The organism is Dokdonella fugitiva (genome assembly GCF_014138265.1).
Lineage (GTDB): Bacteria > Pseudomonadota > Gammaproteobacteria > Xanthomonadales > Rhodanobacteraceae > Dokdonella_A > Dokdonella_A fugitiva_A.
The window spans coordinates 1-222,905 of record NZ_JACGXL010000006.1 but is presented as its reverse complement, the minus strand read 5'-3'; the positions used below and the strand labels follow the sequence as shown (position 1 = coordinate 222,905).

The following is a 222,905-nucleotide window of genomic DNA, read 5'->3' as shown; positions in this document are numbered from 1 at the left end:
GCGATGGGCGCCCTGCGCGCGCGCGGGCTCGACCGTGCGTTGCGCGAACTGCGCCGGCCCCTGCTCGGCGTCTGCCTCGGCATGCAGCTGCTCTACGAGCACTCCGCCGAAGGCGACGTCGACGGCCTCGGGCTGCTGCGCGGGCGCGTGCGGCGCCTGCCCGCTGCGCCGCGCTGGCCGCACATGGGCTGGAACACGCTCGCGCCACGCATGGCCGACCATCCGCTGCTGCGCGACATCGGTCGCGACGACTGGTTCTACTTCGTGCACGGCTACGCCGCGGACGACGACGGCGCGACGCTCGCCGCCGCCGAGCACGGCGCGCCGTTCGCCGCGGTGGTCGCGCGCGGCCACGTCCACGGCACGCAGTTCCACCCCGAGAAATCCGCCGCGGCCGGTCGCCGCCTGCTCGCCAACTTCTTCGCGCTATGAAGATCATTCCCGCGATCGACCTGCGTGACGGCCGCGTCGTGCGCCTGCGCCAGGGCGACTTCGCGCAGGCGCGCACGTTCGCGCACGATCCGCTCGAGCTCGCCACGCGCTACGCACGCGCGGGTGCCGATTGGCTGCACCTCGTCGACCTCGACGGTGCACGCGCGGCGCAGCCGTTGCAGCTCGCGTCGATCGCGCGCGTCGCCGGCAGCGCGCTGCGCGTGCAGGCCGGTGGCGGCGTGCGTACGCGCGACGACGTGCAACGCCTGCTCGACGCCGGTGTCGAGCGCGTCGTCGTCGGCAGCGTCGCCGTGCGCGCGCCCGATGCATTCGCCGACTGGCTGCGCGGGTTCGGCGCCGAGCGCCTCTGCCTCGCGATGGACCTGCGCCTCGGCGAGGACGGCCGCTGGCGCCCGGCGGTCGACGCGTGGCAGTCGACCGACGACGGTGACTACGCCGCGTTGCTGCAACGCTTCGCCGATGCCGGCCTGCGCCACGTGCTGAGCACCGACGTCGCGCACGACGGCATGGCAGCGGGGCCGAACCTCGCCCTGTATCGCCTGCTCGCCGCGCGCTGGCCGTCGTTCGCGTGGATCGCCTCCGGCGGCGTGCGCGACCTCGCCGATGTCGCCGCGCTGCGCGGTACCGGCGTCGCCGCGTGCGTCGCCGGCACCGCGCTGCTCGAAGGCAGCCTGCCGCTGGAGGCCCTGTGCTCGCGCGCCGCCTGATTCCCTGCCTCGACGTCGCCGACGGCGTAGTCGTCAAGGGCGTGCGCTTCCGCGACCATCGCGTCGTCGGCGACATCGTCGAGCTCGCGCGCCGCTACGCCGCCGACGGCGCGGACGAGCTCGTGTTCTACGACATCACCGCGAGCCCGGAACGACGCCGCGTCGACGTCGCCTGGGTCGAACGCGTCGCGCGCGAACTCGACATCCCGTTCTGCGTCGCCGGCGGCATCCGCTCGGTCGCCGACGCCGAAGCGGTGCTCGCCGCCGGCGCGGACAAGGTATCGGTCAACAGTCCCGCGCTCGCGCGGCCCGCGCTCGTCGACGACCTCGCGGCGCGTTTCGGCAGCCAGTGCGTCGTCGTCGGCATCGACGTCGACGCGCAGGCCGACGACCATGGCGCCTGGCGCGTCGTCGCCGACAGCGGCAAGCCCGAACAGGCGAGCGACAGCGGCCGCGACCTGCTCGCCTGGGTGCGCGAAGTCGACCACCGCGGCGCGGGCGAGATCGTGCTCAACGCGATCCGCAACGACGGCGTGCGCGCGGGCTACGCGCACGCGCTGCTCGACGCGACGCGCGCGGCGACGGACCTGCCGCTCGTCGCCTCCGGCGGCGCCGGCGCGGTCGAGCACTTCGCCAACGTGTTCGAACACTGCGCCGTCGACGCCGCGCTCGCCGCGAGCGTGTTCCACGCCGGCGAGATCCGCATCGGCGAACTCAAGCGCTACCTCGCCGCGCGCGGCATCGTGGTGCGGCCATGACGACCGTCGCGTTCGACGCAAATGCGCTCGACTGGAGCAAGGGCGACGGCCTGCTTCCGGTCGTCGTGCAGCACGCGCACGACGGCCGCGTGCTCATGCTCGGCTACACCGACCGCGACGCCCTCGAGCGCACGCTCGCGACCGGCGAGGTGCACTTCTGGTCGCGTTCGAAGCAGCGCCTGTGGCGCAAGGGCGAGCGCTCCGGACACGTGCTCGCGCTCGTCTCGCTCGCCGCCGACTGCGACGGCGACGCGCTGCTCGCGCAGGCCGTGCCGGCAGGGCCAACCTGCCACCGCGGCACGCCGAGCTGCTTCGACGGCGCCGCGCGCGCCCACCCGTGGCTGAACGAGCTCGAAGCGCTGATCGCCGCGCGCGCGAGCGCGGACCCGGGCTCGAGCTACGTCGCCAAACTGCTCGCCGCCGCACCTGCGCGACGCGCGCAGAAGGTCGGCGAGGAAGGCGTCGAAGTCGCGCTCGCCGCGGCGACCGGCGACCTCGACGGCCTGCGCGGCGAGGCCGCCGACCTCGTCTTCCACCTGCTCGTGCTGCTGCGCGGCGCCGGCCTCGCGTTCGCCGACGTCGTCGCCGAACTCGCACGGCGGCACGCGGCGCGCTGAGCGCGCGCCAAGTTCAGCCGCGCGCGGGCGCGATCACGAGCGGCACTTCGAGCGCGCTCGGGTGCGCCGCGTCGTGGTAGACGCGCACGTGCACCGTGCGCGCGTTCGCGGCGGTCTCGTCGGCGACGTCGCCGCCGCTGTTGTAGTTCTTCTCGAACTGGATGCTGTTGACCGCGCGCAGCACGAAGCGCAGGCGGCTGCCCTTGGCGAGCCGGCGCGAGACGAACGTCATCCGGTCGAAGTCGTAGCGCTGCACCGCGCCCGGCACGACGGGTCGCGGATGCGACAGCGATTCGCGATAGCGCGCGCGCAGCATCGAGCCGGACAGGAATACCGCCGTGCCGTCGGCGCGCACTTCCTGCAGGAACACCTGGAAGTCGGTATCCGGCGCATCGAGCGCGAGCCACAGCGACGCCTTCGGCGCGCCGCTGAGCTCGACCGCGTCGGCGAATGGCTCGCTGTGGTAGACGACGCCGGCGCCGTAGAGATCGAAGGCGTCGGTCTGGTCGACGAGGCCGTTGTCGACGTCGCCGCGCGCGAGTTCGACCTTGCCCGGGCGCAGGTCGAGCGGGTCGTACACGTAGCCGTCCGGCGCCGCCTCGGCCGGCGCGCTCGCTGCGAGCGTGCCGGAATGGAACACGTCTCCGGCATGGCCGTCCGAACCGAGGAAGTAGCTGCGTCGTTCGTTCGCCACGTCCTCGAGGCGTGCGGCGTACTTCCATTTCTCCTCGCCGGTCACGTAGTACGCGACGCGCTGTTCGAGAAACTTCGGCCGCGCGCCTCCCTTGAGCACCCAGTCGTACCAGTCGACGTGCAGCTGCTTGATGTCGATCACGCTCGCGTCGGCGAACTTGAGGCCGGCGAGTTCCTTCTGCGGGCGTCGCGTGCCGACGTGGTCCCACGGGCCGATCACGAGGTAGTGCTTGGCGCGCGCAGCCTCGCTGCCGTACTTCATGTGCTCGCCGTAGTAGCTCATCGCGCCGATCTGGTCGTCGTCCCAGTGGCCGGTGATCGTGAGGATCGGCAGGTCGAGCTTCGCGTACTGTTCGGCGCTCGGCGCGAGCGCGCGCCAGTAGTCGTCGAACGACGGGTGGCGCAGGTATTCCTGGAAGATCGGCGAGGGGTTGCCGACGATGCGATCGAGCGAACGGAACGGCGCGTTGTCGAGGTAGCGTTCGCCGAACTTGTCGCGCCAGTAGGCGCCGTCGCCGAACAGCTTCTCGTTGAGCGCGACGCCACTGACGAAGGTGATCCACTGCGTGTCGTAGCTGTAGTGGATGCCGCCGGCGGACGGGAAGTCGAGGCCGGGTCGCACCGACGCGGTCGGCACGATCGTGAGCAGGTGCGGCGGCCGCTCCTTCACGGTCGACCACTGCGTGAAGCCGAGGTAGGAGCCGCCCCACGCCCCGACCTTGCCGTTCGACCAGGGTTGCTTCGCGAGCCATTCGACCACGTCGTAGCCGTCGCGGCCCTCGTGCGTCCACGAGCGGAATTCGCCTTCCGAGCCGTTGCGCCCGCGCGAATCGACCGCGACGAACACATAGCCGTGCTGCGCGAAGTAGCTGCCGATCGGCTGCACCAGGTCGGCGATGTAGGGGTTGAGGCAGAAGATCACCGGCAGCGGCGCTTCCTGCGCGTGCGGCCGGTACAGGTTCGCGTTCAGGCGCACGCCGTCGCGCATCGGGATGCGCAGGCGTAGCTGGATGTCGATCGACGGCGGCGTCGCTGCGTCTTCGGCATGCACCGGCGCGGCGAGGGAGGCGAACAGGATCAGCAGCACGGCGAATCGCATCGATGCAGCTCCGGCGCGGACGGTGCGACGAGCGTACCGCGCCGCGGCGCGCGGATGTTGCGCTGCGTGCGCAATCGCGTGCAGGCGTCCGCAGCAGAGCCGGCGCGCGCGCCGCCAGTTGCGGTAGGGAGACTCTCTGCCGCCGCGCGCACCGGATGCCGTGATCGTCGCGTGCGCCGCCGGCCCCTCCCGGGCCGCGCCGACGTTCGCGCCAGGGCCCGATCGCGCGGAAGCGATCGGCCCTGAAGATTTCAACGTAAATCCGGGGCCGAAAGTGTCTTCGCGCGTCGACGATCGTCGGTTTCGCGATGCCGGTCACGGGCGTCCCGTGACGCGGTTCGCGTTCCGCTCAGTCGTAGCCGTCGGCGAAGATCACGTCGCCGACGAAGAACGCGTGCTCGTAGGCGACGCCCTGGTAGCTCGCGCGGAACTGCCACAAGCCGGGCGGCGCGTTCGCGGGCAAGGTGTACCACCAGTACCAGTAGGACGCGGAGTAGTACGGATCGGCGGTCGCGTCGGACATGCGGAACGTCCAGGTCGCGAAGGCCGTGCCGTTCGGACGCGCGATCGTGAACGTGGTCGCCTGCGGGCCGAGCTGGTCGCGGTAGTACGCGGCGAAATAGACGGTCGCACCGGCGAGGAAGCGGTCCGACAGGTTCGGCGTCTCGTCGATCGGGTTCGGGCAATTGGGGTCGTGGAAATCGGGCGGCGCCGTGTGCGTGGCGAGCTTGTTGATCGCCGAATCGTAGTACGGCCGCTGCTGCGCCCACAGCGATGCGGGCGCGTTGCAGGCGCCGTGGAACGGCTCGAGGATCGTGTAGTTCGACACGCCCGAATGGTTCTCGAAATGCAGGTGCGGACCGGTCGAAAAGCCCGCGCTGCCGACCTTGCCGAGGAATTCGCCGGCCGCGACGGTCGCGCCGATCGGCTTGCTCGTCTGCGACGACTTCTTCATATGGCCGTACCACGCGACCGTGCCGTCTCCGTGTTGCACGTAGACCGCGTTCCAGTCGGCGGAATAGTGGTCGAAGCAACTGCGGTCGTCGTTGCCGTCGACCTTGCCGATGATCGTGCCCGGCGCGGCGGCGACGATGTCGATCGCCTGCTGGTCCATCAGCAGCCACGAGAACGGCCACAGGAAGATGTCGATGCCGGCATGGTTGTAGCCGGTGTCGAGGTCGTACGTGCGCGTGCCACAGTTCCAGTCGAGGATATGGTTCGGATACGTGCCGTCGAGGTCGACGAAGTTGGAGATGCCGTGGTACGCGGGATCGGCGTGTCCCGCGGTGATCTTCAAGGGCCACTGCAGGCCCGCCTGCAGCGGCAGCGGCGACGACGGCGCGAGCACGCCGTCGCGTTCGAGCGCGGCGACGTTGCGCGCGAGTTCGGCATCGATGCGCGCGCGCTGCCCGGGCGTGAGTTCGTCGTGCGGCGGCGTGAAGCGGCCGCCGCCGGCGGGTGGCGCGGCGGAAGCGACGGACGCGAGGGAAACAAGGGCCGCAAGGGCCCACCGTGGAAAGCGGCTGCGCATGATCGTCTCCTTATCCGGACAAGGAGCATTACGGCTTCGCGCGGGCGGTCGCGCCATCGCGATCCGCGGCGCGTGTGCTTACCCGCCGTCGAAGCCGTTCGCGAAGATGATGTCCGATTCCGGCGGCGGCGTGAAGTTGCCGGCGACGTGCATCGCGAGACTGTTGTTGCTGCCGGCGACGCCCGCGTTGATCTGGTCGCCGTAACCGCCGCAGTCGGTCGACGCGACCTGCGGGATCGTGAAGCCTTCGTCGGAAAGGTCGAGGCCCGAGGCGGCACCGGTACCCGCGAGGTCGACGTTGATCGGCTGGAACACGCAGGTGCCGATGCCGATCGGGATCACGCCGATCGCGGCCGAGACGACCTGCAGCTTGAGGCGCGCCTGGGTGAGCGCGGCGACGCCGTCGCTCGCGACCTGGCCGGTCGTGGTATTGGTCTGGCTGAGCTGGTAGGTGACCGTGACCGTGCCGATCTGCGACGGGAACGACGTCGTCGCCTGCGGGAACGTGAACTTGCCCGACGACAGCGCGCCGGTGGTCGCGTTGTAGGTGGAATTGCCGAACGTGCCGCCGTCCGGCAGCGCGCCCGGGTTGCCGTTCACGGTGATCGTGCCGCTGACGGCGAAGTTGGTCGCGTGCGCGAACGGCGCAGCGCACGCCATGGCGAGCGCGAGCGCGACCCGGGCGGAGCTGGATGTGGTCATGCTGGATTCCCCTGTGGCCGCGCGAGGACGCGGCGAGCGTCGCTGGCTGCGGATCTTCTCACGCCGTGCTGGCCGCGTCCCTCGTTCGACGTCATCCCGCGCGATCCATCCGATGCACCGGCACGATGGATGCCCGCTTGCGCGGGCACGACGTCACTCCGCGTACGCGGCGCGCCTGATCCGGCGACGGCGCGCCGCTGCGATCACTTCGTCGCGGTGTCCGTGGTCCAGCGCTTGAGCCACGCGTTCACGGTATCGTGCCAGAGCACGCTGTTGTGCGGCTTGAGCACCCAGTGGTTCTCGTCCGGGAAACGCAGGAACTCGCTCGGGATGCCGCGCCGCTGCAGCGCGGTGAACGCGGCGAGGCCCTGTTCGAGCGGGATGCGGAAATCCTGGTCGCTGTGCACGACGAGCATCGGCACGCGCCAGTCCTTGACGTGGTTGACCGGGTTGTACTTCTCGTAGCCGGCCGGATCCTCGTACTGCGTCTTGCCCGCGTGTTCCCACTCGTCGAACCAGAGTTCCTCGGTGGAGTAGCTCATCATGCGGCTGTCGAACACGCCGTCGTGCGCGATGATGCACTTCCACGGCTCGTTCCACACGCCGGCCATCCAGTACATCATGTAGCCGCCGTACGAAGCGCCGAGCGCGCAGGCGCGACCGCCATCGAGGAACGCGTATTTCTGCTGCGCCGCGGCCCAGCCGGCCTTGAGGTCATCGAGCGGCGCGCCGCCCCAGTCGCCCGAGATCTTGTCGGTGAACGCTTGGCCGTAGCCGGTCGAGCCGTGGAAATTGATCGTGACCACCGCGAAGCCCTGGCCCGCGTACGTCTGCGGGTTCCAGCGGTAGTGGAAGTCGTTCGTCATCGCGCCCTGCGGACCGCCGTGCACGATGAACGCGACCGGGTACTTCGCGCCCTTCCTGTAGTCCACCGGCTTGGTCACGTAGCCCTGCACGGTGTCGCCGCCGTAGCCCTTGAACGTGAAGAACTCGGTGTCGCCGAAGCGGATGTCCTTGAGGCGTTCGGCGTTGAAATGCGTGATCTGGCGCAGGCCTTTGCCGTTGGTGCCGGCGGTGTACAGATCGTTCGGGCGCTTGAAGTCGTTGCGCGCGAGCACGAAGCCCTTCGCGCCGAGGTCGAAGCCGGCGATGCTGCCGTCGGCGACGAGCTTGCTCGCCTTGCCGCTCGCGACGTCGACCGCGAACAGCGCGTGATCGCCCCAGTCGTCGGTCGCGGTGTAGAGCGTCTTGCCGTCGGCCGATTCCTTGAGGCCCGAAGCCGATCGGTCCCACTGCGGATCGATCTCGCGCTTGGCGCCGCTCGCGAGGTCGAGCGCCCAGATGCCGAAGCGGTCGGCCTCGAAGCCGGCGCGCTTCATCGCGAGCCAGTACAGCGTCTTGCCGTCCGCCGACGGCAGCGGGTAGCCGTCCCACGCCGGGTTGTCGGCGGTGAGGTTCTTCGGCGCGTGCGCACCTTCGACGGCCACCGAGAAAATGTCGAAATTGGTCGACCACGGCTCGCCCTTGCCGGCGATGCGCGCGTTGAAGTACACGGTCTTGCCATCGGGCGAGAACATGTACTCGGTGTCGTCGCCGAACGGCTTGGACGGCACGTCGCCGTCGATGCCCTTGGTCAGCAGTTCGAGCGTGCCGGGCTTGCCGTCCGCGCCGAGGTCGGCGACGAACAGCTGCGAGCGGCGACCGTCGGACCAGCTGTCCCAGTGGCGCACGAAGATCGAGTCGTACACGGTGCCGCTCGCCTTGTCGGCCTTGCGCGCGTCGAGTTTCTTCTGCGTGCAGGCGACGGCGTCGGCGTCGTTCGCGCACTCGTTGAAGACGTCGAGCGAGAGCAGCACACGCTTGCCGTCCGGCGACAAACGGAAGTTGTTCACGTCGAGCGACAGCGACGTCGCCTGCGCCGGCGTGCCGCCCTTCGCGTCGATGCGCCAGAGCTGGCTCGTGCCGTCCTTCGGTGCGAGGAAGTAGAGCGCCTTGCCGTCGCTCGACCAGCGCGGGCTGGTCGCGTTGAGCGCCTTGTCGGTGAGGCGCTGCGGCGTGCCGCCGGCGTACGGCACGGTGAAGATGCCGTTCTTGCCCTTGTTCGCCTCGTAGTCGGTTTCGCGCACGCCGAACGCGATGCTCGTGCCGTCCGGCGACAGCGCCGGATCGCTCACGCGGTCCAGCATCACGAGGTCGTGCACGTCGAACGGATGCGACGTGGCCGACGCGACGGCGGGCAGGGCGACGGCCGAGGCGATCGCCGCGGCAAGGACGGACTTCATCGGTTTCTCCGGCATGGCGAACGGACCGCCGATGGTACGGCTTGCGCCGCGCCCCGGCCACCTGCACTGCGGCAATGACGAAGTGCACATTGCCGCGCGCGGCCGACCGCGCTAGCGTCAGCCGGATGCGCGCCTGCGTGCGCGAAGCCCTGCCCCGTACGGCGACCGAATCGGCGCCGCCCGACCGCCCCAAGGAGAATCCCGATGCGTCGCCTGCTCCTCTCCAGCGCCTGCGCGCTCGCCTGCCTCGCCCTCGCCGTTCCCGACCTCGTCGCCGCCGACACGAAAAAGCCCGCCGGCGCGACCACCTCGCCCGTGCGCTCGACGCCGGCCTGGGTGCAGCGCAGCAACGAGGTCGCGCAGCCGCTGCTCAAGGTGCAGGCGGAGTTCGCGCCCGAGTTCGCCTCGTTCTTCGGCCTGCCCGGCTACGACGACCGCGTCGCCGACTTCGGCCCGAAGCAGGGCGAGCGCCTGCGCGCGGCGATGCGCGGCGCGAAGGGCACGCTCGAGAAGGAGCTCAAGACCGAGGAGAACCCGAACGTCCGCCAGGACATCGGCATCCTGATCGGAGCGGCCGACCGGCAGATCGAAGGCAGCGAGCTCAACGAGAAGCTCATGGTGCCGTTCGCCGACGTCGGCCAGCTCGTGTTCCAGGGCGAACAGGCGCTGCTGCAGGACCAGGTCGCGCCGGAGCGCCGCGCGCATGCGCTCGCGCGCCTCAAGGCGTACGTCGGCCTCGCGCCGAACACCACGCCGATCACCACGCTCGCGCGGCAGCGCTACGAGGAGCAGGTATCGAACGCGACGCTGGTCAAGCCGACCAGGCTCGAGGTCGAGCAGGCGCTGCGCAACGCCGAGACCTACGCCAAGGGCATCCACGACCTGTTCGGCAAGTACAAGATCGAAGGCGGCGACGCCGCGCTCGCCGCGCTCGACCAGCAGATGAAGGACTACGCCGACTGGATGCGCGGCACGGTGCTGCCGTCCGCGCGCAGCGACACGCGCCTGCCGCCGGAGCTCTACGCGTTCCAGCTCAAGCAGGTCGGCATCGACATCACGCCGCAGGAACTCATCCAGCGCGCGCAGCTCGAGTTCATGGAAACGCGCGCGGCGATGCAGCAGCTCGCGCCGCTCGTCGCCAAGGCGAAGGGCCTGCACGCGGAGGACTACCGCGAGGTGATCCGCGAACTCAAGAAGAAGCAGCTCGACAAGTCGTCGATCGAGGGCTACTACCGCAAGACCGTGATGCCCGAGCTCGAGAAGCAGATCGCCGCGCACCGCGTCGTCGACCTGCCGAACCGGCCGATGATCATGCGCCTCGCCTCGCCGGCGGAATCCGCCGCGCAGCCGGCACCGCATTTCCTGCCCGCGCCGCTCATCGACAACACCGGGCAGCAGGGCCAATTCGTGCTGCCGCTCGGCAACCCCGCTTCCGAGGGCAAGGACGGCAAGGGCGCCGCGTACGACGACTTCACCTACGAAGCCGGCGGCTGGACGCTCACCGCGCACGAAGGCCGCCCCGGCCACGAGCTGCAGTTCACCGCGATGGTCGAACGCGGCGTCTCGCTCGCGCGTTCGCTGTTCGCGTTCAACAGCGTCAACGTCGAAGGCTGGGCGCTGTACGCCGAAGCGGAAATGGTTCCGTACGAGCCGCTCGAAGGCCAGCTCATCGCCCTGCAGCTGCGCCTGCTGCGCGCCGCGCGCGCGATGCTCGACCCGATGCTCAACCTCGGCCTGATCGACCGGGAGCGCGCGAACCAGGTGCTCATGCAGGACGTCTCGCTGTCCGAACCGATGGCGCGCCAGGAACTGGACCGCTACACGTTCAACATGCCGGGCCAGGCCGGCGCGTACTTCTACGGCTACAGCCGCATCATGCAGCTGCGCATGGAAACCGAACTCACGCTCGGCGCGAAGTTCGACCGCATGGCTTACAACAACTTCCTGCTCGACCAGGGCCTGCTGCCGCCCGACCAGCTCGCCAAGGCGGTGCGCGAGGTGTTCGTGCCGGCGCAGCGCGACAAGAAGTAGGACGTCAGGCCCGCACTGTAGGAGCGCACCCTGTGCGCGACCGCATCCTCGACCCATCGCCGCGGTCGCCCACAGGGTGGGCTCCTCCTTTCGTTGCCACGCCCTGCCGGCCGCCGCGACGCCCGAACACATGCCTACCCACGCCCTGCGCGCCTGCGCGCTAGCATTCGCCGCGGCGGTTCCACGGCCTGCGCACGCAGGCGACGCCGGCTCGCCACCCGACATCGTCGTGCTGATGGCCGACGACCTCGACGAGCCGACCTTCGACACTGCGCTCGCGCTCGGCCTGCTGCCGTCGATCGAGGCCGCGATGGTCGACGGCGGCTTGCGCTTCGACGAATCGTTCGTGACCGATTCGCTCTGCTGCCCGTCGCGCGCGACGTTCATGACCGGGCAGTACCCGCACAACCACGGCGTGCGGCGCGGCCAGTTCGGCGCCGACGGTTCGTTCGGCGCGTTCGACGACGATCGCTCGATCGCGACCGCGCTGGGCGGGATCGGCTACCGCACCGGCCTCGTCGGCAAGTTCCTCAACGGCTACGGCTACACGACGCCGCGCAACCATCCCGATTGCACGAGCGCCGACTGCCGCATGCGCTACGTGCCGGCGGGCTGGACCGACTGGCAGGGCCTGCCCGACTACGGCGAGCTCAACGGATCGCCCGGCTATGCCGGTGCGTACTGCATGTACAACTACACGGTGAACGACCGCGGCACGCTCGTCACCTACGGCAACGCCGACGCCGATTACCAGACCGACGTCATCGCGCAGCGCGCCGGCGCGTTCATCGACGCGGTCGCCGCGACGCCGGCGCCGCTGTTCCTCGTCGCGAGCCCGCTCGCGCCACACTACGAACTGTGCCTGCCGTCACCGGACCCGACCGCCTGGGACGTGCGTCCCGCACCACGCCATGCGGGTTCGCTGCCGCCCTACGTCAACCTCGACGTGAGCAAGGCGTCGTTCGACGAGGCCGACGTCGGCGACAAGCCCGCGTGGTTCGCGCAGGAGTACGCGAACCTCGACACGACCCAGGTGTCGACGTTGAACCGCCAGTACCGCCACCGCCTCGAGGCGTTGCGCGCGGTCGACGACCTGTTCGCGACGATCCGCGCGCGCCTCGTCGCGGCCGCTCGCTGGGACGACGCCTACGTCATCTTCACCTCCGACAACGGCTGGCTCTACGGCGAGCACCGCGTCGTCGGCAAGGTGCTCGCCTACGAGGAATCGATCCGCGTGCCGCTGCTGCTGCGTGGCCCGGGCGTGGCCACGGGCGCGCACCGCGCCGCGCTCGTGCTCAACAACGACCTCGCACCGACGATCGCCGCGCTCGCGCGCGCCGCGCTGCCGACCGTGCCCGACGGCCGCGATCTCGCGCCCCTGTTCGCGCAGGACCAGCCGCCGGCATGGCGACGCCGCTTCCTCGTCGAGCACTTCCGCGACGCCGCGCCATCGCCGGTGAGCTGGCTCGACTTCCTCGGCGTGCGCACCGCGAGCGGCGACGACGAGGACACCGGCATGCAGCTGTTCGTCGACTGGCGCGACGACTGGCTCACCGATCCGACCGCTGCCGGCAGCGAACACTACGACCTCGTCGCCGATCCGCTGCAGCTGCAATCGTTCGACCCGCGCGACGGCGCGCACGAAGCGCAACGCGCGGTGCTGCAGGCGGACCTCGCCCTGTTGCGCGACTGCGGCAAGCCCGGCCACGTCGCCTGCATCGACGCCGAGCGCATGCGCGAGCACCTGTTCTTCGCGGGCTTCGACGGACCGTGACGGCTCACGGCGACGACGCATGCGCGGTCGTCGTCACGCACGCCGCCGCACCGGCGGCTCGATCCCACCATGATCAACGCGCAGGCGATGCGTCCGCGCGCACGTGCACCCGATCGAAATCGGGCTTGACCAGCTCGACGAACAGCACCGACGCGTAGGGCAGGCAGAAACTGCCGCGCGTCGATCGCCCGCAGAAGAGGTCCGCGCCGACCGTGTCGACCGTCATCTCCAGTGCGTCGCGCCCACCCGTGACCTGCACGCGATGGCCTTGCATCGACTTGAACAGTCCCTGCAAGGTGCCGTAAGCCTGTGGAATCGGCGCCTCGCCGCGTGCGGCGGCAGGCAACAGGGCGCACGCGAGCATGAACGTCCCGAAGCGGATCATGCAGCCTCCTGCGGCGAGCCGCCGGGTGGCGGCGGGGCCACCGTAGTCCCCCAAGCTCGTTGCCGCAATGCCTCGCGGTCGCGTGGCGGCCGGCTCGCCGCGCAACAATGCGAGCCTGGCGACAGGAACGGCTGGCTATACTCGCGCGACGCTTCCGTGGGAATCCGCATGTCCGCCGTCGCCCTGCCGCACGAACGCCCGGCCGAGTTCCTCGGCCATCCGAAAGGCCTCTACATCTGTTTCCTCACCGAGATGTGGGAGCGCTTTTCGTTCTACGGCATGAAGGCGCTGCTGCTGCTCTACCTGGTGAAGTACCACCTGTTCACCGACGACAACGGCTACAACCTCGTCGGCGCCTACGGCGGCCTCGTCTACGCGACGCCGGTGATCGGCGGCCTGCTCGCCGACCGCTGGCTCGGCATGCGCAAGGCAGTGGTATTCGGCGGCATCCTGCTCGTGCTCGGCCATCTCGGCATGGCGATCGAAGGCCATCCCGCGTCGAGCGTGAACGGCGTCGTCGTGCGCGACGCGCACGCGCTGCAGGTGTTCTACTTCTCGCTCGCGCTGATCATCCTCGGCGTCGGCTTCCTCAAGCCGAACATCTCGACGATCGTCGGCAAGCTCTACGGCGACAACGACCCGCGCCGCGAATCGGGCTTCACGCTGTTCTACGCGGGCATCAACCTCGGCGGCACGTTCTCCGGCATCCTCTGTGGCTGGCTCGGCGAGACCTACGGCTGGGGCTGGGGTTTCGGTGCTGCGGGCGTCGGCATGCTCGCAGGACTCGCGAACTTCCTCTACGGCCAGAAATACCTGCTCGGCCACGCCGAGCCGCCCGATCCCGAACGCCTGCGCGCGCGCGTGCTCGGCCCGCTCACGCGCGAACACCTCATCTATCTCGCCTCGATCGCCGGCCTCGTCGTCATCTGGGGGCTGATCCAGGCGCACTCGCTGTTCCTCGCGATCATCCCGGGCTGGTTCGAACCGAGCCCGGTGCTGCTCGGCATGCACCTCATCGGCCTGTGCCTGCTCGGCGGCATCCTCTGGTTCATGTTCACGCGCTGCACGAAGGTCGAGCGCGAGCAGATGTTCGTCGTGCTCGCGTTCATCGCGTTCTGCCTCGTGTTCTTCACGATCTACGAGCAGACCTACGGCTCGTGGGTGCTGTTCTCCGACCGCGTGATGAACCATCGCGCGCTCGGCGCGGAATGGAGCGCGAGCGAACTCACCTCGCTCGGCTCGTTCTTCATCCTCGTGCTCGCGCCGATCTTCGCCTGGCTGTGGCCGCGCCTCGAGCGCGCCGGCTGGAACCCGAGCAAGCCGGCGAAGTCCGGCTACGGCCTCATCCTCGGCGGCGTCGCATTCCTCGTGCTCGTGTGGAGCGCGCGCCACCCGGAGGCGAACGGACTGACGAACATCTGGTGGTTCGTGTTCGCCTACTTCGTGCTGGAAATCGGCGAGATGCTGCTGTCGCCGATCGGGCTGTCCGCGGTCACCGAACTCAGCGTGCCGCGCGTCACCAGCCTCATGATGGGCGGCTGGTTCCTCGGCACCTCGTATTCGGAAGTGCTCGCCGCCGCGCTCGGCAAGCTGTCCTCGATCGAGATCCCCGAGGGCGAGACGCTCAACGTCGCCGACGCACTCGCGAAGTACGACTCGCTGTTCGTGTTCTCCGCGAAGATCGGCATCGGCGCCGGCCTGCTCGTGTTGCTGCTGACACCGCTGATCAAGCGCTGGATGCACGGCGTGCGATGAGCCCGAGCGCCGCCGCCATGCGCCGCGCGTCCGCCCTCGTCGCGTCGCTCGCGCTGGCGTCCGCGCACGCGGCGTCGCTCGACCCCGCGCGCGCCGCGCGCATCGACGCCGACGTGCAGGCGATCCTCGCGCGCACGCACACGCCGGGCGCGGTCGTCGCCGTCGTGCAGGACGACCGCGTCGTCTACCGCAAGGCCTACGGCCTGCGTGATCGCGAGCGCGGCCTCGCCGTCGACACCGGCACGCCGTTCGAGATCGGCTCGATCACCAAGCAGTTCACCGCCGCGGCGATCCTGCAGCTGCAGGAAGCGCACAAGCTCGACATCGACGCGCGCCTCGCGACAATCCTGCCCGATGCGCCGCACGCGGGCGAAGTCACCTTCCGCCAGCTGCTCTCGCACACGAGCGGCCTGCCGGAATACCTCGAAGGCGACGATGTCGAGGCCTGGGCGTCGAAGCCGCACACGTTCGACGAGATCATCGCGCGCGTCGCCGGCAAGCCGCTCGTGTTCGCGCCGGGCAGCCGCATGGCCTACTGCAACACCGGCTACGTCCTGCTCGGGCGCGTGATCGAAGTCGTCTCGCACGAACGCTATCGCGACTACGTGCGCAAACACCTGCTGCGCCGCGCGGGCATGACGCACACGGCGACGGTCGCGGACGAACCGCATCTCGCGGGCATGGCGGTCGGCTACCGCGTCGACCACGGCCGGTCCGAACGCGCACCCGTGATCGAGGACAGCGTCGGCGGCGCCGCCGGCCATCTCGTCTCGACCGTCGACGACATGATCCGCTGGAGCCGCGCGCTCGCCCGCGGCGAGATCGTCGGCGGCGCGAGCGTTCGCCTGATGACGACCGCGACACCGCTCGCCGAAGGCAGCGCCGACTACGGCCTCGGCCTGTTCGTCGACCGCGTGCGCGACCAGCCGCGCATCGGTCACACCGGCGGCTCGTTCGGCTTCACCTCGGCGAACGAGTTCTTCCCGGCCCAGCACGTGCGCCTCGTCGCGCTCACCAACAACACGACCAGCCCGGAACCCGGCGAGACGATCACCAACGCGATCTTCGATGATCTCTTCCCGGCGATCGCCGCGGCCGCGGACACGCCTGTGGCGGACGAACCCGCGCCGGTGACGGCGCGCATCAAGGCGCTGTTCGACGACGTGCAGCACGATCGCGTCGACGCGACCACGCTCGCGCCGAAGCTCGCGGCGAAGATGCAGGCCGGTCTAGCGCACCGGCTCGCGGCGCTGTTCGCGCCCTACGGTGCACCGACGCGCACCCTCTACAAGGGCACGCGCACCGAGCGTGGCCTCGAGTGGTACGACTACGTGCTCGCGTTCGGTCCAGGCAGCCGGCTCGCGTTCTCGATCGGGCTCGACGACGCCGGCCGGATCGCCTCGCTCTCGTACGGCTGACGCATGGCGACCGTCGGTGTGCTCGTCTACGACGACGTGCAGTCGCTCGACGTCACCGGACCGATGGACGTGTTCGCGGCCGCGAACGCGCGCGCGAGCGGCCGCGCGCCCGTGTACGCGCTGTGCACGATCGGTCGCGACGCGACGCCGGTGCGCACCGAAGGCCGCGTCACGATCGTGCCCGACACGACGCTCGCGCACGCGCCCGAACTCGACACGCTCGTGATCCCGGGCGGTGCGGGCAGCCGCGTCGTCAACGCCGATCCCGTGCTGCTCGACTGGATCCGCGAACGCGCGGCGAGCGCACGCCGCGTCGTCTCCGTCTGCACCGGGCTCTACATCCTCGCCGCGACCGGCCTCGTCGACGGCCGCCGCGTCACCACGCACTGGGCGCACGCGGCGGATGCGCAGGCGCGCTATCCGGGCGTGCGCATCGAAGCGGACCACCTGTTCCTGCGCGACGGCCGCTTCCACACCTCGGGCGGGCTCACCGCGGGACTCGATCTCGCGCTCTCGCTGGTCGAGGAAGACCACGGCGCCGCGGTCGCGCTCGCGGTCGCACGCGAACTCGTGATGTACATGAAGCGCCCCGGCAACCAGGCGCAGTTCTCCGCGCCGCTCGATGCGCAGACGCGCGGCAGCGGGCGCCTGCGCGCGCTCGTCGACTGGCTGCTCGACCATCTCGACGAGGACCTCGGCGTCGAGCGTCTCGCCGACCGCATGGCGATGAGCCCGCGCCATTTCAGCCGCCTGTTCGCCGACACGTTCGACGCGACGCCCGCGCGCTACGTCGAACGCCTGCGCCTCGAACGCGCGTGCGTGCTGCTCACCTCGGGCACGCTCGCGATCGACCGCGTCGCCGCGACGGTCGGCTTCGCCAGCGCCGACGCGTTCCGGCGCGCATTCCGCGTGCGCTACGGCGCGTCGCCGAACGAATACCGCGAGCGCTTCGGCCGCTGACCGCGGATCGGGCGACCGTGCGATGGCCGGATTCGTCGGCTGTTCGTCCCCATCGCCGTGCGTGCACGCCCGACACTGCGCATCACCCTGACACGGAGATGCGCCATGAAACCGCTGCGCTGGCTGCTCGCGATCCTGCTGCTCCCGCTCGTTCCGAACCATGCCGAACCTGCGCCGCCGGCGAAGACGCGCGTCGCGATCCTCATGTTCGACGGCGTCGAGATCATCGACTTCGCCGGCCCGTACGAGGTGTTCGGGCAAGCCGGTTTCGACGTGCACACCGTTTCGCGCGACGGCAAGGCGGTGAAGACCGCGATGAACCTCCGCGTCAACGTCGACCATTCGTTCGCCGACGCGCCCGCGGCCGACATCATCCTCGTGCCCGGTGGCGACGTCGAGGCCGCGGCGAAGGACGAGGCGACGCGCGCGTGGCTGCTGAAGAACGCCGCGTCCGCCACGCAGGTCATGAGCGTGTGCACCGGCTCGGACATCCTCGCCAACACCGGCCTGCTCGACGGCCAGAAGGCGACGACGTTCCACAACCACTTCGACCACATGGCGAAGAACTATCCGAAGGTGACCGTGGTGCGCGACCAGCGCTGGGTGCAGGCGGGCAAGCTCGTCACCTCGGCCGGCCTCGCCTCGGGCATCGACACCGCGCTGCACGTCGTCGCGAACGTTCGCGGCACCGAGGCCGCGCGCTCGGTCGCGATGCATCTCGAATACGCATGGTCGCCCGACGGCGGCTTCATCCGCGGCCTCATGGCCGACCAGTTCATGCGCATGCCGGAGAAACCGCTCGCGTTCGACGACGGCACCAAGGTCACCCAGCTCAGCTCGCTCGGCGACACGAAGTACTGGGAAACCGCCTATCGCATCGAATCGCCGATGGATCCGGTCGCGTTCATCGCCCACGTCCGCACGCTCGCGGTCGACGACAAGGCGCTGCGCATCCTCGACCTGCGCGACGCCAAACAACTCGCGTGGGAATACACGTCCGAGCGCGGTGGGCGATGGCGCCTGAGCCTCAAGGCCGACGACAAGCAGGCCGACGGCAGCTACCGCGTCGTGGCGAAGGTGATGCGCCTGATGTGAGCGCCCGCTCCCCGCGGAGCCAGCCACACGCGTAGGGTGGGACGCAGCGGCACGAGAACGCATGTGGATGCGAGGCCAGGCACCGCGAGTCCCACCGCATGCCACGCATCGCCGCAGGCCATCGGTGGGACTCGCCGCTGCGCGGCTGCGTCCCACCCTACGATCACGTGTTGGGGCGGCGGCACGCGCGTTGCGCGTACCGATGGGCATGGATCATGAGCGCGGCCCTGTAGGGTGGGACGCAGCGCGCGAGGCGATCGAGCGTGCGATTCGCTTCGACGCGAGTCCCACCGCTCCGCACACGAGTCGCACCGCTATAATCACCGCTCGCCCTCGCGGCGCGGGCGCCCCCGGCAATGCCCGCGGGGCACCGGCAAACGCAAGCGACGATGGTCAACGCGGTCTTCCGCTTCGGCGAATTCAGGCTCGACACGGTAAAGCGGGAGCTGCGGCGCGGCGACGAGCCGATCGACATGCCCGCGCGCGTGTTCGCGTGCCTCGCCCATCTCATCGAGCATCGCGAGCGCGCGGTGCCGCAGTCGGAACTCATCGCCGCGGTGTGGCGGCGCGACAACGTCTCCGACACGCAACTGTTCCAGCTCATCCTGCGCGCGCGCCGGCTCGTCGGCGACAGCGCCGACCGCCAGGAAGCGATCCGCACGATCGCCGGCTTCGGTTATCGCTGGGTCGTCGCGACGACCGTCGAGGCGATCGGCGACGCGGGCGCGGCGATGCCGGCGTCGTTGCAGGAACGCGATCCGACGCGCGCCGTCGCAGCGCCGGCGATGACCGCATCGTCGCCGATGCCGGGTTCGCACGCAGCCGACGCCCGGGCCGACGCGACGAACGCAGCGCTCGCAAACGTCTCGCCGGCATCACCGCTCCCGGCATCATCCGGTGATCCGCGCGACGCGCGACGCGCGGCGCCGCGCACGCGCCGCGCATCGCGCAGCGCGCTCGCCGGCGTGCTCATGGTGCTCGCGCTCGTTTCGATCGCAGCGGCGCTGTTCCTGCGCCACCGCGCCGAAACCGCGCCAGTTCCCGCAGGCACCGACGCGACGCTGCACGTCGCCGTGCGGCCGCTCGAGGTCGGCAGCGGCGCCGACGTCGCCTGGGTGCGCCTCGGCGGCATGGACCTCGTCGCCGACCGCCTGCGCCGCGCGCAGCTCGCGGTGCTGCCGAGCGAAGCGACACTCGGCGTGCTCACCGCAGGCAAGGCCGACCCCGACGGCGCGACGGCGCGGCTGCGCCGCGACGCGGGCATCGGCCTCATCGTCGACGGCCGCGTCGCGCGCGACCACGCCGCGTGGAACGTCGCGCTGCACGGCGCGCTCGACGGCACGCGCGACGTGCAGGCGAGCGCGACCGACAACGATCTCGTCGGCGCGCTGCGCCGCGCGAGCGACCAGCTCATCGTCGCGCTCGGTCGCGACGTGCCGGTCGAGCCCGCCGACGCGGCTTCGGCCGAACGCCTGCAGCGGGTGCGCGCCGCGCTGCTCGCCGACGATCCGGCGAGCGCGAAGGCGACGCTCGAATCGATCCCCGACGCGCAACGCGACGACGGCGAGGCGCGCCTGCTGCACGCGCAGGTCGAACAACGCCTCGGCCACTACGAAGCGGCCGAGCAGGAACTCACGCAGTTGCTCGAGCGCAAGCCGACGAGCGACGACGCCTACCTGCGCATGCGCGTGTTCATCACGCGCGGCAGCGGGCGCATCCGCCTCGGCCGCGCGCAGGAAGCACGCGCGGACTTCGACGGCGCGCTCGCCGCGCAGGGCGCCGGCAACTACGAACATGCGCTCGGCGAGGCGTATCTCGGTCGCGGCGCATCGAGCACGATCGCCAACGACTACGCGGCCGCCGCCGACGACCTCGGCCGCGCGCGCGTCGTGCTCGCGCAGAGCGGCGACCGCCTCGCGGTTGCGCGCGCCGACCTCGAATGGGCACTGCTCGATTCCGCGCGCGGCGCCGCCACGCAGGCGATGCCGCGCTACGAGGCGGCCGCGCGCCAGTTCGAGGCGTTCGCCGCGATGCGCCCGCTCAAGAGCGCGCTGATCGGCCTGCAGGACGTGCAGCTCGACCAGTTGCAGAACCACGCCGCGCTCGCGACCAGCGATCGCACGTGGACGCTCGCCGCCGGCGGCGGCGACCCGCTGCTGCTGCGCGTGCTCACCCTCATGCGCGCGCGCATCCAGCTCGCCTGCGGCCAGTTGCGCGCGGTGCACGACGCGCTCGCGCAGATCGAACGCGGCGACCAGGGCTACCTGCAGTTGTCGCGCGACGACCTGCGCATCCGCGTGCTGCGCGTCGAACTCGCGCTCGCCGAAGGCCGCCACGACGACGCCGCGCGCGAAGCCGCCCCGCTGCCCGCGGCGCTGATGGCCGAAGGCGCCGACGACACGCTGCAGGCGAAGGCGAACCTCTGGCGCCAGCGCGTGCTGCCGCCGACCGCAGCCGAACCCGGCGTGGCGATCGCGCCGTCGACGCGCACCGATGCCGGTTCGCGCGCGGGCGCACCCTACCGCCGTCTCGCCGAAGCCGAACGTGCGCTCGCGCTCGGCCGGCCCGACGACGCCGACCGCGCCTGGCGCCAGGCACTCGACCTCGCCGATGCCGACGGCACGCCGCGCACGATGGCGATGGTGATCGAATCCTGGGCGGGCGCGCTCATCGCCCGCGACCGGCTCGGCGACGCGGCCGCGCTGGTCGGCCGGGTCGGCGCCTGGGCCGCCGACGACTTCGACTGCGCCCTGCTCCAGCTCCGCCTCGCCCACGCGCTCGGCGAGCCTACCGCCTGGCGCAGTGCACTCGCGGCGGCGCGCGAACTCGCCGGCGAGCGTGCGATCCCGGCCGAGCTCACGCTCGCCCCGGCGCCGCGGGAAGGAAAAGGGGACGGAGGTAATTAACGGGGCGTAGCCTGGCGGGGCCCCTCGCTCCCGCGCCGTTAATTACCTCCGTCCCCTTTTCCCCTCCCCTTTTCCCCCAACGACGTGCTTGCGGAAGCCCGACGGAAGGCGATCGTAAGGCGAGCCGAATGGACGCCACCGGCGATCCGACGTGAAGTGCGTGGCGATTCCCCGCGGCCGCAGCCGCAGCCCCGCGCGGGCGTTCGCTCCCCAGCTCAGGAACCGATCCATGACAGCAACCCGGGTATCCACCCTCGCCCTGCTCGCCCTCGCGGCGACTTCGGCGAGCGCATCGACGACCTCGCGCTCCGGCGCGATCGCGCCGGCCGCGAGCCTCCCCGCCGGCGTGCTCGACCGCGTCTTCGCGAGCGGCAGCGACAGCGTCCGCGGCGGCAGCCCGGTCACCGTCTACACCGATCGCGCGGCGTTCCTCGCCGCGGTCGCGCCCGGCTATGCCGAGCACGACTTCAGCGAGATCGCGCCGGGCACGACCCAGCCGATCCAGTACACCGACGGCAGCGACAGCTGGCACTACGTGATCTTCACGGGCGTGTTCGCGACCCATCCGCTCTACAACGGTGATGGTTATATCTCGACCGACCGCGTCGACGACCCGATCTCCGTCGCGACCTCGATCTTCGACCCGCCGTTCACCGCGATCGGCGCGAACGTGTGGCCGTCGGACTTCTCGCTGCAACCGACCTCGGGCCAGGTCGTGCTCACCGTGCTCATGCAGGACGGCACGATCGGCGCGACCGAAACTGTCGACACGAGCGGATCCGACGACTTCCGCGGCTTCGTCGCGACCGCGCCGATCGCCGGCCTGTTCGTCGACGCCCCCGAGATCGACCCGCCCGTGCCCGGCCAATCGCAGGACCGCTGGGCCACGCTCGACAACCTCGTGATCGGGAGCGCCACGCCGTGATCGCCTCGTCCTTCCCGCGTTTCCATGCGCGTACGCTGCGCGCCGCCGCCCTCGCCGCCGCGTGCTTCGGCACGGCCTTCGCGCCGCTCGCCCACGCCGACATCGCCGTCACCGGCACGAGCACGCCGACGACCTACGCGCGCGGCCGCATCAACGCCTTCCTGCTCGACCTGCACGTCGTGTCGAACGCGTTCGGCGGCGCCGACGCACTCACCTTCCAGCTGCCCGCAGGCGTCACGCTCTCGGCCGTGCGCAAGCGCAACACCTTCACGTTCTGCTCGGACATCCATCCGCTCGTCAACGGCATGGGCACGAGTGACGGCGGCTGGTACCAGCTCGGCTGGCCCGCGCTCGACGGCTGCGGCAGCTTCGCCGGATCGCCCGACCCCGGCGAGGAACAGATCGTCATCGTCGACATCGACGTGCCGGCCGGCTACACCGGTGACCTGCCGCTGACCGTGCACGCGCTCGGCGACGGTAACGGCGATCCGCCGAGCGAAGCCGACCTCGTGCTCACGCTCGGCGACGAAGGCGCGCCGACGCAGCCGATCCTCGCGGTCGCCTCGAAGCTCGCACTGGCGACGCAGGGCGACATGCAGAGCGTGCAGACGCTCGCGATCGGCAACACCGGCGCAGGCACGCTGGACTACACGATCACGACCACGCTCAACGACGGCGTCACGCCGCCCGACTGCGGCACGCCGGTCATCGAACCGTGGCTCACGTTCGCTCCCGCGAGCGGCGCCGTCGCCGCCGGCGCGCACGCCGACGTCGCGCTGACGTTCGACGCGAGCATCGTCACCGCGGGCACGCACACGGCCGCGCTCTGCATCGCGAGCAACGATCCGGCCGAGCCGATGCGCGCGATCCCGCTGCAGTTCAGCGTGGCCGCCGTGTCGTGTGCGTCGCCGAGCAACATCTTCGCGAACGGCTTCGACGACGATGCGGACGGCACGTGCGCGAACGCGCTGCGCACGTTCGACGACCGCGACGCGTTCCTCGCCGCGGTCGCACCCGGCTACGAGACGAACGCGTTCACCGCGCTGCGCACCGGCTACGTGCACGGCCCGCTGCCGTTCGGCAACGCCTATCCCTACGCCGTCACCGCCGCACCGAGCTACGACATCGGCGACTTCTACCTGTTCGACGGCGCCGGCGAACTGTCGACCGTGTCCGCCGGCGACACCTCGGCCCTCACGATCACCTTCACCGGCGCACCGGTCACCGCGATCGGCGGCAACGTCTGGGGGCAGATGTTCCAGAACCTCACGAGCATCGAGATGAACCTGCAGCCGCCGACGGCGATCCGCATCGAGCTCGCTGACGGCACCGTCGAAACGTTCACCGCGACGAGCCAGCAGGACTTCCGCGGCTTCGTCTCGACCCGCCCGATCCACGCCCTCACGTTCAGCGCCCCGGTCGCCGACGGCGACGGCAACTACGTCTGGGGCGTGTTCGACAACCTCGTGGTGGGCAGCGCGCGCTGAGAGTCGCGATGGATCGACGTCGCGTTTTCGCTCCGGATGCCCTCACCCCAACCCTCTCCCGCAAGCGGGAGAGGGGAACAAGCATCGTCGCGTCGGCACGCTGCCGCGAGGCAGCACGTGCTTGTCGCCTCTCCCACTCGTGGGAGAGGCCGACGCGCGCAACGCGGCGGGTGAGGCAAGCAAAGCGCACCGCATCGCGCGTAATCACACGGCATGACACACTGCGTCCGGATTGCATCGCGCTGAGCGTGCGCGATCCCGCACTCCGGGGGATTTGAATGTCATCGCGTCGGCCGTCGAAGCTTCGCTTCGTTTTCATCGTTGCCTTGGCCTATGCCGCGGGTGACGCGCACGCCGTCGACGGCGCGCTCGATCCGACATTCGGCACCGGCGGCGTGGCGCGCGTCGGGCTCGCCGGAACGGCCCTTCAGGCCGTCGCTGCGCGCCCCGACGGTCGAATCGTCGCCTGCGGGACCTGGGACGGCGAATCGACGGGCTCGAAGATTGTGGTGTTCCAGCTACTCGCGGACGGCACGCCCGACCGCGAGTTCGGCGCCGACGGTATGCGATTGATCATCGCAACGTCGGAGCCTGCGCTGTGCACGGGCATTGCATTGCAACCGGACGGACGCGTCATCGTCTCGGGTCGTTCGATGGAGACGATGTCACCACCGAGCTGGAGCGCGGTGCGCATCGTGGCCAGACTTACGCCGAATGGCGCATTCGATCCGACCTTCGCTGGAGGTACGGGCATCCATACTTCGCACAGCGGATATGCCAACGCTCTGGCGTTGCAGCGTGACGGCAAGATCCTCGTCGCCGGGTACGGCGCAACCTTCATCACATCCTTGGCGGCCGATTTCCAGGTCATGCGCCTCTTGCCGGATGGCTCGATGGATACGACGTTTGGCTACTCCGGCGTGGCGATCGCCGGCCTTGCGGTCTTCTTCGATCGCAATATCGCGACGGCCATCGCCGTTGATCAAGAAGGACGCGCGGTCATCGCCGGCACGTCCACGATAACCGGCGCGAATCATGGCCGCATGGCTGCCGTGCGCTTCCAGCCCGACGGCAGGCTCGACACGACATTCGGAACCGGCGGGGAGATGCTGGGGCCTCCGGACTCGGAGGGTTTGAGCATCGCCGTGCAGCGGAACGGCGCGCTCGCGCTCAGCGGCAGCGTGAGAGACTTTTCCGACACCATCGCCATGGCGATGCGTGTCCTCGATGACGGCTCGATCGACACTGGTTTCGGCGATATCGGCGTTACGCGACTGCGATGGACCGAGGGCACCCGGCAATGGTCGACCGTAGGCGCCGCCGTCACGATCCAGCAAGACGACCGGATCGTAGTCGCGGGCTCCGCGCATCTACTCGAAAGGTTCGGCCTGTTGGGCCGCCTCGATGGATCCGGTCGACTCGACCCGACATTCGGCGTGAGCGGTATGGAAACGATCGACGCCGACCACATCGTCGACCCGCCGTCATCGTTTACCGCCGTTGCGCTGAGCAGCGGCCGCATCGTGGCGGCCGGAAGCGCGGCCGACGGGAACGGCAATTACGTCGGCGCGATCGCCCGCTTCGAGAGCGACCTGATCTTCGCCGACGGATTCTGAGGCCCCGTCCCACGACACCGTCGCGAAGACCTCGATCGCCACAGCGTATCCACTTGGGTGGGATGCAGCGCACGAGACTTCTGCGAAGCGACACGCTTCGACGCGAGTTCCCACCGCCGACCTCATCGTCGAAGCCCACGCTTATGCACGTCGCCGCTGCCCTCGATTCGCCCCATTCGTGCCCGCCACGCGCCATCGCACCACCCGAAGCTCGCACCCCGCCCCACGCGAGCACGCCATGACCCGACCGGCCGCCCTGCCCTCCGCGCATCTCCCCGGCCTCGACCTGCTGCGCGCGATCGCGATCGCCTGGGTGATGCTGTTCCATTCCTTCATCGTCGGCGGCCTCGGCGACGGCTTCGCGTGGCTGTCGCGCTACGGTTGGGTCGGGGTCGACATCTTCTTCGTGCTGAGCGGCTACCTCATCGGCTGCCAGTTGCTGCGACCGTTGCAGCGCGGCGAACCCCTGCGCCTCGGCGCGTTCTACGCGCGGCGCGCGTGGCGCATCCTGCCCGCATTCGCGGTCGTGCTCGCGGTCTACGCGTGCATTCCCGCGGCGCGCGAAGCGCCCGGGCTGCAGCCGTGGTGGCAATTCGCGACGTTCACGATGAACCTCACGATCGACTACACGCACAACCAGGCCTTCTCGCACGCGTGGTCGCTGTGCGTGGAGGAACACTTCTACCTCGTGTTCCCGCTGCTCGCGGCGTGGCTCGCGCGCAAGCGCTCGGGCGCGTGGTTCGTCGGCACCTGCGCCGCCGTGGTCGTCGCCGGCATCGCGCTGCGCACCGCGGTGTGGCTGCACGACGCGCAGCTCGCGCCCGCACGCAACTGGTTCATCGAAGACATCTACTACCCGACCTGGATGCGCCTCGACGGACTGCTCGCCGGCGTCGTGCTCGCGACGTTGCGCGTGTACCGGCCGCTGCTGTGGGATCGCGCGCAACGCCACGCGAACACGGCCCTGCTCGCCGGCATCGCCGTCGTCGCGTTCGCCCTCTGGCTGTTCCGCGACCGCACCGGGCTCGTGGGGAACGCGATCGGCTGGCCCGTGCTGTCGCTCGGCTTCGCCCTGCTCGTGTTCGCGGGCGCAGACCGGCACAGCGTGATCGGCCGCGCGCGCGTCCCCGCGGCCGGCTGGATCGCCGCGGTGTCCTACAGCCTGTATCTCAGCCACAAGCTTGCGATGCATGCGGTGCAGGGATGGCTCGCAGGCGTGCCTTCGCTGCCGAGCGCGGTCGTCTTCGCCGCCTATGTCGTTGCGATCCTGCTCACCGGCGCGGCGTTGCACTACGCGGTCGAGCGGCCGTTCCTGCGCTGGCGCGATCACGTGCGCCCGCGTCGTCGCGATGACGTGGCACCCGCGGTCGCCTAGAAGGCCACCTCGGAACCGCAATTCAACCCTTCGCTCCGAGTCCCCTCACCCCAACCCCTCTCCCGCAAGCGGGAGAGGGGACAACGATGGCCTCACCCGCGCACCGAGAGAGGAGAGCGTGTCGCCTCTCCCGCTCGCGGGAGAGGCCGACGCGCGCAGCGCGGCGGGTGAGGGAAAACGGAGCGCACGCCCCGCTCGCATGGCCGGACTCGACCAGGCGACCAAGCCCGGCGCGCCGATCAGCACCCGGAAGCGCAACTCGCGTAGTTCGCATCGCATTGCGCGAAGCAGTACGCCTGGTACTCCGGCGGGTTGTAGCCGCAGTCGTGGCGGCATTCGATGCGATCCTGCCGGCAATCGTCGAGGCACGAGGCCAGCGCCGGCGTGGCGATGCCGATGCCGAGCCCGAACGCGAATACGGCAGCACACCAGAACGTCAGGTTGTCGAGTTTCATGAGGTTCTCCTTCGCACCGGCCGGGACCATCGGAGTGCGCACGCGGCCGGAGACGCGCCCACCTGCGATGCCGAGGCATCGCGCCGTTCAGCCGGTCGGTTTGCGCACGAGCGCGAGCGAATGCCTGATCGTGGCCTCGCGGAACCCGCGAATCTCGCGATCGCCGATGAAGACCAGCGGCACGGCGGAGCCGCCGATGCTCTTGAACTTCTGCTCCGCGGATTCCGACTCATCGATCACGTAGTCGGCGTACTGCACGCCCGCCGCATCGAACAGCGCACGCGTCTTCTTGCAGTAGGGACACGTCGACGTGCTGAACAGCACGACGGGCGTGCCCGCCTCCGCGTAGAGCCGCGAATAGTCCCCCGCGACGAACTCCGGTGGAGGAAAGAGGCGCGCGTAGGTGACCCGCGCGAGCGGCGCGCCGAACAGGCCGCCGATGAAACAGGCCATGAGGATGGCCGCCGGGAGCGTGGCTTTGGGCAATCGCATCGCAACCTCGCGCGCGAGCTGCGCTGGCTGGTTGGGAGTGCCGTTATACGCTCGCGGGGATTGCGAAGTGGAAACTACGTCACATGTTATACTTTAACATATGTAAATGAATGCATGGCACAAGCCTTCTGGACCGCGACGCAGTCAAGTGACTTCGCCTAGTATCAAGCGGATCGTCGCGCTTGGCCGAACCACCCGTGGGCTAGTACACAATTGGTCGCCAATGACATCACGCAAGGGCGACAACGGGCATCTCATCCCATTGCTGGCCGTCGAGCAGGCGGCCATTACTTTTCTTCGTGCGACGCACGCCGTCTTCACCGTGAGCGCCCCATTGCTTGAAGAAAAACCGTACGCCGGCAGCGAGACATTGCGCTTGCACTTTGCGGGCCCATTCCGCCTTCATCGGCCTGGCCTTGGGCCCGGACTCTCCTCCGACGATGACCCAAGCAATACCGCGCAGATCGACTATGCCTATGTCTTCCAGCAGCGGCTCGATTGACAGGAAGCGTGTCTGTGCCTGCACCTTGCGTAGTTCGGCAATTCGAGGCACGCCGTGTCGCTTGTTCTCAACGGAGGTACCGAGCCAGATGTTGTTCGCCACACGTTTGCTATCGAGATAGCACGCCATGCGCTCCGGTCGCTTGGTGAGCACCTGAAACGTATGCATTGTGGCCGCGGCCATCGTCGAAAAAATTTGATCGATGAACTGATCCGGCACGTCAGGGTGGAACAGATCGCTCATCGAATTGACGAAGTACACGGTTGGCTTCGTCCGCCGCAATGGCTCATCGATCTTCTCTGGCCGCAGCCGGATCTTCTTGAACCCCTGCTCATAGCCCGGCGTGCGCATCGCTTGCAGCCGCCGGGCCATGACTTCCGCGTAGCAGTGCTTACACCCAGCGGACACCTTCGTGCATCCGACGACAGGATTCCACGTCTGCTCGGTCCATTCAATCTTCGATTGAGTGCTCATGCAATTCTCCGGACGACTTCGCCTTTGCCTTCGTCATAGTGCACGAATCGCTTGCGACGTCGCTTTGCCGCCTCGCATTGTAGAACACCATCGTCAATCAGTCGCTTCAATCCGAGCTGCAGCGAATTCGGCAAGCAGCCGTTGGCCTCAAGCATTGTCGCCCAAGCCTCAGCATCGATAACCGCTTCGTCGCCGACCGTTGGAAGCTTTGTAAGCCATGCCTCCGTATTAGGGGCGTCCGGCGTTAGCGAGGGCAAAATAGTACCGCTGGAAAACAGATCATCCACGCCAATCCGATCCTCCTGCCGCATCACTTCAGCCATGATGAATATCTGATCCTGCGCTGCGTTGGCCTTGTCGCATGCCTCGGCAAATGTATTCAGGCCACGCGCATCATGAGTGCCATGCACTAGAAAGTACTTCGGTAGACGCTGCCCTCGCGTATCACAGATCGGATAGCTCATCACGCGAAGGCGGCGATCTCCCGTCTCTGCGCAGGCTTCTCGAAGTGCAGCTTCATAGGCGCGAGTCGCCTCGACCTCGAGTCGCTTCCCACTCCAATGACTGAGAAGCTGATCCGTCCGCGAGCCATAGAGCTTTCGGAGGTTTGCGACATCCCCAGCCTTCCCGGATCCAAATGCCCATTTAATGTGGGACCACATGTGATTGATCAGGACTTCTACGCGAGGCATCGAAAGCAGCGGCGCCAGCACAGCGGGCTCGATAAGCCCCGCATACCCTTTGGGGTCAATGAAAACGAATCCATGGGCTTCCGTTCCGAGGAAGTCGACTATGTAGTCAATGGAGCTTTGAAACGACGCGTTCAGCGTTTGGATCTTGACGCGAGAGTCGCTCTTCGTCTCAGCGAAGGCTCTCAGCCGCTCATACGCGGCGGGGTCCTGCTCAATCCATAGAGCGTGGATCTCAGGCCGACGTTGGAATCTCGCACCCAAAGTCTCTGCGCAGCCTCTCAAAGTGCTGACCGAAAGGCCAAAGGACGTGTCCGTTAACTCGTCGGTGGCCGAGAGCCAAGGACCAGCGAATGCGTCCACAAAAGACAGCCTCTTCGCACGCTGGCCAAGGATCATGGCGTAGCGCTCGACATATTCTTTGAGGAGAGAGTGCTTTGCCTTCGCGTGCTCCCGCTCCTTGTACGGGTCTAGGTCCTCCTTGCTGATCATGCTCTACCCCTATAGGTCTGCAGTCATTTTTGCACTAGTCTTAAGTCCTGAGACCTCATCCTGTTCCCATCCTCCCGTGCCACCCGGCACACGCCCGCCGCGCCACAGGGGCCCGGCGGTCGGTCCGAAGATGACGACAGGAGAGACGTGCATGACTCAGAACATCGCTACGCTGAACCTCACCGATGCCCAGCTCGCGGCCGTGGATGCGGCGCTCACGGAGCTGGAGACGCAGCTGGCGGGGCTCATCGCGCTGCCGGCTACGCAGAAGCGCGGCTTGCGCAAGATGGGCGAGAAGTCGGAGGCGTTCTGCCGGCAGGCGCTGCGCGTGCTGGAGCAGAATCCGCAGCTGGTTCCGCCGAACGTGCTGGCGGCCGATGCGATCGGCGACCTCGCCGCGATCGACAAGCTGCGTCCGCGCATGACGCGCCTCTCGCGCCTGAGCGAGCGGGCGTCGGATACGGACATCGCGCTCGGCAGCGACGTGATGACGACCGCACTGCAGGTGTATGGGCTGCTCAAGCTCACGGGAGCGGGCGAAGGCCTGGAGGCGATGCGCAGGGATCTCGGCACGCGGTTCGAACGCGGTCCGAAGATGGCCCCACCGAAGGCCGCCTGATCCGTCCACTCCATCCTTCCCGTTCCACGAAGCCGAGGCCGCAGCGATGCGGCTTTTTTCGTGCCTGCATTCGCGCATCAGGTGCCGAGCAGGCGATGCACGAGTGCCACATCGACCACGCCCGTGACCGGCAGGCCGTTGGCGGCCTGGTATTCGCGCACGCACTTCGCGCTCGCGCTGCCGAACACGGCGTCGCACTTGATGTCCCGGTCGTCGTCGGACAGCGCGAGCTGGATCAGCCGCACGTCCAACCCGCGGGGCAGCGGCGCCTGCGCCGCGAGCAGCCGCGTACCCGGTTGCGGCCCGTCGTAGCTGTTCGGTGGCAACGCGGCGAGCGTCGCGGTGGAAATCTCCTGCTCGCGCACGACCAGCGGCAGCGGCAAGCCCCACTGGCCCTGGTCGATGAGGCGACGCAGCGCATCCATGCGATACACCGTCTTCCTCAGCAACTTGTTCGGTTGCGAAGCAAGCCACGCGCGACGCGCGTCGACATAGGCCGTGCACCATGTCTCTTCGCCGACGGCCGACACCGGCCCGGTATTCTGATTCACTCGGTCGCGGATCAGTCGCCATGAACCGTGCACGACGCTGTCGTAGACCACCGTCACGCAGAGCGGCCCGCTGATGTCGATCGCGTTGGCCTGGCGTATCGCGGCATCCCAGTAGACGCGGTCGAAGAAGGCATCCTGCGTGTCGCGCATGACCGGATCGTCCGCGCTCGCGCGCAGCACGTTGTGGAACTTGAAGTCCTCGTCGAGCGTGAGGTCCCGCGCGAGCAGGCGCGGCAGCAGCGGCGCCATCCGTGCGCCGATGCGCGCGCCAGGGTTGTCGCAGTAGGCCTGTATGAGATCGGACAGGTTGCCGCTCGCGAGCGTGGTCTGCGAGCGCCCGAACGTGAGGTGGCCCGGGTCTTCCGGCACCACGGTGACGTTGCCGTAGTCGCCGCGCACCGAGCCCGTCTCGAAGATGTTGATGATGGCTTGCGCGGTCTGCTTCTGGCTCGCGGTCGGCATGGCGATATGCAGCCCCCTGCTCTGCAGCCTTGGACCAACGACAGGACCCGTGACGACCGGCCCACCCTGTCGCGCGACTATCGCGCTGCCTCGACGCCGCAGCGATGGAAGAAATGCACATCGCGGTGTAGGAAATTTCTTACAGATCGGCGCGGATGACATGCGCCCCCTCCGTACGGCGGGACGGTAGCGCATCGCGTGTCCGGCGTCGCTTATGGCTGCAGCGACGGAAGAGCATCGCGGCGTCCGCCGCTCCCACAGCGTCGGCGTCGCGCGGCGGGCTCGCCAGTGGAATACGCAGCTGCGATGATCGGCGTCGCGCACGCCTCGTGCGCTCGGGCTGGGGAGTCCATCATGCAAGCAGACCTGGGGGTTGCTTCGTCGCTTCGGAGTGCGGTCCACGCGATCGGCCTGCGCGCGCTCGGCGCGCTCGCGATCGGCATCGCCGTCGTCGACGCGCACGCGGCGCCGGTGGTCCGGCAAGGCTCGGGCGCGAGCCCTGCGGCGTTGCAGGCGCTGGTCGACACGTTCCGCGCGGACCTCGGCGGCAACAACAACGGCGTCGGCGGTTCGTTTGCCGACGGGCGTCGCGAAATCAACTGGGACGGCGTGCCCAATGCGTCCGCCACGCCCAACTTCCTCACGCCGGATTTCTTCAACACCACCTCGCCGCGCGGGGTGGTGTTCCACACGCTGCTCGAGGACGGCGGCAGCGCGTTCAACGATTTCACGGTGAGTGCATCGACGGCATCGGGCGTTCCGGTGCGCTTCGGCAACATCAATCCCGCGTACGCGTCGACGTTCATCACGTTTTCCGCGGAGCGCCTGTTCACGCCGCGAGCGGGTCACGCGATGCTCGTGAAGTTCTACCAGCCCGGCACGACCACGCCGGCCGTCGTGAAAGGCTTCGGCGCGGTGTTCGCCGACGTCGACTCCGCCAATGCGAGCGTCATCAGCTACTACGCCACCGACGGCAGCCAGCTGGTCGCGGCGAGCGCCCCCGTGTTGAACGGCGGCCTCTCCTTCGTCGGCGTGTCGTTCAATGCCGGCGAGATGATCGACCACGTGGTGATCCGCTCGGGCACGCATGCGCTCAGTGCATCCAACAACGACGGCGTGTCCGGCGTGGACGTGGTCGCGCTCGACGACTTCATCTACGGCGAGCCGCGACCCGCGAGCGGCTGCCTGTTCGAGGACGGGTTCGACTGCCAGGTGCCTTGAGGGCGCTCGCGGCGGGCATCGGTGCAAGCGTGGCCCGATCGCGTTGGGGCCTCGTTCGCCGGAATGCGGGCATGACCCGCCGGCGGTCGGTCGCGATGGCGCCGGCACCCGATCGCGACCGGATTCCGGCCGGCGTCGACGCATCCATCGGTCGAGCCTGACCGGATTGCAACCGATGCCGACGACACGCCTGCCCGGCGTCGATCGGATATCGGTCACGCGCGGGTATTCCTGATATCGACGACGACCGGATTCCGGCCGACGCCGGTTGCCTGCACGGTCGACGCCGACTGCAATTCCATCGACATCGACCGTCCGTGCCGTCGATGTCGACTGCATTTCCATCGACACTGATGGCTTGCGTGGTCGGCATCGGATCGATTTCGATCGACGGCGGGCAGTGCCGATATCGACCGTGACCGGAATGTCGCCGCGCGCGACCGCGATGTAGTCGCCATCGCATCTTCGGCGGCCGCGCGCCGGCACCTGGGCATCGACGGCGGGTGAACGGCGGTCGGGCGTGCCGATAGTTTGATCAAGCGCGAGTGGATGGGCGCGAGTGTGGGCGTGGCGCAAGCCGCGATGCTCCTCGTTCCCGTCGACGAAGAGCATCGCGCCTTCCGGCGCTCCCACACGAGCATCGCGTGGATCGTGGCGCAAATCGCCACGAAGGGCCGTCTTATTTGTGGGAGCGGCGGCAGCCGCGATGCTCCTGCTTCGGATCGGCGGAGAGCATCGCGCCTTCCGGCGCTCCCACAGGAGCATCGCGTCTTCCGGCGTCGGCGCCATCGAGCCGCTGCCGACACGCGCCGCGCATGCGGCAACCCGAGTCTTGCGCGCGCCGGAACGCCCATCGCCTGCACGCGCTTCCTGCACACTGGTTCGATCGCCGCATCGGCATCGGCCGTTTCGACCGGCTGCGGTCCGACCTCGATACGACCTTCCTCCTTCGACCTTCGCTGCAGGAGCACGCATGAACCGACCCATCCCTCTCGTCGCCGCCGCTTTCCTCGTCGCGGCCGCGAATGCCCACGCCGAACCGCCGATCGAAGCCCTGACCGCCGATGCCGTGAAAGCCGCCGACGAGGCCTGGGCGCAGGCGGAGATCCATGGCGACCACGCGCACCTCGCCTGGTTGCTCGCGGACGGCTATGCGTCCGTGAGCGCCGCCGGCAAGGCGACGACGAAGGCGCAGCTCGTCGAGGGCGCGCGCAAGCGCGGCGATTCGCCGGCGACCGCGAAGATGTTCAAGGAATGGAAGGACAAGCACCCGAGCCACGCGGACGTGCGGATCGTCGGCGACACCGCGATCCTCACCTGGGTGTCGGACGAACCCGCGGCGGCATCGCGCATCGATTCATCCGACATCTTCGTCTACCGCGACGGCCATTGGCATGCGGTGTATTCGCAGCATGCGTCGATCGCGTCGACGCCCTGACGCGCCTGTGCGTTCAGCGTGTAGGAGCGGCGGAAGCCGCGATGCCGTTCACCTTCATCGACGAAGAGCAACACGTCTCCGGCGCCGCCGCAGGAAGCGACGCAGTTCGCCGTTTCGTGGGCATGACACGGCCTCGGCGCGGTCGCGTCGCACGCCAACCGGCATCGCGATTGAAGGCGCCCCTACCGAAGACATTGGCACCTCCGAGCGCGACGGTATCGCGGCTTCCACGTCGCGACCGACAACCGGGACACCGCCTCAAGCAGCCGGTTCGAACACGACCTCGATCTTGATCCCGTCCGGGTCGGCGAAGAACACCGCGTAGTAGCCCGGCGCGTAGTCGTACTCGGCGGGTTCATCGAGCACGATGGCGCCGATCGACAGTGCGCGACGATGCGCGGCATGGACGTCGTCGCGCGAAGCCACCTGGAACGCGACGTGGTGCAGGCCGGGCGCGCGGCGGTCGTGCGCGGCGTCGACGCTCGCGCGATGCAGGCCGATGCTGGTCTTCGCGACGGCATCGACGCTCACCCACACCGGCACGCTGCCGGCGTAGTCGTGCGTGCGGCGGTAGCCGAGCACGTCGAGCATCGCGTCGTAGAACGCGAGCGAACGCTCGAGGTCGCTCACGGTCAGGTCGAGGTGATGGATCACACCCTCATGCCCCGGGTGACGAGGACCGCGATGTGCCGTCGCGGCAGTCGTCGAACGCATCCGGCGCGGGTGCACCGTCGTCGTTGCCGACCGGGGCCGGGTCTTCGAGGAACCGCCGCAGCCGGCGGCTCCATGCATGCATGATCGCATCCATCACGGGATCGTCGTTCATCGGGGCGGCGCCGGCAGGGGACATATCCCGAAGAACGGTACTCGACACGCGATCGCGTCATCGCCGCGCCAGGGTGCGTTCCAGGGGGCCGCCGCCGTCCTCGTGGGCACTCCCCGCACGCGGCATGCGTGCGCGCGTGACAAGGTTGGCCGACGAAGTTCGTTCTGATCAACGGCCGGATTGGCGGCCGTTATCGGAAGCCCGCGCGCATGATCCTTCGCACCCTCTCCCTCCTCCTCGCCGCCGCGAGCGGCATCGCCTGCGCCACCCCGGGTGGCGTGCCCGACCCGGGCTTCGGCGACCACGGTTTCGCGTTCCTGTCGCTCGATGGCGTCGAGGGCCACGAACTGCGTGCCGGCGCCGCGCTCGCGCTTCCGGACGGCTCGCTGCTGTACGGTGGTTCGCGCAACCTGCGCGTCGCCGGCAACCCCGATCCGCACGTGCGCGCGATGCTCGCGCGCATGCACGCGGACGGTTCGCCCGACGAGACCTTCAACACCGATCCGGCGCTGCCGGGCATCCGCGTCATGGACGACCTCGTGCCCGGGACGGCCTCGCAGCAGATCGAGGCGATCGCGCGCCTCGCCGACGGCACGATCCTCGCGACCGGCACGGCGACGGCGTTCGGGCCGCTCACCTGCTTCGTGATCCGGCTCGACGCAGGCGGCAACCGCGACGCGACGTTCGCGGACGGCGCCGGCCTCGCGACGATCCCCCGCGCGCACTGCCATGCGCTGGTCGTCGATGCCGATGGCGGCATCGTCGTCGCCGGAGAACGCATCCACGGCACCACCCCGAACGAGGGCTTCCTCGCGCGCTTCGACGCCGACGGCACACCCGACGCCGCGTTCGGCAACGGCGGCATCGCCTCGCTGCCCGCGGTCGTCGAGGACGAGTCCGGCTACCTCGGCACCCTCGCGATCGGACCGCGCGGCGTGCTCGTCGTCGGCGGCTCGTACGAGGCGTTCGGCGCGGGCATGGGCGCGGACTTCTCGCTCGCGCGCTTCACCGCCGACGGCCAGCTCGACACCACGTTCGCCGGCAGCGGCTGGCGCGTCTTCCACGCCGACGGCGACGCGTCGACGTTCAACGGCATCGACCGCCTGCTGGTCGACGGCGGCGGCGCGATCGTGTTCGGCGGCCACCGCCAGGACGCGCAGGGCTCGGTGCAGGTCGTGCTCGGCGCCGTCGCCGTGGACGGCAGCACCGACACGACGTTCGGCAACGCCGGCAGCGGCTTCGCGCCGATCGATTTCGCGCCCGACGCGGCCGCGCGCTACGTGACTGGCCTCGTGCGCCAGTCCGGGGGCGCGCTCGTCGCGAGCGCGACCGAGGCGGTGCCCGGCCGCTCCGACTTCGTCGCGTTCCGCACCGATGCGCACGGCGTGCTCGACCCGCAGTTCGGCAGCGCCGGCATCGCGTCGATCGACCTCGCGCCGACCGGCACCTACAGCAACGCGACCGCGCTCGTGCTGCAGGGCGACGTACCGGTCGTCGCCGGCCCGGTCAAGCGCGACCCGTCCTCGCTGCTCGTCGACCTCGGCGCGGTGCGCCTCGTCGATGTGCTGGACGACACGATCTTCACCGACGACTTCGACGTCGTGCACCCGCTGATCGTCGACTTCGACGACCTCACCGAAGGCTTCGAGGGCAACGCATTCGACTACGCCGGCATCCACTTCCATGACTGCAACGGACTCGACGTCACCTTCCCCGACGGTTCGACATCGACCGCGGAACTCGTCGGCGACCAGTACATCATCGAGAACGCCACACTGTTCTACCCGGACTTCCCGGGCATCGGCAGCTCGCCGAACATGCTGACGTTCGGCGGCGGGTACATCAACGGCGACAACTTCTCGATCGGCGCGCTGAGCCGCGCGATACTGGACCTGCCGACGCGCATGTCCGCGGCACGCTTCGACATGGCGTACTACGAGAACGGGCCATGGGGCGGCATCGTGCTGCACGTCGAGGCGCTGCTCGGCGGCGAGATCGTCGCGACGCGGACGCTGACGATCGCGAACGGCGGCGGGCGGGACAACATCGCGACGACGTCGATGCTCATCGAGGCCGCGGCCTTCGACACCCTGCATCTGTACGCGACGTTCGGCGACCAGCCGTCGGCGCCGCGCGTGATGATCGACAACCTCACGCTGACGCCAGCGCCGCCGCCGGCGCCGTAGCGCAAAACGGTACCGCGATGCATTCGCGTCGCCCGCACCGCCGGGGGAACCTTGGAACCGCGCGAAAAATTCCATGGCCGATGGCGTCGCCGCGCATCGAACCCCGTTCTACGGATTCGGCGCTTCCGGACGTCGACTCCCCCGACGCTCTCTTGCCGGTTCGCCCCGGCGGCGCGGGTGCATTCCTCCCTGCTTGCATCCGCGCCGCCACCTTGCGATGTCGGCGACGTTCGCGCCACGCGCGAACGGTCCGCCGTCGTCGGGTTCATGAGGCGGGCGCAGTCGTCGGGACGCTCCATCGCGGCGCATGGCGTAACCGGCTCGCGCATCGCGTTCATTGCAGGCGGCGGACGAGCGACGAGCATCGATGGACCTGAGAGAGTGCTTCGAAAGCCTGGTGGACGCCGACGTCGCGACGTGGCGGTCGCGCATCGACGCGATGGCGTTGCCCGGCGACGTGCGTGATCGCCTGATGGTCATGCTGATGTTCACGCGCCTGGTCGACGCGCCGCACGAACTGCGCGTCACGCAGATGATCGCGTGCGGCGCAAGCGACGCGCAGCGCGCATCGGTCGACGCCGCGATCCGCGCATCGCAGGCGGGCGAGGGCGTGCTGGCGACGCCGGTGACCACGCTGCTGCAGCGGCTCGGCTGATCCGCGCGCGACCGGCGCGCGCGTCATCCATCCGCGCGTGGCGACTCAGTCGGCCGCGCGTCCCGGAAACTGCGGGGCGTCGAAGCCGTCGAAATAGATCGTCTCGTCGTCGTAGGTCACGAGCGCGTTGTCCGCGCCGAGGTGCGAGCACGAACTCGGCTGCAGCGGTTCGGGATCGCCGACGTAGAAGCGGATGTCGTCGATGTTCGCGAGCAGGTCGGCCCAGGTGTAGGCGAATCCCTCGGGCACGTGCAGGATCCAGCCCGGCGGCGTCTCGGTCGACGCCGGCGGCACCGTGAACGAGGCGGTCATCCACGGGAAGAAGCCGTCCGGGAACGTCGCGCTGATGCTGCCGTCGGTGTGCGCCCAGATGTACGGATTCGGATCGCTGTGCAGGTCGAACAGGGCGAGCGAAACGAAGCTCCCTGCCAGGTGCGTCTGCTGGCAGCCCTGCACGCCGGTCTCATCGAGGCGTTCGATGTCGATCGAGGCTGCGCGCAGGCGTCCGCTCGCGAGCGCGACCGCGAGCGGCGTGCCGGGCGTCGGCTCGGCGAGGAACGCCGGATGCCGCGACAGGTACAGCAGGCCCGTGTCGACCCACGCGCCGGGATCGCCACCGCTGGTGGTAATCATCTCGTCCTGCGAGTTCTCCCACAGCCAGCCGTTCTCGCTCGGACCGGACTCGAATGAATCGAACACCGTGGCGATGTTCGCGTGCGCGCACGGGCTGCACAGGGCGAACGCGCAGGCGGCGCGACGGAGGGCGGTGGAGCGGAGCAACGCGATCATGGTCATCCCATCGGCGAGCCGGAACGTGGCCCGCACGCTTGAACGAGATTGGATTCACGATCACGCCACGTCGTCGCGTCCGGCCCGGGATGCGCCGCCGCGGTGGTGTCCATGCACGTCGGCGCGACCGTGCGGTGTCCCTCCCTCTCCCCGCCCGCGGCGTGCGGATCCCGGCGCCCAACGGCATCCGCGCGCCGCCACCGTCCGGCGCGCGCAGCGTCCGGCGCACAGGCGACCGATCTGGCGTCGTCCCGCGCGGATGGCGTGATCGCCCGCGCGAGTTCGTTCTGACAGGTCCCGACCGGCGCACCCCGTCCGCCTCCGCGCGATGCGGGAGGACGCGCCGTCTCCTCCGACGCCGAAGAACGATCGATCATCATGCACGCCCTGATCCGTACCGCATTCCTCCTGCTCGCCGCGACCGTCGCCTCGACGACCACCTGCGCCGCCGGCGACGCCGTATTCGCCGATGGTTTCGATCCGCCCGGCGTGCTGCTCGCCGGTCCCGCCGACGGCCTCGCGATCGACGCGATCCAGGACATGCCGCCACGCCCGGCGCCCGCGGGCGACGTCGAGGACGGGCTGATCCTCACGCGCATGGATGTCTACATCGATCGGCAAGCCACGGTGGGCCAGGTCAACGAAACCCTGATCGCGAACGATGCGCGCATCGTCGCGATGGCGCCCGACCATCCGTTGCTGACCCTGGTGATCCCGCGCGCGAGCGGCAAGCCCGCACTGCAGAAGCTGCGCGACACGTTCAAGGCGAGCCCCGGCATCCTGCTGGCGACGATGCCTTACGTGCCGGCATCGGAGATCGTTCCAGATCCGCCGGTCGCCGACCCTGCATCGCTGGCGTATCTGCACGCGTCGCGGTTTCCGGCGGCCTGGAATCTCCGCCAGCTCGCGACGCGCGACTGCGCGACGCGGCGCGTTCCGCTTCGCGTGATCGATCACTTCAACGTGCTGCCCGCCGACCTGCAGGCCGTGTTCGACGATCAGATACCCGAGTATCAGTTCTACGGTGAAGGTTCCCCCACGGCCACGACGCACGGCTACGACGTGACGCTCACGGCGGCGGCGCGCTTCGACGTGGCGAGCCAGATCGGCGCCAATCCGTTTCCCGAGTGCCTCAAGGTCATCGACATGAACGCCGATGCGATGACCTGGGGCGAGATCGCCTTGTGGGCCGGATCCGGCGATCAAACCTCCAACGTGGTCGACAATTTCTCGCTGGGGGACTGGCTGCCGTGCGAGACCGACTGCAGCCCCGCCAACTTCAATCCGTCGATTGCCGTCGATTTGGCGTCGAAGGCACTCGCCTGGCGGTCGGACACCCGCGCATGGGACCGTCACAGCCTGTTCGTCATCGCCGCCGGCAACGATGGGGACTCGACGGCCGCGCGCCTCTACCCGTTCTTCGGCCTTGCCGATTTCGCGAGTCCGATAGCACTGGCCGCGTCGCCGGAACTGTTCGGCAACGTCGACAATTCCACCGATGACGACCTTGCGTTCCTCAGCGATGCGAGCTTCCTCGACTCGACCGTGGCAGGCTATCCGTCCATGCGCGCGAGCGCCGACGATCTCGCCCGCCTGCGCCGGTTCGCCGCACAGAACCTGTCCTCGCCGGTCGGCACTGCGCCGAACACGCTGATCGTCGGCAGCACCACCAACCAGGACGATCCGTCCCAGCTCCAGGTGTCGACGTTCTCGCGCCGCAGCGCGATGGTCGAGGCGGTCGGCGAGCAGATTCCCACGCTGGTCGGGCCCGGGCACCGCGGCACGAGTTATGCGACGCCGCAGGTCTCGGGGCTCGCGACGTACCTGTGGCTGCTGTCCGAGCCGCTGCGCCACGCCACGGTCGACGAGACGGTGGAGGCGATCAGCGCCAATGCCGACGTCGGCCCGCGTGGAACCCTGCTCATCGATGCCTATGCCAGCGTGCTGTCGCTGGACGCGGCCGATGCGAACGCACTGGTGCCGTCGGCCGAGACGATGCCGATGCGCCTGGCCCTGCTCGACGTCGACGGCGACGGCCGCTTCACCGAGTCGGATCTGTCGACCATCCAGGAACAATTGCTGCTCGAGGGCGGCGTGCTCCAGGACTGGTCGCGCTACGACCTCAACGGCGACGGCTACACCGGCGGCTTCCACGCGTCGCGCTTCGACCTCGATCGCGTCGGCTCCGTGCAGTTCAGCGGCGCGCGCTACTCGACGGTGACGGAAACCATCGAGGGCCGCACGGCGTATTTCTTCGAGCCGGCGCTGCTCGACAGCGAGATTCTCTGCTACTACGCCTACTCGCCGCTCTACACCGGCGATACAACCGCGCGAACGTCGCTGCTCGGCGACACGTGCGCGAATCCGGTGGGCACGGCCAACGAGTTCAGCTTCGGCATCGGCGGCGCCAATCCGGTGCAGACGGTGTACGGCGGCGGGCGTGCCTTCACGGTCGGCCAACCGTTCGGGAGTCCGGCGCGCGTCGCCGAATTCGACTTCGCGAGCGGTGGCTGGGGCACGCCACAGATCCTCTCGGACGACTGGCAGTTGACACCGTTCGCGATGGCCGCGAACCGCGGGGGCCAGGGTGGGATCATCGCGCTCGAGCGGTTGATCACGTACGAACCGGACGCGCTCTACGTGACGCGATTCGACGGCGCTTCCGACAGCTGGCGTCCGATCGAAACGCTGGACGTTTCCGCCTATCCGATCAACCCGGAGCTGCTGAACGATTCGGTCGCGGTCGGCGTCTCTGCCTCGGGCAGTGCGCTCGTCGTATGGAAGACGGGCTCGCAGCCCTGGGACCACTGGCAACTCGCCGCGGCACTGTTCGACGCGACGACCGGCGAGTGGACCGATCCGATGCCGGTCTCCGATGCCGCGTTCCCTAACGACGGCACCTATACGAAGGAAATCCTCGCCGACGACGACGGTGAAAACTTCTACGTCAACATCTTCGGCAGCGCGCAAGCCACCTTTCGGCTGCAGGCGAAGACGCGTACATGGGCCGAGGTCGAGCCGTATCCCGGGTACTCGTGGCACATGGGCATCGATCGCGCCGGGCGGGTGCTCGGCATGGGCTCGAGCGGCGCGTCGCCCGACCAGATCATCGCCAGCCACTATGACCCGTCGACCGACCACTGGTCCACGCCCGTGGTCGTCTACACGGTCGCGGGCAGCGGTGCAGTCCAGAAGAACATCCCCGACGAGGTCACGAACGCCATCTACGCCTACCAGGGCGACGGCAGCGAGGCTTGCCATTTCAACTTTTGCGTCGCCGCGAACGGTGATGCCGTCCTCGTGTCCGCCGTCGACGCGTCGGCAACGAGCGCGTTGCGGGTCTCGTACTACCTCGCCGAGATCGACCAGTGGGTGAACCGGGGAATCGTGCAAGCGACCCCGGGCTTTTCCGTCGCCATGGGCTACTACACCGGCAACGTCGACATCGCATGGTACGACGGCAAGATCTTCACGCAGCATCTCGATCGCCTGAACGGCCTCGGCAGCGCGCAGGAGATCTTCGATGGCAGCGGCTGGTCGTGGGTCTACCCGCCGATCGTCGCGCACGACGAAGGCGATGCGGCGGTGGCCATCTGGGGCGCGAGGGCATCCAACCAGCTCATGCACGATCTCTGGCACCCGCTCCACTGAACGCCGGGGTCGGCGCGTACGCGTCGTGCGGGCGCCGGCCGCGCGTGTGGCGCGGGCGCGCGGAACGTCGTGCCCCCATCGCGACAAAAGGTGCGGGTCGCATGGCGTGACCCGTGCCGAAAACCCGTTCTTGCAGAGCCGTCACAGTATAGGGAATCGACTATGGATTGGCTCCAACCGCTGCGCCGCGCGTTGTCGTGCTGCGCGTTCCTGTTCTTCGCCGGCATCGGCGGCGCTTCCGCGGCGACCATCGTCACCGTCGGCTCGGGCTGTACTTACGCGAGCCTACAGGCGGCGATCGACGCGATCCACGACACCGGCCCCACCTACGAGATGCACGTGCGCGCCGGCTACGTCGGTCCGCCGATTTCCTACAGCAACAAGTCGATCTGGATCTTCGGCGGCTACCCGAGCTGCAACGCGGCGGAGCCGATCCCGTTCGATGGCACCAACTTCGGTGACCTGTCGACGATCGACGGCTCGCTGAATCCGGGGCACCCCGGCATCGAGGTCAGCGGCAACGCGCGCCTCGCCGTGCACAACTTCAACATCCACAACGCGACGCACCCGGGCGCGAACGGCGGCGGCATTTCCTACAACGGCAGCGGCGCGCACGCGTTCCTCGCGATCCAGTCGACGAACATCAACCACAACAGCGCCGAGCGTGGCGCGGGCGTGTTCTTCCGCAGCACGGCGACCGACAGTGCGATGTCTATCGAGCACCACACCTGGCTCGAATTCAACACCGCCTCGCTGTCCGGCGGCGGCATCCGGCTCGAGGGCAACGTGAGGCTGACGATGGTCGACACGCCGGTCTCGATCAGCAACAACCGCGTGACGTGCAACGCCGACACCTGCGCCGGCGGCGGCCTCGAGCTGCGCGACCAGAGCGTGGCGAACATCGGCTCGCCCGGCTGGAACGGACAGGCGGTCATCTTCAACAACTACGCGCTCGAAGGCGGCGGCGTGGCGGTCGCCAACAACGCGGCGTTGAATCTCTACACCACGGTCGCGGGCCAGCGCGCGCGCATCGATGGCAATTCGGGCTACTTCGGCGGCGGCGTCTACGTCGCCACGTCGGGAGGAACGCCGACCGTCTGCCTCGCCGGCGGCGGCATCGACGGCAACCAGACGCAAGGCCGCGGCGGCTCCGCGATCTACGTCAGCACCGGTGGCGCGACGCACATCTATGCCGATTCGACCGACCCGGAATGCAACCCGAGCGGCCTGCCGCTGTTTGCCGGCTGCGTCGCGAACCAGCCCTGCAACACGATGAACCTGAACACGGATTCGGAGGCCGGTTCGATGATCTGGCTCGACCAGGGCATCAGTGCGGCGATCTACCTGCGGCACATCGAGATGCGTTCGAACAGCGGCGGCTACCTCGTGCAGGACTGGGCGAACGGCGACTGGCAGCTGTCGGACTGCGCCATCGGCGCAAACCAGATGTCGCAAGCCCTGGTGGAGACCTGGCACAACACGCTCGCCCTCGTGCAGTGCTCGATCGCCGGCAACGCCATCGCGTCGGGCAAGAAGGTGTTGAAGGAGGACCACGCGGCGCCGTCGTCGAAGTTCTCGCTGTGGAACACGATCGTGTGGGAGCCGAACAACCCGACCCTCGGCGGCACCGGCCACAGCGTGCGCAACGTGATCGCGCCGGATTCGGCGCTGTGGAACCCGGCCGACTTCGCGCTGTACACGAACGTATCGGCGGCCGATCCGCAGTTCGTCAACGTCGGCACTGGCGACCTGCATTTGATGGATGCGTCGCCCGCGATCGACGCGGCGCCGAGCGGCACGCAGTACGACCTCGACAACAATCCGCGCGGCGTCGACGTCGCGCAGGGGTCGGGCAGTCCGAACCTCGGCACCGTCGACCTCGGCGCGTACGAGGTCCAGCACGTGGCGACGGGCGTGCCGGTCACGTTCCCGCCCGATGAGACGTTCGACGAACTCGGTCCCGTCATGACCTTGCCGGCGAACTGGACGACGGTCTCGACGCATTCCGAATCCGTTTGGGTGCTCGCCAACGACCAGGCCGACACCGGCACGTACTCGGCGTTCGCGCCGGATGCGCACCTCGCCAACGACGCGACGTTGACGACGACGCCATTCCATGTGGTGCACGGCGGCCAGGTGTCGTTCCGCCACCGCGTCGGCCTCGAGGCCCAGGACAACGTGACCGCCTACGACGGCGCGCGACTGGAGATTCGCATCGGCGACGAGGCGGACTTCCACGAGATCACCGAGGCCGGCGGCCAGATCGTGCAGGGCGGCTACGACCACGTGATCGCGCAGGGCGTCGGCAATGCGCTTCCGGGCGCGGGCGTATGGAGCGGCGATGCGCCGTACGCGTCGGTGCTCGTCGCGTTGCCGCACGCGGCGAACGGCCAGGACGTGACGCTGCGCTGGCGCGTCGTCACCGACCAGAACAACGGCTGGTCCGGTTACTGGCTCGACTCGATCCATGTCGATCCCGACGACGGCCAGACCGATCTAGACGATGACATCTTCGAGGACGGCTTCGATCCGTTGCCGGCCCTGCGCGCCTCGCCGTCCTCGTGGTTGCGTGGATGAGCGCGACGATCGCGCTCGATCCGACGGGCGCGGACTGACGCCGATCGCGTTGATGGTCGTCGCCGCTCCTGCGGTCGCAGGAGCGGCGGAGGCCGCGATGCTGGTTCCGGACAGGGCATCGCGGCCTCCGCCGCTGCCACAGGACTGTTCGGTCCCGCCAACGATGCGACGGCATCAATGCCCGGGTGGTAGTGGTTCCTCGTCGCCGGGCGATGCGTCGTGGCGGCCGTCGACCGGCTGGATCTCGCCGACGCGCGTCGTGCCGCTGGCAGGGCGCCATTCGAATTTCGGGTCGTACGGATCGTCCGACTGCCACAGTTGCCGATAGGCGACGGAGCCGTCCTCGCCGCCGCCGCCGAGCACGCCGAACGCGGCCGTCGCGAAGCCGTTGATGATCGAATTGCCCGGCTTTTTCTCGTCGGTACCCGAACCTTTCGGCCCGTGCCCGCCACGGCCGGCGTGGTCGCCCTTGCCGTCCTTGAGCGGCGTCACGAGCGACGTCATCCGTCCACCCGAATTCGCCGCGCCGATCATCAGCGGACCGACGGCACCGACGCGCGAACCGGTCATCGCCGCGCGCACCTGCGCCCAGCGCGCCTTCGCGCGCGTGAGCGCGACCTCGTCGCCGAAGGTCTTCTTGAGCTCGCGCCAGAGCGCGTTCGCCTGCTCCCATTCGTCCTTGGAGAGATCGGCATAGATCGCTTCGCGCGCCTGCACGTAGAGCGGGTCGCCGCGTTCGGCGGCGAGCGCGGCCCAGGCCATCGCGCGCGGGCGGTCGACCGGGATGCCGTCGCCCTTTAGGTACATCACCGCGAGGTTGTACTGCGCCGGCTTGTAGCCCCACGACGACGCGACTTCGTACATGTCGACCGCGTACTTGAAGTCGCCGTTGCGATAGGCGTAGGCGCCGGTGTAGAAGAACTTCTTGCCCGGGCGCGCCGCATCCTCGGGCGTGCCCCAGGATTCGTCGGCCGGCCGGTTCGTGTTGTCTTCCGAATCGTAGCTCGGCGGCCGCATGCTGTAGCTGCCGGCGAAGTTGAGTTGCGTCGCCGCGTGGACCGGCGACAGGACCGCCACGGCGGCGGCGAGCAAACCGAACGTCATCGCACGAGGTTTCATCGAGCGCCCTCCTCTGTCGGCCGTGCGGGACGACGGTAGCACCGGCATGCCGACCTATCAACGAATGTCTTCGTATGCCGATGTGCGGAAATTGCGCGAAGCAGCCGGCACGGGCCCAACGCGCGCGTTCGTGTGGGAGCGGCGGAAGCCGCGATGCTTCTCCTCCAGCCCGTGAAGAGCATCGCGACCGAAGCCGCTCGCACGACGGCACGGCGTGTGCACGCGCCCGAGCTTCTTGCGAGGTCGGCTTCAGCCGCCATCGCGCATGCGACGGTGGGCGTCGACGCGAACGAGCAGCGCAAATGAAACGGTGCACGCACGCATTCCCTGCGTGCGTGCAGACCGATGCGATGCGGCGACCGGAGAGAGAGGCGATCGCGCGCATCGCTTCGCGGCCGTCCGCATGGCCGCGCTTCGCCGGTGCCGTCCGTGGCCGCCGACGGGGGGAGCGGGTCGGGCGTCAGCGCTCCTGTCGCGACGCCTCGTTGCCGTCCTGCGCTGCATCGCGCGTGCCGTCGAGCGGTTGGATCTCGCCGACGTGCGCGGTGCCGGTCGCGGGGCGCCATTCGAATTTCGGGTCGTACGGATCGTCCGATTGCCACAGCTGGCGGTAGGCGATCGAGCCGTCTTCGCCCCCGCCACCGAGCACGCCGAACGCGGCGGTCGCGAAACCGTTGATGGACGAGTTGCCGGGCTTGCTCTCGCTGTTGCCCGACCCATGCGGTCCGTTCGACGGCGATGGCTTGCCGCCGCCGCGGCCGTCGTGCAGCGGGCTGATGATCGTCGTGAGCTTGCCACCCGCGTTCGCCGCGCCGACCATGAGCGGACCGACCGCGCCGACGCGCGAGCCGGTCATCGATGCGCGAACCTGCGCCCAGCGCGCTTTCGCGCGCGCGAGCGCGACCTCGTCGCCGAAGGTCTTCTTGAGCTCGCGCCAGAGCGCGTTCGCCTGCTCCCATTCGTCCTTGCTGAGATCGGCATAGATCGCTTCGCGCGCCTGCACGTAGGTGGCGTCACCGCGTTCCGCGGCCAGCGCGGCCCACGCCATCGCGCGCGGACGATCGACCGGGATGCCGTCGCCCTTGAGGTACATCACCGCGAGGTTGTACTGCGCCGGTTTGTAGCCCCACGACGACGCGACTTCGTACATGTCGACCGCGTACTTGAAGTCGCCGTTGCGGTACGCGTCCGCGGCCGTATAGAAGAACTTCTTGCCCGGACGCGCCGCATCCTCGGGCGTGCCCCAGGTTTCGTCGGCCGGCCGGTCGGTGTTGTCTTCCGAGTCGTGGCTCGGCGGCCGCATGCTGTAGCTGCCGGCGAAATTGAGTTGCGTCGCGGCATCGGCCTGCGACGACACCGCCATCGCGGCGGCGAGAACGGCGAGCGCCATCACACGAGTGTTCATCGATCCCCCGAGCATCCGTCGTGTGGCAAGACCGTAGCACCCGCAGTGGCGACATTCAACGAATAACTTCGTACGACGCGGCAGCTTTACATCCGGAAAGGTCGACCGTGCCGTCCCCTTTACATTTGGACCGCCTGCGCCGCACGTGCCTGCAGAGCGACCCCAGCTTCCTCGGCGGCGTCCAACCGGCGGGATCCGCCTGTCCGACCGCGGCCGGCTTCCGTCCGTGGAAGCCGGCCGTGACCAGGGGCACTCAGGCGTCGCCATCCTCCTCGGGATCGGCGTCGCGCCGCGTCGAGGCCGCAGGCGCACCGGGCACGCGCGTGCGATTCGGCAACGCGCGCAGCGCACGCAGGGTGTCGATCCACGCGCCGCATTCACGCGGGTCGAACACGCCGAGCGGGTGCGTCGATCGCGCCGTGTGGGCGTGGGTGTGGGCAGCTTCCGGCCATTCGTCGAACTCGATTGCTGCGAGCATGTCCCGTATCCATAGCAGGGGTCCTGATGCGGGTAACGCACAAAGGGGCGATTCCGCGACATCGTGGCAACGTGGAAACGCTTGCAGGGCCCGCGCGGGGTTAGGAAACGGGGTCAGGGCGACTTTCGCCCGGCGTGGTTGCGCTGCCATGAACCCGCGCGCCGAAAGTCGCTCCGACTCCGTTTCCCCGCGCGTTCAGGGCGCCTGGCGGCGCAAGGTCGCGACGAAATCGCGATCGCGGCCGAGGCGGTCGAGCAGCGGCATCACGAGTTGCGGACCGTTCGCGCCGTTGCTGAACAGCACGAGGCCGCTGCCGCGCTCGGGGCTGAAGTAGGCGAGCGTGAACACGCCCTCGTCCATGCCCGTGTGCATGAGCACGCGCGCGTCGCCGTAGCGGTAGACCTCCCAGCCGAGGCCGAAGCCGGCGTCGCTCGGGCAGTCGTCGGCAGGTTGCGGGCAGAAGTCGTGCATGCGGCTCGCCTGCACGCGCGCGCGCTCGGTCGCGAGCTCCGGCGTGACGCCGTCGCCACGCAGGACGGCGACGATGAACGTCGCGTAATCGGATGGCGTCGAGTAGACGAGGTCGGAGGCGAGTGCGTGTTCGGCGAACGCGGGCTCGAGCGCTTTTCCGTTCGCGTCGGCGGGCCGCGCGATGCGACCGTCGAACCACGGCCGGCGCGTGTACGCGGTGTCGTGCAGGCCGAGCGGCTCGAGCACGGTACGCTCGGCGAGGCGCTCGAATGGCGTGTCGAGCTTCTTCTCGATGAAGCGCGCGAGGTATTCGTAGCCTTCGCCGGAATAGCCGAACGCGACGCCCGGCGCGCGCAGGAAGGCGAGCTTGCCGCCGGTTTCGCGGCGCCAGTTCGGCAGCCCGGTGCGGTGGCTCAGCGCGAGGCGCGGCGTCAGTTGCAGGCGACGCGGGTCGTCGGCGATATCGGGATCGGCCCACGCATTCGCCATCGGCTCGTCGAGCGTGATGCGCCCTGCCGCGACGAGGCGCAGTGCGAGTTCGGCCGACAGCGGCTTGCTCAAGGACGCAATGTTGTAGAGCGTCTTCGTCGTCGCCGGCACGCCAGGTGCCTGTTCGCCGTACGCGGCGACGACGGTGACGCGACCGTGCTCGATGACCGCGATCGAGGCGCTCGGCACGTGCTTGTCGGCGAGCAACGGCGGAACGACCGCGTCGAGCGCCGCGCGCGCATCGACCGCGCGGTCGCCGCTCGCGTTCGTAGACGCGTCGACACCGTAGTGGTCGTAGCTCGCGACGCGCGCGACGCGCCACGTGCCGCGGTCGTTGCGCCACACGTGCAGGAAGCGCGCGGCGCCGACGAGCGTCTCACCGCCCTTCGCGTCGCGTTCGTAGAAGCGGTGCACGCCGGTCTCGATCGCGCCGCTATCGCCGACCGGGTACACCGCGAGCGTGCCGGGCACGAGTTCGCGGCGCGACGCCGGATCGTCGCCGCGGCGACGGCGTTCGCACTGCTGCCGGATCACGTCGGCGAAGCGTTCGCCGGAAGCGGCGACGAGGCCGCCGCGGTCGTGGTGGAATTCGAAGTCTTCCGTGACGAGCGCGCGCACCGTCGTCGCGTCGCACCGGTCGAACACCGCGGCGAACAACGCGGCGTCGGCGCGCGTGATCGCCGCGACGAGCGCCGGCGTCGCCGATGCCTCCGCATGGACGCGCGCGCCGGCCGGCAGTGCAGCGTCGCGCAGGATCGCGGCTTCGCGCGTCGCGGTTTGCGGCATCGGCGTGGCGGATGACGCCTGTGCCAGCGCGCAGGCGAGCAGCAGGCAGGGAACGGACACCGTGAAACGGTTCGACATGATCGGGACCTCAGGAGTGATTGGCAGGCGCAGTCGCCCGTGCGCCGCGCGTGCGCCTCGGGAACCGCGATGGGGACGACTCAGGGCCGGTGGCGCGCGAGCGCGTAGAAGACGAGGTGGCCGATGCCGGTCGCGCCGACGAGCACGGCGACGACGCCCGCATTGATCTCCTGCCAGCCGATCCACTGCACGAGGCCGAAGCCGGCCGCGATGGATACGAGCAGGATGCCCGAGCGCAGCGCGGCGAGGCGGCGCTGCGCACGCTCGCCGGCGAGGATGAGGTCGATCGTCTCCTCGCTCGCGCGCTCCTTGAGCAGGCGTTCGCGCATGACCGCGTCGAGCACGGCCTTGAACGCGTAGGTCACGCAGAGGAACAGCGCGAGCGGAACGAGGGTGTGCTGGATGTCCACGCGATCTCTCCGGCCGGGGGCGCGACGGCTGCGTCCCGTTCAGGAGCCTAGGAGACGCAGGGGAGCGGATCGGTTGCAACCGCCGTGCGCGCGATTCCCCCTCTCCCGCTTGCGGGAGAGGGTTGGGGTGAGGGCCATCGGAGCGTCGCGCTCCGCCTTCCCCTCACCCGTCGCGCTGCGCGCGTCGGCCTCTCCCGCGCGCGGGAGAGGCGACCATGCCATTTGCAACCGACCCACCCGCCCGGGTATCCGTAGCTCCATGGAAGGCGCGCCGCCATGAAGCCGGACCCGCAGCACGAACGGGCCCTCGTCGAGGCCGTGCTCGCGCGCGCGCCGGGGGCGTTCGAGCGGCTGGTGCGCGAGTACGAGGGCCTGTGCTGGCATTGCGTCCATCCGATCGTGCGGCATGCCGACGACGCGCGCGACGTCTGCCAGGAGACGTTCCTGCGCGTGTTCCGCCACCTCGGCCAGTACCGCTTCGAGAGCCCGCTCAAGTTCTGGATCGCGCGCATCGCGCATTCGATCGCGCTGCGCCACGTGCAGCGCGAGCGGCGCATCGGCGGCGACGCCGTGCCGGTCGCGCCGGACGACGACGCCGCGGACGCGCCCGCGCGCGAGGACGAGATCGATGCGTTCGATTTCGAAGCCGCGTGCGACGACGAAGCCGCGGCGAGCCGGCTGCACGCGGCGATCGCGCGGCTCGCGCCGATCCAGCGCAGCCTGCTCACGCTGTACCACATCGAGGAACTGTCGATCCCGGACATCGCGGCGATCACCGCGTTGCCCGCGGGCACGATCAAGAGCCACCTCTACCGTTCGCGCCTGCGCCTGCGCGAACTGCTCGAAGCACCGACGGGAGCCGCGCGATGAACCGCCGACCGCACGAACACGACCAGGACGACGCGACGCCGATCGACGAACGCGAGTGGGCGCTGCAGGAACAGGCGCTCGAGGACGAACGGCGCGGCACGCCACCGACAGGTGATCCGCGCCGCTTGCACTATCGCGTGCTCGCGCGCCGGCTGCGCGCCCTGCCGGATGCGGCGCTGCCGTCGAACTTCGCCTGGGAGACCGCGCAGGCGGTTGAGCGGCGCGCGCGCGCGGAGGCGCGTGCGTTCGCGCGGTTCCGCCGTCGCCTGTACGTCGCGTTCGCGCTGGTCTACGCGAGCTGCCTCCTGCTCGTGGTCGCGCTGTCCGGCATCGATGCCGTGCTGCCACTGCGAGGCGGGTCGTCGCTACGCTGGGTCGTCGCGCTGTTCGCCTGCGTCGGCGTGTCGCTGCTGCTGCGCGGAGGAGAAAGGAGGAAAACGGGGTCAGAGTGACTTTCGGGCGACGCGATCGCGCTTACCGTGAGCCCGTCTTCCGAAAGTCACTCTGACCCCGTTTCCCCCTACTTCGCCGCGGGCGTTTCGCTCGCCGCCGCCTGCGAGCCGATGTTCTTGTCCAGGAACGCGACGAGCTTCTTGAACAGGTCCTCGGCGTGGTCCTCGTCGTAGAAGCCGTGGCCTTCCGTACGCTGGTACAACCACTCGTAGGGAATGTCCGCCTTGTTGAGCGCCGAGCGCATCGCTTCGCCCTGCACCGGCGGCACGCGCCAGTCCTGGCCGCCGACGACGAGCATGACCTTGGCCTTGATGCGGTCCGCATGCGCGGCGGGCGAGCGGTCCCACAACTGTTCGCCGTTTTCGCCGAGCACCATCTTGAGGTAGTTCTCGCCGGCGGAAAACTGCGGGATATCGCCGCGCGTGTACATGAGGCGCAGGTCGTACACGCCGACGTAGCCGATCGTGCAGCGATAGAGATCGGGCTCCTTCACCGCGCCCTCGAGCGCGGCGTAGCCGCCGTAACTCGCACCGAAGATGCACGTGCGCTTCGGGTCGGCGATGCCCTGCTCGACCGCCCAGCGCGTCGCGTCGGTGACGTCGTCCTGCATCTTGCCGCCCCATTCGCGGTAGCCGGCCTTGAGGAACTCGTTGCCGTAGTTGCCCGAGCCGCGGAAGTTCACCTGAAGCACGGCGTAGCCGCGTGTCGCCAGTACCTGCACGTAAGGGTCGAATTCCCAGCTGTCGCGCACGCCGTAGGGGCCGCCGTGCACGAACACCACCAGCGGCAGGTTCTTCGCCTGCTCCTTGCCCGGCGGGCGCGTGAGGTAGCCGTGCAGCGGCAGGCCGTCGCGCGCCTTCAGCGCGATCGGCTCCATTGCACCCATCTGCTCCGGCTTGATCCACGGCCGGTTCGCGAGCAGGAAGCTCGCCTTGTGCGTCTTCTCGTCGTAGAGGAAGAACTGGCCCGGGTTGCGATCGCTGCTGACCGAGAACACGATCCTGCTGCCGTCGAGCGTCGCGCTGGTGATGCGCACGTCCTCGCCCGGGAACTGCTGCAGCAGGCCGGCGAGCAGCTTCGCTTCCGGCGCCTTCGCGTCGATGAGCGTGGTCGCGGTGCGGTCGGGCATCGTGCGCAGCGCGATCGCGTCCTTGTCGTCGGCCGACGGCACGAGTTCGAGCGGGCCGCTGACGGTACCGCTCCACAAGGTCGACAGCTTGCGCGCGGCGACGTCCCAGGTGCAGATGCCGCCGACGCCCTTGCTGCCGCCGCAGTCGAAGTAGACCTTGTCTTCCTTGCGGTTGAAGCCGAGCGGGCGCAGGCGCTGGTGGTCGTTGCCCTCGTCGAACAGCAGTTCCCACTTGGCCTCGTCGCCGGAGCGATACCAGACCTTCTTCGCCTGGTCGACGTCGGTGCCGAACGCGAAGCGCACGATGCCGTGGTGATCGGTGATGAAATCGGCGTCGCGCAGCGGCGACGTCGTCACGGGCATCGTCACGCCGGTATAGAGGTCGATCTTCTCGACCGTCGGGAACACGCCGTTGGTGCTGTTGAACGAATAGGCGGCGATCAGCGCGTGCTTGGGGTCGTCGCGCAGCGGATCGACCAGGGTCGCGTATGCGCGCCGGCTCGTCGCGTGCGCGATGTGGGTCGCGCCCTGATTGCCGGCGCGATAGCCGAACAGCACGCCGTCGCCGGTACCGTCGGCGTTGACCGCGTAGAGTTCGCCGGTCTGCACCGGTGTCTCGAGTGCGCCGCCGCGCTCGCCGATCGTGTACATGACGCGATCGGGCGCCACCCACCAGAACGACGCGAGTTCGCGCGTGTCGCGCGGGCGCAGGTTCGCGCCCTTCATGTCCGACAGGCGGATCAGCGACAGCACCGCCTTGCCGTCGACGACCGCGGCCGCGGCGAGGTAGTCGCCGTTCGGCGAGATCTTCACTTCGCGAAACTGCTCGTGGCGCGCGAAATCCGCGTACGGCACCACCGCCGGCGCGGCGGCCTCGGTCGCTTGCGCAGGACCCGCGATCACGGCCGCGAGCGCGGCGAGTATCCCCAGATGGCGTGACGTCATCGAACCTCTCCCTTGATTGCCGGATCCGGCCACGCCCGCGCGGTGCGCGCCCCCATGCGGGGCCGGATCATTCCGTTCTACCACAGGCGTGCGGCACCGCGAGTCGCACTGCAACACGCTCGCGCTATTTCGCCGCCGCCGGCGCGCGTCCGTAGCGATCCTCGAGGCGCACGATGTCGTCCTCGCCGAAATAGTCGCCGCACTGCACCTCGATGAGGTGGATGTCGCGGTCGGTCGGGTTCTCGAGGCGGTGCACCGTGTTCATCGGGATGTAGGTCGACTGGTTGCGCTGGAGCAGGAACTCCTCCTCGCCGACGCGCACCTTCGCGGTGCCTTCGACCACGGTCCAGTGTTCGCTGCGGCGATGATGCAGCTGCAGCGACAGCACGTGCCCGGGCTTCACGGTGAGGCGCTTGACCTTGCAGTCGTCGGCGTCCTCGAGCACGGTGTAGCTGCCCCACGGGCGGTGCACGGTCTGGTGCACGCTCGCGGCGGCGTGGTTGGTCGCGCGCAGGCGCTCGACCACGAGCTTGACCTGCTGCGCACGTTCGCGGTGCGAGACGAGCACGGCGTCGCCGGTGTCGACGATGACGAGGTCCTGTACGCCGACCGCGGCGACCATGCGCGCGTCGGACTGGATGTAGCAGTTCGTGCTCTCGACCACGATCGCCTGGCCGCGCACGCGGTTGCCCTGGTCGTCGGCTTCGGCCTCGAGGTCGCTCATCGCCTTCCACGAGCCGATGTCGCTCCAGTCGAACGTCGCCGGCACGACGGCGACCTTCGGTGCGCGCTCCATGATCGCGTAGTCGATCGAGATGTCCGGCTGGGCGAGGAACGCCTCGCGGTGGAACTCGATCGGGCTTTCGTGGTTCATCGCGTGCGCGTGGCAGGCCTCGGCCGCCGCCAGCACGTCCGGGCACACCGCAGCGGCGACCGCGAGCAGCGCGTCGGCGCGGAAGCAGAACATGCCCGAGTTCCACACGTAGTCGCCCGAGGCGACGTAGCTCTCGGCGGTCTGCAGGTTCGGCTTCTCCACGAACGCGTTCACCACGCGCCCCAACGCCGCCTTCCCTTCTCCCGCCTGCGGGAGAAGGTGCCCGGAGGGCGGATGAGGGGAAGCGTCGTCCATCGACCTCTCGATCGCCGCCCCCATGCGGATGTAACCGAACCCCGTCTCCGGATGCGTCGGGCGGATGCCGAACGTGACGAGCCAGCCGTCCTGGGCGAGCGCGGCGGCGCGGCGTGCGTCGGCGACGAACGCGTCGAGGTCGCGGATGAGGTGGTCGGCGGGCAGGATCAGCAGGGTCGCGTCGGCACCGACGCGGTCGCGCGCGTGCAGCGCGGCGAGCACGACCGCGGGCGCGGTGTTGCGGCCGGCGGGTTCGAGCAGGAACGGCAAGGTGTCGAGGTTCGCGCCGTCGTGCTGCGCGTACTCGTCGCGCGTGAGGAAGTAGTAGTCGCGGCCGGTCACGGTGAGCACGGTGCCGTCGTCGGCGCAGCGCAGCGCGCGATCGAGCGTCTTCTTCAGCAGCGACTCGCCGTCGCCCATGCGCATGAACGGTTTCGGGTAGGCGCTGCGCGAGACGGGCCAGAGGCGGGTGCCGGCGCCACCGGACAGGATTACGGGGACGAGCATGGTGTTCGGAACTCCTGCACCGGCAGGCGGCCGGCGCTTCAAGCCCGGCCGCGACGCGTCACGCCGGGCCGGCGGGCGCGAATTCGTCGAGGACCTGGTCCAGACCCGCGCGCCAATCGGGTAATTGTAGCCCGAATGCGCGTTCGAGCCGGGCGCCGTCGAGCACGGACCAGGCCGGCCGGCGCGCACGGGTCGGGAACTGCGCGGTGGTGATCGGCACCACCCGCGGCGCGCGCGCGATCAGGCCGCGCGCGGCGGCGCGCTCGACGATCGCGCTCGCGAAGTCGTACCAGCTGCACTGCCCGCTCGCGACGAGGTTGAACACGCCATCGTCCGCGGTCGACACGGATCCGGCCCGCGTAGGGTGGGACGCAGCCGCGAAGCGGCGAGTCCCACCATGGGCCACGGCCCCCTGAAGTTCGCCGAGCACCGTTGCGGTCACCTCCGCGATCCACCGCGCCGGCGTCGGCGCACCTCTCTGGTCGGCGACCACGCGCAGCTCCTCGCGCTCGGCCGCGAGGCGCAGCATCGTGCGCAGGAAGTTGTGCCCGTGCGAGGCGTACACCCACGCGGTGCGGAAGACCAGGTGCGACGCGCCACTCGCGGCGAGCGCCCGCTCGCCGGCGAGCTTGCTGCGCCCGTACGCGCCGAGCGGCGCGGTCGCGTCGTCCTCGCGGTACGCGCGCGGCGAACCGCTGTCGTCGACGATGCCGCGGCCGTCGAACACGTAGTCGGTCGAATAGTGCACGACGTAGGCGTCGTGCGCCGCCGCCCACGCACCGATCTCGCCGACCGCGCGATGGTTGACGCGGTCGGCGAGGTCGGGCTCGTCCTCCGCGCGATCGACCGCGGTGTAAGCGGCCGCGTTGATGATCGTCTTCGCACCGGCCTCGTCGAGCGCGCGCGCGAGCGACCCGACATCGGCGAGATCGGCCGCGACACAGGGCGTGCCGTCGGCGAGCGTGCCGCTGCGCGTGGCCATGACGAGGCGCCGGTAGCCGAGGCGGCGTCGCGTCTCGAAGCCGACCTGTCCATCGGCCCCGAGCAGCAGGATGCGATCTGCGAACATGCTCATGCCTTCAACTGCATTCGACGGCAAGCGATCGTGGGAGCGGCGGAACCGCGATGCTTGGCGGCGCCTGGAAACCCGAAGAGCATCGCGGCTTCCGCCGCTCCCACATTGCTTCGATCGGCGCAACGCGGGTCATGGATACGTCGGCAGCTTGTCGCGCGGCACGTCGGCGAGGAACGGCGCCTTGGTGTCCTTGTCCGACAGCGACGGCTCGGCGATCGGCCAGCCGATCGCGAGCGCGGCGTCGTTCCAGCGGAGGCCGGCGTCGCTCGCGCGGTCGTACAGCGCGGTGCACTGGTAGACGAAGGTCGCGTACTCGGAGAGCACCGCGAAGCCGTGCGCGAAGCCTTCCGGCACCCAGAAGTGGCGCTTGTTCTGTGCCGAGAGGATCGCCGCGGCCCAGCGGCCGAACGTCGGCGAGCCGACGCGGATGTCGACCGCGACGTCGTACACCTCGCCTTCGAGCACGCTGACGAGCTTGCCCTGCGGATTCGGCCACTGGTAGTGCAGGCCGCGCAACACGCCGCGCGCGGAGCGCGACACGTTCGACTGCACGAACTCGAGCGCGTAGCCGGCGTCGGCGAAACGCTGCTGGTTGAAGCTCTCGTAGAAGAAGCCGCGCGCGTCGCCGTGCACGGCCGGCTCGATCACGACGCAGCCCGGGAGTTCGGTCTTGATGATTTTCAAGGAATACGGCCCTGTTTGACCATGCGCTGCAGGTATTGCCCGTAGCCGTTCTTGGCGAGCGGCGCGGCGAGGCGCAGCACCTGCTCGGCGTCGATCCAGCCGTGCTGGAACGCGATCTCCTCCGGGCAGCACACCTTGAGGCCCTGGCGGTTCTCGATCGTCTCGACGTAGTTGGACGCCTCGACGAGCGACTCGTGCGTGCCGGTGTCGAGCCAGGCGTAGCCGCGACCGAGTTTCTCGAGCATGAGCTGGCCCGCATCGAGGTAACGACGGTTGAGGTCGGTGATCTCGAGTTCGCCGCGCGGCGACGGCTTCAGCGCGGCCGCGTGGTCGCACACCGTGCCGTCGTAGAAGTAGAGCCCGGTGACGGCCCAGTTCGAGCGCGGCTGCGCGGGCTTTTCCTCGAGGCCGATCACGCGGCCGCTCGGGTCGAACTCGGCGACGCCGTAGCGCTCCGGATCGCGCACCCAGTAACCGAACACCGTCGCGCCCTCGCTGCGCGAAGCGGCGCGGGCGAGCTGCTCGGTGAAGCCGTGGCCGTAGAAGATGTTGTCGCCGAGCACGAGGCAGCTCGGCTCGCCCGCGACGAACTCGCGCCCGATTAGGAACGCCTGCGCGAGCCCGTCCGGCGACGGCTGCACCGCGTAGCGGATCGAGATGCCCCACTGCGAACCGTCGCCGAGCAGGCGCTGGAACAGCGCCTGCTCGTGCGGCGTGTTGATCACCAGCACGTCGCGGATGCCGGCGAGCATGAGCGTCGACAGCGGGTAATAGATCATCGGCTTGTCGTACACCGGCAACAGCTGCTTGCTGACTGCCTGGGTCACCGGGTAGAGCCGCGTCCCCGAACCGCCCGCGAGGATGATCCCGCGCCTCGTCGTCATCACGTTACTCCGATTCTCTGGAAGCAAAAGCAGAAGATTGAAACACGAAGGACACGAAGGACACGAAGGAAAAGCAAGCGATTCAAAGATTGAAACACGGAGCACACGGAGCACACGGAGGAAAAGCTTTCAAACAGGAAAAGCTTTTCCTTGCCTTGCTTTCTCCGTGTGCTCCGTGTGCTCCGTGTTTCAGGCTTTTTCACGGATTCTGCTTTTCCTTCGTGTCCTTCGTGTCCTTCGTGTTTCAATCTTTCCGCTCTTGAACTTCAAACACCCAGGCGTTCCATCCGGTAACTGCCGTCGAGCACGCGCTGCACCCACGGCTGATGGTCGAGGTACCAGTCGATCGTGCGCGCGATGCCCGTTTCGAACGATTCGGTTGGGCGCCAGCCGAGGTCGCGCTTGATCTTCGAGGCGTCGATCGCGTAGCGGCGGTCGTGGCCGGGGCGGTCCTTCACGTAGCTGATCAGCGATTCGCGCTTGCGCCCGTCGGCGAGCGGACGGCGCTCGTCGAGCAATGCGCAGATCGTCTTCACGACGTGGATGTTCTCGCGCTCGGCGTCGCCGCCGACGTTGTAGACCTCGCCGACGCGACCGATCTCGAGCACGCGGCGGATCGCCGCGCAGTGGTCGCCGACGTAGAGCCAGTCGCGCACGTTGCGGCCGTCGCCGTACACCGGCAGCGGCTCGCCCGCGAGCGCCTTCTGGATCATCAGCGGGATGAGTTTCTCGGGGAACTGGAACGGCCCGTAGTTGTTCGAGCAGTTCGTCGTCAGCGCGGGCAGGCCGTACGTGTGGTGGAACGCGCGCACGAGGTGGTCGGACGCGGCTTTCGACGCCGAATACGGCGAGTTCGGCTGGTACGGCGAGTCCTCGGTGAAGCGGCCGATCGGACCGAGCGAGCCGTACACCTCGTCGGTCGACACGTGCAGGAAGCGGAACCCGTCCTGGCGCTCGAGCGGCAACGCGCGCCAGTAGGCGAGCGCGCATTCGAGCAGGTTGAGCGTGCCGACCACGTTCGTCTGCACGAACGCGGCGGGGCCGTCGATCGAGCGGTCGACGTGCGATTCGGCGGCGAAATTGACGATCGCGTCGGGTGCGTGTTCGGCGAACACGCGCTTGACCATGCCGGCGTCGCCGATGTCGCCGTGCACGAACACGTAGTCCGCGCGCCCTTCGATCTCGGCCAACGTGTCGCGATTGCCGGCGTAGGTGAGCGCGTCGAGGTTGACGACGCGCCAGCCGCCCTGGGCCAGCGTGCCGAGCACGAAGTTGCCGCCGATGAAGCCGGCGCCGCCGGTGACGAGCAGGGTTTTCATCCGATCCACGATCCGGGAGGGAAAAAGCCGGTGATCCGGCTCGTTCGTATCGTAGCGGCAGGCGCCGGGGAACGCGAATCCGGGGTCGCGCGGCCCGGATCCGGCCACAGGTCATTGATGGCCGGATCCGGCGAGTGCGGCCGCGCCGGCGACGCTAGCATCGTCGTCGAACGGCCGCCGTGCGGCCTGCCTTCCGACGAACGAGACGACCACCATGCCCCTGCCCGCCCTGGCCGCGACGGCCGCCCTGTTCACCGCCGCCGTCCCGTCCGGCGCCGCCGCCGACATCGCCCAGCTGATCGCCACCGACAAGCGCATGCAGCGCGCATTCGTCGAGCGCGACCTCGAGGCGTTGCGCGAGATCTTCACCGACGACTACGTGCTCGTCGTCTCGAGCGGCACCGAGCGTACGAAAGCGGACATCCTCGCCGAGGTCGCGTCGCCCGAGAACCGCTGGGAGGTCAACGAAAGCAGCGGCTGGGCCGTGCGCGTGCACGGCGACACCGCGATCGTCGTCGCGACCCTGCACCAGAAGGGCGTCGACCACGGCCAGCCGTTCGACAGCCACGTGAAGTTCTCCGATACCTACATCCGCGACCAAGGCCGCTGGCGCAACGTGCATGCGCATGCATCGCGAGCAGTCGACGTGAAGCCCGCGGGCGACTGACCGGTCCCGCCGCTGGAAGATGCCGCTGCGACGACCACCAAGAACCGTGCCTGAACGCGCATGCCCCACTAGGCGTGCGCGTTCACCGCGCGTGCGGGAACGCAGCTCTATCGTCCGGCTCCAGCTCGCGATCCGACCAAGTCTGGGATGACCTCCAGGGGTGGCCGGTACGGAAGGAGGACGTGAGCTGACCAGTTCCCCTGGGCGCATGGCGCGTGCATCGGCACGCGCCGTCCCCCGCCTGCGGCCGATCGTTCCCCGGTCCGCCGCACGACTGCCCCGCAGCCGCACGTCGCGAGACGCCGGAGCACTGCGGGGCCATTTTTTTCCCGGCCGCACGTGATAGGCGCCGCGGCGGTTCCGCGTATGGGCTCGGAGGGGGCGACATCGACGCCTCGATACGTACGACGCACTTCGTCGTATGATCGCCGCGCTCCGCGTTCCCCGTCCCGTCGATTGCTGAGGAACCGTCATGCAAAGTCCCGACCGTTTCGCCCGGCGCAGGTCCTGGCCGCTCGCCCTCGTGCTCGCGTGCGCCCAGGGCGCCATCGCCGCACCGTATGCCGCCAACGCGCGGTTCGAACCGCTCCATCTCGAGTCGCAGCGCGGCTGGCTCGATGCCGACGCCGACACGGCCGCGCCGAAGGCGACGCCGGCCGAGCCACGCGGCGCGTCGCGCGACGCGATCGTCGCGGCCGCGCAACGCGCGCTCGCCGGCGACGCCAAGGCGTCCGCGGCGGACGCGCCGACGGTCGCCGCGCGCGTGCATGCGACACGTTACGGTCCGTACGTCGTGCAGTTCCCGCAGGCGGTCGACGGCATCGAGGTCTACGGTGCGCGCGTCGCGGTGTTGCTCGACCGCGCGCTCGAGCCGAAGGCGATCGGCGGCAGCCGCAGCCCGCACGCGGCCACGGCGTACGCGCGCGGCTTCCACGGCGATCCGCTGCGCGCGTTGCGCATCGCGGCGGGCGCGATCGACGGCCTGCTTGCGGCGAGCCCGATGCGCGAACTCGACGGCGACCGCGCGGGCGCGACGCGCTACGCGATCGAGCGTTCGCCGACGTTCGTGCCGAACCGCGCCGCCAGTGTGAAGCCCGTGTGGTATCCGGCGCGCGACGCACTGCTGCCTGCGTACCGCATCGAGATCGTCGGCCACCGCCCGGGCGTCGGCCGTCTCGACGCGCGCGCGCTGATCGTGTCCGCCGACGACGACCGCATCCTGTCGAGCACCGACCTCGTGCACGACCTCGTACCGTTCTCGTACCGCGTGTTCGCGAACGCCGACGGCGTGCCGTACGTCGACCCCTACGGCTTCACGAACCCTTACCCGACGCGCCTGCCGAGCGGCTACCTGCCCGACGTGCCCGCGCCGATGAACGTCGTCACGGCGAGCCACGCGGGCATCAGCACCGGCGATCCCTGGCTCGCCGACGACGCCACCGAGACGTCCGGCAACAACGTCGACGCGTTCTTCAACGCCGACCTCGTCGACGCCGACGGCTACTGCACGTACGCGTCGGACGAGCAGTTCCGGCCCGAGGAAGGCGACTTCCGCGCGCCAGCGAGCGGCCCGCACGCGTTCGACTACGCCTACGACGCCAACGACACCTTGAACGACTTCGTGCAATGCGACGGCGACGGACTGCCGCAGCCGATCCCGACCACCTCGCCGCAGCTCGACGCGAAGATCGTGCAGGCGTTCTACGCGACCAACTGGCTGCACGACCTGTTCTACGACCTCGGTTACGACGAGCAGGCCGGCAACATGCAGGTCGACAACTACGGCCGCGGAGGCATCGGCGGCGATCCGCTGCTGGTCTCGGCTGCGTACGCGGGTACCTTCACGCTCGTCTCGGAAGACGACGGCAACACCAACGGCGCGCTGTTCCTCGGCGCGAACGTCTATTCGCGGAGCAACCGCGACGTCAGCGCGCTCGACTTCGGCGTGCTCGCGCACGAGTGGTCGCACACGATGTTCGGCCGCCTCACGCGCATGTCGTACGCGGGCCAGCAGGGCGCGCTCAACGAGGGTATCGCCGACTTCGTCGGCCTGTTGCTGAGCGTGCGCGCCGAAGACCGCGACGCGATGCCGGATCGCCCGCCGTTCTACGGCAACTACGCGATCGGCGCGTACATGAACCGCGATTACGACTTCCCGCGCGACCCGTTTCCCGCTGCGGGATCGCCCGGCCACCCAGACGACACGTACTACCACGGCATCCGTCGCTTCCCGCACAGTGCCGACCTCGCGATCAATCCGCTCACGTTCGCCGCGATCGGCATGGACCACCCGCTGCCGGACAGCCTACGCGGCTACGACTGGAAGCTGCGATCGCTCACCAACGCGGAGATCCACACCGCGGGCGAAGTCTGGACCGAGGCGCTCTGGCAATGCTCGCGCGGCATGCTCGCGGCGGCCGCGCCGTCCCGGTTCGAGGCGACGCGCAACCGCTTCCTCGCCGACCTCGTCGCCTCGCTCAAGCTCATTCCGGCCGATGCCGACTACCTCGAGGCGCGCAACGCGCTGCTCGCGGTGATTCGCGCCGACAGCGAAGCGGACTACCGCCGCTGCCGCAGCGGCTTCGCCGAGCGCGGCCTCGGCGCGGGCGCGGTCGCGCCCGACCGCTACTCGGTCGACCTGCGCGGCGCGATCGAGAGCTTCGCCGACGCCGAGCGCGCGCTCGGCATCGTCGACGCGCAGCTCGTCGAAGCGGACGGCGACGGCGACGGCGTGCTCGACCGCGGCGAAACCGGCGTGCTGCGCGTGACGCTGCAGAACACCGGCTTCTCGCCGCTCGGCGCGGTGCGCGTGAAGGTGCGTGCACGCGCGGGCGACTACGTGTTCCCGCACGGCGCGGTCGAGAATTTCATCGCGCTCGCGCCGGGCGAACGCCACACGGCGGAGTTCGACGTGCGCGTGCAGAGCCGCGCGGGTGCGGTCGAGCTGCCGCTCGCGATCGACGCCGGCGACCGCAGCCACGGCGAAGCGCAGGCGCATCGCGACGCCGCGTTCCGCGTCAACTACGACCTCGTGCTAGACCGCAGCGTCGACACGCTCGCGGCGGCACCGACGTTCGCGGCGGACTGGACCTCGGGCCTCGGCGAGTCGGACGCGCCCGACTACTGCTACGTCTACTGCGGCACGCACTGGCATCGCGACGCCTACGCGAACCGGCCCGCCTACGTGATCGGCGACGTGCACGCGGCGATCGACGCGCATCTCGCGACCCGGCCGTTCACGGTGTCGGCGAGCGCGCCGCTGCGCGTCGTCGTGCGCCACGACTACGCGTTCGACCGCCTGCCCGCGGACACGCGCGCGCGGCCCGGCAGCGGCACGCTCGAAGTCAGCGTCGACGGCGGCGAGTGGACCGAGGCGGACGCCTACCTCGTCGCCGGCAGCGCGACGTTCGCCGGCACGTCGTCGGGCTGGCACGACGACATGCTCGACTTCGGCACTTCGCTCGCGGGCCACGTCGTGCAGCTGCGCTGGCATGCACGCATCGACGCCGGCTACTTCGAGCACTTCAGCCACTGGGCGATCGCACGCGTCGAAATCCAGGGCGCGGCGCAGCCGATGTTCAGCCGCGTCGTCGCCGACGCCCACTGAGCGTCGTGGAATGAAGCGACGCGACCGGCCCCGCCGGTCGTGTCGCCCACCGCGCATTGCCGCCGCTGTCGGAGGCAGCGACGCATCGTCGTCGTCGCTCGTCGTAGCCATGGTCGAAGGCATCGGCGAAGGGGCCGGCGGATGAAGCGGATGCACTGCAATGCCTGCAAGGCACGCCTCGCGGCAGGGTGCCTCGTCGCGGTACTGCCCTTCGCGGCGCTCGCGCAGGCACCGCCGCCCACCACGCCGGGCGAGGTGCGCATCGTCGACGACACCGGCGCGCCCGCGATCTTCATGCCCGAACTCGAAGCCGCGCTCGCGCGCGCGCGATGGGAGCGCGTGGCGACCGCCGCGACGACGAATGCGCGCATCGACGTGGGCATCGTCTTCCACGTCCTCAGCGGCCCACTCGGGGAAGGCGATCTCGACGACGAGCTCGTCGCGCGCCAGCTCGCGGTCGTCAACGATGCGTTCGACGCCGCCGGGTTCCGCTTCGTCGTCGCCGCCGTGCGCCGCTATCCCGATTCGCCCTACTTCGCGGGCGGATGCTTTCCGACGACCGAATCGGGCCTGCGCATGAAGGCGGAACTCGCGGTCGAGCCGAAACGCTTCGTCAACGTCTACTCGTGCCGGCTCGCGCTGCCGTACATCGCCGGCTACGGCACGCTCCCCAACGAATTCGCCGAGGACGATCCGCGCCATGGCGTCGTCATCGACCATGCGAGCGTGCCCGGCAGCCCCGCCCCGTTGTCGCTCGGCCATACGCTCGTGCACGAGCTCGGCCACTACTTCGGTCTGCTGCACACGTTCCAGGGCGGCTGCGTCGCCCCCGGCGACGAGGTCGCGGACACGCCGGCGGAGGCGATCGCCGGCTTCGGCTGCGCGACCGGCCGCGACAGCTGCCCGCAGGACGACGGCGACGATCCGGTCGAGAACTTCATGGACTACAGCGACGACGCGTGCACGAACCACTTCACGCCGCAGCAGGGTGAGCGGATGCGCGCGCTCGCGGCGATCTACCGACCCGGCCTCGTCACGCCCGTCGACGCGCCGACACCGCCGCGCGCGCACTCGAGCCATCGACGACCGTGACCCGCGCCGCGTGCGCGAGTCGCGCGCGCGGCGTCTGGCATCGCGCACTCAGTGCTGGTCGCCGCGCAACGTGTCCTGCGCGTAGATCGCCACGTGCGGCTCGCCGTCGGCGCCGATCCAGCCGCGGTACATGCCTTCGGTGTTGAACGGCAGCGCGAACGAACCGTCGCTCGCGAGCGCGATCGCGCCGCCGTCGCCGCCAGCCTTCGGGATGTCGCCGTTGATGACGCCGCGCGCGGCGCGCGCGATCGATTCGCCCGACAGGCGCACGCGCGCGCAGATCTCGTGCGCGGCCGCGTCGCGGATGTAGAACTCGCCCCAGCCCGTGCCCGACACCGCGCAGCGGTCGTCGGCCCACGTGCCCGCGCCGATGATCGGCGAATCGCCGATGCGGCCGTAGCGCTTGTTCGTCATGCCCCCGGTCGAGGTGCCCGCGGCGAGGCGGCCCTGCACGTCGAGCGCGAGCGCGCCGACGGTGCCGAAGTAGTTCCTGCCGACGTCGAGCAGCGCGACGCCCGCGGCTTCGTCCCTGAGCGCCTTCTGCAGCTGCTGCCAGCGCTTGTCGGTGCGGAAGTACTTCGGATCGACGAGGGTGACGCCCTGCTCCTTCGCGAACGCCTCGGCGCCGGCGCCGACCATCATCACGTGGCGCGACTTCTCCATCACCGTGCGCGCGAGCAGGATCGGGTTCTTCACGCGATGCACGCCGGCGACCGCGCCCGCCTTGCCGCTCGCGCCGTCCATCAGCGCCGCGTCGAGCTCGTTGCGGCCGTCGTGGTTGAACACCGCACCGCGGCCCGCGTTGAACTGCGGCGCATCCTCGAGCACGGTGATCGCCGCCGTGACCGCGTCGGCCGCGGGCTTGCCCGCGACGAGCTGCGCGTGACCTGCGCGCAGCGCGGCCGCGAGCGCGGTGCGCGCAGCGTCCTCGTCGGCCGGCGTCATCTCCTTGCGCTCGACGCCCGCGCCGCCGTGGATGACCAGCAGCGGCGAGGCCATCGACACGAGCACGCCGTCGCGCACCGCGTAATGGCGCTCGAACATCGGCGTGTCGACGCGCCCGTCGGGCAGGTGCAGCAGCGAACCGGTGCCGACGCCGATCGTGTCGACGCGCGTCTGCTGCATCGGCTTGTCCTCGGCCTGCGCGACGAAGCCGCCTTTCACGACGGTCGCGCCCGCACCGGGCGCGGTCGCGTACACGCGCGCGTCGCCGTCACCGTCGACCGCGACCGCGGCATCCTCGTCGACGCCGAGGCCGAGCAGCGGCCGTCCGGCGATCGACTCCGCCTTGGCGACGAACGCGATGAGCCGGCCGAGCCGGTTGCGCTCGCTGAAATGCGTGTCGGTGACAATGCCCTTGAGGCGTTCGAGGTGGAGGAAGTCCGCCTCGATCGTGTTCTCGGCGCCGAGCGGGTCGGCGAGCGCGCGCGGGCTGATCTGGCTGCCGCCGTCCATCGCGCCGTAGAGGTATTCACCGAGCATCGCGAGGCCGGCGCTGGTTCCGCCGAGCGGCTTGCCCGCGCGCACGTGCGCGTCGAGCGCCGCGCCGACCGGCGTGCCGCGCCAGTAGCGCACGTAGCGCGACTGGTCGCCGCCGCCGATGAAGATGGCGTCGGCGCGCTTGAGGCTGCGCAGGATCGCCGCATCCGTCGACGCTTCGCGATCCTTGAACACGAACGTCTCGACCGACGCGATGCCGCCGACGTCCTTGTAGAACTCCTCGCCGATCTCGCCCGCCTGCGACGCGCGCAGCACGACGACGTGGCCGTTGCCGGCACGCTGCATGAACCAGCGCAACGCGTCGAAGTTGCGGTCGCCGCCGCCCATCAGCAGCAGGCCGGGCTGCACGCGACCAGGCGTCTTCGCCACCGTGTCGCCGAGCACGTAGCGATCGTAGTGCGCGGCGGCGTGCGCCACGCCTGCGAACGCGCTGGCGAGCAGCACGCTCGCGATCCATCGGTATCCGGCCGTCACGCGCATCATGCCGCCACTCCTCGTCGAAGGCGCAGCGGATCGCTGCCGCTTCGTTAGACGAACCGCCGACCGGCTTCCCCCATCGCTGTCCCCTCTCCCGCTTGCGGGAGAAGGTGCCGGAGGCGGATGAGGGAAGGCCGCGTTAGGCCTTCGCAAAGCTTCCCTCACCCGCGCCTTGCGGCGCGACCTCTCCCGCAGGCGGGAGAGGTGACATCCTGTGTCCCTTGGTACAGTGACCGCATGCCGACCGACTTCGATGACTGGTTCGTCCGCGAGATCCTCGTGCACGAGCGCGCGCTCGCGCAATACCTGCAGCGCTGCTGGCCGCATCGCGACGAACTGCACGACCTGCGCCAGGAGGTCTACGCGCGCGTGTACGAGGCGGCCGCGCGCAACCGCCCGGCGTCGCCGCAGGCGTTCCTGTTCACGACCGCGCGCCACCTCATGACCGACCGCGCGCGTCGCGGCCGCGTCGTGTCGATCGAGCCGGTGGGTGATTTCGAGCCCTCGAACGTCTATCTGGTCGACGACGTGTCGCCCGAGCGCTGGGTGGGTGCGCGCCAGGCGCTCAAGCGGCTCGCCGAAGCGCTCGACCGCCTGCCCGACCGCTGCCGCGAAGTGGTGTGGTTGCGGCGGGTCGAGGAACTTCCGCAGAAGGACGTCGCGCGACGCCTGGGCATCAGCGGCAAGACCGTGGAAAAACACCTGGCCAAGGGGATGCGCCTGATCGCCGACCACTTGTACGGCGGCATGCCGCCGCGCGACGGCGAAGCCCCGGCATGGACGGCCACCGACGAGGACGACGGCGATGCACGACAGCAGGCGGATTGAGCAGGCCGCGGCCGAATGGCTCGCGCGCCGCGACCGCGGCGACTGGAGCCCGTACGACGCGCGCGCACTCGAGGACTGGCTGTGCGCGTCGACGCGCCATCGCGTCGAGTTCCTGCGCCTGCAGGCGGCGTGGCGCGAAGCGGGTCGCCTGCAGGCGCTCGCCGCCGGGCTCCCCGGCGACGAAGTGCCGCCACGCGGCGCGTGGGTGCTCGGCCCGGTCGCGCACGCCACGCACGCGCACGATGTCGCCGCGGCAGGCGCGGCGACGCCGATGCGCGCGCGCCGCTGGCGTCATGCGCTCGCGGCGGGAGTCGCGCTCGTCGCGACCGGCGCGGCGCTCTGGCTCGGCTGGCAGCTCGGCGGCCGCTCGGAAGCGGACTACGCGAGCACGCTCGGCCAACTGCGGACGGTGACGCTCGCCGACGGCAGCAGCGCGGTCCTCAGCAGCGACAGCCGCCTGCACGTGCGCATGACGCGCGGCGAGCGCGACATCGAACTGCTGCAGGGCGAAGCCTATTTCGACGTCGCGCACGATGCGGGCCGGCCGTTCGTCGTGTCGGCCGACGGCCGCCGCGCGATCGCGGTCGGCACGCGCTTCTCGGTGCGCCGCGACGCACAGGACGTGCGTGTCGTCGTCACCGAAGGCAAGGTGCGGCTCGACGCGCCGCCCGGTGCCGACGGCCGCGCCACGCCGGTGTCGCTGCTGCCCGCGGGCAGCGTCGCGACCGCCGGGCGCAGCGGCGTGCTCGTGCGCTCGCTGCCGGTCGCCGAAGCGGAACGCTACCTCGAATGGCGCAGCGGATTCCTCACGTTCGACGACACCTCGCTGGCGAGCGCCGCCGCCGAGTTCAACCGCTTCAACACGCGCAAGCTCGAGCTCGCCGACGCCGGCGTGGGCGAGCTGCGCGTCGGCGGCAACTTCCGCTGGGCCAACCTCGACAGCTTCGTGAAGCTGCTCGAAATGGGCTTCCCCGTGCGCGCCGAGCGGCTGCCCGACCGGATCGTGCTGCACGCGCGCTGATCGCGCAGCGCCCGGACGTCGTCGCAGGGTGATGGGGGGATTGGGTCGTTCGTTCGTCCCGGTGATCGGGAAGGTGCCGTCCCGAGCACCCTGGGGAGTGTCGTCGATGCGTCGACCGTTGCGTATGCTGCTGCTCTGTTTCGCCTGCTCCACCGCGCTCGCGGCGCAGGCCCAGGTGTCCTCGTCGCCGACGACGATCGACCTGCCCGCGGGCGACCTCGCGACCGCGCTCAACACGCTCGCGCGCCAGTCGGGCACGCAGCTCGTCTATCGCGCCGACCAGCTCAAGGGCGTACACACGCCGGGCGTGCACGGCGCGACGTCGACCGAGCAGGCGCTCGACAGCCTGCTGCGAGGCAGCGGCTTCAGCGCGACGCGCGATGCATCGTCGGGGGCGGTGCTGATCGAGCGCGACAAGGCCGCGACGGAACGCCCGCCGGCGACGGCCGCACCGGCGAAGAGCACGCCCGCGAGCACGCCGGCGCCGGACGACAAGCCGGTGACGAAATTCGAGACCTTGCAGGTCACCGGGTCGCGCATTCCGCGCGCGCAGATCGAAGGGCCGGCGCCGATCACGGTGATCACGGCCGCGGAGATCAAGGCGAACGGTTTCACCACCGTACCCGACGTGCTGCGCGCGATGACGCAGAACGGCGGCGAGACGCAGAGCCAGCAGTCGGCGAGCGGCGCCGATTTCTCGCCCGGCGCGCAGCAGGTCGACCTGCGCGGACTCGGGCCCAACCACACGCTCGTGCTCGTCAACGGCCGCCGCATCGCCGACTTCCCGATGCCGTTCAAGGGCCGCAGCAACTTCACCGACATCTCCAGCATCCCGATCGGGATGATCGACCGCATCGAAGTGCTCACCGGCAGCGCGTCGGCGATCTACGGCTCGGACGCGATCTCCGGCGTCGTCAACTTCATCCTCAAGAAGCACATCGACGGCACGATCCTCGACGTGCGCGCAGGCACGACCACCGAAGGCGGCGGCTCATCGTTCGACGCCAGCATCGTCAGCGGCTTCGAGCACGGCGACTTCAGCGGCGTGTACAGCCTCGAGCTCACCTCGCAGAACCCGCTGTGGGCGTACGACCGCGACATCCAGGATTCCACGCTCGACGCGCCGACCGAAAGCGCACGCGCGCCGCGCCGTGCGTACCTGCGCACCGACGACACCGACACCTACCTCGATCCCGGCCGCGCGGCCTGCGACGCGCTCGCGAGCCAGAACCACGACAGCACCTACTACGCGTCGCGCCCCGGCTGGGGGCCGTACGATCCAGAACTCGACGACTACGGCCCTGGCTACTACTGCGGCAGCGACAAGGCGATCGGCTACGGCACGATCCTCAGCAAGCGGCGCGGCATCAACGGCTACGCGTCGCTGTCGTACGCGTTCGGCAACGGCAGCGAATGGTTCGCCGACATCCAGGCCGGGCACCACACGGTCGACATCTTCCGCGACGTCACGTCTTGGAGCTACATGGCACCCGACGGCAACGAGGAAGGCTACTTCTCCAACCAGGCGACCGGCGGCGTCGAGTTCTGGCAGCGCCAGTTCTCGCCCGAGGAAATGGGCGGCCTGAACCGCGGCATGATCGAGACGACGCAGCGCACGTTCGGCATCACCACCGGCTTCAAGGGCACGTTCGGCGAATCGTGGAACTACGAGGCGTCGCTGAGCCATTCGCGCTACGAGGCGACGATCAGCTGGCCGCAGATCGTCGCCGCGCGCGCGAATGCGCTGTTCCTCGGCGAGCAGCTCGGCGTGGACGAGGACGGCCTGCCGATCTTCGATGCCGACCCGTCGCGCCTGTACACGCCGCTCACGCGTGCCGAATACGATTCGATCGCCGCGCGCACGGTCTACCACCCGGAATCGGAAACGAGCACGGCTGCGTTCACGGCGAGCACGATCGACCTGTTCGCGCTGCCCGGCGGCGACGCCGGATTTTCCGGCACGGTCGAACTCGGGCAGCAGTCGTACGACCTCAATCCCGATCCGCTCGCGACCCAGTACTACTACTACAGCTGGCGCGACTCCGACGGCCACGGCAGTCGCAACCGCTGGGCGACCGCCGGCGAATTGCGCATGCCGGTGCTCGATTCGCTCGACCTCAGCGTCGCGGGGCGCTACGACCAGTACCGCTTTTCCGGGCGTTCCGTCGGCAAGGCGACCTGGAGCACCGGCCTCGAATGGCGCCCGATCGACAGCCTGCTCGTGCGCGGCTCGTACGGCACCGCGTTCCGCGCGCCCGACCTGCACTACGTCTACGCCGGCGTCGGCAACGACGAGACCTCGGGCATCGACTACTACAACTGCCTGCGCGACCAGGCCGAGGATTGCGAGGAGTATTCCGAAGGGCTGATCCGCACGCGCGAAGGCAACCGCAAGCTCGATCCGGAAACCAGCAAGTCCTGGACCGCGGGCTTCGTCTGGTCGCCGCTCGACGGCGTCGACCTCTCGCTCGATTGGTTCGACATCGACATGCGCAACCAGGTGCAGGACATGAGCGTCGATTCGATCCTGCGCGACGAAGCGTCGTGCCGCCTCGGTACCCTCGACATCGATTCGCCGACCTGCGTCGACGCGCTCGCGCGCATCACGCGCAGCAGCAACGGTTCGCTCTACGGCATCTACGTCAACCCGATCAACGTCGCGCGCGAAACCACCAGCGGCGTCGACCTCTCCGCGCATTACCGCTTCGACACGACGATCGGCCGCTTCACGCTGTCGGCCAACCACACCTGGGTCAGGCGCCACGACTTCCAGCAGTACGCCGGCGATCGCGTCGAGGACGAGTTCGCGCTCAACAGCGGTTTCGACATCCCGCGCACGAAGACCAGCGCGAGCGTGACCTGGGAGAAGGACGCGTGGTCGGCGACCTTGCACGGCGAGCGCCTCGGCCGCCTGCCGAACGGCTGGTCGTACGACCAGGTCTGGGAGGACGGCGATCCGGGTCCGACGATCGCGCCGACCTACCGTTTCAACGCGTCCGCCCAATACACGTTCGGCGACCACGCGCGGCTTTCGCTCGCGGTGACGAACCTGTTCAACAAGATGCCGCCGCGCGACCCGACCTACACCGCGTATCCGTACTACGACATCTCGTGGTTCGACGCGGTCGGCCGCACCGTCTACGTGCAGTACACGCAGAAGTTCGGCGGCAGCCCGTTGTGACGCGGCGCGAATCGCCGGCCGCGATCCGCCGTGCCGCTGCCGGTCCTGAACGAACGAGGGCGCCGAAGCTCACGCTTCGACGCCCTCGTCGTGTCGACGTTCCGCGCAGTGCTCAGAACGGAATGTCGTCGTCCTCGAAACCGCTGTCGGCCGGCGGCGCGGATTGGCGCGGTGCCGCTGCGGACGGCGCGCCGCGCGACGGAGCGGAACGCTCGCCGCGGTCGCGGCTGTAGCCGCCGCCACCGCCGCCTCCACCGCCGCCGCCGCTGTAACCACCACCGCCGCCACCACCACCGTATCCGCCGCCTTCACCGCCGCCACCGCCGCCGCCCGGGCCACCGAGCATCTGCATCTCGTTCGCGATGATGTCGGTCGAGTAGCGCTCGACGCCGTCCTTGTCGGTGTACTTGTCGGTGCGCAGCGAGCCTTCGACGTAGACCTGGCGACCCTTCTTGAGGTATTCGCCCGCGATCTCGGCGAGGCGGCCGAAGAACTTCACGCGGTGCCACTCGGTGCGCTCCTGCTGCTCGCCGGTCTGCTTGTCCTTCCAGCTTTCCGAGGTCGCGATGCGGATCGAGGTGATCGCGCCGCCATTGGCCGTGTAGCGCGTCTCGGGATCCGCACCGAGGTTGCCGACCAGGATGACCTTGTTGATGCCGCGTGCCATGGAGCGATTCCTCTGTTCGTGTAGCGTCCGGAAAGCGCCGAGAATAGCACCCCATGCGACCGGAGCCGCTTCCGCGGACCGCCGGATCGCGTAAGTCCGCGCCGCCGCTCGCTGTCCGCGAGTGCCGACGGCTCGCCGCCGCCCGCCCGCTATACTTGCAGGCCACCCCGGTCCGCCACAGGCCCCGCCTTGAGTTCTGCCGCCCCGCTCCCCGCCGTGCCGCGCATCGCGCGCCTCACCGACGTGCAGGCTTTCGCCGCCGCCGACATGGCCGCGGTCAACGATGTCATCCGCGCGCGCCTCGCGTCCGACGTGGTGCTGATCAACCAGATCGCCGAATACATCATCGGCGGCGGCGGCAAGCGCCTGCGGCCGATGCTGCACCTCATCGCCGCGCACGCGGCCGGCTACGCGGGGCGCGACCACCTGCCGCTCGCCGCGCTGATCGAGTTCATCCACACCTCGACCCTGCTGCACGACGACGTCGTCGACGAGTCGGACCTGCGCCGCGGCCGCAAGACCGCCAACGCGGTGTGGGGCAACGCGGCGAGCGTGCTCGTCGGCGATTTCCTCTATTCGCGTTCGTTCCAGATGATGGTCGAGCTCGACAGCATGCGCGTGATGCGCATCCTCGCCGACACGACCAACCGCATCGCCGAAGGCGAAGTGCTGCAGCTGCTCAATATCGGCAACCCGGACACGCACGAGCAGGCCTACCTCGACGTGATCGAGCGCAAGACCGCGGTGCTGTTCGCCGCCGCGACGCGCCTCGGCGGCGTGCTGGCCGGCGTGCCGGCAGCGCAGGAGGAAGCGCTCGCGCGCTACGGGCTCGACCTCGGCTACGCGTTCCAGATCGCCGACGACGTGCTCGACTACGCCTCGGACGCGGGCACGCTCGGCAAGAACATCGGCGACGACCTCGCCGAAGGCAAGCCGACCCTGCCGCTGATCGTCGCGATCGAGCGCAGTGCACCCGGCCAGGCCGACATGCTGCGGCGCGCGATCCGCGCCGGCGGCCTCGACGCGCTCGACGACGTGCTCGCCGCGATCCACGCCACCGACGCGCTCGACGCCTCGCGCCAGCGCGCGCACGCGTACGCCGATTCCGCGCGCGACGCGCTCGCCGCATTGCCTCGCTCGGACGCGCGCGACGCGCTCGCGGTGCTCGCCGACTACGCGGTCGACCGCACGAAGTAGGCCGGACGCCCATCGCGCGGCCGGCGTGATCGGGAGGCGTGCAGGACGACCTGCGGTCGCCCGGCCTACGATTTCGCCTCGTCGTCGACGTCGTCGCAACCGATGTCGCGGCCGCCCTGCTCGATGTCGCGGCGCGCCTTCGCGGCGAGCTTGCGGTAGCGCTCGCGCACCTCGTCGAGGTCCTTGTCCTCGAGCTCCTCGAGGTCGAGCAGTGCGTTGTGGGCGCCTTCGAGCGCGCGGATGAGCTCGTCCATCTTCACGTGCATCGCTTCGGCGTCGCGGTTCTGCGTGTTCTGGATCAGGAACACCATGAGGAACGTGACGATCGTCGTGCCGGTATTGATGACGAGCTGCCAGGTGTCGCTGAAGCCGAACAGCGGTCCTGTCACGCCCCAGACGACGACGATGACGACCGCGAGCAGGAAGGTGGCCGGCTTGCCGGTGGCGCGCGAAGCGCCGTTGGCGAAGCGCGTGAACCACGATTTCTTGGCAGCCATGGACCTGCTCCTCGCGTGCCGGGGATCAGCCCGCGAACACGTCGTCGAAGAATGCATGCATCTGGCGGAACGCGCGCTTCGCCGTGCGCTCGTCGTACTGGCAACCGGGGACCTCGCCATGCGCGCCCGGGATCGCGAAGCAATGCACCGCGCCACCATAGGCGATGAACTGCCAGTCGACCTTGGCGTCGCGCATCTCCTGCTGGAAGCCGGCGATCTGCTCGGGCGATTCGAACTTGTCGTCGGCGCCGTGCAACACGAGCACCTTCGCCTTGATCTTCTTCGCGAGCGATGCATCGTCGGTGGAGAGGTTGCCGTGGAACGAGACGACGCCCTGCACGTCGGCGCCGCTGCGCGCGAGGTCGAGCGTGGTCGCGCCGCCGAAGCAGAAGCCGATCGCGCCCCAGTGCCGGCCGTCGAGCGGCGCCTTGCCCGCCTGCGCCTTGAGCTGGTCGAGCGCGGCGTCGATGCGCGCGCGCAGCACGTTGCGGTCCTTGTACATTGCTTCGGTCGCGGCACCGGCCTGCGCCGGGTTCTTCGGGCGCAGGTCGACGCCGTAGACGTCGGCGACGAGGATCACGTAGTCCTTGCCGGCGATCTGCTTGGCGAGGTCGAGGTTGTCCGGCGTGATGCCGAGCCAGTCGGGCGTCATCACGATGCCCGGCCGCGGCGCCTGCACCGCGTCGTCGTAGACGAGCACGCTCTGCATCTTCTTGCCGCCGACCGCGTAGTCGACCGGGCGCGACACCATCGCCGCGTGCAGCGGCGAGACGAACAGGCAAGCGAACGCGAAGGCGAGCAGCGGGCGGAGCATGGCCTTGTCCTCGAGCGGCGATGGGTGCCCATCATAGGACGGCAAGCTGAATGTCGCTGCTACACTGCGCCGTCCCCACGCCACGGAGCCGCCGATGCGTCGCCTCAGCCTGATCCTTGCCACCCTCGCCGCCGGCGCCGGCATCGCCGCGATCGCGGCCGCCGCGGTCAAGCCGGAAACCGCGATCGCGTATCGCCAGGCCGGCTACACGATGCTCGGCTGGAATTTCGGGCCGATGGCGCAGATGGTGCGCGGCAAGGCGCCGTGGGACGCGGCCGAGTTCGCGCGCCGCGCCGAGCGCGTGGCGCTGATCGCGCCGCAGCTGCTCGAAGGCTTCCCGGAGGGCTCGGACACCGGCGCGACGACCGACGCCAAGCCCGAGATCTGGAAGAACATGGACGACTTCAAGGCGAAGATGGACGAACTCGTCAAGCAGTCGAAGCTGCTCGCCGAGGTCGCGAAGTCGGGCGACGAAGCGAAGATGAAGGACCAGTTCAAGCAGACCGCGAACGCGTGCAAGGCCTGCCACGAGAAGTACCGCAACGAGGAATGACGCGGACGCGCTGCGCGACGCGCGCCGGCGCGTGCGGGCGAGGGTCGATCACGACCCCACGAGTGCGCCGTCCACCTGCCGTGTCGATGGCGGCGCGCCCCGCTCGCCGGGCACCGAAGCTGCCCGGCCCGTCCGTTCGCCGTCGATCGAGCGACCACCCCCATGGCAAGCGATCTCGCCGTGCAAACGCTGGCGAACCTGCCGCCGACCGGCGCCCATCGCCGGCGGATGCGCCGTCTTCGCGCCCGGCGCATCGGTCCGATGCGATCGATACGTGAAGTAAACGGATTCATCACCCTTTTGTAGTGCGCTTGCGCGTGCCGCGGCGAACCATCGACGCCGACGGCGACGACCGTCCGTCCGCGCCGTGCACCGTGCCGGTGGCCGCGCGCGACGCAATCCACAGAGGGGAAGCATCGATGGTCATGAGTCAACCGTACCGGGCGCCCGCGGGTGCCTTGCTGCTCGCGTTCGCCGGCACGCTCGCCGTGCCGGCGTCGGCCGAACCGCCGCGCCTCTGGCAGGCCGGCGATGCCGTGCACTATCCCGGCCTCGCGCGGCGCGCGCTGCCGGCGCCCGCGACGAGTGCGGACACGGTCGCGCTGCCCGCCTCCGCGTCGGCGTGGATCGAGCAGAAGGTGATCGCGGCCGACGGCGCCGCCGGCGACCTGTACGGCTTCCGCGTGCTCGTCGCGGGCGACACCGCGTTCGTCAGCGCGCCGGCGCCGCTCGCCCGTTCGGGTGCGGTCTACGTCTACCACCTCGACGGCGCCAACTGGGTCGAGACGCAGAAGATCACCGCGACGCCGTCGGCGAGCGCACCCCCGAACTGGTCCGACTTCTTCGGCTGGTCGCTCTCGCTGTCGACGGGCGGCGACAAGCTGCTCGTCGGCGCGCCGGAAATGTTCAACCCGATGTACGGCCCGGCCGGCGGCGCCTACCTGTTCGCGCGCGGCGGCGACGGCAACTGGACGCAGGTGCAGGACTTCGCCTCGCCGGCGCCGCTGACCCTGACCTGGTTCGGCCGCGCGGTCGCGCTCGCGGGCGACGTCGTGCTCGTCGGCGAGCCGTCCTACAACATGAGCACCGAAGGCGGCCGCGGCGCGGTGCACGCGTTCGCCGAAAGCGGCGGCAGCTGGTCGCTCGTGCAGACGTTGCGCGCGAGCGACGGCCAGAACATGGACGACCACTTCTACGGCGGCGCGCTCGCGAGCGACGGCACGACCGTGGTCGTCGGCGCACCGGGCGCCGACTACTCGTCGAGCGGCGTGTATCCGACCGGTTCGGTCTACGTCTATGCGAACGGCGGCGGCACGTTCACCGAGACGCAGAAGCTCGTCGCGGCCGACGGCGCCGACGGCGACCAGTTCGGCTACGCGGTCGCACTGTCGGGCACGAACGTGCTCGTCGGCGCGCCCGCGGCGACGGTCGCGACGAACGTGCACCAGGGCGCCGCCTACGTGTTCGACGGCAGCGGCGGTTCGTTCGTGCAGGCGCAGAAGCTCGTAGGCGACGCCGGCGTCGCCTACGACCAGTTCGGCCAGTCGGTCTCGCTGCACGGTGGCGTCGCGCTCGTCGGCATGTGGAGCTACAACGACGAGCCGGGTGGCACGCCGCCGCCACCGAAGGCGGGCCACGTCGGCCTGTTCACCGCGAACGGCGCGACCTGGTCGCTCGCGCAGACGCTCGCCGGCGGCAGCGGCAGCGACGGCGATTCGTACGGTTGGGACGTCTCGACCGACGGCACGACCCTGCTCGTCGGTGCCGACGCCGACGGCAGCATCGCGCAGTACCAGGGCGCGACGTACTTCTACGCGAACGACACGGTGTTCGCCGACGGCTTCGACGGCTGATCGACGCGACGCGCCCCGCGCACGGACGCGCGGAGGCGCATCAGCCCGCTTCGCCCCAGGCGACGAGCGCCCACACCGCGCCCACGGCGATCGCCACCAGCACGAGCGCGCGCCATGCGGGAACGAAACGCAGCGGCCGCGCCTCGACGTCGCGCGCGCGGCCCGACCACATCGGCGCGACGAGATTCGTGCCGCGCAGCGCGTAGGCGGCGATCGCGGCGACGTGCAGCGCGACGAGCGCGAGCAGCACGTAGCGGTTCCACGCGTGTACGCGCGTCATGACGCCGACCGTCGCCGCGGACACGCGCGCGACGAGCGGGCCGTCCTCGCTGACGTCGTCGCTCGCGAACAGCCCCGTCGTCGCCTGCACCGCGATCGAAGCGAGCATCGCGACGACCGACCAGCCACCGAGCGGATTGTGGCCGGCGCGCCGCGGCGCGCCACCGCCGCGCATCGCCGCGAGATGGCGCAGCATCGCGCGCGGGCCGCGCACGAAATCGCCGAAACGGCTCGTCTGCGATCCGGCGAAGCCCCACAGCACGCGGAATACCACCAGCACCAGCGTCGCGTAGCCGCACAGGTAGTGCCAGCGCATCGACGGCCAGCCGAACTCGCCGCTCGCGTACTGCACCGCGACGAGCGCGACGAGCAGCCAGTGGAACGCGCGCGTCGGCAGGTCCCAGACGCGACCCGGGCCCGTGCTCATGCGGCGTTCCACTCGTACACGGTCACGCTCGACGCGCGCTCGCGATGCAGCGGGTCGCGCTCGGCGATAGCGCGCGCCTCGTCGAACGACTCGGCGCGAAGGAGGTAGGCGCCGCCGCTCGCGTCGCCGAAGCCGCCCGAGAGTTCGATGCGCTGCTGCGCGCGCAGCGCAGCGAGGAAATCGCGGTGGGCGCCGACCAGGCCGGTGTCGAAGCCGGGGTTGCGCATGACGAGCACGAGGTAGCGGTTCATGCCGCGATTTTCGCACGAACGACCGACGATCGAGGATGCGACGCGGTAGTCTCGCAGGGCGGCACGTGCCTGCGCGTGTCGCGGCCCCGCCCGACAGGCCTGCGGCACTCGCCGCTGCGCAGCTCCAGCGGCTCTACGCGATGCCGAGCCCTTCGATGCGGCCGATCGCGGCCGGATCGAAGCCGGCCAGTCGCGCGAACGCGCAGCCGCGCTCGGCGTAGTCCTTGAACTGGTCGAAGCTCGGTGCGCCCGGCGACAGCAGCACGACGCCGCCCGCCGGCGTCGCCGCGCGCGCGAGCGCGAACGCATCGGCGAGCGTCGTCGCCGACGACAGCGCGTATGCGCCGGCGGTCTCGCGCAGCAGTGCGGTGATGCGCGCGCCGTTCGCGCCCATCGTGACGATCGCGTGCGGCGGTTCGCGACGCACCGCGTCGGCGAACGCGTGCCAGTCGAGGCCGCGATCGTGGCCGCCGACGAGCACGCTCACCGCGCGGCCGCGCAGGCTCGCGAGCGCCTCGAGCGTCGCCTGCGGCGTGGTCGCGATGCTGTCGTCGACGTAGTCGATGCCGCCTTGCGTGCCGAGCGCCTGCAGGCGGTGCGGCAATGGCTGGAACGTCGCGATCGCGGGCGCCGCCGCGCGCGCGTCTTCGCCCATCGCCTCGACCACGGCGAGCGCGGCGCAGGCGTTGAGCGCGTTGTGCGCGCCCGGCAGCGGCGATGCCGCGAGGTCGAACAGGCGCTCGCCGCCGCGCATGATCGCGCCGTCGTCGACATGCCAGCCGTCCGCGTCACCGAACGTGCGCCGGTCGGCGTGCGCTGCCGTGCGCGCGACGAGTTCGTCGAGGCGCGCATTGACGACGAGCGTGCGCGCGACCGCCGCGAGCGCGAGCTTGTCCTCGACATAGCGCTCGCGCGTGCCGTGCCAGTCGAGGTGCTCCTCGTAGACGTTGTTGACCAGCGCGACCGCGAGCGGCCCCGCTTCGCGCGTCTGGAAGCTCGACAGCTCGACCACCCACGCATCGGGCTGCGTCGATGGATCGAGCAGTTCGAGCAGCGGCAAGCCGATGTTTCCGGCGAGCGCGACGCGTCGCCCGAGCGCGCGCAGCAGGTGCGCGACGAGAGCGCTGACCGTGCTCTTGCCCTTCGTGCCGGTCACCGCGACCACGCGCGCGGCGGGATTCTCGGCGAACCACAAGGCGGTACCCGAGGTGAAATGCGTACCGTTGTGCTGCGCATCGAGGATCTCCGCACGGTACGCACCGATGCCGGGCGACTTGATCACGACGTCGTGGTTCGACAGCGCGGCTGCGTTCGGCGCCTGCGTGACGACACGTACCGCAGGGTGCGCGGCGAGGCCGTACGGCGCCTCGACCTCGTTGCAGAACAACGTGACCGGCCGTCCCGGCAGGCGCAACTGCAACGCGGCGAGCGCGGCGTGGCCTTCGCGGCCGAAGCCCCAGACCGCCACGCGCTTGCCGGCGAGCTCAGCGAAGCGCATCGGTCGGACGGTCCTCGGCCCGCGCGCCTTCCACGAATGGCAGGAGCGCGGCCGGGATGCGGGTTTCGCCCGCCGGCGCGAGCAGCGGCGCGAGCGCGAGCGACGCCGCGTCGAGCTGCGGCAGGACCTCGTCGGCGAAGCGCGCGACGAGCGCGTCCTCGCGCCATTCCGCGCGCTGCGCGAGCGCGTGCATCGCCGCACGCGATTCGCCGCCCTCGCCGACGCATTCGAACGGCTTGTGGTCGCGGTATTCCATCAACGCGTCGAACGCGGGCGCGAGCGCCTCGTCGTCGAGCAGGTTGCGCCCGAAGATCGCGAGCAGGCGCGGCTTGGGCATGAAGGCGCTCAGTGCGAGGAACACGAAATGGCATTTCGGGCATTGCCCGCACCAGCGGTCGGCCGGCTTCGGCCCGAGGATGCGGAAGTTGCGGTTGCAGCTCGAGAACACGTCGTCGTAGCGCGCGGTGCGCGCGAAACGCTCGGCCACTGCGAGCTCGGACAGCGGACGCAGCAGCGAGTAGTAGTCGAGCGCCGGCGACACGAGCGCGTGCAGGCGTTCGTGGAAACCGCGTTCGAATTCCCAGCCCTTGCTCCACTGGTGGTTGACCGGCTGGCCGTCGTACTCGAGCGTCGCGCTCGAGGCCGAGCGCTCGTTCGAGAACGCGATCTCGTCGTAGCCGTACAGCACCGCGGCGACGGCGAGGATCGCCGAATTGATCGCGGTGACCGGGATGTGGCCGTTGTACGCGCCCTGCTTGTTGTACTCGAACAGCAGCGGCGACAGCTCGCGCCGGATGTTCAGCAACGGCAGCCCCGTGCGCGCGGCGCACGCGGCGATCAGCGGCGAGTTGCCGACCCACACCGCGGTCGCGTCGACGCCCGCGGCCTTGAGCATCTCGACGCTGACGAGCGAGTCCTTGCCGCCGCCGATCGGCACGAGCGTGCGCCGGGGCGAAGTGCTCTCTGTGGGAGCGGCGGAAGCCGCGATGCCTTTCGACCCACCGATCGCGGCTTCCGCCGCTCCCACGACAGCCGCGCCCGTAGGAGGTGCCTGCGGGGGGAAACGAATGCGCCCACGCAGGTCGAGCTTGTTGTGATACGCGAACTCGCCGAGCCCGTGCAGGTACAGCGCGTCGAGGAACGCCGCGGTCGGCGCGTCGGGCTGGCGCGTCTCGACGCGCAGCTCGTCCGGCACTCCGGCCTTGTAGTAGCTCACGCCGGCGACGAAGTGCAGCAGGTCGAGCGCCGCGTCGAACGCCTGCGCACGCGCCGGATCGATCGCGGGCGCATCCGGGAACACGATGCGCTCGACCAGCTCGTCGCCGTCGTCGAACGCGTAGGTTAGTTCGACGACGCCGTCGGCATGGCCGCGGCGGACGAAGCGGAACGCGCGTGCGCTGCGCGGATCGGTTGCTGTCGTCACAGCGCCACCTCCGGCGCGGGCTCGCGCAGGTTGTAGTGCGACGCCATCGCCGCGCCGTAGGCGCCGGCCTGCGCGACCAGCAGCACGTCGCCCTCGCGGCAATCGGGCAGTCGGCGGTTCGCGCCGAGCACGTCGCCGCTCTCGCAGATCGGTCCGACCACCTGCACCATCGTCGCGGGCGCTTCGTCGAGGCGGCTGAGGTTCACGATCTCGTGCCAGGCGTCGTACAACGCGGGACGGATCAGCGAGTTCATGCCGGTGTCGACGCCGACGTAGTGCACGCCGCCCTTGCGCTTGGTCTGCGTCACGCGCGCGAGCAACACGCCGGCGTCGGCGACGAGGTAGCGGCCCGGCTCCATCCACAAGGCGAACTGCGGATACGCGCGCTTCACCTCCGCGAGCGACTCGCCGAGCGCGGCGAGGTCGAGCGCGCGCTCGTCGGGACGCGACGGCACGCCGAGGCCGCCGCCGATGTCGAGCGATTCGATCCGGCTGAAGCCTTCGGCGAGGCTCGCGAGCTGGCCGTACACGGAGCGCCAGTGGCCGGCGTCGAGGATGCCCGAGCCGAGATGCGCATGCAGTCCGGTGATGCGCGCGCCGCGCTCGCGCGCGAGCGCGCGGAATGCGTCGACCTGGTCGAGCGCGACACCGAACTTCGAGGCGTCGCCGCCGGTGCGCACCTTGTCGTGGTGGCCGCGGCCGCTACCGAGGTCGACGCGCAGGTGCAGCTCGCGCCCTTCGAACAGTTCACCCCAGTGCTGCAGCGGATGCAACGCGTCGAGCGTGACTCGCACGCCGAGCGCCAGCGCGGCCGCGTACTCGTCGCGCGGTGCGAAGTTCGGCGTGAACAGGATGCGCTCCGCGGCGAGCTGCGGCAGCGCCGTGCGCACCGCTTCGACTTCGGCGAGCGAGACGCACTCGAACGCGAAGCCTTCCTCGTGCAGCGCGCGCAGGATCGCCGGATGCGGATTCGCCTTGAGCGCGTAGTGCCAGCGATCGACCGCGCCGAGCGCGCGCAACGCGCGCGCCTGGCCGCGCACCGCGTCGAGCGAATAGACGTAACGCGGCGACGCCTCGCCGGCGAGCTTCAGCAGCGCATCGCGTTCGCGCCGCCACCACGATTCGCGCGGCGTCGCCGCGGGCTCGCCGAGTTCGCGCCAGCTCGGGCCGAACACCGCACCGTCCTCGACGCGCAGCGCATCGGCGCGGATCAGCAGCGCGTGCAGGCGCGGGATGAGGTCGTCGGCGAGCGATTCGTCGACGACGAAGGTGAGGTTGAGGTTGTTCGACGACTGGCTGATCAGGTGCACGTCGAGCGCGCCGAACTCGGCGAGCACGCCGGACAGGCGGTGCAGCTGCGCGCGCATGCCGCGCCCGACCAGGGTGATCGCCGCGCACGGCGCGATCACCTTGACCCGGCAGATCTTCGCAAGATCCGTCGCGAGCGCGGACAGCACGTCCGAGTCGACGAGGTTCTCGGTCGGATCGAGCGACACGGTCACGTTCGTCTCGGCCGAACCGATCAGGTCGACCGACAGGCCATGGCGCTTGAACTCGGCGAACACGTCGGCGAGGAAGCCGACCTGCTGCCACATGCCGATCGTCTCCATCGACACGAGCGTGACCCCCTTGCGCGCGCTGATCGCCTTCACGCACGGCGCCGCGTCGGCGGCGACCGCGCGGATCTCCGTGCCGGCGAGCTGCGGACGGTTGGTGTCCTTGATCACGAGCGGCACGCCTGCTCGGCGCAGCGGGCCGAGCGAGCGCGGGTGCAGCACCTTCGCGCCGGTCGTGGCGATTTCCTGCGCTTCCTCGTAGTCGAGGCGCGCGAGCAGGCGCGCGTCCGGCACGACGCGCGGGTTCGCGCTGAACATGCCGGGCACGTCGGTCCAGATCTCGACGCACTCGGCCTTGAGCATCGCGCCGAAGTAGCCGGCCGAGGTATCCGAGCCGCCGCGGCCGAGCAGCACGGTGCCACCGTCGCCGTCGCGCGCGATGAAGCCCTGCGTGATGAACACCTCGCCGCGCGCGGCGAGCGCCGCGGCGAACGCGGGGTCGGGCACCGCCGGCACGTTCGCCGACAGGTGCCGTGCCCACGCACCCTGGTTCGCGAGCGGCTGCGCGAGCAGGTGTTCGCGCGCATCGAGCCAGCGCGCTTCGAGTCCCTGCGTACCGAGGAAGGCGACGCCGAGCGCGCTCGACATGAGTTCGCCGAGCGCGTACGTCTGCGCCTGCCAGTCGAGCGCGGCCGACGTGCGGCGTGGGTCGACGACGAGCTGGTCGAGGCGCGCGAGCCAGCCGTCGAGCGCGTTGCGCGACGGCAGTTCGAGCTCGCGCAGCAGCGCGACGTGCCGCTCGACGATGCCGACCTGCGCCTCGCGGCATTTCGCGGTGTCGGCGCGCGCCTCGGCGATGCGCTTGAGCATGTCGGTGATGCCCGACAGCGCGGAGACGACGACGAGCACGTTGCGGCCGCGCGCGTGGTGCGCGGCGGCGATGCGCGCGATCGTCTCCCAGCGCGGACGCGTGGACACGCTGGTGCCGCCGAACTTGGCGACGACCCAGGGGCGGGCGATGGCGGGCGACGCCACGGCGGGCGCGGAAGCGGAACTCAAGGAACGTCCTTCATGCGGAACGGCGGCCTGCGGATTCTTTCGTGCAGCGCAGCAGAACGCAATGGCGTGGCATTTCGCGGGCAGCGCGCGGGCGCGGCGCCGGCAATGCATCGTTTCACGCCCGGATGCCGCAGAATCGCGCGCCGTCCACGCCATACGATCGCCCGCATATGAACGAATATCATGTTGCCGACCGCGCGCGCCGTCGCCGCTACGCACAGGTCGACGTGTTCACCTCGCGCGCCGGCTACGGCAACCCGGTCGCGGTCGTGTTCGACGCGGACGACCTCGACGCGACCGCGATGCAACGCTTCGCCCACTGGACGAACCTGTCGGAGACGACGTTCGTGCTCGCGCCGACGCGCGCCGGCGCGGACTTCCGCCTGCGCATCTTCACGCCGCGCCAGGAACTGCCGTTCGCCGGCCATCCGACCGTCGGCACCGTGCACGCGGTGCTCGACGCGCGCGCCGATCTCGCGGCTCGTGAAAGCCTCGTGCTCGAATGCGCGGCCGGTCTGTTGCCGGTGCGCATCGAGCACGGCGACGCACGGCGCATCTTCGTGCAGGCGCCCGCCGCGCGATTCGAACCACCGTCGGCCGACCTGCGCGAGCGGTGCGAGCAAGCCCTCGGCGCGCCCCTGCCCGTCGAGCCCGTGCCGCGCCTCGTCGACGTCGGCGCGCGCTGGCTCGTCGTGGCATGCACCGACGGCGCCGCGGTGCGCGCGCTGCGCCCCGACCTCGCGCGCATCGCCGGACTCACGCAGGCGCAGCGCGACGTCGTCGGCCTGTGCGTGTTCGGACGCGAATACGGCGACGCCGACCTCGCGGTGCGCGCCTTCTGCCCCGCCGACGGCATCCCGGAAGATCCCGTCACCGGCAGCGCGAACGCGGCGATCGCGGCGTTCCTGCGCGAAGCGGGCCTGCTCGGCGCGATCGGCTCGCGCTGGCGCACGAGCCAGGGGCGCGAGATCGGTCGCGACGGCATCGTCGAGGTCGTCGTCGACGCCGCGAGCGGCACGATCGGGATCGGCGGTCGCTGCGTCGGCTGTATCGACGGCACGGTGACGCTGTAGGGCGCGTCGAGGCGCGCAGCGGCCAGTCCCCCCACCGTCCGTCCGACACCGCGGACGCGAGCGGCGGCAGGCGCGGTGCGCGTACCACCTACGGCGTCGGCGCAGGCTCGCGCTTCATGCGCAGGTCGTTGAACTTGCGTCGCTCGATCAGCTCGTTCACGGCACCGGCAGCGTCGCGGCGGAACACGAGCAGGTTGCGCTCGTCGCCGCCGTCCATGAACACGTCCTTCGCGATCGCGTCGAGCGGCGTGCGCGTGCCGCCTGCGCGCGTCGTGAAATACAGCCGGCCGCCGTCGAGCGCGACCTCGTACGCACGTCCCGGACCGTAGCCGTAGCGGCCGACGTAGTCGCTCGGCACGAGCCCTTCGACGGCGAGCGCGGGTGGCGCGGTCGGCAGGGTCACGTCGATCGCAGCGAGCAGTTTCCAGGCGCCGTCGCGGCGCACGAACGTGTTGCTGAAGATGTAGCGCACGACGAGCGCCTGGCCGAATACATCCTCGCGCTCGTACATCTGGCCCCCGAGCACGGCCGTGTCGCCGTGCAGGCGCAGCGTCGGCTCGCGGATCTCGATGCTGCCCGACATGCCCCGCGGGAAGGGATGGATGCTGTCGACGATCGCCTTCTTGTCCTGGCGCCGGCCGAACTCGTCGATGACGAGCGCGTCGTCGGCGAGCGTGCGCTGCCAGACGTCGGCCTTGCCGGCCGGGATCGCATCCATCAGCGCCTGGGTGAGGTGCACGAGCTCGTCGCGCACGCGCACGTCGGTGTCGGCCGCGACGGCGAACGACGGGGCGAGCGCGAGGCCAGCGGCCAGGCAACGGTACAGCGACGTGCGCATGGGTGCTCTCCGCGGGATCGGTCGCGCCATGGAACGCCTCCCGCGTGCGCCGATCACGTGCCGTGAGTCATGCGCGATTGCGCGTTCGCGTCGCCGTCGCGGCGCCCGCAGACGCGCGCGCGCAACTCGGGCATGATCGGCGCTTCGCAACGCACGAGCGGGCCGCATGAGCGAACCGGGCGAATCCCAACCCCACGCGGTCGGCTACGCGCGCCGCCTCAACGCCTGGGACGCGGCGATGGTCGTGGTCGGCGGCATCATCGGTTCCGGCATCTTCCTGACGCCGGCATCGATCGCGCGCCAGACTGGCTCGGCCGGCGAACAGTTGCTCGCGTGGGCGGTCGGCGGCGTGATCGCGCTGATCGGCGCGCTCTGCTACGCCGAACTCGGCACGCGGCGGCCGAATGCGGGCGGCGGCTACGTGAACCTGCGCGATGCGTTCGGCCTCGTCGTCGCGTTCGTGTACGGCTGGAACCTGCTGGTCGTGAACCATTCCGGCAGCATCGCCGCGGTCGCGACGGTGTTCGTCGAGTACGCCGCCGCCGCGGGCGGCGTCACGCTCGCCGACCCGCGCCCGTACGCGGTCGGCACGATCGTGTTCCTCGCCGGCATCAACTGGTTCGGCATCCGCGCCGGCTCGCTGACGCAGAACATCCTGACCGTGCTCAAGCTCGCCGCGATCGCGATCCTCATTTCCGTCGGCCTCGCCGTGCGCGGCGCACCGCCGCCGACCGCACCGGCCGGGCCAATCAGCCCGTTCGCGTTCGCCGGCGCGCTGATGCCGGTGCTGTTCTCGTACGGCGGCTGGTACTACGTCAACGACATCGCCGGCGAAGTACGCGAGCCGCAACGCACGATCCCGCGCGCGCTGATCTTCGGCATGCTGCTCGTCGCCGCCTGTTACCTGCTCGCGAACCTCGCCTACCTCGCCGTGCTCGGCCACGACGGCCTCGCCGCGAGCAAGGCACCCGCGGCCGACCTCATGCGCCACGCCTTCGGCGAGCCCGGCGCGCGCGTGATCGCCGCGGGCATCGCGATCTCGACGCTCGGCTTCGTCAACATCTCGATGATCGGCGCGGCGCGCGTGTTCCAGGTCATGGGCGCGGACGGCGTGTTCTTCCGCTCCGCCGGCGTCCTGCATCCGCGCTGGCGCTCGCCGAACGTCGCGCTGCTGCTGCTCGCGTTCGCCGCCTGCGTGCTCGCGCTGACCGGCACGTTCGACCAGCTGCTCAACTATTCGACCGTCGGCGACTGGCTCGGCATGGCCGCGGTCGTCGCTACGCTGTTCTGGTACCGCCGGCACCAGCCGATCGACGCGGCGACGTTCCGCACGCCGTGGTACCCGCTGCTGCCGATCGTGTTCCTCGCCGTCGTCGCCGGCGTGGTCGGCACGACGATCTGGCAGCACCCGGGCGATGCCGGCTGGGGCGCGCTGATCACGCTCGCGGGTTTGCCCGTCTATTTCGTCTGGCGCCTGTTGCCGAGGTAGGGCGGTACGACGGCGCGTGCCGCCGCCTGCGCGACACGCCCGTGACGGCGGGACCCGCGCTTCGCGCTCGACCCGCCCTACCGTCGGCCTCGGCTCCGCGCGACGCGCCGAAGCGTTCGCCTGCGTGCGCCGGCCCGGTGCTCCGCATGCGCGAGGGGCCGTGCGACAATGCGACGATGACACGCGTGCGGGCACGGTCCGCGCGCGGCACGGAGACGCACGATGCCCGACCAGCCCGCCCACGCCACCGAAACCGCCGACTCCGCCGATCCGGCCAAGCCGCATCCCGCGCGTCCGCGCGAACCGCTGCAGGTCACGATCAACGGCAAGCCGTACTTCCACGACGGCGATCCGGCGATGCCGTTGCTCTGGTTCCTGCGCGACACGCTGCGCCTGACGGGCAGCAAGTTCGGCTGCGGCATCGGCAACTGCGGCGCGTGCACGGTGCTGCTCGACGGCAAGGCGATGCGCGCGTGCGTGCTGCCGATGAGCGTGGCGGCGACGCACCAGGTCACGACCATCGAAGGCCTCGAGGGCGACGCGTTGCACCCGGTGCAGCAGGCGTGGATCGAAGAGGACGTCGCGCAGTGCGGCTACTGCCAGGCCGGCCAGGTCATGGCTGCGGTCGACCTGCTCAAGCGCAAGCCGAAGCCGAGCGACGACGACATCGCCTCGATCGGCAACCTGTGCCGTTGCGGCACCTATCCGCGCATCCGCAAGGCGATCCTGCGCGCGGCCGAGCTCATGCAGGGAGAACGCAAGTGACCGCGCGCGTCGACGCCGGCCGGCGCCGCTTCCTAGCGATCTCGCTGACCGCGGCCGGTGCGCTCGTCGTCGGCATCCGCCGCGCGAACGCGGCGCCGACGCCGGGCGTGCCGCCGGAATTGCTCGGCGACGACCTCACCGACCTCGGCCCGTTCGTGCGCATCGAGCGCGACAACCGCATCGTGATCGGCGCGCGCGGCTGCGAGATCGGCCAGGGCGTGATCACCTCGCTGCCGATGCTCGTCGCCGAGGAGCTCGACGTCGACTGGGCGCAGGTGCGCGTCGTGCAGCTGCCGTACGGCTACATCGACACCGACCAGGGACCGTCGAACCGCTACGGCGACCAGGGCGCCGGCGGCAGCACGAGCGTGTCCGACGGCTGGAAGGACCTGCGCGAAGCCGGCGCGACCGCGCGTTGGCTGCTCGTGCAGGCCGCCGCGAAGGAATGGGGCCTGCCGGCCGAACAACTGCGCACCGAAGCCGGCGAAGTGCTCGCGCCGGACGGACGCAAGCTCAGCTACGGCGCGCTCGCGCGCAGCGCCGCGGCGATCGCGCCGCCGGACCAGCCGGTCGCGCTGAAGAGGCCGGAGCAGTTCCGCATCATCGGCAAGCCGACGCGCGTCGTCGACGCGCGCGAGATCGTCACCGGGCGCAGCCGCTTCGGCATCGACGAGTACGCCGCCGATGCGCTCGTCGCGGTGATCCTGCGCTGCCCGTACCTCGACGGCGCGCTCGAATCGTTCGACGACGCCGAGACGCGCAAGGTTGCCGGCGTCGTCGACGTCGTCGCGATCGCCGGCCCCAAGCCGGGCGAGCCGTTCGACGGCCCGCTCGCGAGCGGCGTCGCCGTGCTCGCCGAGCACACCTGGGCCGCGCTGAGGGGGCGCGAACTGCTCAAGGTGCAGTGGAAGCAGGGACCGTGGAGCGGCGAATCGAGCGGCGCGCTTGCCGCGCGCGCGAACGAGCTGCTCGACCGCAACGAAGGCGGCACCGGCGTGCGCCACGACGGCGACTACGCGAAAGCGCGCAAGCAGGCGCGCAACGTCGTCGAGGCACGCTACGAAGTGCCGTTCCTCGCGCACGCGACGATGGAGCCGCCCGGTGCGCTGATCGAGATCAAGCAGGACAGCGCGCGCCTGGTCGCTTCGCTGCAGAGCCCCGGCGGCGCGTCGGAGATGATCGCGCGCATGACCGGCCTCGCGCGCAAGGACATCGAGGTGCGCATGACGCGTGCGGGCGGCGGCTTCGGCCGGCGCCTGGAGAACGACTTCGTCGCCGAGGCCGTGCTCGTCGCGAAGGCCGCGGGCAAGCCGGTCAAGCTCATGTGGACGCGCGAGGACGACCTGCAGCACGACTTCTACCGGCCGTTCGGCGTGCACGCGCTGTCGGCCACGCTCGACCGGCGCAAGCAGGTGAGCGGCTGGACGCACCGCTGCGCGGCGACGCCGCGGCCGTACCGCGAGGGCGGCGGGCGCAAGCGGCCGATCAACACCGGCTGCCTCGAGGCCGACGACTTCCCCGCCGGGCTCGTCGCCAACCTCGACAAGACCTTCTTCGCGGTCGAGTCGGGCATGCCGCGCGGCTGGTGGCGCGCGCCGCTGCACACGTTCCACGCGTTCGCAGTGCAGAGCTTCATCGACGAGATCGCGATCGCGAGCAAGCAGGACGCGGTCAAGCTGCGCCTCGCGATGCTCGGCGAGCCGCGCAAGATCCCCTACTCGGGCCATGGCGGCCCGCAGTTCGACACCGGCCGCCTCGCCGAGGTGCTGCGCCGCTGCGCGGCGAAGATCGGCTGGGGCGAGCGGCGCGACGACGGCCACGGCATCGGCATCGCCTGCCACTTCACGTTCGGCGGCTACACCGCGCACGCGTTCGAAGTGTCGATCGAGGGCCGCGAGCTGCGCATCCACCGCGCCGTCTGCGTCGTCGACGTCGGCCGCGCCGTCAACCCGCTCGGCGTCGAAGCGCAGATGATGGGCGGCACGATCGACGGCCTGTCGACCGCGCTGCACCTCGCGATCACGGTCAAGGAGGGCCAGGTGCAGCAGCACAACTTCCCCGACTATCCGCTGCTGCGCATGGCGCAGGCACCGCGCGGCGTCGAGGTGGAGATCGTCGCCTCCGACGCGGATCCGGTCGGCGCCGGCGAGATGGGCGTGCCGAGCGTCGCGCCCGCGCTCGCCAACGCGGTCTACGCCGCGACCACCGTGCGCGTGCGCAAGCTGCCGCTGATGCCCGAACTCATGCGCATGCTCTGAGCGCGGCGCCGCGCGTGGTTTTTGTGGGGCCTTCTGTGGGAGCGGCGGAAGCCGCGATGCTTCCATTTGGATCACCGGAAGAGCATCGCGGCTTCCGCCGCTCCCACAGGATGCATTCGCTGCGCCGTGTTCACGCAGCCATCGCGACGGTCGCGACGAATCCCGCGAGCACGGCCAGGCTCGGCACGTCGGTCAGCGCGAACACGACCGGATCGTCGTGCATGCGCCCGCGTCGCGCGAGCGTCCACACGCGCCACAGCCAGCAGCCGAGCAACGGCAGCAACAGCCACAGCCAGTGCGGCTGGCGGTACAGCGCGGCGCTCTTCGTGCTGTCGACGTAGAGCGCGAGCACGAGCAGGCTCGTGCCCGCCGCGACGGCGCCGAAGCTGCCGATCCAGGAGAGGTGCGCGGCGCGATAGCCGCGCCCGGCGACGCTCTCCTGCGCGCTCGCCGCGACGCGCTGCACTTCGGCATAGCGCTTGACCAGCGCGAGGCTGAGGAACAGGCACATCGCGAACGCGAGGAACCAGCCCGACGCTTCCACCGGAATCGCGACCGCGCCGGCGACGATGCGCAGCGTGTAGAGCGCGGCGAGCACGATCACGTCGACGAGCACGACGCGCTTGAGCAGCAGCGAATAGGCGAACGTGGTCGCCGCATACAGGCCGAGCACGAGCATGAAGCGCGACGGCAGCAGCGACGCGAGCGCGAACGCGGCGAGCACGAGCAGCGGCGCCGCGACGAGGCCTCCGGCGATCGGCAGGCGCCCCGCCGCGAACGGCCGCGCGCGCTTGCGCGGATGGCGGCGATCGGCGTCGAGGTCGATCAGGTCGTTGAACACGTACGCGCCCGACGCGCACAGGCAGAACGCGACGAACGCGAGCGAGGCCGCGTACAGCGCGTCGGGTTCGAAGATGCGGTGCGCGGCGACCGCGGCGACGAACACGAGCAGGTTCTTCGACCACTGGTGCGGACGCAGCGCGCGCAGCGCGGCGCGCCACGCGCCCGCACGACGCTCGATCACCGCGTCCACCGCGCGCGCGCGGCGCAGGCGCGCGAGCACGCCGGGCGACGCGTTCGCGGCGATCGCGTGGCGCGCGTGCGGCCACACCGCGAGGTCGGCGGCGGCGTCGCCGACGTAGTCGAAACCGCGCTCGTCGTAGCGCGCGACGAGCACTGCGGCCTTGCGCTCGCCAGCGAGATTGGTCTCGCCATCGCTGCCGAACGCGGCGTCGAAGCCGCCGACGTGCGCGGCGACCGCGTCGACGACCTGCTGGTCCGACGCGCTGCACAGCACGCGCGGCCGCGCGCCGGCGTCGCGCAGCAGCGCGAGCACGCGCGCGTCGTACGGCAGCCGCGTGACGTCCAGCCGCACGCGCCGCGCGAGCTCGCGCTTGAGGTGCGCCTTGCCGCGCAGCAGCCAGACAGGCAGCAGGAAGAGACAGGCGGGATTGCAGCGCAGCAGCGCGAGCACGGACTCGTGCAGCAGGTCGGTGTGGACGAGCGTGCCGTCGAGATCCACGCACAATGCGACGTCGTCGTGGTCCTGCATGCGGCGCGGTCGTTCCCGTCGGCGGTGATCCCGGCGAGGATACCCGATCGCGCGCACCGCCCTACTCCGCGGGTTCGCAACCGCCCGATTCGGCGCGCTGCTCGGCGCGATGCTGGATCGACTGCTGGTCGGCAAGGCCGACCCACTTGAGGTACTTCCCGGCGACCTTGTCGCCGAGCGACTGGTCGGGCGTGAATGCCTGCGAGAAGCGCGTCTTCTTGCAGCGCAGCGGGTTGCCACGTTCGGCGATCTTCTCCCAGCGCTGCTGCGCGGCTGCGCGTTCGGTCTTCGGCGCCTGCGGCACGGCCGGCGTGGCGTCATTGCCGAGGCGGATCGAACCGTCCGGATTGAACAGCTGCGGTGCGGCACCGGCGCCGCCTTCGCCGAGGCGCGCGCGCATCTCCTCGCTCGCTTCCTCCGCATGCGGCGGCGGCGCCTTCACCTTCACTTCCGGCGGCGAGATCGCGATGCGGCTCGGCCGCGCGACGATCGGCGGTTCCGGCTCGGGCGGCGGCGGCGGCACGTCCAGCAGCGGTTCGATCAGGTTCACCGTGACGACCTGCGGCGCGCGATGCGGTTGCCGGTACGGCCGCATGCCGAGGCCGAAGCCGACGACCTCGACCAGCGTGACGACGAATGCGACGAGTCCGCCGAGCAGGAGCAGGCGCCGATCGCGCTTCGGCCGGATCTCCCAACGCAGGCTGCGCTGCCACGGCAGGCGGTCGCTGGCAAAGCGCAGGCGCCCGGGTTCGTGCAGGGTCGGTGGCCGACGATCCGTGCGTGGCAGCATCGACGTCGGCGATGAAGGATGCTGCGAGGTCAAGAGTCGATGCCCGGATGCGTCGCGGCAGGATAATGACGGCGCGCTAAAGCGCGGTTAAACACCGGTCCAGCAGCGGCCTTGCGGCCCTTGCAACGGCGCGCCGCCGCGTGCCCGGCGACGTGCCACCCTGCATCCGACCTGCTGCCATCCTGTGGCCCGCCATGCCGACGGGCCTCGCGCGGACGGTTGGCCGGCGGCTAGGCACGCGCGTCCGCGCCGACGCGGCGATGCGCACGCAGCCATTCAGCGACGCGCGCGGCGGTACCCGCGGCACTGCGGCCGAGCAGCGGCCCGACATGGCTCGCACCGGCGACGCATTCGAAGTCGGCGCCGAGCGTCGCGGCGAGTGCGCGGCTCGATTCGGTCGGCACGTCGAGATCGTGCTCGCTCGCGACGACGAGCACGGGGCAGTCGGGCGGGTCGACGACGAGGCCTGCGCGCGCTTCGTCGAGCACGGCGCCCGATTCGTCACGCCAGCGCCGGAATGCGTACAGGCGCGCGGCGTCGTCCGCATCGGGCATCGCCTGCTGGGTCGCGCGCAGCGTACCCGCGGTGCGCCAGCGGATCACCGCGGGCGAGCGTTCGGTGCGCGTGGGCAGGCCCGCGCTCGGCATCGGGTTGACCAGCACGAGCGCACGAGCGCGCACCACGCGCGCGACCGCGAGCGCGAGCAGGCCACCGAGGCTCGCGCCGACGAGGCAGGCGCCGCGCGCCGAGCGGCTCCACGCGGCGACCTGGCGTCGGTAGTCGTCGAGGTGCGTCGCGGCGAGGCCGCCCGTGGCGGGCATGAGGTCGGGCGCGAGCACGTCGAAACCCGCGATCGACAGGCCGCGTGCCCAGATTCCCCACTCCCAGCCGCCGCCACCCGCGCCATGCACGCAGACGACGCGACCGGGTCCGGCCGACTCATCACGCATTGCGACTTGACCCTGTCCCTCGATAGGTCAAGTCTATGCCGGCGTCGTGCTGCCGCGCGACGCATTCCGCCATGACCGTCCCGTGGCGCCCAGCCCGTTCGGCCGCGCGCCGCGCGGACGACCATGACGGCCTTCGGGCCGCACCGGCACGGTGCGGCTGTTCGGGGGCAGGAGGCCCCCACGCCGCGACCGGCGGGTGTCGTTCGCGGCGGAGCCGCGTCCGGCCCCGTTGCCGGAGCGGCGAGCGCGGGCGGATCCACGACGGGTCCGCGCGCGCCCCAACAGGAGGCCTGCCCATGTCGTACACCACCGATGGCATCCGGAACATCGCGCTCGCAGGCCAAGCGGGCGCCGGCAAAACCACGCTGTTCGAAGCCCTGCTGCATGCCGGCGGCGCGATCCAGACGGCAGGCTCCGTCGAGAAGGGCACGACGGTGTCCGACCACGATCCGATGGAGAAGGAACGCAAGCATTCGATGGGCGCGTCGATTGCCTCGATCGACGTCGGCGACGTGCACGTGAACCTCGTCGACACGCCCGGGTTCCCCGACTTCCGCGGCCCCACGCTGTCCGCGCTCGCTGCGGTGGAGACCTGCGCGATCGTCGTCGACGCGACCACCGGCGTCGCGCACTCGACGCGCCGCCTGATGGAGCGCGCCAAGGACCGCGGCCTGTGCCGCGTGCTCGTGGTCAACAAGATCGATCACGAAGGTGTCGACCTCGAAAGCGTGGTCGAGATGCTGCGCGACGAGTTCGGCGGCGAATGCCTGCCGATCAACCTGCCCGCGAACAAGGGCAGCGCCGTCGTCGACTGCTTCTTCCAGCCGCAGGGCGAGGCCGGCTCCACGACGGTCGATTTCTCCTCGGTCGCCGACGCGCACCAGCACATCATCGACCAGGTGGTCGAGATCAACGAGACGGTGATGGGCCACTACCTCGACGACGGCGAGGCCGGCCTGTCGGGACAGGAGCTGCACGATGCGTTCGAGCAGTGCCTGCGCGAGGGCCACCTCGTGCCGATCTGCTTCGCCTCCGCGCGCAGCGGCGCGGGCGTGAAGGAACTCCTGCAACTGGCGACGAAACTGCTGCCGAACCCGAAGGAAGGCAATCCGCCGCCGTTCGAGAAGGGCCGCGGCGCCGATGCGCAGCGCATCGAGGCCGAGCCGGATCCGAAGAAGCACGTGATCGCCGACGTGTTCAAGATCGTCAACGACCCGTTCGTCGGCAAGCTCAGCGTGTTCCGCGTCTACCAGGGCACGGTGAAGAAGGACACGCAGCTGTTCATCGACGACGGCAAGAAACCGTTCAAGGTCGGCCACCTGTTCCGCCTCAGGGGCAAGGATCACGTCGAGATCGAGCAGGCGATCCCGGGCGACATCGCCGCGGTCGCGAAGATCGAGGAGATCCATTTCGACGCGGTGCTGCACGATTCGCACGACGAGGACCAGATCCACCTCAAGCCGCTCGACTTCCCGCAGCCGATGTTCGGCCTCGCCGTGCAGCCCGCGCACAAGGGCCAGGAGCAGAAGCTGAGTTCGGCGCTCGCGCGGCTCGGCGAGGAGGATCCCTGCTTCCGCATCGAGCACAACAAGGAACTCAACGAGACGATCATCCGCGGCCTGTCCGACCTGCACCTCAAGCTCATGCTCGACCGCATGAAGGAGCGCTACGGCGTCGAGGTGACGACGCGGCCGCCGCGCATCGCCTACCGCGAGACGGTCGGCGCGAAGGCCGAAGGCCACCACCGCCACAAGAAGCAGACCGGCGGCGCGGGCCAGTTCGGCGAGGTGTTCCTACGCATCGAACCGCTGCCGCGCGGCGGCGGCTTCGAGTTCGCCGACGAGATCAAGGGCGGCACGATCCCCGGCCAGTTCCTGCCCGCGATCGAGAAGGGCGTGCGCCAGGTGCTCGAGCACGGCGCGATCGCCGGCTACCAGCTGCAGGACGTCAAGGTCGTCGTCTACGACGGCAAGTACCACGCGGTCGACTCGAAGGAAGTCGCGTTCATCGCCGCCGGCAAGAAGGCGTTCCTCGACGCGATCGCGAAGGCGCGCCCGCAGGTGCTCGAGCCGATCGTCAACCTCGACGTGTACGTGCCGAACGCGCACATGGGCGACGTCACGGGTGGGCTCGCGGGCAAGCGCGCGCGCATCAACGGCACCGACTCGCTGCGCGGCGGCGAGATCATCATCAAGGCGCAGGTGCCGCTCGCCGAGGTGACCGACTACCAGACCGAGCTCAAGGCGATGACCGGCGGCCAGGGCCGTTACGCGATCGAGTTCAGCCACTACGAGCCGGTGCCGCCGCAGGTGCAGAAGCAGCTCACCGAAGCGTACAAGCCACGGCCCGACGAGGACTGAGGCACCACCCGCGCCCCGCCCGCCGAGGGCACCGACGTCGCGCGCCGGGGGGTGCGCGACGCCTCCTGCAACCGCAACCATGGGGATTTGCGCAATGACGATTTCGCTCGTCCAACTCTGGCTCCCGATCCTCGCCGCCGCCGTGTGCGTGTTCGTCGTGAGCAGCCTCGTGCACATGGTGTTCAAGTGGCACCTGCCCGACTACCGCGGCTTCGACAACGAAGACGAGGTGCTCGCCGCCATCCGCAAGGGCAACCCGACGCCGGGCATCCACATGCTGCCGTTCTGCAAGGACATGAAGGACCTCGCCAAGCCCGAGATGCTCGCCAAGTTCCGCGAGGGGCCGACCGGCAAGTTCATCCTGCGCGCGGGTGCCGAGCCGGGCATGGGCAAGCCGCTGCTGCAGTGGTTCGTGCTCTGCCTCGTGATCTCCGTGTTCTGCGCCTACCTCGGCGCGCACACGCTCGCCGCGGGCAGCGCGTTCGCGCTCGTGTTCCGCGTGATCGGCACCGCCGCGTTCATGGCCTACGGTTTCGGCGCGTTCATCCAGGGCATCTGGTGGGGCCAGCCGTGGGGCGCGGTCGCGAAGGACGCGCTCGACGGCATCCTCTACGCGCTCGTGACCGCAGCCGCGTTCGCGTGGTTGTGGCCGCACTGATTCCCATGTGCGGGGCGCGCGCCGCCCGATCCACCGGTCGGGCGTGATCCCCGTCACGCTCGACCCGTCGTACGCCGCACGGCGATGCGCGTACGCATTGCGGCAGCATCCGGGTCGACCCCCCGGAGGAACGCCATGCGCCAGCTGCTCGTCGCCGTCGTCATCGCCCTCGTCGCCGTCGGCGCGGGCGCCGCGTGGTATTTCCACGGTCGCGAGTACGTCGTGCGGCTCGACCAGGCCGCGCTCGACGCGCGCCTGCGCGAGCGGTTCCCGTTCAGCGAATCGCTGCTGATCCTGCGCGCGGACTTCACGAATCCGCGCGTGAAGCTCACCGACGGCAGCTCGCGCGTCGCGATGGGCTTCGACGTCGCGCTCAACGTCACCGTCGAACGCGAACCACGCACGCTCGGCGGCAAGGTCGACGTCGACGCGGGCATCCGCTACGAACCGGCCGACGGCACGTTCCACCTCGACGACCCGGTCGTGCAGCGGCTCGACGTCGACGGCGTGCCCGAACGCTACCGCGAGGTCGCCAAGCGCCTCGTCACGAAGGCGTTCCGCGAGTTCGTCGAAACCCGCCCCGTGCACACGCTGCATGCGTTCGACGTCAAGCAGGCGACCGCGCGGCTGCTGCTCAAGTCCGTCGTGGTCGAGCGCGGCGAGCTCGTGATCACGCTCGGGATCTGATGCGAGGAATGCTAGCGGCGCAGCGCGTAGGGTGAGACACAGGCGCGCAGCGCCGAGTCCCACCATCGCATCACCTCATGCCGACGAAACGGCGATACGAGGAATATGGCCAATCCTCCGGCCGTTCCACGTACACGTGTTTGACCGGGTTGAAATGCACGTAGTCGAGGTGTACTGCGAGATCGGAATCGTCGCGGATCGCGTGTTCCCAGTAGCGTCGCTGCCAGACTCCGCGCTCGCCTTGGCGCCTCCTGCTCGCACCGATGCGTTCGATACGCGGCAACCTCCGGCTGAAACCCTCCTTGATCAGCTTCCAGCGCAGGGCGAAGTCCGGCGTATCGGCCGGCAGCGTCCAGATCGCATGGAGATGGTCCGGAAGGATCACGATCGCCCGCGTGCGAAACGGATGCCTTCGCAAGGTCCACGCATACGCTTCGCGCAAGGCTTCGATATGCGCGATCAGCAAATCCTGCGTTCGATCGGCGATAGCCACCGTGAAGAAGAAGGTCCCACCTGGAATCCAAGCGCGACAGTAGTTCGGCACGCATCGAACATGCGCCTTCGCCCGGCCTCCATGGAATGGCCATTCTTGCCGGCCGCACGTAGGAATTCGGCGGCGACGGCGCTTGCGTCGGTGGGGCTCGGCGCTTCGCGCCTGCGTCCCACCCTACGAGTGATTGCGCGTTGCGCCGTGATTCCGCAACGGCCTACGGCTCCGCTGCAGCCGTGGGCGGCACCACAGGTTTGCGCGCGGACGGACGATACGAGCCGATGAAGATGCCGAGCAGCGACAGCGCGACGCCGACCCAGTCGAGCGTGCGGGTCGGGCGCGCGAACAGCAGCACGTCGAGGATGAAGCTCAGCGCCGGCTGCAGCAGGAGCAGCAAGCCGATCGTCGACGCCGGCAGTTGCGGCATCGCGCGCGTGAGCAGCACCCAGCCGAACACCTGGCCGAAGAACGCGAGGCTGAGCAGCGCGGACCAGCTCTGCACGTCGGGGATCGCGAACGACTCGCCCTCGATCGCGGCGACGACGCCGAGCACGCCCGCGCTGATCAGCGAACTCACGCACAGCAGCTGCGCCGGCGCGAGCTTCACGTGGCCGGCGCGCTGCGCGTGCCGCGTCGACAGCATGTAGATCGCGTAGGCGATGCCGGTGACGGTGCCGAGCACGACGCCGAGCCGGTACTGCGCGCCGACCGCGGACCAGTCGAGGCCGACCAGCAGGTACAGGCCGACGAACGCGAGCGCGATGCCGGCGAGGAAATGCCAGCCGAGGCGTTCGCGATAGATGAGCCAACCCGCGAGCGCCATCAGGAACACTTGGAAATTGCCGAGCAGGGTCGCCAGCCCAGGGCCGACGTAGAGGATGCTCCGGTGCCACATGACGAGGTCGATCGCGAACGCGGCGCCGGGCACGAGCAGCCAGCCGAGCTCGGCGAGGCGCAACGGGCGCCACTGGCGCAGCGCGACGAGGCCGGCGAGCAGCATGAGGCCACCGAAACCCATGCGGTAGAAGCCCGACATGGTCGGGCCGACGTGCGCGACCTTGACGAACAGGCTCGTCGAACTGATCGCGATCGCGCCGACGATCATCTGCAGCAGCGCGCGGCGCGGCATCTCGTGCGTGTCGCGCATCAGGCGACCGCCTCGGTCGCGGCGACGACCTCGCTCTCGGCCGCGCCGTCGCGCAGCCATTCCTGCATCGCCGGCAACGCGAGCAACGCGTCGACCCACGGCTGCAAGTCCGGCTCGATCGCGACGCCGTAGCTGGCGAAACGCAGCACGACGGGTGCGTACATCGCGTCGGCGATCGAGAATGCGCCGAACAGGAACGGGCCCGACGTGGCACCGAAGCGCGCGCGGCAGTCACGCCAGATCGCGAACACGCGCGCGATGTCCGCGCGCACGTCATCGGCATAGGCGAAGCCGCGCACGCGACGACGCGCGTTCATCGGCATGCGCGTGCGCAACGCGCGGAAACCCGAATGCATCTCCGCCGCGACCGACCGCGCGACCGCGCGCGCCGCGGCGTCGCGCGGCCAGCCCGCGCCGTCGAGGAAGGTCTCGTTCACGTACTCGCAGATCGCGATCGAGTCCCACACGACGAGATCACCGTGGCGCAGCGCGGGCACGCTGCGATTCGGCGACCAGTCGCCGATCTCGCGCGCGAACGCCGGCGTGTCGAGCAGCAGGCGGTGTTCGTCGAACGCGACGCCGTGGTGGCGCAGCAGCAGCCACGGCCGCAGCGACCACGAGGAATAGTTCTTGTTGCCGATGATCAGCAAGGGTCTGGCGGACATGGGATTTCCGGAATGCGAGGAAGGCGGCTCAGGCCGGCAGCGCCTCGCCGGCGAGGCCGTCGTTCTGCGCGCGCTGCTCGCGCAGGGCGAGGTCGATGCGGCCGGCGATCGGCGCGGCGCGTTCGACGTCATGGTCGGCGACCATGACCGCGACGAGGTTCCAGCAGGGCAGTTCGCCGGCGGCGCCGGTGAGGTACTCGCCGCTGACGAACGCGGTGATCCCCTCGATCTCGAGCGCGCCCTTGACTAGGTTCGCGTCGATGATGTTTTCCGCACGATAGACGATCTTCATGCCCGTCCCGTGGAACCGCCGCCCGGCGGCGCGGCGTGAATGCCGGATGACCGCGATTGTGACCTTGCGTGGCGGCTGGTGCACCGCGCCACGTGCCGTCGCGGGCATGTGGCTATTATGCCGGCCATTGCCGCCGGCCCGCGACCCCGATGCCCGAGGGCGTGCAGCCGGTGCAGAGCTACAGGATGAACCTGCCGTTCCAAGACGACCTGCTGGCCGAGCGCATCCGCGAATGCCTCATGGAGCTGCTCTACGAGCGCGGTCCGGGACGCAGCATCTGCCCGAGCGAGGCGGCGCACCTGCTCGGCACCCGCCTCGGCTGGCGCTGGCAGGACCTCATGCGCCCGGTGCGCACGGTCGCGGCGGCTCTCGTCGACCGCGGCCTGATCGAGGCGACCCAGCACGAAAGCGTGGTCGACATCCGCGACGTGCGCGGCCCGGTCCGCCTGCGCCTGCGCACCCTGCCCGGCGTGCGCAGCGTCAGCCTCGCCGAGGTCTGATTCGCGCTCGACGGGCCCTCGCCGGCGGCAGGAACGCGCTTTCCCGACCCTGCTAGACTGGTGGTTTAACTTCGACCGGACGCCGCCAGCCGCGGCGCTGACCATGACCGACGCCACGACCGCCGCGCCTGCCGCGGGCAACTTCATCCGCCAGATCGTCGTCGCCGACCGTGCGGTCGGCAAGCACGGCGGCCGCGTGAAGACGCGCTTCCCGCCCGAGCCGAACGGTTACCTGCACCTCGGCCACGCGAAGTCGATCTGCCTCAACTTCGGCATCGCCGCCGAGTTCGGCGGCAACTGCAACCTGCGCTTCGACGACACCAATCCGGCCAAGGAGGACATCGAGTACGTCGATGCGATCCAGGCGGACGTGCGCTGGCTCGGCTTCGACTGGGACTCGCTGCACCACGCATCCGACTATTTCGAGATCCTCTACGTCTGTGCCGAGAAGCTCATCCGCCACGGCAAGGCGTTCGTCTGCGATCTCAGCGCCGACGAAGTGCGCGAGTACCGCGGCACCTTGACCGAGCCCGGGCGCAATTCGCCCTGGCGCGAACGCAGCGTCGAGGAGAACCTCGACCTGTTCCGCCGCATGCGCGCGGGCGAGTTCGCCGACGGCGCGCGCACCTTGCGCGCGAAGATCGACATGGCGTCGGGCAACATCAACCTGCGCGACCCCGCGCTGTACCGTATCCGCAAGGTCACGCACCAGAACACCGGCGACGCCTGGCCGATCTACCCGATGTACGACTACGCGCACTGCGTGTCGGACGCGGTCGAAGGCATCACGCATTCGCTGTGCACGCTCGAGTTCGAGGACCACCGCCCGCTGTACGACTGGTGCCTCGACCAGCTCGACCTGCCGAACATGGCGGAGATCGTCGAGCCGATGCGCCGCGCCGGCCTCGGCGGCGCGGCGAGCCGGCCGCAGCAGATCGAGTTCGCGCGCGGCAACCTCGACTACACGGTGATGAGCAAGCGCAAGCTCATGGCGCTCGTCGCCGAAGGCCTCGTCGACGGCTGGGACGATCCGCGCATGCCGACGCTCGCGGGTGTGCGCCGCCGCGGCTTCCCGCCCGCGGCGATCCGCGCGTTCTGGGATCGCGCCGGCGTGACCAAGCAGAACTCGGTGATCGAGTTCAGCGTGCTCGAAGGTTGCGTGCGCGAAGTGCTCGACGCGAGCGCGCCGCGCCGCATGGCCGTGCTCGATCCGCTCAAGCTCGTGATCACCAACCTCGACGCCGCGCACGACGAGGCGATCGAGTTCGCCAACCACCCGAAGAACGCCGACTTCGGCACGCGCCGCGTGCCGTTCTCGCGCGAACTGTGGATCGAACGCGACGACTTCTTCGAGGTACCGCCGAAGGGCTTCCACCGCCTCGTCCCCGGCGGCGAAGTGCGCCTGCGCGGCGTCGGCATCGTGCGCTGCACCGACGTCGTCAAGAATGCCGACGGCAGCATCGCCGCGGTGAACTGCACGCTCGACACCGACACGCGGACGGGCATGCCCGGCGCCGACCGCAAGGTCAAGGGCACGATCCACTGGGTCAGCGCGAAGCATGCGGTCGCCGCCGAGGTGCGCCTGTACGAGCGCCTGTTCACCACGGCCGATCCCGACGACACCAGCGACGGCAAGACCTACGCCGACCACATCAACCGTTCGGCCAAGCGCGTCGTGCAAGCGTGGATCGAGCCCGCGGCCGCGGCTGCGCAGCGCGAGCACGGGCTGCAGTTCGAGCGCCTCGGCTACTTCGTCGCCGACCTGCGCGACCACACCGATGCGAAGCCGGTGTTCAACCGCACGGTCACCTTGCGCGATTCGTACGCGAAGGGCTGACCCCGCGCGCCTCCGGCACCGCGCGACGCGGTGCCGGATCGCCCGCGGTCAGCGGCTGCCTTCGAAGCCGTCGACGAAGATCGAATCCGAGCTGTAGGCGTAGATCGCGCCCGGCAGGTTCTGGCCGTCGTCGAGGTCGTGCGTCGCGCCGACCACGACGTGCGCATCGTCGGCGAGGCCGACCGCGAAGCCGAGGTAGTCGCCGAGCATCGCGTCGCTCGCGGTGAAGCGCGCGCTCTGCGACCACGTGCCACCGCTCGCCGCGAACAAGTAGGCGGCGCCGGCGAACGGCGTCTCGCCCGCGCTCGCGCCGGGCGCGCCGAACACGAGCCGGTCGCCGGCGAGGGCGATCGAGCGCGCGAAGAACGCGGTGTCCTCGGCCTCGGTCGCGACGAGCTTCTGGCGCTGCGTCCAGTCGCCGCGCGACAGCGTGTAGACGTACGCCGCGCCCTGGTAGTTGCTCACCGCGGGCGCGCCGACGACGAGCGTCTGGCCGTCGAACGCGAGCATCTCGCCGAAGTAGTCGCCGTCGACGCCGTCGTCCGCCAGCAGCACGGCGGTTTCGCCCCACGTGCCGGCGTCGCGCGAGAACACGTGCACCGCGCCGGGGCCCGGACCCGAGGTCTGGTCGACCCAGGTCTCCTGCGACACGCCGACCATGATCGTGTCGCCGGCGAGGCCGACCGCGATGCCGAACAGGTCCCAGTGGTGCGGATTGGCCGAGGCGAGGCGCTGCGCCTGCGTCCAGGTCCCGTTCGCGTCGGCGGTGAACACGTACGCGGCGCCGACCGACGGCTCCTGCGCGGCGCCGTGTTCGTTGCTCGCGCCGATCACGGCGGTCGTGCCGTCGAGCGCGACCGAATCGCCGAAGTTCGCGACCAGCACCGGCGTGTCCGCGACGAGCTTCTGCGCCTGCAGCCATTGCGTGCCGTCGTAGTGGAACACGTAGACCGCGCCGGCCTGGGGAAGGCCGCCGATCGCCGCGAAGTGCGTCGCGATCATCGCGGTCGACCCCTGCAGCGCGATCGCGTTGCCGAACTCGTCGCCCGGCGCGGCGTCGTCCGCGGTGAGCGACTGCACGAGCGACCACGCGCCGTCGGCGTAGTGGTAGACGTAGACGATGCCCTGCCCACCCGATGGTCCCTGCGGGTGCTTCGGCGCGGATACGAACGCCGTGTCGCCCTGCACCGCGACCGCGCTGCCGAACGCCTCGATGCCGACCGGCTCGGGCGCCGGGATCTTCTGTTCGAGCCAGTCGAGCGCGGTCGTCCAGTCCGGTGCGGCGGACACGCGTGGCGCGGCGGACGCCGCGCGCGCGGGCATGGCCGCGAAGGCGGCGAGCAGGGCGGCGGCGGCGAGTCGGCAGGTGTGCGGGGCGTTCACGTCAGGTGTCCTCGTTCAGGTCCGGCCCGGGCGGGCATCTGCGCTAAAGTACGGGCGCACCGCGCGGCCAGCCTCTCGCGATCGTGCATTTTGCCTCCCGTTTTCGTCCCGCCACGCGTCGATTCGAGAAGAATGGGTCAGCAAAACAACCGGATACATCGTTTCGGCCCGTTCCAGCTCGAAGTCGACGAACGCCGCCTTTCGCGCGAGGGAGTGCCGGTCGCCCTGACCGTGAAGCAGTTCGACCTGCTGCTCGCGCTGGTCGAGGGCGCGGGCCACCTGCGCAGCCGCGACGAGCTCGTCGAGACGGTCTGGCCGGACACGATCGTCGAGGAGCACAGCCTCACCTCGCGCGTGAGCGCGCTGCGCAAGATCCTCGGCGACGAGGGAGAGACGGCGCGCTACATCGAGACCGTGCGCGGGCGCGGCTACCGCTTCATCGCCGACGTCGCTGACGGCCCGGCGCCGGGCGTTTCGCCTACGCCGCCGACCGCGCCGCGACCGCACAGGCGCGCCCTGCGGGCCGCCGCACTCGCCATCGCCGTCGCCGCGATCGGCGCGCTCGGCTGGCACTTCACGCACGTCGCCGCGCCGCCCGTCACGGAGGTCCCCGCGCGCTCGATCGCCGTGCTGCCGTTCGCGAGCCTCAGCTCCGATCCCGAGAACGCCTATTTCGCGAGCGGCGTGCAGGACATGATCCTGACCCGGCTCGCCGGCATCGCCGACTTGCGCGTGATCTCGCGCACCTCGATGCGCGACGTCGCGAGCCGCCCCGGCGACCTGCGCGCGATCGGCCGCCGGTTCGGCGTCGCGACCGTGCTCGAGGGCAGCGTGCAGAAGGACGGCGACCGCGTGCTCATCAACGTGCAGCTCATCGACGCGCGCACCGATGCGCACTTGTGGGCGCAGGCGTACACGCGGCCGTTCGCCAACATCTTCGAGATCGAATCCGACGTCGCGACGCGCGTCGCCGAGGCGCTGCAGGCGACCTTGCAGCCGGCCGAGGCGAGCCGCCTCGCGCGCGCGCCGACCGCGGACGCGCAAGCGTACGACCTGTTCCTCAAGGCCGAGTATCCGGCCACGCAGGTCGAGCAGGGCCGCTCGAACGCGAAGGAGACGTTCGAGCGCGCTGCGGAGCTCTACCGCCAGGCGATCGCGCGCGATCCGGACTTCGCGCTCGCCAAGGCGCGTCTCGCGTTCCTCGAGATCTACGCCGCGTGGTTCGGCCTCGCCCCGGCCGATCGCGTCGACGACGCCGAGCGCCTCGCACGCGAGGCGTTGCAGGCGGACCTGCCGCAGGCGCACTTGGCGATGGGCTACGTGCGCTACTGGGGCCGTTGGGACTACGCGGGCGCGCTGGCCGAGTTCGAACAGGCCGAGCGCGCGCTGCCGAGCGACGCCGCGGTGCGCGGCGCGATCGCTTTCATCCATCGACGCCAGGGCAAGTTCGACGACGCGCTCGCCGGGCTCGCGCAGGCGCAGTTGCGCGATCCGCGCAACCCGCTGTGGTTCACCGAGCGGGGCAACACGCTCGCACAGGTGCGCCGCTACGCCGAGGCGGAACAGGAATACAACCGTGCGCTCGCGGTCGATCCCGCCGGCTATCGCGTGGTCGCGTACAAGGCGCTCACGCACCTGTGCGCGGGCGAGATCGACGCCGCGCGCGCGACGCTCGCGAACGCGCCGGACGATCCGGACTCGACCGGCGTGCTCACCGTCGCGCGCTATCGCCTCGCCTGGCTCGACCGCGACGCGGTGCGCGCGCTCGCGGTGCTCGCCGCGAGCAAGGATGACTGGATCGAGGATCCGTTCATGAGCTCGGTGCCGGTCAGCCTGCTGCGCGCCAACGCGCACGCGCTGGCCGGCGACGCCGCGGCCGCGCGTGCAGACTACGAACGCGCGGCGGTCGAAGCCGAAAGCGCGCTGCACGAGCGTCCGCGCGGCTTCTACGTCGCGAGCGCGCTCGGCCTCGCGCGCGCGGGCCTCGGGCAGCGCGGCGAAGCGATCGAATCGGCGCGCCGCGCGACCGAGCAGATGCCGTTCGCCGCGGACATGTTCAGCGGTGCGCCGTACCTCAACGCGCTCGCCGAAACGTATGCGCGCGTCGGCGACGCGGACTCGGCGATCGCGCTGCTGCGCCGCCTGCTCGACGCGCCGGCCGGACGGTCGGTGTCGCCCGCGTTGCTGCAGCGCGATCCCGCCTGGGACCGCATCCGCGCGCAGCCCGCGTTCCAGGCGCTCGTCGTCGCACACGCGGACGCGGCGCCGGCGTCGCTCGCGCAGACGCCGGCATCGACGCAACCGTGAGTGCGACGCGGCTCAGGCGGCGTGGCCGATGCGCCCGAAACGCCCGCCGTTGAAGTCGTCGATCGCCTGCTGGATCTCGGCCGCCGTGTTCATCACGAACGGGCCGTAGCCGACGATCGGTTCGTCGATCGGTTCACCCGCGAGCAGCAGGATCGTCGCATCGCCGTTCGCCTCGACCTCGACCGTCGTGCCGGCACGGTCGAACACGACGAGCTGCGCTTCGCGCGCGACCTGCTCGCCGTTGACGAGCACGGCTCCGCGCAGCACGACGAGTGCGGTCGTGTGGCCGTCGCGCAGCTCGAACGTCGCGCGGCGACCGCCGGCGAGGCGCACGTCCCAGACGTCGATCGGCGTGAACGTGCGCGCCGGACCGCGACGCCCCGCGTATTCCCCAGCGATCACGCGCACGCTGCCCGCGTCGCCGGGCAGCGCGACGCGCGGGATGTCGGCGTCGAGCAGGCCCTGGTAGCCCGGCGCGGACATCTTGTCCTTCGCCGGCAGGTTCACCCACAGCTGCACCATCTCGAGCAGGCCGCCGCTGCGCGTGAACGCCTCGGAGTGGAACTCCTCGTGCAGGATGCCCGACGCCGCGGTCATCCACTGCACGTCGCCGGGGCCGATCTGCCCGCCGGCGCCGGTCGAGTCGCGGTGCGCGACCTCGCCTTCGTAGACGATCGTGACCGTCTCGAAGCCGCGGTGCGGATGCGCGCCGACGCCGCGCGGACGCGTCGCCGGGTCGAACGTCATCGGCCCCGCGTAGTCGAGCAGCAGGAACGGGCTGAGCGCCTGGCCATGGCTGTCGTAGGAGAACATCGAGCGCGCGGGAAACCCGTCGCCAACCCAATGCGGCCGCGGTGCGGCCTGCACGGCAAGAACCTTCTTCATCACGATCTCCGCTGGCCGGCCCGATCGGGCGGCCTTCCCGGAGAACCAACATAGGGCCGCGCGCCGCGCCGCAGTAGTGCCCACGGCCGCGACGCGCCGTTGCCCATGGGAAACGATGCAACCCGCGGCTCCGGCCTCGCCGAAGCCGCGACCCTTCAGCGCGACGCGCGTTCGTCCATGCGCTCGTAGTGGAACACCTTCGACAGGATGCGCCAGCGTCCGTCGAGCCGGACGAGGGTGAGGAAGTCGACGAACGCCTTCGGCGCGATCGCGCATTCGACGCGCGCGAACGCGGTGACCGGGCCGGCGAACTCGATCGAGACGATGCGATCGTGGCGCGGCTCGCCGCGGCTCGCCGGCGACGGCCGCGCGTCGACGACCGGGAAATACTCGTCCATCGTGCGCAGCAGCAGGCTGCCGTCGGTCGCGCACGCGTACAGCGCGGCCGGATGGAACACGCGGCGCAAGCGCGCCGTGTCGCTGTGGTGGAGGCCGTCGAAGTAGTCGTCGAGCGCGAGTACGACTTCGCCTCGCGCGTCCATCAGCCCGCCTCCGCGGAGCGTCGCGTGCGCAGTACGGCGACCGGTTCGCCGGCGACGCCCCAGTTGCCGGTGTCGACTTCGTCGATGACGACGAAGGTGAGCGCCGGGTCCTTGCCGAGCACGTCGGCGACGAGCGTGGTCGCGCCGCGGATGAGTGCCGCCTTCTGCGCGGCGGTCGCGCCTTCGCGCGTGATCTCGATGCGGATGATCGGCATGTCGGTTCCTCAGGCCGCGAGCAGGCCTTCGGCCTGCATCGCCGCACGCACCGCCGGGCGCGCCGCGACGCGCGCGAGGAACGCCTGCAGATGGACGAGGTCGGCCAGATCGAGCGCGACGTGTCGCGCCCAGCCGGCGACGACGAACAGGTACGCGTCGGCGACCGTGAAGCTGCGCCCGGTGAGGAAGTCGCGGCCGGCGAGTTCGCCGTCGACCCATTCGAACTTGCGCCGCAGGATCGCCGACAGCGTCGCCTTCGCGGCCGCGTCGAGCGCGGGGTTGAACAGCGGCGTGAAGGTCTTGTGCAGTTCCGAGGTGATGTAGTTCTGCCATTCCATCACGCGGTAGCGCTCGAGCCCCGCGGCCGGAATCAGGCCGCCGGCCACGCGATCGCCGATGTACAGGGCAATCACCGGCCCTTCGGTCAGGCGCTCGCCGTCGGCGAGTTCGAGGACGGGCACCTGCCCCTTCGGGTTGATCGCCAGGAAGTCGTCGCCCGACGCGGTCGCGCGCGCGTTGGTGTCGACGCGCTCGAGCGAGAACGGCAGTCCGGTCTCGCGCAGCGCGATGTGCGGCGCGAGCGAGCAGGCGCCCGGGGAGAAGTAGAGTTTCAGCATCGTGGTTGCTCCGTGGTGGACGAGGCGTGCGATGCTAGGCGGCCGTGGCGCGGGCTTGAATATGGCATCGTGCATTTCAGTCGTTCCTCCGGATCAACCATGAGCCGTCCCTACGACGCGCCGATGCTCGGCGGCATCGAGCTGTTCTGCCACGCGGCCGAGGCGGAAAGCTTCACCATCGCGGCCACGCGCGCGGGCCTCACGCCCGCGGCGGTCAGCCGCGCGATCGGCCGCCTGGAGGCACGCCTCGGCGTGCGCCTGTTCGCGCGCACGACGCGCCAGGTGCGCCTCACCGACGACGGCCGCGCGTACTACGCGCAGTGCCGCGCCGCGCTCGATCGTCTGCGCGACGCGGAACGCGAGATCGGCGAACGGCAGCGCGTCGCGCGCGGCGTCGTGCGCATCAGCCTGCCGACGCCGTTCGGCCACCACCGCGTGCTGCCGCTGCTGCCGCGCTTCCGTGAGCGGCATCCCGAGGTCGACATCGAAGTCCATCTCGACAACCGCAACATCGATTTCACCGCGGACGGCCATGACCTCGCGATCCGCGGCCGCCCGCCGCCCGATTCGGGACTCGTCGCGCGCAAGCTCGTCGACGCCGGACTCGTCGTCGTCGCCACGCCCGCCTACCTGCAGCGACGCAGCACGCCGACGCGCCTCGGCGACCTCGAACGACACGAATGCCTGCAGTTCGTGCTGCCGAGCACGGGACAGCTGATTCCGTGGTTGTTCCGCGACGACGGCGTCGACGTCGAACTCGCCACCGCGGGCGGCATCGCCTGCTCGGGCGACCTGCTCGGCATGGTCACGCTCGCGCGCCACGGCGGCGGCCTCGTGCAGACCTACCGCTTCATCGTCGAGGACGATCTCGCCGCCGGCCGCCTCGTCGAAGTGCTGCAGCCGTACGGCGGCCGCTCGCGCCCGTTCTCGCTGCTGTATCCGGCCAACCGTCACATGCCGCTGCGCGTGCGCGTGCTGGTCCACTTCCTCGTCGACGCGTTCGCTCCACCCGCACCGCGCGCGGGTGCAATGGCCGTCCGCTGATACACTGGCACGAATACATTTTGCGACGAAACGTCCATGCGCCGATCCATGACGAGGTATTCGATGCGGCTGAAGCTCCTGTCCTCGATCCTTGCCTGCGGCCTCGCACCGTTCGCGGGCGCGGCGCCGACGACCGTCGCCGTCGCGGACGCGAGTGCGGCGCCGGGCACGCAGCCGACCGAGATGCAGTTCCAGCTCGCGCGCAGCGGCGATCTCGGCTACGACGCGCTGGTGCGCTACCACACGCTCGACGGCACCGCCGTCGCGGGAACGGACTACGTCGCGGCGTCGGGCATGGTCACGATCGAGGCCGGGAGCGGCCAGGCGACGATTCCGGTCACGCTGAACGCCGCGACGGGTGCGAGCGGGAGTCGAACGTTCCAACTCGTCGTCGATGGCGTCGTCGGCGTCGGCGTCGTCCCTGGCTACGCGTCACCGTTGGTTTCGGCCGTCGGCGACGCGGCTCGTTCGCCGGTGGCGGCGGACGTCAACGGCGACGGCAGGCCTGACGTGCTCGTCCTCGCCGCGCAAGCCGACACGATGTCGGTGTTCCTCGACGAAACGCCACCTGGTGCGGGCGTCGCCAGCTACGCGGCGCCGGGCCTGTTCGCGACCGGCGACACTCCCGGAACGCTCGTCGTCGCCGACGTCGACAACGACGGCAGGCCGGACGCCCTCGTCGCGAACGTGTTCGACAATACGATCTCGGTGCTGCTCAACACGACGGCGCCGGGAGCCACCACGCCGACCTTCGCGGCCCAGCAGACCTTCGTCGTCGGAAATTTCAATGGCCGCTCGATCGCCGTCGCGGATTTCAACGGCGACGGCCGCATCGACGTCGCCGCATCGCACGACAGTGCCGGCCCCACGTCGGGTATCACCGTGTTGCTCAACACGACGATCCCGGGATCATCGCTGGTCAAGTTCGCACCGCGACAGGACTTTCCCGCCGGCGCCACCTCGTGGGACGTGACGTGCGCGGACCTCAACGGAGACGGCCGGCCGGACGTCGTCGTCGGCGACCTCAACGATGCGCAACTGTGGGTGCTGCTCAACACGACGGCGCCGGGTGACACGAGCGTTTCGTTCGCGCCGTCGCAGGCGGTTCCGACAGGCGCCGGGCCGAGGACGATCGTCAGCGCCGACATCGACGGCGACGGACGGCGCGACCTCGTCGTCGCGACTTCCGGTGCCGACACGGTCTCGATCCTTCGCAACACGATGCCTGCGGGTTCGATGACCGCGAGCTTCGCTGCAGCCGACACCTTCGCGGTCCCCGTGCACCCGGTGGACCTCGTCGTGGCCGATCTCAACGGCGACGGGCGACTCGATGTCGGTGTGGCGGACAATGCGTCCGCCGGGTCGACACTGCTGCTCAACACGACCACACCCGGCGCCACGCACGTCGATTTCGCCGTGCGGTCGCAGATCCCGCTCGCCGCGCTGCCGTCGGGCATCGCGGCGGCGGACATCAACGGCGACGGTATCGTCGACATCCTCGTGAGCGACGATGTCAATGGCACGCTGCTGACGTTGCTCGGCGAAGCCGTGGTCGACCGCGCATCCCCCGCGTTCGCAGCCGCACGCACCTTCGCCGTCGGCATGCAACCGCGGTACGCGGCAGCGGCCGACTTCAACGCCGACGGCAAGCCCGACCTCGTTGTCGACAATGCGTCGGACGACTCGATCTCGGTCCTGCTCAACACGACCACGGCTCCCGGTGCCGAGCCCGCGTTCGCGCCGCAGCAGGTGTTCGCCGACGACGATGAACCCTTGCAGGTCATCGCCCCCGATCTCAACGGCGACGGCAGGCCGGACATCGTCACCGCGAACTCGATCACCAACCAGTTGTCCGTGCGCCTCAACACCACCACGCCAGGAGCCATGACGAGCGCGTTCACGACGATACAGGCGATATCGACGGGCGCCGGCCACGCAGCGAGTTCGATCGTCGCCGCCGATCTCGACCGCGACGGCAAGATCGACCTCGTCGCCGCCGATGGGGGCTTCCTCGAACTGGACGTGTTCCTCAACGCCACGAACGCCGGAGCGTCGAGCGTGAGCTTCGGGCCACGGCAGGGCTTCGCCGTCGGCCAGCCGAATTTCGTCACTGCCGCCGACCTCAACGGCGACGGCTTCGACGACCTGATCGCCGTGAACCTCGCGCTCGACAGCGTGTCGGTACTGCTCAACGCGACGCCGGCCGGCGGTGTGCTCGCCTTCCGGCCGGCGCAGGATTTCAGTGTCGGCAGCGCACCGCGCGCGGCCGCGGTCGCGGACGTCAACGGTGACGGCAAGCCCGATCTGCTCGTCGCCAATCGTGACGACGGCACCTTGTCGCCATTGCTCAACATCACCATGCCGGGTGCGACGACAGTCGCCTTCCTCGTCGGAGCACCGATCACCGCCGGCGCGCACGCCTACGCAGACCAGGCGGTCGACATCGACGGCGACGGCAAGGCCGACATCGTCGCGACCGACCAGGAAGACTCCGGCGCGACGTTGCTGCGCAACGCGACGGTCCCCGGCGCGACGACGGTCGCGTTCGACGCGTCCGGGATCGACGCGGGCATGAGGCCCTACTCCAGCAGGGCGATCGACGTCGATGGCGACGGGCGCCTCGATCTCGTCGTCGTCAACGACACGCTCACTGGCGGTACGGTATCCGTGCTGTCCAACGCGCAGTTCCACACGACGGTGGCGGGCAGCCCAGCGACCGGCACCATCCTGGGTGACGCGATCTTCGCCGATGGCTTCGACTGACGAGGCAGCGCTCGCCGCGGCATTCGCGCGCTGCAGTGACGCGGCGGCCGCGGATCCCGCGCTCGCACGCCGGCTCGGCGAGAGCCTCGACGCCGACGCGTTCGATGTGGCGATGTCGCGCGAATTCGGTGACGACGCCCGACTCGTCTCGAGCGCGGGGCGACGCGCGGATCGACCGCCGCTGCCGCGCAACGAACGGCTTGGGTGGCCTCTCGAGGAACGCCGGGGCTGGCAACCGCTCGCGCTCGAATGGAGCGCGGGCGGCGCCGAACTCGTCTGGGGTTGCGGCGAGGTGGCGGACACGCTGCCGTTCCACGAACAGGTCGTCGCCGCGTTGCGCTACCGCCCGTTCAACCGCTGGTTCGCGCAGCGCACGCCGCTCACGCCTGCGTTCGTCGCCGAACTCGAAGCCGATGCGCTGCCGCTCGCGGGACTGATCCTGCACGAGTCGCGCTGCGGTTCGACCCTGGTCGCGCAGGCGCTCAAGGCCTGGCCCGGCACGCGCGTGGTGAGCGAACCCGGCCTGCTCGACGTCGCGCTCACGGCGGCGCTGTCGGGCATGGATCCGTCCACGCTGGCGTTCCGCGGCGCGCTGGCCGCACTGCGCCAGCCCGCGCGCGAGGATACGCGCGTCGTCGTCAAGCTCGATGCATGGCACGCGCTCGCACTCGGTGCGCTGCGCTCGCTGCTACCCGGGGTGGCGTGGCTGTTCGCGTATCGCACGCCGCTCGAAGTACTCGTCTCGCACGCGCGCGAGCCCGGCCGCCACACCGTGCCGGGCATGCTGCCGGACGCGTGGCTTGCGCCGCCTGCGCCGGATGCCGTGCTGCTGCCGATCGAGCACGCGGGGCGCGTGCTCGGCTCGCTCTGCGCCGCGGTCGTGCCGCACGCGCAGCCACGGCATCTCGTCAACTACGCCGAGCTCGCCGATCCGTCATCGGACGTCTTGTCGGATCGCATCCCGCGCGTGTTCGGACTCGACCCCGCGGCCGTCGACGCACGGCGCTACGCGATGACGCTCGCGCAGCACGCAAAGCGCCCGTACGAAGCCTTCGCCGACGACCGCGCCACGAAGAACGAAGGCGCGACGACCGCGCTGCGCGACATCGCGGCGCGCTGGATGGAACCGCAGTACGCGGAGCTCGAGTCGATCCGTTTGCGCGATCGCAGCTGAAGCCACGAGCGCAAGGAGCGCCGATGCCGCGCGCTCAGCCGCGGAACACGAGGCTGCAACAGGTGACCGCGCCTTCGGCCTTCTGCAGTTCCGACACGTCGACCGCGAGGACGTCGACGCCCGCGGTGCGGATGCGTTCGTGCGTGCGCGGGAAGCACGCGGGCGAGATCGCGCGATCGCCGATGCGCAGCACGTTCGCCGCGTGCTCCTCGGCCGGGTCGACCTCGACGATGCGATAGCCGGCGAACGCGTCGCGACCGATCCACGCGGGTTGCAGCAGCACGGTGTCGTCGGCGAGCGCGGTGACCGCGGACTTGAGGTGCAGGCACCCGTGGATCGGCACGCCCTGCACCGTGTAGCCGTGCGGCGCGAGGATCGCACGCAGCTGCGCGATGCCGTCCGCGTTGCTGCGCGCGGATTCGCCGACGTAGACGCGCCGGCCGATGCGCAGCACGTCGCCGCCGTCGAGCGTGCCTGGCGCTTCGATCGCGTGCAGCGCGCGCCAGCGGGCGAGCAGCGGCACGACCGTCGCGCCTTCGCCGCGCCGCGACGCTGCGCCCGGTCGCGTCATCACCGCGACCTCGTCGACGACGATCGCGACGTCCTCGACGAACACGGCGTCGGGATGGTCGGCTTGCGCGGGCAGGTCGTGCACCTCGCAGCCGAGCTCGGCGAGCGCCGCGCGATACACGCGATGCTGCTCGACCGCGCGCGCGAGGTCGATCGGCGTGCGATCGACGAACGACAGTTCGCAGGCGGCAAGGCTCGGGCTGACGTCACGCGTGATGGCGATCATGGCGCGTTAGGCATCGGCGGCGTTCCATCGGGGAACGGGAGGGCCGATTCTCGCGCAAATCCAGCCATTGGCGCCCGTGAAGTGGCTCTGTCGCGGCACCCGGGAACCCGGCAGAATGCGCGCCTCCTGCCCGGAGCCGCCCATGACGCTGCCGCACGCGACGCTCGGTTTCAGCCTGCTCTGCCTCGGCATGGCGCTGACGCCGGGGCCGAACATGATCTACCTCACGTCGCGCTCGATCAGCCAAGGCCCTTCGGCCGGGCTCACCTCGCTCGCCGGCACCGCACTCGGTTTCGTCGTCTACGCGCTGCTCGCCGCGTTCGGCCTCACCGCGCTGCTGTTCACCGTGCCGATCGCCTACGACGTGCTGCGCTTCGGCGGCGCGCTCTACCTCGCCTGGCTCGCCTGGCAGGCGCTCAAGCCCGGCGGCCGCTCGCCGTTCGCGCCACGCGAACTGCCGAAGGATTCGCGCCGCAAGCTCGTCACGATGGGCTTCATGACGAACCTGCTCAATCCGAAGGCCGCGCTGCTCTATCTCTCGCTGCTGCCGCAGTTCATCGATCCGGACGCGGGCCACGTGCTCGCGCAGTCGCTGCTGCTCTGCGCGATCCAGATCACGATCAGCATGCTCGTCAACGGCAGCGTCGTGCTGCTCGCGGGATCGATCGCCGGCTTCCTCGCGCAGCGCCCGACCTGGCTCACCCTGCAGCGCTGGTTCATGGGCAGCGTGCTCGGCGGCCTGGCGATCCACATGGCGGCGCAGGCGCGCGCGCGCTGACCTCAGGCGAGCGTCTTGTCGAACACGACCTGGGTCTTGCGTAGCGCGTAGTCGGCGCGTTCGTAGAAGCGATGCGCGCGTTCGCGCTCGACGCGGCTGCGCACGCGCATGCGCGCGCAGCCGTGCGCGAGCGCCCAGCGCTCGGCCGCCTCGACGAGGCCGACGCCGATGCCGCCGCCGCGCACGCCTTCGCGCACGACGAGCCCGAGGATCTCGCCTTCGACGGCGCTGGTCAGCGACGTGGCCTGGCCGACGTGCAGCCAGCCGACCAGCGTGCCGCTCGCGTCTTCCGCGACGAGCACGCTGCCCTGCCCCGCCGCCTCGATCGCGGCGAGGCGACAGACCACCTGCTGGCGCGTCGACGGGTACCCGAGTTCACCGCAGAGGTCGGCGATCGCCGCGGCATCGTAGGTGCGCGCGACGCGCACGGTCGTGGTCATGGCAGCCTCCTTTGGCGACAGGCTCGCGCATGCATCGGCACGGACGCGGGCAGGCGATGGCGCCGATGCGGCAGCGCCATGCCGTATCGCGGGCGTCGTCCGAGGCGTCAGTCGCAGCAGCCGTCCTCGCCCTTGACCGTGTGCGCGTGGCTCGCTGCGACGCCGCGGGTGAGACCCTTGCCGCTCGCGACGTAGTGTTCGGCGACGACCTTGGCGACGCACATCGACATGCGCTTGCCGGTCGGCACGTGCAGGAATTCGTTCGGGCCGTGCGCGTTCGAGTGCGGGCCGAGCACGCCGGTGATCATGAACTGCGCGCCGGGGAACTTCTCGCCGAGCATGCCCATGAACGGGATCGAGCCGCCTTCGCCGTTGTAGGCGACCGGCGCGCCGAAGAACTGCTGCGACGCCGCCTCGACCGCGGATTCGAGCCACGGCGCGAGCGCGGGCGCCTCCCAGCCGCTGCCGGCCTTTTCGAGGTCGAACGTGACCTTGGCGCCGTACGGCGGATCGTTCTCGAGCAGGCGCTTGAGGAATTCGCCGCCCTTCGCCGCATCGAGCGTCGGCGGCACGCGCAGCGACAGCTTGACCGCGGTGTACGGGCGCAGCACGTTGCCGGCCGAATCGAGCGGCGGCAGGCCGGCGACGCCGGTGACCGACAGCGCCGGGCGCCAGGTGCGGTTGAGCACGAGTTCGGCGAGATCCGCATTCATCGGCTGCATGCCGTCGACGAGCGGGAACTTCGAGTACACCGCGTCGCCGAGGATCTGCGCCGTGCGTTGCGCCTGCGTGACGCGCTGCGCCGGGATCTCGACGTGCAGCTCCTGCGGCTTGATGCGCCCGCTCGTCTCGTCCTCGAGGCGCGACAGTACCTGGCGCAGGATGCGGAAGCTCGACGCGACGACGCCGGACGCGTCGCCCGAATGCACGCCTTCCTCGAGTACCTTGACCGTGAGGTTGCCGCCGGTGAGGCCGCGCAGCGACGTCGTCAGCCAGAGCTGCTCGTAGTTGCCGCAACCGGAGTCGAGGCAGACGATCAGCGACGGCTTGCCGATGCGCGCGGCGAGATGGTCGACGTAGTACGGCAGGTCGTAGCTGCCCGATTCTTCGCACGCCTCGATCATCACCACGCAGCGCGCGTGCGGGATGCCCTGCGCCTGCAGCGCCATGATCGCGGCGAGCGAACCGAAGATCGCGTAGCCGTCGTCGGCGCCGCCGCGGCCATACAGGCGGTCGCCGTCGAGCACCGGCGTCCACGGCCCGAGGTGGGCGGACCAACCGGTCATCTCCGGCTGCTTGTCGAGGTGGCCGTAGAGCAGCACGGTGTCGTCGCCCTGGCCCGGGATCTCGATGAAGATGAGCGGCGTGCGGCCCGGCAGACGCACGACCTCGAGCTGCATGCCGGGAACCGGCTGCGCCTTCGCCCACGCTTCCATCAGCGCGACCGCCTGGTCCATGTAGCCGTGCTCGGCCCACTGCGCGTCGAACATCGGCGACTTGTTCGGGATGCGGATGTACTCGGTGAGCTGCGGAACGATCTGATCGTCCCAGAGGCCGCCGACGAAACCGCTGAGTGCTTTGGAGTCCATCTGTTCCACCTGTTCGATGAGCGGGGCGCGCGCGGCCGGACCGCGGCCCGGCGTCACCGGGCGTTCGCAAGCAGTGAATCGTAGCGGATCGGCGCGCATTGTTCGCGTGCCGCGCGGCCGTGCCGTGGCGTCGCTGCCGTCAATTCGGCCACGCGCGGACGGCGCCGCAGCCGAGCCAGCCGAGCAGCGTGGCGAGGCGCCGTAGCAGCGGACGCCGCGCGGGGCGCGGTGAAGGCTCCGCCGACGGTTCCGCCGACGGTTCCGCCGGCGATTCCGCCGCGTTCGCGAGGCGTCGCGCGAGCTCGATGTCGGCGATATGGCCGTGCATGAACAGCAGGTCGTTGCAGAACGAACGCATCGCGAAATTCTCCCGTGTGAAAGGAAGCCGGCTCAGCGGTCGTGCGTGTCGCCCGACAGCGCCGTCGCGCGCATCGACGGTCGCGCGGCGAAGCGCGTGTACCAGGCGGCGAGGCGTGGGCGGTCGTCGCGGAACGCGTACACGCCGCGGAAGTCGATCCAGCTGAGTGCGGTCGCGAGCGCGATCGCACCGATGTCGGGGGCACCGATGCCGGCCGCGTCGTCGTCGAGTTCGCGCTCGAGCAGGTCGCACGCGGCGGCGATCTTGCCGAGCTGGCCGTCGCGAAGGTCGACCCAACGCAACGCCGGCGGCCGCCGTTCGCTCTCCCAGCGCACCGCGATGCCGGCGTCGGCGATGCCTTGCGCGAGCGCCTGCAGGCGCAGCGCGCGCCAGCGCCGCGGCGCGTCCGCGGGGATCAGGCGCGCGTGCCCGTGCAGGCCGTCGAGCCAGGCGCAGATCACGTCGGAGTCGAACAACGCGAAGCCGTCGTCGAGCACGAGCACGGGCACCTTGCCGAGCGGATTGCATGCGAACACGAGGTCGTTGCGCAGCAGCGGGCTCGTCTCGTGGTGGATCACCTCGAGCTTGCCGGCGAGGCCGAGCTCGTGCGCGGCGACGAGCACCTTGCGCGCGTACGGCGAATGCGACTGATAGAGCAGTTTCATCGATGCGGTTTCCATGGTCACGGAGTCGGAAGGCTTCGGTCGGCGAGCAGGTGCGCGTGCAGCGGCGCGGCGAGATTCGCGCCGCAGACGATCGTCGCGACGCGACGGCCCGCGTAGCGCCGCGGCTGCGCGAGCACGGCGGCGACGCCGGCCGCGCCCGCGGGCTCGACGACGAGGGCGAGATGGCGATGCAGCAGCACGATCGCCTCGAGCAGGTGCCGTTCGTCGACGTCGACGACGTCGTCGCAGCAGCGGCGCAGCAGGTCGAGCGAGCGCGCGATCGGCACGCGTACGGCGATGCCGTCGGCGATCGTCGCCGCCTGCGCCGTCTCGACGACGCGACCCTCGCGCAGCGAGTGCTGCATGGCCGGCGCGGCGCTCGCGACGACCGCGACGATCTCGACCGCGGGCGCGATCCGGCGCAGCGCGCTGCCGACGCCGGCGAGCAGCGCACCGTTGCCGAGCGGCACGGTGATCGCGTCGAACGCGTGGCTGGCCGCGAGTTCGAGCGCGATCGTGCCCGCGCCTTCGGCGATCGCCGGTTCGGCGCCGTCCTCGACGAAGCGCAGCCCAAGCGCCCATGCATGCGCGCGCGCGGCGTCCTTCGCGGCGTCGAAATCGTCGCCGGCGACGCGCACGTCGGCACCGAACCGGCGCAAGGCGTCGACCTTGAGCGGATTCGCCGCGCGCGAGACGAACACCGTGCAGGCATGGCCGCGGCGCGCGCATGCGCGCGCGAGCCCCTGGCCGAAGTTGCCCGCCGACGCGCACACGACCGCTTCGCCGGCGTCAAGCGCGGTGGCGACGAACGTGTCGGCGCCGCGTCCCTTGAACGAGCCGATCGGGTTGTCGGTCTCGACCTTCGCGAGGACGTGGCAGCCGAGCACGGCGTCGAGTGCGGGACTCGACGCGACCGGTGTGTCGAGATAGGCCGGATCGATGCGGGCGCGGGCGGCCTCGATGGCGTCGATGGCGAGCAGTGATGGCATCGGGTCTTGCGGCGCGGCCGCGGATCGTCGGAGAGGACGACCATGCTAAAGTCCGCCCGCGCGGCGCGGCCGCGTATGCCGGCGCGATTGCGCGGCTTCCGCGCGCGTTCCCGAGCTTCGACGCACGATGTCCGCAAACCTCGACAAACTCGATCGCAGGATCCTCGCCCTGCTCCAGCGCGACGCGCGCCTGCCGGCCGAGACGATCGGCGCCGAAGTCGGCCTGTCCGCATCGGCCGTGCAGCGCCGCCTCGCGCGACTGCGCGAGGACGGCATCATCACGGGCGAGGTCGCGGTGCTCGATCCGCGCAGCGTCGGCCGACCGCTCACGATGATCGTCGACCTCGTCGTCGAAGGCGACCGCAAGGAACTCGTGGCGGGCCTCAAGCACTGGATCGAGCGCGAAGCCGCGGTGCAGGAAGCGTGGTACGTGACCGGCGACGAGGACTACGTGCTCGTCGTGTCCGCGCGCGACGTCGACGCGTACGAACAGATGATGCAGCGCCTGCTCGCCGAGAACGCGAACGTGCGGCGCTACCGCACGCGCGTCGTGCTCGGCACGCTCAAGCGCGGCCTCGCGCTGCCGCTCGAGGCGGGCTGAGCGCATCGTGTAGGAAATTTCCTACGCGAACCGACGCCACCCGCCTACAGGGCCGCGTGAGCCGCAACACTCCCCCCGTGGCGGCCCCGCTCCTAGACTTCCGCCATCGCCGCCCATCCGCGCGGCCGCCGTTCCACCCGCAACGATGAAGCTGCTGTTCCGGTTCGTGTTCTGCCTGCTCTGCCTGCTGCTGCCGGCAGCCGCGTTCGCGCAGGTCGACATCAACCATGCCGATGCGAAGACGCTGGCCGAATCGCTGAGCGGGGTCGGCCTCGTCAAGGCCGAAGCGATCGTCGCCTACCGCAAGGCCAACGGCCCGTTCGCGCGCGTCGAGGACCTCGGCAAGGTCAAGGGCATCGGCAGCAAGACGATCGAGGCGAACCGCGACGCGATCGTGATCGTCGAAGGCACGCCGGAAACGCCGCCGCCGATGTACCGCGGCCCGTAGCAGCACGCGGCCGTCGCGGCGCGACGCCGCTCCTGGCCGGATCGCCGCCGATCGGCCACGCCGGCACGCGGCACGACGCCGGCACTCTGCTAGACTCGCGCCCCGCCGAACGGCGGTCGCACGCATGATCCTCCCCCGTTACCACATCGGCCCGTCTCTGATCACGGGCGCAGGACAAGGCTTGTTCCTCGACGAGCCGGTCGCGCGTGGCCGCCTGATCACCGCCCCCGACGCGATTCCCCGCGTGTACACGTTCGACCAGATCAACGCCCTCCCGGACGCGGCGCAGCTGCTGCCGGCGACCGTGCGCTGGTTCGAGGACCGCTACACCGTCACGCCGGAGTGGCCGGACGAGTGCTACATCAACCACGCGTTCGCGCCGAGCGGCCTGTGGCACCTCGGTTTCGTGTTCGCCGCGGCGGACCTGCCGGCCGGCACCGAAATCACCGTCGATTACCGCCACCTGCTCGCGCCCGGCCAGGAAGAGGAATTCCGCGACGCGCACACCGGCGAGCGCATCGTCGGCTACGACTGGGGCGAAAGCCTGCGCGCGTCGACCGCCGCGCTCGCCGCGCTGCTCGCCTGATCCTGCGATGGTCGAGATCCCCACGCTCGTGACCGAACGCCTGCGCCTGTGCGCGCTCGGCGATCGCCATTTCGAGGCCTATGCGGCGATGCTCGCCGACGCCAGCAGCACGCGCTTCGTCGGCGACGGCCAGCCGCTCGACCGCATGAACGCATGGCGCTCGATGGCGATGCTGCTCGGCCACTGGGCTCTGCGCGGCTGCGGCATGTGGGCGGTCGAGTTGCGCCACAGCGGCGAGTTCGTCGGCCGCGTCGGCCTGCACTACCCGGAAGGTTGGCCCGACCTCGAACTCGGCTGGATGCTCGTACCCGAACACCGCCGCAAGGGCCATGCGACCGAAGCCGCGCGCGCCGCGCTCGACTTCGCGTTCGAGCAACTGCATGCACCGCGCGCGATCAGCCTGATCCGCGCCGAGAACAGCGCGTCCGAACGCGTCGCGCGCCGCCTCGGCGGCCGCCAGGCGACGACGATCGACTTCCTCGGCCACGCGACGCTCGTCTACAGCTACCATCCGGATCGCTGACCGCACGACGGTGACCTGGCCATCTCACGGCGCGATGAACGGCCCGTGCGCGATACAGTGCGCCCTTCACTCCGCCGATCGAATCGCATGAGCAACCTGCACCGGATCCCGCCGTCGGCCTATCGACGCACCCGCTGGAAGAACGACGGCGGCTGGACCACCGAGATCGCGCGCAGCGACGAGGACGACTTCCGCTGGCGCATCAGCATCGCCGAGATCGAGAGCGACGGCCCGTTCTCGTCCTTCCCCGGCATCGAACGCGACCTGCTCCTGCTCGAAGGCAACGGTATCGAGCTCGACATCGACGACGCGACGACGCGCCGGCTCGTGCAACGTTTCGAACGCGTGCATTTCGCCGGCGAGGCGAAGGTCGATTGCCGCCTCGTCGCCGGCCCGACGCGCGACTTCAACGTGATGGCGCGGCGCGACGCGGTGCGTGCGGACGTGATCGCGCGGCCACTGGTCGGATCGATGGTGATCTTTCCGGAACGCGGCGCCGAATGGTTCGTGCACGCGTTCGCCGGCACCGCGACCGCGCGCAGCGCGGCGGACACGCTGGTGCTCGAAACAGGCGCGTCGCTGGTCGCCGATTTCCGCGAGGGCGGCAACCGCATCGTGCTCGAGGGTGGCGGCGAACTCGTGCTCGTGAAGTTCGTCGCTGTTGCCGCGACCTGATCGCCGCGTCAGTGGTCGTCCGTGTCGCGACCACGCAGCACGTGCCACGAATAAGCGAGCAGCAGCGCGACGCCGACGGCCCAGTGCGCGAGCGCGACCGGCGCGCGGGCATCGTCGCCGCTGCCGTAGTAGAGCCACCATCCGCTCGCGATCAGCACGATGAACACGCCCGCGACGACGACGCCGCTCGCGCGGCGACGAGTGCGCCACGCGGGGAGCACGTGGATCGGCCACAACAGGCCGAACAGCCACAGCGACGCGAATGCGGCGGCGCCGTGCAGGCGCAGCGACCAGATCTCGAGCGGATGCGGTTGTTCGCCGAACTCGCCCGGCTGGCGCAGGAAGTAGTGCAGCACGATCCACGCGACGCCGCTCGCGTAGAGCAGCCCGCAGATGCCGTGCACGAGCCATTCGCGTCGCGGCGTCAGGCGCGCGACACGCCGGCCGGGATGGTGCCGGCGATGCCTCACGCGGCACCGAGGATGCGCCAGCGCCGCTCGCCGTCGCGCAGGCACGCAGTCGCGCGATGCCGCCGCAGGACGCGCTCGCCGACGCGCGCATCGGCGAGCACGACCTTGGTCAGGGCGTCCGCGATCATGCAATCCGCGGCGAGCACGCTGACCGCGCGTCGCGCGCGCAGCGCGCGGCCCGAGCGCGGATTCACGTGCGCCGCCCGCGCACGCGTCGCGACGACGCTCGTCGCGACGGCCGCGTCGCCGAGTTCGATCACCGGCGCGTCGCCGGCATCGCCGTGGCGCAACGCGATGCGCTCCGGCTCGATGCCGTAGCGCGCGAGGTCGCCACCGGCATTGACGCTCGCCGTCGCTGCGCCGGCCGCACGCAGGCACGCGAGTGCACGATCGACCGCGTGGCCCTTGGCGATCCCGCCGAGGTCGATCCACGCGCGCTGGCGCAGGCGCACGCGCCGGCGCGGCAGCAGCTCGATGTCGCGCCAGCTCGCCGACGCCGATCCGCGCGACGCGGCGGGCATCGGCAGCAGCCCGCGCTCGACCAGGCGCGGCGCGATGGTCGGATCGAACCGACCGTCCGATTCCTCGGCGAGCGCACAGGCGGCATCGAGCACGGCCCACGTGCGCGCGTCGACGCGCACCACCGCACCGACTCGCGCGCGATGCAGGCGCGACAAGTCGCTCGCCGCATCATGGAAACTCATGAGCCGATGCACGGCCGCGACTTCGGCGAACGCAGCCTCGATCGCCGTGATCGCACGCGCTTCGGCGAGACCGTCGACGCGCATCTCGACGAGGGTGCCGAGCCACGGGCGCGCGCGCGCGATCTCCATCAGTCGGCCACGCGCAGCGCGCGCTCGTGGAGTTGCAGCAGGCGATGCACGCCTTCCGTGACGTGGCGCGTCGAGAGCGTTGCGCCCGAGATGCCCTTGATGTCGCGGTCGAGTTCGACCGCGTCGTGCGCGGTCTTGCCGACGAACTGCTTGCGCCACGCGGCGAGGCGCACTTCGCTGCCGTGCGTCTCGCGATAGTCGAGGATCTCGATCGCCTTGACCGCCCCGGTCGCGTCGAGCGCGAGCGCGTAGGTGATGAGTTCGGTCTTGCCGATCACGCGGTCGACGATGAACCAGCCGAGGCGCGCGCCGCCCTTGCCCGCTTCGAACACCTGCGGCGACCAGCCGGCGCCGCCGAGTTCGGTGGCGAGCGCGGTGTCGACCGGCGGCAGCGCGTGGAATGCGTCGGCGTCGGCGAACATCGCCCGCTGCGCCTCGGCGACGCTGAGGTACTGCGTCGCCAATGCCGCGTGGAACGCAGGTGCGGCGACGAGGCCGAGCGGCAGGATCCAGCGCGAACGAACGGGACGTGTCATGGCCGGAACTGTCTCCTACGACCGCAGCGCCGCGCAAGGGCCGACGCCACGCCGTCGTCGATCAGAACTGGTAACCGACGCCGAGATCGAAGCGGTTGCCGTAGCCGAGCACGAGGTCTTCGATGTTGAAGTGCTGGTAGTCCGCCTTGAACACGACCTGGGGCGTCAGGTAGTAGTTGAGGCCGAGCGTCCACACGCGCTCGGTGTCGGCCGCAGGCACGCCGAGCCCCAGCGGCATCGGCGCGTAGGCCGCCGCCGTGTTGAACATCTCGTAGCGCAGGAACGGCGCGAGCGAGGAATCGCCGCTCTGCCACGCGCGCCACGCACCCTGCACGTAGCCGCCCCAGAGCGATTTCGGCACCGGCGTCGGATTGCCGACGAAACGGAGGTTGAGCGCTTCGGTGTCGCTGATGCGGCCGCGTGCGTACAGCGCAGCGAAGTCGAACGGCCCCGGCTGCCAGCGCACGTGCGCTTCGCCGAGCGTGAGGCGCGCATCCTTGGCCAGGAAGGTGTCGTCGCCCTGGCCGATCTTGCCCGTGAACAGTCCGCCACCGGCGCTGAAACCGGGGATGCCCTGCCAGTTGAGCGCGGCATACACCGACGGATCGTGCGCCTTCGCGAGCTGCAGCTCCTGGTGGATCGACGCGAGCGGCGACGCGCGCCCCTCGTCGGCGGCTGCATCCCACTTGGTGAGGTCGAAACCCGTGGTGATGCCGACGTTCCAGGAGAGGCCCGCGTCGGTGCTGCCGAGCAGCGAGAGCCCGCCTTCGCGCCACGTCGAGGGAATGATCGCGGTCTCGACGAAATTGCGTTCGACGCCGTAGTAGTTCGTGGGTTCGTGGCGTTCATTGATGAAGCCGAGCGGGATCAGGGTCAGGCCGGCGCGCACCGCCATCGCCGGATTGACCTGGTGCTCGACGTACAACTGTTCGACTTCGCTCTCGCCCGAATCGTCGGCCGAGACGATCGCGTGCTCCCACTCGAGCTCGCCATAGACATGGGTGTCCTCGCTGAAGGCATGGCTGAAGCCGATCACCGCGCGGCGCACGTCGGCCTGCGCGTCGGCGCCATTACCGGTCGGGCGCGAGTAGTTGAGCTCGCCGTAGCCCCATAGGCGCGTGCTGTCCTGCGTCGTCGCGGGCGTCGCGGCGACCGTCGCTGCAGGCGCCGGCATGGCGGTCGACGTGGCCACCGGAGCGCTCGCCACGCTCGCGGCCGCATCGTTCGCGCGCGTGCCGCGCAACTGCTCGACCTCGGCCTTCAACGCGCCGACTTCGGCGCGCAGCGCCGCGAGCTCCTGGCGCAGGCTCTCCTCGTCCGCGCGCGCGGGAGCGGCGGCAGCGAGGCCGGCGACGAGCGCCAGCGCGATCGGGGTGTGCCTCATGGTCTTCTCCGTGACGAAGGAATCAGGGTGCGGACGGCGGTACGTTGCGCGCCGGGTCGGCAGCGTCGGTCGCCGGGTCGTAACCGTCCGTGAGCGTGCCGAGGAACGCGACCAGGTCGTCGATCTCGGCATCGTCGAGGCGTGGCGCCTGGCCGGGACGGCGGTCGTAGGGCACTTCCGAAGTATTGACGTTGCGCGCGAGGTCCGGCGGCAGGTCGTCGAACTTCAGCAGCGTGCCGTCCTCGGCGCGCGGATAGAACTCGTCGGGGTTGGTGTCGCGACGCACGTAGAAACGGATCGCGTCGCGCAGGTTCTTGAACAGGCCGTTGTGGAAGAACACGCGGCGCGTGGCGACGTTGCGCAGTGTCGGCACCTTGAACGCGCCGCACAGGTCGCGCCGATCGGCGAGGTCGACGCGATCGGGGCCGCACAGGCCGAGGTCGAAATAGGCCGGCTGCGCATTCGCGGGAATTTCCATGTTCCGCGGCACGCCGAGGTTGTCGTAGGTGTAGTCGGTGAACAGCGGCGGCGAACCGTCGGCACCGCGCTGGCTCGAATGGCAGCCGTTGCAGTTGCCCTTGTCGGGGCGGTTGAACAGCGCGAGGCCACGCAGCTCCGCCGGCGAAAGCATGAGTTTGCCAGCGAGGAACGCGTCGTACTTCGAGTCGAACGGATGCAGCTCCGGCGCCGACTGCTCGAACGCGGCGAGCGCGAAGCGCACGCGCAGGAACACGCCTTCGGCGTCGTCGAAGGCATCGTCGCCGAACAGCGCGCGGAAACGATCGGCGTACGGCGCGGCGGCCACCTTCGCCGCGAGCGCGGTCGCATCCACGTTCGCCATCTCGTGCGGCGCGAGGAACGGACGCGCCGCCTGTTCGATCAGGCTCGCGGCACGGCCGTCGCGATTGAAGCCCGCGGTCGGCGTGCCTTCCTTGTCGAAATAGAACGCGTCGCCGTTGAGGTAACGCAGCGACGGCACGCTGCGAAAGCCCGCCACGTCGAGCAACGCACCACCGGCCTGCACCGGCAACGCATTCGCCTGCGCGTGCGCATGCGCAGGGTCGTGGCAGGTCGCGCACGACATCTGGCCGGACGCGGACAGGGCCGGGTCGAGGAAGATCTCGCGCCCGAGCGTGGCAGCCGTGAGGTCGGTGTCGCCGGCATGGGCCGGAACCGCGGACAGGCCGAGCGCGAGGATCGCGAAGGCAAGGCGAGAAGACGCGAAGCGACGCGACATGGGCCGGCTGCAGGATAATTCAGATGAGAACGATTCTCAGTTGTTTCCGCATTCGAGTCAACCGGCGGTTACCCCTCACATCGCCGGCGCAACCGCTCCGCCTCGCCACGCAGCACCGCGTGTGCAGAGTGGCCGAGGTCGTCGAGCAGGCGTTCGAGAAACGCCGGCGGCGCGGTTTCCGCCGCGCGGCGCAACCACTGCACCGCCGCTTCCGCGTCGCCCTGCTGCATCAGCAGCGACGCGTGGCTGACCTGGCCGCGGAAATCGCCCGCGTGCGCGGCGCGGCGATACCACTCGGCCGCGACCGCCGCATCGCGTTCGACCGCCCAGCCTTCGTCGTAGTGGCGACCGAGCATGTTCATCGACTTCGCGTGGCCGCGTTCGGCCGCACGGCGATACCACGCGAGCGCCTGTGAGCGATCCTGCGCGACGCCGCGCCCCGCACCGAGCAACTGCGCGATGTTGTACATGCCCCAGTCGCTGCCCTTCGCCGCGGCCTTGCGATACCACGCCGCGGCGAGGTCCGCATTCATCGCGGTGCCGACGCCGAGCTCGTGGCAGCGGCCGAGCATGTTCATCGCCTGCGCATGGCCGCTGTTGGCGGCGAGCGCGTACCAGTGCAATGCCTCGGCCGCGTCGCGAGCGACGCCGCGCCCTTCCGCGAGCGCCTGCGCGTACAACGCCTGCGCGTCGACGTCGCCTGCCTGCGCGGCCGCGCGCACCTCGGCGATCGCCGGCGCGGCATCGCCGTCGTCGGCGATCGCCGCCTCAGACATCCGACCACTCGCGCAACAGGTTGTGGTAGAGCCCGGTCAGGCGTACGAGCTCGGGCGCCGCGGGCAGCTTCTGCGTGAGCTGCTGGATCGACACGTCGAGCTCGAACAACATGCGACGCTGCGTCTCGGACCGGACGAGGCTCTGGATCCAGAAGAACGCGGCGACGCGCGCGCCGCGCGTGACCGGCCTTACTTCGTGCACGCTGCTGCCCGGATAGAGCACGAGGTCGCCGGCCGGCAGCTTCACGCCGTGCGTACCGAACGTGTCCTCGACGACGAGTTCGCCGCCGTCGTATTCCCCGGGTGCGCTGAGGAACAGCGTCGCCGACAGGTCGGTGCGCACGGGTTCGGCGCTGCCACCGGAACGGTCGTAGCGGATCGCGTTGTCGACGTGGGAGCCGAATGCCTCGCCGCCTTCGTAGCGGTTGAACAGCGGCGGATACACGCGCCGCGGCAACGCACCGGCGAAGAACGTCGTGTTGCGCGCAAGCGCGCGCAACACGAACGCACCGAGTTCGCGCGCGAGCGGGTCGTCCTCGCCGAGCTGGCGGTTGCGCTTCGCCTGCGCCGACTGCGAGCCCGCGGTGACGCGCCCGTCGATCCAGGCGGCGCGTCCGAGCTTCTCGCGGCAGTGCGCGAGTTCGCCTTCGTCGAGCACGTTGGCCACATGCAGCAGCATCGTCGCACCTCCATGCTGCGACGGCGCGGCGCCGTCGCAGTCGCATCGGCATCGCCGTTCAGAACGCCCAGGTCGCGTTGAGCACGGCCGAACGCGCATCGCCCGGCGTGCCCCAGGCGACGTCGCCGGCGGTACGCACGCGCGTGAGGTACTCCTCGTCGAACAGGTTCGTCACGTTGAGCTGCAGGCGCAGGTGCTTGTTGACCTTGTACGCGACCATCGCGCGATGCATCCAGTAGCCGCCGACCGAATTGAGCGGACCGTTCGGATTCGCGGCCGAATGCTGGCTCACGTTGTAGCTGCCGACGTAGGTCGCGCCGTAGCCGAGCTGCCACTGCTCGGACAGGTCGTAGGTCGTCCACAGGCTCAGCGAGTCCTCCGGCGTCGACAGCAGCGGATCGCCCCTGGTGTAGTCCTGGCCCTGCGAGGACACGTAGGTCGAGGCGCCCTTCACGACTTCGCTGTCGAGGTGCGAGTAGTTCGCGTACACGGCCCAGTGTTCGGTCAGGTTGCCGCTGACGCCGAGCAGGACGCCGTCGACGCGCGCGCGACCGTCGAGCGTCTGCTGGCCGGACGGGTTGTCCGGATTGCCGGGATCGGCGACGCGATAGTTCTTGCGGTCGTTGCGGAACACGGAGCCGGTCAGCGACAGGCGGCCGCCGTAGAGGTCCCACTTCGCCCCCAACTCGACGTTCACGGCCGTCTCGGGATCGACGTTGCAATTCGCGGTGCCGGTCGTGCTGGTCGCCGTGCACGTACCGTTGACCGACGCCGCCGACGGCGTCTTCGAATTGCTGTAGGCGACGTACACGCTCGCGTCGTCCGCCGGCTTGTAGACGAGGCCCGCGCGGTACGAGAGCAGGTTGTCGTCGTTCTTCGCGGCCGGGTTCGCGCCGGTGATCGTGCCGATGTTGCCGTTGTCGGGGTTCGGATTGGCCGCGGTCGGCGCGACGAACTGCTTGACGATCGCGCTGTTCGAACTCGCGTCGTTGCGCTCCCAGCGCACGCCGGCGTTGAGCGACCAGCGGTCGCTGAACTTGAGGTTGTCGAACACGTACACCGCGGCGTTGTCGAGGTCGCCGTCGACCTTCGAGGTGAGCGTGCGATGCGCCGGCCCGGCGTAGTACGAATCCGGATCGCCGATCGGCGTGAACGGGAAGTGGCCCGGCGCCGCGTACGGATTGGTGCCGTCGTCGTTGCGGTACTGGCTGTAGCCGGTCAGCGCGTAGTCCTCGTGCGACAGCGAAACGCCACCCACCAGCGCGTGCGCGATCGTCCCGGTGTTGAACTCGCTGGTGAGGTCGGTCTGGTTGTAGAGGATCTTGTTGGTCGTGTCGCGGATGTTGCCGCGCGGACCGCTCGGCATGTACATGCCCGGCGGCACGACGATCTCCAGCGGCGTGCCGCCGTTGAGCGTGCACGACGCGCCGCTCGGCTGCAGGTTGCCGGGCAGACAGAACGTGCCCTGCGGCGGATCGACCAGCGAGAACTGCGTGACGCGCTGCGCACGCGTGAGGTTGCGCAGCGAGAAGCCTTCGCCGAACTGGTGTTGCAGCACGCCGGTGAGCGCGTCGGCGCGGATCTGCTGCGTATCGTAGTTGCGGTAGCCGTAGTACGCCTCGCGGTCGACGCCTGGCAGCACGTCGCCCTTGAACGTCGGGATGCCGTACTGCGGCACGTTGTCGTCGTGCTGGTGGAACCAGCTCAGCGTGAAGCTCGTGTCGGTGCCGAGGCCGAAGCCGATCGACGGCGCGACGCCCCAGCGACGGTAGTTCTCGACGTCGCGCCCCGGCACGTCGTTGCGATGCGCCATCACGTTGAGGCGCACCGCGGTGGTGTCGCCGACCTGCTGGTTCGTGTCGAGCGTCGTGCGCGCATAGTCGCCGCTGCCGACCGCGGCGTTGACCAGCGTGCGGTCGCCGAGCAGCGGCGTCTTGCTCACGAGGTTGACCGAACCGCCGACCGAGCCCGAGCCCGAATAGACCGAGTTGGCGCCGTTGACGAGCTCGACGTGGTCGAGGTTGAACGGATCGGAGCGCGTGTACTGCGCACTGTCACGCACGCCGTCGACGGTGATGTCGTTGCTGCCGGTGAAGCCGCGCAGGTTGATGCTGTCGCCGTAACCGCCGCCGCCTTCGCCGGCGCCGAACGTGATGCCGGGCAAGGTGCTCAGGATGTCGCGCAGGTTGAGCAGGTTCTGCTCGGCGATCACCTTCTGCGGCACGATCGTGATCTGCTGCGGCGTGTCGAGCAGCGGCGCGGTGAACTTCGGCGATGCCGCCTGGTTCAGCACGCTGCCTTCGACGGTGACGCTGTCGAGCTGCTCGGCGACGCGCTTGTCGGCGTCGGCGTCGGCATTGCCGGCGGTCGCGTCGTCCGCACTGCCCGCACCAGCGGCGAGAGCGGGAACGCCGGAAACGAATGCCGTGCCGAGTGCAGTGGCTAGCAGACGCTTCGGCGTCGCGTGGCTCGCGGTGATGTACGAGGGGTGGGACATGGTCACGATCCTTGGAGGATTTGCGATGATGGAAACGAACGGAATGGTCGGGCGGGCGCGTCAGGCGGTGCGGGCATCGAGCTCCTGCGGCGCGGGCGCGGCTGCACGGCGCAACGCGTCGTTGCGCCGGCGCAGCACCCACATCCACAGCCCGCTCAATGCGAACAGCGGCATCAGCAGCGCGGCGGTCACGGCGACGACGCGGCCGGGCACGCCGAACCAGCTGCCCGAATGCAGCGGGAACAGCGAGGCGACGAAGCGGCGGCCGCGCGGCAGTTCCGCGTACGGCTCGCGGCTGCGCACGCGGCCGTCGACGGGGTCGAGCTTGAGGCTGTCCCAGGCGCGATCGTGCGGACTCGCCGCGGTCTGGTAGCGGATCTCGAGCGCGCCGTCGGCTGCCGTCGACGTCGCCATGCTCGCGCGCACGGCGTCCGGTGCCTCGCGCAGGAACGACGTCCACGCGGCATCGAGGGAAGCAACCGCGGGCGCGTCGTTGGCCGGACCGCGACGCGCCGGCGTCGGCACGCCGGCGAGACCGTTGACCGCATTGCGATAGGCGTCGTACGACCACCACAGGCCGGTCGCCGCCGCGACGAGGTACGGGATCAGCAACCAGGTGCCGACGACCGCATGCAGCTGCCACCAGAAACCACGGCCTTTCGCCGCCGTGTTCATGCGCAGCCACGCCGACGGAGAACGCGCGCGGCGCGGCCAGCGCAAGTAGAGCCCGCTCGCGATGAAGACGAACACGAGTGCCGTGCTCGCGCCGACGACCTGCTTGCCGATCGGGCCGATCGCGAGGTTGCGATGCACTTGCTCGACCGTCGCGAAGAACGCGGTGCCGCGCTCGGTGCCGAGCACGGCGCCCGAATACGGATCGATCGCGATCTCGGTCGGCCGCGCGCCCGCGCGCGCCATGCGTACGCCGACCGCATGCTCCGGCCCTTCCCAGGCGACGCCGCGCACCGCGTGCTCGGGCATCGCCGCGCGCGCGGCGGCGATCCAGCGATCCGGCGTCTGCGCCGCACGGCCTTCGGCGCTCACGTGCAGCGCAGGGTTGAGCCACGACAGCACGGGCGCTTCGAGCCCGAGCAGGCCGCCGGTGAACCCGACCAGGCCGAGCACGAGCCCGGCGGTGATGCCGGCGAGCCAATGCAGGCGGAACAGTACGCGTTTGAGCAGCGAAGGACGCACGTCGAACCCGACCTGAGGGGAGGGCCCGAATTGAATCACAAATGCGAATCGTTCTCAATATTATTACGCAATGCATCTGCTGCGGATGTGCCACAGCGGGGCACGAGGAAAGGTACGACGAACAGCTGAAACACGGAGCACACGGAGAGCAAGACGAGAACTGATCCGGTTGAAGAGCTCTTCCTCCGCGTGCTCCGTGTATCCGCGTTTCAATCTCCGAAGCTTTGCCCTTCCTTCGTGCTCTTCGTGTTTCGGTCTTTCGCTTCCGTTCCCCCCGCCACCCCGCGCTCACTAGAATGCGGCGATGCGCATCCTGATCATCGAAGACGACGCCGCGATCGCCGACGCGATCGGCGCCGCACTCGCGCGTGCCGGCCATGCAGTCGACCGCCTCGACAACGGACGCCAGGCCGACGCCGCGCTGCGCGATCATCCGTACGACCTCGTCGTGCTCGACCTCGGCCTGCCCGACGTCGACGGCGTCGAACTGCTGCGCCGCCTGCGCAACCGCGCCGACGCGGTGCCCGTACTGGTCGCGACCGCGCGAGAGGAACTCGAGGAGCGCGTGCGCGCGCTCGACCTCGGCGCCGACGACTACCTCGTCAAGCCGTTCGCGCTGCGCGAATTCGAAGCGCGCGCACGCGCGCTACTGCGCCGGCGCACGACCCAGGGCGTGCCCGAACTGCAGCTCGGCCGCATGCGCCTGGACCTGCCGCGCCGGCGCGCGCAGGTCGGCGACACCCCACTCGAACTCACGCCGCGCGAGTTCGGCCTGCTCGAGGCGCTCGCCTCGCGGCTCGATCGCGTCATGAGCCGCGAACAGCTCATCGAAGCACTCTGCAGCTGGGACACGACACTGACCGACAATGGCCTCGACATCGCCGTGTACCGCCTGCGCCGCAAGCTCGACGGCAGCGGCGTGCGCATCCGCACCGTGCGCGGACTCGGTTACCTGCTCGAAGCCGGCGACGGAGCGTCGTAGTGGCTGCTCGCGCGAGCGTAGCGACGAGGCCTTCGCGAGGCGACGCGGAGATGCCGCGATGACGCGCGCGCCCCGCCCCGCGAGCCTGCGTCGTCGCCTGCTCACGATCCTCGTCGTGCCGATGGCACTCGCCTGGCTCGGCAGCGGCGTGCTCATCTACGTGCTCGCGCTGCACTACGCCAACATCAGTTACGACCGCTCGCTCGCCGACGGCGCGCGCGCGCTCGAACGGCTGATACGCAGCGACTCCGGGCACGAGGAACTGAGCCCGCAGGTGCGCATCCTCATGGAATACGAGTCGGCCGAGCCGACCTACTACGCGGTACGCAGCCTGCGCCACGGCGTGCTCGTGTCGAACCTCGAGCTGCCCGTGCCGGCGCCGGTACCCGCGGTCGGCACGCCGCCGCGGCTCGATTCGATCGTCGCCGACGGCCGGCCGCTGCGCATCGCCTCGCTCGCGCTGTCCGGCGAGGACAGCACCGACACGATCGTCGTGTCGGTCGCGGAGACGCTCGGCGAGCGCCACGCGCTCGCGCGCGAGATCCTCGTCGGCACGCTGCCGATCGTGCTGCTGCTGATCGCGCTCGTGCTCGTGCTGGTCTGGTTCGGCGTCACGCGCGGATTGCGCCTGCTCGATCCGCTCGTCGACCAGCTCGCGCAGCGGCGCGCACGCGACCTCTCGCCGCTCGACCAGCGCGAAGTGCCGATCGAGATCCGCCCCCTCACGCAGACGATCGATGCGCTGCTCGCGCGCCTGCGCGAGCTGCTCGAGCTGCAGGAACGCTTCATCGCCGACGCCGCGCACCAGCTGCGCACGCCGCTCGCGGGACTGCGCCTGCAGGCCGAGCGCGCGCTCGGCGACCCGCGCCCCGAGAGCGTGCGCGATGCGCTCGTACACGTCGAGCGACTGTCCGCGGGCGCCGGCCGCGCGGCCGGCCAGCTGCTCGCGCTCGCGCGCGCGCAAACCGGCGAGAATCGCACCGAATGGAACCCGGTCGACCTCGCGCGACTCGCGCGCGAGTACGTCGCCGAACGCGTGCCCGACGCGCTCTCGGCACGCATCGATCTCGGCTACGAAGGCCCGCTGCACGGTGCCGAGGTCGCCGGCGACGCGGTCATGCTGCGCGAGGCGCTCGTCAACCTCGTCGACAACGCGCTCACCTACGCGGGCGAGCACGGCACCGTCACGGTGTCGCTCGAATGCGAGCTGCGCACGGTCGTGCTCGCGGTCGAGGACTCGGGCCCAGGCGTCGCCGAGGAATGGTGGCCGCGCCTCGGTGAACGTTTCTTCCGCCCGCCGGAGAGCCGCCGCGAGGGCTCCGGCCTCGGCCTCGCGATCGTGCGGCGCATCGCCGACAGCCACGGCGCCGCCGTCATGTACGGCCGCGGCCGCGACGGCCGCGGCCTGCGCGCGACGCTCCGCTTCGCTGCGGTTGCGAAGTGACACTGCGGCGGATAGCCAAAGCCCTGCTCACCCCCGATCATCGCGAGTCCAGACGGCGCCGGCTTCGACTTTGACCGGGAACTTCGCGGTCGGCTCGTACGCGGGTGGACACAGTGCGGCGCCGGTCGTGATGTCGAAGCGCGCTCCATGGCGCGGGCATTCGACCTCGTGGCCCTCGACGACACCGCCGGTGAGCTCGCCGCCGTCATGCGTGCAGACGTCCTCGATCGCGTAGTACGTGCCGTCGAGATTGAACACCGCGATCGGCGTGTCACCGTCCCACACCACGCGATACTCGCCCGGCAGCAGCTCGGCGGTCGTGCATACGCGTACCCAGTTCATCGCTTCATCGCTCCGTTGCGCTGGATCACGATCGGGCCTGCAGCACCTTCACGAGCAGCTCGAAGCGCAGGTCGTCGCGCTTGGGAACGCCGAAACGCTCGTCACCGTACGGGAACGGTTTGTACTGGCCCGTGCGCCGGTAACCGCGGCGCTCGTACCATGCGATGAGTTCGTCGCGGATCGAGATCACGGTCATCTGCATCTCGCGACATCCCCATTCGTCGCGGGCGATGCGCTCGGCTTCGCCGAGCATCGCGCGACCGATGCCGCCGCCCTGCAGCTGCGGGCTGACGGAGAACATGCCGAAATACGCGGCGTCGCCCTGGCGCTCGACGTGCGCGCAGGCGAGCAGTCGCCCGGCCGACTCGGCGAGCAGGACGAGGCTGCCCGGCGTCGTCAGCAGCGCGGCCACGCCGGCCGGGTCGGTGCGCTGGCCGTCGAGCATGTCCGCTTCGGTGGTCCAGCCCTGTTTGCTGCCTTCGCCGCGGTATGCCGATTGCACGAGGTCGACGATCGCATCGACGTCGGCGGCAACGGCGGCGCGGAACGCAGGGGGCGCGGTGGCGGTACTCGCTTGCATCGAAGACTCCGTTTCGGTGGTCGCGCCGGCCGAGCCGGCGAGTGCGGCGCGCAGCGTAGCCCACGGCAGCAGGGCACATTTTCGCCGCGAAGGATGCTGTTGCAAGCCGGCCATCGCCGCGAGCGGACCGAGGCCGGTCGCGTCGCCGCGCCCCTCGATGTACGCGGCGAAGCGCTCGCCGAGCGCATCGACCGCGTCGGCATCGAGGCCGTCGACGAGTTCGCCGAGCATCGACGCGGTCGCGACGGCAACCGCACAGGCTTCGCCGGAATGGCGCAATTGGACGATGTGCCCCGCCTCGCAGCGCAACTCGATGCGCAGGCGATCGCCGCAAAGGGGATTCGCGCCGTCCGCGGCATGCGTGCAGGTGGCGAGGTGGCCGCGGTTGCGCGGATTGCGCCGGTGCTCGAGCACGAGCTGCGGATACAGCGCGGCACCGTCGCTCATCGATCAGGCGAGCAGCGTGCGCACGCGCGCGAGCGCCGCGGCGAAGCGCTCGATCTCCTCGTGCGTGTTGTAGAACGCGAGCGACGCACGCAAGGTGGCCGGCACGCCGAAGAACTGCATCAGCGGATGCGCGCAATGATGGCCCGAGCGCACCGCGATGCCTTCGTGGTCGAGCAGGGTCGCGAGGTCGTGCGCGTGCGCGCCGTCGACGAGGAACGACACCACCGGCACCTTGTGCGCGGCTTCGCCGAACAGGCGCACGCCGGGCATCGCCCGCAACGCCTCGGTGAGGTGATCGAGCAACGCCTGCTCGTGCGCACCGATCGCAGCGTGGCCGAGGCCGTCCAGGTAGTCGATCGCGGCGCCGAGGCCGACGAAGCCGGCGATGTTCGGCGTGCCCGCCTCGAAGCGGTGCGGCGGGTCGGCGAACGTGGTGCCGTCGAAGCGCACCTCGCGGATCATCTCGCCGCCGCCGAAAAACGGCGGCATCTCGCGCAGGATCTCGCGCCGCGCCCACAGGGCGCCCGTGCCGGTCGGGCCGAACAGCTTGTGCCCGGTCATCGCGTAGAAGTCGCAGCCGAGCGTGCGCAAGTCGACCGCGACGTGCGGAGCCGCCTGCGAGCCGTCGACGAGCAGCGGGATGCCGCGCTTGCGCGCAGCGCGCGCGAGTTCGGCGACCGGGTTGATCGTGCCGAGCACGTTCGATACGTGCGCGACCGCGGCGAGCTTGACCGACGGCGTGAGCGCGTCGACGAAGCGATCGACGATCAGCTCGCCACGTTCGCTGATCGGTGCAACCTTGAGGCGCGCGCCGGTGCGCTCGCAGACGAGCTGCCAAGGCACGATGTTCGCGTGGTGCTCCATCGTCGTGACGAGGATCTCGTCGCCGGCGCGCAGGCGCGGCAGCGCCCAGCTGTACGCGACGAGGTTGATCGCCTGGGTCGTGCCGCTGGTCAGCACGATCTCCTCGCGCGACGGCGCGCCGAGGAAACGCGCGAGCTTGTCGCGCGCGGACTCGTACGCCGCGGTCGCCTCCTCGCCGAGCTGGTGCACAGCGCGCGCGACGTTGGCGTTGAACTCGCGGTAGTAGCGGTCGACCGCCTCGATCACCGCGCGCGGCTTCTGCGCGGTGTTCGCGCTGTCGAAATAGACGAGCGGCTTGCCATGCACCGTGCGCGCGAGCAGCGGGAAGTCCTCGCGCACGCGCGCAACGTCGAATGCACGGCCCTTCTGGCCGGTCATGGCGTCGCCTCCGCCTGCGGCAGCCGCGCCGCGAGCAACGCGTCGACGCGCGCGCGCAGCGCGGGTTCGAGGTCGTCGAGCACCGCGCCGCAGAAGGCGGCGACGAGCATGCGCCGGGCGAGGTCGAGCGGCAGGCCGCGCGAACGCAGGTAGAACAGCGCGCGCTCGTCGAGCTGGCCGACCGTCGCGCCGTGCGCGGCCTTGACCTCGTCGGCGTGGATCTCGAGCACGGGCTGGGTGTCGATCTCGGCCTGCGCGGACAGCAGCAGGTTCTTGTTGGAAAGTTGCGCGTCGGCGCCGTCCGCGCCCGCGGCAACGGTGATCGCGCCGTGGAACACGCCACGCGAGCGCTGGTCGGCTACGCCGCGCCAAGCGATGTCGCAGGCAGTGTCGCGCGCGGCATGCGTGACCGCGAGACGCGTGTCCGCGTGCTGGCGCCCGCGCAACGCGAACACGCCGCGCGAACGCAGGCGCGCACCACGGCCTTCGAGGGCGACGACGAGATCGTGACGCGCGAGCTGCGCGCCAACCTCGACGGTGTGCAAATCGAATATCGCATCCGAGCCGAGCACGGCGTCGCTGCGCCGGAAGAGGCCAGCGCCTTCGGCGCCGTCCTGGAGCTGGATGAGATCGAGCCGCGCGCGCGCGCCGAGCCGGTAGGCGGCGACGATGCTGCCGAGGTTCGCATTCGGCGCGCTGCCGACGTGGTGCTCGATCAGCCGCAGCTGCGCGCCGTCGCCGAGCTCGACCTGCACGCGCAGGCTCCAGGCGACGTCACCGTCCGCCGGCGTACCGACGTGGACGATCTGCACGGGCGCCTGGATGCGCGCGCCGGCGGCGACGCGTACGCGCACGCCGTCGAGCGCGAGCGCGGCGTTGAGTTCGCCGAACGCGTCGACGGGCGGCGCCGAGCGCAGGATCGCCGCGAGTTCGTCCGGCCGCTCGCCGAGTCGTTCGATGTCGAGCCCCGTGACGGCGCCGACCTCGGACAGGTCCTCGCGGTGGATGCCGTTCACGAAGACGAGGCGCGCCGCGGACGGGCCGGGCAGGAAGCCGACGTCGATCGCGCGCATGCGCGCGCCGCAGTCACCGTCGGCGTACCGGCGCTGTTCGAGCGCGCGCAGGCTCGTGTACTTCCATGCTTCGTCGCGCGGCCCGGGCAGGCCGCGCTCGCGCAACGCGGCGATCGCGGCTTCGCGTACGCCGGCGAGCGCGGCCGGTGCCGCACGCTCGCCGAGCAGCGATTCGAGCAGGGCGCTCATCCGCCGGCTCCCGCGCCGTCGTGCGCGGGCACGTGGCGCCCGGCGATCCAGGCGTAGCCGTGCTCCTCGAGCTTGAGCGCGAGCGACTTGTCGCCGCTCTCGACGATGCGCCCGTCGGCGAGCACGTGCACGACGTCGGGCACGATGTAGTCGAGCAGGCGCTGGTAGTGCGTGACGACGAGGAACGCGCGCGCCGGATCGCGCATCGCGTTGACGCCGTCGGCGACCATCCGCAGCGCGTCGATGTCGAGGCCGGAGTCGGTCTCGTCGAGGATCGCGAGCCGCGGCTCCAGCAGCGCGAGCTGGAAGATTTCGTTGCGCTTCTTCTCGCCGCCGGAGAAGCCTTCGTTGACGGCGCGATGCAGCAGTTCGTCCTTGAGGTGCAGCACCGCGAGCTTCTCGCGCACCTTCTTCAAGAACTGCATCGAATCGAGTTCCGCCTCGCCGCGATGCTTGCGCTGCGCGTTGAGCGCGGCTCGCAGGAAGTAGGTGTTGTTGACGCCGGGGATCTCGACCGGGTACTGGAACGCGAGGAACACGCCCTCGGCCGCGCGCTCCTCGGGCTCGAGCGCGAGCAGGTCGCGGCCCTGGTATTCGACCGTTCCCGTGGTCACCTCGTAGCCCTCGCGCCCGGCGAGCACGTTGCCGAGCGTCGACTTGCCGGCGCCGTTCGGCCCCATGATCGCGTGCACTTGGCCCGCGGCGATCTCGAGCGAGAGCCCCTTGAGGATTTCCTTGCCCGCGACGCGGACGTGGAGGTCGACGATCTTCAGCATCGGATTCCCTGGTCTTCGGCGCCTTCACGGCGCAACAGCACGTAGGTGAACGCCTGCTCGCGGCCGTCCGGCGTGCGATGCAGGTCGTGCTCGGCGGCGACGAGCGAAAACGCGGGCGCGAACCCGGCCGCGAGCGTCGCCGCGTCGTAGCGGCACACGGGCAGGCCACTGCACTGCACGGGGCCGCCAGGTGCGAACGTCGCGACGATCGCGTGGCCGCCCGGGCGCACCGCGCGCGCGAGCGTCGCCACGTAGCGCGCCCGCGCATCCGCGTCGACGAGGAAATGGAACACCGCGCGGTCGTGCCACAGCGCATGCTGCGCGGCCGGCAGTTCGACCGCGGTCACGTCGGCGGCGATCCAGTGCACGCGGTCGCCCGTCGCGCCGAGGCGTGCATGCGCCTGGGCGAGCGCCTCGGCGGCGATGTCGAGCACGCTCACGTCGCGATGGCCCCGCGCGAGCAGGTCGTCGACGAAGGTCGAACGGCCGCCGCCGATGTCCACGATCGGCGCGTCGGCATCGAGGTCGATTGCATCGAGCAGGCGCAGCGACGTGTCGAGGTGCGCGCGATGCCAGCTCGTCCGCACGTCGGGTCGCGTGCGATACACGGCGTCCCAGTGATGGCGCACGTCGACGCTCATCCGGGATTCTTCGCCTCGCACGCACCGGCGCGCGCCGCGCGCGCGAGATCGCATTCGAGGTGCAGCACGGCCCGGCCGTGATCGACGAGATCGATGTCGCGCAAGCGCGTGACCGTCTTCGTGCGCGTACCGATTTCGAGCCAGTAGTCGGCGTACGCGGGCGGACGCCGATCGCCCTCGCGCGCCGGCTCCGGATGCACCGCACCGAACGAAGGAATGCGGAAGCGGCCCTCCATGTCCGTGTACGCGCACTGGGTGGATTCCGATCCGCTGTGGCGCAGGCAGACGTTGGTCGGCGGATACGCCTGCGCGCCGACGAGGCGCCCGAAGATCTCGGGCACGTAACGCACGTCGCCGGCGTCCGCGGCCTGCGCGGCGACGCTCGCAAACGCGCACAGGAGAACGACCACGCGCTTCATCCGACCGCTCCTTCGAGCGAAACCTCGAGCAGCTTCTTCGCCTCCACCGCGAACTCCATCGGCAGTTCCTTGAACACCTGCTTGCAGAAACCGTCGACGATCATCGACACCGCGTCCTCCTCGCCGATGCCGCGGCTGCGGCAGTAGAACAGCTGGTCCTCGGAAATCTTCGACGTCGTCGCCTCGTGCTCGACGATCGCACCCGGGTTCTTCACCTCGATGTACGGGAACGTGTGTGCGCCGCACTTCTTGCCGATCAGCAGCGAGTCGCACTGCGTGTGGTTGCGCGCGCCGTCGGCGCCCTTCTCGACCTTGACCAGGCCTCGATAGGTGTTCTGGCCGCGCCCCGCACTGATGCCCTTGGAGACGATCTTCGACTTCGTGTTGCGGCCGATGTGGATCATCTTGGTGCCGGTGTCGGCCTGCTGGCGATGGTGCGTGAGCGCGACCGAATTGAACTCGCCGACCGATTCGTCGCCGCGCAGCACGCAGCTCGGGTACTTCCAGGTGATCGCCGAGCCGGTCTCGACCTGCGTCCAGGAGATCTTCGAGCGCGCGCCGCGGCAGTCGCCGCGCTTGGTCACGAAGTTGTAGATGCCGCCGACGCCGTTCTCGTCGCCGGGATACCAGTTCTGCACGGTCGAATACTTGATCGTCGCGTCGTCGAGCGCGACGAGTTCGACCACCGCCGCGTGCAACTGGTTCTCGTCGCGCATCGGCGCGGTACAGCCCTCGAGGTAGGACACGCTCGCGCCTTCCTCGGCGATGAGCAGGGTGCGTTCGAACTGGCCGGTGTCGCGCGCGTTGATGCGGAAGTAGGTCGACAGCTCCATCGGGCAACGCACGCCCTTGGGCACGAACACGAACGAGCCGTCGGAGAACACCGCCGAGTTGAGCGCGGCGAAATAGTTGTCGCCGGTCGGCACGACGCTGCCGAGGTACTTGCGCACGAGCTCGGGGTGCTCGCGGACCGCTTCGGAGATCGAGCAGAAGATCACGCCCGCCGCGGCGAGTTCCTTGCGGAACGTCGTGCCGACCGACACCGAGTCGAACACGGCGTCGACCGCGACGCCGGCGAGGCGCGCGCGCTCGTGCAGCGGCACGCCGAGCTTGTCGTAGGTCTCGAGCAGCTTCGGGTCGACCTCGTCGAGCGACTTCGGCCGGTTCTTCGGCTGCGAGAAATAGCTGATTGCCTGGAAGTCGATCGGCTCGATCTCGAGTTTCGCCCAGTGCGGCGGCGTCATCGTGAGCCAGTGGCGGAACGCGGCGAGGCGCCACTCGGTCATCCATTCCGGTTCGTTCTTGCGCGCGGAGATCGCGCGCACGACGCCTTCGTCGAGCCCGGGCGGCAGGCTCTCGCTCTCGATGTCGGTGACGAAGCCGGCTTCGTAGCGGCGATTCAGCGCCGCCTCGACCGTCGCGTTGCCGTTCGGCTCGCGGGCGCGTTCGATCTCGATTTCGGTCTGGGTCTGGGTCGCCATCGGGCTGCCTGTTGCGGGTTTCGGGTCGCCAAGATCGGGCGCGGACGCGCTCATGCGGTCGCGACGCGCAGCGGGATCGCCCCCGCGCGCCGCGGCGGCGGCTTGAGCATGTCCGCTAGCGTGACGCTTTCGAGCGCATTGGCGATCGCATGGTTGATGCGCTGCCAGTTCACGCGCACGCCGCAATGCGACTCGTGGTCGCACACGCCGGCGTGCGCGCTGCATTCGGTCATGCCGATCGGCCCCTCCATCGCGGTGACGACGTCGGCGATCGTGATGCGCTCGGGCGCGCGCGCGAGGCGGTAACCGCCGTTGATGCCGCGCGTGGACGTGACCAGCCCGGCCTGGGCGAGCTGCTTGAGCAGCTTGCTCACCGTCGGCAGTTCGAGCCGCGCGCGTTCGGCCAGCACCTGGGCGCTGAGCACGCCGTCGCCTGCGCCGGCGAGGCAGGTCATGACGACGGTCGCGTAGTCGGTGAGCTTGCTGACGCGGAGCATGGCGGCGGCCGGGGTGTTAATCAGTACCGAAATAGTACTGTTTAAGCCGCGCGCGGTCAAACCCGTGGCCTGTCAACGCGGGCCACGCCGCGACGTTTCCGGGCATCAGCGCCCAACGGAAGGATCGCCCATGCGCCCGCACCTGCTCCTGCTCGCCGCCCTCGCCACGACACCCGCCGCGCGGGCGGGCGAATGCGATTTCGCCGCGGTCACCGCGCGCGTGCAACAGCTCGTGCAGCGCGCCGGCGTGAGCGACGCGGGCATCGCGATCGGCACCCCGCGCGGGCTGCTGCTCAAGCAGTACCTGCACGCGGGCGGCGGCGCTTCCGCCTACGACGACACCGTGCGCGTGCCGGTCGCGTCGGCGTCGAAACTGCTCGCGGGCGTGCGCATCCTGCAGCTCGTCGATCGCGGTGCGATCACGCTCGACGCGCCGGTGTCGGGCTACCTGCCGGAGTTCACCGGGCTCAAGGGCACGATGACGATGCGCCAGATGTTCTCGCACACGGCCGGCTACGGCGACGATCTCGATAGCCCCGTGCTCGCCTTCCCCGTCACGCTCGCCGAGGACGTGGCGTGGATCGCGCAGCACGTCGACATGCCCTACCCGCCACCGGGCGCGTACTTCGCCTACGGCGGCATCTCGATGCAGGTCGGCGGCGAGGTCGCCGAGGTGCGCGGCGACGAGGACTGGCAAGCGGGCTGGCAGGCGCACGTCGGCGCGCCGCTCGCCGCACCGGGCATCGACTGGCAAGGTCTCGGCCCGACCACGAACTACCGCATCTCCGGCGGCGCGCAGGCGAGCCTGCCCGACTATGCGAGCGTGCTCGCGATGCTGCTCGCCGGCGGCGTCGGCAACGGCTGGCGCATCCTGTCGCCGCAGGCGATCGCGACCCTCGACGCCGACCAGACCGCCGGCGCCGCTCTCGCCTATTCGCCGCCCGGCGCCGACGGCAGCCATGCCTACAGCATCGGTGCGTGGATCGAGGCGTTCCCGCCGCCGCCCGCGGCGCCATCGATCTCCAGCATCGGCAAGTTCGGCTACGCGCCGTGGGTCGATTTCGACGGCGGTTTCTATGGCGTGATCATGATCGAGCAGCAGGCGACCACGATCCCACCGATGGGCAAGCTGTCGCACGATGCGCTCGTCGACATCGACGCGCTCGTGCGCGCGCAGCCGCTCGCGACGTGCACGCCTGTCGAAGCCGCGGACGAGCTGTTCCGCGACGGCAGCGAACTGCCTTGACGCAGCGAGGCGGAGCACGCGCTTGCTAGACTGCACGCCCTTGCCGTGCAGGATCCCCCGTGACCCGCGACCTTCGTGCCGACGCACGCCGACGCTTCGCCGACGCCGCGCTCGCCACCGACGCCGCGATCGAGCCCGCGTCCGCCGACGCGAGCACGCGCAGCTACTGGCGCGTGCGATCGCCCGGCACGCCCGCGCGCATCCTCATGGACGCGCCGCACGACCGCGCCGAACTCGACACCTGGCTCGACGTCGGCGCGCGCTTGCGCGCGGCCGGCCTGCACGCGCCCGACGTGCTCGCGGTCGACCGCGAGCAGGGGTTCGTGCTCATGGAAGACCTCGGCATGCGCACCTACCTGCCCGAACTCGACGCGCACAGCGCGGACCGCCTCTACGGCGACGCGCTCGACGCGCTGCTGCGCATGCAGACGCAGGTCGACACGAACGGTCTGCCCGCATTCGACCGCGGCCGCCTCGTCGCCGAAATGGAGCTGCTGCCCGAATGGTTCCTGCAGCGCCATCTCGGTTACGTACCCACGTGCGAGGAATGGGACGTCGTCGAAGCCGCGTTCACCTTCCTCGCGCACGCGGCGCTGGAGCAGCCACGCACGTTCATGCATCGCGACTACCACAGTCGCAACCTGATCGTGTGCGACGAAGCGCTGCGTGGCGATGCGGCGCTGCCGAACGCGGGCGTCGTGGCGCCTGGGCTCTTGAGCCCAGGGATTGTGGATTTCCAGGGCGCCGTCGCCGGCCCGATCGCCTACGACCTCGCCTCCTTGCTGCGCGACTGCTACATCGAATGGTCACACGAGCGCATTGACGGCTGGGTCGAGGCGTACCGCCTGCGACTGCGCCACGCGCACCTCGTCGACGTCGACGCAGTACGCTTCCGGCGCTGGTTCGACCTCGTCGGCCTGCAGCGCCACGTCAAGGTGCTCGGCATCTTCTGTCGTCTCTGGTACCGCGACGGCAAGGCACAGTACCTCGGCGACCTGCCGCTGGTCTGGCGCTACGTGACGCAGGTCGCGCAGGGCTATCCGGAGCTCGCCGCATTCGTCGCACTGCTCGAGCGCGCGCTCGGCGAGCGCGACATCACGCAGGCTCGCGAGTCCGCCGCATGACGATCCGTCGCGCGATGATCTTCGCGGCCGGCCGCGGCGAGCGCATGCGCCCGCTCACCGACACGACGCCGAAGCCGCTGCTGCGCGCGGGTGGGCGGACGCTGATCGAACGGCACCTCGAGAAACTCGCCGCCGCGGGCGTGCAGGACGTCGTCGTCAACACGTCGCACCTCGCCGCGCAATTCCCGCTCGCGCTCGGCGACGGTTCGCGTTGGGGCCTGCGCATCCACTTCAGCTATGAAGGACCGACGCCGCTCGAGACCGGCGGCGGCATCAAGCGCGCGCTCGCGCTGCTCGGCGACGAGCCGTTCATCGGCGTCAGCGCCGACATCGCCAGCGACTACGACTACGCGCGCCTGCCGCGCGAACCGGACGGGCTCGCGCACCTGGTGATGGTGCCCAATCCCGACTTCCATCCGCGCGGCGACTTCTGCCTCGCGCACGGCCGGCTCAACGACGACGGCCTGGGCGAACGCCTCACGTTCGGCAACATCGGCGTCTATCGCCCTGCGCTCGTCGCCGGCGAGACCGCGGCCTGCTTCAAGCTGCTGCCGATGTACCAGCGCGCGATGCGCGAAGGCCGCCTCGCCGGCGAACGCTACGACGGCTGGTGGCTCAACATCGGCACGCCGGACCAGCTGCGCCTGCTCGACGCACAGCTGTCCGCGCGTGGCGCGACCTGATCGGCGCGCGCGCGACCTACTGGCCCGCGGGCGCCTGCCACAGTTCGACCTTGTTGCCTTCGGGATCGACGATCCAGCCGAACTTGCCGTATTCGGACTCTTCGACCTTGTCCTCGACGTGCACGCCTTCCGCGCGCAACGCGGCGAGCAACGCATGCAGGTCGTCGACGCGATAGTTGATCATGAAGGACGCCGTGCTCGGCGCGAAGTAGCCGGTGTCGGCCGCGAACGGACTCCACGCCGTCGTTCCCGCGCCGTCCGGATTGTCGGGGCCTTTCCAGCGGAAAGCGGCGCCGCCCCATTCCTGCACGTCGATGCCGAGATGGGCCTTGTACCAGGCACCGAGCGCCTTCGGGTCCTTCGACTTGAAGAAGATTCCACCGATGCCAGTGACGCGCTTCATGGGGATTACCCTGCGAGGAGTGGGAACGTTGCGCGATCCGGCGCCGCACACAGCCGCGCGTCGAAGCGCATCGTCGGATGGTACCGCAGGACGGCGCGACGCGCGGAGGAGCCGCGCCGCCTCCGGCGGCGGTCAGCGCTCCTCGCCCTTCGCGCGCACCCAGTACGCGTCCTGCGCCTCGAGATCGAGCGCGGCGAGGCGCGTGCCATCGTCCGCGGCGAATGCCTCCATGCGACGGAAGCGGCGCTCGAACTTCGCGTTGGCGTGGCGCAACGCCTGCGACACGTCCACCTTGGCATGGCGCGCGAGGTTCACGCAGACGAACAACACGTCGCCGATCTCGTCGGCGAGGCGCTCCGTGCCTGCGCCCGCGGCAAACTCGGCGCGCACCTCGTCGATCTCCTCGTGCAGCTTGTCGAACACGGGAGCGACGTCCGGCCAGTCGAAGCCGACGCGCGCGGCCTTTTGCTGCAGCTTGAACGCGCGCTGCCACTCCGGCATGCCGCGCGAGACGCCGGCGAGCGCGCTCGTGTCCTCGTCGCCGGAGGCGGCACGCTCGTCCGCCTTGAGCGCTTCCCAGTTCGCCGTCTGCGCCTGCGCCGAGTCGAAGCGCGCGTCGCCGAACACGTGCGGGTGCCGCCGCACCATCTTGTCGCAGATCGAGTCGACCACGTCGGCGAACGCGAAGTGGCCGCCCTCCTCCGCCATGCGCGCGTGGAACACGACCTGCAGCAGCAGGTCGCCGAGTTCGTCGCGCAGGTGCGCGTAGTCCTTGCGGTCGATCGCGTCGGCGACTTCGTACGCCTCCTCGATCGTGTACGGCGCGATCGTCTCGAAGGTCTGCTCGATGTCCCACGGGCAGCCCCCGTCGCGGTTGCGCAGGCGCGCCATGATGGCGAGGAGATCGTCGATCGATTGCATGCACGGCCCCGCTGTCAGGGTAGGAGCGGCTTCGGCCGCGAGTGGATAGGCAAGGCGGATCCAGGCGCGAAGCGCCGACTGCGACGCAGGAGCGGCGTGAACGGCGAAGCCGGATCCGCAGGATCGGAGGGCAGGATGCCAGAAGTCATCCGCCCTCGGCCTGATCCGGCCTACGGCCGCGCGAGCAGCGCCGACCAGTCCGCTGCGCGATCGCCGACCGCGAAGAAATCCGGATTGAGCAACGACTCGCGCGTGTTGTAACGGAACGGTTCGCCGGCGAAGTCGAGCACGGCGCCACCGGCCTGCTCGAGCACGCACTGCCCGGCCGCGGTGTCCCATTCGGACGTCGGGCCGAGGCGCAGGTACAGGTCGGCTTCGGCCGCGGCGATGCGGATGAACTTCAGCGACGAACCGAGCGGCAGCTTCGCGCATGGACCGAGGCGCGCGAGCAGCTGCGTTTCGTGCTCCGAGCCGTGCGACCGGCTGCCCGCGACGACGAGCGGTGACGCGCGCCGACGCGTTCCGAGATGGCGCGCCTTCTCGCCGCGTACCGACAGCCAGGCGCCACCGCCTTCCCACGCGCAGGCGAGATCGCCGCCGACCGGCACCTGCACGACGCCGAGCACGGGACGATGGTCGTCGACGAGCGCGATGTTCACGGTGAACTCGCCGTTGCGCTTGACGAACTCGCGCGTGCCGTCGAGCGGATCGACGAGCCAGTAGCGGCTCCATTCGCGGCGCTCGCTCCACGCGATGTCCGAGGATTCTTCCGACAGCACCGGCAGGTCAGGGGTGAGCGCGCGCAGGCCGTCGACGATGACGCGATGCGCGGCGAGGTCGGCCGCGGTCAGCGGCGAACGGTCGTCCTTGTGCTCGACCGCGAAGTCGGACTCGTACACGGCGAGGATCGCGGCGGCGGCGCGCTCGGCGATGTCGCCGGCCGCGCGCGCGAGATGTTCGAGGTCGCGCCTCACGGCTGCGGCCGGTAGCGACCGGCGAGGTATTCGCGCGCCATGAACAGCGCGGCGATCGAGCGGCCGTCGGTGACCTCCGGATCGCCGAGCAGGCGATGCAGTTCCGACAGTTTCCACGGCACGACTTCGAGCGGTTCCGGCTCGTCGCCGAGGAGGCGCTCCTCGTGCAGGCCGCGCGCGAGCACGACGTGCGTCATCGCGGTCATGTAGGCCGGCGAGACGGACAGCGTGCCGAGGATGTGCAGCTCGCGCGCGCCGTAGCCGATCTCCTCCTTGAGCTCGCGGTTCGCGCCCTGCTCGGCGGTCTCGTCGCGATCGAGGCGCCCCTTGGCGAGGCCGAGTTCGTAACGGTCGACGCCGACCGCGTATTCGCGCACGAGCAGCACGGTGTCGTCGTCCTGCATCGGCACGATGATGACCGCACCGAGCCCCGAACTCTGCAGGCGCTCGAACGTGCGCCGCTCGCCGTTGGAAAACTCGAGGTCGACCTGCTCCGCGCGCAGGAAGCGGCTGCCGTCGACGCGGCGCGTGGCGAGGATCTTCGGAGGCGTACGCATGCCCCGATTGTATCGCGCCGTCGCAATGGACGCTTCGGGCGAGGCCGGCCGGGTCAAAAGCCCCAGAGCCTGAAACACGAAGGACACGAAGGACACGAAGGAAAAGCAGAATCAGGAAAAGAGCTTGAAACACGGAGCACACGGAGAAAGCAGAGCAAGGAAGCGCTTTTCCTGTTTGAAAGCTGTTCCTCCGTGTGCTCCGTGTGCTCCGTGTTTCAATCTCTGAAATCTTTTTGCTTTTCCTTCGTGTCCTCGTGTCCTTCGTGTTTCAGGCTTTGGCTCTCGTTCCTTGCGGCCTAGCCGTTGAAGGCGGCGAGCGCTTGCGCGTGCAGCGCGGGCGTGCCCGCGAGGGCGCTGCGCGTGTCGAGGCTGATCGGCTGGCCATCGAGGTCGGTGAACGTGCCACCCGCCTCGCGCACGAGCACGACGAGCGGCGCGATGTCGAGGATGTTGAGGTCCGACTCGATCACGAGGTCGATCGCACCGCGCGCGAGCAGGTGGTAGTGCAGGAAGTCGCCGTAGCCGCGGATGCGGCCGACGCGGCGCACGAGATCGGCGTACGCGGCCCAGCGCGCGGGCGACGCCGCGAGCGACTTGAGGTTGCCGGTCGAGATCGCGGCTTGCGCGTCGAACGCGCGCGCGGCCGCGATGCGGATGCGGCGCTCGCCGCGCGCGTCGCGCAGGAACGCGCCGCCATCTCGCACGGCCCAGGCCCGTTCGCCGTACTCGGGCGCGGCCGACACGCCGAGCACGAGCTCGCCCGCGTGCATGAGCGCGATCTGCGTCGAGAACATCGGGTAGCCGCGCACGAACGCCTTGGTGCCGTCGATCGGGTCGATCAGCCAGAGGAAATCGCCGTCGCCTTCGCGGCCTTCCTCCTCGCCGTAGAACGCGTGCTGCGGGAACGCCGCGCGCAGCACGCGCTTGATCGCCGCCTCGGCTTCGCGGTCCGCTTCGGTCACCGGCGTCGCGTCGGCCTTCGTCACGACCGAGAAGTCCTGCGCGCGCCAGCGCGGCACGATCACCGCTTCGGCGGCGTCGGCCGCGCGTTGCGCGGCGGCGAGCGCACCCGCGAGGAACGCAGGGTCCGGCGCCGCGCTGCCGGATGGCGTGCTCACGGCAACCGCAGCATGCGGCCCTGCACGACCACGCGCGAACTGCCGTCCGGCTGCGGCTCGCCGATGTGGCGCAGCGTTTCCAGGGTCTGCGCGTCGCCGTTGCGCGCGCGCAGCGTCGCCTCGCCGTCGAGCATCGGCGGGCGCAGCACGAACCGGCCTTCGACGGCGACGTTGCCGCGGCCGTCGTCGTGCACCGTGCCGCTGACGCTGCCGTCCGGCTGCGAGGCGAACTCGGCGAGCAGGTCGGTGAAGCGCGCCTCGACGTCACCGACGGCGCCGACGTCGCTCCAGTGCGCGCTGCCCGACGCGTTGGACAGGCTCGCGTTCCACCAGGTCGCGCCGTCGAGCACGCCGCTGATCGTGCCGAGCAGGCGCAGCTTGCCGTCGAACAGCGGCTCGAAGCGCGAGGCCGGAACGCTGAAGCGCAGACCCTCGGCCGCCACCGCGCCGTCGCTGCGCCGCGTGAGCAGGCCGCCGATGTCGATGTCGCCGCCCTTGATGCGGATGTCGGTGACGAGGTCGCCGCGCAGCAGCGGCTGCTTGCGCGCGGTCCAGTCGAGTTCGCCGAGGTCGTTGCCGAACAGGCTCACGCCGTCGGCGTGGCCGTCCCAGACCGTGCCGCGGACGCCGGTCAGCGACAGCGGGCCGAAGTACTTCGCGCCGTAGCGGTAACCGACGTCGGCGGGCAGTCGCCACAGGCAGGCGACGCCGACGATCGCGGCGAGGACGACGAGAACGAGCAGGATCTTGAGCAGGCGCATGGCAGGTCGGGATCGCGGTTTTCGTGAAGGGGCCGGCGGCGTCGCGAATCGCAGCGTGCCGGCGCGCTTCTTAGCATGACGTCAAGAGGATGTTCAAACGATGCTGGATCGGGTCATTGCTCACGGTGCGTCCTGCAGCGTCACCCTCGCATTGACGAAGCCGACGCCCTCGGTGCGGTCGACCGACAGCTCGACCGCTTCCACGCCGTAGCTGGCCGCGAGCGCCTCGATCCAGCCGACCAGCGCGTCGAAACGCGCCGACTCGAAGGCGACCTTGACCGTCTTCGCGCCGGCCGGCTCGACCCGCTTGAGCGCATCGCCGAGGCCGCCGCTGCGCGCGGTCGCGTCGGCCAGCGCGAGCAGCGACTTGCCCGCGCGCTGGCCGCCCGCCTGAGCGCCGGTCGCGCGTCGATGCGCGATCTCCGCGGCGCCTGCGCGCACGAATGCGAGTTCGCTGCGCTGCTGGCCGAGGTCGCGCTCGAGTTCCGCGCGCCGCTGCGCGAGCGGATGCCAGAGCAGCGCCCAGCCGAGCAGCAGCGCGGCGACGACGCCGCCGACCGCGAGCACGCGTCGCTCTTGTGCGGCGAGGCCGTTCCACCACGCGGCGATCACGGCGCACCTCCGCGACCGGCGGCGCCTTCGACGCGCACGCGGCCGTCGACGCCGTCCTGGCCCGCGTTCGCCGCCGTCAGTTCCGCCTTGAGGCCGGGCAGCGTCGCGACCTGCTCGCGCACGGTGTCGAGCGTGCCGGTATCGGGTGCGTGCAAGGCGATCTCGAGCACGCCGTTGCGGTAGTCGAGCCCGCGCAGCTGGGTGCGCGTGCTGCCGTTGCCGAGCACGGGGCCGAGCTGGTCGAGCAGGCGCAGCAGGCCGTTCGCCTGCACGCTGCCGCGTTCGTGTTCGAGCCGGCCGCGCATGAGCTGCTCCGGGCTCAGTCGCGCGAGCTGGTTCGCGTCGAGGTCGGGGAAGGCTTCGCGCAAGGCGTCGCGCGACTGCGCTTCGATCTGCGCGGATTCGCGCGACAGCCGCCAGACGTCGGCGCCGAGCCCGGCCAGCGCGAGCACGACGACCCCGGCAGCGAGCGCTGCGGCGACGCGCCACCAGCGCTTGCCCCGCGCGTGGCGATGGTCCGGCGCGAACTCGCCCTCGAGCAGGTTCAGCGGCAGCTGCGCGAGGCCGCCGGCGAGGAACGCGAGCGGGTCGCGCTGGCGCGCGTGGTACGCCTGCGCGTGCTGCGGCAGGGCGAGCGGCGGCGCGATGCGGAAATCGAACACTTCGAGCGCATGCCGCGGACCGGCGAGCGCGAGCCAGCCCGGCAGTTCGGCAAGGCTGCAGGCGAACGCCGACCACGGCGCGAGCCGCGTGATCGCGCGCGCGTCCTCGATCATCACGCAGGATTGCGGCCCGGCCGCGCGCACCGCGAGCGATTCGGGCACGAGCGCGTCGGGACGGATGCCGGCGGCGGCGAGACGCTCGAGCCAGCCGCGCAGGACCGCCTTGGCGACGACGCCGACGCCGAGGTGGCCGTCGGCCTTGCGCGCGGCGGCGAAATGCAGGTCCTCGACCGGCGCCAGCAACTGCTCCTCGACCGCGAACGGCAGCGCCTGCATGAGCTGTGCGCGGTTGCGCGCGCTCAAGGTCGCTTCGGTGAGCAGGACGTCCTCGGCCGGCACGAGCACGACGATCTCTTCCGCGCGCGCGACGAGGTCGAGCGGCGGCGCACCGGCGGTCGACGCCGATACGCGCGCGCCGGACTGGCGTAGCCAGGTCAGGCCGCCGTCGGTGGCGAGGCGCAGCAGCAGGCGGTCGGACATGGAGGCGAGCGTCGAGGAAACGCGGCGATTGTAGTCGAGAACCGCGCGCGTGCTCAGTGCGGCGACGCACCGGCGTCGCCGTCGCCGTCCGCGTCCGCGTCGGCGCGGATCGGCGCGGCGACGACGAGCGCGTCGTCGGCACCACGGCTGCGCGCGAGCACGCGCACGCCGCCCTGGCCGCGCTCGATCACGCTGAAGAACGTGAACGGCACGCCGTCGAGCACGATGTCGCCGCGGGCGAGGAAGTAATGGCTGTGCACGTCGATCAGCTGGGGCGAACGCAGGGCCGCGCCGAGCGGTGGGAGCTGGTCGGTGAACTGCCGGGTGTCCTGGTTCTGCGCCGAACCGTTCTGCCAGAGCGACTGCGCGACCGCGGGCGTCGCGTTCGTCAGCAGCGCCTGCAGCAGCGGCGCCGTCGCCGTGTTGACGTTGACCTTGGTGCCCGGCGGCAGCGCGCACACGTGCGGCGCGAGCTTCGCATAAGTCGCCGCGTCGACGCCGCGCACGAGGCGCAGCTCCGACGCGTGCGCGAACAGGCCGCCGCGCGGCCGATACGGCAGCGGCTGGGCCAAATAGCTCGCGGCTTCCGTCACCGGCGCGGTCGCGGGATCGAGCCAGCCTTCGACCGCGACGGTGAGCTTCGGATCGAGCGCGAGCGCGGCGAGCAGGCCGTCGAACACGGAACCCCAGGTCGGGGGGCTCCCGCCGAGCGTCGTCGGCGCGAGGTTGTTGAGGTTGAAGCAACCGTCGAGGTCGCGCATCGTCGCGCGGATCACGCCGCCCGCTACCTCCTGCGGCGGCAACGGCATCGCCCACGGACTCGCGTTGCTGTCGGCCTGGCTCGTACCGCTCGCGAGCAGCCCTTGCGCCGCATACGTTTCGAGGCCGAGCGCGTACGCTTCCGCCTGTTCCTCGCGCAGCGTGTTGCGCGTGCGCGCGAGCGCGAGTTCGCCGCGGTCGAGCAACGCGGCGACGAGGATCACCGCGATCGCGACAACGAGCAGCGCGACGAGCAGCGCGACGCCGCGCTGGCGCGACGGCGCGTTCATGCACCACCGCCGCGCGGCGGCTGCGGGCGCCCGCCGTGCCCGACCGGTGGTGTTCCTTCGTCATCCGGCGGTGTCGCGGCGGCCTTCGCCGGCAGCGGCGACGGCAGTTCGACGATGCGGCGGATCTCGCCGAACCCGTCCGGCGCGAAGCGGAACTCGACCGCGCGCGGCAACTGGCCGTTCGGCACCGCATCGGCCTGGCACGCGAGCACGTCGCGCGGCGGCCACGCATCGCGCCACGCGCCGTCGCAGCCGTAGTAGCGGAACCGCAGCTCGCCCGCGCGCGCGAGCAGGTCGCGCTGCAGCGGCAATGAATTCGGTGCACGATCGAGCACCAGGTAGCGTCCGCGCCGCAACGTGCCACGCTCGTCCGTGTAGGCGACGCGTTCGACGTTGCTGCGCGACTCGGCGAGCGGATTGGCGTAACCGAGGCGCGACAGCTCGAGCGCATCGCCGGCGCCGATGAGCGCCGGCCGCAGGGTCAAGCCGTCGCCGCCGAGCACGGGGCGCGCGACCGCCTGGCGCAGGTCGCGCTCGAGCGACGACACCGCGCGGCCGATCGCGGCGAAGCGGTCCTGCTGCACGGCGAGCGCGCCGCGCGTGCGCGCGATCGCCGCGAGCCCGCCGTACGCGGCCGCGGCGAGCGCGGCGAACACCGCGAGCGCGACGAGCAATTCGACGAGGCTGAAACCTTCCGCCGCCACGCGCGACCTCATGGCGTGAGCGCCGTGCCGGCGAAGCCGCTCAGGCTCGCCGACGGTTCGTTCGATGCGCCTGCGTACACGCGTACGTCGATGCGGCGGATCTCCGCGTCGGCGGTCGCCTGCACGTCGCGCTGCCAGCGCCATTCGCGACCGCCGAACGTCGTGCGGCCGTCGCTGCGGCCGGTCGCGGGGAACGCGCTCGCGAGGCGCGTCTCGGTCACCACGTTGGCGGCGACCCATCCCGCGAGCGTGCGCTCGCGCAGGCCGTCGAACGATTGCACCTGCACGCTCGCCGCTCGCGTGAGCGCGAGCAGCGCGATCGCGACGACCGCGAGCGCGACGAGCACCTCGACGAGGGTGAAGCCGCGGCGCTTCATCGGTGCGCCTCGACCGCGTGCACGCGCACGGCGCCGTCCTCGTCGCCGTCGATGCGCTGCGGCGCGGCGTCGCCGAGCGAAAGCGTCAACGCGAACGGCGTGAGCTCGCCCGACGAGAAGCAGACGAGCTGCGGCACCGCGCGTTCGCCGACCGCGGGCTCGATGGCGCGGCCGTCGCGGCGCAGCTCGAAGCGCAGCCCCGCGGACCACGGCCGCGCGCGCAATTCGTCGTCGCGCGGGAACGGCCGCCACTGCGAGCCGTCGAGGCGCAGGAATGCATAACCGTCGCCGCCGAGCACGACGCCGATCTCGCGACCGCCGAGTTGCGCCTCGTCGCAGGCATGGCCGAGCAGCGCCTGGAAGCGCTCCGATTCACCGGCGAGCTTGCGTTCGCTGCCGCCGCCGACCGCGAGCGTGAGCGCGGCCGCGAGCACAGCGATGATGACGACGACGACCAGCACCTCGATCAAGGTGAAGCCGTGCGCGGCACGAGCCGGCGCCATCGCGCGGATGCGCACCAGCCTGCCGCGGGTGCGCCTGCGGGCGCCGTTCACCGACGCGCGCATCGCGGCGCCGCTTACTGTTCCCAGTTGCCGACGTCGGCGGCCTCGCCGTCGCCACCGGGCTTGCCGTCGGCGCCGAGGCTGTAGACGTCGATGCTGCCGTGCTGGCCCGGCTGCGCGTACTGGTACGGGTGGCCCCAAGGGTCCTTCGCGGTGCGCTCGAGGTACGGACCCTTCCAATTCGGCGCGTCGGGCTGGCCCGACGGCTTCGTCACGAGCGCCTCGAGCCCCTGCTCCGTGCTCGGATAGGCGAAGTTGTCGAGCTTGTACATGCTGAGCGCGGTCACGATGCCCTGGATGTCCTGCCGCGCGCGCGTCACGCGCGCTTCGCCCGGCCGCTCCATCACGCGCGGCACGACGATCGCGGCGAGGATGCCGAGGATCACGACGACGACGAGGATCTCGATGAGGGTGAAGCCGCGCGAGGCGTTGGGGCGGCGGAACGGGGACGGCAGGGGTGCGCGGCGCATGGCGAGCTTGTAGGCAACGGGGTCCACCCGGATCATAGCAGCCATGACGCTCTACGCCTCCGAACTCGCCGCGCGCGACCTGGCCGTGGTCTGGCACCCGTGCACGCAGATGCACGACCACGAAACCCTGCCGATGCTGCCGATCGCTCGCGCCGAAGGCGCCTGGCTGTACGGCCACGACGGCCGTCGCTGGCTCGATGCGGTGAGCTCGTGGTGGACCTGCCTGCTCGGCCACCGCCATCCGCGCGTGGTCGCCGCGCTCAAGGATCAGCTCGACCGCATCGACCACGTGATGCTCGCCGGCTTCACCCACGAACCGGCGATCCAGCTCGCCGAGGAGCTCGTGCGCATCGCGCCGCGGGGTGGCCGGAAAGCAGGAGCATCGCGGCTTCCGCCGCTCCCACATGAGCCGTCTTCCGTAGGAGCGGCTTCAGCCGCGATCGACGTACCACCCACCCTCACCCGCGTGTTCTATGCCGACAACGGCTCCAGCGCGATCGAAGTCGCGCTCAAGCTCTCGTTCCACTACTGGCGCAACCTCGGCCGCGGCGAGCGCACGCGCTTCATCGCGCTCACCGGCGGCTATCACGGCGAGACGCTCGGCGCGCTGTCGGTCACCGACGTCGCGCTGTACCGTCACACCTACGCACCGTTGCTGCTCGAACCGATCTTCGCGCCGTCGCCCGACGCGTACGAGGCCGCTCCCGGCGAAAGCGCGGCGGCTTGCGCGCAGCGTCGCCTCGGCGAGCTGCGCGCGATCCTCGAATGCCACGCGCACGAATCCTGCGCGGTCATCGTCGAACCGCTCGTGCAGTGCGCGGGCGGCATGCGCATGCACGACGCGTCGTACCTGACCGGCCTGCGCGCGCTCTGCGACGAATTCGACCTGCACCTGATCGCCGACGAAATCGCGGTCGGCTTCGGTCGCACCGGCACCTTGTTCGCGTGCGAACAGGGCGGCATCGTGCCGGATTTCTTGTGTCTCTCTAAGGGTCTCACCGGCGGCACCTTGCCGCTGTCCGCGGTGCTGACGACGACGCGCGTGTACGACGCGTTCTACGCCGAGTACTCGGCCGGCAAGGCGTTCCTGCATTCGCACAGCTACACCGGCAACCCGATCGCCTGTCGCGCCGCGCTCGCAACCCTCGCGGTGCTGCGCGACGAACCCGTGCTCGAACGCAACCGCGCGCTCGCGGCGCATTTGGACACGCGCCTCGCGCCGCTCGTCGATCATCCGCACGTCGCCGACGTGCGCCGCACCGGCATGATCGCCGCGATCGAACTCGCGAAGGACAAGCGCACGCGCGAACCCTTCCCCGCCGCCGAACGCCGCGGCCTGCGCGTCTACCGCCACGGGCTCGCGAACGGGATGCTGCTGCGTCCGCTCGGCAACGTCGTCTACTTCATGCCGCCGTACTGCATCACGCCGGAGGAGATCGACCGGATGGTCGAGGTGGCAGCGGAGGGCATCGATGTCGCGCTGCGCTGAGCGAGCTGAACGCAGATCCCGAGAACTCAATACATTTCACGCTCGGGGAAGGTCCAGCCGGCCAATGAAAGGAAGTGCAAGCCGATTTCGCGTACGGGGCCTGAAGTAGGCGACCAACGGTCGACGACACGATACTTGGTGGTCACCGATTCCACGATCCACCGCGAGCCGTCATGGCCAAGCAAGCGTTCGTTGGAATCCATGTCGAAAAAACCGCTCTGCGTGACGAAGTGGTCGACATCGGCGAACTGCGACGCGGAAAGTGCTATGTCCTCACGTCGAAAGATCGAACCGGGACCGTACCCGCCCGCGCCATCGAGTTCGACCGCCACGAGATGGGCCTTGCCGTTCGCGCAGGCGATTCTGATCGAAACCGGATGATGATCCGTGCGCAGCCAGGTGAAGCGATAGGTTCGAACGCCCGGCTCGACTCTGAGAATGGGCTCGCCCATGACGTGGAGGTGACTGGAATACCAGCCGTTTCGGAACTCGGATTGCCCTGCCTCCGCATCCAGCGCTCCACGTGGGAAATATGACGGTTGAAATGCCCACAGCAGCGCGAAAATTCCCACGCAAGCCAGCGTAACGACGAGCGCGAAAACGAAAGTTGCAAGCTGGCGATGCAGATCCATGCTCGCCAGCATAGCGGCGAAGCCATCGCTCCGCGTCGCCCGACTCCATCCCGTCACTCGGTGGCGGAAATGCCCTCGGCGCCCGGCGGCGCACGGTCCTCCCCCTTGGCCGACTTCGACGTACCGAGGATCGACCCGAGGATCACCAGCGGAAAACCGATCGCCATGCCCGCAGTGAGCGGCTCGTGCAGGACGATGACGCCGAGCAGCAGCGCGACCGCAGGGTTGATGTAGGTGATCACGGTCGCGCGGCCGGGGCCGGCTTCGGCGATGAGGGCGAAGAACAGCAGGAACGCGGTCGCGGTACAGAACACGGCGAGCGCGACGACCGAGCCGCCCGCGGCGAGGCTCACTTCGTGCGGCCAGAGGAACGGCGCGAACGGCGCGTACAGCAGGCTGGCGAGGACCAGGGACGCGGTGACGACGCCGAGCGGCGGCACGCCGCCGAGCTTGCGGTCGATGATGATCGGGCCGATCGCGTAACCGATCGAGGTGAGCACGACCGCGCCGACCGCGGGCAGGTCGTCGAGATGGATGTCGAGGCCGACCAGCGCGGCGACGCCGGCGAAGCCGAGGCCGAGCCCGAGCAGGCGGCGCGTGCCGAAGCGGTCGTGGCCGAGACGGGTGAGGATCACCGCGGCGATCAGCGGCACGATCGCGATGAGCAGGCCTGCGGTCGAACTGGTCAGGCGCGTCTCCGCATGGCCGAGCAGCAGCCACGGCCCGTTGATCTCGACGAGGGTGAACGCGAGCAGCGGCTTCCAGTTGCGGAACGCAGGCGCGAGCGCGCTCGCGCGCAGCGCGACCGGCAGCAGCAGCAATGCGCCGATCGTCGTGCGGCCGAACGCGACGACGAGTGGATCGATCTCCGCGACCGCGATGCGGATGAGCAGGTACGGCACGCCCCAGATCACGCTGAGGGCAAGGAACAGGATCCAGCCACGTTGGGTCATGACGCCTCCGTTGCGAAGCGCTAGCGTACGACGAGCGCGTGGTTCGCGCGCGAACCTTTCGTCATATCCGGGCGCGTGCGCTCATCGACGGCGCGCGACGAAGTACAGCCAGTCGCCGTTGCCGCGGTGGCGTGCCTCCCACTCGACTTCGAAACCCGCGGCCACGAGCCGCGCGGGCAGCGCCTCGGCGGGCCAGAGCACGAGGCGGTAGTCGCCGGATTCGCCATGCTCCCAGTCCTCGCCCTCGCCTTCGCGCATCGACGCGAGGAACAGGCCGCGCGGATGCAGGGCACCCGCGATCTTGCGCAGCACGCCGTCGAAGCGCGCGCGCTCGACGTGCTGCAGCACGCACAGCGCGACGACGGCGTCGTACGGCCCCGGCAACGCGTCCTCGACGACGTCGAGCGACGCGACGACGCGGCCGCGCTCGGCCTGGAACGCGCGGAACGCCGCAGCTGCATCGGTGCGATCGACCGCGACGCCGAGCGCCTCGAGGAAATCCGCATCCCAGCCGGGCCCCGAGCCGATCTCGAGTGCGCGCGCACCGGGAGGCAGCGCGCTCGCGATGTGCCGCAGGGCTGCTTCGCCGGCACCGGACGGTTGCGGATCGACCGCGGCCGCGTAGTCGCGCGCGCAGACTTCGTATCCTTCGATCGTGCGGCGATTCGCGTCGGTCGGGGCGGGGCGAACGGGTGTCGACGTCATGCCATGCTCCGTTTGGTTCGATCCGTTGGTCCAGTCCGCGAGCGGAATCCACAGGCTCAAGCCGCCTTCGCCCGTGCGTGGATCGAAGGTCTCGTGATGGCGTTCGAGGATCGGCGCATCCGCGACGCGCAGGCCGCTCGCAGGCAGCGCGTCGTTCCAGATCGCGGCGTAGGTGTCGTGGATCGTCGACACGTGGCCGCGGTGCTCGAACACCGCGTAGCGGCACGCGGCGATCTCGAAAACGACGAGTTCCTTCGGCACGTCGCCGATCGCCTTCACCTCGACCGCGCAGACGTACTCGAAGCGACCTTCGTCGTCGGGCGCACGCGTGACGCCGAGCGGAATCGGATCGGCCTTCGCGGCGATCACGTCGTAGTACGGCATGAAGCGCTGCCACTGCGCCGGGATTCGGATCGCGCTCTCGAACGTGTGCGTCTCGGCGAGACCGACCACGCGCAGCGCGTCCTGGCGCAGCAGCCGCGGCGGATCGAGCGCGCGTGGCGTGCGCGCGACGAGATCGAGCGGGCCGACCAGCGCGAGCCCGTCGACGCTGCGCGCGTCGCGCACGTGCTCGGGCGTGACGCCGAAGCGGTCGCGGAAGGCGCGCGTGAACGCTTCGTGCGACGCATAGCCGGCATCAAGCGCGACCGTGAGGATGTCCGGCGCGCCCCCCGCGAGCGAGCGCGCCGCTTCGCTGAGCCGGCGGCCGCGCAGGTACTTCACGACCGACAGCCCGGCCGTCGCGCCGAACGCATTCGCGAGGTGCGAGCGCGACACGCCGCACGCCTGCGCGATCGCCTCGAGCCCGAGCTCGCGCGACGAGTTGCGTTCGATGACCCAGATGGCCTTGTCCACGAGCGACATGCGTACCCTCGATCGTTGCGGCGACGCCAGCCTAGCGAAGCGTGCCGGCTCGCACTTGATCGATCGTCCACGGACGCGCGGGACGAACGGGCATTCGCACGCAATCCACGCGCAAGCACGACACCATGGTCGTCAGGGTTTCGCCGCGTGCGCAGCGCCGGAGTTTCGATCCGCATCCGCCGACGGCGCGTGGATGGCCGGGATCGCGCAGCACGCCGCGGCGCCGCCGGGACCGCGGCCGAGCGCCCAGAGCACGAGCAGCAGCACCGTCAGCACGCCGGCGATGGTCCAAGTCCAGCGCGCGTGACTGCGTTCGGCGCGGCGGTCGTTCATCGCGGGACCCATCACGGGCCCGCCGTCGGATCGACGCCGCCAATGAGTTCTTCCTGCAACGCCTTGAGCTCGCCCCAGCGATTGTCCGCGGCGAGCGCGGCCTGGCGCGCCCACGTCGACGGGTTGGCAAAGCGGAAATACGGTCCACCCTGTTCGAGGATCGCGTTCATGCGGTCGAGGTCGAGCGCAGCGAGCGCGGTGAAGCCGTCGACGCCGTGCGAGCGGAACAGCTCGTCGAGCTTCGGCCCGATGCCCTCGATGATCGTGAGGTCGTCGGCGTGCCTGAGGTTGAAGCCGGCCGCGCGCGCGGCGCCGACGTCGATCAGGCGCGCATGCGAAACCGGCGCGTGCGAAACCGGCGGCTCATCCGCGGGCACCGCAGCCGGCATCGCGGGCGACACGGGCGCCGATGCGGGCGCGGTCGCAGCGTGCGCCGCCTGCGGCGGCGCGCGGCGCACGAATCGTTGCAGCAGCCAGTTCGCGAGCCAGCCGATCAACAGGCCGCACAGGAACCACCACAGGCAGCAAGCCAGCACGCCCATCACGTCGCTCCTCGCCTGCTTCGCGGAGTACATCCTCCGCCGCCGCAATGTACTCCGCGGGGAAGACGGGTCAAACCGTTTCGCTCGCACTACCGATCATCCGCGGCGCGCGGTACTGTGCGCATTCAGGAGGGATGTGCTGCGCATCCCTCCCGTTTCGTGTTCCGGAAATCCCATGCGCATTCCCCGTATCTACGTTCCACTGCCGTTGCATCCGGGTCGTGTCGTCGAATTGCCGGTGCAGGCCGGCGAGCACATCGCGCGCGTGCTGCGCCTCGACCGCGGTCATCCGCTGCGCCTGTTCAACGGCGAAGGCGGCGAGTTCACCGGCGAGATCGCTTCGCTGGCCAAGCGCGCGGTCACCGCGCACGTGCTCGAGCCCGCGGCGAGTGCGGATCGCGAGAGTCCGTTGCGCATCACGCTCGGCCAGGGCATCGCGCGAGGCGAGAAGATGGACTGGATCCTGCAGAAGGCGACCGAACTCGGCGTCGCGCGCATCGTGCCGCTGGTGACCGATCGCACCGAAGTGAAACTCGACGCCGAACGCGCCGAACGCCGCGTCGCGCACTGGGAAGCCGTGCTCGCGTCCGCATGCGAGCAGTGCGGGCGCAACCGCCTGCCCGTACTCGCCGAGCCGATGAAGCTCGCCGACTGGGCCGCCTCGCTCGGCGAGGACGCCGGCTTGCGCCTCGCGCTCGATCCGCACGGCGATGCGAACGCGCGCGCGCTCGATCCGGGCACCAGTGCGACACTCGTGGTCGGACCCGAGGGCGGGCTCTCCGAACACGATCTCGCCACGCTCGCGCAGGCGGGTTTCCGCGGCCTGCGGCTCGGCCCGCGCATCCTGCGCACGGAGACCGCCGGGCTCGCGGCGCTCGCCGCGCTGCAGGCGATCCACGGCGACCTCTGACGCGATGGCCGCATTCGGCACCCTCGCCGCGTTCACGCGCAAGGCGCTCGACCGCGCCGACGACCTCGCGCGCGACCGCTGGTACGGCGTCGACACCGGTGGCTACGCGTCGACCGGCGAGCTCGGCACCGATGTGCGCGAATCGGTGCACTACGCGACGATGCCGTGGCGCCACGTGCGCGCCGCGCTCGCGTGCGTCCCGCTCGACGAGCGCGAGCGCGTGCTGCTCGACTACGGCTGCGGCCGCGGCCGCGTGCTCGTCGCCGCGGCCGCGCGGCCGTATCGCCGCGTGATCGGCGTCGAGCTGTCGCGGCTCGCCGAGGACGCGCGCGCGAACCTCGCCGCGATGCGCGGCCGGCGCACGCAGGACGTGTGCGTCGAACGGGGCGACGCCGGCGCGTTCGTCGTGCCCGACGACGTCAACCTCGCCTACTTCTACAACCCGTTCCGTGGCGCCGTGCTCGACCGCGTGATCGGGCAACTGCAGGCGTCGCTGCAACGCGCGCCGCGCACGCTCTACGTCGCCTACTTCAACCACGACCACTTCGATCGCCAGCTCGGCGATGCGGCCTGGCTGCGCCGGCGCGAAACGCGCATGGCGACCGCCGACACCTCGTTCGCGTTGTACGAGGCGTCGGCGTGACGCGGTTTCAGTCGAAGCCGTCGGCGAAGATCACGTCGTCGACGACCGCCGCGCCATCGGTCCACAAGCCGTAGCCGTCGGTCGCTGCATTCGCGACCGTCGGGTTGCCGCTGGCGAGGTCGAACGCGTACAGCTGCATCGCCGCGGGTGTCGCCGCATCCTTGCCGAACACGTGCATCGCGCGCGCGCCGAGGGCGCCGTCGATCGCCCCCGGGCCGGTACCGACGAAGCAGCACGTCGCCGGCGCGCTGCCGATCGCCGACAGCGTGACCGGCGAGCCCGGCGTCGACCAGGTCACGCGCGCGAGGTAGGTGAAGTCGAGCGCGCTGCGCAGCACCGCGTAGACGTTGCTGTCGGCCGCGTCGACCGCGAGCGCGACGACGTGGTCGCCGGCGATCGGATAGGCGTCGGTCAGCGCGAGGCCGCTCGCGAAGTCGAAGCGCAGCAGATGGTCCTCGGTGTCGCCGTCGCGGCGGCCGACCATGAGCAGGTCCTCGCTGGTCGCGCGCCATGCGGCGATGCCGGCTGCGAGGCGGCAGCAGCCCCCCATGGCGGGCGTGGTGACCGGCGGATCGAGCGCCGTGCCGCCATGGGTCGCGACGCTGAATATCTGCGCCTGTGCGATGCCTGCGGGATCGACGAACAGGCCCACGAGGCGCGAGGCGGGCGCGTCGAACGCGAGCGCGGCGACCGTCATACCGTCCGGCGCGACGACCGTTCCACTCGGTACCGGCGAAACGCCGTAGGCGACCGGCACGATCGCGACCGGCGCGCCCGGCATGGCGCCTGCGGGATCCGGCGCGACCGCGACGTACAGGAGGTGGTGCGCGTCGTCGGCCGCGAGCGCGCCGAGCGGCACGAGCAGGCGATCCGAGGACGCGGCGAGTACGCCGCTCGTGACGTCGCCGCTGGCGGCGTCGCGCACGATCGCGGTGGCATCGTCCTGGCGCGAAAGAGTGAGCACGCTCGCAGGTGCGGGCAGTGCGACGAACGCGGGCAGCGCAGCGAGCGCCGCGCGCGCGAACAAGGAAAGGCGCGACATGGCGGCCTCCTCAGCGCGCGCCGTGGCGGATGAGATCCTCGAGTTCACGCAGGCGCGCCTCCAGCTTGTCGATGCGCTCGTCGCGCTCGCGCACTTCGTCCTGCAGCGCCTTCACCGACGCGAGCGCGACGCCCGCGACGTCGGTCGGCGCGACGAAATGGTCGCTCGCGCCGAGCCCGAACGCGGCGTGGAAGTCTTCCGCGACGGGGCCGAGATGGCGATCGCCGTCGCCGGCGCCGATGTAATTCCAGGTGTTGATCGGCAGCGCCGCGAGCCGGGCGAGCACGCCCGCGCCGTCGACCGGCACGAAGTGCTCCTTCGCGCTGCGGCTCGACAGCTGCGCGATGGTCCCGTGCACGAGCATGTCGCCGGCGACGTCGAGCTTGGCCGCGGGCGAGGCGGTGCCGATGCCGACGTTGCCGCTCGCCGAAATGTCGATGCTCGACGTCGGCGCGCCCGGGCGGATGCGGAACGGCAGCAGCGAGCCGCCGGTCACGTCGCGCACGAAGAAGTTCGCCTCGTTGCCGGCGACGTCCCAGGTCTGCGCGGTGAAGCCGCCGCCGTTGCTCTGGTCGAGGCGGACGCCCGGCGTGTCGGTCGTCAGGATGTGCACGTCGAATGCCGGCGCGCCCGTGCCGATGCCGATGTTGCCGGTGTCGCCGATGTAGAGCGAATTGTTCGGCGCGGAGCGCACGGTGAACGGGATCGTCGCCGCGGTGAGGTCCTCGATCGAGAAGCGGTTGAGGCCGCCCGTCTGGGTGTCGTTCGCGGTGAGCTGCCAGTGGTGGTTCGGGAACGGATCGACCGAGGTGTCGAAGAACACGATGCGCGTGTTGTTCTCCTTGAGGCGCAGCGTGTCGAAACCGAACGATTCATTGTCGACGCAATCGAGGCCGACGCACTGCGAGCCCTGCACGATCTGGTCGTCGGCGACGACGGTGTCGTTCGGCTGCGGCGTCGTGCCGACGTCGGTCCGCGCGGCGCGCTGCGGCGTCGTCGCCGGGGCACTCGCAGGCGCCGCGGCGGGCCGGCTCGCGGCGCTGCGCCCATCGGCGGTTTCGGCGGCGAAGGAAACGGTGGAAGCGAATGCGCCGACGACGAATGCGGCGACGGACAGAGTGCGATGCATGGCGACCCCCTGGTCTGCTGGATGACCGCGTGGTGCAGTCCGGCGCGGCCGTTGCGGCGATGCTACCGGACCTGCGGGATGCGCGCATGACCGGCGCGCGAAAAGCCTACACGCGCTTTGCCATCGGCGGATTGCCCGCCGGCGGCGATCAGGGCTCAATAGACCAGCCGTGGGGAGGAGCCCGTGATGATGCCGATCAACCCGTGCCGGATCGTGCTGCTCGCGCTCGCCTGCGCGCTGCCGGCGCACGCGGTCGAGCTCGCCGTGCGCGACGCGTCCACGGGCGCGCCGCTCGACGCGCGTGCATCGCGCATCGACGCGACCGGCGGCGACGACGCGATCGTCCTCGACGGCCTCCTGCGCCGCCACGCGATCGCCCTGCCCGCGCACCTGCGCGTCGAAGCGGCCGCGCATCGCGCGATCGACATCGTGCTCGGCGACGGCGACGCGCCGACGACGATCCTGCTCGATCCGCTCGACGAGCCGGCCGCCCATGCGCGGCTCGCGCGACGCGCGGAAGCGATGCCGCACGCGCGCTGGCTGCAAGGTTACGCACGCGCCGCGATCGACGGCCGCGCGCTCGCCGACGCGCGCGTCGAGGTCGAAGGGCGGCTCGCGACGACCGATGCGTCGGGCTACTTCGAGCTCGAACTCGACCCCGTCGACGCGGACGCCGCGGCGACGGACCGCACGTCGGTGCATGCGCACGCCGACGGCTACGCCGACGTCGAACGCAACGGCCTCGCGCGCATCGCCGGCGTGCAGCGCGTGCTGCTCGCGTTCGGCGAAGACACGGCCGCGTTAGGCGAGATCGAACTCGGCGCGCGTGATCGCCCGAGCGGCGCCGCCGGCACGACCGCTGACGCGTCGACGGCGCCGGTGCGCATGGACGTCCCGCCGACGGGCGGCGCGCTCGCACCCCTGCTGGCGCCGCCGGCGACGATCCGCGTCGGCTACGCCGACGGGGCCTGCACGCAGTCGTGCTGCACCGGAAGCTGCACGCACACCTGCGTGCTGCCGCTCGAAACCTACGTCCGGCGCGGCCTCGACAGCGAATGGATCGCGAGCTGGAACGCGCAGAGCCTGCGCGCCGGCAGCATCGCCTATCGCAGCTACGGCGCATGGCGCACGGCGCACCCGATCGGCGCGAACTTCGACATCTGCTCGAGTGCATGCTGCCAGGTCAACGACGCGGGCACCTCGGCGAGCACGGACGCCGCCGTCGCGCGCACGCCGGGCATCCTGCTCACTCGCAGCGGCAGCGAAGCGGCGTCCGCCGAATATTCGGCCGAGAACAACAGCTGGGACGATCCCGGCGACGGCCTCTCGTGCAGCAACAGCGATCTCTCCTGCGGCAACGGTTTCGCGGGTTCGCCGGCGAACGGCTGGCCCTGCCTCGCCGACGCAGTCGGCGCCGGCCACGGCTGCTTCGGCCATGGCCGCGGCATGTCGCAGTGGGGCACGCAGCGCTGGGCGATCGACGCGAGCGCGCGGCGCTGGCCGTGGATCGTCGATCACTACTACAACGACAACGGCAACGCGGGCGGCGCGGGCACGGGCCAGCGCACCGCCGTGATGACGTCGCCGCTCTCGCTGTCCGCGGTCGCGGCGACGCCGTCGGCGATCGCTCCCGGTGCGACGTTGCAGCTGTCTGCGACCGCCGGCAACGCCGCGGGCGCGACGCACGCGCACGTGCTCGTCGGCGCGAGCCTGCACCGCAGCGGCGTCGGCTACGTCGATGACCCCGCGAACGATGCTCCGCTGAACCTGCCGCCCGGCGACCAGGCGATCGCCCGGGCGTTCGACGTGCCTGCCGCGACGCCGGCTGGCGCGTACGACGTGTTGCTCTCGCTCTACCTCGACGTCGACGAGGACGGCGCGATCGGCGCCGGCGACATGCCGCTCGCGCTCGCCACGCTGCCGGCTGCGGTGCGGATACTCGACGACCGCATCCACGCCGACGGCTTCGACGCGGCGCTTTAGGGAAGCGCAGCGGCAGGCGCCGCGCTCGCCGTGCACGACTTCCGGCACATCGCGTCGCGCACCCCGCGCCCTACGCTGGCGGTTTGCGGTCATGCCGACCGCCGGGGACGCCCATGAAGACGCCATCGCTGGCCATGCTGTTCGCTGCCTGCCTGCTGTTCGCGAGTCCGCTCGCATTCGCCGCCGAGGCCGGTGGCAAGGACGCCGGGAAGGAATCGAAGGGCGACGACTACGCCAAGCTGCCCGCGTTCCCGGCCGACCGCACGGTGCACCAGCAGACCACGATCGACGGCCGCTCGCTCTCGTACGACGCGACGGTCGGATCGCTGCCCGTGCTCGACGAGAAGGGCAAGACGATCGCCGACGTCATGTTCGTCGCCTACACGGTGCCGGGCAAGGATCGGCCCGTGACGTTCGCGTTGAACGGCGGCCCGGGAGCGTCGTCGGTCTACCTCAACCTCGGCGCGCTCGGCCCCAAGCGCGTGCAGTTCGGCGCCGAAGGCAACAGTCCGTCCGATCCGGCGACGCCGCGCGACAATCCGGGCAGCTGGCTCGACTTCACCGATCTCGTGTTCATCGACCCGGTCGGCACCGGCTTCAGTCGCGCGCGCGTGCCCGAGGACGAGGCGAAGAAGAAGTTCTACTCGACCGGCGCCGACATCGAGTACCTCTCGCGCATCGTCTACGACTGGCTGGTCAAGAACGATCGCCTGCTGTCGCGCAAGTACCTCGTCGGCGAGAGCTACGGCGGCTTCCGCGGCCCGCGCATCACGCACTTCCTGCAGACGCGCCTCGGCGTGGCGATGAACGGCCTCGTGCTCGTGTCGCCGTACCTCGATCCGGGCGCGGACGACAACGGCGACCTGTCGCCGCTGCCGTGGATGCTCACCCTGCCGAGCATCGCCGCGGCGAACCTCGAGCGGCACGGCAAGCTCACCGACACGGCGATGGCCGACGTCGTCGCCTACACGCGCGGCGACTACGTGACCGACCTGCTCAAGGGCCGCAGCGATCCGCATGCGGTCGAGCGCATCGTCAAGCGCGTGACGGACCTGTCCGGGCTCGATGCCGAGTTCGTGCGCCGTTCCGGCGGCCGGCTCGAAACGCAGGCCTACCTGCGCGAGGTGTTCCGCGACGAGGGCAAGCTCGGCAGCCGCTACGATTCCAACGTCACCGCGTGGGATCCGTTCCCGTTCGCTCCCGCGCAGCGCACGAACGACCCGATCCTCGACGGCATCATCGCGCCGACCACGACCGCGATGGTCGATTTCATCACGCATACGGTCGGCTGGAAGTACAGCGGCCGCTACAACGCGCTGAGCTACGAGGTGAACAAGGCGTGGGAGCGCGGCGACGAGATGGACAAGGGCTCGGTGCAGCAACTGCGCCAGTCGGTCGCGATCGACTCCAAGCTGCAGGTGCTCATCGCGCACGGTTGGGGCGACCTGTCGTGCCCGTTCATGGCATCCGTCCTCATCGTCGACCAGATGCCCGTGATGGGCGACCCGAACCGCGTGCGCGTCGCCGAGTACCCGGGCGGCCACATGTTCTACAGCCGCGGCGACAGCCAGGCCTCGTTGCGTCGCGACGTCATGAAGCTGTACGCGGCGCACTGAGTTGGACGTTCCTGCCAGCCGCTTCTTGAGATAGGCGCGCGCATCCTCCCAGGGGACGCTCTTCCCGGACTCGACGAATTCGGCGTAGCGTTGATCCGCCACGGCGTGAAACTCGGCGCGCTGCGCCGCCAGATCGGCCTTTTCCGATATCGCTTCGAGGATGAAGTCGTGCGGGGTGGTCCCACCCTGTTTCCCCGCCTTGGCCACGCGGGCCTCGAGTTCGTCGGGCAGGCGGATGGTGGCGCTCATGAAGCGTTCCGGAGCGGTTTCATCGGGGGCAAAAGCCCGTTCGTGTTACGCACGATCTTGCACGAGCGGTTTGATTTCAGCAGCCGCGAGGCTTGCTCACGATCGTGCGGCCTGCGATGGGTGTTGCGACGGGGTGCGCGGCGGTCGGCGCGTCCGGGTTGTGCCTCGGAGGCGCAGCGTTGGGGGTTCGAGCGGCATCGGTGCGGCTTTGAGCGGCATGCACGCGACTTCGAGGCGGAACGATGCGGGTCGAAGCGGCAACGCTGCCCTTCGGATGGTGCAGCGTCGGGGCTTGAAGTCGCAGCCGCGAGACTTCAAGCGGCAACGTTGCGGCTGGAAGCCTCAGCGGTGCGGCTCGAAGTCGCAAGGGTGCCGGTTGAAGTCGCAATGATGCCGCTCGAAGTCGCAGCGGTGCGGGGAGGAAGGCGCATGCATGCGGCTTGAAACGGGATCGATGCGGGTCGGACGCGCATGGATGGGACTTGGAGTCGCATCCGGCCGCGGTGCATGCGATGTAGCAGCGGGCTCTTCGTCGACGTGCCGCTCCGGGGCTCCCCTCACCCGCGCCTGCGGCGCGACCTCTCCCGCGAGCGGGAGAGGTGGGCGCGGCGCCGAAGGGGGCGTCAGTGGCGCCTGCGCGCCCGCGCCAAGCGACTTCAGGCGCCGCGATGCGCCGGATGCGAACGCCGCACCGCCGGCACGAGCTGCGCGAGCAGGCCGCACGCGGCGAGCATCCAGACGATGAGCGCGCCGCTCGGCAGGTCGAGCACGGCGGATAGCACGAGGCCGCTCGCGTAACCGAGCGCGCCGACCACGTAGGCGGCGACGAGGCGGCCCCTGCCCTGCATGCCGGCCGTCGCGAGCGCGGGGATGATCAGGCTCGCGAACACGAGGTAGACGCCGACGAGCTGAACCGAGCTCGTGATGGCGAGCGCGAACAGGCCGTAGAACAGCAGGCCGTGCAATTCGCCGCGGCGCCAGCCCATGAACGCGAGCAGCGCGACCGACAGCAACAGTGCCGGCACGAGCTGGCCGTAGCTCACCCAGAGGATCTGCCCGACAAGCAGGTCCTTGAGATGCTCGCCGCCTTGAGGATTGTTGGCGAGCAGCAGCAGCCCGCCGGTCGCGGCGAGCGCGAACAAGGTGCCGATCAGCGGCTCCTGATATTCGGGCCAGCGCCGGTCGGTCCACGCGAGCAGGCCCGCGCCCGCGAGCGCGGCGATGGCCGCGGCGACCTGCACGCCCCAGCTCGCTTCGTCGACGCCGAGGAACTGCGCGAGGATCACGCCGAGGCCGGCGATCTGCGCGATCGCGAGGTCGATGAAGATGATGCCGCGCGAGAGCACCTGCTTGCCGAGCGGTACGTGCGTCGACAGCACGATCAGCCCCGCCGCGCACGCGGGCCCGAGGATGGCGAGATCGAGGCCGGACCAGTTCAGCGTCACTTGATCGCTCCGAGCAGCTTGTCGAGGGTCGAGTCGTAGAACGAGAACAGGTCCTTCGACTGCGCGTCGCCACCCACCGTGAACGGCAGGGTCACCGCGGGCACGCCGGTGCGCTCGGACAGCCAGTCGGCCGGCTTCGGGTCCTGGTAGGCGGCGCGGATGATCGCGAGCGTGTTCTGGCTCTTGGTCGTGTCGACGAGCGTCGCAAGGTGCGCGCTGGTCGGCGGCACGCCCGGCTTCGGTTCGAGCGAGCCGATCTCGTGCATGCCGAGCCAGGTGGTGAGGTAGATCCAGCTGTTGTGGTGGACGACGACGTTGCGTCCCTTGAGCGGCGCCGCCTTCGCTTCCCAGCGTGGGATCGCCGCGCTCCAGCGCGTGGTGAAGTCGGCGAGTCGCTGCTGGTAAGTCGCCGCGTTGCCGGCGTCGAGCCTGGCGAGACGCGCCGACAGCGCCTTGGCGATGACGAGCACGCGCTGCGGGTCCATCTGGAAATGCGGATTTCCGCCCGGATGCACGTCGCCGTTCGCGCGGTCGAGCTGCGAGGGCTTCTCGAGCGTCGAGATCTGGTCGGCCGCCATGAACGAGCCGTCGCCGGAGGCGATCTTCGGATTGCCGGACTGGCGCACGAGCTGCGGCAGCCAGCCGACCTCGAGATCCGCGCCGGTGCAGACGACGAGATCGGCACGACGCACCTTGGCGATCAGGCTCGGCTTCGCCTCGATCACGTGCACGTCCTGCAGCGCGGAGGTCGCGACGTCGACGTCGAGCTTGTCGCCGCCGAGTTCGGCGAGCAAGGCGCCCCATTCGGGCTCGCACGAAAATACCTTGAGGTTCGCGCGCGCCGGCGAGGCGAACGCGACGGCGCAGAGCGCCAGCATGCACAGCGAGGTGAGTCTGTTCATCGTTGGGTCCATCGAGGCCAGGGCATGGCGGCCGGAGCCGCTCCTACATGTACGGTCTAGAACTTGTGCGCGCCGTGCGCGCCGAGGCTGACCTGGTACTGCAGGGTCAGCGCGTTGTCGGTCGTGTCGGCGTTCGGTTCATCGCGGCTGAACTGCAGGCGCAGCAGGCTGAACTCGCTGTTGTGCCAGCTCAGTTCGAGCGTGTTGCGATACGGGTCGAACTCGCTCGCGAACGGACCATGGCGATCGGCCCACAGCTTGTCGACGCGGTAGCCGAGGTCCCACGTGCGGTTGAAGCGGTACACGCCTTCGATGTACGCACCACGCCGCGCACCGCGCCAGGCGAGCGGCGTGTCGTCGTCGACGGGTGCGTTCCACACGCCGTCGCGATGATCGGAGAAGTACTCACCGCGCACGGTTACGCCGCCGTCCTTGAAGTTGCCCTGCGGCGCCCATTTCCAGGTCGCGTCGGCGATGTAGAGCGTGCTGTCGCCGCTGAAGCCGTCCTCGGCATCCCTGGCGCTCGACTTCAGCATCGACACGCCGGCGAGCCAGGAATTCTCGGTGCCGACGTCGCCACCCGCGTGCGCGAACACGGTCTTCACGCCCGCACCGCTGTGCTCGGCGCCGCCGCTCGGATAGTTCTCGCCGCGGAAGATCTCGCCGCCGACCTCGAGGTAGAGGTCGGTCGGCGCGAGCCAGCGCAGCTGCGCGCCGTCGTCGCCGTACTGGCTGCCGAGGAACGCCTGGTACGGCAGCGGCCGGTCGAAGAAGTTGTCGGTGTGCGCGTGGTGGCTGTTCAGATAGCCGATGTTCGAGAAGAAGCGGCCGAGGCGCAGGTTGAAACCTTCCGGCAACGCGGTCGTGTCGACGAACGCTTCCTCCACGCCGACGTGGTCTTCGCCGTGCTCGTTTTCCGCGGTAAGCGTGAGCTGGCCGTAGAACTTCTCATCGATGTTCGCCGCGAGCGAGATCTCGCTCTCGCCGAGCGAGAAGCCGCGCGGCGACGGCCCGCCCCCGTCGACGACGGGGAAGCCCGCGCGCACGTAGTCGTCGGGATTCCTAGAATGACTCGAATAGCTGCCGTTGAGGATCACGCTGATCGCGGGATTGAACGCGTTCGCGCCGCTTCCGGACGCGGGCGCGCTCGCCGCGACCGGCGGCGCGGACTCCTGCGCGAGCGGCGCAGCGGCCGCGGAAGCCTTCAGTGCCGCGAGCTCGTCCTGCGCCGCCTTGGCGGCCGCGTTCGCGGCATCGGCCTGTTTGCGCAGGCGCTGGTCGTTCGCCTCGAGTGCCGCGACACGCGCCGCGAGCGCTTCGAGCTGCTGCTGCACGCTCGCGGCAGGATGCGCCGGCGCTGCGGACAACGCGGGAGAAGCCAGGGCCGCGCACACGGCCAGGACGGTTGCACGCATGGGATGGACTCGCTCGGGTGAAGCGGCGCAGGCGAAGGCGCGCGCCGCAAACGACGTTACGTTATAACAGACGCGGCCGCACGTGCCATTGGTTGAGGCGATCTGGCGGGCCGGCGCTGCTTGTAATCGGTATCCGCTTACAACGACCTGACAGGTCGCTTGGCCCCCAAGCCGCGGCATCGGCCGGCAACGTGGACGGCGAAGCGTCCAGGGGAGTATTTTTCCTGTAAATTCCGCGCGATCCGCGATGAATTTCGCGAATCACACGCATATCATGCGCTAGGTTGATGGTAGCCAGGGCCATTGGCCCGGTATGGGGAAGGGGCATGTTTCGCATCCTGATCGCGAACAGCAAGGGCGGCTGTGGCAAGACCACGCTGACCACGAGCCTGGCCGGCTGCTATGCACGCAGCGGCAAGCGTACGACGCTCGTCGACTGCGACCCGCAGGGTTCCTCGCTCGCCTGGTGCGGCTTGCGCGCGGCGCACCTGCCGCCGATCCACGCGCTCGCGAGCAACGACCCGACCTACGGCCTCAGCGCCGGCTGGCTGCTGCGCATCCCGGCGACCACCGAAGTCCTGCTCATCGATACGCCCGCCGGTCTGCGCGCGCACGAGTTCGAGCGCTTCGCGCGCCACGCGGACGTCGTGCTCGTACCGGTCGTGCCGTCGCCGATCGACCTGCGCGCGACACTCGCGTTCCTCGATACCGTGCGCAAGCTCGCCGAGGTGCGCAGCGGACGCCTGCGCGTCGCGCTGATCGCCAACCGCCTGCGCGAGCGCACGAATTCCGCGCGCCAGCTCGATGCGACGCTCGATCGCCTGACCCAGGCCGCGATGATCCGCGTGCGCGACTCGCAGACCTATGTCGGGCTCGCCGAGACCGGCCTCAGCGTGTTCGACGACAACGGCAGCCAGGCGCGCGCTCACCGCGAAGACTGGGCTCCGCTGCTGCAATGGCTCGAGCGGCGTGCCAGCGAACTGCAGCCGCGCGGCAACGTCACGCCGCTGCCGACTCGCACGCTCGTCAGCTGAACGACGCCTGCGGCCGACGGTCCGCGATGGCCGGACGGCGCCGAACCTGAACACGCCCGGCGGCCGAGTGCTCGGAAGAATACTCGTTGCGCACGCGCAGCCGCTTGGGCATGCTGGCTCCGCGACCATCCTAGGGGGGACTCGCTATGACATATGCCACGGTGCGTACCACACTCGCCGCCGATTCCGGCTGCGCGCACGATCCGAAACAGACTGCAGCTTCCGGTATCCGCGCATTCGCCTGCGCTGCGCTGCTGTTCGCGATGGCACCGCTCGCGGCCGCGCCGCTGCCGGTGCCCGAGGTGCTGCACTACACCTTCGACGAAACCGGAACGACGGTCACCAACCATGCGTCCGCACCGCCTGCGGGCACGGAGACCGGCACGATCCTCGGGAGCACGTATTCGCAGAATGTCCCGTTCACGCCGATCGCCTACGCGCTGACCGCGAACGGCACGGTCTCCAGCAGCACCGATTACCTCAACACGAACTGGGCGACCAACTTCGGCACGGGCTCGTGGACGATCTCGTTCTTCACGTCCGACGTGCCTGCGAGTTCCACGCTCTTCTACATCTTCGGCGACGCCAACGCGAATTCGTTCCGTTGCTTCACCAACGGTGTCGCCGGTGCGGGCAACTACATCCTGCGCGGCGGCGGCCTCACCGACGTGCTCGTCAATGGCGCGGCCGACGGCGGTTCGCACATGGTGACGTTCGTCTACGACCAGCCGAACAACCAGGTGCTCGCGTACAAGGATGCGGTGCTCGTCAATACCGTAGCCCAGGGGGCCGTCAGCATCGTCGGCATCGGCCCGTACAAGATCGGTGGCTACGCGACCAATATCGGCCTCAATGGCAAGATGGCCGACTACCGCATCTACAGCCATGCGCTCACGCCGGCCGAGATCCTCGACATCTACACGTTCATCACGACGGACACGCCGATGACCGCCGCCATCACGGCGCATACCGACGTGAGCTGCCACGGTGGCAATGACGGCAGCCTCACCGTGACGCCGACCGGCGGCCTCCCGCCGTTCGACTACCTGTGGTCGAACGGCGACACCCAGGCGACCGCGAGCAACCTCTCGGCGGGCACCTATTCGGTCCAGGTCACGGACAACTACGGCCTCGTCTCCACGCCGTCCGACGAAGTGATCGAGCCCGCCGCGATCGTGTTCACCACCACGACGCTGCCCGACGGCTACGGACTCGTGCCGTACACGACGAACATTTCGGCGAGCGGCGGCACGGGCGCGATCAGCTACGCCGTGACGACCGGCACGCTGCCGCCGGGACTCACGCTCGCGACGGACGGCACACTCAGCGGCACCCCGACGACGCTCGGCACGTACAACTTCAGTGTCGGCGCGACCGACGCCAATACCTGCCTCGCCGAACAGGCATTCACGATGAACGTCGTCGTCGACCCGGCCGACTTCATCTTCGTCGACGGATTCGACGGTCCTCCCTGAGTCGCGATGCAAGCCGCGATCGCCGCCCATCGCGGCGGTCGCGCGTCCGGGCACGCCGCCGACACGCATCCGTGCGTGTCGGCGGCACGCTCGGCGATGCGAGCCTGATCGAACGAGCCGTCGTTACTTTCGCGTCGCGCCGAAGGCGAGCAAGCCGAGGCCGGCGACGACGCCGATCGCGCCGAGCCACTGCGGCACCGACCTCTCCTCCTTCACCGACGCGGACAGGTCGCCGATCTTCACGACCTGCTTGTCGTGCGTGAAGTCGAGGTTGCCGGTGAACCCCGCCGCGCCGAGCGCGACGAGGATGACGCCCGCGAGAACGAGACCGATGCGCATGGAATCCCCTGCATGTGAACGTGCACCTGGCGGCACGCGGGCAGTTCACATGGCGTTGCCTAACGCGACGCTGAAGCACGAGCGCACGCGTTCAGCTTCGGTGCCGGACGCGCTGCCCATGGTGGCGGCGCGACATCCACCGGAGAATTCCATGAAGAAGCAGATCGCCACATCCACCCTCGCTGCGCTCGTCGCCGCGTGCGGCGCCACGTTCGTCCCCGTGCTCGCGACGAGTGCCCATGCCACGGACGAATCGATGAAGTCCGACCAGCCGATCACCGATACCTGGATCACGACGAAGGTGAAGACGGAACTCGCGACCACCGACGGCGTGAAGAGCACCGAGATCACGGTGAAGACCGTCGACGGCAAGGTCATCCTCATCGGCGTGCTGCCGACGCAGGCCGCGGTCGACAAAGCCGTCGCGACCGCCCGCCAGGTGAAAGGCGTCAAGGCGATCGACGACTCGGGGCTCAAGGTGAAGTGACCCCCGGTGCGCGCGGCGTCCTGCCGCGCGCACCCGAAACCATGGAGGTACTGCATGTTCAAGTACGTGATCGCATGGTTGCTCGGCGTGCCCGCCGGCCTGCTCGTGCTCATCTACATCTTCACGCATCTGTTCTGACGTGCTCCACGCCAGCGCGGTGTGCCCATCGGTACCGCGCTGGCGCGTGCGGTGCGCGGCTGCTACGGTCATGACGACGTCTCCAGCGAGATACTCCGCCATGCGCGCACGCATCGCCCCCGCCCTGATCGCCGGATGCGTCTTCTGTACCACCGCGGCCGCAGCCGATCCCGCCGCCGTACGCGACGGCGCCACGGCGTTCGGCAGCTGGCATGACGATGCGCCCGGCGTGCGGCGCCACCTGCGCGCGACCGACCTACCCGACGTCGTCGCCGAGCGTTCGACGGTCGGTGCGAGCCCGGCCCAACGCGTACAGCGCGGCGAGCGCGTGCCGTCCGTGCCGGCGGGCTTCACGGCCGAGCTCGTCGCCGAAGGGCTCGACGAACCGCGCACCTTGCGCGTCGCGCCGAGCGGCGACGTGTTCCTCGCCGAGACCGGCGGCGGGCGCGTGCTCGTGTTCCGCCCTGGTGCCGACGGCAAGCTGCCCGCGCAGCCCGCCGTGTTCGCCAAGGGCCTCGCGGACGTCTACGGCATCGCGTTCTTCCCGCCCGGCGCCGAACCGGAGGCGATCTACGTGTCGCAGACCGAACGCGTGCTGCGCTTCCCGTACGAGAACGGCGACACGGTCGCGAGTGCGGCGCCCACGGTCGTGCTCAAGGACATTCCCGGCGGCGGCCATTCGACGCGCGACCTAGCCGCGCCCGACGCGCGACGCCTGCTCGTCGCGGTCGGTTCGGCCTCGAACGTCGCAACCGGCATGCCGGAACGCAGCGCCGAAGACATCGCCGCGTTCGAACGCACGCGCCTGCGCGGCGCCGCCTGGGGCGACGAGGACCGTCGCGCCGCGGTATGGACGATCGCACCCGACGGCAGCGACGCGCGCCTGTACGCGACCGGCTTGCGCAACTGCGCCGGCATGGCCGTGCAACCGACGACGAAGGCGCCGTGGTGCGTCGTCAACGAACGCGATGGCCTCGGCAACGACCTCCCGTTCGAATATGCGACGCGCGTGCGCGAAGGCGGTTTCTACGGCTGGCCGTGGTACTACATCGGTGCGCACGCGGACCCGCGCTGGCGCGGCGGGCGCAGCGACCTGAAGGCCGATGCGATCGTGCCCGACGTGCTGATCCAGGCGCATTCCGCGCCGCTCGGCATCGCGTTCTACGACGGCGCGATGTTCCCGGCCGGATATCGCGGCGACGCACTCGTGACACTGCACGGCTCGTGGAACCGCGTGCCGCGCACGGGCTACAAGGTCGTGCGGCTGCGCTTCGCGAACGGCGCACCGACCGGCGAATACGACGACTTCATGACCGGCTTCGTCGCCGACGACGCGCACGTCTGGGGTCGCCCGACCGGCGTCGCAGTGGCGCGCGACGGCTCGCTCGTCGTTTCGGAGGACCAGGGCGGCAGCGTGTGGCGCGTCACCGCGACCGCCAGGTAGCGGCTCGATCGCCTTCTCCGCACGCACGCGACCAGGCCGGCCGTGCAAACGCAAGAAAGGCGGCCCATGGCCGCCTTTCTCCATCCCCGCGAAACGCGGCGATTACTTGAAGATGTCCTTGTTCTTCGCATAGCTCATCGCCTGCTGGCGCGTGACGATGCCGCGCTTGACGAGGTCCTGCAGGCACTGGTCGAGGGTCTGCATGCCGTACTGGCTGCCGGTCTGGATCGCCGAATACATCTGCGCGACCTTGTCCTCGCGGATGAGGTTGCGGATCGCCGGGATGCCGACCATGATCTCGTGCGCCGCGATGCGGCCGCCGCCGACCTTCTTGAGCAGGCTCTGCGAGATCACCGCGCGCAACGATTCCGACAGCATCGAACGCACCATCGGCTTCTCGCCGGCCGGGAACACGTCGATGACGCGGTCGATCGTCTTCGCGGCGGAGCTCGTGTGCAGCGTCGCGAACACGAGATGACCGGTCTCGGCGGCGGTCAGCGCGAGGCGGATGGTCTCGAGGTCGCGCAACTCGCCGACGAGGATGTAGTCGGGGTCTTCACGCAGCGCCGAGCGCAGCGCTTCGTTGAAGCCGTGCGTGTCGCGATGCACTTCGCGCTGGTTGATCAGGCACTTCTGCGAGGTGTGCACGAACTCGATCGGATCCTCGACGGAGAGGATGTGCGCGTATTCGTTCTTGTTGACGTGGTCGACCATCGCCGCGAGCGTCGTCGACTTGCCCGAACCGGTCGGACCGGTGACGAGGATCAGGCCCTGCGGCTGCTCGATGAGCTCCTTGAAGATGCGCGGGCAGCCGAGATCCTCGAGCGTCAGCACTTCGGACGGAATCGTACGGAACACCGCGCCGGCGCCGCGGTTCTGGTTGAACGCGTTGACGCGGAAGCGCGCGAGGCTCGGGATCTCGAACGAGAAGTCGACTTCGAGGAACTCCTCGTAGTCGCGGCGCTGCTTGTCCGACATGATGTCGTAGATCAGCGAGTGGATCTGCTTGTGCTCGAGCGCCGGGATGTTGATGCGACGCACGTCGCCGTCGACGCGGATCATCGGCGGCAGGCCGGCCGAGAGATGGAGGTCGGAGGCCTTGTTCTTGACCGAAAACGCCAGCAGCTCGGCAATATCCATCGGTTTCCCCTGAACGGCAGTCGGCGCCTCCCGGGCGCCCGGTTGCGGCAGTATAGCCAGATGAAAACCAGACCGTGCGCGACCTTGCGATGAATTTCTGCGAAACAGCCTATGCTTCCGTCACGACCCGCGTTGCCGCGGCGCGACAAGCCGCCGGCGCACCCGCAGTCGCTCTGGTCGCGGTGTCCAAGACCCAGCCGGCCGCGGCCGTCCGCGCACTCGCCGCGTGTGGCCAGCGCGCGTTCGGCGAAAACTACGTGCAGGAAGCGGTCGCGAAGCAGGCCGATCTCGCGGACCTGCCGTTGGAGTGGCACCTGATCGGGCCGCTGCAGTCGAACAAGTGCCGCGAAGCCGCGGAGCATTTCGACTGGCTGCAAAGCCTGGACCGCCTCAAGCTCGTCGCGCCGCTCGCGCGGCATCGGCCGCCCGCGCGCGCGCCGTTGAACGTGCTCGTGCAGGTCAACGTCGACGACGAGGCGAGCAAGTCCGGCTGCCGTCCCGAGGAGATCGGCACGCTCGCGGCCGCCGTCGCCGCCGAGCCCCGCCTGCGCCTGCGTGGCCTCATGGCGATCCCCGCGCCGGCGCCCGAGCGCGAGCGGCGCCGCGCCGCGTTCGCTCGCATGCTCGCGTTGTTCGACGCCCTGCGCGCGGAGCACGCAGAGATCGACACGCTGTCGATGGGCATGTCCGACGACTTCGAGCTCGCGATCGCCGCCGGGGCGACGATGGTGCGCGTCGGCACCCTGCTGTTCGGCGCGCGCGCGACGTGAGCGCGGTGCCGATCCAGCCGCGCCGGTTCCACCCCGGCGCGCACTCGGCTAACCTCGCCCGTCGACCGGGAGGAATCGCATGAGCGAGCAACGCATCACCTTCGTCGGCGGCGGCAACATGGCGCGGAGCCTGATCGGCGCGCTCGTGCGCGGCGGCACGCCCGCGACGGCGATCACGGTGGCCGAACCGAATGCCGAGCTGCGCACCGCCCTCGCGCGCGACTTCGGCGTCGCGGTGCACGATCACGCGCGCGCGGCCGTCGAAGGCGCCGGCGTACTCGTGCTCGCGGTGAAGCCTCAGGTGCTCAAGGACGTCTGCGCGGAGATCGCGCCGACCGTCGCAGCGGCGCGGCCGCTGGTCATCTCGATCGCTGCCGGCATCCGCATCGACCAGCTCGCCGCCTGGCTCGGCACGGGCGTGCCGATCGTGCGCTCGATGCCGAATACGCCCGCACTGATCGGCGCGGGCGCGACCGGGATGATCGCCAACGACGATGCGAACGCGGAGCAGCGCGCCCAGGCGCAGGCGATCCTCGGTGCCGCGGGCACGACCGTATGGATCGAGCGCGAAGAGCTCATGGACACGGTGACCGCGCTGTCCGGCTCGGGGCCTGCCTATTTCTTCCTGCTCGTCGAGGCGCTCGAGGACGCCGCGGTCGCGCAGGGCATGCCGCGCGCGACCGCGCGCGCGCTCGCGACGCAGACCTGCTTCGGGGCGGGCCGCATGCTGGTCGAGGACGGCGAACCGCCGACCGTGCTGCGCGAGCGCGTGACCTCGCCCGGCGGCACCACCGCCGCCGCGCTCGAGGCGTTCGCGAGCGGCAACCTGCGCGCGCTCGTCGCGGACGCGATCGCCGCGGCGACGACGCGCGGCAAGGACCTTTCGGAGCGATACTCGTGACCGCATGTCGCATGGCGGCCGTCGCTGCGACGGCGTAGGACAGATCGATGGGCTACTTCGCCAACGCCGGCCAGATCATCGTCAACTTCGTCTTCGTGACGCTCGTCGCGCTCGCGGTATTCCGCGTGCTGTTGCAGCTCGTGCGCGCGAACTTCTACAACCCGGTCTGCCAGGCGCTCTACAAGCTCACCAACCCGGTGCTGATACCGCTGCACCGGTTCGTGCCGAACTGGCGCAACCTCGACCTCGCGGCGACGCTGCTCGCGTGGCTGCTCAGCGCGATCAAGCTCGCACTGCTCTACGCGATGTACGGCCAGGGCCTCGGTCTGCTCGGGCTCGCCGTGATGGCGCTCGCCGACCTCGTCGAACTCGTGCTCGTGCTGTACATCGGCCTCGTCTTCGTGCGCGCCCTGATCAGCTTCATCAGCGTCGAACGCACGAACCCGGTGGTGCCGCTGCTGTTCCAGCTCACCGAACCGGTCCTGCGGCCGATCCGCAAGCGCATCCCGGCAATGGGCGGCTTCGATTTCTCGCCCGCGCTCGCGATCCTCGCCTTCATGCTCGCCCTCGCCCTGCTCGTCGCCCCGCTCGTCGACTTCGGCCAGCGCCTCGCGCAGGCAGCCGCATAAGCCCAGAGCCAAAACCAAACCAAAAGATTGAAACACGAAGGACACGAAGGACACGAAGGAAGAGCAAGATCAGGGAAAGAGCTTGAAACACGGAGCACACGGAGCACACGGAGCACACGGAGCACACGGAGAAAGCAAGGCAAGAAGAGCTTTCGATTGAAGGCTTTTCCTCCGTGTGCTCCGTGTGCTCCGTGTTTCAATCTTCAAATCTCTTCGCTCTGCTTTCCTTCGTGTCCTTCGTGTCCTTCGTGTTTCAGGCTTTCGCCTTCCCCAGCGTCCACCGTGCGATCACCGCGTGCAGGGCGTCGACACCGTCGAACAGCGCCGCCGGGCCGGGCTGCAGGATGATCGGCGACTTGACCTCGTGAAGTTCGCCGTCGCGCACCGCGGGGATCGCCGACCAGCCCGGCCGCGCGGCGACGCGCTCCGGCCGGAACTTCTTGCCGCACCACGAGCCGAACACGATGTCGGGCGCGCGCCGCACGACCTCGCCTGCATCGGCGAGGATGCGGTCGCGCGCGAGCGGCATCACCGCACGCTCGGGAAACACGTCGTCGCCTCCGGCGCTGCGCACCAGCTCGGCGACCCAGCGGATGCCCGTGATCGGCGGTTCGTCCCACTCCTCGAAGTAGACGCGCGGCCGCCGCGGCAACGTGGCCGCCGCGCGCTCGATCGCCGCGAGGTGCGCCTCGGCCTCGCGCGCGTACGCCTCGGCGCGCGCGTGCGCGCCGACGAGCGCACCGAGGCGGCGGATGTAGTCGAGGATGCCGGCGACGCTGCGGTGGTTGCTGATCCACACCTCGACGCCGGCGGCGACGAGTTCGCGCGCGATGTCGGCCTGGATGTCGGAAAAGCCGACGACGAAATCCGGCTCGAGCGCGAGGATCTCGCCGATCTTAGCGCTCGTGAACGCGGATACCTTCGGCTTCTCCTTGCGCGCGCGCGGCGGCCGCACCGTGAAGCCGGAAATGCCGACGATGCGCTCCTGCTCGCCGAGCGCATACAGCACTTCGGTCGGTTCCTCGGTGAGGCAGACGATGCGGCGCGGGCCGATGGTGGTGGTCATTCGCGGATTGTCTCACGCGGGGTCGATCGCACCCGCTCAACCTTCGACCGGGTAAAGCCCGTCCGCGTACGTGCCGGCGTGGTAGCCCTTGCTGCCGATCGCCTGCGCGAGCGGGCTGCGCGGATCTTCGCCGGCGAGCGAGCGCGCGAGCACGTGCGCGAAATCGTAGCGCGGTCGCCAGCCGAGTTCGGCGCGTGCGCGCTCGTTGGCATACACGCGACCGATGCGCGGATGCATGCGCCAGCCGAGCCGGGCATACGCGTCCTCCCAGCCGGGGACGCGCAGGCGCAGCACGGCGGCGACGTCGCTGCGCAGCTCCACGAGGTCCTCGCGCCGGAACGGGGTCGTCGCGCTGAGCACGTAGCGGCCGAAGCCGATCGCCGGCGCGTGTCCGATCGCCAGCAGGTGCGCGTCGACGAGGTCCTGCACGTCGGCGCGGCGATGCAGGAACTCGTTCGCCTTGAGGTTCGCGTCGGAGAACGCATCGCGCTTGCGCGCGTCGTCGTCGGGCTCCGGGAAGAAACGCGCGGTGCGCAGCACGACGCACGGTAGGCGGTGGTTGCGCGCGAACAGGCGGCACAGGTCCTCCGCGGCGAGCTTGGTCGCACCATAGATGTTCTTCGCGAGTGGCACGACGTCCTCGTCGATCCACGCCGCCGGCGCGCCTTCGGCCGGCTCCAGCGCGTCGCCGTACGTGCTCGTCGTGCTGGTGAACACGAAAGCGCCGACGCCGTTCGCGGCCGCTGCTTCGAGCAGGTTGAGCGTGCCGCCGACGTTGGTGTCGACGAAGGCCTGGCGCGAATGGGTGGCGACGTGCGGCTTGTGCAGCGTCGCTGCATGCAGCACGGTGTGCATGCCGGCCATCGCCTGCGCGACGAACGACGCGTCGACGATCGAGCCGACGCGATCGGTGTACGGCGACGCGACGCGATCGATGCCGACCGTGGCGAAGCCCTGCGCGCGCAGGCTGCGCACCAGCGCCTCGCCGAGATGACCGGCGCTGCCGGTGACGAGAATGCCCATGCATCGATTGTAGGCGGCGCCGCGTCCGCACGCGATCCGCTCGTTCGCGTGGGTCAGTCCCGCTCGATCGCGAGCACGCGCCGGTGCGGGTCGAGCACGAGACGGATGTCGGCGCGCGCCGGCAAGGCGCGCAGCGCGTGCCGGCTGAGCCGTTCGTAGTGCATGAGGAAGCGCCGCAACGCGGCGCGGTCGAGCGCGCGCGGCGCAGCGCGCGCTCGCAGGCTGCGTTCCTGTTCGTCGCGCCAGCGCTCGACCACCGCGAACGACGGCGCCTGCAGCAGCACGAGCCGGTCGAGCCGGCGCCAGAGGCCGGCGTAGTCGCCCGCGAGCTCGGCGTTCACCACGGCACGCCAGCGACCGTCGCGATCCTCGTCGCGTTCGAGCGCATTGATCGGGCGGCGCAACGCGTCCGCATCCTGCGGCGCCAAGCCGACGCACCAGCCTTCGAGCACGACCAGGGCGGGCGGTCGCACCACCGTGCGCCAGCGCGACGGCACCACGCGCGTGTCGCGTCCCTTGTCGAAGCGCGGCACGCGTGCGGGCCGGTACGGGCTCGCCGCGGCGAGTGCGGCGAGCGTGTGCTGCAGCAGCGCGACGTCGTGCGTGCCGGGCACGCCGCGCGTCGCGAACAGCGGATGGCGCGTCCGCGCGAGGCGCCGGCGCTCGCGCCGGCCGTGGTAGAAGTCGTCGAGCGAGAGCACTTCGCAAGGTACGCCACGCGCCCGCGCCGACGCACCGAGGTCGCGCGCGAGCGTGCTCTTGCCGCTGCCCTGCAGGCCGGAAATCCCGGCCAGCAGCGGGCGCCGCCGGCGCGCCGCGCGCACGAGCAGCGCGTCGAGCACGCGCTCGACGACGTCCGTGGCGTAACCGTGCGTGCTAGCATCCGCGCGCATGAACGCACCTGCAGACGGCATGATCGACCCACTCTATCAGGAGGCGCTCGCCGCGTTCGGCGACCTGCTGCGACAGGCGCAGGCCGCGGGCGATCCGGAGCCGACCGCGATGACGCTCGCGACTTCGGTCGGCGACCGCGTGTCCGCGCGCATCGTGCTGCTCAAGGGCCACGACGAGCGCGGCTTCCGCTTCCACACGAACTACGAAAGCGCCAAGGGCGACCAGTTGCACGCGCATCCACGCGCGGCGCTGTGCTTCCACTGGAAGACGCTGCGCAACGGCGTGCAGGTGCGCGTCGAGGGTCGCGTCGAGCGCCTGGCCGCGGACGAATCCGACGCGTATTTCGCGTCGCGGCCGCGCGGCAGCCAGATCGGCGCGTGGGCGTCGTCGCAATCGCGCACGCTCGCCGACCGCGACGAGTTCGACGCGCGCATCGCAGAGGTCGAACGCCGCTTCGAGGGCGGCCCGGTACCGCGCCCGCCGCACTGGGGCGGCTACCGCGTCGTCCCCGACCGCATCGAGCTCTGGTACGGCGCCGATTTCCGCCTGCACGAGCGGCAGTGCTACGAACGCGGCGCCGACGGCCGCTGGACGCGGCGCATGCTGTTTCCCTAGCAGGCTGCTGAAAACGATGCGGCTGCTGCCGGTCTACCGCGTGAGCGTCTACGTGCCACCCGAGCACGTGCAGCGCGTCATCGACGGCGTCTGCGCGGTCGACGACCTGCGCATCGGCGCCTACGCGCACGCAGCGTGGATCTCGGCACCGGCGACGGAACAGTTCCGCCCGCTCGAAGGGGCGAATCCGACGCTCGGCGGCATCGGCGAACTCGTGCGCGCGCCGAGCGTGCGCGTCGAGTTCTGCATCCCGCGCGACGCCGCGCGCCTCGCACGCCTGGTCGAGTCGGGCATCCGTGCGCACCATCCGTGGGACGTGCCCGCGATCTTCGTCGACGAAACGACGATGCCGGCGGCGTGAGCCTCAGCCGGGCACGGCGAGCTGCATCGACACCTGCTTCGCGCCGAGCCACTGGCGGCCGACCTCGGCGAAGCCGTGCCGCGCGTGGAACGCGCGCGACGGCTCGTTCGGCGGCACGAGGTTGAACTCGCAGACGACGCACGGGATCGCCTGCGCGCTCGCCCACGCGAACAGGTCTTCGTACAGCAGCGAACCGAGGCGCCGGCCCTGCCAGTCCGCGCCGACGACGACGCGATCGACGTAGACGAAGCGTTCGTAGCGCGCCGCGAACCACGCGTAGTTGTCGTTGGCGTAGGCGACGTGGTCCAGCATCGCGAGCAGGAACGCGGCGACGCGGCCGTCGACGATGGCGACGCGGTGGCGGCCGGCGAGCGCGGCGAGTTCACCCAGTCGCGGTCGATCCATCGCGCTCGTGTGGCGGACTTCGGCGGCGTTGAGGGCGACGATCGCTTCGTGGTCGGCGAGGAGCGCGTCGCGCAGCAGCACGGTCATGCCGCGATCATACGCGAGGCCATGCGCGACCGCGGCGGATCGTCAACGCGCCGGCTCCACCATCACGGCCGTGCCGTACGCGAGCACCTCGGTCACGCCCTGCGCGATCTCGTTCGCGTCGTAGCGCATGCCGATCACCGCGTTCGCACCGAGTTCGGCGGCGTGCTCGAGCATGAGGTCGAACGCGTCGCTGCGCGCGCGTTCGCACAGTTCGGCGAACAGGCTGATGTTGCCGCCGACGAGCGTCTGCAATGCCGCGCCGATGTTGCCGATGACGCTGCGCGAACGCACGGTGATGCCGCGCACGACGCCGAGGCTGACCGCGACGCGATGGCCGTGCAGCTCGTTCGCGGTGGTCACCATGCTGCGATCGACTCTCTTCATGTCGCCTCCTTCGCGCCCTCGCCGACCGCGCGCCGCACCACGGCGACGAAGCGTTCGAGGTTGAGCGGCTTGGTCAGGTAGTGGTTGGCGCCGGCGCGCAGCGACGCGTCGCGCGCGTCCGTGGTCGCGTTGGCCGACAGCGAAACGATCGGACCACGATAGCCCTGCGCGCGCAACTGGTACACCGCCGCGTTGCCGGAAAGGCCGGGCAGCTCGACGTCGACCAGCAGCAGGTCGGGAGACTCGTCCATCGCGCGCGCGACCGCGCTCGCGGCATCGCCGAGCACGCGCACTTCGAATCCGAGGTCTTCCAGCAACACCTCGAGCAACTGCGCGACGTCCGCGTCGTCGTCGACGACCAGCGCGCGGCGGCCACGCAGCGTGGATGCATGCTCCGGGCCGGCCGCGATCGCGGCGACCGACGGCAGTTCGATGCTGAAATGCGTGCCTTGGCCCGGCTCGGACTCGAGCGCGAGCGTGCCGTGCATCTGGTCGACGAGCCGGCGCACGATGCTGAGGCCGAGCCCGGCGCCCTTGCTGCCTGCCTGCGCGCCGCGATTGAACGGCTTGAACACCTGGCCGATGAATTCCGGCGCGATGCCGATGCCGCTGTCGCGCACGTCGACGGCGAGGCGGCGGTCGCGCCAGGCGAGCGCGAGCACGATCTCGCCGCGCGTCGTGTACCGCACCGCGTTCGACAGCAGGTTGACGACGATCTGGCGCAGCTTCACCTCGTCGAAGCGTGGTGCCGTCGCGTCGTCGTGCGCGAGCGTCGCGCGGAAGCGCACGCCTTTCGCTTCCGCGAGGGGCGCGAACATGCCCTCGACATCGGCGAGCAGCGCGCCGAGGTCGACCTCGACCGCATTGAGCAGCGCGCCGCTCGATTCGCCGCGGCCGTACTCGAGCAGGTTCTCGGCGAGCGCGAACAGGTAGGTCGCGCTGCGCCGCACGGCCTGCAGCGCCTGAGCGGCCGTCGCGTCGGCCGTCGCACGCCGTTCGATCAGGTGCAGGTAGCCGAAGATCGACGTGAGCGGCGTGCGGAATTCGTGGCTCAACGTGGCGATCAGCGCGTTCTTCAGCGCGTTCGCTTCCTCGAGGCTGCTGCGCTGGCGGCCGAGTTCGTCGCGGATGTCCTTGAGCTGACCGATCGCCTTGGACTTGGCGTGCCCGGCGATGATCGCCTCGTGCACGAGCTGCTGCTGCACGCGCTCGTGCGAGCGCGCCTCTTCGGCGTCGAGCAGCAGCACGTGGAAGGCGTCGCGATCGGCCACGAGGTGGACGTGCGCGCTGCGCCCGTTGGCGAGCTCCACGAAAGGGATGTCCTGGTCGCGATCGAGCGGCAGTCCGACGAACAGGTCCTGCAGCGAGCGCAATCCGTCCGGCGCTTCCGGCGCGAGGCCGTAGAACGCGGGGTCGCCCTGCAAGTCGAGCAGGTGCCAACCGGGCGCGAAGCTGAGCAGCAACAGGTGCGTGCGATCGACGAGCACCGCGCGCAGGTAGGCCTGCACGACCACGGGCCAGGCTGCGTCGACGATCATCCGGGCAACCTCCGCGCGATCTCGGCGAACGCCTCCTCGACGCCCGCTCCCGACAGCGCGCTCGTCTCGAACACCGGCAGGCTGCGGCGCAGTTCCGACAGCGTCGTCGCGGCGACCTCCCAGCGTTCGACCAGGTCGAGCTTGTTGACGGCGAGCACCGCGACCGCGTCCGGCAACGTGCTGCGCGACTGCATCAGCAGGTTGAGCGCCGAATTCAGGCTCGTTTCGCGCGTGCCGTCGGCGACCAGCAGCAGCGCGCTCGCGCCGCGCAGGTAGCTCGTGCTCGGCGCGTCGAGCGCGCTGCGCCCGGCGATGTCCCACAGCACGAGCTTGAGCGGATCGCGTCCCGGCAGCGCGACTTCCTTGCTGTCGACCTTGACGCCTACCGTGGTGAGGTACTTGTCGGAGAACGTGCTGCGCACGTAGCGCGCGACCAGGCTCGTCTTGCCGACGCCGAAGTCGCCGAGCATGCACACCTTGTGCGTGAGCGGCGTCATCGGTGCGCTTCGCGCACGACCGTGCGCAGCTCGGCACCGCGGCGGTTCGGCGCGTCGGAGGGCTCGGCGGCGTCGGCCACGCGCGCGCCGGCGATGCCGCGCGCGACGAGCGCGCGTTCGAGCCATTGCGCGCGCTGCGCGCGCACGCGTGCATTCGCCTCGCTGCCGCCGCTGTCGTCATTGCTGCCGTACGCGACGGTCTCGACGTCGACTCGCGCGACCGGCGCGAGCGCGGCGATACGGCGCAGCGATGCCGCGAGTTCGTCGACGACCGCATCGGCACCCGCGACCGGCTCGTCGTCCTGCACGAACGCCACGTGCCGCGCCTGCAGCTCGGCGACGATGCGCGCGATTTCCGCGCGGGCGTCGGCCACGGCGTCGCCGGTCGGCGCGAGCGTCGATTCGACGCGGGCGACGCCGGCGATCCACGGCGCCCGCGCGAGTGCGGCGTCGATCCACGGCTGCGCCGCCGTGCCGGACAGGCGCAGCACGCGACCGTGCACGGCGATCGCGGCCGACGCCGGCGGCGCGAGCAGGCGTGCCGCCCGACGCGCGATCACCGCATCGTCGGCGCAGACGTAGCCGTTGGCATCGAGCACCGGTACGACCGCGCCGAGGCCGGCGTCCGCGAGCACGGCGTCGAGCGGTTCCGCATCCGGGTCGAGCAGGCCGTGCACGGTGAGCGCACGCCACGCGCGCGCGTCGATGCCGGTGAGCATGAAGCCCGGATGCGCGGCGAGGCGCGCGCGCAACGCGTCGACGCGCGCGTCCCAGCGCCAGCGCTGCCAGGCGAATCCGCCGAGCAGCGCGATCGCGAGCAACGCGATGACGAGCAGCGGCAGGCGCGACGCCTTGCGTGCGGCGACCGGCGCGGTCGCCTCGTCGGTATCGCGCAGCAGCGCGGACGGTTCGAGCCGTTCGCGCACGAGTGCGTCGTCGCCGATCGATCGCAGCGGCGCATCGGCCGGCAGCGCGAGCAGGCGCGCGTGGACCTCTTCGAGGCGCTGCTCCATGAGCGTGCGCAGCTGCGCCGGCGGCACGCCGTGCACGAAGCAGGCGAGGTTCGCGCGCGGCCCGTGCTCGACCCAGACGAGGTCCTCGCCGACCTGGGCGGATTCGAGCGCGCCGCTGCTGTCGCCGCCGACCGAATCGCCGACGAAGTCACCGAGCGCGGTGAGCATGCCGGCGATCGCGTCGGCATCGAGCGGCGGCAGGCCGGGCGCGGACGCGTGATGCAGCACGAGCCCGCTCGCGCGCTCGATCAGGAACACGTGATCGATGCCGTACGCGAGGCGATGCTTCAGCACGACCTCGGCATACGGCACGCCGCCGCGCCAGGCCTCGAAACGCCACTTCAGCCCGCGCACGGTGAAGCTGCTCTCGATCGCACCGTTGAGGTTGGCGACGAGGCTGCGCAACGCCTCGGCGATCGACTTGCGGATCATCGGCCCGAGGATCGGGAACAGGGCGTCGACGAGGCTCTGGCGATGCGTCTGCACGGCCGCGCCGAGCGCCTGCGCGACCGGTTCGGACAGCGCCGCGGCGACGCGCGGATTGCCGTGTTCGCTGCGCAGTGCCTCGACCGCCGCGTCGGGCAGGCGCCCGGGCAGGTCGCGCTGCGCGCGTTCGAGTTCCTCGATGCGCGCGCGCGCGGCGGCGAGTTCGCGCCGCTCGCCGCCGAGCAGCAGTTCACGCAGGCGCTCGAAATCGCCTTCGGCGGGCACTGCTTCGCGCAGCGCGGGCTCGGTGGGTTCGGACACGACCACGGGTGCCGGCGCGGCCGGCCGGCCGGCGGCGTCGCCGAATCCGGAGCTGGTCACGACGGTGCTCCGTCCGCCTCCTATTTCGGCGACGGCAGGTCGAAGTCGCCGCGCAGGCGCAAGGCGAACTCGGTCAGCAACGCGGCGAGGTCGTCGCGGCCGACCTTCTCCGCGCGCAGTTCGGCACCGGCGCGCGCGAGCGCGGAATCGGCTTCGCCCGCCCGCGCATGCAGGCTCGCGCCGAGTTCCGAGATCGTGTCGCGCAGGCGTTCGTCGCTGCGCGCGAGTTCGCGCGCGAGCGCCTCCAGGGCCTTGTTGACCTCGCCGCGCGCGGTGCGCGCGGCCTGCTGCAGACGCGACTCGAGGTCGTCGATCGCGCCGTTGCGGTCCTCGATCTCCTGCCGCACGAGCTTGCCCAGTTTCTCGAGCTGGTCGTCGAGGCGCTTGTCGATCTGCGCGAGGCGCTTGTCCTGCGCGTCGCGCAGGCGCACGAGCTCGGCTTCGAAGCGCTGGTTCAGATCCTGGAAGCGGCGCTCGTAGTCGCGCATCTGGCCGCCGAACAGGATGTCGCGGATCTGATCGACGTTGCGGTCGGCGCCGCCGTCCGCGGCGGGCTTCTTCGGATCTGCCATGGTCTTGCTCCTCGTGTGCGTACGCGTCGCCGCCGCCCTGCGCTCGGGCGCCGGCCGCTTGCGCGGATCGGCCTTCCGGCGGGGACTCCGTTTCGCTGCGGTGGCCATCGCGATCTCCCGGTGTGTGTGGTCGCGCGCCGCGGCCGGCGCGCCGGCCGGCTCAGATCTGCTCGAGCCGATAGCCGTGCTGATAGATCGCGGCGAGGCGCCAGCCGTGCTCGCCGCTGAGTTCGAGCTTCTTGCGCAGGCGGCTCACGTGCGTGTCGACCGTGCGCGTCGACACCGCCGAGCTGAGGTTCCAGACGTTCTCGAGCAGCGCGTCGCGACTGACGATGCGGCCGTGGCGGCGGAACAGGAAGCTCGCCAGGTCGAATTCACGCTGGGTCAGGTCGACCTCGCGTCCGTCGACGCTGATGCGCCGACGCTTGGCGTCGAGCGAATACGGCGCGAGGTCGATCGTCTCCGCGGCTTCGGCGTCGGCGCCGTGGCGGCGCAGCACGACGCTCACGCGCGCGATCAGCTCGCGCCGCTTGGGCGGCTTCACGACGTAGTCGTCGCCGCCGCTGGCGAGGCCGCGCACGATGTCGTCCTCGCTGTCGCGCGCGGTCAGGAACACGACCGGCAGGCGGCTGTTGGCCGAGGAACGGATGCCTTCGATGACCTCGATCCCGCTGCCGTCGGGCAGCATCCAGTCGAGCAGCAGCAGGTCGACCGCTTCGCTGCCCTGGCGCCGCCGATACTCGCCGACGCTGCGGAACAGCCGCGTCGCGTAGCCGGCTTCCTCCAGCCATTGGCCGACGAGTGCCGCCATGTCCTGATCATCCTCGAGCAGGCCCACTACCAGTCCGAGTTTGTTCATGATGGCAGTGTCGGGTGGGCGTGGGCGGGCGCTCCCTCGGCGGATCGGCTCACTCGACGACGAAATTGACGCGCATGTTGACGCGCCACTCCGTGATCGCACCATCCTCGCCGGTGACGACCTTGATCTCGTTGACCCAGGCGCCGCGGATGTTCTTGACCGTCTGCGAGACCTTGCGCAGCCCCTGCTGGACGGCATCCTCGATGCCTTTCGGCGACGAAACACTGAGTTCGATGACCTTGGCGACGGACATGATCAGGCTCCTTGCGGGAAGGCGACCCCACTATAGCAAAGCCGCGCGCGGGCGCGACATGCGGGCGCGCGGCTCGCCTCAGGACGGTTCGATGTACTCGCGCGGCACGTAGCGCAACCAGACCAGGAACACGACCAGCGCGTCCAGCACGATCAGGGCCTGCCAAAGGTACAAGTGGAACCACTTGAAGAGGACCGGGCTCCATTGCCCGAGGTAGAACAGGCTGATGATGCGCACGAGATTGAGCAGCTGGATCGCGACGAAGCCGATGCCGATGCCGGCGAGCCGGTGCTTCCACGGCGCCGGGAACGCGAGCATCGCCGAGACGAGGATGATGACCGCCTCGACGCCGTTGCAGCCGCGCTCGATCGAGATCGCGAAACCGTTGCGCGTGCTGTGCAGTTCCTTGCCGAACGCGATCACCTGCGAATCGAACAGGCCGACCAGCCACACGCTGATCTTGGCGATCGCCGCCGTGAACGGCTCGATCACGTGCCGGTCGACCGGCTGCATCAGCTCGGCGACGAACAACGCGATGAAGATGGCGGCGAACAACAGCATGAAGCGGAGCATGGCGGCGGCAGCGGCGGTCGTCGTGGGCGGCAGTGCGCCGCGTGTCGGTGGATTGTATAGGTCGTCGCCGGCGACGCGCGCCGCGCGTGCCTCCGCCGGGGCGTCGGGCCCTGCTAGCATTCCCGCATGAATCCCGCACCCAGCCTGTTCCTGGTCGGTCCGATGGGTGCCGGCAAGACCACCGTCGGGCGCCTCATCGCCGACCTGTTCCGCATGCCGTTCATCGATCTCGACCACGAGATCGAGGCGCATACGGGTGCCGCCGTGAGCCTCATCTTCGAACTCGAGGGCGAGCCGGGCTTCCGCCGGCGCGAGCGTTCGATGCTCGCCGAGATCGCCGCGCGCCGCGGCATCGTGCTCGCGACCGGCGGCGGCGCGGTGCTCGACGCGGAGAACCGGCGCGTGCTGCGCGAGAACGGCTTCGTGATCTGGCTCGACGCCAACGTCGACGCGCAACTCGCGCGCCTCGCGCGCGATCGCCAGCGGCCGCTGCTGCAGGCGCCCGACCGGCGCGAACGGCTGGAGAAACTCGCCGACGAGCGCAACCCGCTCTACGCCGAAGTCGCCGATCTGCGCCTCGCGTCGACCGGCGTCGGCAACTGCGCGCACGCGGCGCACGACCTGCTCGACCTGCTCGAGGCACGCTGGCGGCGCGGCAACCCGGAGGCTGCATGATCTCGCTCGACGTCGCGCTCGGGGAGCGCACCTACCCGATCCACGTCGGCGCCGGCCTGCTCGCCGACGCGAACCGCTGGCGCACCGCGATCCGCGGGCGGCACGTGCTCGTGGTCAGCAACGACACGGTCGCGCCGCTGTACCTCGCGCAGGTCGAGGCCGGCCTCGGCGAATACCGCCATGCGAACCTCGTGCTGCCCGACGGCGAAGCGCACAAGACGCTGGCGACGTCGGCGCGCGTGTTCGAAGCGCTCGCCGCGCTCGGCGCGAACCGCGACGCGACGATCCTCGCGCTCGGCGGCGGCGTGATCGGCGACCTCGCCGGCTTCGCCGCCGCGTGCTGGATGCGCGGGATCGATTTCGTGCAGATGCCGACGACCCTGCTCGCGATGGTCGACTCGTCGGTCGGCGGCAAGACCGGAGTGAACCTGCCTGCGGGCAAGAACCTCGTCGGCGCGTTCCACCAGCCGCGCGCGGTGATCGCCGACACCACGACCCTGGCGACGCTGCCGGAGCGCGAATACCGCGCCGGCCTCGCCGAAGTGGTGAAGTACGGCGCGATCGGCGACGCCGCGTTCTTCGACTGGCTGGAACGCCACGTCGACGGGCTGGACGCGCGCGACGAGGCGATCCTCGCCGAAGCGATCGCGGCGAGTTGCCGCCACAAGGCCGGCGTGGTCGCGCGCGACGAGCACGAGCAGGGCGAGCGCGCGCTGCTCAACTTCGGCCACACGTTCGGCCATGCGCTCGAGACCGCGACCGGCTACGGCACGCTGCTGCACGGCGAAGCCGTCGCGATCGGCATGGTGCTCGCCGCGCGACTGTCGGCCGACCTCGGACGCGCGCCGCGCGAGGATGCGCGACGCCTCGCCCGCCTGCTCGCCGCATTCGGCCTGCCGACCGCGGCGCCGCCGGCCGATCCCGGTCGCCTGCTGTCGCTCATGCAGCTCGACAAGAAGAATCTCGGCGGCCGCCTGCGCCTCATCCTCTGGCGCGGCATCGGTGCCGCGGAGATCGTGCCGGACGTCGAGGCGGACGCGATCCGCGGCGTGCTCGCGCCGGCCTGACGGTAGCCGCAACCCTGACTTCCGGACGATGGGGCGCCGCGTCCGCGTGCGCTAGTGTTGCGGCCACATCCATCAAGGAAGCCCGTGACCATGAAGAAGACCTTCGTTCGCCTCGCCGTTTCACTCGCGCTCGTCGCGAGCGGCGCCGCCCTCGCCGCCTCGATCGCCGAGGGCTTCGACCGCGTGCTGCCGGGTGACTACCGCTCGTTGCTGCTCAAGGGCAAGCATGCCTACGAAGGCAAGCGCTACGACGAGGCGTTCGCGGCATTCCAGCGCACCGCGTGCGCGGGCGACAAGGAGAGCCAGTCCGCGCTCGGCCGCATGTACCTGCTCGGTCAGGGCACGGCGCGCGACGACCTCACCGGCTACGCCTGGCTCAAGGTCGCCGCCGAGGTCAACCAGCGCGGCTACCACGCGATCGTCGACAAGATCGAAGCCGCGATGCGTCCGGAACAGCGGCGCATCGCCGACGTCGAGTCGCGCCGCCTCATCGACAATTACGGCCTGCGCGCGACGAACATGAGCTGCAACCTCACCGCGACGCAGGGTGGACACATCCTCGACAGCGTCGTCTGCGCACCGCGCGAGGACGGGCCGAACCTGCTGCTCAAGCGCTGCGTCGCCGAGCTGCACTGAGCGCGAAGGGCATCGCGGCCGGCGCCGTCGAAAGCAGGGCGCGTGCGCGCGACGGTCATCGGCTTCAGGCGCGAGGCGCTTCCCGTGGCGTTCGCTTGACGCCGCGGCTGAAGCCGCTCCCACGTCGAACCGCATCGGAAGGCGACTGCAGGGTTCGCGGGAGCGCCGGAAAGCACTCCCGCGGCGTCGCGTCCGCGGCGGCCGTCGTCAGAACTTGTGCGCGAGGCGCACGAACCACGCCGCGCCGTTGAGGCCGAACTGCACCGCTTCGTACTTGAAGCCGTTGTCGGTCTCGTCGGGGTTCTGCGCGGTCGGGAACTTGTCGAGGATGTTCGTGCCGCCGACGGTGAGCTTGGTGTTCTCGTCGAAGCTGTAGGTGAGGCTGACGTCGGCCGACGTCGCCGCGCCGTACTGCTGGTTCGGCACCGGCGGGCCGGAGAACGTGCCGAGCGTCATGCGGCCGAAGTAGATGAGCTTGAGGTTCGCGTCCCAGTCGCCGATCGCGTAGTCGAAGCCGAGCGTCGCCTTCGAGCGCGGCGCGCCGCCCTCGATGAACAGGCGGTCGCGTTCGCCGAGCAGCGAATCCTCGCGACCGACCAGCGACGGCGGCGTGTGCACCTTGCGCACCTTGGTCGTGCCGTGGTTGAACGCGAAGAAGCTCTCGAGGCGGCCCTGGCCGAGGTCCATGCCGTGGCTGATCGTGAGGTCGAAGCCCTGCGTGCGCGTGTCGACCGAGTTGACGAAGAACTGCGCCGAGCCGACGCCGAGCTGTTCGAGGATCGCGCCGATGTCGGGATCGGACGTGTCGAAGTAGCCGGTCAGCACGATGCGGTCGTCGATGTCGATGCGGTAGCCGTCGAGCGTGACGGACAGCGCGTCGGTCGGCTTCCAGGTGAAGCCGGCGGTGACGCTCTGCGACGTCTCTTCCTTGAGGTTCGGGATGCCCGCCGCCTGCGCGATCGGGCCGCCGTTCGGCGCGAGCACGACGTCGACGGGCACGCCGCTGATGAAGTCGGTGAAGGTCGAGGAGAACCAGCGCTGCTGCAGCGACGGCGCACGAAAGCCCGTGCTCGCCGACGCGCGCAGGAGGAACTGGTCGGTGACGCGGAACGCGCCCGCGATCTTGCCGGTCGTGGTCGAGCCGAAGTCGCTGTAGTCCTCGTAGCGCAGCGCCTGGTCGGTCATGAAGCGATCGGTCCAGTTCGTCTCGACGTCGACGTAGCCGGCCCAGCTGTGGCGGCTCTTGTCGGTCGCGTCGACCGGCTGGAAGCCGGGGAAGCCCTGGCTGCCCGCGTTGCCGCCACCAGGACCGTCGGCGTCGATGTACGAGCCCGGCTCGCCCGCGAAGATCTCGTAGTTCTCGTGGCGGAATTCACCGCCGAACGCGACGTTGACGCCGCGCAGCCAGCCGTCGAAGAAGCGCGTGAAATCGAGGTTCGTGGTCGCCTGGCTGAACGAGAAGCCGCCCGCGTTGAACTCGGTCGGGCTGATGCCGGCGCCGCCGTGCTCGAGGTCGTCGTTGGCGATCGACGCGTTGAGCGTGTGGCGAATCGTGTCGATGAGCTTGTTGTAGCCGAACGTCTGCGAGGCGTCGACGCGCCAGTCGTTCCAGTTCCACCACACGCCGGCGGTGCCGTGGCGATCCTGCACGTACGGATCGATGAACGGCACGAAGCCGTCCGGGTACATCGCGGCGGAGTTGCGCGACGGGATGTCGTCCGAACCGAGGCCGCCGCGCGCGAATGCGCCCGACGATGCGTCGCGGTTCTGCAGGCCGCCGTCGAAGTAGAAATGCATGCCGTCGCCGAACGGGATGTCGCCGTTGAAGTAGACGGTGCCGTTCTTGACCGCGGTGTCGCCGATCGTGCGCGGGTTGTCCGGGCCGGAGCGGTTCGAGCGGCCGCGGTCGAGGTACTCGCCGGTCAGCGCGACGACGCCGTCGTTGCCGACCTGGAAGCCGCAGTAGGCCGAACCGAGCCAGTTCTCGCCGTCGCCGCGCGAATACTCGCCGTAACCGACGATGCCTTCGCAGCCCTTGCGCCGCTTGAGCGCGATGTTCATGACGCCGGCGATCGCGTCCGAGCCGTACTGCGCCGCGGCGCCGTCGCGCAGGATCTCGACGTGGTCGATCGCGAGCAGCGGGATCGTGTTGAGGTCGGTGCCGGTATTGCCGCGGTTGCGCGCGCCGAACAGGTTGACCAGCGCGGTCGAATGCAGGCGCTTGCCATTGACGAGCACGAGGGTCTGGTCCGAACCGAGGCCGCGCAGCGCGGCCGAGTCGACCGAGTCGGCGTTGTCGGCGCCGGTCTGGTGGCCGGAGATGAACGACGGCGCGGTGTACTGCAGGGTCTGCGCGAGATCGAAGTTGCCGCCCTGCTCGGCCGCCTTCTGCATCGGCAGCATGTCGACCGGCACGGCCGTCTCGGTGTCCGAGGAGCGGTCGTAGCGACGCGAACCGAGCACGGTCACGCCTTCGAGTTCGGTCACCTTGCCGTCCGCCGGCGCGGTGGAACCTGCTTGTGGATCCGCATCGGCGGCATGCGCGCCGTGCAGGAAACCGATGCTACCGACGGCCGCGGCAATGGCCGCGCCGAGCGAGCGCGAAATAGCCATGATCCCCTCCCCAGGGTGTCTGTGCGGCGGCCAGCTTACCCGATCCGGCGTCCGCGCAAGCCGACGCATCGCGCATTCGCGGAGCGAGCCGGTGCCGGAAAAAGCGGCCTGCGGCGAATCAACGACTTGCATCGCCGGGCCGTGCGCGACCGATCGGCGGGACATGACCACGGCCGCCACCGCTAACGCCGGTTGCGACGCAGACGCTACAATCGACGATGCTCTGATCGCGACGCCCATGCGCCTTTTCATGCAAACCAAGCCCGCCGGCACGGACGCGCCGCGCTACTACCAGCTCGTGCTGCAGCAGGACCTGCTCGGCGGCTGGACCCTGTTTCGCGAATGGGGCCAGCAGGGCAGCCGCGCGAGCAGCAAGCGCGAGGTCTACCTCGAGCGCGACGCCGCACTGAGCGCGTTCGAGAACGCGCGCGACGCGCAGCTGCGACGCGGCTTCCACGTGATGTTCAGCCAGGGCTTCGAAGGGCCGCACGCGCGCTGAACGCGGCCCGTCCTCATTTCCACGTCCGCCGCGCGCCCGGCGCCGCGACGGCCGAACCGCATTCCCTTTCCGTTGTGCAGACCATGACGACCACTACGCCCGACCATCGCTTCCTGCGCGCGCTGCGCCGCGAACCCGTCGACACGACGCCGATCTGGATCATGCGCCAGGCCGGCCGCTACCTGCCCGAGTATCGCGCCACGCGCGCACGCGCGGGCAGCTTCCTCGCGCTCGCGCAGACGCCCGAACTCGCCTGCGAAGTGACCCTGCAGCCGCTCGCGCGCTTTCCGCTCGACGCCGCGATCCTGTTCTCCGACATCCTCACGATCCCCGACGCGATGGGCCTCGGCCTGCATTTCGTCGACGGCGAGGGCCCGAAGTTCGCGCGCCCGCTGCGCAGCACGGCGGACATCGCGCGCCTCGGCGTGCCCGACCCGGAAACCGACCTCCGTTACGTCACGGATGCGGTACGCCTGGTGCGCCGCGAACTGCGCGATCGCGCGCCACTGATCGGTTTCTCCGGCAGCCCCTGGACGCTCGCCTGCTACATGATCGAAGGCGAAGGCTCGTCGAGCTTCGCGCGCGCGAAAGCGCTCGCGCTCGAGGACGCGTCGACGATGCACCGCCTGCTCGGCACGCTCGCCGACGCGGTCGCGCGCTACCTCGCCGCGCAGGCGGCCGCGGGCGCGCAGGCGCTGATGGTGTTCGACACTTGGGGCGGGCTGCTCGCGCCAGCGATGTTCCGCGAGTTCTCGCTGCAACCGCTCGCGGCGATCGCCGCGCGCCTGAAGGCCGACCCGGCCACGCGCGACGTGCCACTGATCCTGTTCTCGAAGGGCGCCAACGGCCATCTCGAGGCACTCGCCGACACCGGCTGCGACGCGCTCGGCGTCGACTGGACGATCGACCTGGCCGAGGCGCGCGCGCGCGTCGGCGCGCGCGTCGCGCTGCAAGGCAACCTCGACCCGGCCGTGCTCGCGGCGTCGCCGGACACGATCCGCGCGCAGGCGCGCAAGGTGCTCGACGCCTACGCGGGCGCACCCGGCCACGTGTTCAACCTCGGCCACGGCATCACCCCCGACATCGATCCCGCCCACGTCGCCGCGCTCGTCGACGAAGTGCACGCGTATCGCGCGCGAGGTTGAGCGGGACCTGAAAAGTCTGAGCACGGAGCACACGCACAAGCTCCGTGCTTCAATCCTTCAGCCTTGGCCCCTTAGCGGTACGAACGGCCCCAGGGCTTCTTGATGCGGCCCATCAGCGACGGTGCGGGTGTCGCGGGCTCCTGGCGCCGCGCGCGCGGTTGCCACTCGATGTTGCCGATCGCGTCGTACGCGTTGACGAGGTTGAACACCTCGGCCATCGGCGCCGCCGCAGTGGCCGCGATCTCGTGCAGGCGCGCCGGCTGCAGCATCGCCGACGCGATGCGGAAATAACGGCCGAGATCCTTGTCGATCTCGATCCAGTGCTTGATCTTGTACGTGCCGCCGGGATCGAGGTGCTTGGCGAGGTGGCCGTCGGACTGCAGCAGCACCTGCAGCCAGACCAGGCGCGAGTACGCATGCGACTGCTGCTCGGCGCGGACTTCGGCGAGTTCGGCGCCGGTCAGCGGCTGCCAGTCGCACAGGCGCCACTTCGCGCGGCAGTACGGCTCGAGCGCACCGAGCGCGGCCGGCGCGTGCGCGACCTTGTTCTTCGGATCGAGCACCAGCGGCGGCGCACCAGCGAGGGCGAATCGCGCCGGCATCGTCAGCAGGCGGCTCTCGAGGTATTCGCGCAGCTCGCGCGGCGCGGTGTCGGCGAGCATGCTCTCGCGCGTCGCGTACTTGCGCGCGGGTTCCGCCGGTGCCGCGCGCGGCGCCGGCGCGTCGCGGCCGACCATCTCGCGCAGCTCGAGCGGCTGCGGCTGCAGCGCTTCGTCGAGGCCCGTGACCGGCGCCTCGCGCATTTCCGGCTCGTTCGCCGGAACGTCGGCGTGCGGCCTCTCGCCGAGGTCGCGCGTGTAGAAGTCCTCGGTGTGCGCGCCGATGTCCGCGCGCGCGACGACCGGGGTCGCGGCCTGCTTCAGCACGTCGATCACGTTCGCGCGCGTGAGCGGGCGACGCAGCACGAGGTCGGCACCGTCGACGGTGCGATCGCTGAACACGGCGCAGCGGACGCCGGCGCCCTGCGCACGCGTGCGCGCCATCTGGCCGCCGAAGGAATCGATGTCGACGACGACGAGGTCGGCGGTGTCTTCGTCGCCCCAGCGCCAGGTCTGGCCGATCTCTTCCGCGCACTTGCGCAGCAGCAGGCGCAGATGCGCGACCTCCTGCTCGGACACCCCGACGACCGCAATGGTCCTGCTGTTGCTCACGTGCCCCCGTGCCCCCGCCCCGATCCCCTCTATCGGCGCATCCTACGTCAAATCGTCGTGCGCACAATCGATCCGCGCGCCCGCCGGTCGCGTCATCCGACCGCTCGCGGGAGGCGCGCGGGGTCGTTCAGGATCGGGCGCGCTTGCCCGCCTGCTTGGCCGCCCCGGCCGGCTTGCGCTTGGGCTTGAGCAAGGTGCCGCAGCAGCGCGGCGCGCCGCAACGGCAGGCCCAGATCGCCTTGAGGCGCGGCGTCAGCCGCTCGTCGAGCACGATGCCGTAGTCGTAGGTGAGTTCCTCGCCCGCGCGCAGCGGACGCAGGGTCTCGATCATCACGCGGTCCCGGCGCGGATCGCCGCCCTCGTCCTCCTCGAGCAACGCGCGGCAGTTCGGCGTGCAGCTGTGGTTGATCCAGCGCGCGATGTTCCCCTCGCTGGTCGCGTCGATGACGTACTTGTCGTTGAGCGTGAACAGGAACGTGTGGCCGCTGTCGCTCGTGTTGGCGTACAGGCGATCGGCCTGGGCGTGGGTGAGGCGCTTGCCCCGGTATTCGATCAGTTCGACGCCCTTCGGGATGTCGACGAGGGCGAAGACGCCGTTGCCGTGGATCGGCGAGCGGCGGGCGGCGATGCGTCTGGACATGCGTGGATTCGGCATTCTGCGGAAGTGGAACGGCCATCATAACGCGTACGCGCGCATGCGGAGGCGGCGACGTCGTGTGCTAGCGTGCGCGCACCGCGCCCCGGAACGATCGCCATGAACAAGCGCCACGCCGCCCTGCTCGTCGCCGCCCTGCTCGCCGGATTCTGCACCGCCGCGTCGGCGCGGCATTCGCACGCGCCGAAGGCACCGAAGACACAGGCGACGTCGGACGCCGGCCACTACGACTACTACGTGATGGCGCTGTCGTGGTCGCCGACCTTCTGCCAGACGCATCCGGACGAGGACGAGCAGTGCGGCCACAAGGGCTACGGCTTCGTGCTGCACGGCCTGTGGCCGCAGTACGAAGGTGGCGGCGGTCCGCAGCGTTGCCGCACCGACGACGTGCCGGACCGCCGGACCGTCGACGCGACGCTCGCGTTCATGCCGAGCCGACGCCTCATCAACCACGAATGGCAGGCGCACGGCAGCTGCAGCGGCCTCGCGCCTTCCGCCTACTTCCGTCTCGCCGACCGCGCCTACGCGGCGGTGCAGGTGCCGGCCGAACTGAAGGCGCCGGCGCAGGACGTGACGATGCGTGCAGACGACCTGCGCGCGACGCTCAAGCGCGCCAACCCTGGCCTCGCCGACGACATGCTGAGCCTGCACTGCAGCCAGGGCGAACTCGTCGAAGTGCGCGTCTGCCTCGACAAGGACCTCGCGCTGCGCCGCTGCGGCAAGCGCATGCGCACGGGTTGCCCGGTGTCTGCGCCGTTCACGATCCCCGCCTCGCGCTGACCTCGGCGCGCGCTGCCGCACCGCGCGCGGCGGGCATGACGCGCATTCACCGCACGCGTGCGACGGGTGCCCCGCCCGATCCCTGCGCGGCGCCGGTCGTGATGATCCTCGCCGGCTCCGAGGACACGTGGTTCGCGGTGACCGGCTTCGAGCACGAGGTCGCCGTCGACGACGGCGTCGCCTCGCGCTGAGTCCGCCCGTGGAAGCCGCCGGCCCGCGCGGCGTGCGCGGGCCTGCGCGTTCGTTCAGTGGGTGCCGAACATGTAGCGCGCGCTGAGCCAGTACGAACGTGCGGGCAGGCGGTAGTACTGCGCGTCGCCGAGTTCGCTCTCGGCGACCGCGTCACGCCGGTCGGACAGGTTGTAGCCGTCGAGGCGCAGCTCCCAGCGGTCGAACGCGTAGCCGACACCGGCGTCGATCGTCGTGTACGAATCGGCGAGCGCGGTGTTGCGCTTGTTGAGCCAGCGCTCGCCGACGTAGTCGGCGACGACGTGCGCGCGCAGGCCCTGCGCCGGCGCGTAGACGAGGCCGACGCTCGCCAGGTGCGCCGGCGACATCTCGAGGCGCTTGCCGTCGAGCTGCGTCGGCGTGCCGTCGAAGTCCTGCACGTAGTCGGCGAAGCGCGCGTCGTGCCAGGCCCACGTGCCGACCACGCTGAGGTCGTCGTCGAAGCGCCAGCGCGCTTCGGCCTCGGCGCCCTTGAAGCGCTCGTTGCCGGCGTTGGCGAGGCCGGGCAGGCCGTCGACGTCCTGGCTCACGACGAGGTTGTGGAAATTCATCCGGAACAGCGACACGTCCCATTCGAAACGGCCGCCGGCGTTGCGCCCCTTGAGGCCGATCTCGCCGCTCTGCGCGTCCTCGGGTTCGAGGATGTCGAACTCCGGCTCGGGACCGAAGTCCTTCACCGCGGGCTTGAACGTGTCGCGGTAGCTCGCGTACGCGGTGAGGTGATCGTTGCCGTCCTGCCAGAACCGGTAACTCGTGCCGAGCGCGCCGGCCCAGCGGTCGTCGTTGCGCCGGTCGCTGCCGGATTCGGCGACCTCCGGCACGTCGCCGGTGAGGTCGACGCCGATGCCGCTGGCCGACTCGCGCGTGTGGTTGAACCGCAAGCCGGCCTCGAGGCGCCAGGCGTCGGTGACGGCGTATTCGAGGTCGGCGTACAGGCCGGTGAAGTTCCGGCGATCGTCGAGGCGCGTCGCCTCGTCGATGTGCAAGGTGCGCCAGTCCGGCGCGTTCGCGCCGCTCGGCAGGGTCGCGTACTCGAAGTTGTCGCTGCGCTGGTCGCCCTTGCCGTACAGGTGGTCGAGGCCCCAGACGAGCGTCGCCCGGTCGTTCAGCGTGGTCGCGACGTGGCTGTCGAAATACACCTCGGTGCGATGCACGCGCTGGTGGAAGCCGTCCGCGTTGTGCGTGACGCCGTCGTCGGCGAAGTCCTCGCGCAGGAAGCCGCGCACGTTCTCGGCGTCGCTGCGCGCATAGGCGAGGCGCGTGCTCCAGTCGCCGAGTGCGGTCGGCAGCACGTAGCCGAACGCGAGCTGGCCGCGGTCCTCGTCCTGCTCGGCACCGCGCGGATTGGTGTTGGCGTCGAGTGGCACGCGCTCGGTCAACACGCCGTGCTCGCGCGGATGCGGGCTGGTCGGATCCTGGGTCAAATGCGTGAAGTCGGCATCGACGGAGAAACGGCCGGCACCGACCTCGCCTGCGCCGCGATACAGCAGGTGCGCGCGATCCCAACCGGCGCGATCGGTCGCGAGTTCGTTCTTGTCGGCATCGACGAGCAGCGACTGGCTCCAGCCGTCGCCGAGGCCCGACAGCGGGATCACCGCCGCGAGATGCGCGCTGCCGCGGCTGCCGACGCCGATCTCGACCTGCGCCGGCCCTTGCCCCGCGGCGTAGTGGATCACGTGGATGACGCCGACGAAGCTCGTCGCGCCGTAGCTCACCGGCGCGGCGCCCTTCACGACTTCGATGCGCTCGACGTTGGCGAGGTTCAGCGTCGCGAGCGCGGGCGTGAACGCGCCACCGGACGGGATGCCGTCGACGACGAGCAGGAAGGCGTCGAACTCGCGCAGGCCCCACAACGCAGGCACCGACGAGGCCGGACCGCCGTCACCGCCCGGCCCGATGTCGACGCCGGCGACGAGCGACAGCGCCGTGCGCAGGTCGTTCGCGCCGAGCGCGCGCAACTGCGCGCCGCTGACGACGCTGACGTCGGCCGCGACATCGCTGAGCGCGATCGGGATCTTGCTGGTCGTGACCTCGACCGGCTCCAACTGCTGCGTCGACTGCGCGCTCGCGCACACCGAAGCGCCGAACGCGAGCACGGCCAGCGTACGACGGACACGACGAATTCCTGCGGACTTCCGCATGACAACCTCCTCCCCGAGAGACCCGCGAAGTCTGGGCCGCCGCGCACCCGCCGATAACGGCCCCAAGGCCTATACACCATCCGCCGACAGGCGGATCGGCGGTCGCGGACGCCGGCGAAGCGCGCAGGTATGCTTGCGCGACGATGCCCGCGACGACCCGCCCATGACCCTGCTGCGCCCGCGCCTGCGCGGACTCGTCGTCAAGCTCGCACTGTTCTACGCGCTGCTCGCACTGCCGACCCTCGTGCTGGTCGAAGCGGTGATCCTGTCGCACGAGTTCCAGCGCATGATGCACGGCCTCGCCGAAGGCAGCCTCGAACGCGCGGCCGCCGCCGGCGCACGAGAACTCGACGAGCGATGGACGGGCCTGCGCGACGCGAGCGGCAACGGCACGACCGCGCTGCAGTCCTGGCTCGACGGCTGGGTCCTGCGACTGCAACAGCCGCGCGGCGGCCTCACGCCCGACGCGTCCTACCTGCTGCTCGAACTGTCCGATCGCCCGGTGAGCGCGGCCGTGCTCGATGCCGACGGCCGCACGCTCGTCGCCGCTCCCGCCGACCGCGGCGCGCACGTGACGCCACCGTCGGCCGACGAGCGCGATCGCGCCGCCGCCGCGGCGACCGCGATCGCGCTGCCGGGCAGCGACGCCGGCTATCGGCTGCGGCGTGCACTGGCGCCGCTGCAGGACGCCGGCGGCCACACGGTCGGCTGGCTCGCGGTCGAATTGCACCTGCCCTCGCCGTGGCGGCACCTGCTGTCCGAATCGAGTTTCGAGTCGCCGACCGTGTTCGGCTTCCTCGTCGTGTTCGGCATCGCCTCGTCGATCTTCCTCGCCGGCTGGGTCACGCGCCGCCTCAATCGCATCGCCTACGCGGCGAGCGCGTGGAGCCGCGGCGAATTCGCCGACCGCATCGGCGACCGTTCGGGCGACGAACTCGGCGCGCTGTCGACCCTGCTCGATCGCATGGCGCTCGACCTCAAGGGCCTGCTGCGCACGCGCGCGCAACTGGCGACCCTGGCCGAGCGCCAGCGCCTCGCGCGCGACCTGCACGACACCGTCAAGCAGAAGGCCTTCGCGCTCAACCTGCAGCTCGCGACCGCGCGCCGCGTCGTCGCCGATGCGCCGGTCGCCGGGCGCCTCGAGCAGGCGCAGCGCCTGACCCAGCAGATCCAGCAGGAGCTCGCGCAGATCCTCGACGAGCTGCGCGCGTCCGACGCCGAACTGCCGTTCGCCGAGCGCCTGCGCACGCGCGTGGTCGAGTGGGCGCACCTGAGCGGCATCGCGGCGCACACCGCGCTCGACGACGTGCCGCCGCAACCCGGCCCGATCGAGGAATCGCTGCTGCGCATCGTCGACGAGGCGCTCTCGAACGTATTGCGCCACAGTGGCGCGAGTCGCGCCGACGTCACCCTCGCGCGACGCCAGGACCGCGTCGAGCTCGTGATCGCCGACAACGGCCGCGGCGCGCCGCAGGTGCCGGCCGCGGGCATGGGCCTGCGCAACCTGCGCGAGCGCGCGCTGCTGCTGCCGGGCGGGCGCCTCGACCTCGCCCCCCGCACCGACGGCGGCCTGAGGGTTGCCGTGAGCTTCGCGGTGGTGGAGACTGCGGACCAATGAACACACCCATACGCATCGTCATCGCCGACGACCACGTGCTCGTCCGGCAAGGTATCCGCGCCTTCCTCGAGACCTATCCGGACCTGTCGATCGTCGGCGAGGCCGAGAACGGCGGCGACGCCATCCGCCTGTGCCGCGAGAAATCGCCGGAAGTCGCGCTCGTCGATCTCGTGATGCCCGGTGGCGGCATCGAAACGACGCGCTTGATCCGCGAGCAGAACCCGCAGACCCAGGTCGTGCTGCTCACCTCGTTCGAGGACGCCCAGCAGATCGTCCAGGCGGTGCGCGCGGGCGCGCTCTCGTGCCTGCTCAAGGACGTCGACGCGGACGCGCTCGCCGAAGCGGTGCGCAAGGCCGCGCGCGGCGAAGCCGTGCTGCACCAGCGCGTCGCGGCGCGCCTGATGGAGTTGCTGCGCCAGGAAAGCGAACCGGGCGCCGACATGCTCGAATCGCTGAGCCAGCGCGAACGCGAGGTGCTCGCGTTGATCGCCGAAGGCCTCAACAACCAGCAGATCGCCGAGCGCCTCGGCATCGGCGAGAAGACGGTCAAGACGCACGTGAGCAACGTGCTCGGCAAGCTCGACGTCAGCGACCGCACCCAGGCCGCGGTGTACGCCTGGAAGAGCGGCCTGAAGCAGCGACCGCCGCACTGAGGCCAGCCACCGCCGCGTCCGCGGCGGTTGCGTTCACCCGCGTTCCGGCCCGTCCGGCGGGTCTTCGCCCGGCGCATCTTCGGGCGTCCAATCTTCGCCCGGCGGCTCTTCGTCCAGCGATCCTTCCGCGGCGGCCGTTTCCGCGGATTCCGCGTCCACGTTCGATTCGTGCGCGGCATCGAGCAGCGCCGCGTCGATACGCTTGCGCTGGCGGCGGCGCAGTTCGCTCGCGATCAGTTCCTCCGCGATGCGACGGCGCAGGTCGTTGCGCCGGCTGTCCTCGTCCTGGCTGTTGCTCACTGCATGTCGCTCATCGTCATCGCGCCCCTGTTCGCGATCGCGGATGGCCGCCATCCGATCGACCGGCCCCCGCGATTTCACGATAAAGCGCGCGGACCCCGTTGCGCGCGGTCGCGCAAGGGAATCCCCCTCGTCCCGACGGGGACAATCCCTCGCGCCGGCCGGGCGGTGAGCGCGACGCGGGTTACGCGCTAGACTCGGGTGCATGAACCTCAACGCTCTGCTCGAGCACGGGTTCCAGGGGGTCAGATGAAAACGCGATCGCTCCGCCTCCCCGCATGCGCGCTGCTGTTGGCGTCGCTGCTCGGCGCGCGCGCGGCGAGCGCGCAGGTCGACGTCGAAGTCATCGGCAACACCGCGCACGCGACGATCCTGCTGCAGGACTCGCTCGGCACCTCGTACGACGCCGAAGTCACGATCGTCTTCGACGCGCCGATGAACCTGAGTCCGCAGAGCCTCAACCTCAGCGCGGAACTGTTCGATCCGGCCCACCCGCCCGGTCCGCTGCCCGCCGGCCTGAGCATCGACCCGGCGTTCCCGATGCTCGTGACGATCGAGCCGCCGGGCACGCCGGAACTGTTCACGAGCGGCTTCGAGCCGTTCGAGGACGGCACCGGCGTGCTGTCGTTCCACAACACCTACGACCTCGAAATCCACACCCATCGCCTCGCCTATACGCCGAACAGTCCGTACCGGCTGCTCAAGGCACCGATCGGCGGCATGTTCGCCGACGTCACCGAGGACGTGCTCAAGGGCAGCGCGCGCGCGCGCGGGCGCGGCGGCGCGTTCTCGCAGTTCATCGTCGGCTACGACGCGAACACCCAGGTCGGGGCGGTGCTCGTCGTGATCCTGCCGAAGTCGACCGCGCTCACCTTGCGCCTGACCGCAGCGATCCTCGGCAACCTGCTGCGCGGCGAACTGACCGCACTGCTGACCAACGTGATCGCCGCGATCGGCACCGCCGTGCTCGACCCGGTGCTCGGCTGCACCAACGCGATCCCGCCGCTCGACGACTTCATCGCCGACGTCGAGGCGCACGCGGGCATCGACATCGCCAACCTCTGGCGCGGCCAGCACGACGTCGTCAACGACGCGGGCGAACTGTCCAGCCTCGCACGCACCCTGCGCTTCAGCCTGCTGCGCTGCGCCGGCGGTTCGTGACCGCTCCATGCCGGCACGCCTGACCGCCTACCCGCCCGACGGCGCCGCGCTGGTGCGCGTGATCGAGGAAGGCACGACCTATCGCGTCGGTCGCGCGAGCATGTGCGAGCTGCGCATCGAACATGCGTCGGTGTCGCGCTTCCACGCCGAACTCGAATGGCGCGGCGAGGCCTGGCTGCTGTCCGACACCGGCAGCAAGAACGGGCTGCGCGTGAACGGCCACATGGTGCGCAGCGCCGAGCTCGACGCGTCGACGTGGTTCTCGATCGGCGACGTGCAGTGTTCGTTCGAGCGCATCGACGACGCCGCGGCCGCCGCGCATCGTTCGGTCGGCCTCAGCCGGCGCGAAGTATCGCGCGCGCTGTCGGCGCAGCTGCAGCAGCCGGACGTCGGCATGAGCACGCTGATCCCGCAGATGCTCGACATGGTGCTGCAGCTGTCCGGGCTCGACCGCGGCTTCGTGCTGTACGCCGACGCGGGCCAGGCACTGCGCGTGCACGCCAGCCGTGCGCTGCGCAAGGCGGATTTCTCCGGCGACCGCTTCGCCGGCAGCGCCTCGGCGGTCGAACGCACGCTCGCGACCCGCAAGTCGGTAGTCTGCTGCGACACCTCCGATTCACCTTGGCTCGCGCAGCGCCCGAGCGTGCGCCTCGGCGGCATCCGCGCGGTGATCTGCACGCCCCTGCTCATGCAGGACGGCGCCACCGGCGTGATCTACGCCGACAGCCGCACGCCGGGGCCGCCGGTCACCGAACTCGACCTCGAACTGGTCGAGAACGTCGCCGGCGCCGCCGCGACCGCGCTGGAAGCGGCGCGCCTGCGCGACCGCATTTCCGGCCTCATCGACGCGCTGCCGGACGGCGAAGCGCCGCTGTGGGAAGAGCTGCGCAGGATGCCTGCGTAGAAATAGCGTTCGTCCCTGTGCGCCGCGCGGCTTCCGCGCTATCGTGGGCGCGTGAATGCCGGCCTGAACGAGGACTCGCCCAGCGACGCGACCGCGACGCTCACCGGCTTTTTCGCCGCGAGCGAGCTGCGCGTCGGTGACGTGCTCGGCGGCCGCTTCCGCATCGACGCGATGATCGGCATCGGCGGCATGGGTGTCGTCTACCGCGCGCACGACCTTTCGCTCGACATCGACGTCGCCCTCAAGCTGCTGCGTCCCGACCTCGCGCGCCGGCCCGAGGCGTTCGGCAACTTCCGCCAGGAACTGCTGCTCGCGCGCCAGGTGTCGAGCCCGCACGTGGTGCGCATCCACGACATCGCCGAGCACGAAGGCCGCTGGTTCATCAGCATGGACTTCATCGCCGGCGAATCGCTCGAGCACCGCCTCGACCGCGTGCGCAAGCTCGCGCCGGACGCGGCGGTCGCGATCGTGCGCGGCCTGCTCGAGGGTCTCGGCGCGGCGCACCAGCGCGGCGTCGTGCACCGCGACCTCAAGCCCGCCAACGTGCTGCTCGGCGACGGCGACCACGCCTACATCACCGACTTCGGCGTCGCGCGCATCCTCGGCGCGACCGGCATGACGCAGACCGGCATGATCGTCGGCACGCCGGAATACCTCTCGCCGGAACAGGCGCGCGGCGCGCCGATCGACGCGCGCAGCGACCTCTACGCGGTCGGCCTCATCTTCTACGAGATGCTCGCCGGCGAGCTGCCGTTCTCCGGCGGCACGCCCGCGGAAGCGGTCGTGCAGCGCCTGCTGCGCCCGCCGCCGTCGCTGGCCAAGGCGCGGCCCGACCTGCCCGGCTGGCTGCACGCGTTCAGCGAGCGCCTGCTCAAGGTCAATCCCGCCCATCGCTTCGCGTCCGCGCGCGACGCGCTGCGCGCTCTCGAAGCGAAGCGCGTGCCGCGACCGCCGCTCGACCGGCGCGCGCTGCTCGCCGGCGCACTCGCGCTGCTCGCGTGCACGGCTGCAGGCTCCTGGCTCTGGCGCCATCCGTGGACCACGCTCGCACCGCCCGCGACGGTCGCACCCGTCGTGCCGCGCGTCGCCGTGCTGCCGCTGTTCGCACCCACAGGCGACGCCGAACTCGCCGCGGCCGCGCGCGGACTCGACGAACACCTCGCGACGTGGCTGCGCAACGATGCGGGCGCCGCGTCGATCCCGCGCCGGCGCGTGCTCGACGCGCTCGCGCGCGTCGCGCCGGACCAGCCGCGCGACGTGCTGCTGCGCCGACTCGCCGACGTCGCCGGCGCGGCGAACGCGACGCGCCTCGTGCACGGCACGCTCGCGCGCGACGGGCAAGCGCTGCGCCTGCAGCTCTGGTCGGGCGATCCGTCCTCGCCGCTGGGCGAAGCGGTCGTCGACGTGCACGGCGCGAACGCGGCGGCGCTGTTCACGGCGTATCGCGACGCGACCACGAAGTGGCTCGCGGCATCGAAGCTGCACGCCGGCGCGGCGCCGCCGCTGTCGGCCGACGCGCTCGTCGCGTACGGCGGTGCGCTGGCTGCCCTCGATCGCCACGAGCCCGCGCCGGCGGCGACCGCGCTCGCCCCGCTCGCCGCGCAGGATCCGGCGAGTGCCCTCGTCGCGCGCGCGCTGCTCGACGCGCAGTCGGAGGCGCAACAGGAGCTGCCGGCGGAGAACACGCGCGCCGCCGTACTGCAGCACTTCGACCACGACGACAGCGCGCTCGGTCGTGAGCTGCGCGTGCGCGCGCTCGACGACGCGGCGAAGGCGCGAGCGCTGCTCGACGCGTCGCTGCAGGCGTTCCCGCACGATCCGCCGCTCGCGCTGCTCGACGCGGAAACGCGCGTGGCCGATGGCGACGGCGTCGGCGCACTCGCGCAGCTGCACCGCTACGTCAAGGAGGACGACCAGGACGCGCGCGCGTGGTTCCTGCTCGGCCGCACCTCGATCCAGCAGGGTGAAGCGCAGCCCGCCGTCGACGAATACCTCGTGCACGCGCTCGTGCTCGACACGCGCTCGCGCGACGCGGCCGCCGAGGCCGAGGTGCGCAACGCGCTCGGCATCGGCTACGAGCGGCTCGGCCAGCTCGACGCCGCGGCCGAGCAGTACACGCGCGCCGCGGCGACGCGCGAGCGGCTCGGCGACACGCTCGGCCTGAGCAAGACCTTGCGCAACCTCGCGATCGTGCAGGCGGAGCGCGGCGAGCGCGAGGCCGCCGAGCGCACGCTCGATCGCGTCAAGGGCATGCTCGAACGACTCGGTGATCGCGCGAGCCTGGCCGACCTCGCCAACGACCGCGGCGTGATCGCCGAGGAACGCGGCGACGACGCGGCCGCGCTCGCGGCCTACCGCGAGGCCCTCGCGCTGCGCCAGCAGCTCGACCTGCCCGACCAGGTCGCCGAGAGCCTCAACAACGTCGGCTTCAGCTCGTTCCGCCTCGGCCAGTTCGACAATGCGCTCGTGTACTGGCAGCAAGCGGAAGCGTTGTATCGCCAGCTCGACGACAACAACGGCCTGCTGCGCGTCGAGCAGAGCATCGGCCTGCTCGACATCGCGCGCGGGCATTTCGCCGCGGCGCGCGAACGCCTGCAGAAGACCCTGCGCGACGCCGAGGATCGCCAGCTCGGCGAGGAAGCGTCTGCCGCGCACCTCGACCTCGGCGAACTCGCGCTGGCCGAAGGCCGCTGGGCCGACGGGCTCGCGCACGCGCAGCGCGCGGAACAGCTCGCCGCACGCCGGTCCGACCAGCGCATGCAGATCGAAGCGACCCTGCTGCAGGCGCGCCTGTCGAGCGTGCTCGGCGACGATGCAGCCACCGACGCCGCGCTCGCGAAGGTGCCGGCCGAGCACGCCAACGCCGACCAGCGCGCGATGCGGCTGCTCGTCGCCGCGGCGCAGCTGCAGTCGCGCGGCGACTTCGTCGCGGCCGCGGCGAAACTCGACGATGCGGCGACCGCGGCGAACGAGGCGCACAGCGGCAAGGTCGCCGTCGAGATACGCCTGCAGCGCGTGCGGCTCGCGTTCGCGACGCCCGGCAAGCCGACGCGTGCGGACGCGTCGCTCGCGGCGTTGCGCGCCGACGCCGCGCAACTCGCCGAAGTGCCGACGCGGCTCGCCTGGCTCGAACTCGAGATCGCCTCCGCGTTGCAGGCCGGCGACCGCACCCGCGCCGCGCGCCGCTACCGCGAAGCGCTGCCGCTGCTCAAGGACACCGGTCGCGCGGCCGACGCCTACTTCATCCACGCGCTCGGCGCGCGCGCCTTCGCGCCCGATGCGGCCGAGGCCACCGCGGCGACGACTGCAGCCGCGGCCGCACGCGCGGAGCTGCTCGGTGACGCGCCCGAGGCCGCGCGCGCGAACCTGGAACAGCGCCTGCAGCGGCGCTTGCGCGAGGAAGGCGGCGATGCCCGTTGACCCGCCCTCGCCGACCGAGATGCGCGCGCAGCTCGCCGAGCTGCTGCAGGCCCACCAGGCGCTGACCGAACGGCTGCGCCAGGGCCAGGCGTCCTTCCAGCGGATCGCGCGTTCGGTCTGGCGCGTGCAGGAGGAAGAACGCAGCCGCTTCGCGCGCGAGTTGCACGACGGCGTCGGCCACAACCTCACCGCGATGCTGCACCTGATCAAGGAAGCGCTCGCGGCGTTGCCGGACGACCCGCGCTGCCGCCACGCACGCGACGAACTCGTCCACGCGCAGGCGATCGGCGACACGACCCTGCAGGACACGCGCGCGCTGTCGCGCCTGCTGCGCCCGCAGATCCTCGACGACCTCGGCCTCGAGCCCGCGCTGCGCTGGCTCGCGCGCTCGTTCTCCGAGACGCACGGCATCGACACGCATCTCGACTACCATGCGCCGCCCGCGGGCATCGACGCCGACCGCTCGACGCTGGTGTTCCGCCTCGTGCAGGAAGCGCTCGCCAACACCGCCAAGCACGCGTCGGCGCGCCACGTGGCGATCGCGTTCGACGGTCGCGGCGAGCGCGCCAGCTTGCGCGTGCGCGACGACGGCAGCGGCTGCGACGTCGAAGCCGCCCTCGCGCGCGGCCGCCACGGCGGCAGCAGCGGCCTCGGCGGCATGCGCGATCGTGCGCGCCTGTTCGGTGGTTCCCTGCAGTTCGAATCCACGCCGGGTGCCGGTTTCGGCATGTCGGTGTCCTTCCCGCTATCGGATGCCTCCCCGGGAGCGAGCCCATGATCCGCCTGTTGATTGCCGATGATCACACCGTGTTGCGCGAATGCCTCGTCGCGATGCTGCGCGAGAGCGGCGACTGCGTCGTCGTCGGCGAAGCCGGCGACGGCATCAGCGCCGTCGAACAAGCGCTCGCACTGCAGCCCGACATCGCCGTCATCGACATCTCGATGCCGCGCCTGTCCGGCATCGACGTCGTGCGCCGGCTGACCGAGGAATTGCCGCGCACCAAGGTGCTCGTGCTGACCATGCACGAGGAGGACGAGTACGCCGTGCAGATGGTGCGCGCGGGCGCGTCGGGCTACCTCGTCAAGAACACCGCGACGCACGAACTGCTCAACGCGATCCGCACGATCGCCGCCGGCGGCGTCTACTTCGGCCCTTACGCGACGAAGATCCTCGCCAGCCAGCTCAAGCACCCGCAACCCGAAGATCCGTACGGTGCCCTGTCCGACCGCGAGCGCGAAGTGCTGCACCTCGTCGTCGACGGCCTCACGATCAAGGAGATCGCCAACAAGCTCGGCATCAGCGCGAAGGCGGCCGAGAACCGCCGCAGCCGCGTGCTCGCCAAGCTCGGCGTGCGCAACAGCGCCGAGCTCGTGCGCTACGCGGTGCGCAAGCGGATCGTCGACTGAGGCGATCGCAGGCGTGCACGGCCTGCTGCGCCGTGCGCTCGCGACGACGAGGACCACGCCTGTCGATCGGGCGTCGTGCGCGGCACAATCCTTCCGCTCGACTCAGAGGAGATGCCCATGGACCGGTTCACGGGTGGTTGCTTGTGCGGCGACGTCCGGCTCGTCGCGACGGGTCGGCCGTATCGCGTCGGCCTGTGTCATTGCCTCGATTGCCGCAAGCACCACGGCGCGCTGTTCCATGCGTCCGCGATATTTACCGAGGCCGCCGTCAGCGTCGAAGGCGAAACGCGCTCATACGCGGGCCGGCATTTCTGCGTGCGCTGCGGTTCCTCGGTGTTTGGACGCAGCGCGGACGAAATCGAAGTGAGCCTCGGGTCGCTGGACGCCATCGACCAGTTCATGCCGACCTACGAACTGTGGACGATCCGCCGCGAGTCGTGGCTGCCGCCGTTCCCGCTCGCGCGGCACTACGAGCGTGATCGCGAATCGACGGACCGCTTCGAGGGCTAGGCCCGCGCCAGCGTCACTCCGAGCGTCCGAACCGCTTCGCCGAGGCGATCACGAGCTTGGCGCGCTCGATCTCGCGATTCCTCGGCGTGCTCAGGGTGAACAGCGAGTTGATGAGCGTGGTGGCCGCCGCGCTGACCTGCTCGACCGCAGCGTTGAACACCGCTTCGTTCGCCTTGGACGGCGTATTGAACCCGCTCAGCTTGCGCACGAACTGCAGCGCGGACGCGCGGATCTCGTCCTCCGTCGCCGGCGGATCGAAGTTGTACAGCGTCTTGATGTTCCTGCACATGGAAGCCTCCTGCGCTCGTCACGCGAGGACGACGCCGACGCACGCCGCCTCGGACCTTCCTGATGTTAGCGCAATCCGATCGAGGGTCAGGCCGCGCCGTGCTCGACCGTCGCCTTGATGTCCCTCAGGTCCTCGAGGATCGCCTTGCGGATCACGCCCTTGAACAACAGTTTCATCGGGATCGCCTGCAGCGTCGCGACGAAGCCCTGCGGTCGCGAATCGTGCGAACTCGTCAAGGTGACGCCATCGTCCGCTTGCGACAGGCGCATCGTGGTCACGAACACGAACCCGTCGCTTTCCGCACGCGTCTCGTAGAACTCGTTCTCGACGGCTTGCGTGATCCACTTCTCGACGGCCACCGGTTTGCCGAACAGCATTCGCGTCTCGCGCCACTTCAGCCCGACGAGGCCCTGATCCGGCGTCCCGACGATCTCGATGCGCTCGATTCCACGAATGATGCTCGCAGCGTTCGCGATGTCGGTGATCGTCGCCCAGATCGCCGACTTCGCGCCGCTGATGGTGGTCCGCGCTTCGACGATCACGGCGATCTCCCATGGGATGGGCACTGCGACGAATGGTAGCAGCGCACCGGCGTGGCCTCGCGCACGATCCGTGGCGTATGCATCGGGGTTACGACGCGTCGGATTCCCGGCGCGGAGGCGGCTCCGAATTCGTTCCGACGGCATGGGCAACCGGCTCCCCGGCGCCGTGCAGCGTAATGAGCGTAGGCGCGATTGCGCTGCTCCCGATCGAGGCAAAGCACCGTTCGCACGTCGGTCGACCTTCCGCTCCGCGATGGATCAGCTGCGACTTGGTGGCGATGGATTTGTCGCAGTGGAAGATGTCCGGCCTAAGCGAGCCGTCCGGCAGCGACGTCGCGTGCTAGCGCGATGAAGGCTTGGAAGGCAGCGGAAGCATTGCGTCGATTGGAATAATAGAGGCACAGCGGCGAAAGCGGCGGAGTCCAGTCTTCGAGAATGCGCACGAGCCGTCCCGCCGCGATGTCGTCGCGTACATCGGCCTCCATGAAATAGCCGACGCCTACGCCGTTCATCACCGCGATCCGCGCCAGGGAGGGTTCGTCCAGGGTGAGGGGTCCTTCGACGTCGAGCTGCAGTTCTTCGCCGCCTTTCTCGAACCGCCATCGAAGCAATGCGCCGTTCGGAAGCCGCCCGCGAACACAGGGATAGGCGGACAGTTCCTGCGGACGCTGGGGGACAGCTCTACCTTCGAAGAAGGCGGGGGACGCCGCAACCGCTATCCGTCGCGTCTGGCTCAACGGTATCGCAATCGCGTCGCTGGGTACGAGGTCCGCGCTGCGCACTCCCAGATCGAAACCCGCCGCAACGACATCGACAAGTCGCCCCTCGGTGACGATGTCGATATGAACCCGCGGATAGCGCTGTAGATATCTCAGGACCAGCGGCGCCATGATCTCGCGCGCCGCCGTCGCAAAGGTGTTGATGCGCAAGGTGCCGGACGGCATCTCCTGCTGAGAGCGAGCGGTATCCATCGCGGTCTGGATACCCTCGAGCGCTGGCTCGATCTGTGCGACGAAGACGCGCCCTGCGTAGGTGAGCGAAACGCTGCGTGTGGTGCGGTTGAACAACCGCACGGCGAGCTCTCGTTCGAGTTTGGCCACCGCGTTGCTGATCGCCGTGGTCGACATCCCGAGATCGAGCGCTGCTGCCCGGAACGAACCGCATCTGACAATGGCCAAAACCGCCTCGAGCTCGGCCAGCGAATGGCGGGTCATTGTTGCGGCATCCGTAACACCCCGTCCCGGTTTATCTCGATTATCGGGAAGAAGTTTAGCCGCTAGATTGGCCTCGTGAACCAACGAGGAGATGACCATGTCATTGGAGTTGCCCAAGCCGATTGCCGGCTACATCGAAGCAAACGCCCGTCTCGATCTCGAGGGCATGGTGAAGCATTTTCGGCCCGACGCCGTCTTTACAGACAATGGCAAGCGTTTCATGGGGCTGGGTGAAATCCGCCGGCTGCTCGAGGAAGAGGTGATCGCGGTCAAGGCGATCTTCGAGCCCGATACGGTTCGGGAAGACGATGGCGACGTGGTGCTCGAAGGTCCGGCTCATGGTGAGTTCCCTGGCAGCCCGATCCGTTTCACCTACCGTTTCACGATCGTGGAGGGTGCCATCGAGACCCTGGAGGCGAAGGTATGGGCCTGAAGGCAGATCCGACCGAGTTCGCCGGCAAGCGCGTGCTCGTCAGTGGCGGCACCAAGGGGCTCGGCCGGGCCACGGTCGAGCGTTTCCTCGCCGGAGGAGCACGCGTCGTCACCGCCGCCCGCACGATCCGTGATCCCATAGCGGGCGTCGACTATGTCCGGGCGGACCTGACGACCGCGGAGGGCGGTGAAGCCCTTGCCAACGCAGCGCTCGAGCAGCTCGGTGGCATCGACATCCTTGCCCATGTCGTCGGTGGCTCGTCTTCCCCGGCGGGTGGCTTCGCCGCACTGACGGACGACCATTGGCTCGCCGAGCTGAACCTCAATCTGCTCGCCACGGTGCGCCTCGACCGCCTGTTGATCCCGCAAATGCTCGAGCGAGGCGACGGCACCGTGGTGCACGTCACGTCGATCCAGTCGGTCCTGCCGCTGCCCGAGTCCACAACGGGCTACGCCGCCGCCAAGGCCGCGCTCAGGACATACAGCAAGTCGCTTTCGAAGGAGCTCGGTCCCAAGGGTGTGCGGGTCAACTCCGTTTCACCCGGCTGGATCATGACGGAGGCGACCGGAGACTTTCTCGAGCGGCTTCGGGCGGCCAATGGCGGCACGATCGAGGACGCGCGTCAGTCCGTGCTCGATGCCTTGGGCGGGATCGCGATCGGGCGAGGAGCCGAGCCCGAAGAGGTAGCCGACCTGATCGCCTACCTCGCCTCTGATCGTGCGGCGGCGATCCACGGCGCCGAGTTCGTCATCGATGGCGGGACCATCAGGACGGTCTGATCGCTGCCTTCCGGCGTTCGCGGCAGCGCGGGCGCCGGGACCGACCCGCTCCGGCGGACCAGCAAGCCCTGACGGAACCTCGACGCGAGAGAGGGCGCCCATGAAACGAGAATTGCCGACGATGCCGGACACTTCATCCTGCGAGCGCTGCAGCTGGGCCCAGGGAGACCCGCTGATGCGCGACTACCACGATGCCGAATGGGGCGTACCGCAGCGAAACGCTCGAATGCTGTGGGAAATGCTGATGCTGGAGGGATTCCAGGCAGGGCTTGCCTGGATCACCATCCTGCGCAAGCGCGAAGCCTTTCGAGCCGCCTTCGCGGGTTTCGATCCGGTCAAGATCGCCGCGTTCGGCAAGCGGGACGTCGATCGCTTGATGGCGGACCCCGGCATCGTGCGTGCGCGGGCCAAGATCGAAGCCACCATCAGAGGCGCGCAAATCTACTGCGACATGCACGATCGCGGCGAAGACTTCTCGACGTTCTGCTGGTCGTTCACGGGTGGAGCGCCGATCCTTGGTGACGGCGAGAGCCGGGTTGCAAGCACGGCCCTGTCCGAAACAATCTCCAAGGCGTTGAAGCGGCGCGGCTTCACGTTCGTCGGACCGACCATTACCTACGCCTGGATGCAAGCGGTCGGCATCGTCAATGATCATTCACTTCGGTGCTTTCGACGCCGCGTCGACTCCGAAAGAGCCCGCGGCATGGCTGCGACGACACCATAGTCAAGGCAGAACTCCAATCACGCCCGGAACGCCCGGACTGGCGATGACGGAGCCATCGATCAAATCAACCACGCCACGCGCTGACGCGCGCAACCACGACCATCCGTGTTGCTCTGAAAATGAACCTGGACTCTATTTGCTAAGCGCGCAAGGTCGGCCCGCGGTCACGCGCCCGCGGCCGTCACCGACGCACGGCCTTCCCGAACCGCAAGCCAGAGCGCAATCGCAGCGGACACCGCAGCCGGAATGAAGAATACGAGCTGCCCGAGGGACCCGTTGCCGTGCAACGTGATGAGCGCAAGCGCGGTCGCGCTGCTGCCGATCGCGAGCGCGGCGACGAGGAGACTCGCGAACCAGCGCACGCGGATCGAAAACCCCGCGAGCACGAGCGCGACGAAGGCAGCGAAGATCGCGAGCAGGCCCCACGGCAGCAACCAGAGCGCCGTCTCGAGCAGCACGCCGAGGAAGCCGAGCAGCGAGTGCGCCGAGATCGCGGTGCCGAGCACGAGGAATGCCGCGGCGAGTGCGATCGAGGGCAGCGCGAGGAAGAGACTCGACAGGTACAGCAGCGTTCGCATAGGCATCGATCCGACGTCGTCAGGTCGTTTCCCGGACCTGGAAGATGTTGCCCTCCGGATCGCACGCATTGCAGACGACGAATCCCGGCCCGTTCCATCGCTCGCCGGACACATCGCCGCCGAGGCGCGTCGCCGTCGCCTTCGCCGTTTCGATGCTCGGCACCGTGAAGAAGAACTTCAGCGCCGTGTCCTCGCGTCGCTGCGGCGGCGACGTGATCTCGATGCCCGCGGCGATGGCGGCGGGAATCCGGTGCACGAGCAACTGGATGTCCGCGGATTCGAGCACGATGAGTTCATCGGTCGCGTGCAAGCGAACCATGTCGGCCACCGACGCGTAGAACGTCGCGAGGCGCTCGGCATCCTTGGCGTACACGAAAAGCCCTGCGCGTGCGGGACCCGGCATGTCGACCTCCAGTCTGTGGTGCGTCGATCGTAGCCGATCGAACGCATCGAAGCGCACGCGTCGCCATGCAGCGCGCGGCTCGCCCACCAGCGATCGCCCGGGCCGCGTTCCGGATACGCGCGACCGACCAGCGCGTGCTGGACGATGCCCTCGAGTGCACCCGCGGCACCCCGCGGCATCGGGAAGCGGACGCCAGGCTTGCGGAGCAGGAACGCGTCGGTGAGGAAGCGCACGAGCACGCACGCGTACTCCGTGTCGAACTCGCGGGTCGCAATGATCGGTCCCGTGGTCGGCGAATGACTGCTGCCGAGCCAAAACAGCCATGCGCGGTTCACTGCCGGCCCGATGATCCGTTCGCAAGCCGCGCGATCACGAGCTCGAGCAATGCCCGAAGGCGAGGCAGTCGACGCAGATCCCGGTGATAGCCGACCCAAGTATCGCGACCAGGCGGCTCGGTGCCCAAGTCGATCGGCTCGATGCCAGCGGTGGCATCGGCCAATGGAATCGGCAGTACCGCGATACCCACACCGTGAGCGCACATCCTGGCCTGCACGTCGCGGCTGTTGCTGCGGAAAACCGTGCGCGCCTTCGGCAACATCGTTTGCAGCCAGCTGTCGTCGGGCACGCCCGCGAACGCGGAGTCCAGCGCCAGCAACGCACTGCCGGTGCCATCGCCCGCCATCGGATGGGCGATTCCCCGGCGCAGGTAGGCGCGATAGCGCATGTGCAACAACTTTCGCGAGACGACGTCCGGCTCATCGAACGGCCTGATGCGGAACGCCACATCGGCCTCGCGACGGGAAAGGCTCAGGAAGCGCGCATCCGTCAGCAACTCGATCGTGACCTTGGGATGGAGGACCGAAAACTCCGCAAGTACCGGCGTGAGGACATGTGCGCCGAACCAATCCGACGAGGTGATTCGCAGCAGGCCTTCGAGTTGCTGCGTTTGCCCCGCAAGCCGACGCTCGATGGCGAGCGCTTCCGCTTCCATGCGTTCGGCATGACCCAGCAGGGTGGAACCTTCGTCGGTCAGGACGAAACCGTCCTTGGTCCGCTGGAAAAGCGTGTGTCCGAGCGCGTCCTCCAGGACGCGCAATCGTCGCCCCATGGTTGGCTGCGTCTGCGCCAGTTTCCGGGCGGCGGCCCCCAGCGTTCCTTCCTGGGCAATGGCCAAGAAGATGCGTAAATCGCTCCATTCCATGCGAAATCGGCTGCCGAGGCCGTGTGATTATTCTCATGCAATTATGCATGAGCGTCATGCCGATATGCCCATGCGCGTGCATTATCGACTGACCTAGAATGCGTGACACGGGTTGCGACTCGGGCCATCTCGCCTCGCGATATCCCGGTCATTCATGGGACAGACGCAGGAGTTCACCTTGCATCATTTCCGGCGCGTGATAGCCGTTGCCAAGAAACTGATCTTGGCGTTCGCCGCCCTGTTCGGCGCCGTGCTGTTTGTCCGCATGCTGTTGCTGCCGGGACTACAGGCCATATTCCATCCCGACGACTCCGTCACGAGCCTGCTGCGGCGGACCGGCATTTTCGTCTTCGCCGTGCTGGCCTACTGGGCCTACGTCCGCATTGTCGAAGCCCGCAATGCCAGTGAACTGCGCCCCGCGCCACTCGCGATCATGCTCGGTGGCGCATCCGGCGGCCTGCTGGTGGCGATTTCGATGCTGGTGGTGCTTGCGCTCGGTGCGTATGAGATCACTGCCTACCATGGACTGCAGCGCGGCCTGCTCGGCATCGCCGGTCTGATCGTGATTGCCGCAACCCTGGAAGAAATCGCCTACCGTTGCATCCTTTTCCGCATCCTGGAAAGCGCCTGGGGCACCGTCCCGGCATTGTGCGTGCAATCCGTGATTTTCGCGCTCGGTCATCTCGAAAATATCGAGGGCCGCGCCAGCATGCAGGAACTGGTCACGATGATCGTGTCGGTAACCCTGACCGGCGCACTGTGGACCCTCGTGTTCGTGCTTTCGCGCAACCTCTGGGTCGCAGCAGCGAATCACGCTGCGTGGAACTTCACGATCATCCTCTCCGGATTACCCTTGTCAGGCATTGAAGACTGGCGTCGCATGGCACCGATGGTCGGCGAGTATCGCGGCCCGGTCTGGCTGACAGGCGGTTTGTTCGGTCCAGAAAGCTCCATCGTCACGATCGTCATGCTCGCGGTCACCGTCCCTGCCATGCTGTACTGGGCCCAGCGAAAGCATCGTCTCATCGGCGGCGCGACACCGCGTGTCGATACGCTGAAGCCACCGCAACCGGAAGCCCGTCCTGCCTGAAGCCTCGTCGGCACGCGGCATCGCCGCATCACTGACCGAACATGGGTCGCCGCGCGTCATGTCCAAACTCGACCAGAACGACGTCCAGGTCGCCAACGTCCATGGCACGATCGGCTGGCATGGCCACGCAGCGCGTGGCCAGCCAACTAGCGATCGGCCGGGCCGCGTTCCGGATACGCGCGACCGACCCGCGCGTGCTGGACGACCCCATCAGGGGCACCCGCGGCGTCCTGCGGCATCGGGAAACGAACGCCGGGTTTGCGAAGCAGGAACGCGTCGATGAGGAAACGCACGAGCGCGCGATCGTAGGCAACGTCGGTGGCCGCGTACTGCTGCGGATCGCGATTGACCCACGATTCCGCGACGCGCACGCCACCCGGCGAGCCGTCGAGGCGCAGCGCATAGATCAAGGCGCCGCTCCAGCTGCGATGGAACCGCAGCCAACCGTCCTCGCCATAGATGAACCACTTGTCTTCCATCCGCTCCGGCACGAGGCCGAGCATGAGCTGCTCCGCCTCCGCGTCGGTGAAGACCGCGTCGAAACCGAGCGGCGCCGTTGCCTCAGGGGGAGGCAGGCATTTCCAGGAGGATCGCGTCGCGCGCATGCTGCCAGGCAAGATCGCCGAGAGGAACGGCTTGCCGCATGGTAACGCCGCGGGTCGAGCCTAGCTACATCCGTCCGATGGTCGTTATCGCGGAGTTCCACGGGCCGGTCCTTGCCTGGGATTCGCGCAGTTGGACGCCATCCCGAATCTGCTGCGTGAGCGCCACCATCCCGGGCGACCGGAATTCCGCGTTGAGGCTGTCGGCGATCGACAACAGCGCCGCATGGATGGCTTCGTCGCGCGCCGCGCGGTCGAGCGGGTAGTAGGTGTTGCCGATCGTGAGTTCGTACAGCTTCTGCAGCGCGCCGTCGTGCGCACGCAGGAGCTTCTTCCGCGATCGCAAGTGGATCGCGACGGCGTTCGGCGTGCCGTGATCGAGCGCCTCGACATACAGGGCGAGTATCCCGAACGGGAGTGCAGGATCAGCCACGCGCGCCAGGCCCGTTCCAACGCGATGGAGGATCGTGCCGTCGCGCAGGGAAAATTCGTCGATCGCGGACGCCGCCGCCAATCCCGTCGATCGTCCCGAAACACGGAGCTCCATCGCAGCGGCTGCCTTCCGTAGCGTTGCGGATCGGTGACGGTTACGCCGCGTCGGATGCCGGGCGAGGCGGAACCGAATACGTGCCGACGGCATGGGCGACCGGTTCTTCGAGGCCTTCGGAGTACAGATCGACCTCGCCGACGATCAGCGACTTCCCGACCTTCATGAGGCGACAGGTGCCGACAATCGCCGCGTCCGCCGCCGGCTTGCGCAGGAAGTTGATGCTGAGGCTCGTGGTGACCGCGAGCGGGACCAGGCCGATCTCGCCGAGGATCGCGACGTACAGCGCCACATCGGCGACCGCCACGAGCACCGGTCCCGAAACCGTTCCGCCGGGCCGCAACTCCGCGCTGCCGATCGCGTGGCGCACGGTCGCGCTGCGATGGCCGACATCGACGACGGTGCATTTCGTCTGCGGAAACTCACGCAGGAGGAAGCTCGCGATGTCGCTCTTCGTCGCGAGCGTGGGCGAGTGGTCGGCGGCAGGATTCATGCGGCGTCGGTCATCGGATCAAGTCCGGTCGCAAGGCGCTTTCGGCTCGCAGGTCATCAGTCCGCACGGCATGGCTTCAGCCAGCGACCGCACCGCCCCTCGGCGATGACCTTCACCAACGCTGCGCGTGAAGCCGCGTTCGGAATGTCGAAGCGCACGCGAATGGTCGCGAGCCGCGGCGCGAAGGCGAACGCCAGCCGCCTCCACAGGGAAGGCCTCGCCGTGTACACGAGACAGGTGAGGAAGGAACCCCACAATTCCGCAGCAAGGTGGGCATCGGTAGCGAGCACTTCCAGCAAATCGACGCGTTGCGCGTCAGCCGGCAACGGGCGACTGCTGTTCCATTGCCTGGAAGAGCCCACTGCGATGATCGACCTTGCGCCGTCGGCCGATCGCAGCACGATCTGGTTATCCAGACGAATGTCCGCGGCCCCGGATTCCGGAGAGTAGCGGGATTCTTTCTCGGTAATGACGATCTCGCCCACTCGGGAACCAATGCCTGAACTGGAGGGCCGCTGCCGCAGGGCTCCCAACATACCGCAACATCAGCGCGTCTGTCCGTACCGGCGCCGCCACGGCATGCTCGCTTTCCGCATCACCGAGTGACCGGCGAATGCGTGCGGACCGCGCAGCAAGATGACACGAGCACCTGCTGCTCTCCCCAAACCGAATACACGACTGCAGCCGCACCACTTGTCAAAGCGAACTCACTCGGTCACGTGCAAGGGGAGACCATACATGAATTGTTAGCCGTCATTGCGCTGCAAATGACCGCCCATGCGGGTTTTAGTTTGCGGGTCACCGCCAACGCAAGCAGTGCCAACGCAATCGGGAGAGCTAGCCACCAATAGTCAACGACGTAGCCATTTGCCTCAACCAGCCAGTCGGTGCCGCGAAACCCATCGATCGCGAGCTGAGGAGCGATGTAGGAGCTGTATGCGGTGAGCGGGATGGTTAACAAAACGAGGAAAGCGGAAACAACGCCATAGGATAGCGATGCGACTGTTGCAACGAACAGCCAGCGACGAGGAAAAGGCTTTCGCTCCCGATGCGTAACAACCAGGGGCCATATAACCGGCAGCCACGTAAGCGATGCATAGACGGATGCGACACACGCAATGTAGGTCAGGGTTTTTGCATCAAAAGCTGTGGTGTCTGCCATGACGGCTAAACGTCTGAATTAAGCCGAGCCGCGAAGCGGCTTCCGCTTGAACGAGGTGTCCGCTGGCCGCCTTACAACAGCCAACCGCGTGCAATCCCCTTGCGGCTGAGCAAGACGAGGCCGATGCCGACGGCAAGCACTACCGATTGCAGGACGACAACGACAGGACCCGCCAAACTAAGTCCGTCTGCCAGTACGAAGAGACCCATGTCCTGGACGATAATTCCGAGCAGGGAGAGTACAAAAACAGGAAGCGCCCATTTCTTGCGCAGGAGGAGCCCCATGGAACCCAGAGCTCCGCCGAACACCGCCATTGCGGTAGCTGCGACCGCCCAGCCAGGACGGGCGGCGTAAAGCGCTTGCTGCGCCTCGGGAAGCTTGGCGAGGTCTTCTGGCGAAAGGTTAAGGTCAGAGAAGAAAGCAATGCAGCCGAGCAGATTCCAGAGCAATGCGAGGACTGCGACGAACTTGAACCACGCCGGTGTGTTCACTCGATTTCTCCCCAGGGTGCGTACGAAATGTCGGGTCCAGCTGAAGCCTGATGTAAGCCGCGCCGCGAAGCGGCATCGGCTTGGACGAATTGTCAGGCCGACGGCGGTTACCAAGCAACCCGTTCCACAGCGCAGCCGGACCTGAGCGTGTTGTGGACCTCAGCCAGGCGATCGGTTTGCGCCAGCAAATGTTCGATTTGCTCCGGTGCTGCGGTCGAATCCACGCGGGCGCGATAGCTGACCGACTCGGCGCCGGCTCCGATGCCGTTGAAGTGTGCGGTGGCGACAACTTCGCAACCGCTGATTTCAATTCCGAGGCGAGCAGCCTCGCGGTAGAGATCGTTGCAGTAGCAGGTGGCGAGTGCGGCCATGAGGAGCTCACCACCGTTCACCGAGCTTCCCGGGCCATGGGTCTTCGCGGCGACCTCGACGCGCTGAATGTTGCCCGCCGTGGCAACACGGACCTCGTGGCCATTCGCGTGATTGCGGATGTGCGCGGAGATTTCCATACGCGATCTTCCTTAAATGGGCGGCCCGACACCCGAGCAAAGCCACGCCGCGAAGCGGCGTCGGCTTAGATGATCAAACGGACAACGCTCGTGTCGCCACACGGCTTCGATGAGCCTGGCAGATCATGATGATCCGGACACGGGATCGCGAGCGGAGTCCGCCATGCATGCTACGCCGGACAATGTCGCCATTTCCACCGTCGCCATCGACCTCGCCAAGGACGTGTTCGAACTTACCTTCGTCGATGCCGATGCACGCATCGTCGAGCGCCGGCGGGTCAACCGAACCGAGTTCGCACGCGTGCTCGACAATCGCCCGCCGCTGCGCGTCGTGATGGAAGCCTGCGGTTCGGCGCATTATTGGGCGCGCCGGTTCGCGCGACAGCAACGCCCATCGGCCGCGTCGCGATCCCGAGTCGACTCCCGAATAAGGTGCTCTGGACCACCCCGGGTTTCTCGGACAGTCTAATTAGACACCGCCTGCGCGGCGAAGTCTTCGGGTGAGCGGTTGCCTAGCGCGCTGTGCAATC

Annotated in this window: 217 protein-coding genes and 3 pseudogenes (1 of these 220 running past the window's edge); 93 read left to right on the top strand and 127 right to left on the bottom strand. The window is 70.0% G+C overall.

The annotated features are described in order from the left end of the window. The 4 genes in view from hisH to hisIE are tightly spaced (each overlapping or abutting the next) and all read left to right on the top strand, a layout consistent with a single transcriptional unit that may run on beyond the window. Positions 1-432, top strand: partial view of an imidazole glycerol phosphate synthase subunit HisH gene (gene hisH / locus FHW12_RS17565; protein ID WP_182532351.1) — the 3' portion only. It extends 162 nt beyond the left edge of the window; 432 of the gene's 594 nt are visible here — the last part of the coding sequence; its start codon lies off the left edge, out of view; it ends in the stop codon at positions 430-432. Then, positions 429-1,160: a HisA/HisF-related TIM barrel protein gene (locus FHW12_RS17560; RefSeq protein ID WP_182532350.1), complete on the top strand. Its 732-nt coding sequence runs from the start codon at positions 429-431 to the stop codon at positions 1,158-1,160. The genes hisH and FHW12_RS17560 overlap by 4 nt, the downstream gene beginning before the upstream one ends. After that, a complete protein-coding gene (gene hisF / locus FHW12_RS17555) occupies positions 1,142-1,918 on the top strand; it encodes an imidazole glycerol phosphate synthase subunit HisF (RefSeq protein ID WP_182532349.1) in 777 nt (258 codons plus the stop codon). Before FHW12_RS17560 ends, hisF begins: the two co-directional genes overlap by 19 nt. After that, entirely contained in the window at positions 1,915-2,535 is a 621-nt protein-coding gene (hisIE, locus tag FHW12_RS17550; protein ID WP_182532348.1) for a bifunctional phosphoribosyl-AMP cyclohydrolase/phosphoribosyl-ATP diphosphatase HisIE, read from the top strand. The genes hisF and hisIE overlap by 4 nt, the downstream gene beginning before the upstream one ends. 13 nt (positions 2,536-2,548) lie before the next feature. Here hisIE and FHW12_RS17545 read toward each other — a convergent pair whose 3' ends face one another. The 4 genes from FHW12_RS17545 to FHW12_RS17530 form a co-directional block, all read right to left on the bottom strand. Then, entirely contained in the window at positions 2,549-4,327 is a 1,779-nt protein-coding gene (locus tag FHW12_RS17545) for a CocE/NonD family hydrolase (protein ID WP_182532347.1), read from the bottom strand. Between the two features lie 349 nt (positions 4,328-4,676). Next, on the bottom strand, positions 4,677-5,858 hold the full coding sequence (locus FHW12_RS17540) for a peptidoglycan DD-metalloendopeptidase family protein (protein ID WP_182532346.1): 1,182 nt from the start codon (positions 5,856-5,858) through the stop codon (positions 4,677-4,679). Between the two features lie 78 nt (positions 5,859-5,936). After that, a complete protein-coding gene (locus tag FHW12_RS17535; protein ID WP_182532345.1) occupies positions 5,937-6,560 on the bottom strand; it encodes a hypothetical protein in 624 nt (207 codons plus the stop codon). 203 nt (positions 6,561-6,763) lie between these two features. After that, positions 6,764-8,842, bottom strand: coding sequence for an alpha/beta hydrolase family protein (locus FHW12_RS17530; protein ID WP_182532344.1), 2,079 nt, complete (start codon positions 8,840-8,842; stop codon positions 6,764-6,766). A gap of 204 nt (positions 8,843-9,046) precedes the next feature. Here FHW12_RS17530 and FHW12_RS17525 point away from each other — a divergent pair, with 204 nt between their 5' ends. Continuing rightward, the gene (locus FHW12_RS17525) at positions 9,047-10,873 is read left to right on the top strand and encodes a DUF885 domain-containing protein (protein WP_182532343.1); all 1,827 of its coding nucleotides are present in this window, start codon (positions 9,047-9,049) and stop codon (positions 10,871-10,873) included. Between the two features lie 130 nt (positions 10,874-11,003). Further along, positions 11,004-12,647 (top strand): sulfatase family protein, encoded by a 1,644-nt coding sequence (locus FHW12_RS17520; RefSeq protein WP_182532342.1) that lies wholly within the window; start codon positions 11,004-11,006, stop codon positions 12,645-12,647. A 73-nt stretch (positions 12,648-12,720) separates the two neighbouring features. Here FHW12_RS17520 and FHW12_RS17515 read toward each other — a convergent pair whose 3' ends face one another. Further along, positions 12,721-13,032: a hypothetical protein gene (locus FHW12_RS17515; protein WP_182532341.1), complete on the bottom strand. Its 312-nt coding sequence runs from the start codon at positions 13,030-13,032 to the stop codon at positions 12,721-12,723. Positions 13,033-13,200: 168 nt separating this feature from the next. On the opposite strand from FHW12_RS17515, the gene FHW12_RS17510 reads away from it, so the two are divergent. The 9 genes from FHW12_RS17510 to FHW12_RS17470 all read left to right on the top strand — a co-directional run bounded on the left by FHW12_RS17510 (position 13,201) and on the right by FHW12_RS17470 (position 26,569). Further along, entirely contained in the window at positions 13,201-14,787 is a 1,587-nt protein-coding gene (locus FHW12_RS17510) for a peptide MFS transporter (protein WP_182532340.1), read from the top strand. A gap of 17 nt (positions 14,788-14,804) precedes the next feature. Next, positions 14,805-16,205 carry a serine hydrolase domain-containing protein gene (locus FHW12_RS17505; protein WP_182532339.1) on the top strand — a complete coding sequence of 467 codons (1,401 nt, stop codon included), beginning with the start codon at positions 14,805-14,807 and terminating at the stop codon, positions 16,203-16,205. Positions 16,206-16,208: 3 nt separating this feature from the next. Beyond that, positions 16,209-17,165, top strand: a complete 957-nt coding sequence (locus FHW12_RS17500; RefSeq protein ID WP_182532338.1) for a GlxA family transcriptional regulator — start codon at positions 16,209-16,211, stop codon at positions 17,163-17,165. 105 nt (positions 17,166-17,270) lie between these two features. Then, positions 17,271-18,260 (top strand): DJ-1/PfpI family protein, encoded by a 990-nt coding sequence (locus FHW12_RS17495; protein ID WP_182532337.1) that lies wholly within the window; start codon positions 17,271-17,273, stop codon positions 18,258-18,260. Between the two features lie 389 nt (positions 18,261-18,649). Next, entirely contained in the window at positions 18,650-21,166 is a 2,517-nt protein-coding gene (locus tag FHW12_RS17490; protein WP_182532336.1) for a winged helix-turn-helix domain-containing protein, read from the top strand. Positions 21,167-21,395: 229 nt separating this feature from the next. Further along, on the top strand, positions 21,396-22,091 hold the full coding sequence (locus tag FHW12_RS17485) for a hypothetical protein (RefSeq protein WP_182532335.1): 696 nt from the start codon (positions 21,396-21,398) through the stop codon (positions 22,089-22,091). Next, positions 22,088-23,578 (top strand): hypothetical protein, encoded by a 1,491-nt coding sequence (locus tag FHW12_RS17480; RefSeq protein WP_182532334.1) that lies wholly within the window; start codon positions 22,088-22,090, stop codon positions 23,576-23,578. Before FHW12_RS17485 ends, FHW12_RS17480 begins: the two co-directional genes overlap by 4 nt. 278 nt (positions 23,579-23,856) lie before the next feature. After that, the gene (locus FHW12_RS17475; protein WP_182532333.1) at positions 23,857-25,194 is read left to right on the top strand and encodes a hypothetical protein; all 1,338 of its coding nucleotides are present in this window, start codon (positions 23,857-23,859) and stop codon (positions 25,192-25,194) included. 238 nt (positions 25,195-25,432) lie between these two features. Continuing rightward, positions 25,433-26,569, top strand: a complete 1,137-nt coding sequence (locus tag FHW12_RS17470; protein ID WP_182532332.1) for an acyltransferase family protein — start codon at positions 25,433-25,435, stop codon at positions 26,567-26,569. A 239-nt stretch (positions 26,570-26,808) separates the two neighbouring features. Here FHW12_RS17470 and FHW12_RS17465 read toward each other — a convergent pair whose 3' ends face one another. The 4 genes from FHW12_RS17465 to tcmP form a co-directional block, all read right to left on the bottom strand. Next, positions 26,809-27,024 (bottom strand): hypothetical protein, encoded by a 216-nt coding sequence (locus tag FHW12_RS17465; RefSeq protein WP_182532331.1) that lies wholly within the window; start codon positions 27,022-27,024, stop codon positions 26,809-26,811. A gap of 87 nt (positions 27,025-27,111) precedes the next feature. Continuing rightward, positions 27,112-27,477 (bottom strand): glutaredoxin family protein, encoded by a 366-nt coding sequence (locus FHW12_RS17460; protein WP_182532330.1) that lies wholly within the window; start codon positions 27,475-27,477, stop codon positions 27,112-27,114. 268 nt (positions 27,478-27,745) lie between these two features. Beyond that, entirely contained in the window at positions 27,746-28,492 is a 747-nt protein-coding gene (locus FHW12_RS17455) for a DUF5131 family protein (RefSeq protein WP_182532329.1), read from the bottom strand. Further along, positions 28,489-29,673: a three-Cys-motif partner protein TcmP gene (tcmP, locus tag FHW12_RS17450; protein WP_182532328.1), complete on the bottom strand. Its 1,185-nt coding sequence runs from the start codon at positions 29,671-29,673 to the stop codon at positions 28,489-28,491. Before tcmP ends, FHW12_RS17455 begins: the two co-directional genes overlap by 4 nt. A 151-nt stretch (positions 29,674-29,824) precedes the next feature. On the opposite strand from tcmP, the gene FHW12_RS17445 reads away from it, so the two are divergent. After that, complete coding sequence (locus FHW12_RS17445) at positions 29,825-30,292, top strand: hypothetical protein (protein ID WP_182532327.1); 468 nt, start codon at positions 29,825-29,827, stop codon at positions 30,290-30,292. Positions 30,293-30,369: 77 nt separating this feature from the next. Here the strand turns inward: FHW12_RS17445 and FHW12_RS17440 are convergent, their stop codons facing one another. Further along, on the bottom strand, positions 30,370-31,305 hold the full coding sequence (locus FHW12_RS17440) for a chitosanase (RefSeq protein WP_182532326.1): 936 nt from the start codon (positions 31,303-31,305) through the stop codon (positions 30,370-30,372). Between the two features lie 354 nt (positions 31,306-31,659). Between FHW12_RS17440 and FHW12_RS17435 the strand changes: the two genes are divergently transcribed. Then, positions 31,660-32,526: a hypothetical protein gene (locus FHW12_RS17435; RefSeq protein WP_220484524.1), complete on the top strand. Its 867-nt coding sequence runs from the start codon at positions 31,660-31,662 to the stop codon at positions 32,524-32,526. A gap of 973 nt (positions 32,527-33,499) precedes the next feature. Then, complete coding sequence (locus FHW12_RS17430; protein WP_182532325.1) at positions 33,500-33,964, top strand: nuclear transport factor 2 family protein; 465 nt, start codon at positions 33,500-33,502, stop codon at positions 33,962-33,964. 258 nt (positions 33,965-34,222) lie between these two features. On the opposite strand, the gene FHW12_RS17425 is transcribed toward FHW12_RS17430, so the two are convergent. Both FHW12_RS17425 and FHW12_RS17420 read right to left on the bottom strand, forming a co-directional pair. Continuing rightward, positions 34,223-34,618 (bottom strand): VOC family protein, encoded by a 396-nt coding sequence (locus FHW12_RS17425; RefSeq protein ID WP_220484523.1) that lies wholly within the window; start codon positions 34,616-34,618, stop codon positions 34,223-34,225. Positions 34,619-34,622: 4 nt separating this feature from the next. Further along, complete coding sequence (locus FHW12_RS17420) at positions 34,623-34,790, bottom strand: hypothetical protein (RefSeq protein ID WP_182532481.1); 168 nt, start codon at positions 34,788-34,790, stop codon at positions 34,623-34,625. 209 nt (positions 34,791-34,999) lie between these two features. Here FHW12_RS17420 and FHW12_RS17415 point away from each other — a divergent pair, with 209 nt between their 5' ends. Then, entirely contained in the window at positions 35,000-36,976 is a 1,977-nt protein-coding gene (locus FHW12_RS17415) for a hypothetical protein (protein ID WP_182532323.1), read from the top strand. 367 nt (positions 36,977-37,343) lie between these two features. Then, complete coding sequence (locus FHW12_RS17410) at positions 37,344-37,631, top strand: hypothetical protein (protein ID WP_182532322.1); 288 nt, start codon at positions 37,344-37,346, stop codon at positions 37,629-37,631. A 45-nt stretch (positions 37,632-37,676) separates the two neighbouring features. Here the strand turns inward: FHW12_RS17410 and FHW12_RS17405 are convergent, their stop codons facing one another. Then, a complete protein-coding gene (locus tag FHW12_RS17405) occupies positions 37,677-38,420 on the bottom strand; it encodes a hypothetical protein (protein ID WP_182532321.1) in 744 nt (247 codons plus the stop codon). Between the two features lie 378 nt (positions 38,421-38,798). On the opposite strand from FHW12_RS17405, the gene FHW12_RS17400 reads away from it, so the two are divergent. Further along, entirely contained in the window at positions 38,799-42,071 is a 3,273-nt protein-coding gene (locus FHW12_RS17400; protein WP_182532320.1) for a S8 family serine peptidase, read from the top strand. A 162-nt stretch (positions 42,072-42,233) separates the two neighbouring features. Further along, the gene (locus tag FHW12_RS17395; RefSeq protein ID WP_182532319.1) at positions 42,234-44,648 is read left to right on the top strand and encodes a hypothetical protein; all 2,415 of its coding nucleotides are present in this window, start codon (positions 42,234-42,236) and stop codon (positions 44,646-44,648) included. Between the two features lie 174 nt (positions 44,649-44,822). Here the strand turns inward: FHW12_RS17395 and FHW12_RS21660 are convergent, their stop codons facing one another. From FHW12_RS21660 to FHW12_RS17370, 5 genes are all read right to left on the bottom strand, one after another. Then, positions 44,823-45,767: a sel1 repeat family protein gene (locus FHW12_RS21660; protein ID WP_310735275.1), complete on the bottom strand. Its 945-nt coding sequence runs from the start codon at positions 45,765-45,767 to the stop codon at positions 44,823-44,825. Positions 45,768-46,227: 460 nt separating this feature from the next. Next, positions 46,228-47,172 carry a sel1 repeat family protein gene (locus FHW12_RS21655; RefSeq protein WP_310735274.1) on the bottom strand — a complete coding sequence of 315 codons (945 nt, stop codon included), beginning with the start codon at positions 47,170-47,172 and terminating at the stop codon, positions 46,228-46,230. A 253-nt stretch (positions 47,173-47,425) separates the two neighbouring features. Further along, entirely contained in the window at positions 47,426-47,650 is a 225-nt protein-coding gene (locus FHW12_RS17380; RefSeq protein ID WP_182532316.1) for a hypothetical protein, read from the bottom strand. A 195-nt stretch (positions 47,651-47,845) separates the two neighbouring features. After that, positions 47,846-49,474: a serine hydrolase gene (locus tag FHW12_RS17375; protein ID WP_182532315.1), complete on the bottom strand. Its 1,629-nt coding sequence runs from the start codon at positions 49,472-49,474 to the stop codon at positions 47,846-47,848. An 80-nt stretch (positions 49,475-49,554) separates the two neighbouring features. Next, entirely contained in the window at positions 49,555-49,884 is a 330-nt protein-coding gene (locus FHW12_RS17370; protein ID WP_310735273.1) for a hypothetical protein, read from the bottom strand. 276 nt (positions 49,885-50,160) lie between these two features. Between FHW12_RS17370 and FHW12_RS17365 the strand changes: the two genes are divergently transcribed. Together FHW12_RS17365 and FHW12_RS17360 are read left to right on the top strand one after the other, a co-directional pair. Further along, positions 50,161-50,754 carry an RNA polymerase sigma factor gene (locus FHW12_RS17365; RefSeq protein WP_182532314.1) on the top strand — a complete coding sequence of 198 codons (594 nt, stop codon included), beginning with the start codon at positions 50,161-50,163 and terminating at the stop codon, positions 50,752-50,754. After that, the gene (locus FHW12_RS17360; RefSeq protein WP_182532313.1) at positions 50,751-51,206 is read left to right on the top strand and encodes a hypothetical protein; all 456 of its coding nucleotides are present in this window, start codon (positions 50,751-50,753) and stop codon (positions 51,204-51,206) included. Before FHW12_RS17365 ends, FHW12_RS17360 begins: the two co-directional genes overlap by 4 nt. Positions 51,207-51,274: 68 nt before the next feature. On the opposite strand, the gene FHW12_RS17355 is transcribed toward FHW12_RS17360, so the two are convergent. The 6 genes from FHW12_RS17355 to rfbB all read right to left on the bottom strand — a co-directional run bounded on the left by FHW12_RS17355 (position 51,275) and on the right by rfbB (position 58,879). After that, positions 51,275-53,281, bottom strand: coding sequence for an alpha/beta hydrolase family protein (locus tag FHW12_RS17355; RefSeq protein WP_182532312.1), 2,007 nt, complete (start codon positions 53,279-53,281; stop codon positions 51,275-51,277). Positions 53,282-53,405: 124 nt separating this feature from the next. Next, a complete protein-coding gene (locus tag FHW12_RS17350; protein ID WP_182532311.1) occupies positions 53,406-54,917 on the bottom strand; it encodes a mannose-1-phosphate guanylyltransferase/mannose-6-phosphate isomerase in 1,512 nt (503 codons plus the stop codon). A gap of 58 nt (positions 54,918-54,975) precedes the next feature. Then, positions 54,976-55,992 (bottom strand): dTDP-4-dehydrorhamnose reductase, encoded by a 1,017-nt coding sequence (rfbD, locus tag FHW12_RS17345; RefSeq protein WP_259393132.1) that lies wholly within the window; start codon positions 55,990-55,992, stop codon positions 54,976-54,978. Between the two features lie 129 nt (positions 55,993-56,121). Beyond that, positions 56,122-56,676, bottom strand: a complete 555-nt coding sequence (rfbC, locus tag FHW12_RS17340) for a dTDP-4-dehydrorhamnose 3,5-epimerase (RefSeq protein WP_182532310.1) — start codon at positions 56,674-56,676, stop codon at positions 56,122-56,124. Continuing rightward, a complete protein-coding gene (gene rfbA, locus FHW12_RS17335) occupies positions 56,673-57,560 on the bottom strand; it encodes a glucose-1-phosphate thymidylyltransferase RfbA (protein WP_220484522.1) in 888 nt (295 codons plus the stop codon). Before rfbA ends, rfbC begins: the two co-directional genes overlap by 4 nt. A gap of 266 nt (positions 57,561-57,826) precedes the next feature. Continuing rightward, positions 57,827-58,879, bottom strand: coding sequence for a dTDP-glucose 4,6-dehydratase (gene rfbB / locus FHW12_RS17330; protein ID WP_182532308.1), 1,053 nt, complete (start codon positions 58,877-58,879; stop codon positions 57,827-57,829). A gap of 214 nt (positions 58,880-59,093) precedes the next feature. Here rfbB and FHW12_RS17325 point away from each other — a divergent pair, with 214 nt between their 5' ends. From FHW12_RS17325 to FHW12_RS17315, 3 genes are all read left to right on the top strand, one after another. Continuing rightward, complete coding sequence (locus FHW12_RS17325; protein ID WP_182532307.1) at positions 59,094-59,546, top strand: nuclear transport factor 2 family protein; 453 nt, start codon at positions 59,094-59,096, stop codon at positions 59,544-59,546. A 472-nt stretch (positions 59,547-60,018) separates the two neighbouring features. Then, entirely contained in the window at positions 60,019-63,153 is a 3,135-nt protein-coding gene (locus tag FHW12_RS17320; protein ID WP_182532306.1) for a M36 family metallopeptidase, read from the top strand. A 150-nt stretch (positions 63,154-63,303) separates the two neighbouring features. Then, entirely contained in the window at positions 63,304-64,245 is a 942-nt protein-coding gene (locus FHW12_RS17315) for a zinc metalloprotease (protein WP_182532305.1), read from the top strand. Between the two features lie 48 nt (positions 64,246-64,293). On the opposite strand, the gene FHW12_RS21415 is transcribed toward FHW12_RS17315, so the two are convergent. Continuing rightward, positions 64,294-65,289, bottom strand: coding sequence for an isoaspartyl peptidase/L-asparaginase family protein (locus FHW12_RS21415; protein ID WP_259393140.1), 996 nt, complete (start codon positions 65,287-65,289; stop codon positions 64,294-64,296). A 180-nt stretch (positions 65,290-65,469) separates the two neighbouring features. Continuing rightward, positions 65,470-66,030 (bottom strand): annotated as a pseudogene (locus FHW12_RS21410) (cyanophycinase); the annotation flags it as partial. A 429-nt stretch (positions 66,031-66,459) separates the two neighbouring features. Here FHW12_RS21410 and FHW12_RS17305 point away from each other — a divergent pair. The 3 genes from FHW12_RS17305 to FHW12_RS17295 all read left to right on the top strand — a co-directional run bounded on the left by FHW12_RS17305 (position 66,460) and on the right by FHW12_RS17295 (position 71,252). Next, complete coding sequence (locus tag FHW12_RS17305) at positions 66,460-67,050, top strand: RNA polymerase sigma factor (RefSeq protein ID WP_182532304.1); 591 nt, start codon at positions 66,460-66,462, stop codon at positions 67,048-67,050. After that, positions 67,028-68,071: a FecR family protein gene (locus FHW12_RS17300; RefSeq protein ID WP_182532303.1), complete on the top strand. Its 1,044-nt coding sequence runs from the start codon at positions 67,028-67,030 to the stop codon at positions 68,069-68,071. Before FHW12_RS17305 ends, FHW12_RS17300 begins: the two co-directional genes overlap by 23 nt. Positions 68,072-68,177: 106 nt before the next feature. Further along, positions 68,178-71,252 (top strand): TonB-dependent receptor, encoded by a 3,075-nt coding sequence (locus FHW12_RS17295; RefSeq protein ID WP_182532302.1) that lies wholly within the window; start codon positions 68,178-68,180, stop codon positions 71,250-71,252. Positions 71,253-71,364: 112 nt separating this feature from the next. Here FHW12_RS17295 and ssb read toward each other — a convergent pair whose 3' ends face one another. Continuing rightward, positions 71,365-71,919 (bottom strand): single-stranded DNA-binding protein, encoded by a 555-nt coding sequence (ssb, locus tag FHW12_RS17290; RefSeq protein ID WP_182532301.1) that lies wholly within the window; start codon positions 71,917-71,919, stop codon positions 71,365-71,367. Between the two features lie 267 nt (positions 71,920-72,186). On the opposite strand from ssb, the gene FHW12_RS17285 reads away from it, so the two are divergent. Beyond that, complete coding sequence (locus FHW12_RS17285; RefSeq protein WP_182532468.1) at positions 72,187-73,116, top strand: polyprenyl synthetase family protein; 930 nt, start codon at positions 72,187-72,189, stop codon at positions 73,114-73,116. A gap of 65 nt (positions 73,117-73,181) precedes the next feature. On the opposite strand, the gene FHW12_RS17280 is transcribed toward FHW12_RS17285, so the two are convergent. Both FHW12_RS17280 and FHW12_RS17275 read right to left on the bottom strand, forming a co-directional pair. After that, positions 73,182-73,613 (bottom strand): low affinity iron permease family protein, encoded by a 432-nt coding sequence (locus FHW12_RS17280; protein ID WP_182532300.1) that lies wholly within the window; start codon positions 73,611-73,613, stop codon positions 73,182-73,184. A 25-nt stretch (positions 73,614-73,638) separates the two neighbouring features. Further along, positions 73,639-74,427 (bottom strand): dienelactone hydrolase family protein, encoded by a 789-nt coding sequence (locus tag FHW12_RS17275; protein ID WP_182532299.1) that lies wholly within the window; start codon positions 74,425-74,427, stop codon positions 73,639-73,641. Between the two features lie 94 nt (positions 74,428-74,521). Between FHW12_RS17275 and FHW12_RS17270 the strand changes: the two genes are divergently transcribed. After that, positions 74,522-74,980, top strand: a complete 459-nt coding sequence (locus tag FHW12_RS17270) for a c-type cytochrome (protein ID WP_182532298.1) — start codon at positions 74,522-74,524, stop codon at positions 74,978-74,980. Positions 74,981-75,405: 425 nt separating this feature from the next. After that, a complete protein-coding gene (locus FHW12_RS17265) occupies positions 75,406-76,833 on the top strand; it encodes an FG-GAP repeat protein (protein WP_182532297.1) in 1,428 nt (475 codons plus the stop codon). Positions 76,834-76,873: 40 nt separating this feature from the next. Here FHW12_RS17265 and FHW12_RS17260 read toward each other — a convergent pair whose 3' ends face one another. The 5 genes from FHW12_RS17260 to FHW12_RS17240 all read right to left on the bottom strand — a co-directional run bounded on the left by FHW12_RS17260 (position 76,874) and on the right by FHW12_RS17240 (position 83,302). Next, complete coding sequence (locus tag FHW12_RS17260) at positions 76,874-77,539, bottom strand: cytochrome b/b6 domain-containing protein (RefSeq protein ID WP_182532296.1); 666 nt, start codon at positions 77,537-77,539, stop codon at positions 76,874-76,876. Beyond that, complete coding sequence (locus FHW12_RS17255; protein ID WP_182532295.1) at positions 77,536-77,790, bottom strand: YciI family protein; 255 nt, start codon at positions 77,788-77,790, stop codon at positions 77,536-77,538. Before FHW12_RS17255 ends, FHW12_RS17260 begins: the two co-directional genes overlap by 4 nt. Before the next feature lie 133 nt (positions 77,791-77,923). Further along, a complete protein-coding gene (gene murD, locus FHW12_RS17250) occupies positions 77,924-79,288 on the bottom strand; it encodes a UDP-N-acetylmuramoyl-L-alanine--D-glutamate ligase (RefSeq protein WP_182532294.1) in 1,365 nt (454 codons plus the stop codon). Next, a complete protein-coding gene (gene murL / locus FHW12_RS17245; protein ID WP_182532293.1) occupies positions 79,275-80,711 on the bottom strand; it encodes a UDP-N-acetyl-alpha-D-muramoyl-L-alanyl-L-glutamate epimerase in 1,437 nt (478 codons plus the stop codon). Before murL ends, murD begins: the two co-directional genes overlap by 14 nt. Further along, a complete protein-coding gene (locus FHW12_RS17240; RefSeq protein ID WP_310735272.1) occupies positions 80,708-83,302 on the bottom strand; it encodes a bifunctional aspartate kinase/diaminopimelate decarboxylase in 2,595 nt (864 codons plus the stop codon). Before FHW12_RS17240 ends, murL begins: the two co-directional genes overlap by 4 nt. A 194-nt stretch (positions 83,303-83,496) precedes the next feature. Between FHW12_RS17240 and FHW12_RS17235 the strand changes: the two genes are divergently transcribed. After that, the gene (locus tag FHW12_RS17235) at positions 83,497-84,399 is read left to right on the top strand and encodes a PhzF family phenazine biosynthesis protein (protein ID WP_182532291.1); all 903 of its coding nucleotides are present in this window, start codon (positions 83,497-83,499) and stop codon (positions 84,397-84,399) included. Positions 84,400-84,487: 88 nt separating this feature from the next. Here the strand turns inward: FHW12_RS17235 and FHW12_RS17230 are convergent, their stop codons facing one another. Next, positions 84,488-85,237 (bottom strand): DUF4440 domain-containing protein, encoded by a 750-nt coding sequence (locus tag FHW12_RS17230; RefSeq protein WP_182532290.1) that lies wholly within the window; start codon positions 85,235-85,237, stop codon positions 84,488-84,490. Between the two features lie 166 nt (positions 85,238-85,403). Here FHW12_RS17230 and FHW12_RS17225 point away from each other — a divergent pair, with 166 nt between their 5' ends. From FHW12_RS17225 to FHW12_RS17215, 3 genes are all read left to right on the top strand, one after another. Next, positions 85,404-86,726, top strand: coding sequence for an amino acid permease (locus FHW12_RS17225; protein ID WP_182532289.1), 1,323 nt, complete (start codon positions 85,404-85,406; stop codon positions 86,724-86,726). 222 nt (positions 86,727-86,948) lie between these two features. Next, positions 86,949-87,491, top strand: coding sequence for a (2Fe-2S)-binding protein (locus FHW12_RS17220; protein ID WP_182532288.1), 543 nt, complete (start codon positions 86,949-86,951; stop codon positions 87,489-87,491). Further along, the gene (locus tag FHW12_RS17215) at positions 87,488-89,749 is read left to right on the top strand and encodes a xanthine dehydrogenase family protein molybdopterin-binding subunit (RefSeq protein ID WP_182532287.1); all 2,262 of its coding nucleotides are present in this window, start codon (positions 87,488-87,490) and stop codon (positions 89,747-89,749) included. The genes FHW12_RS17220 and FHW12_RS17215 overlap by 4 nt, the downstream gene beginning before the upstream one ends. Positions 89,750-89,879: 130 nt before the next feature. On the opposite strand, the gene FHW12_RS17210 is transcribed toward FHW12_RS17215, so the two are convergent. The 3 genes from FHW12_RS17210 to FHW12_RS17200 form a co-directional block, all read right to left on the bottom strand. Continuing rightward, complete coding sequence (locus FHW12_RS17210) at positions 89,880-91,301, bottom strand: UbiA family prenyltransferase (protein ID WP_182532286.1); 1,422 nt, start codon at positions 91,299-91,301, stop codon at positions 89,880-89,882. A gap of 61 nt (positions 91,302-91,362) precedes the next feature. Further along, positions 91,363-92,091, bottom strand: a complete 729-nt coding sequence (locus FHW12_RS17205) for a hypothetical protein (protein WP_182532285.1) — start codon at positions 92,089-92,091, stop codon at positions 91,363-91,365. A 230-nt stretch (positions 92,092-92,321) separates the two neighbouring features. Then, a complete protein-coding gene (locus FHW12_RS17200; protein WP_182532284.1) occupies positions 92,322-93,041 on the bottom strand; it encodes an alpha/beta fold hydrolase in 720 nt (239 codons plus the stop codon). Between the two features lie 296 nt (positions 93,042-93,337). Here FHW12_RS17200 and fusA point away from each other — a divergent pair, with 296 nt between their 5' ends. From fusA to FHW12_RS17185, 3 genes are all read left to right on the top strand, one after another. Beyond that, on the top strand, positions 93,338-95,401 hold the full coding sequence (gene fusA / locus FHW12_RS17195; RefSeq protein WP_182532283.1) for an elongation factor G: 2,064 nt from the start codon (positions 93,338-93,340) through the stop codon (positions 95,399-95,401). 94 nt (positions 95,402-95,495) lie between these two features. Further along, positions 95,496-96,059: a hypothetical protein gene (locus FHW12_RS17190; RefSeq protein WP_182532282.1), complete on the top strand. Its 564-nt coding sequence runs from the start codon at positions 95,496-95,498 to the stop codon at positions 96,057-96,059. A gap of 135 nt (positions 96,060-96,194) precedes the next feature. After that, complete coding sequence (locus FHW12_RS17185; protein ID WP_182532281.1) at positions 96,195-96,746, top strand: DUF1439 domain-containing protein; 552 nt, start codon at positions 96,195-96,197, stop codon at positions 96,744-96,746. Positions 96,747-96,816: 70 nt separating this feature from the next. On the opposite strand, the gene FHW12_RS17180 is transcribed toward FHW12_RS17185, so the two are convergent. The 4 genes from FHW12_RS17180 to FHW12_RS17165 all read right to left on the bottom strand — a co-directional run bounded on the left by FHW12_RS17180 (position 96,817) and on the right by FHW12_RS17165 (position 99,340). After that, positions 96,817-97,290, bottom strand: coding sequence for an REP-associated tyrosine transposase (locus FHW12_RS17180; protein WP_182532280.1), 474 nt, complete (start codon positions 97,288-97,290; stop codon positions 96,817-96,819). Between the two features lie 163 nt (positions 97,291-97,453). Then, positions 97,454-98,383 (bottom strand): DMT family transporter, encoded by a 930-nt coding sequence (locus FHW12_RS17175; protein ID WP_182532279.1) that lies wholly within the window; start codon positions 98,381-98,383, stop codon positions 97,454-97,456. Then, positions 98,383-99,048, bottom strand: a complete 666-nt coding sequence (locus FHW12_RS17170; protein ID WP_182532278.1) for a glutathione S-transferase family protein — start codon at positions 99,046-99,048, stop codon at positions 98,383-98,385. Before FHW12_RS17170 ends, FHW12_RS17175 begins: the two co-directional genes overlap by 1 nt. A gap of 28 nt (positions 99,049-99,076) precedes the next feature. Beyond that, the gene (locus tag FHW12_RS17165) at positions 99,077-99,340 is read right to left on the bottom strand and encodes a DUF2007 domain-containing protein (RefSeq protein WP_182532277.1); all 264 of its coding nucleotides are present in this window, start codon (positions 99,338-99,340) and stop codon (positions 99,077-99,079) included. 149 nt (positions 99,341-99,489) lie between these two features. Here FHW12_RS17165 and FHW12_RS17160 point away from each other — a divergent pair, with 149 nt between their 5' ends. Both FHW12_RS17160 and FHW12_RS17155 read left to right on the top strand, forming a co-directional pair. Beyond that, positions 99,490-99,840 (top strand): DUF3253 domain-containing protein, encoded by a 351-nt coding sequence (locus tag FHW12_RS17160; protein WP_259393129.1) that lies wholly within the window; start codon positions 99,490-99,492, stop codon positions 99,838-99,840. 103 nt (positions 99,841-99,943) lie between these two features. Then, positions 99,944-101,677, top strand: a complete 1,734-nt coding sequence (locus FHW12_RS17155; RefSeq protein ID WP_182532276.1) for a glutamine--tRNA ligase/YqeY domain fusion protein — start codon at positions 99,944-99,946, stop codon at positions 101,675-101,677. 48 nt (positions 101,678-101,725) lie between these two features. On the opposite strand, the gene FHW12_RS17150 is transcribed toward FHW12_RS17155, so the two are convergent. Beyond that, positions 101,726-103,060: an FG-GAP repeat protein gene (locus FHW12_RS17150; protein ID WP_182532275.1), complete on the bottom strand. Its 1,335-nt coding sequence runs from the start codon at positions 103,058-103,060 to the stop codon at positions 101,726-101,728. A 132-nt stretch (positions 103,061-103,192) separates the two neighbouring features. Here FHW12_RS17150 and FHW12_RS17145 point away from each other — a divergent pair, with 132 nt between their 5' ends. After that, a complete protein-coding gene (locus FHW12_RS17145) occupies positions 103,193-105,367 on the top strand; it encodes a winged helix-turn-helix domain-containing protein (protein ID WP_182532274.1) in 2,175 nt (724 codons plus the stop codon). A 12-nt stretch (positions 105,368-105,379) separates the two neighbouring features. Here the strand turns inward: FHW12_RS17145 and FHW12_RS17140 are convergent, their stop codons facing one another. From FHW12_RS17140 to gstA, 4 genes are all read right to left on the bottom strand, one after another. Further along, positions 105,380-106,252 (bottom strand): pirin family protein, encoded by an 873-nt coding sequence (locus FHW12_RS17140; protein ID WP_182532273.1) that lies wholly within the window; start codon positions 106,250-106,252, stop codon positions 105,380-105,382. 155 nt (positions 106,253-106,407) lie between these two features. Beyond that, positions 106,408-106,794: a nuclear transport factor 2 family protein gene (locus tag FHW12_RS17135; RefSeq protein WP_182532272.1), complete on the bottom strand. Its 387-nt coding sequence runs from the start codon at positions 106,792-106,794 to the stop codon at positions 106,408-106,410. Continuing rightward, a complete protein-coding gene (locus tag FHW12_RS17130; protein ID WP_182532271.1) occupies positions 106,794-107,009 on the bottom strand; it encodes a tautomerase family protein in 216 nt (71 codons plus the stop codon). Before FHW12_RS17130 ends, FHW12_RS17135 begins: the two co-directional genes overlap by 1 nt. 9 nt (positions 107,010-107,018) lie before the next feature. Beyond that, entirely contained in the window at positions 107,019-107,627 is a 609-nt protein-coding gene (gene gstA / locus FHW12_RS17125) for a glutathione transferase GstA (protein ID WP_310735269.1), read from the bottom strand. Between the two features lie 99 nt (positions 107,628-107,726). On the opposite strand from gstA, the gene FHW12_RS17120 reads away from it, so the two are divergent. The 3 genes from FHW12_RS17120 (at position 107,727) to FHW12_RS17110 (ending at position 112,608) form a co-directional block, all read left to right on the top strand. Beyond that, positions 107,727-108,671 carry a LysR family transcriptional regulator gene (locus tag FHW12_RS17120; RefSeq protein WP_182532270.1) on the top strand — a complete coding sequence of 315 codons (945 nt, stop codon included), beginning with the start codon at positions 107,727-107,729 and terminating at the stop codon, positions 108,669-108,671. A gap of 63 nt (positions 108,672-108,734) precedes the next feature. Then, positions 108,735-111,434 carry an FG-GAP-like repeat-containing protein gene (locus tag FHW12_RS17115; protein WP_182532269.1) on the top strand — a complete coding sequence of 900 codons (2,700 nt, stop codon included), beginning with the start codon at positions 108,735-108,737 and terminating at the stop codon, positions 111,432-111,434. Beyond that, positions 111,421-112,608 carry a hypothetical protein gene (locus FHW12_RS17110; protein WP_182532268.1) on the top strand — a complete coding sequence of 396 codons (1,188 nt, stop codon included), beginning with the start codon at positions 111,421-111,423 and terminating at the stop codon, positions 112,606-112,608. The genes FHW12_RS17115 and FHW12_RS17110 overlap by 14 nt, the downstream gene beginning before the upstream one ends. A 34-nt stretch (positions 112,609-112,642) precedes the next feature. On the opposite strand, the gene FHW12_RS17105 is transcribed toward FHW12_RS17110, so the two are convergent. Continuing rightward, positions 112,643-113,404 carry a dimethylarginine dimethylaminohydrolase family protein gene (locus FHW12_RS17105; RefSeq protein ID WP_182532267.1) on the bottom strand — a complete coding sequence of 254 codons (762 nt, stop codon included), beginning with the start codon at positions 113,402-113,404 and terminating at the stop codon, positions 112,643-112,645. Positions 113,405-113,546: 142 nt separating this feature from the next. Here FHW12_RS17105 and FHW12_RS17100 point away from each other — a divergent pair, with 142 nt between their 5' ends. Then, a complete protein-coding gene (locus tag FHW12_RS17100) occupies positions 113,547-114,182 on the top strand; it encodes a LysE family translocator (RefSeq protein WP_182532266.1) in 636 nt (211 codons plus the stop codon). A 2-nt stretch (positions 114,183-114,184) separates the two neighbouring features. On the opposite strand, the gene FHW12_RS17095 is transcribed toward FHW12_RS17100, so the two are convergent. The 5 genes from FHW12_RS17095 to FHW12_RS17075 all read right to left on the bottom strand — a co-directional run bounded on the left by FHW12_RS17095 (position 114,185) and on the right by FHW12_RS17075 (position 118,223). Continuing rightward, positions 114,185-114,622 (bottom strand): GNAT family N-acetyltransferase, encoded by a 438-nt coding sequence (locus FHW12_RS17095; protein ID WP_182532265.1) that lies wholly within the window; start codon positions 114,620-114,622, stop codon positions 114,185-114,187. 107 nt (positions 114,623-114,729) lie between these two features. Then, complete coding sequence (locus tag FHW12_RS17090) at positions 114,730-116,211, bottom strand: M20 family metallopeptidase (RefSeq protein ID WP_182532264.1); 1,482 nt, start codon at positions 116,209-116,211, stop codon at positions 114,730-114,732. 139 nt (positions 116,212-116,350) lie between these two features. Then, positions 116,351-116,569 carry a hypothetical protein gene (locus tag FHW12_RS17085; protein WP_182532263.1) on the bottom strand — a complete coding sequence of 73 codons (219 nt, stop codon included), beginning with the start codon at positions 116,567-116,569 and terminating at the stop codon, positions 116,351-116,353. Between the two features lie 32 nt (positions 116,570-116,601). After that, positions 116,602-117,234, bottom strand: coding sequence for a glutathione S-transferase family protein (locus FHW12_RS17080; RefSeq protein ID WP_182532262.1), 633 nt, complete (start codon positions 117,232-117,234; stop codon positions 116,602-116,604). A 17-nt stretch (positions 117,235-117,251) separates the two neighbouring features. Then, positions 117,252-118,223, bottom strand: a complete 972-nt coding sequence (locus tag FHW12_RS17075; protein WP_182532261.1) for a threonine ammonia-lyase — start codon at positions 118,221-118,223, stop codon at positions 117,252-117,254. A 127-nt stretch (positions 118,224-118,350) separates the two neighbouring features. Between FHW12_RS17075 and FHW12_RS17070 the strand changes: the two genes are divergently transcribed. The 5 genes from FHW12_RS17070 (at position 118,351) to FHW12_RS17050 (ending at position 121,056) form a co-directional block, all read left to right on the top strand. After that, a complete protein-coding gene (locus FHW12_RS17070; RefSeq protein ID WP_182532260.1) occupies positions 118,351-118,824 on the top strand; it encodes an Lrp/AsnC family transcriptional regulator in 474 nt (157 codons plus the stop codon). Positions 118,825-118,969: 145 nt separating this feature from the next. Continuing rightward, positions 118,970-119,272 carry a ComEA family DNA-binding protein gene (locus tag FHW12_RS17065; RefSeq protein ID WP_182532259.1) on the top strand — a complete coding sequence of 101 codons (303 nt, stop codon included), beginning with the start codon at positions 118,970-118,972 and terminating at the stop codon, positions 119,270-119,272. Positions 119,273-119,396: 124 nt separating this feature from the next. Further along, positions 119,397-119,858: an SET domain-containing protein gene (locus FHW12_RS17060; RefSeq protein WP_182532258.1), complete on the top strand. Its 462-nt coding sequence runs from the start codon at positions 119,397-119,399 to the stop codon at positions 119,856-119,858. A gap of 7 nt (positions 119,859-119,865) precedes the next feature. Next, positions 119,866-120,381 (top strand): GNAT family N-acetyltransferase, encoded by a 516-nt coding sequence (locus FHW12_RS17055; protein ID WP_182532257.1) that lies wholly within the window; start codon positions 119,866-119,868, stop codon positions 120,379-120,381. A gap of 87 nt (positions 120,382-120,468) precedes the next feature. Then, a complete protein-coding gene (locus tag FHW12_RS17050; RefSeq protein WP_182532256.1) occupies positions 120,469-121,056 on the top strand; it encodes a HutD/Ves family protein in 588 nt (195 codons plus the stop codon). An 8-nt stretch (positions 121,057-121,064) separates the two neighbouring features. Here FHW12_RS17050 and FHW12_RS17045 read toward each other — a convergent pair whose 3' ends face one another. The 9 genes from FHW12_RS17045 to FHW12_RS17005 form a co-directional block, all read right to left on the bottom strand. After that, positions 121,065-121,526 carry a hypothetical protein gene (locus FHW12_RS17045; protein ID WP_182532255.1) on the bottom strand — a complete coding sequence of 154 codons (462 nt, stop codon included), beginning with the start codon at positions 121,524-121,526 and terminating at the stop codon, positions 121,065-121,067. Beyond that, entirely contained in the window at positions 121,523-122,359 is an 837-nt protein-coding gene (locus FHW12_RS17040; RefSeq protein WP_220484521.1) for an FAD:protein FMN transferase, read from the bottom strand. The genes FHW12_RS17045 and FHW12_RS17040 overlap by 4 nt, the downstream gene beginning before the upstream one ends. Further along, positions 122,359-122,895, bottom strand: a complete 537-nt coding sequence (locus FHW12_RS17035; protein WP_182532254.1) for an FMN-binding protein — start codon at positions 122,893-122,895, stop codon at positions 122,359-122,361. The genes FHW12_RS17040 and FHW12_RS17035 overlap by 1 nt, the downstream gene beginning before the upstream one ends. Before the next feature lie 61 nt (positions 122,896-122,956). Next, positions 122,957-124,279: a hypothetical protein gene (locus FHW12_RS17030; RefSeq protein ID WP_182532253.1), complete on the bottom strand. Its 1,323-nt coding sequence runs from the start codon at positions 124,277-124,279 to the stop codon at positions 122,957-122,959. A 22-nt stretch (positions 124,280-124,301) separates the two neighbouring features. Then, positions 124,302-125,516 (bottom strand): cytochrome-c peroxidase, encoded by a 1,215-nt coding sequence (locus FHW12_RS17025; RefSeq protein ID WP_182532252.1) that lies wholly within the window; start codon positions 125,514-125,516, stop codon positions 124,302-124,304. Positions 125,517-125,584: 68 nt separating this feature from the next. Continuing rightward, the gene (locus FHW12_RS17020) at positions 125,585-126,292 is read right to left on the bottom strand and encodes a tetratricopeptide repeat protein (protein WP_182532251.1); all 708 of its coding nucleotides are present in this window, start codon (positions 126,290-126,292) and stop codon (positions 125,585-125,587) included. Next, a complete protein-coding gene (locus FHW12_RS17015; RefSeq protein WP_182532250.1) occupies positions 126,285-126,971 on the bottom strand; it encodes a Fe2+-dependent dioxygenase in 687 nt (228 codons plus the stop codon). The genes FHW12_RS17020 and FHW12_RS17015 overlap by 8 nt, the downstream gene beginning before the upstream one ends. 58 nt (positions 126,972-127,029) lie before the next feature. Then, positions 127,030-129,468 (bottom strand): TonB-dependent receptor, encoded by a 2,439-nt coding sequence (locus tag FHW12_RS17010; protein ID WP_182532249.1) that lies wholly within the window; start codon positions 129,466-129,468, stop codon positions 127,030-127,032. 60 nt (positions 129,469-129,528) lie between these two features. Beyond that, the gene (locus tag FHW12_RS17005) at positions 129,529-130,662 is read right to left on the bottom strand and encodes a PepSY-associated TM helix domain-containing protein (protein WP_182532248.1); all 1,134 of its coding nucleotides are present in this window, start codon (positions 130,660-130,662) and stop codon (positions 129,529-129,531) included. A 304-nt stretch (positions 130,663-130,966) separates the two neighbouring features. Between FHW12_RS17005 and FHW12_RS17000 the strand changes: the two genes are divergently transcribed. Together FHW12_RS17000 and FHW12_RS16995 are read left to right on the top strand one after the other, a co-directional pair. Beyond that, on the top strand, positions 130,967-131,644 hold the full coding sequence (locus FHW12_RS17000) for a response regulator (RefSeq protein ID WP_182532247.1): 678 nt from the start codon (positions 130,967-130,969) through the stop codon (positions 131,642-131,644). Positions 131,645-131,702: 58 nt separating this feature from the next. Beyond that, positions 131,703-133,088 carry a sensor histidine kinase gene (locus FHW12_RS16995; protein ID WP_182532246.1) on the top strand — a complete coding sequence of 462 codons (1,386 nt, stop codon included), beginning with the start codon at positions 131,703-131,705 and terminating at the stop codon, positions 133,086-133,088. Between the two features lie 27 nt (positions 133,089-133,115). Here the strand turns inward: FHW12_RS16995 and FHW12_RS16990 are convergent, their stop codons facing one another. The 10 genes and pseudogenes from FHW12_RS16990 to FHW12_RS16950 form a co-directional block, all read right to left on the bottom strand. Next, positions 133,116-133,430 (bottom strand): non-heme iron oxygenase ferredoxin subunit, encoded by a 315-nt coding sequence (locus tag FHW12_RS16990; protein ID WP_182532245.1) that lies wholly within the window; start codon positions 133,428-133,430, stop codon positions 133,116-133,118. Between the two features lie 25 nt (positions 133,431-133,455). Continuing rightward, positions 133,456-134,010, bottom strand: coding sequence for a GNAT family N-acetyltransferase (locus tag FHW12_RS21850; RefSeq protein WP_259393137.1), 555 nt, complete (start codon positions 134,008-134,010; stop codon positions 133,456-133,458). Positions 134,011-134,061: 51 nt separating this feature from the next. Continuing rightward, a pseudogene (gene sufU, locus FHW12_RS21845) lies at positions 134,062-134,457 on the bottom strand (Fe-S cluster assembly sulfur transfer protein SufU); the annotation flags it as partial. Positions 134,458-134,460: 3 nt separating this feature from the next. Further along, the gene (locus FHW12_RS16980; RefSeq protein ID WP_182532243.1) at positions 134,461-135,699 is read right to left on the bottom strand and encodes an aminotransferase class V-fold PLP-dependent enzyme; all 1,239 of its coding nucleotides are present in this window, start codon (positions 135,697-135,699) and stop codon (positions 134,461-134,463) included. Beyond that, entirely contained in the window at positions 135,696-136,961 is a 1,266-nt protein-coding gene (gene sufD, locus FHW12_RS16975) for a Fe-S cluster assembly protein SufD (protein WP_182532242.1), read from the bottom strand. Before sufD ends, FHW12_RS16980 begins: the two co-directional genes overlap by 4 nt. Further along, positions 136,958-137,737 (bottom strand): Fe-S cluster assembly ATPase SufC, encoded by a 780-nt coding sequence (gene sufC / locus FHW12_RS16970; RefSeq protein WP_182532241.1) that lies wholly within the window; start codon positions 137,735-137,737, stop codon positions 136,958-136,960. The genes sufD and sufC overlap by 4 nt, the downstream gene beginning before the upstream one ends. Further along, entirely contained in the window at positions 137,731-138,378 is a 648-nt protein-coding gene (locus FHW12_RS16965) for a class I SAM-dependent methyltransferase (protein WP_182532240.1), read from the bottom strand. Before FHW12_RS16965 ends, sufC begins: the two co-directional genes overlap by 7 nt. Next, positions 138,375-138,797 (bottom strand): hypothetical protein, encoded by a 423-nt coding sequence (locus FHW12_RS16960; RefSeq protein ID WP_182532239.1) that lies wholly within the window; start codon positions 138,795-138,797, stop codon positions 138,375-138,377. Before FHW12_RS16960 ends, FHW12_RS16965 begins: the two co-directional genes overlap by 4 nt. Continuing rightward, on the bottom strand, positions 138,794-140,278 hold the full coding sequence (gene sufB / locus FHW12_RS16955) for a Fe-S cluster assembly protein SufB (RefSeq protein WP_220484520.1): 1,485 nt from the start codon (positions 140,276-140,278) through the stop codon (positions 138,794-138,796). The genes FHW12_RS16960 and sufB overlap by 4 nt, the downstream gene beginning before the upstream one ends. Positions 140,279-140,328: 50 nt before the next feature. Then, positions 140,329-140,775: an SUF system Fe-S cluster assembly regulator gene (locus FHW12_RS16950; RefSeq protein WP_182532238.1), complete on the bottom strand. Its 447-nt coding sequence runs from the start codon at positions 140,773-140,775 to the stop codon at positions 140,329-140,331. Positions 140,776-140,905: 130 nt separating this feature from the next. On the opposite strand from FHW12_RS16950, the gene FHW12_RS16945 reads away from it, so the two are divergent. From FHW12_RS16945 to murU, 3 genes are read left to right on the top strand one after another with little or no spacing between them, the layout of a single operon-like run. Next, positions 140,906-142,021: a serine hydrolase domain-containing protein gene (locus tag FHW12_RS16945; protein WP_182532237.1), complete on the top strand. Its 1,116-nt coding sequence runs from the start codon at positions 140,906-140,908 to the stop codon at positions 142,019-142,021. A gap of 59 nt (positions 142,022-142,080) precedes the next feature. Further along, positions 142,081-143,145, top strand: coding sequence for a phosphotransferase (locus tag FHW12_RS16940; protein WP_182532236.1), 1,065 nt, complete (start codon positions 142,081-142,083; stop codon positions 143,143-143,145). Next, positions 143,142-143,828 carry an N-acetylmuramate alpha-1-phosphate uridylyltransferase MurU gene (gene murU / locus FHW12_RS16935; RefSeq protein ID WP_182532235.1) on the top strand — a complete coding sequence of 229 codons (687 nt, stop codon included), beginning with the start codon at positions 143,142-143,144 and terminating at the stop codon, positions 143,826-143,828. Before FHW12_RS16940 ends, murU begins: the two co-directional genes overlap by 4 nt. A gap of 16 nt (positions 143,829-143,844) precedes the next feature. Here the strand turns inward: murU and FHW12_RS16930 are convergent, their stop codons facing one another. From FHW12_RS16930 to gspG, 13 genes are all read right to left on the bottom strand, one after another. Next, positions 143,845-144,231 carry a VOC family protein gene (locus FHW12_RS16930; RefSeq protein ID WP_182532234.1) on the bottom strand — a complete coding sequence of 129 codons (387 nt, stop codon included), beginning with the start codon at positions 144,229-144,231 and terminating at the stop codon, positions 143,845-143,847. Between the two features lie 132 nt (positions 144,232-144,363). Then, complete coding sequence (mazG, locus tag FHW12_RS16925) at positions 144,364-145,152, bottom strand: nucleoside triphosphate pyrophosphohydrolase (protein ID WP_182532233.1); 789 nt, start codon at positions 145,150-145,152, stop codon at positions 144,364-144,366. A gap of 170 nt (positions 145,153-145,322) precedes the next feature. Continuing rightward, the gene (gene cysQ / locus FHW12_RS16920; RefSeq protein WP_182532232.1) at positions 145,323-146,126 is read right to left on the bottom strand and encodes a 3'(2'),5'-bisphosphate nucleotidase CysQ; all 804 of its coding nucleotides are present in this window, start codon (positions 146,124-146,126) and stop codon (positions 145,323-145,325) included. Beyond that, positions 146,123-146,683, bottom strand: coding sequence for an ADP compounds hydrolase NudE (nudE, locus tag FHW12_RS16915; RefSeq protein ID WP_182532231.1), 561 nt, complete (start codon positions 146,681-146,683; stop codon positions 146,123-146,125). Before nudE ends, cysQ begins: the two co-directional genes overlap by 4 nt. 296 nt (positions 146,684-146,979) lie before the next feature. Continuing rightward, positions 146,980-147,801: an inositol monophosphatase family protein gene (locus FHW12_RS16910; protein ID WP_182532230.1), complete on the bottom strand. Its 822-nt coding sequence runs from the start codon at positions 147,799-147,801 to the stop codon at positions 146,980-146,982. Next, complete coding sequence (gene gspN, locus FHW12_RS16905; protein WP_182532229.1) at positions 147,798-148,562, bottom strand: type II secretion system protein N; 765 nt, start codon at positions 148,560-148,562, stop codon at positions 147,798-147,800. The genes FHW12_RS16910 and gspN overlap by 4 nt, the downstream gene beginning before the upstream one ends. A gap of 120 nt (positions 148,563-148,682) precedes the next feature. After that, entirely contained in the window at positions 148,683-149,174 is a 492-nt protein-coding gene (gene gspM / locus FHW12_RS16900; protein ID WP_182532228.1) for a type II secretion system protein GspM, read from the bottom strand. After that, a complete protein-coding gene (gene gspL, locus FHW12_RS16895) occupies positions 149,171-150,376 on the bottom strand; it encodes a type II secretion system protein GspL (protein ID WP_182532227.1) in 1,206 nt (401 codons plus the stop codon). The genes gspM and gspL overlap by 4 nt, the downstream gene beginning before the upstream one ends. 53 nt (positions 150,377-150,429) lie before the next feature. Beyond that, complete coding sequence (gene gspK / locus FHW12_RS16890; protein ID WP_182532226.1) at positions 150,430-151,425, bottom strand: type II secretion system minor pseudopilin GspK; 996 nt, start codon at positions 151,423-151,425, stop codon at positions 150,430-150,432. Further along, positions 151,422-152,141, bottom strand: a complete 720-nt coding sequence (gspJ, locus tag FHW12_RS16885) for a type II secretion system minor pseudopilin GspJ (protein ID WP_182532225.1) — start codon at positions 152,139-152,141, stop codon at positions 151,422-151,424. Before gspJ ends, gspK begins: the two co-directional genes overlap by 4 nt. Continuing rightward, positions 152,138-152,506: a type II secretion system minor pseudopilin GspI gene (gene gspI, locus FHW12_RS16880; RefSeq protein WP_182532224.1), complete on the bottom strand. Its 369-nt coding sequence runs from the start codon at positions 152,504-152,506 to the stop codon at positions 152,138-152,140. The genes gspJ and gspI overlap by 4 nt, the downstream gene beginning before the upstream one ends. Then, positions 152,503-153,009 carry a type II secretion system minor pseudopilin GspH gene (gspH, locus tag FHW12_RS16875; protein WP_182532223.1) on the bottom strand — a complete coding sequence of 169 codons (507 nt, stop codon included), beginning with the start codon at positions 153,007-153,009 and terminating at the stop codon, positions 152,503-152,505. The genes gspI and gspH overlap by 4 nt, the downstream gene beginning before the upstream one ends. Positions 153,010-153,083: 74 nt before the next feature. Beyond that, positions 153,084-153,539, bottom strand: coding sequence for a type II secretion system major pseudopilin GspG (gspG, locus tag FHW12_RS16870; protein ID WP_182532222.1), 456 nt, complete (start codon positions 153,537-153,539; stop codon positions 153,084-153,086). Between the two features lie 43 nt (positions 153,540-153,582). Here gspG and bioA point away from each other — a divergent pair, with 43 nt between their 5' ends. After that, positions 153,583-155,028, top strand: coding sequence for an adenosylmethionine--8-amino-7-oxononanoate transaminase (gene bioA, locus FHW12_RS16865; RefSeq protein ID WP_182532221.1), 1,446 nt, complete (start codon positions 153,583-153,585; stop codon positions 155,026-155,028). A gap of 26 nt (positions 155,029-155,054) precedes the next feature. Here the strand turns inward: bioA and FHW12_RS16860 are convergent, their stop codons facing one another. From FHW12_RS16860 to FHW12_RS16840, 5 genes are all read right to left on the bottom strand, one after another. Continuing rightward, a complete protein-coding gene (locus FHW12_RS16860; protein ID WP_182532220.1) occupies positions 155,055-155,660 on the bottom strand; it encodes a hypothetical protein in 606 nt (201 codons plus the stop codon). 53 nt (positions 155,661-155,713) lie between these two features. Further along, positions 155,714-156,613, bottom strand: a complete 900-nt coding sequence (locus FHW12_RS16855) for a DMT family transporter (protein ID WP_182532219.1) — start codon at positions 156,611-156,613, stop codon at positions 155,714-155,716. An 81-nt stretch (positions 156,614-156,694) separates the two neighbouring features. Further along, positions 156,695-158,182, bottom strand: coding sequence for a GyrI-like domain-containing protein (locus FHW12_RS16850; protein ID WP_182532218.1), 1,488 nt, complete (start codon positions 158,180-158,182; stop codon positions 156,695-156,697). A 132-nt stretch (positions 158,183-158,314) separates the two neighbouring features. Continuing rightward, entirely contained in the window at positions 158,315-158,515 is a 201-nt protein-coding gene (locus FHW12_RS16845; protein WP_182532217.1) for a hypothetical protein, read from the bottom strand. Positions 158,516-158,526: 11 nt separating this feature from the next. Further along, positions 158,527-159,057 (bottom strand): hypothetical protein, encoded by a 531-nt coding sequence (locus FHW12_RS16840; protein ID WP_182532216.1) that lies wholly within the window; start codon positions 159,055-159,057, stop codon positions 158,527-158,529. Positions 159,058-159,232: 175 nt separating this feature from the next. Here FHW12_RS16840 and FHW12_RS16835 point away from each other — a divergent pair, with 175 nt between their 5' ends. Both FHW12_RS16835 and FHW12_RS16830 read left to right on the top strand, forming a co-directional pair. Further along, on the top strand, positions 159,233-159,967 hold the full coding sequence (locus FHW12_RS16835) for a 16S rRNA (uracil(1498)-N(3))-methyltransferase (RefSeq protein ID WP_182532215.1): 735 nt from the start codon (positions 159,233-159,235) through the stop codon (positions 159,965-159,967). A 4-nt stretch (positions 159,968-159,971) separates the two neighbouring features. Further along, complete coding sequence (locus FHW12_RS16830; protein ID WP_182532214.1) at positions 159,972-160,610, top strand: class I SAM-dependent methyltransferase; 639 nt, start codon at positions 159,972-159,974, stop codon at positions 160,608-160,610. Positions 160,611-160,617: 7 nt separating this feature from the next. Here FHW12_RS16830 and FHW12_RS16825 read toward each other — a convergent pair whose 3' ends face one another. Together FHW12_RS16825 and FHW12_RS16820 are read right to left on the bottom strand one after the other, a co-directional pair. After that, positions 160,618-161,652 carry a hypothetical protein gene (locus tag FHW12_RS16825; RefSeq protein WP_182532213.1) on the bottom strand — a complete coding sequence of 345 codons (1,035 nt, stop codon included), beginning with the start codon at positions 161,650-161,652 and terminating at the stop codon, positions 160,618-160,620. A gap of 10 nt (positions 161,653-161,662) precedes the next feature. Then, a complete protein-coding gene (locus tag FHW12_RS16820) occupies positions 161,663-162,781 on the bottom strand; it encodes a tail fiber domain-containing protein (RefSeq protein ID WP_182532212.1) in 1,119 nt (372 codons plus the stop codon). A 186-nt stretch (positions 162,782-162,967) separates the two neighbouring features. Here FHW12_RS16820 and FHW12_RS16815 point away from each other — a divergent pair, with 186 nt between their 5' ends. From FHW12_RS16815 to FHW12_RS16805, 3 genes are all read left to right on the top strand, one after another. Then, entirely contained in the window at positions 162,968-164,764 is a 1,797-nt protein-coding gene (locus FHW12_RS16815) for a SpoIID/LytB domain-containing protein (protein ID WP_182532211.1), read from the top strand. 113 nt (positions 164,765-164,877) lie between these two features. Beyond that, positions 164,878-166,380, top strand: a complete 1,503-nt coding sequence (locus FHW12_RS16810; RefSeq protein WP_259393128.1) for a S10 family peptidase — start codon at positions 164,878-164,880, stop codon at positions 166,378-166,380. 90 nt (positions 166,381-166,470) lie between these two features. Beyond that, entirely contained in the window at positions 166,471-167,073 is a 603-nt protein-coding gene (locus tag FHW12_RS16805; RefSeq protein ID WP_182532210.1) for a hypothetical protein, read from the top strand. A gap of 212 nt (positions 167,074-167,285) precedes the next feature. Here FHW12_RS16805 and FHW12_RS16800 read toward each other — a convergent pair whose 3' ends face one another. From FHW12_RS16800 to FHW12_RS16790, 3 genes are read right to left on the bottom strand one after another with little or no spacing between them, the layout of a single operon-like run. After that, positions 167,286-168,074 (bottom strand): metal ABC transporter permease, encoded by a 789-nt coding sequence (locus tag FHW12_RS16800; RefSeq protein WP_220484519.1) that lies wholly within the window; start codon positions 168,072-168,074, stop codon positions 167,286-167,288. Continuing rightward, positions 168,071-168,976 carry a metal ABC transporter substrate-binding protein gene (locus FHW12_RS16795; protein WP_182532209.1) on the bottom strand — a complete coding sequence of 302 codons (906 nt, stop codon included), beginning with the start codon at positions 168,974-168,976 and terminating at the stop codon, positions 168,071-168,073. Before FHW12_RS16795 ends, FHW12_RS16800 begins: the two co-directional genes overlap by 4 nt. 56 nt (positions 168,977-169,032) lie before the next feature. Beyond that, positions 169,033-170,391, bottom strand: a complete 1,359-nt coding sequence (locus FHW12_RS16790) for a hypothetical protein (protein ID WP_182532208.1) — start codon at positions 170,389-170,391, stop codon at positions 169,033-169,035. A gap of 326 nt (positions 170,392-170,717) precedes the next feature. Here FHW12_RS16790 and FHW12_RS16785 point away from each other — a divergent pair, with 326 nt between their 5' ends. Both FHW12_RS16785 and FHW12_RS16780 read left to right on the top strand, forming a co-directional pair. Beyond that, positions 170,718-171,425: a ParA family protein gene (locus FHW12_RS16785; RefSeq protein ID WP_182532207.1), complete on the top strand. Its 708-nt coding sequence runs from the start codon at positions 170,718-170,720 to the stop codon at positions 171,423-171,425. A gap of 146 nt (positions 171,426-171,571) precedes the next feature. Continuing rightward, positions 171,572-172,900: a putative Ig domain-containing protein gene (locus tag FHW12_RS16780; protein ID WP_182532206.1), complete on the top strand. Its 1,329-nt coding sequence runs from the start codon at positions 171,572-171,574 to the stop codon at positions 172,898-172,900. A gap of 123 nt (positions 172,901-173,023) precedes the next feature. Here FHW12_RS16780 and FHW12_RS16775 read toward each other — a convergent pair whose 3' ends face one another. Next, complete coding sequence (locus FHW12_RS16775) at positions 173,024-173,239, bottom strand: hypothetical protein (RefSeq protein ID WP_182532205.1); 216 nt, start codon at positions 173,237-173,239, stop codon at positions 173,024-173,026. A gap of 151 nt (positions 173,240-173,390) precedes the next feature. Here FHW12_RS16775 and FHW12_RS16770 point away from each other — a divergent pair, with 151 nt between their 5' ends. The 3 genes from FHW12_RS16770 to FHW12_RS16765 all read left to right on the top strand — a co-directional run bounded on the left by FHW12_RS16770 (position 173,391) and on the right by FHW12_RS16765 (position 175,308). Beyond that, entirely contained in the window at positions 173,391-173,726 is a 336-nt protein-coding gene (locus FHW12_RS16770; RefSeq protein ID WP_182532204.1) for a BON domain-containing protein, read from the top strand. A gap of 6 nt (positions 173,727-173,732) precedes the next feature. Next, positions 173,733-173,864 (top strand): hypothetical protein, encoded by a 132-nt coding sequence (locus tag FHW12_RS21395; RefSeq protein WP_259393127.1) that lies wholly within the window; start codon positions 173,733-173,735, stop codon positions 173,862-173,864. 100 nt (positions 173,865-173,964) lie between these two features. Further along, positions 173,965-175,308, top strand: a complete 1,344-nt coding sequence (locus FHW12_RS16765; protein ID WP_182532203.1) for a PQQ-dependent sugar dehydrogenase — start codon at positions 173,965-173,967, stop codon at positions 175,306-175,308. A 102-nt stretch (positions 175,309-175,410) separates the two neighbouring features. Here FHW12_RS16765 and FHW12_RS16760 read toward each other — a convergent pair whose 3' ends face one another. Beyond that, positions 175,411-176,448: a type IV pilus twitching motility protein PilT gene (locus tag FHW12_RS16760; protein WP_182532202.1), complete on the bottom strand. Its 1,038-nt coding sequence runs from the start codon at positions 176,446-176,448 to the stop codon at positions 175,411-175,413. An 89-nt stretch (positions 176,449-176,537) separates the two neighbouring features. Here FHW12_RS16760 and FHW12_RS16755 point away from each other — a divergent pair, with 89 nt between their 5' ends. The 3 genes from FHW12_RS16755 (at position 176,538) to FHW12_RS16745 (ending at position 178,748) form a co-directional block, all read left to right on the top strand. Continuing rightward, positions 176,538-177,218 (top strand): YggS family pyridoxal phosphate-dependent enzyme, encoded by a 681-nt coding sequence (locus FHW12_RS16755; protein WP_182532201.1) that lies wholly within the window; start codon positions 176,538-176,540, stop codon positions 177,216-177,218. A gap of 79 nt (positions 177,219-177,297) precedes the next feature. Then, on the top strand, positions 177,298-178,119 hold the full coding sequence (gene proC, locus FHW12_RS16750; protein WP_182532200.1) for a pyrroline-5-carboxylate reductase: 822 nt from the start codon (positions 177,298-177,300) through the stop codon (positions 178,117-178,119). A gap of 47 nt (positions 178,120-178,166) precedes the next feature. Continuing rightward, complete coding sequence (locus tag FHW12_RS16745) at positions 178,167-178,748, top strand: YggT family protein (RefSeq protein ID WP_182532199.1); 582 nt, start codon at positions 178,167-178,169, stop codon at positions 178,746-178,748. Positions 178,749-179,001: 253 nt separating this feature from the next. Here the strand turns inward: FHW12_RS16745 and FHW12_RS16740 are convergent, their stop codons facing one another. From FHW12_RS16740 to FHW12_RS16730, 3 genes are read right to left on the bottom strand one after another with little or no spacing between them, the layout of a single operon-like run. After that, positions 179,002-179,814 carry an ABC transporter substrate-binding protein gene (locus FHW12_RS16740; RefSeq protein ID WP_182532198.1) on the bottom strand — a complete coding sequence of 271 codons (813 nt, stop codon included), beginning with the start codon at positions 179,812-179,814 and terminating at the stop codon, positions 179,002-179,004. A gap of 36 nt (positions 179,815-179,850) precedes the next feature. After that, positions 179,851-180,837, bottom strand: a complete 987-nt coding sequence (locus FHW12_RS16735) for an NAD-dependent epimerase/dehydratase family protein (RefSeq protein ID WP_182532197.1) — start codon at positions 180,835-180,837, stop codon at positions 179,851-179,853. A 53-nt stretch (positions 180,838-180,890) separates the two neighbouring features. Then, positions 180,891-181,730: a kinase gene (locus FHW12_RS16730; protein WP_182532196.1), complete on the bottom strand. Its 840-nt coding sequence runs from the start codon at positions 181,728-181,730 to the stop codon at positions 180,891-180,893. A gap of 22 nt (positions 181,731-181,752) precedes the next feature. Between FHW12_RS16730 and pdxH the strand changes: the two genes are divergently transcribed. Together pdxH and FHW12_RS16720 are read left to right on the top strand one after the other, a co-directional pair. Continuing rightward, positions 181,753-182,346, top strand: coding sequence for a pyridoxamine 5'-phosphate oxidase (gene pdxH / locus FHW12_RS16725; RefSeq protein WP_182532461.1), 594 nt, complete (start codon positions 181,753-181,755; stop codon positions 182,344-182,346). Between the two features lie 16 nt (positions 182,347-182,362). Continuing rightward, positions 182,363-182,707, top strand: a complete 345-nt coding sequence (locus tag FHW12_RS16720) for a hypothetical protein (protein ID WP_182532195.1) — start codon at positions 182,363-182,365, stop codon at positions 182,705-182,707. Positions 182,708-182,710: 3 nt separating this feature from the next. Here the strand turns inward: FHW12_RS16720 and FHW12_RS16715 are convergent, their stop codons facing one another. The 9 genes from FHW12_RS16715 to xrtH all read right to left on the bottom strand — a co-directional run bounded on the left by FHW12_RS16715 (position 182,711) and on the right by xrtH (position 189,695). Further along, positions 182,711-183,199: a GNAT family N-acetyltransferase gene (locus tag FHW12_RS16715; RefSeq protein WP_259393126.1), complete on the bottom strand. Its 489-nt coding sequence runs from the start codon at positions 183,197-183,199 to the stop codon at positions 182,711-182,713. A 42-nt stretch (positions 183,200-183,241) separates the two neighbouring features. Then, the gene (locus tag FHW12_RS16710) at positions 183,242-183,583 is read right to left on the bottom strand and encodes a YbjQ family protein (RefSeq protein ID WP_182532194.1); all 342 of its coding nucleotides are present in this window, start codon (positions 183,581-183,583) and stop codon (positions 183,242-183,244) included. Continuing rightward, positions 183,580-185,121 (bottom strand): hybrid sensor histidine kinase/response regulator, encoded by a 1,542-nt coding sequence (locus FHW12_RS16705; protein ID WP_182532193.1) that lies wholly within the window; start codon positions 185,119-185,121, stop codon positions 183,580-183,582. The genes FHW12_RS16710 and FHW12_RS16705 overlap by 4 nt, the downstream gene beginning before the upstream one ends. Beyond that, positions 185,118-185,618, bottom strand: a complete 501-nt coding sequence (locus FHW12_RS16700; protein WP_182532192.1) for a Rab family GTPase — start codon at positions 185,616-185,618, stop codon at positions 185,118-185,120. The genes FHW12_RS16705 and FHW12_RS16700 overlap by 4 nt, the downstream gene beginning before the upstream one ends. Beyond that, positions 185,615-187,438: a hypothetical protein gene (locus tag FHW12_RS16695; RefSeq protein WP_182532191.1), complete on the bottom strand. Its 1,824-nt coding sequence runs from the start codon at positions 187,436-187,438 to the stop codon at positions 185,615-185,617. The genes FHW12_RS16700 and FHW12_RS16695 overlap by 4 nt, the downstream gene beginning before the upstream one ends. 20 nt (positions 187,439-187,458) lie before the next feature. Next, positions 187,459-188,010 carry a hypothetical protein gene (locus FHW12_RS16690; protein ID WP_182532190.1) on the bottom strand — a complete coding sequence of 184 codons (552 nt, stop codon included), beginning with the start codon at positions 188,008-188,010 and terminating at the stop codon, positions 187,459-187,461. 160 nt (positions 188,011-188,170) lie between these two features. Then, positions 188,171-188,869 (bottom strand): response regulator transcription factor, encoded by a 699-nt coding sequence (locus FHW12_RS16685; protein ID WP_182532189.1) that lies wholly within the window; start codon positions 188,867-188,869, stop codon positions 188,171-188,173. 49 nt (positions 188,870-188,918) lie between these two features. After that, positions 188,919-189,122, bottom strand: coding sequence for a dodecin family protein (locus FHW12_RS16680; protein WP_182532188.1), 204 nt, complete (start codon positions 189,120-189,122; stop codon positions 188,919-188,921). Positions 189,123-189,200: 78 nt separating this feature from the next. Continuing rightward, the gene (xrtH, locus tag FHW12_RS16675) at positions 189,201-189,695 is read right to left on the bottom strand and encodes an exosortase H (protein ID WP_182532187.1); all 495 of its coding nucleotides are present in this window, start codon (positions 189,693-189,695) and stop codon (positions 189,201-189,203) included. 126 nt (positions 189,696-189,821) lie between these two features. Between xrtH and FHW12_RS16670 the strand changes: the two genes are divergently transcribed. The 3 genes from FHW12_RS16670 (at position 189,822) to FHW12_RS16660 (ending at position 192,073) form a co-directional block, all read left to right on the top strand. Further along, positions 189,822-190,370, top strand: coding sequence for a shikimate kinase (locus FHW12_RS16670; RefSeq protein ID WP_182532186.1), 549 nt, complete (start codon positions 189,822-189,824; stop codon positions 190,368-190,370). Continuing rightward, entirely contained in the window at positions 190,367-191,437 is a 1,071-nt protein-coding gene (gene aroB / locus FHW12_RS16665) for a 3-dehydroquinate synthase (RefSeq protein WP_182532185.1), read from the top strand. Before FHW12_RS16670 ends, aroB begins: the two co-directional genes overlap by 4 nt. 90 nt (positions 191,438-191,527) lie before the next feature. After that, positions 191,528-192,073: a sel1 repeat family protein gene (locus tag FHW12_RS16660; RefSeq protein WP_182532184.1), complete on the top strand. Its 546-nt coding sequence runs from the start codon at positions 191,528-191,530 to the stop codon at positions 192,071-192,073. Between the two features lie 207 nt (positions 192,074-192,280). Here the strand turns inward: FHW12_RS16660 and FHW12_RS16655 are convergent, their stop codons facing one another. Beyond that, positions 192,281-194,686: a TonB-dependent receptor plug domain-containing protein gene (locus FHW12_RS16655; protein WP_182532183.1), complete on the bottom strand. Its 2,406-nt coding sequence runs from the start codon at positions 194,684-194,686 to the stop codon at positions 192,281-192,283. A 238-nt stretch (positions 194,687-194,924) separates the two neighbouring features. On the opposite strand from FHW12_RS16655, the gene FHW12_RS16650 reads away from it, so the two are divergent. Beyond that, positions 194,925-195,185 carry a WGR domain-containing protein gene (locus tag FHW12_RS16650; RefSeq protein WP_182532182.1) on the top strand — a complete coding sequence of 87 codons (261 nt, stop codon included), beginning with the start codon at positions 194,925-194,927 and terminating at the stop codon, positions 195,183-195,185. A gap of 83 nt (positions 195,186-195,268) precedes the next feature. Next, positions 195,269-196,330: a uroporphyrinogen decarboxylase gene (gene hemE / locus FHW12_RS16645; protein WP_182532181.1), complete on the top strand. Its 1,062-nt coding sequence runs from the start codon at positions 195,269-195,271 to the stop codon at positions 196,328-196,330. Positions 196,331-196,401: 71 nt separating this feature from the next. On the opposite strand, the gene FHW12_RS16640 is transcribed toward hemE, so the two are convergent. Then, positions 196,402-197,541: a hypothetical protein gene (locus FHW12_RS16640; RefSeq protein ID WP_182532180.1), complete on the bottom strand. Its 1,140-nt coding sequence runs from the start codon at positions 197,539-197,541 to the stop codon at positions 196,402-196,404. Positions 197,542-197,668: 127 nt separating this feature from the next. Further along, the gene (locus FHW12_RS16635) at positions 197,669-198,181 is read right to left on the bottom strand and encodes an SET domain-containing protein (RefSeq protein WP_182532179.1); all 513 of its coding nucleotides are present in this window, start codon (positions 198,179-198,181) and stop codon (positions 197,669-197,671) included. Between the two features lie 114 nt (positions 198,182-198,295). On the opposite strand from FHW12_RS16635, the gene FHW12_RS16630 reads away from it, so the two are divergent. Both FHW12_RS16630 and FHW12_RS16625 read left to right on the top strand, forming a co-directional pair. Next, positions 198,296-198,976 carry a ribonuclease T2 family protein gene (locus FHW12_RS16630; protein ID WP_182532178.1) on the top strand — a complete coding sequence of 227 codons (681 nt, stop codon included), beginning with the start codon at positions 198,296-198,298 and terminating at the stop codon, positions 198,974-198,976. 35 nt (positions 198,977-199,011) lie between these two features. Beyond that, positions 199,012-199,167 carry a hypothetical protein gene (locus FHW12_RS16625; RefSeq protein ID WP_182532177.1) on the top strand — a complete coding sequence of 52 codons (156 nt, stop codon included), beginning with the start codon at positions 199,012-199,014 and terminating at the stop codon, positions 199,165-199,167. A 54-nt stretch (positions 199,168-199,221) separates the two neighbouring features. Here FHW12_RS16625 and FHW12_RS16620 read toward each other — a convergent pair whose 3' ends face one another. Next, a complete protein-coding gene (locus tag FHW12_RS16620; protein ID WP_182532176.1) occupies positions 199,222-201,345 on the bottom strand; it encodes a TonB-dependent receptor in 2,124 nt (707 codons plus the stop codon). Positions 201,346-201,508: 163 nt separating this feature from the next. Between FHW12_RS16620 and FHW12_RS16615 the strand changes: the two genes are divergently transcribed. Both FHW12_RS16615 and FHW12_RS16610 read left to right on the top strand, forming a co-directional pair. Further along, positions 201,509-202,963, top strand: coding sequence for a sensor histidine kinase (locus FHW12_RS16615; protein WP_182532175.1), 1,455 nt, complete (start codon positions 201,509-201,511; stop codon positions 202,961-202,963). Continuing rightward, positions 202,960-203,616 (top strand): response regulator, encoded by a 657-nt coding sequence (locus tag FHW12_RS16610; protein WP_182532174.1) that lies wholly within the window; start codon positions 202,960-202,962, stop codon positions 203,614-203,616. Before FHW12_RS16615 ends, FHW12_RS16610 begins: the two co-directional genes overlap by 4 nt. A gap of 33 nt (positions 203,617-203,649) precedes the next feature. Here FHW12_RS16610 and FHW12_RS16605 read toward each other — a convergent pair whose 3' ends face one another. Continuing rightward, on the bottom strand, positions 203,650-203,970 hold the full coding sequence (locus FHW12_RS16605; protein WP_182532173.1) for a hypothetical protein: 321 nt from the start codon (positions 203,968-203,970) through the stop codon (positions 203,650-203,652). 195 nt (positions 203,971-204,165) lie between these two features. Between FHW12_RS16605 and FHW12_RS16600 the strand changes: the two genes are divergently transcribed. The 6 genes from FHW12_RS16600 (at position 204,166) to FHW12_RS16575 (ending at position 211,318) form a co-directional block, all read left to right on the top strand. Continuing rightward, complete coding sequence (locus tag FHW12_RS16600; protein ID WP_182532172.1) at positions 204,166-205,077, top strand: DUF6689 family protein; 912 nt, start codon at positions 204,166-204,168, stop codon at positions 205,075-205,077. 7 nt (positions 205,078-205,084) lie between these two features. Beyond that, positions 205,085-205,981 (top strand): FHA domain-containing protein, encoded by an 897-nt coding sequence (locus tag FHW12_RS16595; protein ID WP_182532171.1) that lies wholly within the window; start codon positions 205,085-205,087, stop codon positions 205,979-205,981. A 51-nt stretch (positions 205,982-206,032) separates the two neighbouring features. Then, positions 206,033-209,401 carry a serine/threonine-protein kinase gene (locus FHW12_RS16590; protein ID WP_182532170.1) on the top strand — a complete coding sequence of 1,123 codons (3,369 nt, stop codon included), beginning with the start codon at positions 206,033-206,035 and terminating at the stop codon, positions 209,399-209,401. Continuing rightward, positions 209,391-210,179: a sensor histidine kinase gene (locus FHW12_RS16585; protein ID WP_182532169.1), complete on the top strand. Its 789-nt coding sequence runs from the start codon at positions 209,391-209,393 to the stop codon at positions 210,177-210,179. The genes FHW12_RS16590 and FHW12_RS16585 overlap by 11 nt, the downstream gene beginning before the upstream one ends. Next, a complete protein-coding gene (locus FHW12_RS16580; protein ID WP_182532168.1) occupies positions 210,176-210,808 on the top strand; it encodes a response regulator transcription factor in 633 nt (210 codons plus the stop codon). Before FHW12_RS16585 ends, FHW12_RS16580 begins: the two co-directional genes overlap by 4 nt. A 117-nt stretch (positions 210,809-210,925) precedes the next feature. Further along, positions 210,926-211,318, top strand: a complete 393-nt coding sequence (locus tag FHW12_RS16575; RefSeq protein ID WP_182532167.1) for a GFA family protein — start codon at positions 210,926-210,928, stop codon at positions 211,316-211,318. 13 nt (positions 211,319-211,331) lie between these two features. Here FHW12_RS16575 and FHW12_RS16570 read toward each other — a convergent pair whose 3' ends face one another. From FHW12_RS16570 to FHW12_RS16560, 3 genes are all read right to left on the bottom strand, one after another. Continuing rightward, positions 211,332-211,607, bottom strand: coding sequence for a DUF2277 domain-containing protein (locus tag FHW12_RS16570; protein ID WP_131999817.1), 276 nt, complete (start codon positions 211,605-211,607; stop codon positions 211,332-211,334). An 86-nt stretch (positions 211,608-211,693) separates the two neighbouring features. Further along, positions 211,694-212,149, bottom strand: coding sequence for an SRPBCC family protein (locus FHW12_RS16565; RefSeq protein ID WP_182532166.1), 456 nt, complete (start codon positions 212,147-212,149; stop codon positions 211,694-211,696). 308 nt (positions 212,150-212,457) lie between these two features. Then, positions 212,458-213,363: a LysR family transcriptional regulator gene (locus FHW12_RS16560; protein WP_182532165.1), complete on the bottom strand. Its 906-nt coding sequence runs from the start codon at positions 213,361-213,363 to the stop codon at positions 212,458-212,460. Positions 213,364-213,460: 97 nt separating this feature from the next. Here FHW12_RS16560 and FHW12_RS16555 point away from each other — a divergent pair, with 97 nt between their 5' ends. The 3 genes from FHW12_RS16555 to FHW12_RS16545 all read left to right on the top strand — a co-directional run bounded on the left by FHW12_RS16555 (position 213,461) and on the right by FHW12_RS16545 (position 215,299). Beyond that, positions 213,461-213,796, top strand: coding sequence for a nuclear transport factor 2 family protein (locus tag FHW12_RS16555; RefSeq protein ID WP_182532164.1), 336 nt, complete (start codon positions 213,461-213,463; stop codon positions 213,794-213,796). Then, the gene (locus FHW12_RS16550; RefSeq protein ID WP_182532163.1) at positions 213,787-214,575 is read left to right on the top strand and encodes an SDR family oxidoreductase; all 789 of its coding nucleotides are present in this window, start codon (positions 213,787-213,789) and stop codon (positions 214,573-214,575) included. Before FHW12_RS16555 ends, FHW12_RS16550 begins: the two co-directional genes overlap by 10 nt. A 100-nt stretch (positions 214,576-214,675) precedes the next feature. After that, on the top strand, positions 214,676-215,299 hold the full coding sequence (locus tag FHW12_RS16545; protein ID WP_259393123.1) for a DNA-3-methyladenine glycosylase I: 624 nt from the start codon (positions 214,676-214,678) through the stop codon (positions 215,297-215,299). 164 nt (positions 215,300-215,463) lie between these two features. On the opposite strand, the gene FHW12_RS16540 is transcribed toward FHW12_RS16545, so the two are convergent. The 3 genes from FHW12_RS16540 to FHW12_RS16530 all read right to left on the bottom strand — a co-directional run bounded on the left by FHW12_RS16540 (position 215,464) and on the right by FHW12_RS16530 (position 217,481). Next, entirely contained in the window at positions 215,464-215,877 is a 414-nt protein-coding gene (locus FHW12_RS16540) for a hypothetical protein (protein ID WP_182532162.1), read from the bottom strand. Between the two features lie 19 nt (positions 215,878-215,896). Beyond that, entirely contained in the window at positions 215,897-216,280 is a 384-nt protein-coding gene (locus tag FHW12_RS16535; RefSeq protein ID WP_182532161.1) for a VOC family protein, read from the bottom strand. Between the two features lie 331 nt (positions 216,281-216,611). Continuing rightward, on the bottom strand, positions 216,612-217,481 hold the full coding sequence (locus FHW12_RS16530) for a LysR family transcriptional regulator (protein ID WP_182532160.1): 870 nt from the start codon (positions 217,479-217,481) through the stop codon (positions 216,612-216,614). A 154-nt stretch (positions 217,482-217,635) separates the two neighbouring features. Here FHW12_RS16530 and FHW12_RS16525 point away from each other — a divergent pair, with 154 nt between their 5' ends. Then, positions 217,636-218,571, top strand: coding sequence for a CPBP family intramembrane glutamic endopeptidase (locus FHW12_RS16525; RefSeq protein WP_182532159.1), 936 nt, complete (start codon positions 217,636-217,638; stop codon positions 218,569-218,571). 146 nt (positions 218,572-218,717) lie between these two features. Here the strand turns inward: FHW12_RS16525 and FHW12_RS16520 are convergent, their stop codons facing one another. From FHW12_RS16520 to FHW12_RS16490, 7 genes are all read right to left on the bottom strand, one after another. Further along, complete coding sequence (locus tag FHW12_RS16520) at positions 218,718-219,074, bottom strand: hypothetical protein (protein ID WP_220484518.1); 357 nt, start codon at positions 219,072-219,074, stop codon at positions 218,718-218,720. Positions 219,075-219,240: 166 nt separating this feature from the next. Next, complete coding sequence (locus FHW12_RS16515; protein WP_182532158.1) at positions 219,241-219,720, bottom strand: hypothetical protein; 480 nt, start codon at positions 219,718-219,720, stop codon at positions 219,241-219,243. 40 nt (positions 219,721-219,760) lie between these two features. Then, on the bottom strand, positions 219,761-220,213 hold the full coding sequence (locus tag FHW12_RS16510) for a PaaI family thioesterase (RefSeq protein WP_182532157.1): 453 nt from the start codon (positions 220,211-220,213) through the stop codon (positions 219,761-219,763). 56 nt (positions 220,214-220,269) lie between these two features. Continuing rightward, positions 220,270-220,698 (bottom strand): hypothetical protein, encoded by a 429-nt coding sequence (locus FHW12_RS16505; protein ID WP_182532156.1) that lies wholly within the window; start codon positions 220,696-220,698, stop codon positions 220,270-220,272. 230 nt (positions 220,699-220,928) lie between these two features. Beyond that, positions 220,929-221,375: a hypothetical protein gene (locus FHW12_RS16500; RefSeq protein WP_182532155.1), complete on the bottom strand. Its 447-nt coding sequence runs from the start codon at positions 221,373-221,375 to the stop codon at positions 220,929-220,931. Between the two features lie 71 nt (positions 221,376-221,446). Then, on the bottom strand, positions 221,447-221,866 hold the full coding sequence (locus FHW12_RS16495) for a hypothetical protein (protein WP_182532154.1): 420 nt from the start codon (positions 221,864-221,866) through the stop codon (positions 221,447-221,449). A 107-nt stretch (positions 221,867-221,973) separates the two neighbouring features. Continuing rightward, positions 221,974-222,375, bottom strand: a complete 402-nt coding sequence (locus tag FHW12_RS16490; protein ID WP_182532153.1) for an OsmC family protein — start codon at positions 222,373-222,375, stop codon at positions 221,974-221,976. Between the two features lie 163 nt (positions 222,376-222,538). Here FHW12_RS16490 and FHW12_RS16485 point away from each other — a divergent pair. Continuing rightward, positions 222,539-222,760, top strand: a pseudogene (locus FHW12_RS16485) (IS110 family transposase); the annotation flags it as partial. Between the last annotated feature and the right edge of the window lie 145 nt (positions 222,761-222,905).

What these genes read in the sequence shown, in the direction of transcription:
- FHW12_RS17560 (WP_182532350.1), top strand. Translation starts at nt 429, where the DNA reads ATGAAGATCATTCCCGCGATCGACCTGCGTGACGGCCGCGTCGTGCGC.
- hisIE (WP_182532348.1), top strand. Translation starts at nt 1,915, where the DNA reads ATGACGACCGTCGCGTTCGACGCAAATGCGCTCGACTGGAGCAAGGGC.
- FHW12_RS17545 (WP_182532347.1), bottom strand. Translation starts at nt 4,327, where the DNA reads ATGCGATTCGCCGTGCTGCTGATCCTGTTCGCCTCCCTCGCCGCGCCG.
- FHW12_RS17540 (WP_182532346.1), bottom strand. Translation starts at nt 5,858, where the DNA reads ATGCGCAGCCGCTTTCCACGGTGGGCCCTTGCGGCCCTTGTTTCCCTC.
- FHW12_RS17535 (WP_182532345.1), bottom strand. Translation starts at nt 6,560, where the DNA reads ATGACCACATCCAGCTCCGCCCGGGTCGCGCTCGCGCTCGCCATGGCG.
- FHW12_RS17530 (WP_182532344.1), bottom strand. Translation starts at nt 8,842, where the DNA reads ATGAAGTCCGTCCTTGCCGCGGCGATCGCCTCGGCCGTCGCCCTGCCC.
- FHW12_RS17525 (WP_182532343.1), top strand. Translation starts at nt 9,047, where the DNA reads ATGCGTCGCCTGCTCCTCTCCAGCGCCTGCGCGCTCGCCTGCCTCGCC.
- FHW12_RS17520 (WP_182532342.1), top strand. Translation starts at nt 11,004, where the DNA reads ATGCCTACCCACGCCCTGCGCGCCTGCGCGCTAGCATTCGCCGCGGCG.
- FHW12_RS17515 (WP_182532341.1), bottom strand. Translation starts at nt 13,032, where the DNA reads ATGATCCGCTTCGGGACGTTCATGCTCGCGTGCGCCCTGTTGCCTGCC.
- FHW12_RS17510 (WP_182532340.1), top strand. Translation starts at nt 13,201, where the DNA reads ATGTCCGCCGTCGCCCTGCCGCACGAACGCCCGGCCGAGTTCCTCGGC.
- FHW12_RS17505 (WP_182532339.1), top strand. Translation starts at nt 14,805, where the DNA reads ATGCGCCGCGCGTCCGCCCTCGTCGCGTCGCTCGCGCTGGCGTCCGCG.
- FHW12_RS17500 (WP_182532338.1), top strand. Translation starts at nt 16,209, where the DNA reads ATGGCGACCGTCGGTGTGCTCGTCTACGACGACGTGCAGTCGCTCGAC.
- FHW12_RS17495 (WP_182532337.1), top strand. Translation starts at nt 17,271, where the DNA reads ATGAAACCGCTGCGCTGGCTGCTCGCGATCCTGCTGCTCCCGCTCGTT.
- FHW12_RS17490 (WP_182532336.1), top strand. Translation starts at nt 18,650, where the DNA reads ATGGTCAACGCGGTCTTCCGCTTCGGCGAATTCAGGCTCGACACGGTA.
- FHW12_RS17485 (WP_182532335.1), top strand. Translation starts at nt 21,396, where the DNA reads ATGACAGCAACCCGGGTATCCACCCTCGCCCTGCTCGCCCTCGCGGCG.
- FHW12_RS17475 (WP_182532333.1), top strand. Translation starts at nt 23,857, where the DNA reads ATGTCATCGCGTCGGCCGTCGAAGCTTCGCTTCGTTTTCATCGTTGCC.
- FHW12_RS17470 (WP_182532332.1), top strand. Translation starts at nt 25,433, where the DNA reads ATGACCCGACCGGCCGCCCTGCCCTCCGCGCATCTCCCCGGCCTCGAC.
- FHW12_RS17465 (WP_182532331.1), bottom strand. Translation starts at nt 27,024, where the DNA reads ATGAAACTCGACAACCTGACGTTCTGGTGTGCTGCCGTATTCGCGTTC.
- FHW12_RS17460 (WP_182532330.1), bottom strand. Translation starts at nt 27,477, where the DNA reads ATGGCCTGTTTCATCGGCGGCCTGTTCGGCGCGCCGCTCGCGCGGGTC.
- FHW12_RS17455 (WP_182532329.1), bottom strand. Translation starts at nt 28,492, where the DNA reads ATGAGCACTCAATCGAAGATTGAATGGACCGAGCAGACGTGGAATCCT.
- tcmP (WP_182532328.1), bottom strand. Translation starts at nt 29,673, where the DNA reads ATGATCAGCAAGGAGGACCTAGACCCGTACAAGGAGCGGGAGCACGCG.
- FHW12_RS17445 (WP_182532327.1), top strand. Translation starts at nt 29,825, where the DNA reads ATGACTCAGAACATCGCTACGCTGAACCTCACCGATGCCCAGCTCGCG.
- FHW12_RS17440 (WP_182532326.1), bottom strand. Translation starts at nt 31,305, where the DNA reads ATGCCGACCGCGAGCCAGAAGCAGACCGCGCAAGCCATCATCAACATC.
- FHW12_RS17435 (WP_220484524.1), top strand. Translation starts at nt 31,660, where the DNA reads ATGCAAGCAGACCTGGGGGTTGCTTCGTCGCTTCGGAGTGCGGTCCAC.
- FHW12_RS17430 (WP_182532325.1), top strand. Translation starts at nt 33,500, where the DNA reads ATGAACCGACCCATCCCTCTCGTCGCCGCCGCTTTCCTCGTCGCGGCC.
- FHW12_RS17420 (WP_182532481.1), bottom strand. Translation starts at nt 34,790, where the DNA reads ATGAACGACGATCCCGTGATGGATGCGATCATGCATGCATGGAGCCGC.
- FHW12_RS17415 (WP_182532323.1), top strand. Translation starts at nt 35,000, where the DNA reads ATGATCCTTCGCACCCTCTCCCTCCTCCTCGCCGCCGCGAGCGGCATC.
- FHW12_RS17410 (WP_182532322.1), top strand. Translation starts at nt 37,344, where the DNA reads ATGGACCTGAGAGAGTGCTTCGAAAGCCTGGTGGACGCCGACGTCGCG.
- FHW12_RS17405 (WP_182532321.1), bottom strand. Translation starts at nt 38,420, where the DNA reads ATGATCGCGTTGCTCCGCTCCACCGCCCTCCGTCGCGCCGCCTGCGCG.
- FHW12_RS17400 (WP_182532320.1), top strand. Translation starts at nt 38,799, where the DNA reads ATGCACGCCCTGATCCGTACCGCATTCCTCCTGCTCGCCGCGACCGTC.
- FHW12_RS17395 (WP_182532319.1), top strand. Translation starts at nt 42,234, where the DNA reads ATGGATTGGCTCCAACCGCTGCGCCGCGCGTTGTCGTGCTGCGCGTTC.
- FHW12_RS21660 (WP_310735275.1), bottom strand. Translation starts at nt 45,767, where the DNA reads ATGAAACCTCGTGCGATGACGTTCGGTTTGCTCGCCGCCGCCGTGGCG.
- FHW12_RS21655 (WP_310735274.1), bottom strand. Translation starts at nt 47,172, where the DNA reads ATGAACACTCGTGTGATGGCGCTCGCCGTTCTCGCCGCCGCGATGGCG.
- FHW12_RS17380 (WP_182532316.1), bottom strand. Translation starts at nt 47,650, where the DNA reads ATGCTCGCAGCAATCGAGTTCGACGAATGGCCGGAAGCTGCCCACACC.
- FHW12_RS17375 (WP_182532315.1), bottom strand. Translation starts at nt 49,474, where the DNA reads ATGTCGAACCGTTTCACGGTGTCCGTTCCCTGCCTGCTGCTCGCCTGC.
- FHW12_RS17365 (WP_182532314.1), top strand. Translation starts at nt 50,161, where the DNA reads ATGAAGCCGGACCCGCAGCACGAACGGGCCCTCGTCGAGGCCGTGCTC.
- FHW12_RS17360 (WP_182532313.1), top strand. Translation starts at nt 50,751, where the DNA reads ATGAACCGCCGACCGCACGAACACGACCAGGACGACGCGACGCCGATC.
- FHW12_RS17355 (WP_182532312.1), bottom strand. Translation starts at nt 53,281, where the DNA reads ATGACGTCACGCCATCTGGGGATACTCGCCGCGCTCGCGGCCGTGATC.
- FHW12_RS17350 (WP_182532311.1), bottom strand. Translation starts at nt 54,917, where the DNA reads ATGCTCGTCCCCGTAATCCTGTCCGGTGGCGCCGGCACCCGCCTCTGG.
- rfbD (WP_259393132.1), bottom strand. Translation starts at nt 55,992, where the DNA reads ATGAGCATGTTCGCAGATCGCATCCTGCTGCTCGGGGCCGATGGACAG.
- rfbA (WP_220484522.1), bottom strand. Translation starts at nt 57,560, where the DNA reads ATGACGACGAGGCGCGGGATCATCCTCGCGGGCGGTTCGGGGACGCGG.
- rfbB (WP_182532308.1), bottom strand. Translation starts at nt 58,879, where the DNA reads ATGAAAACCCTGCTCGTCACCGGCGGCGCCGGCTTCATCGGCGGCAAC.
- FHW12_RS17325 (WP_182532307.1), top strand. Translation starts at nt 59,094, where the DNA reads ATGCCCCTGCCCGCCCTGGCCGCGACGGCCGCCCTGTTCACCGCCGCC.
- FHW12_RS17320 (WP_182532306.1), top strand. Translation starts at nt 60,019, where the DNA reads ATGCAAAGTCCCGACCGTTTCGCCCGGCGCAGGTCCTGGCCGCTCGCC.
- FHW12_RS17315 (WP_182532305.1), top strand. Translation starts at nt 63,304, where the DNA reads ATGCACTGCAATGCCTGCAAGGCACGCCTCGCGGCAGGGTGCCTCGTC.
- FHW12_RS21415 (WP_259393140.1), bottom strand. Translation starts at nt 65,289, where the DNA reads ATGTTCGAGCGCCATTACGCGGTGCGCGACGGCGTGCTCGTGTCGATG.
- FHW12_RS17305 (WP_182532304.1), top strand. Translation starts at nt 66,460, where the DNA reads ATGCCGACCGACTTCGATGACTGGTTCGTCCGCGAGATCCTCGTGCAC.
- FHW12_RS17300 (WP_182532303.1), top strand. Translation starts at nt 67,028, where the DNA reads ATGCACGACAGCAGGCGGATTGAGCAGGCCGCGGCCGAATGGCTCGCG.
- FHW12_RS17295 (WP_182532302.1), top strand. Translation starts at nt 68,178, where the DNA reads ATGCGTCGACCGTTGCGTATGCTGCTGCTCTGTTTCGCCTGCTCCACC.
- ssb (WP_182532301.1), bottom strand. Translation starts at nt 71,919, where the DNA reads ATGGCACGCGGCATCAACAAGGTCATCCTGGTCGGCAACCTCGGTGCG.
- FHW12_RS17285 (WP_182532468.1), top strand. Translation starts at nt 72,187, where the DNA reads ATGGCCGCGGTCAACGATGTCATCCGCGCGCGCCTCGCGTCCGACGTG.
- FHW12_RS17280 (WP_182532300.1), bottom strand. Translation starts at nt 73,613, where the DNA reads ATGGCTGCCAAGAAATCGTGGTTCACGCGCTTCGCCAACGGCGCTTCG.
- FHW12_RS17275 (WP_182532299.1), bottom strand. Translation starts at nt 74,427, where the DNA reads ATGCTCCGCCCGCTGCTCGCCTTCGCGTTCGCTTGCCTGTTCGTCTCG.
- FHW12_RS17270 (WP_182532298.1), top strand. Translation starts at nt 74,522, where the DNA reads ATGCGTCGCCTCAGCCTGATCCTTGCCACCCTCGCCGCCGGCGCCGGC.
- FHW12_RS17265 (WP_182532297.1), top strand. Translation starts at nt 75,406, where the DNA reads ATGAGTCAACCGTACCGGGCGCCCGCGGGTGCCTTGCTGCTCGCGTTC.
- FHW12_RS17260 (WP_182532296.1), bottom strand. Translation starts at nt 77,539, where the DNA reads ATGAGCACGGGCCCGGGTCGCGTCTGGGACCTGCCGACGCGCGCGTTC.
- FHW12_RS17255 (WP_182532295.1), bottom strand. Translation starts at nt 77,790, where the DNA reads ATGAACCGCTACCTCGTGCTCGTCATGCGCAACCCCGGCTTCGACACC.
- murD (WP_182532294.1), bottom strand. Translation starts at nt 79,288, where the DNA reads ATGCGCTTCGCTGAGCTCGCCGGCAAGCGCGTGGCGGTCTGGGGCTTC.
- FHW12_RS17235 (WP_182532291.1), top strand. Translation starts at nt 83,497, where the DNA reads ATGAACGAATATCATGTTGCCGACCGCGCGCGCCGTCGCCGCTACGCA.
- FHW12_RS17230 (WP_182532290.1), bottom strand. Translation starts at nt 85,237, where the DNA reads ATGCGCACGTCGCTGTACCGTTGCCTGGCCGCTGGCCTCGCGCTCGCC.
- FHW12_RS17225 (WP_182532289.1), top strand. Translation starts at nt 85,404, where the DNA reads ATGAGCGAACCGGGCGAATCCCAACCCCACGCGGTCGGCTACGCGCGC.
- FHW12_RS17220 (WP_182532288.1), top strand. Translation starts at nt 86,949, where the DNA reads ATGCCCGACCAGCCCGCCCACGCCACCGAAACCGCCGACTCCGCCGAT.
- FHW12_RS17210 (WP_182532286.1), bottom strand. Translation starts at nt 91,301, where the DNA reads ATGCAGGACCACGACGACGTCGCATTGTGCGTGGATCTCGACGGCACG.
- FHW12_RS17205 (WP_182532285.1), bottom strand. Translation starts at nt 92,091, where the DNA reads ATGCTGCCACGCACGGATCGTCGGCCACCGACCCTGCACGAACCCGGG.
- FHW12_RS17200 (WP_182532284.1), bottom strand. Translation starts at nt 93,041, where the DNA reads ATGCGTGATGAGTCGGCCGGACCCGGTCGCGTCGTCTGCGTGCATGGC.
- fusA (WP_182532283.1), top strand. Translation starts at nt 93,338, where the DNA reads ATGTCGTACACCACCGATGGCATCCGGAACATCGCGCTCGCAGGCCAA.
- FHW12_RS17190 (WP_182532282.1), top strand. Translation starts at nt 95,496, where the DNA reads ATGACGATTTCGCTCGTCCAACTCTGGCTCCCGATCCTCGCCGCCGCC.
- FHW12_RS17185 (WP_182532281.1), top strand. Translation starts at nt 96,195, where the DNA reads ATGCGCCAGCTGCTCGTCGCCGTCGTCATCGCCCTCGTCGCCGTCGGC.
- FHW12_RS17175 (WP_182532279.1), bottom strand. Translation starts at nt 98,383, where the DNA reads ATGCGCGACACGCACGAGATGCCGCGCCGCGCGCTGCTGCAGATGATC.
- FHW12_RS17170 (WP_182532278.1), bottom strand. Translation starts at nt 99,048, where the DNA reads ATGTCCGCCAGACCCTTGCTGATCATCGGCAACAAGAACTATTCCTCG.
- FHW12_RS17165 (WP_182532277.1), bottom strand. Translation starts at nt 99,340, where the DNA reads ATGAAGATCGTCTATCGTGCGGAAAACATCATCGACGCGAACCTAGTC.
- FHW12_RS17160 (WP_259393129.1), top strand. Translation starts at nt 99,490, where the DNA reads ATGCCCGAGGGCGTGCAGCCGGTGCAGAGCTACAGGATGAACCTGCCG.
- FHW12_RS17155 (WP_182532276.1), top strand. Translation starts at nt 99,944, where the DNA reads ATGACCGACGCCACGACCGCCGCGCCTGCCGCGGGCAACTTCATCCGC.
- FHW12_RS17145 (WP_182532274.1), top strand. Translation starts at nt 103,193, where the DNA reads ATGGGTCAGCAAAACAACCGGATACATCGTTTCGGCCCGTTCCAGCTC.
- FHW12_RS17140 (WP_182532273.1), bottom strand. Translation starts at nt 106,252, where the DNA reads ATGAAGAAGGTTCTTGCCGTGCAGGCCGCACCGCGGCCGCATTGGGTT.
- FHW12_RS17135 (WP_182532272.1), bottom strand. Translation starts at nt 106,794, where the DNA reads ATGGACGCGCGAGGCGAAGTCGTACTCGCGCTCGACGACTACTTCGAC.
- FHW12_RS17130 (WP_182532271.1), bottom strand. Translation starts at nt 107,009, where the DNA reads ATGCCGATCATCCGCATCGAGATCACGCGCGAAGGCGCGACCGCCGCG.
- gstA (WP_310735269.1), bottom strand. Translation starts at nt 107,627, where the DNA reads ATGCTGAAACTCTACTTCTCCCCGGGCGCCTGCTCGCTCGCGCCGCAC.
- FHW12_RS17120 (WP_182532270.1), top strand. Translation starts at nt 107,727, where the DNA reads ATGAGCCGTCCCTACGACGCGCCGATGCTCGGCGGCATCGAGCTGTTC.
- FHW12_RS17115 (WP_182532269.1), top strand. Translation starts at nt 108,735, where the DNA reads ATGCGGCTGAAGCTCCTGTCCTCGATCCTTGCCTGCGGCCTCGCACCG.
- FHW12_RS17110 (WP_182532268.1), top strand. Translation starts at nt 111,421, where the DNA reads ATGGCTTCGACTGACGAGGCAGCGCTCGCCGCGGCATTCGCGCGCTGC.
- FHW12_RS17105 (WP_182532267.1), bottom strand. Translation starts at nt 113,404, where the DNA reads ATGATCGCCATCACGCGTGACGTCAGCCCGAGCCTTGCCGCCTGCGAA.
- FHW12_RS17100 (WP_182532266.1), top strand. Translation starts at nt 113,547, where the DNA reads ATGACGCTGCCGCACGCGACGCTCGGTTTCAGCCTGCTCTGCCTCGGC.
- FHW12_RS17095 (WP_182532265.1), bottom strand. Translation starts at nt 114,622, where the DNA reads ATGACCACGACCGTGCGCGTCGCGCGCACCTACGATGCCGCGGCGATC.
- FHW12_RS17090 (WP_182532264.1), bottom strand. Translation starts at nt 116,211, where the DNA reads ATGGACTCCAAAGCACTCAGCGGTTTCGTCGGCGGCCTCTGGGACGAT.
- FHW12_RS17085 (WP_182532263.1), bottom strand. Translation starts at nt 116,569, where the DNA reads ATGCGTTCGTTCTGCAACGACCTGCTGTTCATGCACGGCCATATCGCC.
- FHW12_RS17080 (WP_182532262.1), bottom strand. Translation starts at nt 117,234, where the DNA reads ATGAAACTGCTCTATCAGTCGCATTCGCCGTACGCGCGCAAGGTGCTC.
- FHW12_RS17075 (WP_182532261.1), bottom strand. Translation starts at nt 118,223, where the DNA reads ATGCCATCACTGCTCGCCATCGACGCCATCGAGGCCGCCCGCGCCCGC.
- FHW12_RS17070 (WP_182532260.1), top strand. Translation starts at nt 118,351, where the DNA reads ATGTCCGCAAACCTCGACAAACTCGATCGCAGGATCCTCGCCCTGCTC.
- FHW12_RS17065 (WP_182532259.1), top strand. Translation starts at nt 118,970, where the DNA reads ATGAAGCTGCTGTTCCGGTTCGTGTTCTGCCTGCTCTGCCTGCTGCTG.
- FHW12_RS17060 (WP_182532258.1), top strand. Translation starts at nt 119,397, where the DNA reads ATGATCCTCCCCCGTTACCACATCGGCCCGTCTCTGATCACGGGCGCA.
- FHW12_RS17055 (WP_182532257.1), top strand. Translation starts at nt 119,866, where the DNA reads ATGGTCGAGATCCCCACGCTCGTGACCGAACGCCTGCGCCTGTGCGCG.
- FHW12_RS17050 (WP_182532256.1), top strand. Translation starts at nt 120,469, where the DNA reads ATGAGCAACCTGCACCGGATCCCGCCGTCGGCCTATCGACGCACCCGC.
- FHW12_RS17040 (WP_220484521.1), bottom strand. Translation starts at nt 122,359, where the DNA reads ATGGAGATCGCGCGCGCGCGCCCGTGGCTCGGCACCCTCGTCGAGATG.
- FHW12_RS17035 (WP_182532254.1), bottom strand. Translation starts at nt 122,895, where the DNA reads ATGACACGTCCCGTTCGTTCGCGCTGGATCCTGCCGCTCGGCCTCGTC.
- FHW12_RS17030 (WP_182532253.1), bottom strand. Translation starts at nt 124,279, where the DNA reads ATGAGGCACACCCCGATCGCGCTGGCGCTCGTCGCCGGCCTCGCTGCC.
- FHW12_RS17025 (WP_182532252.1), bottom strand. Translation starts at nt 125,516, where the DNA reads ATGTCGCGTCGCTTCGCGTCTTCTCGCCTTGCCTTCGCGATCCTCGCG.
- FHW12_RS17020 (WP_182532251.1), bottom strand. Translation starts at nt 126,292, where the DNA reads ATGTCTGAGGCGGCGATCGCCGACGACGGCGATGCCGCGCCGGCGATC.
- FHW12_RS17015 (WP_182532250.1), bottom strand. Translation starts at nt 126,971, where the DNA reads ATGCTGCTGCATGTGGCCAACGTGCTCGACGAAGGCGAACTCGCGCAC.
- FHW12_RS17010 (WP_182532249.1), bottom strand. Translation starts at nt 129,468, where the DNA reads ATGTCCCACCCCTCGTACATCACCGCGAGCCACGCGACGCCGAAGCGT.
- FHW12_RS17000 (WP_182532247.1), top strand. Translation starts at nt 130,967, where the DNA reads ATGCGCATCCTGATCATCGAAGACGACGCCGCGATCGCCGACGCGATC.
- FHW12_RS16995 (WP_182532246.1), top strand. Translation starts at nt 131,703, where the DNA reads ATGACGCGCGCGCCCCGCCCCGCGAGCCTGCGTCGTCGCCTGCTCACG.
- FHW12_RS16990 (WP_182532245.1), bottom strand. Translation starts at nt 133,430, where the DNA reads ATGAACTGGGTACGCGTATGCACGACCGCCGAGCTGCTGCCGGGCGAG.
- FHW12_RS21850 (WP_259393137.1), bottom strand. Translation starts at nt 134,010, where the DNA reads ATGCAAGCGAGTACCGCCACCGCGCCCCCTGCGTTCCGCGCCGCCGTT.
- FHW12_RS16980 (WP_182532243.1), bottom strand. Translation starts at nt 135,699, where the DNA reads ATGACCGGCCAGAAGGGCCGTGCATTCGACGTTGCGCGCGTGCGCGAG.
- sufD (WP_182532242.1), bottom strand. Translation starts at nt 136,961, where the DNA reads ATGAGCGCCCTGCTCGAATCGCTGCTCGGCGAGCGTGCGGCACCGGCC.
- sufC (WP_182532241.1), bottom strand. Translation starts at nt 137,737, where the DNA reads ATGCTGAAGATCGTCGACCTCCACGTCCGCGTCGCGGGCAAGGAAATC.
- FHW12_RS16965 (WP_182532240.1), bottom strand. Translation starts at nt 138,378, where the DNA reads ATGAGCGTCGACGTGCGCCATCACTGGGACGCCGTGTATCGCACGCGA.
- FHW12_RS16960 (WP_182532239.1), bottom strand. Translation starts at nt 138,797, where the DNA reads ATGAAGCGCGTGGTCGTTCTCCTGTGCGCGTTTGCGAGCGTCGCCGCG.
- sufB (WP_220484520.1), bottom strand. Translation starts at nt 140,278, where the DNA reads ATGGCGACCCAGACCCAGACCGAAATCGAGATCGAACGCGCCCGCGAG.
- FHW12_RS16950 (WP_182532238.1), bottom strand. Translation starts at nt 140,775, where the DNA reads ATGCTCCGCGTCAGCAAGCTCACCGACTACGCGACCGTCGTCATGACC.
- FHW12_RS16945 (WP_182532237.1), top strand. Translation starts at nt 140,906, where the DNA reads ATGCGCCCGCACCTGCTCCTGCTCGCCGCCCTCGCCACGACACCCGCC.
- murU (WP_182532235.1), top strand. Translation starts at nt 143,142, where the DNA reads ATGACGATCCGTCGCGCGATGATCTTCGCGGCCGGCCGCGGCGAGCGC.
- FHW12_RS16930 (WP_182532234.1), bottom strand. Translation starts at nt 144,231, where the DNA reads ATGAAGCGCGTCACTGGCATCGGTGGAATCTTCTTCAAGTCGAAGGAC.
- mazG (WP_182532233.1), bottom strand. Translation starts at nt 145,152, where the DNA reads ATGCAATCGATCGACGATCTCCTCGCCATCATGGCGCGCCTGCGCAAC.
- nudE (WP_182532231.1), bottom strand. Translation starts at nt 146,683, where the DNA reads ATGCGTACGCCTCCGAAGATCCTCGCCACGCGCCGCGTCGACGGCAGC.
- gspN (WP_182532229.1), bottom strand. Translation starts at nt 148,562, where the DNA reads ATGCGCCTGCTCAAGATCCTGCTCGTTCTCGTCGTCCTCGCCGCGATC.
- gspL (WP_182532227.1), bottom strand. Translation starts at nt 150,376, where the DNA reads ATGTCCGACCGCCTGCTGCTGCGCCTCGCCACCGACGGCGGCCTGACC.
- gspK (WP_182532226.1), bottom strand. Translation starts at nt 151,425, where the DNA reads ATGAACGCGCCGTCGCGCCAGCGCGGCGTCGCGCTGCTCGTCGCGCTG.
- gspJ (WP_182532225.1), bottom strand. Translation starts at nt 152,141, where the DNA reads ATGAGGTCGCGCGTGGCGGCGGAAGGTTTCAGCCTCGTCGAATTGCTC.
- gspI (WP_182532224.1), bottom strand. Translation starts at nt 152,506, where the DNA reads ATGAAGCGCCGCGGCTTCACCCTCGTCGAGGTGCTCGTCGCGCTCGCG.
- gspH (WP_182532223.1), bottom strand. Translation starts at nt 153,009, where the DNA reads ATGGCGCCGGCTCGTGCCGCGCACGGCTTCACCTTGATCGAGGTGCTG.
- gspG (WP_182532222.1), bottom strand. Translation starts at nt 153,539, where the DNA reads ATGCGCCGCGCACCCCTGCCGTCCCCGTTCCGCCGCCCCAACGCCTCG.
- bioA (WP_182532221.1), top strand. Translation starts at nt 153,583, where the DNA reads ATGACGCTCTACGCCTCCGAACTCGCCGCGCGCGACCTGGCCGTGGTC.
- FHW12_RS16860 (WP_182532220.1), bottom strand. Translation starts at nt 155,660, where the DNA reads ATGGATCTGCATCGCCAGCTTGCAACTTTCGTTTTCGCGCTCGTCGTT.
- FHW12_RS16855 (WP_182532219.1), bottom strand. Translation starts at nt 156,613, where the DNA reads ATGACCCAACGTGGCTGGATCCTGTTCCTTGCCCTCAGCGTGATCTGG.
- FHW12_RS16850 (WP_182532218.1), bottom strand. Translation starts at nt 158,182, where the DNA reads ATGTCGCTCGTGGACAAGGCCATCTGGGTCATCGAACGCAACTCGTCG.
- FHW12_RS16845 (WP_182532217.1), bottom strand. Translation starts at nt 158,515, where the DNA reads ATGAACGACCGCCGCGCCGAACGCAGTCACGCGCGCTGGACTTGGACC.
- FHW12_RS16840 (WP_182532216.1), bottom strand. Translation starts at nt 159,057, where the DNA reads ATGGGCGTGCTGGCTTGCTGCCTGTGGTGGTTCCTGTGCGGCCTGTTG.
- FHW12_RS16835 (WP_182532215.1), top strand. Translation starts at nt 159,233, where the DNA reads ATGCGCATTCCCCGTATCTACGTTCCACTGCCGTTGCATCCGGGTCGT.
- FHW12_RS16830 (WP_182532214.1), top strand. Translation starts at nt 159,972, where the DNA reads ATGGCCGCATTCGGCACCCTCGCCGCGTTCACGCGCAAGGCGCTCGAC.
- FHW12_RS16825 (WP_182532213.1), bottom strand. Translation starts at nt 161,652, where the DNA reads ATGTCGCGCCTTTCCTTGTTCGCGCGCGCGGCGCTCGCTGCGCTGCCC.
- FHW12_RS16820 (WP_182532212.1), bottom strand. Translation starts at nt 162,781, where the DNA reads ATGCATCGCACTCTGTCCGTCGCCGCATTCGTCGTCGGCGCATTCGCT.
- FHW12_RS16815 (WP_182532211.1), top strand. Translation starts at nt 162,968, where the DNA reads ATGATGCCGATCAACCCGTGCCGGATCGTGCTGCTCGCGCTCGCCTGC.
- FHW12_RS16810 (WP_259393128.1), top strand. Translation starts at nt 164,878, where the DNA reads ATGAAGACGCCATCGCTGGCCATGCTGTTCGCTGCCTGCCTGCTGTTC.
- FHW12_RS16795 (WP_182532209.1), bottom strand. Translation starts at nt 168,976, where the DNA reads ATGAACAGACTCACCTCGCTGTGCATGCTGGCGCTCTGCGCCGTCGCG.
- FHW12_RS16790 (WP_182532208.1), bottom strand. Translation starts at nt 170,391, where the DNA reads ATGCGTGCAACCGTCCTGGCCGTGTGCGCGGCCCTGGCTTCTCCCGCG.
- FHW12_RS16785 (WP_182532207.1), top strand. Translation starts at nt 170,718, where the DNA reads ATGTTTCGCATCCTGATCGCGAACAGCAAGGGCGGCTGTGGCAAGACC.
- FHW12_RS16780 (WP_182532206.1), top strand. Translation starts at nt 171,572, where the DNA reads ATGACATATGCCACGGTGCGTACCACACTCGCCGCCGATTCCGGCTGC.
- FHW12_RS16775 (WP_182532205.1), bottom strand. Translation starts at nt 173,239, where the DNA reads ATGCGCATCGGTCTCGTTCTCGCGGGCGTCATCCTCGTCGCGCTCGGC.
- FHW12_RS16770 (WP_182532204.1), top strand. Translation starts at nt 173,391, where the DNA reads ATGAAGAAGCAGATCGCCACATCCACCCTCGCTGCGCTCGTCGCCGCG.
- FHW12_RS16765 (WP_182532203.1), top strand. Translation starts at nt 173,965, where the DNA reads ATGCGCGCACGCATCGCCCCCGCCCTGATCGCCGGATGCGTCTTCTGT.
- FHW12_RS16760 (WP_182532202.1), bottom strand. Translation starts at nt 176,448, where the DNA reads ATGGATATTGCCGAGCTGCTGGCGTTTTCGGTCAAGAACAAGGCCTCC.
- FHW12_RS16755 (WP_182532201.1), top strand. Translation starts at nt 176,538, where the DNA reads ATGAATTTCTGCGAAACAGCCTATGCTTCCGTCACGACCCGCGTTGCC.
- proC (WP_182532200.1), top strand. Translation starts at nt 177,298, where the DNA reads ATGAGCGAGCAACGCATCACCTTCGTCGGCGGCGGCAACATGGCGCGG.
- FHW12_RS16745 (WP_182532199.1), top strand. Translation starts at nt 178,167, where the DNA reads ATGGGCTACTTCGCCAACGCCGGCCAGATCATCGTCAACTTCGTCTTC.
- FHW12_RS16740 (WP_182532198.1), bottom strand. Translation starts at nt 179,814, where the DNA reads ATGACCACCACCATCGGCCCGCGCCGCATCGTCTGCCTCACCGAGGAA.
- FHW12_RS16735 (WP_182532197.1), bottom strand. Translation starts at nt 180,837, where the DNA reads ATGGGCATTCTCGTCACCGGCAGCGCCGGTCATCTCGGCGAGGCGCTG.
- FHW12_RS16730 (WP_182532196.1), bottom strand. Translation starts at nt 181,730, where the DNA reads ATGCGCGCGGATGCTAGCACGCACGGTTACGCCACGGACGTCGTCGAG.
- FHW12_RS16720 (WP_182532195.1), top strand. Translation starts at nt 182,363, where the DNA reads ATGCGGCTGCTGCCGGTCTACCGCGTGAGCGTCTACGTGCCACCCGAG.
- FHW12_RS16715 (WP_259393126.1), bottom strand. Translation starts at nt 183,199, where the DNA reads ATGACCGTGCTGCTGCGCGACGCGCTCCTCGCCGACCACGAAGCGATC.
- FHW12_RS16710 (WP_182532194.1), bottom strand. Translation starts at nt 183,583, where the DNA reads ATGAAGAGAGTCGATCGCAGCATGGTGACCACCGCGAACGAGCTGCAC.
- FHW12_RS16705 (WP_182532193.1), bottom strand. Translation starts at nt 185,121, where the DNA reads ATGATCGTCGACGCAGCCTGGCCCGTGGTCGTGCAGGCCTACCTGCGC.
- FHW12_RS16700 (WP_182532192.1), bottom strand. Translation starts at nt 185,618, where the DNA reads ATGACGCCGCTCACGCACAAGGTGTGCATGCTCGGCGACTTCGGCGTC.
- FHW12_RS16690 (WP_182532190.1), bottom strand. Translation starts at nt 188,010, where the DNA reads ATGGCAGATCCGAAGAAGCCCGCCGCGGACGGCGGCGCCGACCGCAAC.
- FHW12_RS16685 (WP_182532189.1), bottom strand. Translation starts at nt 188,869, where the DNA reads ATGAACAAACTCGGACTGGTAGTGGGCCTGCTCGAGGATGATCAGGAC.
- FHW12_RS16680 (WP_182532188.1), bottom strand. Translation starts at nt 189,122, where the DNA reads ATGTCCGTCGCCAAGGTCATCGAACTCAGTGTTTCGTCGCCGAAAGGC.
- xrtH (WP_182532187.1), bottom strand. Translation starts at nt 189,695, where the DNA reads ATGCTCCGCTTCATGCTGTTGTTCGCCGCCATCTTCATCGCGTTGTTC.
- FHW12_RS16670 (WP_182532186.1), top strand. Translation starts at nt 189,822, where the DNA reads ATGAATCCCGCACCCAGCCTGTTCCTGGTCGGTCCGATGGGTGCCGGC.
- aroB (WP_182532185.1), top strand. Translation starts at nt 190,367, where the DNA reads ATGATCTCGCTCGACGTCGCGCTCGGGGAGCGCACCTACCCGATCCAC.
- FHW12_RS16660 (WP_182532184.1), top strand. Translation starts at nt 191,528, where the DNA reads ATGAAGAAGACCTTCGTTCGCCTCGCCGTTTCACTCGCGCTCGTCGCG.
- FHW12_RS16655 (WP_182532183.1), bottom strand. Translation starts at nt 194,686, where the DNA reads ATGGCTATTTCGCGCTCGCTCGGCGCGGCCATTGCCGCGGCCGTCGGT.
- FHW12_RS16650 (WP_182532182.1), top strand. Translation starts at nt 194,925, where the DNA reads ATGCGCCTTTTCATGCAAACCAAGCCCGCCGGCACGGACGCGCCGCGC.
- hemE (WP_182532181.1), top strand. Translation starts at nt 195,269, where the DNA reads ATGACGACCACTACGCCCGACCATCGCTTCCTGCGCGCGCTGCGCCGC.
- FHW12_RS16635 (WP_182532179.1), bottom strand. Translation starts at nt 198,181, where the DNA reads ATGTCCAGACGCATCGCCGCCCGCCGCTCGCCGATCCACGGCAACGGC.
- FHW12_RS16630 (WP_182532178.1), top strand. Translation starts at nt 198,296, where the DNA reads ATGAACAAGCGCCACGCCGCCCTGCTCGTCGCCGCCCTGCTCGCCGGA.
- FHW12_RS16625 (WP_182532177.1), top strand. Translation starts at nt 199,012, where the DNA reads ATGACGCGCATTCACCGCACGCGTGCGACGGGTGCCCCGCCCGATCCC.
- FHW12_RS16620 (WP_182532176.1), bottom strand. Translation starts at nt 201,345, where the DNA reads ATGCGGAAGTCCGCAGGAATTCGTCGTGTCCGTCGTACGCTGGCCGTG.
- FHW12_RS16615 (WP_182532175.1), top strand. Translation starts at nt 201,509, where the DNA reads ATGACCCTGCTGCGCCCGCGCCTGCGCGGACTCGTCGTCAAGCTCGCA.
- FHW12_RS16610 (WP_182532174.1), top strand. Translation starts at nt 202,960, where the DNA reads ATGAACACACCCATACGCATCGTCATCGCCGACGACCACGTGCTCGTC.
- FHW12_RS16605 (WP_182532173.1), bottom strand. Translation starts at nt 203,970, where the DNA reads ATGGCGGCCATCCGCGATCGCGAACAGGGGCGCGATGACGATGAGCGA.
- FHW12_RS16600 (WP_182532172.1), top strand. Translation starts at nt 204,166, where the DNA reads ATGAAAACGCGATCGCTCCGCCTCCCCGCATGCGCGCTGCTGTTGGCG.
- FHW12_RS16595 (WP_182532171.1), top strand. Translation starts at nt 205,085, where the DNA reads ATGCCGGCACGCCTGACCGCCTACCCGCCCGACGGCGCCGCGCTGGTG.
- FHW12_RS16585 (WP_182532169.1), top strand. Translation starts at nt 209,391, where the DNA reads ATGCCCGTTGACCCGCCCTCGCCGACCGAGATGCGCGCGCAGCTCGCC.
- FHW12_RS16580 (WP_182532168.1), top strand. Translation starts at nt 210,176, where the DNA reads ATGATCCGCCTGTTGATTGCCGATGATCACACCGTGTTGCGCGAATGC.
- FHW12_RS16575 (WP_182532167.1), top strand. Translation starts at nt 210,926, where the DNA reads ATGGACCGGTTCACGGGTGGTTGCTTGTGCGGCGACGTCCGGCTCGTC.
- FHW12_RS16570 (WP_131999817.1), bottom strand. Translation starts at nt 211,607, where the DNA reads ATGTGCAGGAACATCAAGACGCTGTACAACTTCGATCCGCCGGCGACG.
- FHW12_RS16560 (WP_182532165.1), bottom strand. Translation starts at nt 213,363, where the DNA reads ATGACCCGCCATTCGCTGGCCGAGCTCGAGGCGGTTTTGGCCATTGTC.
- FHW12_RS16555 (WP_182532164.1), top strand. Translation starts at nt 213,461, where the DNA reads ATGTCATTGGAGTTGCCCAAGCCGATTGCCGGCTACATCGAAGCAAAC.
- FHW12_RS16550 (WP_182532163.1), top strand. Translation starts at nt 213,787, where the DNA reads ATGGGCCTGAAGGCAGATCCGACCGAGTTCGCCGGCAAGCGCGTGCTC.
- FHW12_RS16545 (WP_259393123.1), top strand. Translation starts at nt 214,676, where the DNA reads ATGAAACGAGAATTGCCGACGATGCCGGACACTTCATCCTGCGAGCGC.
- FHW12_RS16540 (WP_182532162.1), bottom strand. Translation starts at nt 215,877, where the DNA reads ATGCGAACGCTGCTGTACCTGTCGAGTCTCTTCCTCGCGCTGCCCTCG.
- FHW12_RS16535 (WP_182532161.1), bottom strand. Translation starts at nt 216,280, where the DNA reads ATGCCGGGTCCCGCACGCGCAGGGCTTTTCGTGTACGCCAAGGATGCC.
- FHW12_RS16530 (WP_182532160.1), bottom strand. Translation starts at nt 217,481, where the DNA reads ATGGAATGGAGCGATTTACGCATCTTCTTGGCCATTGCCCAGGAAGGA.
- FHW12_RS16525 (WP_182532159.1), top strand. Translation starts at nt 217,636, where the DNA reads ATGGGACAGACGCAGGAGTTCACCTTGCATCATTTCCGGCGCGTGATA.
- FHW12_RS16520 (WP_220484518.1), bottom strand. Translation starts at nt 219,074, where the DNA reads ATGCTCGGCCTCGTGCCGGAGCGGATGGAAGACAAGTGGTTCATCTAT.
- FHW12_RS16515 (WP_182532158.1), bottom strand. Translation starts at nt 219,720, where the DNA reads ATGGAGCTCCGTGTTTCGGGACGATCGACGGGATTGGCGGCGGCGTCC.
- FHW12_RS16510 (WP_182532157.1), bottom strand. Translation starts at nt 220,213, where the DNA reads ATGAATCCTGCCGCCGACCACTCGCCCACGCTCGCGACGAAGAGCGAC.
- FHW12_RS16500 (WP_182532155.1), bottom strand. Translation starts at nt 221,375, where the DNA reads ATGGCAGACACCACAGCTTTTGATGCAAAAACCCTGACCTACATTGCG.
- FHW12_RS16490 (WP_182532153.1), bottom strand. Translation starts at nt 222,375, where the DNA reads ATGGAAATCTCCGCGCACATCCGCAATCACGCGAATGGCCACGAGGTC.